At 43.1% G+C, this 230,686-nt stretch carries 203 protein-coding genes and 11 tRNA genes (2 of these 214 cut by a window edge); 141 read left to right on the forward strand and 73 right to left on the reverse strand.

Annotation, left to right across the window (positions count from 1 at the left end):
* Positions 1–469, forward strand: partial view of an elongation factor P hydroxylase gene (locus ACOQOE_RS07195; protein WP_420555326.1) — the 3' portion only. Its footprint begins 74 nt before the window's first position; the window shows 469 of its 543 coding nt (coding positions 75–543); its start codon lies off the left edge, out of view; it ends in the stop codon at positions 467–469.
* 21 nt (positions 470–490) lie between these two features.
* Here the strand turns inward: ACOQOE_RS07195 and ACOQOE_RS07200 are convergent, their stop codons facing one another.
* Positions 491–1,009: a LysR substrate-binding domain-containing protein gene (locus tag ACOQOE_RS07200; protein WP_420555327.1), complete on the reverse strand. Its 519-nt coding sequence runs from the start codon at positions 1,007–1,009 to the stop codon at positions 491–493.
* 51 nt (positions 1,010–1,060) lie between these two features.
* Between ACOQOE_RS07200 and ACOQOE_RS07205 the strand changes: the two genes are divergently transcribed.
* Both ACOQOE_RS07205 and ACOQOE_RS07210 read left to right on the forward strand, forming a co-directional pair.
* Positions 1,061–1,267: an SDR family oxidoreductase gene (locus ACOQOE_RS07205; RefSeq protein WP_067864384.1), complete on the forward strand. Its 207-nt coding sequence runs from the start codon at positions 1,061–1,063 to the stop codon at positions 1,265–1,267.
* Between the two features lie 105 nt (positions 1,268–1,372).
* On the forward strand, positions 1,373–1,657 hold the full coding sequence (locus tag ACOQOE_RS07210) for a hypothetical protein (protein WP_067864388.1): 285 nt from the start codon (positions 1,373–1,375) through the stop codon (positions 1,655–1,657).
* 123 nt (positions 1,658–1,780) lie between these two features.
* Here ACOQOE_RS07210 and ACOQOE_RS07215 read toward each other — a convergent pair whose 3' ends face one another.
* The 6 genes from ACOQOE_RS07215 to ACOQOE_RS07240 form a co-directional block, all read right to left on the reverse strand.
* Positions 1,781–2,245, reverse strand: coding sequence for a copper chaperone PCu(A)C (locus tag ACOQOE_RS07215; protein WP_067864391.1), 465 nt, complete (start codon positions 2,243–2,245; stop codon positions 1,781–1,783).
* A gap of 12 nt (positions 2,246–2,257) precedes the next feature.
* Positions 2,258–2,848, reverse strand: coding sequence for an SCO family protein (locus tag ACOQOE_RS07220; protein ID WP_420555328.1), 591 nt, complete (start codon positions 2,846–2,848; stop codon positions 2,258–2,260).
* A 37-nt stretch (positions 2,849–2,885) separates the two neighbouring features.
* Positions 2,886–3,371 (reverse strand): hypothetical protein, encoded by a 486-nt coding sequence (locus tag ACOQOE_RS07225; protein WP_067864396.1) that lies wholly within the window; start codon positions 3,369–3,371, stop codon positions 2,886–2,888.
* 92 nt (positions 3,372–3,463) lie between these two features.
* Complete coding sequence (locus ACOQOE_RS07230; protein WP_420555329.1) at positions 3,464–4,510, reverse strand: CobW family GTP-binding protein; 1,047 nt, start codon at positions 4,508–4,510, stop codon at positions 3,464–3,466.
* The gene (locus tag ACOQOE_RS07235) at positions 4,503–5,393 is read right to left on the reverse strand and encodes a DMT family transporter (protein WP_420555330.1); all 891 of its coding nucleotides are present in this window, start codon (positions 5,391–5,393) and stop codon (positions 4,503–4,505) included. The genes ACOQOE_RS07230 and ACOQOE_RS07235 overlap by 8 nt, the downstream gene beginning before the upstream one ends.
* 868 nt (positions 5,394–6,261) lie before the next feature.
* Entirely contained in the window at positions 6,262–7,893 is a 1,632-nt protein-coding gene (locus tag ACOQOE_RS07240; protein WP_420555331.1) for a methyl-accepting chemotaxis protein, read from the reverse strand.
* 579 nt (positions 7,894–8,472) lie between these two features.
* On the opposite strand from ACOQOE_RS07240, the gene ACOQOE_RS07245 reads away from it, so the two are divergent.
* Positions 8,473–8,766, forward strand: coding sequence for a hypothetical protein (locus tag ACOQOE_RS07245; RefSeq protein WP_420555332.1), 294 nt, complete (start codon positions 8,473–8,475; stop codon positions 8,764–8,766).
* Positions 8,767–8,866: 100 nt separating this feature from the next.
* On the opposite strand, the gene ACOQOE_RS07250 is transcribed toward ACOQOE_RS07245, so the two are convergent.
* Complete coding sequence (locus ACOQOE_RS07250) at positions 8,867–9,547, reverse strand: DUF1826 domain-containing protein (protein ID WP_420555333.1); 681 nt, start codon at positions 9,545–9,547, stop codon at positions 8,867–8,869.
* 561 nt (positions 9,548–10,108) lie between these two features.
* On the opposite strand from ACOQOE_RS07250, the gene ACOQOE_RS07255 reads away from it, so the two are divergent.
* The 5 genes from ACOQOE_RS07255 (at position 10,109) to ACOQOE_RS07275 (ending at position 19,492) form a co-directional block, all read left to right on the forward strand.
* Positions 10,109–11,122 (forward strand): HlyD family secretion protein, encoded by a 1,014-nt coding sequence (locus ACOQOE_RS07255; protein WP_197468013.1) that lies wholly within the window; start codon positions 10,109–10,111, stop codon positions 11,120–11,122.
* Between the two features lie 12 nt (positions 11,123–11,134).
* Positions 11,135–13,912, forward strand: a complete 2,778-nt coding sequence (rbbA, locus tag ACOQOE_RS07260) for a ribosome-associated ATPase/putative transporter RbbA (RefSeq protein ID WP_067864418.1) — start codon at positions 11,135–11,137, stop codon at positions 13,910–13,912.
* 2 nt (positions 13,913–13,914) lie between these two features.
* Positions 13,915–15,039, forward strand: coding sequence for an ABC transporter permease (locus tag ACOQOE_RS07265; protein WP_067864421.1), 1,125 nt, complete (start codon positions 13,915–13,917; stop codon positions 15,037–15,039).
* Between the two features lie 161 nt (positions 15,040–15,200).
* Positions 15,201–17,090, forward strand: coding sequence for a PHA/PHB synthase family protein (locus ACOQOE_RS07270; RefSeq protein WP_082792361.1), 1,890 nt, complete (start codon positions 15,201–15,203; stop codon positions 17,088–17,090).
* Positions 17,091–17,101: 11 nt separating this feature from the next.
* Complete coding sequence (locus tag ACOQOE_RS07275) at positions 17,102–19,492, forward strand: plasma-membrane proton-efflux P-type ATPase (RefSeq protein WP_420555334.1); 2,391 nt, start codon at positions 17,102–17,104, stop codon at positions 19,490–19,492.
* A gap of 96 nt (positions 19,493–19,588) precedes the next feature.
* Here ACOQOE_RS07275 and ahpF read toward each other — a convergent pair whose 3' ends face one another.
* From ahpF to ACOQOE_RS07300, 5 genes are all read right to left on the reverse strand, one after another.
* Positions 19,589–21,151 (reverse strand): alkyl hydroperoxide reductase subunit F, encoded by a 1,563-nt coding sequence (gene ahpF / locus ACOQOE_RS07280; RefSeq protein WP_067864425.1) that lies wholly within the window; start codon positions 21,149–21,151, stop codon positions 19,589–19,591.
* A gap of 141 nt (positions 21,152–21,292) precedes the next feature.
* Positions 21,293–21,850 (reverse strand): alkyl hydroperoxide reductase subunit C, encoded by a 558-nt coding sequence (ahpC, locus tag ACOQOE_RS07285; RefSeq protein ID WP_067864428.1) that lies wholly within the window; start codon positions 21,848–21,850, stop codon positions 21,293–21,295.
* Positions 21,851–22,132: 282 nt separating this feature from the next.
* Positions 22,133–23,335, reverse strand: coding sequence for a tryptophan synthase subunit beta (gene trpB / locus ACOQOE_RS07290; RefSeq protein WP_420555335.1), 1,203 nt, complete (start codon positions 23,333–23,335; stop codon positions 22,133–22,135).
* Between the two features lie 156 nt (positions 23,336–23,491).
* Positions 23,492–25,141: a methyl-accepting chemotaxis protein gene (locus ACOQOE_RS07295; protein WP_067864443.1), complete on the reverse strand. Its 1,650-nt coding sequence runs from the start codon at positions 25,139–25,141 to the stop codon at positions 23,492–23,494.
* Between the two features lie 186 nt (positions 25,142–25,327).
* Positions 25,328–25,579, reverse strand: a complete 252-nt coding sequence (locus ACOQOE_RS07300) for a hypothetical protein (protein WP_231867945.1) — start codon at positions 25,577–25,579, stop codon at positions 25,328–25,330.
* A gap of 118 nt (positions 25,580–25,697) precedes the next feature.
* Between ACOQOE_RS07300 and pdxB the strand changes: the two genes are divergently transcribed.
* The 4 genes from pdxB (at position 25,698) to ACOQOE_RS07320 (ending at position 29,426) form a co-directional block, all read left to right on the forward strand.
* Positions 25,698–26,834, forward strand: a complete 1,137-nt coding sequence (gene pdxB / locus ACOQOE_RS07305; RefSeq protein ID WP_420555336.1) for a 4-phosphoerythronate dehydrogenase PdxB — start codon at positions 25,698–25,700, stop codon at positions 26,832–26,834.
* A 61-nt stretch (positions 26,835–26,895) separates the two neighbouring features.
* Complete coding sequence (locus ACOQOE_RS07310; RefSeq protein WP_420555337.1) at positions 26,896–27,600, forward strand: flagellar brake protein; 705 nt, start codon at positions 26,896–26,898, stop codon at positions 27,598–27,600.
* A complete protein-coding gene (locus tag ACOQOE_RS07315) occupies positions 27,593–28,705 on the forward strand; it encodes an ATP-NAD kinase family protein (protein WP_420555338.1) in 1,113 nt (370 codons plus the stop codon). Before ACOQOE_RS07310 ends, ACOQOE_RS07315 begins: the two co-directional genes overlap by 8 nt.
* 151 nt (positions 28,706–28,856) lie before the next feature.
* Positions 28,857–29,426, forward strand: a complete 570-nt coding sequence (locus ACOQOE_RS07320) for a hypothetical protein (RefSeq protein ID WP_420555339.1) — start codon at positions 28,857–28,859, stop codon at positions 29,424–29,426.
* A 358-nt stretch (positions 29,427–29,784) separates the two neighbouring features.
* Here ACOQOE_RS07320 and ACOQOE_RS07325 read toward each other — a convergent pair whose 3' ends face one another.
* Positions 29,785–30,501: a YebC/PmpR family DNA-binding transcriptional regulator gene (locus tag ACOQOE_RS07325; RefSeq protein WP_420555340.1), complete on the reverse strand. Its 717-nt coding sequence runs from the start codon at positions 30,499–30,501 to the stop codon at positions 29,785–29,787.
* A 281-nt stretch (positions 30,502–30,782) separates the two neighbouring features.
* Between ACOQOE_RS07325 and ACOQOE_RS07330 the strand changes: the two genes are divergently transcribed.
* The gene (locus ACOQOE_RS07330; RefSeq protein ID WP_067864464.1) at positions 30,783–32,714 is read left to right on the forward strand and encodes a RecQ family ATP-dependent DNA helicase; all 1,932 of its coding nucleotides are present in this window, start codon (positions 30,783–30,785) and stop codon (positions 32,712–32,714) included.
* Positions 32,715–32,774: 60 nt separating this feature from the next.
* On the opposite strand, the gene ACOQOE_RS07335 is transcribed toward ACOQOE_RS07330, so the two are convergent.
* Positions 32,775–33,599, reverse strand: a complete 825-nt coding sequence (locus ACOQOE_RS07335) for a mechanosensitive ion channel family protein (protein WP_420555341.1) — start codon at positions 33,597–33,599, stop codon at positions 32,775–32,777.
* 309 nt (positions 33,600–33,908) lie between these two features.
* On the opposite strand from ACOQOE_RS07335, the gene ACOQOE_RS07340 reads away from it, so the two are divergent.
* Positions 33,909–34,805 carry a DMT family transporter gene (locus ACOQOE_RS07340; RefSeq protein WP_420555342.1) on the forward strand — a complete coding sequence of 299 codons (897 nt, stop codon included), beginning with the start codon at positions 33,909–33,911 and terminating at the stop codon, positions 34,803–34,805.
* A 60-nt stretch (positions 34,806–34,865) separates the two neighbouring features.
* Here the strand turns inward: ACOQOE_RS07340 and ACOQOE_RS07345 are convergent, their stop codons facing one another.
* Complete coding sequence (locus ACOQOE_RS07345; RefSeq protein ID WP_420555343.1) at positions 34,866–35,717, reverse strand: LysR family transcriptional regulator; 852 nt, start codon at positions 35,715–35,717, stop codon at positions 34,866–34,868.
* A 189-nt stretch (positions 35,718–35,906) separates the two neighbouring features.
* On the opposite strand from ACOQOE_RS07345, the gene ACOQOE_RS07350 reads away from it, so the two are divergent.
* Positions 35,907–36,668, forward strand: coding sequence for an HPP family protein (locus tag ACOQOE_RS07350; protein WP_067864473.1), 762 nt, complete (start codon positions 35,907–35,909; stop codon positions 36,666–36,668).
* A gap of 186 nt (positions 36,669–36,854) precedes the next feature.
* Here ACOQOE_RS07350 and ACOQOE_RS07355 read toward each other — a convergent pair whose 3' ends face one another.
* The 5 genes from ACOQOE_RS07355 to ACOQOE_RS07375 form a co-directional block, all read right to left on the reverse strand.
* Complete coding sequence (locus ACOQOE_RS07355; RefSeq protein ID WP_067864476.1) at positions 36,855–37,229, reverse strand: hypothetical protein; 375 nt, start codon at positions 37,227–37,229, stop codon at positions 36,855–36,857.
* 47 nt (positions 37,230–37,276) lie between these two features.
* Positions 37,277–37,684, reverse strand: a complete 408-nt coding sequence (locus tag ACOQOE_RS07360) for a hypothetical protein (RefSeq protein ID WP_067864480.1) — start codon at positions 37,682–37,684, stop codon at positions 37,277–37,279.
* Between the two features lie 43 nt (positions 37,685–37,727).
* The gene (locus ACOQOE_RS07365; RefSeq protein WP_067864483.1) at positions 37,728–37,967 is read right to left on the reverse strand and encodes a hypothetical protein; all 240 of its coding nucleotides are present in this window, start codon (positions 37,965–37,967) and stop codon (positions 37,728–37,730) included.
* Positions 37,968–38,356: 389 nt separating this feature from the next.
* On the reverse strand, positions 38,357–39,124 hold the full coding sequence (locus tag ACOQOE_RS07370) for a transposase (RefSeq protein ID WP_067864486.1): 768 nt from the start codon (positions 39,122–39,124) through the stop codon (positions 38,357–38,359).
* On the reverse strand, positions 39,124–39,324 hold the full coding sequence (locus ACOQOE_RS07375) for a hypothetical protein (protein ID WP_067864489.1): 201 nt from the start codon (positions 39,322–39,324) through the stop codon (positions 39,124–39,126). The genes ACOQOE_RS07370 and ACOQOE_RS07375 overlap by 1 nt, the downstream gene beginning before the upstream one ends.
* A gap of 240 nt (positions 39,325–39,564) precedes the next feature.
* Between ACOQOE_RS07375 and ACOQOE_RS07380 the strand changes: the two genes are divergently transcribed.
* The 4 genes from ACOQOE_RS07380 to ACOQOE_RS07395 all read left to right on the forward strand — a co-directional run bounded on the left by ACOQOE_RS07380 (position 39,565) and on the right by ACOQOE_RS07395 (position 42,090).
* Positions 39,565–39,876 carry a type II toxin-antitoxin system HigB family toxin gene (locus tag ACOQOE_RS07380; RefSeq protein ID WP_067864492.1) on the forward strand — a complete coding sequence of 104 codons (312 nt, stop codon included), beginning with the start codon at positions 39,565–39,567 and terminating at the stop codon, positions 39,874–39,876.
* 10 nt (positions 39,877–39,886) lie between these two features.
* A complete protein-coding gene (locus ACOQOE_RS07385) occupies positions 39,887–40,321 on the forward strand; it encodes a helix-turn-helix domain-containing protein (protein ID WP_067864495.1) in 435 nt (144 codons plus the stop codon).
* A 329-nt stretch (positions 40,322–40,650) separates the two neighbouring features.
* Entirely contained in the window at positions 40,651–41,487 is an 837-nt protein-coding gene (locus ACOQOE_RS07390; RefSeq protein ID WP_420555344.1) for a 23S rRNA (adenine(2030)-N(6))-methyltransferase RlmJ, read from the forward strand.
* A gap of 39 nt (positions 41,488–41,526) precedes the next feature.
* A complete protein-coding gene (locus tag ACOQOE_RS07395; protein WP_420555345.1) occupies positions 41,527–42,090 on the forward strand; it encodes a hypothetical protein in 564 nt (187 codons plus the stop codon).
* 66 nt (positions 42,091–42,156) lie between these two features.
* On the opposite strand, the gene ACOQOE_RS07400 is transcribed toward ACOQOE_RS07395, so the two are convergent.
* The 4 genes from ACOQOE_RS07400 to ACOQOE_RS07415 form a co-directional block, all read right to left on the reverse strand.
* The gene (locus ACOQOE_RS07400) at positions 42,157–44,202 is read right to left on the reverse strand and encodes a methyl-accepting chemotaxis protein (protein WP_420555346.1); all 2,046 of its coding nucleotides are present in this window, start codon (positions 44,200–44,202) and stop codon (positions 42,157–42,159) included.
* A 416-nt stretch (positions 44,203–44,618) separates the two neighbouring features.
* Positions 44,619–45,659: an IS481 family transposase gene (locus ACOQOE_RS07405; protein ID WP_420553798.1), complete on the reverse strand. Its 1,041-nt coding sequence runs from the start codon at positions 45,657–45,659 to the stop codon at positions 44,619–44,621.
* Positions 45,660–45,834: 175 nt separating this feature from the next.
* Positions 45,835–46,059: a hypothetical protein gene (locus ACOQOE_RS07410; protein WP_067864508.1), complete on the reverse strand. Its 225-nt coding sequence runs from the start codon at positions 46,057–46,059 to the stop codon at positions 45,835–45,837.
* A 14-nt stretch (positions 46,060–46,073) separates the two neighbouring features.
* Positions 46,074–47,222, reverse strand: a complete 1,149-nt coding sequence (locus ACOQOE_RS07415) for a Na/Pi symporter (RefSeq protein WP_420555347.1) — start codon at positions 47,220–47,222, stop codon at positions 46,074–46,076.
* Between the two features lie 556 nt (positions 47,223–47,778).
* Here ACOQOE_RS07415 and ACOQOE_RS07420 point away from each other — a divergent pair.
* Positions 47,779–49,383: an ABC-F family ATPase gene (locus ACOQOE_RS07420; RefSeq protein WP_420555348.1), complete on the forward strand. Its 1,605-nt coding sequence runs from the start codon at positions 47,779–47,781 to the stop codon at positions 49,381–49,383.
* Positions 49,384–49,566: 183 nt separating this feature from the next.
* On the opposite strand, the gene ACOQOE_RS07425 is transcribed toward ACOQOE_RS07420, so the two are convergent.
* The 3 genes from ACOQOE_RS07425 to ACOQOE_RS07435 form a co-directional block, all read right to left on the reverse strand.
* Positions 49,567–49,914, reverse strand: a complete 348-nt coding sequence (locus tag ACOQOE_RS07425) for a hypothetical protein (RefSeq protein ID WP_420555349.1) — start codon at positions 49,912–49,914, stop codon at positions 49,567–49,569.
* Between the two features lie 206 nt (positions 49,915–50,120).
* Complete coding sequence (gene mgtE / locus ACOQOE_RS07430) at positions 50,121–51,551, reverse strand: magnesium transporter (protein WP_420555350.1); 1,431 nt, start codon at positions 51,549–51,551, stop codon at positions 50,121–50,123.
* A gap of 184 nt (positions 51,552–51,735) precedes the next feature.
* Positions 51,736–52,665, reverse strand: a complete 930-nt coding sequence (locus ACOQOE_RS07435; protein WP_420555351.1) for a DUF808 domain-containing protein — start codon at positions 52,663–52,665, stop codon at positions 51,736–51,738.
* A gap of 153 nt (positions 52,666–52,818) precedes the next feature.
* On the opposite strand from ACOQOE_RS07435, the gene ACOQOE_RS07440 reads away from it, so the two are divergent.
* Positions 52,819–53,157, forward strand: coding sequence for a DUF2956 domain-containing protein (locus tag ACOQOE_RS07440; RefSeq protein ID WP_420555352.1), 339 nt, complete (start codon positions 52,819–52,821; stop codon positions 53,155–53,157).
* Positions 53,158–53,168: 11 nt separating this feature from the next.
* Here ACOQOE_RS07440 and ACOQOE_RS07445 read toward each other — a convergent pair whose 3' ends face one another.
* The 5 genes from ACOQOE_RS07445 to dusA all read right to left on the reverse strand — a co-directional run bounded on the left by ACOQOE_RS07445 (position 53,169) and on the right by dusA (position 60,181).
* The gene (locus ACOQOE_RS07445; protein ID WP_231867947.1) at positions 53,169–54,884 is read right to left on the reverse strand and encodes an HAD family hydrolase; all 1,716 of its coding nucleotides are present in this window, start codon (positions 54,882–54,884) and stop codon (positions 53,169–53,171) included.
* Between the two features lie 122 nt (positions 54,885–55,006).
* On the reverse strand, positions 55,007–56,002 hold the full coding sequence (locus ACOQOE_RS07450; RefSeq protein ID WP_420553827.1) for an IS110 family transposase: 996 nt from the start codon (positions 56,000–56,002) through the stop codon (positions 55,007–55,009).
* A gap of 339 nt (positions 56,003–56,341) precedes the next feature.
* Positions 56,342–57,337, reverse strand: coding sequence for an IS110 family transposase (locus ACOQOE_RS07455; protein WP_067870027.1), 996 nt, complete (start codon positions 57,335–57,337; stop codon positions 56,342–56,344).
* 889 nt (positions 57,338–58,226) lie between these two features.
* On the reverse strand, positions 58,227–59,177 hold the full coding sequence (gene tal, locus ACOQOE_RS07460; RefSeq protein ID WP_420555353.1) for a transaldolase: 951 nt from the start codon (positions 59,175–59,177) through the stop codon (positions 58,227–58,229).
* A 20-nt stretch (positions 59,178–59,197) separates the two neighbouring features.
* Entirely contained in the window at positions 59,198–60,181 is a 984-nt protein-coding gene (dusA, locus tag ACOQOE_RS07465; RefSeq protein WP_303416668.1) for a tRNA dihydrouridine(20/20a) synthase DusA, read from the reverse strand.
* Positions 60,182–60,364: 183 nt separating this feature from the next.
* Between dusA and ACOQOE_RS07470 the strand changes: the two genes are divergently transcribed.
* The 10 genes from ACOQOE_RS07470 (at position 60,365) to ACOQOE_RS07515 (ending at position 72,996) form a co-directional block, all read left to right on the forward strand.
* Positions 60,365–60,754, forward strand: a complete 390-nt coding sequence (locus tag ACOQOE_RS07470; protein ID WP_067866797.1) for a diacylglycerol kinase — start codon at positions 60,365–60,367, stop codon at positions 60,752–60,754.
* A 132-nt stretch (positions 60,755–60,886) separates the two neighbouring features.
* Positions 60,887–62,389, forward strand: a complete 1,503-nt coding sequence (gene gltX, locus ACOQOE_RS07475; protein ID WP_420555354.1) for a glutamate--tRNA ligase — start codon at positions 60,887–60,889, stop codon at positions 62,387–62,389.
* 197 nt (positions 62,390–62,586) lie between these two features.
* Positions 62,587–62,662: transfer RNA gene (locus ACOQOE_RS07480), tRNA-Ala, on the forward strand.
* 287 nt (positions 62,663–62,949) lie between these two features.
* Complete coding sequence (locus ACOQOE_RS07485) at positions 62,950–63,333, forward strand: type II toxin-antitoxin system RelE/ParE family toxin (RefSeq protein WP_420555355.1); 384 nt, start codon at positions 62,950–62,952, stop codon at positions 63,331–63,333.
* A 5-nt stretch (positions 63,334–63,338) separates the two neighbouring features.
* Complete coding sequence (locus tag ACOQOE_RS07490) at positions 63,339–63,641, forward strand: helix-turn-helix domain-containing protein (protein ID WP_420555356.1); 303 nt, start codon at positions 63,339–63,341, stop codon at positions 63,639–63,641.
* A 902-nt stretch (positions 63,642–64,543) separates the two neighbouring features.
* A complete protein-coding gene (locus tag ACOQOE_RS07495) occupies positions 64,544–66,142 on the forward strand; it encodes a type I restriction-modification system subunit M (RefSeq protein WP_420555357.1) in 1,599 nt (532 codons plus the stop codon).
* The gene (locus ACOQOE_RS07500; protein WP_420555358.1) at positions 66,132–67,523 is read left to right on the forward strand and encodes a restriction endonuclease subunit S; all 1,392 of its coding nucleotides are present in this window, start codon (positions 66,132–66,134) and stop codon (positions 67,521–67,523) included. Before ACOQOE_RS07495 ends, ACOQOE_RS07500 begins: the two co-directional genes overlap by 11 nt.
* Positions 67,516–68,547, forward strand: a complete 1,032-nt coding sequence (locus ACOQOE_RS07505; protein ID WP_420555359.1) for a virulence RhuM family protein — start codon at positions 67,516–67,518, stop codon at positions 68,545–68,547. Before ACOQOE_RS07500 ends, ACOQOE_RS07505 begins: the two co-directional genes overlap by 8 nt.
* 75 nt (positions 68,548–68,622) lie before the next feature.
* Entirely contained in the window at positions 68,623–71,907 is a 3,285-nt protein-coding gene (locus tag ACOQOE_RS07510) for a type I restriction endonuclease subunit R (RefSeq protein WP_420555360.1), read from the forward strand.
* A 573-nt stretch (positions 71,908–72,480) separates the two neighbouring features.
* Positions 72,481–72,996, forward strand: a complete 516-nt coding sequence (locus ACOQOE_RS07515) for a flavodoxin (RefSeq protein ID WP_420555361.1) — start codon at positions 72,481–72,483, stop codon at positions 72,994–72,996.
* Between the two features lie 202 nt (positions 72,997–73,198).
* Here the strand turns inward: ACOQOE_RS07515 and ACOQOE_RS07520 are convergent, their stop codons facing one another.
* Genes ACOQOE_RS07520 through ACOQOE_RS07530 form a run of 3 tightly spaced genes read right to left on the reverse strand, consistent with a single transcriptional unit; the run spans position 73,199 to position 75,781 of the window.
* Complete coding sequence (locus ACOQOE_RS07520) at positions 73,199–74,008, reverse strand: SDR family NAD(P)-dependent oxidoreductase (RefSeq protein WP_420555362.1); 810 nt, start codon at positions 74,006–74,008, stop codon at positions 73,199–73,201.
* A 15-nt stretch (positions 74,009–74,023) separates the two neighbouring features.
* The gene (locus ACOQOE_RS07525) at positions 74,024–74,983 is read right to left on the reverse strand and encodes an LLM class oxidoreductase (RefSeq protein WP_420555363.1); all 960 of its coding nucleotides are present in this window, start codon (positions 74,981–74,983) and stop codon (positions 74,024–74,026) included.
* Between the two features lie 18 nt (positions 74,984–75,001).
* Complete coding sequence (locus tag ACOQOE_RS07530; RefSeq protein WP_420555364.1) at positions 75,002–75,781, reverse strand: CmcJ/NvfI family oxidoreductase; 780 nt, start codon at positions 75,779–75,781, stop codon at positions 75,002–75,004.
* A 189-nt stretch (positions 75,782–75,970) separates the two neighbouring features.
* Between ACOQOE_RS07530 and ACOQOE_RS07535 the strand changes: the two genes are divergently transcribed.
* The 3 genes from ACOQOE_RS07535 to ACOQOE_RS07545 all read left to right on the forward strand — a co-directional run bounded on the left by ACOQOE_RS07535 (position 75,971) and on the right by ACOQOE_RS07545 (position 79,413).
* Positions 75,971–76,882: a LysR substrate-binding domain-containing protein gene (locus ACOQOE_RS07535; RefSeq protein WP_339892042.1), complete on the forward strand. Its 912-nt coding sequence runs from the start codon at positions 75,971–75,973 to the stop codon at positions 76,880–76,882.
* 1,046 nt (positions 76,883–77,928) lie between these two features.
* Positions 77,929–78,231 (forward strand): DUF1330 domain-containing protein, encoded by a 303-nt coding sequence (locus tag ACOQOE_RS07540; RefSeq protein ID WP_067866831.1) that lies wholly within the window; start codon positions 77,929–77,931, stop codon positions 78,229–78,231.
* A gap of 168 nt (positions 78,232–78,399) precedes the next feature.
* Complete coding sequence (locus ACOQOE_RS07545; RefSeq protein ID WP_420555365.1) at positions 78,400–79,413, forward strand: zinc-dependent alcohol dehydrogenase family protein; 1,014 nt, start codon at positions 78,400–78,402, stop codon at positions 79,411–79,413.
* A 227-nt stretch (positions 79,414–79,640) separates the two neighbouring features.
* Here the strand turns inward: ACOQOE_RS07545 and ACOQOE_RS07550 are convergent, their stop codons facing one another.
* Positions 79,641–80,201 (reverse strand): rhodanese-like domain-containing protein, encoded by a 561-nt coding sequence (locus ACOQOE_RS07550; RefSeq protein ID WP_067866835.1) that lies wholly within the window; start codon positions 80,199–80,201, stop codon positions 79,641–79,643.
* A 233-nt stretch (positions 80,202–80,434) separates the two neighbouring features.
* Here ACOQOE_RS07550 and ACOQOE_RS07555 point away from each other — a divergent pair, with 233 nt between their 5' ends.
* From ACOQOE_RS07555 to ACOQOE_RS07585, 7 genes are all read left to right on the forward strand, one after another.
* Complete coding sequence (locus ACOQOE_RS07555) at positions 80,435–81,646, forward strand: TsoY family (seleno)protein (RefSeq protein ID WP_303518641.1); 1,212 nt, start codon at positions 80,435–80,437, stop codon at positions 81,644–81,646.
* A 112-nt stretch (positions 81,647–81,758) separates the two neighbouring features.
* The gene (locus ACOQOE_RS07560) at positions 81,759–82,649 is read left to right on the forward strand and encodes an MBL fold metallo-hydrolase (RefSeq protein ID WP_067866839.1); all 891 of its coding nucleotides are present in this window, start codon (positions 81,759–81,761) and stop codon (positions 82,647–82,649) included.
* Positions 82,650–82,662: 13 nt separating this feature from the next.
* Positions 82,663–83,085 (forward strand): TIGR01244 family sulfur transferase, encoded by a 423-nt coding sequence (locus tag ACOQOE_RS07565; protein ID WP_420555366.1) that lies wholly within the window; start codon positions 82,663–82,665, stop codon positions 83,083–83,085.
* 79 nt (positions 83,086–83,164) lie between these two features.
* Entirely contained in the window at positions 83,165–84,883 is a 1,719-nt protein-coding gene (locus tag ACOQOE_RS07570) for a SulP family inorganic anion transporter (protein WP_067866842.1), read from the forward strand.
* A gap of 201 nt (positions 84,884–85,084) precedes the next feature.
* Positions 85,085–85,735 carry a peroxiredoxin gene (locus ACOQOE_RS07575; protein WP_067866844.1) on the forward strand — a complete coding sequence of 217 codons (651 nt, stop codon included), beginning with the start codon at positions 85,085–85,087 and terminating at the stop codon, positions 85,733–85,735.
* A gap of 369 nt (positions 85,736–86,104) precedes the next feature.
* Positions 86,105–86,632, forward strand: coding sequence for a DUF6515 family protein (locus tag ACOQOE_RS07580; protein WP_420555367.1), 528 nt, complete (start codon positions 86,105–86,107; stop codon positions 86,630–86,632).
* A gap of 191 nt (positions 86,633–86,823) precedes the next feature.
* Positions 86,824–87,066 (forward strand): hypothetical protein, encoded by a 243-nt coding sequence (locus tag ACOQOE_RS07585; RefSeq protein WP_067866848.1) that lies wholly within the window; start codon positions 86,824–86,826, stop codon positions 87,064–87,066.
* A gap of 202 nt (positions 87,067–87,268) precedes the next feature.
* On the opposite strand, the gene ACOQOE_RS07590 is transcribed toward ACOQOE_RS07585, so the two are convergent.
* Positions 87,269–88,105: an alpha/beta hydrolase gene (locus ACOQOE_RS07590; RefSeq protein WP_420555368.1), complete on the reverse strand. Its 837-nt coding sequence runs from the start codon at positions 88,103–88,105 to the stop codon at positions 87,269–87,271.
* Between the two features lie 77 nt (positions 88,106–88,182).
* Here ACOQOE_RS07590 and ACOQOE_RS07595 point away from each other — a divergent pair, with 77 nt between their 5' ends.
* The 4 genes from ACOQOE_RS07595 to ACOQOE_RS07610 all read left to right on the forward strand — a co-directional run bounded on the left by ACOQOE_RS07595 (position 88,183) and on the right by ACOQOE_RS07610 (position 93,461).
* Entirely contained in the window at positions 88,183–88,677 is a 495-nt protein-coding gene (locus ACOQOE_RS07595; RefSeq protein ID WP_082792411.1) for a gluconate 2-dehydrogenase subunit 3 family protein, read from the forward strand.
* Positions 88,677–90,341 carry a GMC family oxidoreductase gene (locus tag ACOQOE_RS07600; RefSeq protein WP_067866854.1) on the forward strand — a complete coding sequence of 555 codons (1,665 nt, stop codon included), beginning with the start codon at positions 88,677–88,679 and terminating at the stop codon, positions 90,339–90,341. Before ACOQOE_RS07595 ends, ACOQOE_RS07600 begins: the two co-directional genes overlap by 1 nt.
* Positions 90,342–90,681: 340 nt before the next feature.
* Positions 90,682–92,319, forward strand: a complete 1,638-nt coding sequence (locus ACOQOE_RS07605; RefSeq protein ID WP_067866857.1) for an autotransporter outer membrane beta-barrel domain-containing protein — start codon at positions 90,682–90,684, stop codon at positions 92,317–92,319.
* 92 nt (positions 92,320–92,411) lie between these two features.
* The gene (locus tag ACOQOE_RS07610; RefSeq protein ID WP_067866859.1) at positions 92,412–93,461 is read left to right on the forward strand and encodes an SEL1-like repeat protein; all 1,050 of its coding nucleotides are present in this window, start codon (positions 92,412–92,414) and stop codon (positions 93,459–93,461) included.
* 198 nt (positions 93,462–93,659) lie between these two features.
* On the opposite strand, the gene ACOQOE_RS07615 is transcribed toward ACOQOE_RS07610, so the two are convergent.
* Positions 93,660–94,016, reverse strand: coding sequence for a DUF3127 domain-containing protein (locus ACOQOE_RS07615; protein ID WP_067866861.1), 357 nt, complete (start codon positions 94,014–94,016; stop codon positions 93,660–93,662).
* A gap of 369 nt (positions 94,017–94,385) precedes the next feature.
* Here ACOQOE_RS07615 and ACOQOE_RS07620 point away from each other — a divergent pair, with 369 nt between their 5' ends.
* On the forward strand, positions 94,386–95,417 hold the full coding sequence (locus ACOQOE_RS07620; RefSeq protein ID WP_420555369.1) for a YeiH family protein: 1,032 nt from the start codon (positions 94,386–94,388) through the stop codon (positions 95,415–95,417).
* 65 nt (positions 95,418–95,482) lie between these two features.
* Here ACOQOE_RS07620 and ACOQOE_RS07625 read toward each other — a convergent pair whose 3' ends face one another.
* Positions 95,483–98,842, reverse strand: coding sequence for a DUF2126 domain-containing protein (locus tag ACOQOE_RS07625; RefSeq protein WP_420555370.1), 3,360 nt, complete (start codon positions 98,840–98,842; stop codon positions 95,483–95,485).
* A gap of 391 nt (positions 98,843–99,233) precedes the next feature.
* Complete coding sequence (locus ACOQOE_RS07630; RefSeq protein WP_067866865.1) at positions 99,234–99,827, reverse strand: helix-turn-helix domain-containing protein; 594 nt, start codon at positions 99,825–99,827, stop codon at positions 99,234–99,236.
* 277 nt (positions 99,828–100,104) lie between these two features.
* Here ACOQOE_RS07630 and glnT point away from each other — a divergent pair, with 277 nt between their 5' ends.
* From glnT to ACOQOE_RS07715, 17 genes are all read left to right on the forward strand, one after another.
* Complete coding sequence (gene glnT / locus ACOQOE_RS07635) at positions 100,105–101,436, forward strand: type III glutamate--ammonia ligase (protein WP_156473697.1); 1,332 nt, start codon at positions 100,105–100,107, stop codon at positions 101,434–101,436.
* Between the two features lie 38 nt (positions 101,437–101,474).
* Positions 101,475–102,377 carry a class II glutamine amidotransferase gene (locus ACOQOE_RS07640; protein WP_420555371.1) on the forward strand — a complete coding sequence of 301 codons (903 nt, stop codon included), beginning with the start codon at positions 101,475–101,477 and terminating at the stop codon, positions 102,375–102,377.
* Positions 102,378–102,400: 23 nt separating this feature from the next.
* Positions 102,401–103,084, forward strand: a complete 684-nt coding sequence (locus ACOQOE_RS07645) for a protein glxC (protein ID WP_067866871.1) — start codon at positions 102,401–102,403, stop codon at positions 103,082–103,084.
* 25 nt (positions 103,085–103,109) lie between these two features.
* Positions 103,110–104,438: an FMN-binding glutamate synthase family protein gene (locus ACOQOE_RS07650; RefSeq protein ID WP_420555372.1), complete on the forward strand. Its 1,329-nt coding sequence runs from the start codon at positions 103,110–103,112 to the stop codon at positions 104,436–104,438.
* Between the two features lie 118 nt (positions 104,439–104,556).
* Complete coding sequence (gene purU / locus ACOQOE_RS07655) at positions 104,557–105,423, forward strand: formyltetrahydrofolate deformylase (protein ID WP_067866875.1); 867 nt, start codon at positions 104,557–104,559, stop codon at positions 105,421–105,423.
* A gap of 11 nt (positions 105,424–105,434) precedes the next feature.
* Entirely contained in the window at positions 105,435–106,319 is an 885-nt protein-coding gene (gene folD / locus ACOQOE_RS07660) for a bifunctional methylenetetrahydrofolate dehydrogenase/methenyltetrahydrofolate cyclohydrolase FolD (protein ID WP_067866877.1), read from the forward strand.
* 99 nt (positions 106,320–106,418) lie between these two features.
* A complete protein-coding gene (locus ACOQOE_RS07665) occupies positions 106,419–107,666 on the forward strand; it encodes an FAD-dependent oxidoreductase (RefSeq protein ID WP_067866878.1) in 1,248 nt (415 codons plus the stop codon).
* 18 nt (positions 107,667–107,684) lie between these two features.
* The gene (locus ACOQOE_RS07670) at positions 107,685–107,987 is read left to right on the forward strand and encodes a sarcosine oxidase subunit delta (RefSeq protein WP_067866880.1); all 303 of its coding nucleotides are present in this window, start codon (positions 107,685–107,687) and stop codon (positions 107,985–107,987) included.
* Positions 107,984–110,887: a 2Fe-2S iron-sulfur cluster-binding protein gene (locus ACOQOE_RS07675; protein ID WP_420555373.1), complete on the forward strand. Its 2,904-nt coding sequence runs from the start codon at positions 107,984–107,986 to the stop codon at positions 110,885–110,887. Before ACOQOE_RS07670 ends, ACOQOE_RS07675 begins: the two co-directional genes overlap by 4 nt.
* A 2-nt stretch (positions 110,888–110,889) precedes the next feature.
* A complete protein-coding gene (locus ACOQOE_RS07680; RefSeq protein ID WP_067866884.1) occupies positions 110,890–111,561 on the forward strand; it encodes a hypothetical protein in 672 nt (223 codons plus the stop codon).
* Between the two features lie 330 nt (positions 111,562–111,891).
* Positions 111,892–112,419, forward strand: coding sequence for a dimethylamine monooxygenase subunit DmmA family protein (locus ACOQOE_RS07685; RefSeq protein ID WP_420555374.1), 528 nt, complete (start codon positions 111,892–111,894; stop codon positions 112,417–112,419).
* Positions 112,419–113,366, forward strand: coding sequence for a PDR/VanB family oxidoreductase (locus ACOQOE_RS07690; RefSeq protein WP_420555375.1), 948 nt, complete (start codon positions 112,419–112,421; stop codon positions 113,364–113,366). The genes ACOQOE_RS07685 and ACOQOE_RS07690 overlap by 1 nt, the downstream gene beginning before the upstream one ends.
* Before the next feature lie 12 nt (positions 113,367–113,378).
* Positions 113,379–114,398, forward strand: a complete 1,020-nt coding sequence (locus ACOQOE_RS07695; protein WP_420555376.1) for a heme-dependent oxidative N-demethylase family protein — start codon at positions 113,379–113,381, stop codon at positions 114,396–114,398.
* Between the two features lie 138 nt (positions 114,399–114,536).
* Positions 114,537–114,851: a DMT family transporter gene (locus ACOQOE_RS07700; protein WP_067866892.1), complete on the forward strand. Its 315-nt coding sequence runs from the start codon at positions 114,537–114,539 to the stop codon at positions 114,849–114,851.
* A 23-nt stretch (positions 114,852–114,874) separates the two neighbouring features.
* Positions 114,875–115,366: a GNAT family N-acetyltransferase gene (locus tag ACOQOE_RS07705; protein ID WP_420555377.1), complete on the forward strand. Its 492-nt coding sequence runs from the start codon at positions 114,875–114,877 to the stop codon at positions 115,364–115,366.
* Between the two features lie 199 nt (positions 115,367–115,565).
* Positions 115,566–116,456 carry a dienelactone hydrolase family protein gene (locus ACOQOE_RS07710; protein WP_067866894.1) on the forward strand — a complete coding sequence of 297 codons (891 nt, stop codon included), beginning with the start codon at positions 115,566–115,568 and terminating at the stop codon, positions 116,454–116,456.
* A gap of 37 nt (positions 116,457–116,493) precedes the next feature.
* Complete coding sequence (locus ACOQOE_RS07715; protein ID WP_420555378.1) at positions 116,494–116,805, forward strand: EthD family reductase; 312 nt, start codon at positions 116,494–116,496, stop codon at positions 116,803–116,805.
* A gap of 80 nt (positions 116,806–116,885) precedes the next feature.
* Here ACOQOE_RS07715 and ACOQOE_RS07720 read toward each other — a convergent pair whose 3' ends face one another.
* The 5 genes from ACOQOE_RS07720 to ACOQOE_RS07740 form a co-directional block, all read right to left on the reverse strand.
* Positions 116,886–117,233 carry a cupin domain-containing protein gene (locus ACOQOE_RS07720; protein ID WP_067866898.1) on the reverse strand — a complete coding sequence of 116 codons (348 nt, stop codon included), beginning with the start codon at positions 117,231–117,233 and terminating at the stop codon, positions 116,886–116,888.
* A 65-nt stretch (positions 117,234–117,298) separates the two neighbouring features.
* Entirely contained in the window at positions 117,299–118,663 is a 1,365-nt protein-coding gene (locus tag ACOQOE_RS07725) for an NAD(P)-binding domain-containing protein (RefSeq protein WP_420555379.1), read from the reverse strand.
* 172 nt (positions 118,664–118,835) lie between these two features.
* Positions 118,836–119,630 carry a PAS domain-containing protein gene (locus ACOQOE_RS07730; RefSeq protein WP_067866903.1) on the reverse strand — a complete coding sequence of 265 codons (795 nt, stop codon included), beginning with the start codon at positions 119,628–119,630 and terminating at the stop codon, positions 118,836–118,838.
* 4 nt (positions 119,631–119,634) lie between these two features.
* Positions 119,635–120,318, reverse strand: a complete 684-nt coding sequence (locus ACOQOE_RS07735) for a response regulator (RefSeq protein WP_303416622.1) — start codon at positions 120,316–120,318, stop codon at positions 119,635–119,637.
* A complete protein-coding gene (locus tag ACOQOE_RS07740; RefSeq protein WP_420555380.1) occupies positions 120,311–121,504 on the reverse strand; it encodes a sensor histidine kinase in 1,194 nt (397 codons plus the stop codon). The genes ACOQOE_RS07735 and ACOQOE_RS07740 overlap by 8 nt, the downstream gene beginning before the upstream one ends.
* A gap of 282 nt (positions 121,505–121,786) precedes the next feature.
* On the opposite strand from ACOQOE_RS07740, the gene ACOQOE_RS07745 reads away from it, so the two are divergent.
* The 6 genes from ACOQOE_RS07745 to eutC all read left to right on the forward strand — a co-directional run bounded on the left by ACOQOE_RS07745 (position 121,787) and on the right by eutC (position 128,762).
* Positions 121,787–124,159, forward strand: coding sequence for a DUF1989 domain-containing protein (locus ACOQOE_RS07745; RefSeq protein ID WP_420555381.1), 2,373 nt, complete (start codon positions 121,787–121,789; stop codon positions 124,157–124,159).
* 46 nt (positions 124,160–124,205) lie between these two features.
* Positions 124,206–124,565 carry a cupin domain-containing protein gene (locus tag ACOQOE_RS07750; protein ID WP_067866908.1) on the forward strand — a complete coding sequence of 120 codons (360 nt, stop codon included), beginning with the start codon at positions 124,206–124,208 and terminating at the stop codon, positions 124,563–124,565.
* A gap of 311 nt (positions 124,566–124,876) precedes the next feature.
* Entirely contained in the window at positions 124,877–126,229 is a 1,353-nt protein-coding gene (locus ACOQOE_RS07755; protein WP_067866910.1) for an ammonium transporter, read from the forward strand.
* An 11-nt stretch (positions 126,230–126,240) separates the two neighbouring features.
* A complete protein-coding gene (locus ACOQOE_RS07760; protein ID WP_197468053.1) occupies positions 126,241–126,408 on the forward strand; it encodes a hypothetical protein in 168 nt (55 codons plus the stop codon).
* Between the two features lie 124 nt (positions 126,409–126,532).
* The gene (locus ACOQOE_RS07765; RefSeq protein WP_067866911.1) at positions 126,533–127,918 is read left to right on the forward strand and encodes an ethanolamine ammonia-lyase subunit EutB; all 1,386 of its coding nucleotides are present in this window, start codon (positions 126,533–126,535) and stop codon (positions 127,916–127,918) included.
* Position 127,919: 1 nt separating this feature from the next.
* Positions 127,920–128,762 carry an ethanolamine ammonia-lyase subunit EutC gene (gene eutC / locus ACOQOE_RS07770; protein ID WP_067866913.1) on the forward strand — a complete coding sequence of 281 codons (843 nt, stop codon included), beginning with the start codon at positions 127,920–127,922 and terminating at the stop codon, positions 128,760–128,762.
* 14 nt (positions 128,763–128,776) lie between these two features.
* On the opposite strand, the gene ACOQOE_RS07775 is transcribed toward eutC, so the two are convergent.
* The 9 genes from ACOQOE_RS07775 to htpX form a co-directional block, all read right to left on the reverse strand.
* Positions 128,777–131,089, reverse strand: coding sequence for an FdhF/YdeP family oxidoreductase (locus ACOQOE_RS07775; protein ID WP_420555382.1), 2,313 nt, complete (start codon positions 131,087–131,089; stop codon positions 128,777–128,779).
* Positions 131,090–131,106: 17 nt separating this feature from the next.
* Entirely contained in the window at positions 131,107–131,913 is an 807-nt protein-coding gene (gene fdhD, locus ACOQOE_RS07780; protein WP_420555383.1) for a formate dehydrogenase accessory sulfurtransferase FdhD, read from the reverse strand.
* Between the two features lie 230 nt (positions 131,914–132,143).
* Positions 132,144–133,028 (reverse strand): transglutaminase family protein, encoded by an 885-nt coding sequence (locus ACOQOE_RS07785; RefSeq protein WP_067866919.1) that lies wholly within the window; start codon positions 133,026–133,028, stop codon positions 132,144–132,146.
* Positions 133,025–135,583, reverse strand: a complete 2,559-nt coding sequence (locus ACOQOE_RS07790; protein WP_067866921.1) for a circularly permuted type 2 ATP-grasp protein — start codon at positions 135,581–135,583, stop codon at positions 133,025–133,027. Before ACOQOE_RS07790 ends, ACOQOE_RS07785 begins: the two co-directional genes overlap by 4 nt.
* A 60-nt stretch (positions 135,584–135,643) precedes the next feature.
* On the reverse strand, positions 135,644–136,648 hold the full coding sequence (locus ACOQOE_RS07795) for an alpha-E domain-containing protein (protein WP_420555384.1): 1,005 nt from the start codon (positions 136,646–136,648) through the stop codon (positions 135,644–135,646).
* 2 nt (positions 136,649–136,650) lie between these two features.
* Positions 136,651–138,099, reverse strand: a complete 1,449-nt coding sequence (locus ACOQOE_RS07800; RefSeq protein WP_197468054.1) for a circularly permuted type 2 ATP-grasp protein — start codon at positions 138,097–138,099, stop codon at positions 136,651–136,653.
* Between the two features lie 262 nt (positions 138,100–138,361).
* Positions 138,362–140,083: a protein kinase domain-containing protein gene (locus ACOQOE_RS07805; RefSeq protein WP_420555385.1), complete on the reverse strand. Its 1,722-nt coding sequence runs from the start codon at positions 140,081–140,083 to the stop codon at positions 138,362–138,364.
* 92 nt (positions 140,084–140,175) lie between these two features.
* Entirely contained in the window at positions 140,176–140,988 is an 813-nt protein-coding gene (locus ACOQOE_RS07810) for a formate/nitrite transporter family protein (RefSeq protein ID WP_067866928.1), read from the reverse strand.
* Between the two features lie 440 nt (positions 140,989–141,428).
* The gene (gene htpX / locus ACOQOE_RS07815) at positions 141,429–142,322 is read right to left on the reverse strand and encodes a protease HtpX (RefSeq protein WP_420555386.1); all 894 of its coding nucleotides are present in this window, start codon (positions 142,320–142,322) and stop codon (positions 141,429–141,431) included.
* Positions 142,323–142,522: 200 nt separating this feature from the next.
* On the opposite strand from htpX, the gene ACOQOE_RS07820 reads away from it, so the two are divergent.
* Positions 142,523–143,428, forward strand: a complete 906-nt coding sequence (locus ACOQOE_RS07820) for a class I SAM-dependent methyltransferase (protein ID WP_067866956.1) — start codon at positions 142,523–142,525, stop codon at positions 143,426–143,428.
* Positions 143,429–143,920 carry an exonuclease domain-containing protein gene (locus ACOQOE_RS07825; RefSeq protein ID WP_067866932.1) on the forward strand — a complete coding sequence of 164 codons (492 nt, stop codon included), beginning with the start codon at positions 143,429–143,431 and terminating at the stop codon, positions 143,918–143,920. It abuts the gene before it with no gap.
* A 70-nt stretch (positions 143,921–143,990) separates the two neighbouring features.
* On the opposite strand, the gene ACOQOE_RS07830 is transcribed toward ACOQOE_RS07825, so the two are convergent.
* The 3 genes from ACOQOE_RS07830 to ACOQOE_RS07840 form a co-directional block, all read right to left on the reverse strand.
* Complete coding sequence (locus ACOQOE_RS07830; RefSeq protein WP_067866934.1) at positions 143,991–144,815, reverse strand: HDOD domain-containing protein; 825 nt, start codon at positions 144,813–144,815, stop codon at positions 143,991–143,993.
* Positions 144,816–144,959: 144 nt separating this feature from the next.
* Positions 144,960–145,331 carry a hypothetical protein gene (locus ACOQOE_RS07835; RefSeq protein ID WP_067866935.1) on the reverse strand — a complete coding sequence of 124 codons (372 nt, stop codon included), beginning with the start codon at positions 145,329–145,331 and terminating at the stop codon, positions 144,960–144,962.
* Positions 145,332–145,438: 107 nt separating this feature from the next.
* Entirely contained in the window at positions 145,439–146,653 is a 1,215-nt protein-coding gene (locus tag ACOQOE_RS07840) for a pyridoxal phosphate-dependent aminotransferase (protein ID WP_067866937.1), read from the reverse strand.
* Positions 146,654–146,841: 188 nt separating this feature from the next.
* Here ACOQOE_RS07840 and msrB point away from each other — a divergent pair, with 188 nt between their 5' ends.
* Together msrB and ACOQOE_RS07850 are read left to right on the forward strand one after the other, a co-directional pair.
* The gene (gene msrB, locus ACOQOE_RS07845; protein WP_067866939.1) at positions 146,842–147,252 is read left to right on the forward strand and encodes a peptide-methionine (R)-S-oxide reductase MsrB; all 411 of its coding nucleotides are present in this window, start codon (positions 146,842–146,844) and stop codon (positions 147,250–147,252) included.
* A gap of 4 nt (positions 147,253–147,256) precedes the next feature.
* Complete coding sequence (locus ACOQOE_RS07850) at positions 147,257–147,925, forward strand: DNA-3-methyladenine glycosylase I (RefSeq protein WP_067866942.1); 669 nt, start codon at positions 147,257–147,259, stop codon at positions 147,923–147,925.
* A gap of 62 nt (positions 147,926–147,987) precedes the next feature.
* On the opposite strand, the gene ACOQOE_RS07855 is transcribed toward ACOQOE_RS07850, so the two are convergent.
* Both ACOQOE_RS07855 and ACOQOE_RS07860 read right to left on the reverse strand, forming a co-directional pair.
* Positions 147,988–148,566: a YajG family lipoprotein gene (locus ACOQOE_RS07855; RefSeq protein WP_067866944.1), complete on the reverse strand. Its 579-nt coding sequence runs from the start codon at positions 148,564–148,566 to the stop codon at positions 147,988–147,990.
* 4 nt (positions 148,567–148,570) lie between these two features.
* Positions 148,571–149,134, reverse strand: coding sequence for a SecY-interacting protein Syd (locus ACOQOE_RS07860; RefSeq protein ID WP_067866946.1), 564 nt, complete (start codon positions 149,132–149,134; stop codon positions 148,571–148,573).
* 329 nt (positions 149,135–149,463) lie between these two features.
* Here ACOQOE_RS07860 and ACOQOE_RS07865 point away from each other — a divergent pair, with 329 nt between their 5' ends.
* The 24 genes from ACOQOE_RS07865 (at position 149,464) to ACOQOE_RS07980 (ending at position 163,918) form a co-directional block, all read left to right on the forward strand.
* Positions 149,464–149,655: a hypothetical protein gene (locus ACOQOE_RS07865; protein WP_420555387.1), complete on the forward strand. Its 192-nt coding sequence runs from the start codon at positions 149,464–149,466 to the stop codon at positions 149,653–149,655.
* 40 nt (positions 149,656–149,695) lie between these two features.
* Positions 149,696–149,772, forward strand: a tRNA-Asp gene (locus ACOQOE_RS07870).
* A 52-nt stretch (positions 149,773–149,824) separates the two neighbouring features.
* A tRNA-Val gene (locus ACOQOE_RS07875) sits at positions 149,825–149,900 on the forward strand.
* A gap of 140 nt (positions 149,901–150,040) precedes the next feature.
* Positions 150,041–150,117: transfer RNA gene (locus tag ACOQOE_RS07880), tRNA-Asp, on the forward strand.
* A gap of 92 nt (positions 150,118–150,209) precedes the next feature.
* Positions 150,210–150,285: transfer RNA gene (locus ACOQOE_RS07885), tRNA-Val, on the forward strand.
* Positions 150,286–150,591: 306 nt separating this feature from the next.
* Positions 150,592–150,668 (forward strand) — tRNA-Asp (locus ACOQOE_RS07890).
* Between the two features lie 92 nt (positions 150,669–150,760).
* Positions 150,761–150,836 (forward strand) — tRNA-Val (locus ACOQOE_RS07895).
* Positions 150,837–151,144: 308 nt separating this feature from the next.
* Positions 151,145–151,221, forward strand: a tRNA-Asp gene (locus ACOQOE_RS07900).
* Between the two features lie 92 nt (positions 151,222–151,313).
* Positions 151,314–151,389: transfer RNA gene (locus ACOQOE_RS07905), tRNA-Val, on the forward strand.
* 391 nt (positions 151,390–151,780) lie between these two features.
* Positions 151,781–151,857, forward strand: a tRNA-Asp gene (locus ACOQOE_RS07910).
* A 92-nt stretch (positions 151,858–151,949) separates the two neighbouring features.
* Positions 151,950–152,025 (forward strand) — tRNA-Val (locus ACOQOE_RS07915).
* A 168-nt stretch (positions 152,026–152,193) separates the two neighbouring features.
* Positions 152,194–153,117 carry a diguanylate cyclase gene (locus ACOQOE_RS07920; protein WP_067866958.1) on the forward strand — a complete coding sequence of 308 codons (924 nt, stop codon included), beginning with the start codon at positions 152,194–152,196 and terminating at the stop codon, positions 153,115–153,117.
* A gap of 207 nt (positions 153,118–153,324) precedes the next feature.
* Positions 153,325–154,221: a 1-aminocyclopropane-1-carboxylate deaminase/D-cysteine desulfhydrase gene (locus ACOQOE_RS07925; protein WP_420555388.1), complete on the forward strand. Its 897-nt coding sequence runs from the start codon at positions 153,325–153,327 to the stop codon at positions 154,219–154,221.
* A 111-nt stretch (positions 154,222–154,332) separates the two neighbouring features.
* A complete protein-coding gene (locus ACOQOE_RS07930) occupies positions 154,333–155,214 on the forward strand; it encodes an NAD(+) kinase (protein ID WP_067866962.1) in 882 nt (293 codons plus the stop codon).
* Positions 155,210–156,196, forward strand: coding sequence for a metallophosphoesterase (locus ACOQOE_RS07935; RefSeq protein WP_231867969.1), 987 nt, complete (start codon positions 155,210–155,212; stop codon positions 156,194–156,196). Before ACOQOE_RS07930 ends, ACOQOE_RS07935 begins: the two co-directional genes overlap by 5 nt.
* Entirely contained in the window at positions 156,196–157,065 is an 870-nt protein-coding gene (locus tag ACOQOE_RS07940) for a rhomboid family intramembrane serine protease (RefSeq protein WP_067866966.1), read from the forward strand. Before ACOQOE_RS07935 ends, ACOQOE_RS07940 begins: the two co-directional genes overlap by 1 nt.
* Positions 157,066–157,075: 10 nt before the next feature.
* Positions 157,076–157,279 carry a hypothetical protein gene (locus ACOQOE_RS07945; RefSeq protein ID WP_420555389.1) on the forward strand — a complete coding sequence of 68 codons (204 nt, stop codon included), beginning with the start codon at positions 157,076–157,078 and terminating at the stop codon, positions 157,277–157,279.
* Between the two features lie 45 nt (positions 157,280–157,324).
* Positions 157,325–157,948, forward strand: a complete 624-nt coding sequence (locus ACOQOE_RS07950) for an alpha/beta fold hydrolase (RefSeq protein ID WP_420555466.1) — start codon at positions 157,325–157,327, stop codon at positions 157,946–157,948.
* A gap of 64 nt (positions 157,949–158,012) precedes the next feature.
* The gene (locus ACOQOE_RS07955) at positions 158,013–158,285 is read left to right on the forward strand and encodes a YeaC family protein (protein ID WP_067867084.1); all 273 of its coding nucleotides are present in this window, start codon (positions 158,013–158,015) and stop codon (positions 158,283–158,285) included.
* On the forward strand, positions 158,285–159,112 hold the full coding sequence (locus ACOQOE_RS07960) for a DUF2797 domain-containing protein (RefSeq protein ID WP_067866970.1): 828 nt from the start codon (positions 158,285–158,287) through the stop codon (positions 159,110–159,112). The genes ACOQOE_RS07955 and ACOQOE_RS07960 overlap by 1 nt, the downstream gene beginning before the upstream one ends.
* Before the next feature lie 16 nt (positions 159,113–159,128).
* Positions 159,129–161,759: an aminopeptidase N gene (pepN, locus tag ACOQOE_RS07965; RefSeq protein ID WP_067866971.1), complete on the forward strand. Its 2,631-nt coding sequence runs from the start codon at positions 159,129–159,131 to the stop codon at positions 161,757–161,759.
* Positions 161,760–161,899: 140 nt separating this feature from the next.
* The gene (locus ACOQOE_RS07970) at positions 161,900–162,298 is read left to right on the forward strand and encodes a hypothetical protein (RefSeq protein ID WP_067866973.1); all 399 of its coding nucleotides are present in this window, start codon (positions 161,900–161,902) and stop codon (positions 162,296–162,298) included.
* 77 nt (positions 162,299–162,375) lie between these two features.
* The gene (locus ACOQOE_RS07975) at positions 162,376–162,972 is read left to right on the forward strand and encodes an HAD family hydrolase (RefSeq protein WP_420555390.1); all 597 of its coding nucleotides are present in this window, start codon (positions 162,376–162,378) and stop codon (positions 162,970–162,972) included.
* Between the two features lie 394 nt (positions 162,973–163,366).
* Positions 163,367–163,918, forward strand: a complete 552-nt coding sequence (locus tag ACOQOE_RS07980; RefSeq protein ID WP_420555391.1) for a hemerythrin domain-containing protein — start codon at positions 163,367–163,369, stop codon at positions 163,916–163,918.
* A 7-nt stretch (positions 163,919–163,925) separates the two neighbouring features.
* Here the strand turns inward: ACOQOE_RS07980 and ACOQOE_RS07985 are convergent, their stop codons facing one another.
* Positions 163,926–165,062, reverse strand: a complete 1,137-nt coding sequence (locus tag ACOQOE_RS07985) for a sensor domain-containing diguanylate cyclase (protein WP_067866979.1) — start codon at positions 165,060–165,062, stop codon at positions 163,926–163,928.
* 105 nt (positions 165,063–165,167) lie between these two features.
* Positions 165,168–165,773: a riboflavin synthase gene (locus ACOQOE_RS07990; protein WP_067866981.1), complete on the reverse strand. Its 606-nt coding sequence runs from the start codon at positions 165,771–165,773 to the stop codon at positions 165,168–165,170.
* Positions 165,774–165,888: 115 nt separating this feature from the next.
* On the opposite strand from ACOQOE_RS07990, the gene ACOQOE_RS07995 reads away from it, so the two are divergent.
* Positions 165,889–166,782 carry a TIGR01777 family oxidoreductase gene (locus tag ACOQOE_RS07995; protein WP_420555392.1) on the forward strand — a complete coding sequence of 298 codons (894 nt, stop codon included), beginning with the start codon at positions 165,889–165,891 and terminating at the stop codon, positions 166,780–166,782.
* A gap of 1 nt (position 166,783) precedes the next feature.
* Here ACOQOE_RS07995 and ACOQOE_RS08000 read toward each other — a convergent pair whose 3' ends face one another.
* Positions 166,784–168,457, reverse strand: a complete 1,674-nt coding sequence (locus tag ACOQOE_RS08000; protein ID WP_420555393.1) for a hypothetical protein — start codon at positions 168,455–168,457, stop codon at positions 166,784–166,786.
* A 268-nt stretch (positions 168,458–168,725) separates the two neighbouring features.
* Between ACOQOE_RS08000 and ACOQOE_RS08005 the strand changes: the two genes are divergently transcribed.
* The 3 genes from ACOQOE_RS08005 to ACOQOE_RS08015 all read left to right on the forward strand — a co-directional run bounded on the left by ACOQOE_RS08005 (position 168,726) and on the right by ACOQOE_RS08015 (position 175,045).
* Positions 168,726–173,564 (forward strand): NAD-glutamate dehydrogenase, encoded by a 4,839-nt coding sequence (locus ACOQOE_RS08005; RefSeq protein WP_420555394.1) that lies wholly within the window; start codon positions 168,726–168,728, stop codon positions 173,562–173,564.
* Positions 173,565–173,644: 80 nt separating this feature from the next.
* Positions 173,645–173,866, forward strand: coding sequence for a DUF2835 domain-containing protein (locus ACOQOE_RS08010; RefSeq protein ID WP_067866988.1), 222 nt, complete (start codon positions 173,645–173,647; stop codon positions 173,864–173,866).
* A 153-nt stretch (positions 173,867–174,019) separates the two neighbouring features.
* Positions 174,020–175,045 (forward strand): quinone-dependent dihydroorotate dehydrogenase, encoded by a 1,026-nt coding sequence (locus ACOQOE_RS08015; protein ID WP_197468056.1) that lies wholly within the window; start codon positions 174,020–174,022, stop codon positions 175,043–175,045.
* Positions 175,046–175,104: 59 nt separating this feature from the next.
* Here ACOQOE_RS08015 and rmf read toward each other — a convergent pair whose 3' ends face one another.
* Positions 175,105–175,311 (reverse strand): ribosome modulation factor, encoded by a 207-nt coding sequence (gene rmf, locus ACOQOE_RS08020; protein ID WP_067866990.1) that lies wholly within the window; start codon positions 175,309–175,311, stop codon positions 175,105–175,107.
* Positions 175,312–175,620: 309 nt separating this feature from the next.
* Between rmf and rlmKL the strand changes: the two genes are divergently transcribed.
* Positions 175,621–177,765, forward strand: coding sequence for a bifunctional 23S rRNA (guanine(2069)-N(7))-methyltransferase RlmK/23S rRNA (guanine(2445)-N(2))-methyltransferase RlmL (gene rlmKL / locus ACOQOE_RS08025; protein ID WP_420555395.1), 2,145 nt, complete (start codon positions 175,621–175,623; stop codon positions 177,763–177,765).
* Between the two features lie 245 nt (positions 177,766–178,010).
* Entirely contained in the window at positions 178,011–179,219 is a 1,209-nt protein-coding gene (locus ACOQOE_RS08030; RefSeq protein ID WP_420555396.1) for an ammonium transporter, read from the forward strand.
* A gap of 442 nt (positions 179,220–179,661) precedes the next feature.
* On the opposite strand, the gene gltA is transcribed toward ACOQOE_RS08030, so the two are convergent.
* Complete coding sequence (gene gltA / locus ACOQOE_RS08035; protein WP_067866996.1) at positions 179,662–180,939, reverse strand: citrate synthase; 1,278 nt, start codon at positions 180,937–180,939, stop codon at positions 179,662–179,664.
* A 431-nt stretch (positions 180,940–181,370) separates the two neighbouring features.
* Here gltA and sdhC point away from each other — a divergent pair, with 431 nt between their 5' ends.
* The 12 genes from sdhC to ACOQOE_RS08095 all read left to right on the forward strand — a co-directional run bounded on the left by sdhC (position 181,371) and on the right by ACOQOE_RS08095 (position 196,251).
* Positions 181,371–181,748 (forward strand): succinate dehydrogenase, cytochrome b556 subunit, encoded by a 378-nt coding sequence (gene sdhC / locus ACOQOE_RS08040; protein WP_067866998.1) that lies wholly within the window; start codon positions 181,371–181,373, stop codon positions 181,746–181,748.
* On the forward strand, positions 181,742–182,089 hold the full coding sequence (sdhD, locus tag ACOQOE_RS08045; protein ID WP_067867088.1) for a succinate dehydrogenase, hydrophobic membrane anchor protein: 348 nt from the start codon (positions 181,742–181,744) through the stop codon (positions 182,087–182,089). The genes sdhC and sdhD overlap by 7 nt, the downstream gene beginning before the upstream one ends.
* 3 nt (positions 182,090–182,092) lie before the next feature.
* Positions 182,093–183,865, forward strand: coding sequence for a succinate dehydrogenase flavoprotein subunit (gene sdhA, locus ACOQOE_RS08050; RefSeq protein ID WP_420555397.1), 1,773 nt, complete (start codon positions 182,093–182,095; stop codon positions 183,863–183,865).
* A gap of 12 nt (positions 183,866–183,877) precedes the next feature.
* A complete protein-coding gene (locus ACOQOE_RS08055; RefSeq protein ID WP_067867002.1) occupies positions 183,878–184,582 on the forward strand; it encodes a succinate dehydrogenase iron-sulfur subunit in 705 nt (234 codons plus the stop codon).
* A 246-nt stretch (positions 184,583–184,828) separates the two neighbouring features.
* The gene (locus ACOQOE_RS08060; RefSeq protein WP_067867004.1) at positions 184,829–187,660 is read left to right on the forward strand and encodes a 2-oxoglutarate dehydrogenase E1 component; all 2,832 of its coding nucleotides are present in this window, start codon (positions 184,829–184,831) and stop codon (positions 187,658–187,660) included.
* Positions 187,661–187,718: 58 nt separating this feature from the next.
* Positions 187,719–188,927, forward strand: a complete 1,209-nt coding sequence (gene odhB / locus ACOQOE_RS08065) for a 2-oxoglutarate dehydrogenase complex dihydrolipoyllysine-residue succinyltransferase (RefSeq protein ID WP_420555398.1) — start codon at positions 187,719–187,721, stop codon at positions 188,925–188,927.
* 41 nt (positions 188,928–188,968) lie between these two features.
* On the forward strand, positions 188,969–190,405 hold the full coding sequence (gene lpdA / locus ACOQOE_RS08070; protein WP_067867008.1) for a dihydrolipoyl dehydrogenase: 1,437 nt from the start codon (positions 188,969–188,971) through the stop codon (positions 190,403–190,405).
* 147 nt (positions 190,406–190,552) lie between these two features.
* Positions 190,553–191,719 (forward strand): ADP-forming succinate--CoA ligase subunit beta, encoded by a 1,167-nt coding sequence (sucC, locus tag ACOQOE_RS08075; RefSeq protein WP_067867010.1) that lies wholly within the window; start codon positions 190,553–190,555, stop codon positions 191,717–191,719.
* Positions 191,719–192,591 carry a succinate--CoA ligase subunit alpha gene (gene sucD, locus ACOQOE_RS08080; RefSeq protein WP_067867012.1) on the forward strand — a complete coding sequence of 291 codons (873 nt, stop codon included), beginning with the start codon at positions 191,719–191,721 and terminating at the stop codon, positions 192,589–192,591. The genes sucC and sucD overlap by 1 nt, the downstream gene beginning before the upstream one ends.
* A 135-nt stretch (positions 192,592–192,726) precedes the next feature.
* On the forward strand, positions 192,727–193,359 hold the full coding sequence (locus tag ACOQOE_RS08085; protein WP_156473698.1) for a hypothetical protein: 633 nt from the start codon (positions 192,727–192,729) through the stop codon (positions 193,357–193,359).
* Between the two features lie 140 nt (positions 193,360–193,499).
* The gene (locus tag ACOQOE_RS08090; RefSeq protein ID WP_420555399.1) at positions 193,500–194,963 is read left to right on the forward strand and encodes a diguanylate cyclase; all 1,464 of its coding nucleotides are present in this window, start codon (positions 193,500–193,502) and stop codon (positions 194,961–194,963) included.
* A gap of 70 nt (positions 194,964–195,033) precedes the next feature.
* Positions 195,034–196,251: an EAL domain-containing protein gene (locus tag ACOQOE_RS08095; protein ID WP_156473699.1), complete on the forward strand. Its 1,218-nt coding sequence runs from the start codon at positions 195,034–195,036 to the stop codon at positions 196,249–196,251.
* Here the strand turns inward: ACOQOE_RS08095 and ACOQOE_RS08100 are convergent.
* From ACOQOE_RS08100 to purM, 3 genes are read right to left on the reverse strand one after another with little or no spacing between them, the layout of a single operon-like run.
* Positions 196,248–196,964, reverse strand: a complete 717-nt coding sequence (locus ACOQOE_RS08100) for a DUF3108 domain-containing protein (protein WP_067867020.1) — start codon at positions 196,962–196,964, stop codon at positions 196,248–196,250. The genes ACOQOE_RS08095 and ACOQOE_RS08100 overlap by 4 nt on opposite strands.
* Before the next feature lie 12 nt (positions 196,965–196,976).
* Positions 196,977–197,627, reverse strand: a complete 651-nt coding sequence (gene purN, locus ACOQOE_RS08105) for a phosphoribosylglycinamide formyltransferase (protein WP_067867022.1) — start codon at positions 197,625–197,627, stop codon at positions 196,977–196,979.
* An 8-nt stretch (positions 197,628–197,635) separates the two neighbouring features.
* Positions 197,636–198,694, reverse strand: coding sequence for a phosphoribosylformylglycinamidine cyclo-ligase (purM, locus tag ACOQOE_RS08110; RefSeq protein WP_067867024.1), 1,059 nt, complete (start codon positions 198,692–198,694; stop codon positions 197,636–197,638).
* A 195-nt stretch (positions 198,695–198,889) separates the two neighbouring features.
* On the opposite strand from purM, the gene ACOQOE_RS08115 reads away from it, so the two are divergent.
* From ACOQOE_RS08115 to tcdA, 7 genes are all read left to right on the forward strand, one after another.
* The gene (locus ACOQOE_RS08115; RefSeq protein ID WP_067867026.1) at positions 198,890–199,948 is read left to right on the forward strand and encodes a DUF2066 domain-containing protein; all 1,059 of its coding nucleotides are present in this window, start codon (positions 198,890–198,892) and stop codon (positions 199,946–199,948) included.
* 19 nt (positions 199,949–199,967) lie between these two features.
* Positions 199,968–201,068 carry an AI-2E family transporter gene (locus ACOQOE_RS08120; RefSeq protein WP_067867028.1) on the forward strand — a complete coding sequence of 367 codons (1,101 nt, stop codon included), beginning with the start codon at positions 199,968–199,970 and terminating at the stop codon, positions 201,066–201,068.
* On the forward strand, positions 201,058–201,762 hold the full coding sequence (hda, locus tag ACOQOE_RS08125; RefSeq protein ID WP_067867030.1) for a DnaA regulatory inactivator Hda: 705 nt from the start codon (positions 201,058–201,060) through the stop codon (positions 201,760–201,762). The genes ACOQOE_RS08120 and hda overlap by 11 nt, the downstream gene beginning before the upstream one ends.
* Before the next feature lie 160 nt (positions 201,763–201,922).
* On the forward strand, positions 201,923–202,291 hold the full coding sequence (locus ACOQOE_RS08130) for a hypothetical protein (protein WP_067867032.1): 369 nt from the start codon (positions 201,923–201,925) through the stop codon (positions 202,289–202,291).
* A 120-nt stretch (positions 202,292–202,411) separates the two neighbouring features.
* Positions 202,412–203,101: a TIGR01621 family pseudouridine synthase gene (locus tag ACOQOE_RS08135; RefSeq protein ID WP_420555400.1), complete on the forward strand. Its 690-nt coding sequence runs from the start codon at positions 202,412–202,414 to the stop codon at positions 203,099–203,101.
* A 5-nt stretch (positions 203,102–203,106) separates the two neighbouring features.
* Entirely contained in the window at positions 203,107–203,325 is a 219-nt protein-coding gene (locus ACOQOE_RS08140; protein WP_420555401.1) for a hypothetical protein, read from the forward strand.
* A gap of 55 nt (positions 203,326–203,380) precedes the next feature.
* Positions 203,381–204,190 (forward strand): tRNA cyclic N6-threonylcarbamoyladenosine(37) synthase TcdA, encoded by an 810-nt coding sequence (tcdA, locus tag ACOQOE_RS08145; protein WP_067867036.1) that lies wholly within the window; start codon positions 203,381–203,383, stop codon positions 204,188–204,190.
* A gap of 111 nt (positions 204,191–204,301) precedes the next feature.
* Here the strand turns inward: tcdA and ACOQOE_RS08150 are convergent, their stop codons facing one another.
* On the reverse strand, positions 204,302–205,171 hold the full coding sequence (locus ACOQOE_RS08150; protein ID WP_067867038.1) for a prephenate dehydratase: 870 nt from the start codon (positions 205,169–205,171) through the stop codon (positions 204,302–204,304).
* Between the two features lie 240 nt (positions 205,172–205,411).
* Between ACOQOE_RS08150 and ACOQOE_RS08155 the strand changes: the two genes are divergently transcribed.
* The 5 genes from ACOQOE_RS08155 to lhgO all read left to right on the forward strand — a co-directional run bounded on the left by ACOQOE_RS08155 (position 205,412) and on the right by lhgO (position 213,960).
* Complete coding sequence (locus tag ACOQOE_RS08155) at positions 205,412–207,490, forward strand: ATP-binding protein (protein WP_420555402.1); 2,079 nt, start codon at positions 205,412–205,414, stop codon at positions 207,488–207,490.
* Positions 207,491–207,495: 5 nt separating this feature from the next.
* On the forward strand, positions 207,496–208,890 hold the full coding sequence (locus ACOQOE_RS08160) for a sigma-54-dependent transcriptional regulator (RefSeq protein WP_420555403.1): 1,395 nt from the start codon (positions 207,496–207,498) through the stop codon (positions 208,888–208,890).
* A gap of 395 nt (positions 208,891–209,285) precedes the next feature.
* Positions 209,286–210,317 (forward strand): TAXI family TRAP transporter solute-binding subunit, encoded by a 1,032-nt coding sequence (locus ACOQOE_RS08165; RefSeq protein WP_067867092.1) that lies wholly within the window; start codon positions 209,286–209,288, stop codon positions 210,315–210,317.
* A gap of 228 nt (positions 210,318–210,545) precedes the next feature.
* Entirely contained in the window at positions 210,546–212,687 is a 2,142-nt protein-coding gene (locus tag ACOQOE_RS08170) for a TRAP transporter permease (protein WP_067867044.1), read from the forward strand.
* Between the two features lie 76 nt (positions 212,688–212,763).
* Positions 212,764–213,960, forward strand: coding sequence for an L-2-hydroxyglutarate oxidase (gene lhgO / locus ACOQOE_RS08175; protein WP_067867094.1), 1,197 nt, complete (start codon positions 212,764–212,766; stop codon positions 213,958–213,960).
* A 10-nt stretch (positions 213,961–213,970) separates the two neighbouring features.
* On the opposite strand, the gene ACOQOE_RS08180 is transcribed toward lhgO, so the two are convergent.
* Complete coding sequence (locus ACOQOE_RS08180; protein ID WP_067867046.1) at positions 213,971–214,207, reverse strand: hypothetical protein; 237 nt, start codon at positions 214,205–214,207, stop codon at positions 213,971–213,973.
* Between the two features lie 243 nt (positions 214,208–214,450).
* Complete coding sequence (locus ACOQOE_RS08185; protein WP_420555404.1) at positions 214,451–214,936, reverse strand: C40 family peptidase; 486 nt, start codon at positions 214,934–214,936, stop codon at positions 214,451–214,453.
* A gap of 136 nt (positions 214,937–215,072) precedes the next feature.
* Here ACOQOE_RS08185 and rapA point away from each other — a divergent pair, with 136 nt between their 5' ends.
* A complete protein-coding gene (gene rapA, locus ACOQOE_RS08190) occupies positions 215,073–217,946 on the forward strand; it encodes an RNA polymerase-associated protein RapA (RefSeq protein ID WP_067867050.1) in 2,874 nt (957 codons plus the stop codon).
* Between the two features lie 47 nt (positions 217,947–217,993).
* Here rapA and hrpB read toward each other — a convergent pair whose 3' ends face one another.
* Complete coding sequence (hrpB, locus tag ACOQOE_RS08195) at positions 217,994–220,522, reverse strand: ATP-dependent helicase HrpB (protein ID WP_420555405.1); 2,529 nt, start codon at positions 220,520–220,522, stop codon at positions 217,994–217,996.
* A gap of 144 nt (positions 220,523–220,666) precedes the next feature.
* On the opposite strand from hrpB, the gene ACOQOE_RS08200 reads away from it, so the two are divergent.
* From ACOQOE_RS08200 to ACOQOE_RS08235, 8 genes are all read left to right on the forward strand, one after another.
* A complete protein-coding gene (locus ACOQOE_RS08200; RefSeq protein ID WP_067867055.1) occupies positions 220,667–220,969 on the forward strand; it encodes a hypothetical protein in 303 nt (100 codons plus the stop codon).
* A 75-nt stretch (positions 220,970–221,044) separates the two neighbouring features.
* Positions 221,045–221,554 carry a helix-turn-helix domain-containing protein gene (locus tag ACOQOE_RS08205; RefSeq protein WP_420555406.1) on the forward strand — a complete coding sequence of 170 codons (510 nt, stop codon included), beginning with the start codon at positions 221,045–221,047 and terminating at the stop codon, positions 221,552–221,554.
* On the forward strand, positions 221,554–222,396 hold the full coding sequence (locus tag ACOQOE_RS08210) for an IS3 family transposase (protein ID WP_420555454.1): 843 nt from the start codon (positions 221,554–221,556) through the stop codon (positions 222,394–222,396). The genes ACOQOE_RS08205 and ACOQOE_RS08210 overlap by 1 nt, the downstream gene beginning before the upstream one ends.
* Positions 222,397–222,543: 147 nt before the next feature.
* Positions 222,544–223,146 carry a CBS domain-containing protein gene (locus ACOQOE_RS08215; protein WP_420555407.1) on the forward strand — a complete coding sequence of 201 codons (603 nt, stop codon included), beginning with the start codon at positions 222,544–222,546 and terminating at the stop codon, positions 223,144–223,146.
* A gap of 129 nt (positions 223,147–223,275) precedes the next feature.
* Complete coding sequence (locus tag ACOQOE_RS08220; protein ID WP_156473702.1) at positions 223,276–224,433, forward strand: type III PLP-dependent enzyme; 1,158 nt, start codon at positions 223,276–223,278, stop codon at positions 224,431–224,433.
* 130 nt (positions 224,434–224,563) lie between these two features.
* A complete protein-coding gene (locus ACOQOE_RS08225; RefSeq protein WP_420555408.1) occupies positions 224,564–225,454 on the forward strand; it encodes a diguanylate cyclase in 891 nt (296 codons plus the stop codon).
* A gap of 98 nt (positions 225,455–225,552) precedes the next feature.
* Positions 225,553–226,029: a DUF2947 domain-containing protein gene (locus ACOQOE_RS08230; RefSeq protein WP_067867060.1), complete on the forward strand. Its 477-nt coding sequence runs from the start codon at positions 225,553–225,555 to the stop codon at positions 226,027–226,029.
* A gap of 733 nt (positions 226,030–226,762) precedes the next feature.
* Positions 226,763–227,536 (forward strand): helix-turn-helix transcriptional regulator, encoded by a 774-nt coding sequence (locus tag ACOQOE_RS08235; protein WP_420555467.1) that lies wholly within the window; start codon positions 226,763–226,765, stop codon positions 227,534–227,536.
* Positions 227,537–227,571: 35 nt separating this feature from the next.
* Here the strand turns inward: ACOQOE_RS08235 and ACOQOE_RS08240 are convergent, their stop codons facing one another.
* A complete protein-coding gene (locus ACOQOE_RS08240) occupies positions 227,572–227,832 on the reverse strand; it encodes a hypothetical protein (protein ID WP_420555409.1) in 261 nt (86 codons plus the stop codon).
* A gap of 263 nt (positions 227,833–228,095) precedes the next feature.
* Here ACOQOE_RS08240 and ACOQOE_RS08245 point away from each other — a divergent pair, with 263 nt between their 5' ends.
* The 4 genes from ACOQOE_RS08245 to ACOQOE_RS08260 form a co-directional block, all read left to right on the forward strand.
* Positions 228,096–228,581, forward strand: a complete 486-nt coding sequence (locus tag ACOQOE_RS08245) for an FKBP-type peptidyl-prolyl cis-trans isomerase (RefSeq protein WP_067867066.1) — start codon at positions 228,096–228,098, stop codon at positions 228,579–228,581.
* A gap of 175 nt (positions 228,582–228,756) precedes the next feature.
* A complete protein-coding gene (locus ACOQOE_RS08250; RefSeq protein ID WP_420555410.1) occupies positions 228,757–229,053 on the forward strand; it encodes a hypothetical protein in 297 nt (98 codons plus the stop codon).
* 210 nt (positions 229,054–229,263) lie between these two features.
* Complete coding sequence (locus tag ACOQOE_RS08255; RefSeq protein ID WP_067867070.1) at positions 229,264–230,184, forward strand: AAA family ATPase; 921 nt, start codon at positions 229,264–229,266, stop codon at positions 230,182–230,184.
* A gap of 2 nt (positions 230,185–230,186) precedes the next feature.
* A protein-coding gene (locus ACOQOE_RS08260) for a DUF58 domain-containing protein (protein ID WP_420555411.1) crosses the window boundary here: on the forward strand, positions 230,187–230,686 show its 5' portion. 475 nt of this gene lie beyond the right edge of the window; 500 of the gene's 975 nt are visible here — the first part of the coding sequence; its start codon is at positions 230,187–230,189; the stop codon falls past the right edge of the window.

A 230,686-nucleotide genomic window follows, 5' to 3' on the forward strand; every position in this document is an offset into this window, starting at 1 on the left:
CTATAATACGGTGTTAATTAAAGGTGAGGAGGAGCCTATCTACCTTCCTGCGGATAATACTTCACCGCATAACCGAATCGTTTTTGCTCATGGCTTTTTCGCCAGTGCGCTACACGAGATTTCCCATTGGTGTGTGGCTGGTGCTAAACGTCGAGAGCTGGTGGATTTTGGTTATTGGTATAAGCCAGATGGCCGTACAGCTGAAGAACAAAGAGAATTTGAAAAGGTTGAGGTTCGCCCTCAGGCCTATGAATGGATTCTTTCAGTTGCTGCAGGTCATCGCTTTCACTTTAGTGCCGATAACTTATCATCGGAGATAGGCGCAAGTGATCACTTCCAAGAAAATGTACTCAAAATGGTTCATGGGTTACTGGATCATGACTTGCCTGAGCGAGTGGGTATGCTGGTTGAGGCTTTGCGGATCCACAATAATCGTGAACCTTTATCAAAAAACGAATTTAAGCTTTAACCCCACCGCCTTATTAATTGATCAACTTAATACACTTTTATCGAGCACACCTTTATCAATGAGCAACAGTAAGACGTTTGTGCATTCTAGTTTTACATGGTCGCGCAGTAATCTTACTGCTGGTGTAATTGATTGCCGAGTGGGGCAGACTAACCAGAGTTCGCTGGAGCGAGGTTTGAAGTTGGGCATGACATTGACGACCCTATCATTAAGTAAGTCGTTTGACATATCAAGACAAGATTTAACAGCAAGCCCTTTCCCCGCGACACACCAGCGTCGTACCAGATCACCGTCATTTGAGGCACGATTGCCACTCATTTTTATTTTGTAATTATTCTGATCATCCCTGAAGCTCCAAACATTATGAATCACATCATGTAGTTGGTAAAACAATCCATGGTGAGATACGAGATCATGGGGATGTTGAGGTGTGCCATTATGTTCTAAATACTCCTCTGTCACACAGAGTAAGCCGGGAACATTACAGATCTTAAATCCATAAAGGTTACTGTCTTCTGGTGAACCATAACGGAATGCCATATCTACTGAGTCGCAGATAGTGTAGACACTTATATTGCTGACCTTTCTCAGATGTCACAAGTGATAGCTTTAGCTGAAGCCGTGAAGACGACTCATGGGAAGATCGATGTGTTGATTAACAATGCAGGGATTTTCCGAGCAGAAAATAATACAATCCTTGAGGGGCTAGATATTCGTTTTGCTGTTAATACAATAGTGCCCTATTTGTTGACGCATAGCTTACTGCCGTTACTCGGTGAAAAAGGGGCGTTTTATTAACTTCCATCAGCAGCTCAAGCCACCGTTAATATTAATACTTTAATTGGTAATGGTGTTGTCGAAGATGATTTTTCTGCGTACGCACAAAGTAAATTGGCGCTTACAATGCGGTCTAAGGCATTAGCTCAGAAGGCAGATAGCCCAGTAGTTATCGCTGTTAATCTAGGTTCAATGCTGGGTAGTAAAATGGTTAAAGATAACTTTGGCGTTGAGGGTGGAGACGTTGCTATAGGCGCACATATTTTGATGCGTTTAGCTCTTGATGATGAGTTTGAAAGCAAATCGGGTGGGTATTTCGATAATAATCTAGGGTATTTTTCTACTCCTCATCTGGATGCATTAGAGGTCAATAAGTCTGAAGAGATCGTTAATGGGATAAAAAAGTTTTAAGGCTTTAACGTCAAGTAGGGCCCAATTTATATAGAGTACCAATAAAAAAGTCCTGAAGGTTCAGGACTTTTTTATTGACCGTCGGTTATCACTAATGGCGGTTTTTTTATTGGTACTATCTATTTAATGGTGGTGTTTATGTTCTGTCATACCGGCCATTATTTTTTGCACAGGAAGCATTAGCTGTTGATTACTACCGTCAGAAAACGTTAGCGTCATATCAATCTCTGTTCCTTCAACTAAATCCTGCTTTAGACCAATTAGCATGACATGATAGCCGCCCGGTTGTAGGCTGACTTTACCTTCAGCAGGTAACTTTATTTGATCAACTTGGCGCATTTTCATTATGCCGTCCTCGTTGATATGGTTATGCAGTTCAACTGTTTCAGCAACACTGGAGCTTGCAGAAAGCAAAGAAACAGCTTTCGAATCGGTATTGTGTATTACCATAAACGACGCGCTATTTACTTGCCCTGGAGGGACGGCACGGGCATAAGGGTTTTCAATAGTTACATCGGCAGATGCATGGATTGCCGTTAACCCTAAAGTGCCGATGATGCATGCACGACTTATCAATGTCTTAATCATGTTTGATTCCTTTTACAATAAATCACGAATTTCGGTAGCAAGTTCTTTAGGTGGTAGTGCATGTGGAAGTGCTTTAGCAAGCTCTCCTTCACGATTAATTAGGTAGAGTTTGGATGAATGGTCTACAGCGTATCCCATTGCAGACTCTTCCAGATCTACCATGCGATAGAATGCACCATATTGCTTAACCACTTGATCAATGGTGGCTCTGTTTGCAGTCGCACCGATAAAATTAGGATGAAAAAAAGCAGTGTATTTCGCTAGTTTTTCAACGCTGTCCCGTTCAGGGTCCACACTCATAAATATGCCTACGACCTCTTTTTGTTCCTCTTTAGATAGATTATGTAATCCTTGGGATGCAACTGCGAGAGCGGTTGGGCAGATATCAGGACAAGAGGCGTAGCCTATAAAAAACAGTACGACTTTGCCGCGATAGTCTTCAAGTTTAAGTGGGCCTTGAACGCTTTCAAGGGTGAAGTCTCCCCCTAGTTGTTCACCCAGCGCGATTCTATTTTCGATCGGCTGAGGACGAAAATAGAAAGCAATGGCAACACCCGCTAACATAACGGCGGTTAAAAGAAGAAGATTACGCAGTGTTTTCACAATAAATTACCTGTACTGAATATCATTTGAGCTTGTGTTATTTAGCATCGAAGAAAAAATCGGCCTGGGTTCGCTCTCCCTTATGCTCTGTAACAACAGAGGTAATCCATGTCATCGTACCTGTAGTACAAACCCCAAGGGTGACTTCTCCGCGCCAAAGATCCTGTTCCCCAGCAACTTTTTTAAGCATAACTTGGTTGAGGCCCATAAACATATCTCGACCTTTTAAATCCAGCATCACTTGATCGGCGGCAATATCTTGAAGCTTTACTTCAAACTCCAGAGGTTTAGCTGAGCTAATGGTCGGGGTGTTAATTTTTAGACGAATTGCTCCAGTGCTGTCGCTGGCTTTACAGAATGTTTGGGTTAGTTCGCACCCGGGAGTTGATTGCAAAATACGCGTTTGTGGGGGTGTATTATGCATCAACTGTGGTAGATATATTACAGAACCTAAACCAAAGATGGCTGCAACGATGATCATCACTTGAAGGAGATGGGGGCTTTTATCTTTGGTTTGCTTCATTCTATAGCTATCCCGAGTGCCGTTTTATTTTACTGGTTAAATAGTGAGTAAGAGAAGTGACAAATTGTCGCATAAAGGGTTCAAGCATACTGCTAAGAAGTATAGAGGCAAGCTAATAGGTTTTTTTGGATGTCTTCTTTTGCTAATGCTTGGGTAGTGATTATCTCTAGTCGGGAGTCTCGACGGTAAGCAATAGGTGAAAATGTTGCCTCATCGATCACTTGATTATAAAGCACCCAGCCTTCGTCGGTATGGAAAACCCCCTTTATACGCTGTATTTTCAGTAAACTCTTGAAGATGCTTTTAAGGGAATCTAGCTTAAAAACATCCTCGCTATTAAAAACCCATCCACAACTATAGAGTCCATTACTTTGTCCCTCTTTAACGAAGGGCATAGCGGGTTTAGGTATTAGCTGTAGCTGAACTGTAGGTAAAGAGACTTTACTAGACGTACTCGGTGTAGCTAAATTGGAAGCTGATATTTCAGCGTCCGAATGAGCATCAGGGAAAAGAGCCTGACGTCCTCCTTTACCGATAAGATCAAGCAGATTAAGAGACACCTCACCATTAATGCTTTTTATCACTGCTTGTTTTGGTGGAAAGAGCGTAGTGGATTGCTGCTCAGCAAACGAGATTTGTGCCTCAGTGGCTAAATCAGTTTTGTTTAAAATAATAACATCAGCTAAATTAATTTGATCTTGGAACGTAGGATTACTCACCGTCTCTTGATTATCTAAACTACGTGGATCTAATAAACAGATGACTGAACGAAGATCCAAAATATCGCGAAAATTTTCATTTTGTAGGGTATCTATAATTCCCGCGGGATGACCTATACCTGTAGGTTCGATGATCAAGCGGTCCGGTTTAGAGCGACGAAGTAGTATAGCGAGTGTTGAGGTTAATGCAGGCCCTAGTGCACAGCAGATACACCCACCGGCAAGTTCTTTAATTGCGACACCATCAGATGGTGTTTCCATAACCGCTTGATCAATACCGATCTGCCCAAACTCATTAACTAATATTGCCCATGTTTCATCTTTAGGCTTTTGCGATAAAAGTGCATTGATGGCGGTGGTTTTCCCTACCCCAAGGAAGCCCGTAATTATGTTCGTAGGTATATTTTCTAACTTAGGCATAAGATTTGTCTCTTTTATATATTAAGGGTAGTTGTGAAAACAGCATACCGATGAGCATGAAGCTGCAGCCAAGGATACCGAGGAGAGAGAAGCTTTCGTCGAGGAGAAACCATCCACCCACTGCAGCAACGACAGCTTCTAAACTCATAATGACGGCGGCATGGGCTGGCGGTGCGTTTTTCTGCGCCACGATCTGTAAGGTATAGGCGATACCAACGGATATAAAGCCTGCATAAGCGATAGGCAGCCAAGAGTTAATTGCATTGTTAAGGGTAAATTGTTCACTTTCTAGTATCAGTGCTGTGAATCCGCTCAGGGCTGCACAGACTAAAAACTGTAGAATGGCGAGACGTAAGTTGTCCACTTTAGGTGCCAGCTTGGCAATTAATAGGACATGGATTGCCCAGCAAACTGCGCCACATATTTCTAAAATATCACCCCTATTTATCGCTGTTAATTGGTGAAAGCTTAAGAGGTAAAGTCCAATTACGGCAATGCCACCACCTAGCCATGTGTTAATGGTTGTGCTTTGTCCAATCCACAATCCCAATAAAGGCACAAAAATAATATATAGGCCGGTTATAAAGCCAGCATTGCCTGCGGTCGTATAGGCTAGGCCCGCTTGTTGAAACGACGCACCGAGAAAGAGTACGCCGCCCGCTGCTAGAGCGCTTATTAATAATTGTCTATTGCTGTGATCGGATGGTGCTTTGAAAAAAAACAATAAAGGAAGGAGGGAGAGGGCACCTAGTAGAAAGCGTAGCGCATTGAAGCTAAAGGGACCAAGTAACTCAAGGCCTAAGCGTTGTGCAACAAAAGCTAACCCCCAAATTATGGCGACAAGTAGTAAAAGTAAATCGGCTTGTATTTTTTGTGTTTGCATTAATTTAGCGGCACTCTATTAAAGCCCAAGGTTATATGTGTCTTTAAATATTTTGCTGTGTGTTGCGTATAGTAGATATGCGGATTATGCCTAATTACACAGTTAAAGAAGAGAGTTTTATTTTTTGTAAATAGTGTTGCAAATCATTCTCAGTTGCAATATTATCGTACTCGCTCATAAGTGATAGGCAGTGGACGACCTCACCTCACAACGCTGCCGAAACTTGCTGAATTAACATATGCTCACATGTTGGTTCAGCGAACATTGATTCTCCCCCTCGATAATCAATGTATTAAACTGAATGCTCACCTATTCAGTTTAAACCAGATAAGCCGGACCTTTTGGTCCGGCTTTTTTTATATTTAAGCTGCTTACAAATAAAGATTAAATTATTTTAAAATTTACTGTTAATAGTGTTGCAAATCATTCTCATTCGTATATTATCTATATCAACACGTCAGACGGCAGGCTCCCCTCACAAGTTGTGCCGTCATGCTTTAGAAATATCGCATTTCGTGTGTGTAGTCCTATAGGTGCTGAGTTCAGGCCTCAGCGCCTATAGGGGTCGGAGAATCGATTTGGATGCTCCAAGCACAGGCTCTTGTCATTAAAGCAAAATTGCTTAACCGGAACCCCAAGGGGCTCCGGTTTTTTTTTATTCAAAAATTTAAGATTCAAATTTTAAAAATAATTATCCTCCTATAAAGGGATAAATTAATTTCATCTCTATGGGAGTCGTAATTTACTTGTCTAGTCAGGGGTTATGACTAGAGCGCTAGGTGGGAGAGTTGCTGTTGGCTTGAGCGCTAAAGCTCATAGGAATTAGGTCGGGGGAGTGATGCTCCCCCAGCGTTTTGCATTAAAATCTTTAGCTTACGTTAAACCGTTTCATTTTGTTAAACAGGTCTTCAGCCATATTTTTAAAGCTGGTGGCAATTCCCAAAGAATTTTGCGAAAGCTCTTTCGCCGTCACATTTTGATCATTTAAGTGCGTTAAGTTTTGGTTGATCTCATCAGTCACTTGGCTTTGCTGCTCCGTTGCTGTGGCAATTTGGATCGCCATATCATTGACTTGATTCGCGGATACGCCAATGGCATTTAATATTTCTTGTGTGCTCTCTACCAATTTAACGGATGTAGATACTTGCGACGAGCCGTCTCTGATCGATAAAACCGCTTCGTTTACTCCCGATTGAAGTTTCTCAATCATTGATTGAATCTCTTCAGTTGATGCTTGGGTTTTACTGGCTAGGGATCTGACTTCATCTGATACAACAGCAAATCCGCGTCCGTGATCGCCTGCGCGGGCAGCTTCAATTGCGGCGTTTAATGCAAGAAGGTTGGTTTGATCTGCTATGCCCCTGATCACATCGAGTACTGAAGCAATACTTTCTGATTCCAAGGCAAGTTTAGCAATCACTTGTTCTGCGTTTGATACGGAGAGTGAAAGGTTGTTAATTTGAAGGACAGAGTCATTAATAATATTGCGGCCATTGCTACTGATATCCACAGTTTTAGCTGATTCGGATGAAGTTTGCTGTGCATGTTCAGCTACTTCGCTTATGGCTGTATTAAACTCAAATACGGCAGAGGCAATCATCTCTACACCTTGGCTTTGTTTGCTAACAATCGTCATGCTGTTATTAGCTGAGTCATGTAGCGTTTGAGCGTCGGCATTCATTTGTGATGCCCGTTGACGAATATCGGTTATTAATGTTTCTAAATTGGCGACAAAGTCATCAAATGCGTAGGCTAATTCGCCTAACTCATCTTTTCTCTGTGAATTGATTCTCAGCGTTAAGTCACCATTACCTTGGCTAATCTCTTTAATGCTACGGGTTAATTGTGTAATGCTGTTTACTAATAATTTAGGAGTGAAATAGGTTAGCGCTGCAGCAATAGCGAGTACAATAAAGATGAATATACCTAGACTGAGACTGACCTTTTCGATTTTTTGGGTAAGATGCTCACGTTTATTGCGCGATTTTGCGTCAAGGGCTTCACCTGCTAAATTGTATAATCCTCTTAAGTCCGCAAAAGCTGGAACTGTCTGCTGGTCGCTCCAAGTTTCAGCTTCATCTATACGTCCATTATCAACTAAGGTAAAAGTTCGTTCTGCTTTAGTTTTCCAGCTATTGAAGGCCGAGTCAAAGGCGTCCAGCTGCTGCATAATGTCAGGATATTCCTTCATTAGCGCCCTGTATTGATTCATGCGTTCAAAGGCTTGGTCTGCGTTTTCATTGAAGTCTTTTTTTACTGAGCTGTCTCTTTTACCTAGTAGGTAGTTTAATTCGGCTTCTTTGGCCTGATACAGATCTCTATCTGCATTAAGTACGGCTGAAATGGCGGGTAAGTAATTTGTTCCAAATCGATTAACTCCATCTTTGAGTTCATCGGTTAGTAATTTGGCAGAAAATGAGATTAATAATATAGCTAAAGTCAGCATCACCATCGCTGCTGATAACTTGAACCTGATACTATGGAATATGTTTTTTTTCATTATTATTTTGTTCCTAAATAAACGGTTACCCTCCAATATAGGCTATAAAATCTAAAAGTGGAATTTGTTGATTAGGGGGGGTCTTATAGGGCTTTCAAGAGCTCGATAAAATTATCTGATCAGCGGTAAGCTGATGTGATGATGAGAAAATGGGTCTTTTAAAATCTTAAATTTTACTGATAAATAAGTTGATTAGAGAAGGCTGAGTTCTCTCTTACTCGCCCTCGCCCTGTATGCATAACCCCGTTCTTGGTTAAAAAACTTCATTACCCCTCATTCTATTTCTTCGTTATTTGTGTCAATTATTGCTTTTGATTGGCATAAGAAAGCGCACCAAAAAGTTGTCTCATACCAACAAAGACAGTCATTGCGCAACATTGCCTATCTTTCTCATATATAGCTATTAGGTTGTGAAAATAACTAACTCCTTGTTTTTGTTAGTTTAATTTTTTTGGCCCGAAAAAATGCTCTGATCTAAATCAATATGAATTTACTGGAGCCGTAGTATGGGCGCATCTATATCACTCGATTTCATCACACATAAGTTCAGTGCTTCAGCGGAACCTACGCTGAAAGATATTGAAACTTGCTTATCCTGAGGGTACCCAATTGATGATGTGTCATGACTATCCTCCTGCTACACGCGCTCATCAATCGGTAACAACCGTTGCAGAACAGCGTAAACACAATATCCATATACACGATAAGGTGGATGAAAACGCATTTATCAGTGCGCGTAACCGCCGTGACAAAACTTTAGACTCGCCCCAGCTTTTGTTCCCCTCTGTACAAGTAAATACTCGAGCAGGGGAGTTTCCAAAAGCGGAAAGTAATGGTTTACAGTATTTGAAAATCCCACTGAATTTTTTGTAAGGGTTTGATGTTAAATATTTTTTAAAGTGAATGGGCGGTTATCATTTCCGCCCAGAATCATGCCACTGCTGTTCACCTAGAAACAGATAGGCCGTTTTATTCAGGCAAAATCCAGTGTCAGCACAACACGCTTCTCACCTTGTTTCACCGCTGGAGATCGATGTACTGCACCTAAACCCTCATTGCCATACCAGCCTTCGCCTTTTAGTAGAACAATATCACCTTTGTTTACTTGCTGAATGTCGGCCATCTGAGAGTATAAACCTGAGACATCATCGCTTAAGCCCATATTACCCGGCCCAAGTTTACTACGATCTACATCGTCATTGCTGAGCCATTCGGTTCCTTGCCCTTGATAAGTACTAACCAAACGACAACCCAACTTATCTATATGAAAGCGGGGACACATAGCGCGATCTAACACTTGTAACCTCAGACCTACTTCATCAAGTTCGAACAAGCAGCTATACATATCCAATAAGAGAGCGAGATCCTCTACAAATTCTGGTTGACCCTCTAAGTCAGGTAGCGAGAATTTGAGTGACTCTACAGCTGTTTTAGGGTTGACCACTGAGCGGAGGTTAAAGTGCGACTTATTCTCAACGAGTGCTTGGCAATAGTTGGCGATCACATCAGGTAGTGAACGTTGCACAATAACGAGATTGATCTGTTCTTGGTAGATTGCTGTCATGGTTTCAGGAGAGTCCCCTGTCACATGGTTATTTTCATGCTGGTAATGCTTTAAATAAGTATTACTCTCTACTGGCTCTGTGGCACCCACTGCGATCACCTGTCCTAATGAAATTAATCATTATAATATAACATAATGATTAATTTTGAGTCCCCCGCAAAAGAAAATTATCTGCATATCACTGTTACCAATGTTGTGTTTATACCTTATGACGGTTTGAGTCTTATATTTCAGTATGCTAATTTAATGTTAACTATCCGCTTTGGATTAGAGGGGTAATTACATAAGTTTATGTGACTAGATTTATGCGACCTCGTTATACAAGTGCTAATGCGTTACTTGCTCGAATAGCCCCCTCTGAATTTTTGTGATGCCGTTCCTGTTCTATACCTAGATGATTGACATCAAGGAAATTTCAGCCGGTTTGTTCGATACTACTTTAGGATTAAGTTAACTTTTTGTTTAAACGACATGTGAAGTCACCGTACATATAGGTCTGATTGTTGGCAGATCTACGTGCCTCTCCCTGATGATCAAATATGCCGAGATGGAACATAGTGTTGTTAATAACAGGACTAGTGCTGTTTGTAATAACTAGGTACAACGATTTAATAATGATTTGTTGACGAATTTTGGATAATGGAGAAAGACGTGAAGCGAGTAATAATTGTTGTGGTTTTAATACTTGCCACTGTAGGCGGCTGGCTCCTATGGCAGAACCTTCAAGCACCTGAACTGCCGGAAGGTCTCGCTTCGGGGAATGGACGTATTGAAGCGGTACAGATTGATATATCAACAAAAATCGCTGGGCGTGTAGAGACGATCTCTGCGAAAGAGGGCGACCTTGTTGAGAAAGGGCAAGTCGTTGCAACGATTGATACTGCTCAACTGCATGCTCAATTGTTACGTGCAGAGGCGGTCATTGCGAGTGCCGAAAGCCAAGTAGCAGCGGCAGAGGCATCTATTGCACAAGCTAAGGCTAAGCTTATTCTTGCCGAACAGGAACTGAGTCGCGCGCGGGAACTGGTGAAAAAAGGTCATACCAGTAAAGAGTCTTATGACACCCGTGTAAGTGAGGTCGCTGTTGCTAAGGCAAATCTGAATGCAGCTAATGCCACATTGGTATCGCAGGAACGTAATGTTGATGCGGCACGGGCAGATGCACAGGGAATCCAGACACAGATTGATGATGCCGTCTTAGTCGCGCCAAGTTTAGGACGAGTATTGTATCGCCTTGCGGAACCCGGTGAAGTATTAGGCAGTGGCGGTAAAGTGTTAACACTAGTGAATCTTGCTGATGTTTATATGGAGACCTTTCTGCCCTCATCTCAGGCCCATCGTGTTTCTATCGGTGCTGAGGCGCGGGTGAAGCTAGATATTCTTGATGTAGCGATTCCAGCAACGGTTAGCTTTGTTTCCCCCGAATCCCAATTTACACCAAAAGAGGTGGAGACAGCGAGTGAGCGAGAAAAGCTCATGTTTCGTGTCAAAGTGCGCGTGCCTGAAACTCTAGTACAGGCGTATATAGACCGTGTAAAAACAGGGGTGCGAGGTGTAGCTTATATTCAGCTTGCTCCACTACCGGGCGAAGCGCTACCTGAGTGGCCAGCATTCCTCCAGAAGCTTCCAGCAAAAATTAATCCAGATAACATTAGTAACCACTAGCGGGTGCCAACCATGGCTGAACAGGATCGTCCGATCGCTCGTATTCAGGGTGTTACACATAGCTACAAAAAGGTCCATGCCGTTGATGATATAACGCTGGATATTCCTTCTGGTTTAATGGTTGGTTTATTGGGTCCCGACGGTGTTGGTAAGTCGACTTTGATGGGGCTGATCTCTGGCGCGCGTAAATTGCAAAAGGGGCATCTTGAGGTGCTGGGCGGTGATATGACTTCGGTCGATCATCGAAAAACTGTTGGCCCTGGGATTGCCTATATGCCCCAAGGGCTAGGTAAAAACCTGTATGCAGAATTAAGTGTTGAAGAGAATCTCGACTTCTTCGGTAAGCTTTTTGGCCAAAGCACAAGTGAGCGTAAAACACGCATTGAGCGATTAACTAAAGCAACGGGGCTACATCCCTTCCTCTCCCGACCTGCAGGTAAGCTGTCAGGGGGGATGAAACAGAAATTGGGTCTTTGCTGCTCGCTGATTCATGATCCTGATCTGCTAATATTAGATGAGCCTACCACGGGCGTAGACCCCCTATCTCGGCGTCAGTTTTGGGCACTGATCGCAACCATTCGTAAAGAACGTCCTAATATGAGTGTACTGGTTTCCACCGCCTATATGGATGAGGCAGAGGGTTTTGATTGGCTGGTGGCTATGGATGCCGGTCAAGTACTTGATACAGGTACGCCAGAGAGTTTAAAAGAGAAAACCGGCGCTGAGGATTTGGAAGCGGCGTTTGTGCGGTTGTTGCCTGAAAGTAAACGTGGTGACATGAGTGAATTGGTTATTCCACCTTTAGAAGAAAAGGGTGGGGAGCCCGCGATTGTCGCTAAAAATTTGACCCGCCGTTTTGGGGATTTTACCGCGGTTGATAATGTTAGCTTTGAGATACAAGCGGGTGAGATTTTTGGTTTTCTTGGCTCAAACGGTTGCGGTAAAACAACGACGATGAAAATGTTAACAGGATTGTTGCCAGTTTCAGAAGGCGAGGCCTATCTGTTTGGTCATTCTGTTAATGCGGATGATCTGGAAACCCGCAAACGTGTTGGTTTTATGACTCAGGCATTCTCCCTTTACGGTGAATTGAGTGTCGAGCAAAACCTAAAATTACATGCCCGCTTATTCCATTTAACACCGGAGAAAACCGCTGAGCGTATTAATACCCTTGTTGAACGTTTTAGTTTGCGTGAGCATCTGGGTGTATTGGCATCATCCTTACCTTTAGGTATTCGTCAGCGCCTTTCTTTAGCGGTTGCAGTTATCCATGAGCCGGAGATGCTGATTCTTGATGAGCCTACATCGGGTGTAGATCCTATTGCGCGAGATGGGTTTTGGGAGTTGTTGGTTGAGCTCTCACGGAAAGACAAAGTAACAATTTTTATCTCCACCCATTTTATGAACGAAGCGCTGCGCTGTGATCGTATATCACTTATGCATGCAGGACGGGTACTGGTTTATGATGAGCCCAAGCACTTGGTTGAGGCAAAAGGAGCTGCTTCGTTAGAGGAGGCCTTTATTGGTTACCTTGAAGACGCGATCGGTGATAAGAGTGATGAAGCGAATAATGATAGTGCTATTCCAGCCACCTCACTAGCTGAAACCGCTGTAGGGTTGAGCGATGTTGAGCTCCCTCAGTCGTCAGAGACAAAAAAACAAGGGTTTAGTCTAAACAGGCTGCTTGCATATAGCTATCGCGAAATTATGGAGGTGATGCGAGATCCAGTGCGTATGGCGTTTGCCTTTCTTGGTAGCTCTCTGTTGTTGATTGTTATCGCATATGGCATCTCATTGGATGTTGAAGATTTAACTTATGCTGCACTCGATAATGATAAAACCCCCGAAAGTCGTGAATATCTGAGTAACTTTGAAGGCTCGCGTTATTTTAGTGAACAACCGGCGTTAACCAGTAAAGAGGAGCTTGAACGGCGGTTGAAGTCCAATGATATTACCTTAGCTATAGAGATCCCACCGGGCTTCGGTCGCGACCTTAAAAAAGGAGAAACACCGAGTGTTTCAGCGTGGATCGATGGCGCTAATACCACTCGAGCAGGCACTATTGCCGGTTATGTCAGCGGTGCACATATTCATTATCTGACCCAATTAGCGACGAATGCAGGTGTTGATGCAAGTGCGGTCTCAAAAGTCACGCTTGAGCCACGCTATCGTTATAACCCTTCGTTCGAGACCATCTACTCTATGGGGCCGAAGACTCCAGCTATGTTGCTATTACTGTTTCCAGCGATTTTGATGGCGGTAAGTATGGCAAGGGAGAAGGAGATCGGTACTATCACCAACTTTTATGTCACACCAACAAGCCGATTTGAATTCTTGCTTGGTAAGCAATTGCCCTATATTGCGATTGGTATAGTCAACTTTATTATTTTGACCTTGCTGGTGGTGTTTCTGCTGGATGTGCCTCTGAAGGGGAGTCTATTAGGTTTATCATTAGGAGCACTGTTCTATATTTTTGCTGCGACTAGCTTTGGTTTATTGATCTCAACTGTTACAAAATCTCAAGTGGCGGCGGTTTTTGCTACGGCTATTCTCTCCATTATGCCGACAATTAATTTCTCTGGTTTAGTTCAACCGACCTCTACTATGGAGGGGGGCGGACATCTAATCGGTCTATTGTGGCCCGCAACCTATTATATGCATCTGAGTGTAGCCGCGTTTACTAAAGGATTAAGTTTCTCTGAATTGATGGGGGATATTCTTCTACTTGCTGTGTTTGGGCCGATTTTAGTCATTATTGCGGCTACATTTTTGAAAAAGCAGGAGGCCTGAAGATGAAAACTTGGATCAATATCTTCTGGCTTGGTATTAAAGAGCTGCGTAGCGTTTTTAGTGATCTAGTGATGGTCATACTGATCATCTATTCGTTTAGTTTAGCAATCTATTCGCAAGCTACAGCGACCAGTGAATCAGTTAATAATGCCTCTATTGCGATTGTTGATGAAGATCATTCGACACTTTCGCGTGCTATTGCAAACGCCCTTTATCCGCCTTATTTTAAAACGCCCGAACTTATCTCGCCTGCTGAGATTGATGCGTCTATGGATCTGGATCGGTTTATGTTTGTTGTCCAAATCCCGCCACAATTTGAGGAAGATGTACGCCGAGGCCGCCAGCCTAGTGTTCAGATCGATATTGATGCCACGGCGGTGACTCAAGCCAGTTTAGGTAACAGTTATATTCAAAATATTGTTGTTGATGAGGTTAATCACTTTATCAACCGTTCTGATGAAACAACAGTTTATCCCGTGACGTTAGTCCAGCGCCGCGCTTTTAATCCCAATGGTACAGGCATGTGGTTTGGCGCGATTAATGCGCTGATTAATCAGATATCTATGATTACCATTATACTCACCGGGGCCGCACTGTTGCGTGAGCGTGAACATGGCACTATCGAGCACCTATTGGTAATGCCGCTAAGCTCGTTTCAGATCGTGATGTCTAAGGTTTTAGCTAATGGACTCATTATTCTTGTTGCCTTTTCTCTGTCTATGCTCATCGTTGTAGAAACCATTCTGGATGTACCGATTAGTGGATCCCGTTTTCTGCTGGTGGGAGGGACAACTATTTATCTATTTGCTGCTGCCGCTATAGGCATTTTCTTAGGCACTATAGCGCGTACTATGGCGCAGTTTGCGTTGTTGATGATTATGGTGATCATACCTATAACTATGCTTTCCGGTGGTCTAACGCCAATTGAGAGTCAGCCTGAAATTATCCAGCCGGTGACTTGGTTCTTACCTTCCCGTCACTATATGTCATTTGCTCAGGCAGTGATCTTCCGTGGCGCTGATATCACAATTATTTGGCCCCAACTGCTGATTATGATAGGTCTAGGTAGTATCTTTTTTAGTGCTAGTCTTGGGTTATTTAGACGTTCCATCGCTGTTAGTCGTTAATCTGCAACAGATTGAATGATGCGATGCACAATAAACTTCTCTAAAATTGGATAAGAAACAGCTATAAAATTAATCTCGCTCAATGTCGCGCTGCAGCATTTTGACTATACTCTTAACATATAGAGAGCAGAATGTTCCATAAGATATAAGAGGGATTGAAGATGGAATCGCACGGGTTAGAGCAGTCTGGTAGTAATCAGACCGATCAGGCAGGTGAAGTTAAGGCAAAAGAGCAAGGGGAGGCAAGTACAGCTTGTCATGCTAGCTTTGCTCATAAAGACCCTACAGATTATTTTACTCAACTGTTGGGTAAAGATTCATACTATCCACTTTCTTTTCAAGAGACGCTGGATAAGAGTGTTAACGCATCTATAGCGCGTTTTACGGGGGGGCTTTCTCCGAGCGGCTTATCCGCGGCTTATACTGACTGGGCGGCTCATCTTGTTACAGCACCGGGCAAGCAGATTCAACTGTTTGAAAAAGCGCTTAAAAAAGCCATACGTCTGGCAAATTATGCAGGTTTTTGTGCGCCGGGCGTTAATCCTGAAGCGGCATCTCCTTGTCCCTGTATCGATCCATTACCTCAAGACAAAAGGTTTAGTGGAGAGGCGTGGCAGAAATGGCCCTACAATCTCTTTTACCAATCTTTTTTGTTAAACCAGCAATGGTGGTACAACGCAACAACGGGTGTGCGAGGGGTTACTCCGCAGCATGAAAATGTGGTTGAGTTCGCAACGCGACAAATCTTAGATCTTTTCTCTCCCTCCAACTACCTGTTGACCAATCCTGAATTGCTGGAACAAACACAAAAAGAGGGCGGGCAGAACTTACAGCGGGGAATGCAAAACTTCCTAGATGACCTACAGCGCATGCTTAATGATCAAAAACCCGCGGGCACAGAAGGGTTTCAAGTCGGCAAAAATCTCGGGATCACGCCGGGCAAGGTGGTTTATCGTAATCGCTTAATAGAATTGATTCAGTATGATGCAGTGACTGAAAAAGTTCATCCTGAGCCTATTTTTATCGTCCCAGCATGGATCATGAAGTATTACATTCTTGATCTTTCACCAGGGAATTCCCTCGTTAAGTATCTGACAGAACAGGGCTTCACTGTATTTATGGTGTCTTGGAAAAATCCAGACCATGATGATCGTGATCTCGGTATGGATGATTATCGTACCCTCGGTATTATGAATGCATTAGCGCATATAGATAAGATTACAGGAGGCCAACCTGTTCATGGGGTAGGTTACTGTCTCGGGGGAACATTACTTTCTATTGCCGCTGCAGCGATGGCACGTGATGGTGATGAACGGTTTAAAAGTCTTTCTTTATTTGCCGCCCAAACGGATTTTACCGAAGCGGGTGAATTGATGCTGTTTATCAATGAGAGCCAGGTTACCTTTTTAGAAGATATGATGTGGGAGCAAGGCTACTTAGATACTAAACAGATGGCTGGAGCTTTCCAACTACTGCGTTCCAACGATCTGATCTGGTCACGTATGGTGCATGATTACCTAATGGGTAAACGGGCTAAGATGAATGATCTAATGGCGTGGAACAGTGATGCTACTCGTATGCCTTACCAGATGCATTCCCAGTATCTTCGTCAACTTTTCTTAAATAATGCACTGGCTGAAGGCCGATATATTGTCGATAGCCGGCCAATTGCAGTTTCTGATATTAGAGTCCCTATTTTTGCAGTCGGCACTGAACGAGATCATGTGGCTCCTTGGCGTTCGGTTTATAAACTTCACCTTCTTGCTGATACCGATGTGACTTTCCTATTGACCAGTGGAGGGCACAATGCCGGTATTGTTTCTGAGCCGGGTCACCCCCGTCGCCGTTATCGCATAGCAACACGTAAACATGCCGATCGTTATCAAGATCCTGATACATGGTTTGCTGAGCATGAAACACAAGATGGATCTTGGTGGCCTGAATTAGCCGATTGGTTGAAGGAACGCTCTGGTGATTTAATTGAGCCCTCCTTTAATGCGGAAATAAAGCCGATTTGTGATGCACCGGGTACTTATGTTTTGCAAGATTAAGGGGATGAATCATGCTTAATGATCTGCATACTGCTTCTGAATCCGATCAAGTTAATAGTGGGCTCACATCTAAGGAAGCCGAGCTGCGGTTAACTGAGCAGGGCGCTAACGAAATCATCGAACAGAAAGAGAGCGCGTTACGGAAAATCCTCTCCTATTTCTGGGGGCCTATCCCTTGGATGATTGAAGCGGCGGCTGTACTCTCTGCACTGGCTCAGGACTGGCCTGACTTTTTGATTATTCTAACTATGTTAGCTGTGAACGCCGGGGTCGCCTTTTGGCAGGAGCGTAAAGCGGATAATGCAGTTGAACTCTTAAAGAAAAAACTCGCTACTTCAGCGCGGGTACTGCGTGATGGCAGTTGGCATGATCTTCCTGCGCGTGAGCTTGTTCCGGGTGATCTTATCCACCTAAAGCTGGGTGATGTGGTGCCCGCTGATGTTGAGTTGTTGAAAGGCGCAGGCCTTTCCATTGATCAGTCCGCTTTGACGGGTGAATCACTACCCGTCGAAAAAAATGCTAAGGATGTGGCTTATTCTGGTTCCATTGTACGCCTTGGTGAGATGACCGCTGTCGTAACAGCGACAGGAATGCGAACCTATTTTGGTAAAACGGCTGCATTGGTCGAGCAGGCAGGCGCACCGTCACATTTTCAGCAGGCAGTATTAAAAATTGGTAACGCCTTAATCGTGGCGACATTAGTATTGGTTGCCGTGATTCTTACCTACGGTTGGTTCCGGGGTGATCCTCTGCTTGAAACCCTACAATTTTCGCTTATCTTAACGATCGCTGCGATTCCCGTGGCACTGCCCGCTGTGTTGTCGGTTACTTTAGCCGTTGGTGCAATGACATTAAGTCGCTTAGGCTCCATTGTCTCCCATTTAGCTGCGATCGAAGAGCTGGCGGGGATTGATGTGCTCTGCTCAGATAAAACGGGAACTTTGACCCAAAACCGATTAGTGGTGGGAACGCCGGCGTTGGTCGAAGCAAAAGAGACGGAACAGGTGTTATTCGCCGCCGCACTAGCCTGTGAGCCAGAGAGTAATGATCCGATCGATAGCTCTATTCTTAGTGCTCTAGACCATGCCGAAAATTTAGGTAAGGCTAAGGTTGATCTCTTCACGCCGTTCAATCCCGTGAGCAAAATTGCTGAGGTAGAGGTAACGCTGGAGAGTGAAAAACGTTATATAGCTAAAGGGGCTCCACAATCTATCTTAGCTTGGGCACAGGCATCGGACGAGACGCAAGCCGCGGTAGAAAAGCAGATTGACACATTGGCAGCGGATGGTTATCGCGCTCTGGCGGTAGCTGAACGTATAGGTGATCAGCCAGCGCAAGTGCTAGGTTTGTTACCCCTTTATGATCCACCCCGTGAGGATAGTGCGACTACAATTTCTGCACTTAGGAGGTTAGGTGTAGCGGTTAAAATGGTCACAGGTGATCATATTGCTATCGCTCGACAGATTGCTGGAAAGTTAGGTATAGGTAGTAATTTCATCACCGCTGACAAGGCATTTTCTAAAGAGCATAAAATGACGGCAAGCGAGATCCTTGAGCGTGATGGCTATGCTCAGGTTTTTCCTGAACATAAATTCGAGATAGTGCAAACCTTACAGTCCAGCGATCACTTAGTGGGTATGACCGGCGACGGTGTAAATGACGCCCCAGCACTACGTCAAGCGGATGTAGGGATTGCGGTCAGCGGTGCAACGGATGCAGCACGGGCCGCAGCTGACTTAGTATTAACTGAGCCGGGTTTAGGCGTGATTCGCAGTGCAGTTGAGGAGGCGAGACGCATTTTTGAGCGCATGACCGCCTACGCTATTTTTCGTATCAGTGAAACGGTTCGCGTTTTACTGTTTATGACGCTCTCCATTCTTGTTTTCGATTTTTATCCAGTGACGGCAGCGATGATTGTATTGCTGGCGCTACTCAATGATTTCCCGATCATGATGATCGCTTATGATAACGCTAAGCCTGCGCCGCATCCTGTGCGCTGGGATATGCATAGAGTCCTGGTTCTTTCGAGTGTTCTCGGTATCTTGGGGGTTATCTCTAGTTTTGGTCTGTTCTGGATTGCTGAATCAATTTGGGAGTTACCACGTCCGACCATTCAAACATTGATCTTTCTTAAATTACTGGTTGCAGGGCATCTGACCATTTACTTGACCCGTAATAATGGTCATTTTTGGGATCGTCCATTTCCGAGCCTTAAACTCTTTATCACAACAGAGTTGACTCAAGTGGTTGGAACATTCGCCGCTGTTTACGGATGGTTTGTTGAGCCTATTGGTTGGTCGATGGCGCTAACGGTTTGGGGCTATGCGCTGGCTTGGTTTCTTATTAATAATATGGTTAAACGCTTAGTGCTACGTAATATTATAAATACTAATCAAGCTTAAATTAGGTGATAAATTTTTACGTTAAGTCGCGTTACACAGATAAAAACCACCGTAGCGATACGGTGGTTTTTTTATGGATTTAGCTAAGGGCGTTAATTAGTTGCGAATCAGGTAATCAAACGCGCCGAGAGCTGCGGTTGCACCCGCGCCCATGGAGATAATGATCTGCTTAAACGGCACTGTTGTAACATCACCTGCAGCAAAAACACCGGGTAAGCTTGTTTGACCGCGGCTATCAATCACGATCTCACCTCGATCACTTAATTCAAGGGTGTTCTTCAAAAAGTCGCTGTTAGGTACTAAACCAATTTGGACGAAGATACCGGCAACATCAACTACATGACTTTGATCGGTTTTGCGGTCTTTATAGCTTAGACCTATTACTTTGTTACCATCACCAAGCACCTCAGTGGTCATCGCATCTTTAATGATAGTAATGTTTGGCAACGATTCCGCTTTTTGAACTAATACCGCATCGGCACGCAAGGTATCGGCGAACTCCAGCACGGTTACATGCTCAACAATACCAGCAAGATCTATAGCCGCTTCGATGCCGGAGTTACCCCCACCAATCACGGCAACAGGCTTACCTTTAAAGAGCGGACCATCACAGTGAGGGCAGAAGGCGACCCCTTTAGTTTTGTACTGCTCTTCGCCTGGTACGTTCATTTCGCGCCAGCGTGCGCCGGTCGCTAAAATGACCGATTTAGCGGTGAGAACAGCACCGTTTTCTAGCGTCACTTGTTTGATCTGTTTGCCATCTTCACCGACAATATCGAGAACCTCCACCGCCCGTTGGTTGGTCATTACGTCTATATCGTATTCTTTAACGTGCTCTTCTAATCCGGCTACGAGTCGAGGGCCGTCGGTGGCTTTAACCGATATGAAGTTTTCGATAGCCATGGTATCCATCACCTGACCACCAAAGCGGTCAGCAACAATACCGGTGCGAATACCTTTACGCGCAGTATAAATAGCGGCTGATGCCCCCGCAGGGCCACCCCCGACGACTAATACATCAAAAGGTGCTTTGGCGTTTAGTTCGGCGGCTTGTTTTTCCTCAGCACTATCATCAACCTTATTCAGAATTTCTTCTAAGGTCATGCGGCCATTACCGAAAGGTTCGCCGTTTAGTAGAAGAGTCGGTACTGCCATAATGCCTTGTTCTTCCACTTCTTTAGGGAAGACACCGCCATCAATCATGGTGGCGGTGATATTCGGATTGAGAACCGCCATCAGGTTAATCGCCTGAACCACATCTGGACAGTTATGGCATGACAGCGAGATATATACCTCAAAATTTAACGTCTTAGATAGACTTTTCGCCTGTGCCTGTAGCCCAGCCTCTTCCTTACTTGGGTAACCACCCGCTTGTAGTAAAGCTAAGACCAATGAGGTGAACTCATGACCCATAGGTACACCAGCAAAGGTTACGCGTGCTGTTTCACCTTGCGGACCCACCGCCATACGTGGCACACGGCCTGTATCATCGGTTTTAATGGTCAAGGTTATCTTGTCTGAAATCTCTGCAATTTCTCGTGCGAGTGTTTCCAGCTCTTTAGATTTTGGTGTTTCGTTGGTAGACACCGTCAACTCAATCGGATTATCGATCTTCTGAAGGTAGGTGCCCAGTTGTTGTTTCATGTTGCTATCTAACATAAATCACCGTCCGGATTGAATTGAGTTAAAAATATGTGAGTGTGGAGTTCCCACCATCAACAGGCTTGTTCACGTCGATGGTGGGTGTCTCTCTTTGGTTATGGCAGGCCTTAGGTAAAGGCGCCCATTACCGGTATCGGATTAGATTTTGCCGACTAGATCAAGAGAAGGAGCCAATGTTGCTTCACCTTCTTTCCATTTAGCTGGGCATACTTCACCAGGGTGAGCTGCAACATACTGAGCCGCTTTAATTTTGCGCATCAGATCATCTGCATCACGACCAATACCTTCCGCAGTAATCTCCATCGCCTGAATTACACCTTCTGGATCGATTAAGAAAGTTGCACGGTCAGCTAGGCCTTGGCCTTCACGCAGTACACCGAAGTTGCTAGTAATCGTGGCTGTTTGATCGCCTACCATGTAGTAGTTAATAGTGCCGATAGCATCAGACGTGTCGTGCCATGCTTTGTGGCAGAAGTGTGTATCAGTAGAGACAGAAAACACTTCAACACCCATTTTCTGAAGCTCTTCATATTTGCTAGCAAGATCTTCTAGCTCAGTTGGACATACAAATGTGAAGTCCGCTGGGTAGAAAAAGAAAACAGCCCATTTACCGATAACATCCGCTTCAGTGATCTCGACGAATTCACCTTGTTTAAAGGCAGTTGCTGAGAAAGGCTTGATAGTTGTATTAATCATTGTGGTAACTCCAGTCGTTAAATATGTGGGCAAGCTATCTGCTTGGGAACGAGATCTATGATGCATGATTGGATGGAATAGATTAAATTGATTGTTTTTAATGAGACAATAGTAATAATCTATCAATTGATTTAAAGGCGTAATTAAGTGAAGTGTTAATGCTTATTAGGCAACGCGCAAATGTGTAGAAAGGTTTGGCAGGAAGGTAGAAAGAACTAGATCTACCGTCAATCAGTAACTGATTGATACATAGGATTTAATCCTTTCTTTTTATTTCTAAGCTTACAGCCCTAATTTCTCGGCTACGTAATCAGCATCTTTATCGCCCCGGCCTGATAGGTTGACTAAGATTGTTTGATCTTTTGAAAGGGTCGGTGCTTTACGCATGGCCCAAGCGACGGCATGGGAGCTTTCTAAGGCGGGGATGATGCCCTCTATACGAGAGAGTTCCATAAAGGCATCTAAGCATTCTTGGTCCGAAGCGGTTTCATACTGTACGCGGCCTAAGTCTTTTAAGTAGCTGTGCTGTGGGCCTACACCAGGATAGTCGAGTCCAGATGCGATGGAATGGACTGGCATAGGTTCGCCATCTTCGGTTTCTAGTACGTAACATTTCATGCCATGTAGGGTGCTAGGTTTACCTAGGGTGAGTGTGGCTGAGTGCGCTTGAGTGTCGAGACCTTTACCGGCGGGTTCAATTCCCACAAGGTTGACGCTGTCATCATTAAGAAAAGCGCTAAACATGCCCATTGCGTTGGAACCGCCGCCAACACAGGCGGTGACATAGTCGGGTAGGTGATTGGTTTTTGCTTGGAACTGTTCGCGGGCTTCTGTACCAATAATACTCTGAAAATCCCTGACCATTTTAGGAAAAGGGTGGGGGCCGACAACTGAGCCTATGGCATAGATGAAGTTCACTGGGTCTTTTAGATACTCTTCAAATGCACTGTCGACGGCATCTTTCAAAGTGGCGGTGCCACGGGTAACGGGGATTAATGTACATCCTAAAATCTTCATTTTGGTGACGTTAGGGTGTTCTTTTTCGATATCTACTTGGCCCATATGTATTTCACAGGGAATACCGACAAGGGCGCAGGCTGTTGCGAGTGCGACGCCGTGTTGACCTGCACCGGTTTCAGCGATCACTTTAGTTTTACCCATAAATTTAGCGAGTAGGGCTTCACCTAGACAGTGATTAATTTTATGAGCGCCGGTGTGGTTTAGGTCTTCACGTTTTAAATAGATCTGAGCGCCACCGAGCTTTTCGCTTAAGCGTTTCGCGTGGTAGATAGGGCTTGGACGACCTACATAGTCAGCGAATAGTAGATCAAGTTCTGCTTGGAATTCTGGTTTTTGGCGAATCTCTTCATAGGCATCGTTAATTTGGTCCATGATCTGTTTTAGTTCTGGTGGTATCTCTTGGCCACCAAACTCACCAAAAAAGCCTTCTTTATTGGGCATCTCTGCGTAGGTAAATTTACTCATCTTCTATCCTATGATCCGCTGCGTCGCATATTTTTTATTAGAGTTTAATATATTAACTTTATTATAAAGAGCTTAAAGCTCAATTAAACCACCTGAGAAATTCAAAAACCGCTGTGGCTTAAAGCCAACAGCGGTTTTGTTGATCTATGCCGTGATTTAATGTTGATCTGGCTTATAGCCTATACGTACTCCGCCCCAATGTTTGCCGTTAACAAAGATTGGCACCGATAGATCATGCATGATTTCACCGGTGTCGCGTTTGTAAGTTTGTAGAAGCATAGTGTCGGTATGGGCTCCACAGCGGGCTCCGGTTCTATCATTAAAGATGCGCTTACTACGGCTTTTTACTAGATCGGTTTCATAATCGCCGGATAAAGCGTGAGCAAACTGATTATTATGGGTAGGCACAAAGCCATTAATATCCGTAGCAATTACATAGATCAGTTTTTCATGGCTGTTAAGCGCAGGCTCTTGGATATTAGGTAGGATTTTGTCGGTTAATTGATCAAATGGAGTTGTGTGTTTTTGAGGGTTTGAACCTTCAACAGGGGTGTAAGTGTGATCAAATAGTGCTGACTCAGATATTTGACCTTGAGATATAGCTTGCTCGAAGGCCGCCGAAACTCGGTTTGCAGTGTCCCGCGCAATATGGAAAAAGGGCTGGTGATAGTTTTGTTCTGAGGCGGCAGCTAAAATGGAATTAGATTTTTCAGCAGCTTCCATCAAAGAGGCTGCTTGCGTTGCTAATTGAGAGACTTCAGCATCGCTTCCTTCTAACTCATGGCGAACATTTTGCAGTGAGTTAAAGATAACCTCAAGGTTTTGCCGGTTGTTTCTTGCCCCTTCCGCGATGGTGGAAATTTGCTGTTCAACATTTGAAGATTGTTCTGAAATGCCGCCTAATTGATCGCTAACCTTTTCCATAGCGATGGTGCCGCTTTCTACATTGTTAGAAAGGGTTTGAATATTACCAACCACTTGTTGGGTTTCTGCGCGTATTTCATCCACAATCAGTTCTACTTCGCCGGTTGCACTGGCAGTACGTGAGGCTAATTGCCTTACTTCATCAGCCACTACGGCAAAGCCGCGGCCATGATCACCTGCTCGAGCGGCTTCAATTGCTGCGTTAAGGGCTAGCAGATTGGTTTGTTCGGCAATCTCTTCGATCACTCGGGTCACATCTTGTATTTTTTGTGATTTTTCGTTTAGTTGCTCAATTAATACTAAGGTTTCTGTGGCTTGAGAGTTTAACTCTCGAATATCAACCATCGCTGCAGTTAATGCTTGTTGTCCTTCTGAACCCGTCTCTTTTGCTTGGATAGCCATTTGAGCTGCCAGTTCCGCCTGTTGCTCTGATTGCTGTACAGTCACTGTCATCTCTTCAGCGTTAGTGGCTATTTGTGTTACCTCTTGCACTTGGTTGTCTAGCTGAGCTTTAAGGGTATCCGCTGAGAAGGATACTTCCGCTGCTGAAATTGCATTAGCATTTGCGCTGTTGGAGAGTTTACCGCTGATATTTTCGGTATTTGCTTGCTTTGCAAAAAAGTCACCAAAAAAATAAGGCAGAAGTTTTAATTGATCAAATTTAGCCTCTTTTGCGTGCATAATTTCATTTGCCATAGGCCCTAATAAAATTTTGTGTATAACTAATATGGACGTTAGGGAGGCTAAAAGCGCGCTACAAATTAAAGTTATTAACGATTGGTTATCCGCACCTATGGCAAAAGCAGCACCAGCAGCCAATCCTGTAATAACTAGAGCGGATAAAAAACTTTTAGTGTAAAAACCAAACAAGGAACCGTTCATATACTTTCCTTAGTAGCTTAGTGAATAGATATTATTTATGGCTAATAAAACAATGATGTATATGGAATATAGCATTAGGCATTATCTGTAAATGCTCTACTTTAGTATTGGCTGTTTGGATCAGAAGTATTGGATAGGGGGTATGTCAGGCGTTTGTTTTAGATCGACTTTTTTAGAGATACTCGCTTAGTGATCGAATTCAAACCCTAATTGGGTTTCTTGACGAGCAACATGGCGAAATCCTTGACTCTTGAGTTGTTTGCGAATTTCCCTGACGATCAGTCGCGCATCTTGATATGATGTACTAACTGTCTGGTTGCAGGCACTTGTATTCTCGGCGTTGTTGCCCCAGCTTTGGCTGACAACCCAATCGCCGATCAGGTCTTGGTACATTCTTACAATGTAATATTCCTGATGTTTTTTCCAACGAATGATCAAGTGCGTGAGATCCAATCAATAGAAGTGGCTCGAGCCACTATTTTTATTCATGTATGTAGTTTAAAACCGCGAATTGAGCCTGAACTGAGCCTGTTTGTAAAGTCTGGAGACTGATAAATTGCGTAACAGAAAACTAAATATTTTAGCGGATGAAAATATGCCTCAAGTTGAGGCCATTTTTTCTCGTTTTGGTAAGGTTATTCTGAAACCCGGCCGAGATTTATCGCCTAAGGATTTACATGATATTGATGTACTGCTTGTCCGTTCAATTACACAAGTTAACGAAGCGCTTTTAGCCTCAAGTCCGGTTAAATTTGTCGGTACGGCAACTATAGGTACCGATCATATTGATCAGCATTATTTGGAGAGTAAAGGTATAGCTTTTAGTAATGCGCCGGGCTGTAATGCTGATGCCGTCGTGGAGTATGTGCTGAGTTGTTTGTTTCTTACTGCTGAATGGCAAGGCTTTGATCCTAAAGACAGAACTTATGGCATTGTTGGCGTAGGGAATGTTGGAGGACGTTTACAGCGACGTTTACTAGCACTAGGTTATAAAGTGCTCGTGAATGATCCTCCTAGAGCTGAGTCAGAAGAGGGGTTTATTCCTCTACATAGTTTGTTAAAACAAGCGGATGTTATCTGTTTACATACGCCGCTCACGCAAGAGGGAGAATATCCAACACAGCATTTGATCTCTGATCTTGAGCTAGGGATGATTCAAAATCATGCTATCGTTTTGAATGCAGGACGTGGCCCCGTAATTGATAATCGAGCCTTGCTTGATATAGGGAAAAAACGCCTAGGGCTCACATTTATCCTCGATGTATGGGAACATGAGCCGGTAGTTAATGCCGCGTTAGCTGAGCGTTGCGCTATTGTGTCACCACATATTGCCGGTTATAGCTTTGATGGTAAAATTCGTGGCACATTTATGCTTTATCAAGCTCTGTGTCAGTATTTGGATCAGCCTTGCGAAGAATCATTCGAAGCGTTTTTGCCTCAGTCTGAGTTAGCCTGTGTAGAGCAGGGTGATCTGAGCATATTGGAGTTGATGGAAAAAGTGTATGACCCGCGTATTGATGATTATATGCTGCGACATACTCTGACGTTACCCGAAGCGGAGCAAAAACAGGCCTTTGATCAATTGCGAAAACAATACCGCGCAAGGCGAGAATTTTCTTCGCTTAATGTTGCAGGCGCAGAGAACCCAGATCAAATTGAGGCCATAGGTTTCAAGTTAGCCGCTAAAGGTTAACTCACTTAAGTTATTTACTTAACGTCCTCGTCATCTATTAGAGAGACTAAGAAACACTTTAATGACAAAAGCATTAGAATCACTTGATACATCGCGCTCGCTAGCTGAACTTAATCCACGTATAGGTGAGAAAGTTCAGATTGAAACCCGAGCGCCCCGCGCCCGCTATTCTGTTCAATTATTAGGCTACCGTGAAAACGGTAGTTTAATGGTCTCGGCACCGAAAAGCTCAGTCGTTAATACCGGAGCGCAAGTGACCGTTCGCTTAATGACAGGTAATTTTATCTGTGCATTTAGCGCTCGAATCTTGAAAATTCAAACCTCGCCTTTTGCTTATTGGCATTTAGAATACCCAAAAACGACAGAAGTTAGGCGTATCCGCAGTCACACGCGGGTTCCCGTTAATTTGTTGGTTTCAATTGATGAATTTGAACAAGGTAAAGGGCTAAGACATGATTGGCCGATTAATGCTTATTGCACTGATATTAGTTTGAGCGGTGCTTGTGTTGATGTACCTGTGGCTTTAGGTAAGCAGGGCGATAAGCTGTTTATGACAACCCGTTTTTCTGTAGCTGGCGTAGATCAGGTTATTTTAACAACGGCGCTCATACGTAGTGTGCAACCCCAAGAGGGAAGTGTCAGTACAGTAGTAAGTCATGGGCTAGAGTTTTTAGATTTGGATGATGATACCCATCTAATTTTAGCGGGTTTTGTATACCAACAGTTTTTAATTGAAACGGGTAATTTGGAGATCTTAAGTGTTTAAGCTTGGCCTGATAATTAATCCTTTGGCGGGTGTCGGCGGTAGTGTCGCGTTAAAAGGTAGTGACGGTAAAGAAACCGCGCGTGAAGCCTTAGCTTTAGGTGCGGAACCTAAGGCGGGTTTAAGAACACTGCAAGCTCTTGAGGTCCTTAAAGGTTTGAATATAGAGCTGGTGACCTATCCCGCTGAAATGGGTGAAACCGTTGCCCGTCAGGCGGGCTTTATTCCTCAAGTTATCGGTGAGATTCAAACGGGTAATACGTCTGCAGAGGATACTATCCAAGCTGCTAAAGATCTTGTTAATCAAGGTGTGGATATTGTTCTATTTGCCGGTGGAGATGGCACCGCACGTAATATTTGTGCTGCGATTGCGGAGGAGGTGCCTGTATTAGGTATTCCCGCTGGCGTTAAGATCCATTCAGGGGTTTATGCGGTAACGCCGAAAGCAGCGGGCGAAATTATTGCCATGTTAGTTAAAGGTGAGTTAGTCACATTAGGTGACCAAGAGGTGCGCGATATAGATGAAGTGGCGTTCCGTGAAGGGCGTGTTCGCGCCAAATATTATGGTGATCTGTTGGTCCCTCAAGAGCATCGTTATCTGCAACAGGTCAAAAATGGCGGTAAGGAATCTGAAGAGTTAGTTCTTGATGATATAGCGGCTGATATTATTGAGCGCATGGAACCTGATATCTTTTATGTGATGGGGTCTGGTTCTACTGTTGCTGGGGTTATGGAGCAGTTGGGGTTGCCGAATACGCTTTTAGGTGTAGATATTATTAAAGATAATCAACTTATCGCTGCGGACTGTACTGCAAATCAGTTATTAGAATTGACTGAAGGACACCCTTGTCAGTTGGTGATTACGTTAATTGGTGGCCAAGGGCATATTATTGGGCGCGGTAATCAACAATTAAGTCCTGCGCTGTTAAAGCGTTTAGGTAAACAGAATATCAATGTAATTGCGACTAAAACAAAACTCAAAGCCTTAGAGGGACGTCCATTAATTGTGGATAGTGGTGATCCTGAGGTTAATAAATTACTGGCAGGTGTTATTCCGGTGTCTACAGGTTATCATGACTCCGTTCTGTATAGAGTTGCTGATTATTAGTGAGCTGTTTATCTCCTCTGCTTGGCTGCTCAATGTTATTAGTTAGATACCTTTTATTTAGTTTTTTAGCTGAATATAAATGACATTATTTTGTAATATTTCCTAAGTAAAGTGCCTCTTAATTTTTATTGATCAATTAATGAGGCTCTCCATGAAAAAACTGATTGCTAGCGCAGTGGTTGCAACTGCAATGTTCTCCCTAACTGGTTGTCATACTCACCAAGTTCAACAGGAGGAAACCCAATCTGCCGCGGCTACTCAGCTAAATAATGATGACTTGTATGAAGTGATGCATGAAGGTCGTTATTATGTTTTTGATGATTTCAAAACGTATCAACAGTTTTTGACTGTAGGTGAGACCTCTTTCCGTAAGGTTTTCATTGGTGATGGGCCTAAAGGCGCAACCCTTGTTTATGGCTTAACTAACGAAGATAAGAAAAAGTCATCAGGCATTGCTAGCATCGATATGTTTAATGGCAAGCTTGAAGCTGCAGATGATTTCTATGGCGAAATGCGCGGTGAAGATGGTCGTTTGTATGTGTTTAGCACATTACAAGATATGGAAGATGTTCGTCTTGTCGGCGAAGCACCATACCGCTTTACGCAAATCGCTGCTGGCCCGCAAGGCCAAACTGTCGTTTATGTTTTGAATAAAGGTAATAAGAGCGAGCAGCCTGTTGAATTGATGGCTAAGTTCAAAGCAATGAACGGCATGATGTAAATAGAAAAATCACTCTCTTTCAGGGAACTAATATTCAGAGTGGCAGTCTATTGTTCTTCCTGAAAGACGGTAGACCTTACAACTAAGTTAGTGGAAATTGGGTTCTATAGGTTGAAAGGTCTGTTTGAGCACTACTCTCTAATTTAGAAAGTGGTGCTTTTTTTTGCCGGTAATAAATCAAATCGTTTAAGATACCGCAATATCATGGAGACTAAAGCTAGTTTAGTTGCTGACTGATTGATAAGTATTGGCTTATAAAAAAGCCCGCAGATCAACTATCAGTGATGTGCGGGCTTTTTTTTAGATTCGAATAATGGATTCTGGATAGACGAGATTAGGTCTATTCGTAGATATCTACTTAAACTTCTGCGTTATGGTAGATGTTCTGTACATCATCCAGATCTTCTAGCATATCAATGAACTTTTCGAACATAGGCATATCATCTTCAGAAACGGGTGACATATTTTGTGGTACAAACTGAATCTCATCGACCTCTAGATCAAGCTCTTCGATATTATCTTGTAGCGCTTTTTTTGCTTTGAAGTAGTCAGTATGTGGTGCAAAAACAGTAATTTTACCCTCTTCGCATTCAATGTCAGTTACATCAACATCTTCCATCATTAGTGCTTCAAGTACTGCATCTTCGTCATCACCGGCAAACACAAAAATAGCACTGTGGTCGAACATGTGGCTAACGCTGCCTTGGCTACCAATTTTGCATTTGGTTTTGTTAAAGCAGTTACGTACATCGCCAAAAGTACGGTTAGGGTTATCCGTTAAGCATTCTACGATTACCATGCAGCCGCCCGGGCCAAATCCTTCGTAGCGAGCAGGAGAGAAATCTTCACCGCCACCGCCTTTTGCTTTATCAAGTGCTTTATCAATTACATGCGCGGGTACTTGGGCTTTTTTGGCTCGTTCAACTAGGCCCAATAACGCTAAGTTACCTTCTAACTCGACACCGCCAGATTTAGCACATACATAAATCTCACGGCTGAATTTACTGTAAACCTTAGCCTTGGCGTCCGATGTTTTCGCCATAGACTCTTTACGGTTTTGATAAGCACGACCCATTGCGATATTCCATACACTGATAAAAAGAACAAAATTTTACAGATAAGCGCCGCGTTATTAAACCTCCAATTGGATATTGGTGGTGGAGATTAAAGAAAAAGCATAGAGCATTGTGTGAATTTTGAACGATATTAGAAAGGGAAGAGGCCTTTCCTTCGCTAAACGATCTTATAGGGTATGTTAGGACGAGACTCTACTGAGTCGATTATCTGTTATATTTCTTTTCAGATTATGTCATCTAAACCAACCGTTAAACGGATTTAACGTAAAGGAACACTGATATGGATTTACAACCAGCCCTACAGCAATATTTTGCCTTTGACACCTTTAGAGAGGGGCAAGAGCAAACGATTAAACAGCTTCTTTCAGGCCACTCTACGCTTTCCATTTTTCCGACTGGAGCAGGGAAATCCCTATGCTATCAGTTTAGTGCGATCCATCTTCCCCATCTGACACTGGTGGTCTCACCCCTACTTGCTTTAATGAAAGACCAATTGGCGTTTCTTAAATCGAAAGGGATTGCTGCTGCGAGTATTGATTCCACCTTAACACCGCAAGAAAACCAAACGGTTATGCGTGATATTCGTCAAGGTATGATTAAAATTTTGATGGTGTCTGTTGAGCGTTTTAAAAATGAACGTTTTCGCGAGTTTATCGCTTCTATCGACATCTCAATGCTGGTAGTTGATGAGGCGCACTGTATATCTGAATGGGGTCATAACTTTCGCCCCGACTATTTGAAGCTTCCCCAATATCGACAGGAGCTAAATATCCCCTTAGTGCTTTTGCTGACAGCAACGGCAACGAGAAAAGTCAAAAAAGATATGGCGCAGCGATTTGCTATAGCGCCAGAACATATAGTCCAGACCGGATTTTATCGAAATAACCTTGATTTAACGGTGTTACCTGTAGCAAGCCAAGATAAAGATAAGCAATTGGTTGATCTTATTAAACAACAGCAAGGCTCCGGTATTGTGTATGTTACTTTACAGCAGAGTGCGGAGCAGGTGGCTAAGTATTTAGCGACACAACAGATCTCTGCTACAGCCTATCATGCGGGTTTAGATAACGATCTTAGGCATCAGATTCAATCTGACTTTATGGTGGGGCAATGCCAAGTTGTAGTGGCTACGATCGCGTTTGGAATGGGTATAGATAAAGCGGATGTACGTTTTGTTATCCATTATGACCTTCCCAAGTCTATTGAGAATTACAGTCAAGAGATCGGCCGAGCCGGGCGTGATGGTTTAAAATCAAACTGTATTACCTTGGCGAATTTAGATGGGATCAATACGGTTGAAAATTTTGTTTATGGTGATACGCCAGAGCTGGAAGGGATCGCCGTCGTCGTCGATAATATCTGTAAAGAGGTTTCAAATGGGCAGTGGGAGTTACAACTCCTCAGCTTGTCTAATGATGCCAATATTAGGCAACTTCCCTTAAAAACCTTGTTGGTACAGTTAGAGTTAAAGCAGGTTATTAAGCCACTCTATGCTTACTTTGCTGAATACCGTTATAAGTTTTTGACGGAGCAAAGCGTACTGCTTAACCAATTTCATGGCGAGCGGCAGCAGTTTTTAAAGGCTATTTTTGATCATACCCAGTTTAAAAAAATCTGGGGTAGCTTAGATATAGAGAGTCTCTATCAACATTATGGTTGTGAGCGCAGCCGTGTTGTCGCAGCCTTAGACTATCTGCAAGAGCAAGGTCATATTGTTCTGGAAAGTAAAAAGATCACTGAGGTGTTTTCTGTTGATGAACAAGCTCTATCTCAACCGGAGCTTGTGCAAGTGTTAAGTGACTACTTTTTAGATAAAGAGCAAAAGGAGATAGAGCGGATCGCTGCATTGGTGCGTTTCTTTGAGTTAGATCGATGTCTCACCGCTAACCTTGCTCGATATTTTGATGATCAGAACGCACCTGAACAGTGTGGTCACTGCTCAGTTTGTCGCGGACAAGTTGCAAAATTAGCCTATTCACATAAGCCACAACTCCCCGAAGATGGACGCCTAAAAAGCGTGTTGAATGGATTTAAACAGCATATTGAAATAAAGACGAAACGATCACCGAGTGTTGGAACGTACTGCCGTTTTCTGGCCGGGATCAGTATTCCGCTATTTAGTCGTAATAAAGTTAGGCAGTTGGATGGATTTGGTTGCTGTGAACAGGTTCGTTTTCAAAGCATCAAAGATAAAGTGGTAGAGCTTATTTGAAATAGAGTGTATTTAACGGCAGAGCCCCATCTATAAGGATGAAGCTCTGCCGTTAGTTGGTTATGCGTTTTCGTTAACCATAATTACTTTACGGTGAGGGAATGGAATCTCGATTCCGTTCTCATCGAGCGCTTTTTTGATCTGTTCCGGTACGGAATAAAGCACATCAAAGTAATGCTCACCTTTGCAGAAAGGACGTACCAAAAAGTCCACAGAACTGTCATTCAAAGTTTCTACTTCAACAAAAGGTGCCGGATCTTTCAGAATATGAGGGTGATTAGCTAATACACTGTCAATCACTGCGCGAGCAGCATCAGTGCTCTCATCGTAAGCAACGCCAAAATGCATATCTACGCCACGTACATCATAGTGTGAGTGGTTAATGATCTTTTCGCCCCAGATCTGGCTATTAGGGATAATGACCTGCTGCTGATCAAAGGTTTGTAGAATCGTAGTAAACATATCGATCTCAGTGACGTTACCAAAACAACCAGCCGCATCGATAAAATCACCTACTTTATAAGGCCTAAAGATTAGCAACATGACCCCAGCCGCTAAGTTTGACATAGCGCCCTGTAAGGCTAAGCCAACAGCTAAACCTGCAGCACCTAATAAAGCAACGATAGAAGCGGTTTGCACACCGAAACGGTTTAGAACAGCAATAAAAACAAAAGCGAGTATTAAATAGCGAGCAAAGCTACCTAAAAAACGGAAAAGCGTATCATCTAAATGTTTGCCTTTACCTATGTTAATAATCAGTTTGTTTGCACTGCCTGCTATCCAAAAACCAATAATCAGAATGACTATTGCTAATAAGATATTGGTTGCCCAAGCGATCGCCGCTGGTAGGTGTTGATTTATATCGATACTGTCGAGAAATTCCATTTTTTATGCCTTGTTATTAGTTATGGCGCTTAGGGTAAGTTTTTGTATCTTAATGAGGGATTAAGAGTAAATAAAGTGTAGTTTAAAGACGTTATATTTTGGTGTCGTTTTGAATATTGTAAGTGCCCATGCTTTGAAACGCTGCAGGCGCTGACCAGAAACGTTTTTATTTTTGATTTCAGCTCGCTTAACAGGCACCTAGATATTTTATGATAGGGCTCCGTTTGGGTTTTGGGTATGTGCTATAAAAGGCGTGCTTATGTTACCACTACCTATAATCGTTAAAGCAAAAATAGCAGAGGATATTTTGTGACTATAGACTTCGGAACTGACCGCCGTACCAACTTGATTGGTAGTTTCTGGATGGTAACTGCGATGGCTATCTTTGCTGCTGAAGATGCTTTTATAAAAATAGTCGCAGAGACTTTACCGATTGCACAAATTCTGGTGATTTTTGGGTTAAGTGGTGCTTTTCTTTTTGCGGGCGTGACGCTTTTAAGAAAAGAGTCTCTGTTTAGTATTGATGTGATCTCACGCCCGATGTGGTTTCGGGTACTGTTCGAGATTATAGGGCTGTTGTTTTACGTACTGGCTATTACTTTAACCCCCTTATCATCAGCTACAGTGATTCTTCAGGCGAGTCCCATTGTTGTAGTGGCAGGGGCGGCACTTATCTTTCGTGAAAAAGTAGGGTTAAAACGATGGGTGGCCATTTTTGTTGGTTTACTTGGCGTTATTATTATCATTCGTCCAGGAACGGATAATTTCTCTTTCTTGTCAATTTTTGCCATTTTAGGGATGCTCGGTTTTGCCTGTCGTGATTTAGCCAGTCGGGCGGCTCCGGCATCGATCAGTACATCCATTTTAGGTTTGTATGGGTTTCTTGCGGTTGTTGTGGCAGGCATGCTCTTCTCGGTGTGGGAAGCGATACCTTTTTTAGTCCCCGATTTTAAAACATCAATCTACCTAGTAGGTGCGGTATTAGCCGGTGTTACAGCTTATTCCTGTTTGATGAAGGCGATGCGAACAGGAGAGGTCTCTGCAGTGACACCGTTTAGATACTCGCGGTTGTTATTTGGTATAGGTCTAGGCGTATTGTTGTTTAATGAAGAGATAACTTTTCCCATGTTGATTGGCTGCAGCTTTATCGTTGTTTCGGGGCTGTTTATTCTTTGGCAAGGTAAACAGGTTTCGATGGTTAAATAGTATCGACTGGTGGGGGAAGCTGGTCTCGCCGAGGTTATCTGGGTAAATAATAGAATAGGACTAAAGTGACCAGCTTGAATATGAGTTTAGGCTGTCTAATAGGATCTCTTTGGCCTGTTTAAACTCATCAGGTAAGTGACTATTTGTGTGATACACAAGATAGATGGGGTAAGTGAATTCAGTGGCCCCATTTACTTTGATTAACTGTTTATCTTTTAAATACCTATCCACCACTCTTGTGCGGAAGTAGCCGTTTCCCCCTTTTGCTAAAAGGTACTTTAAAGCCATAGGTCCAAGGGAAAACTGCATTGCTGAGCGCCGGTTAAAGGGCACACAGCGATCAAACTGCAGGGAGAACTCTTCACCCCAGTCGATAAATAAATCGGGAACTTGTTGCTGACTAGACGCAACATGTATTAGTTTTTCTTCAGCGATTTGCTCCACCACTAAGCCTGGTAAGTAACGAGGGCTATGAACAATAATTCCATCCAACTCTTGCTTTTGAAGGGCGGAGTAAAGAATATCGGTTGTACTGACTTGGCTATGAATCATCAAGTGTGGCAAGGCGTCATCAAGTGCGATAATCCAGTCGCTCAAAATAGGATTCCATAAACTTATCTCGCCACCAACCTTGAATCTAGATTGGGTGGGGGACTCGATATTGCCAGCGATCTGCTTAGCTTGCTCCCACGCTTTGATCATGTTTTTAGCAGGCTTTACAAATGACTCTCCTTGCTTAGTTAGTTTTGCTCCCGCTCTATTACGAATAAATAGTGTGTAATTTAATGCAGCTTCTAGTGCTTTAATTCGTGCGGTAACGGTTGTTTGAGTAACATGTAGGCGTTCAGCGGCACGTGCAAAAGTACCCGCATGAATAATTTCTAGAAATGTTCTAGCCTGTTCAATGTCCATCGTTATTAATTTTAAATGCAATATTATTGCACTTAAACCTCATTTAAATTCGTTATACATGCTGCTATTGTAATCATTAGAATGGCGCCCTTGCTAGGTAAGCATAGAAAATATTGCTCTTTAATAGACATATTTAGGTTTACCTTTTTGTTGTACATAGCTGATATTTTGTAAGGCGCTACCGTCCATATGTTCATATCTTTCTGTCGTAACACCGCTCGATTCATTGGTATTGAAACGAATAAAACATCACATATAGAACGTTTTATCTCTGGAATGACCGCCTTTATTGCGTTATTAAGTGTGTTCTATTTTTCCAGTTTATTTTTATCACTACCCGATTCCTTTATGGTGGTATCTTCAATTGGGGCTAGTGCAGTTTTATTATTTGCTGTTCCCCATGGCGCGTTCTCTCAGCCATGGCCTTTTTTTACGGGACATTTTATTTCGGCATGTATTGGTATTGCTTGTTATCAGGCGTTTGGGGCTTCCTTGATGGTGGGAGCTATTGCAGTTGGGGTGTCTATTATTGTTATGCATTACTTACGCTGCCTGCATCCGCCGGGAGGATCAACCGCGTTATCTTGCGTGATAGGGGGGGAAAGCATACATGCAATGGGTTATGAGTTTTTACTCTATCCATTACTGTTTAATCTGCTGGCTATGTTGATACTGGCTTTCGTTATTAATAACAGCTTTTATTGGCGGCGCTATCCATCGTTTCTCAATACGGCTGTACTGCATGATAAACATGAAAAACACTGGTTTGAACTTGAAGATTTGTATGGAGTGTTAGAAAAAGAAGATATTTTTATTGATGCCAGTGCAGAAGAACTTATGCATATTTATAACGCGTCTAGAGAACGTGCCAAAGCCCGTCAGAAAAGTTTTATATCACGTTTACCTAGTAAGGTGCGTCGGTTGCCTATACGGATTAAGCGTGGAGGGTAATACCTGTATTTACTAAACTTAGCTAAATATTCACGCATAGCCCTTAGCTCTTCGTTCACGGGGTGAACTCCTACAGGAGCCGATAGTGTAGGAGGCCAACCTTTGGCCGAGAAGAATATACGTGAGATTATTGTAAACGCTGGAGCCGTTGAAGGATTATAGGGTTAGAAGGTTTAGCTTCGAGCTTTATGCGCTTAGGGCAAGGTATAGTCGGTAAGCAAAATAACTAGCGCCAGCTAAAACGATGACGGTCATAATATGATTATTGAAGCGACTGAAAGAGTTGCGGCGCTCTTGTTTAGTTTCTTCGATAAATTGTCTGTATTCAGCAATATTTATCGGTTTAATCGGTGTATAAGTGTCATCTTCTAAGGCTTTAAATGCACATTGACCTTGAGAATCAATCTCTGCCCATATGGTGTAGCTGTCAGCAAAAGGGGGCATTCCAGATGTTGGCCCTGTATTCTCACTGCCGATAAAGATCGGTATACCTAAGCCTTCTAGTCGGTATTTAATGGAGATAGCTTCTTGTTTGTCGGCTAGTTTTGCGATTAATTTCATAATAATAAGCTGAAATACTGGTGGTATTTGTCCTTTTTTAATTGGGCCTACTGATCAATTTTACTCAGGTTAATAACTTTACTAAACAGATGTTTTTTTGGGTAATTAATTGTGAGTTCAAAGCTATCAACAGTATTAAATATTAATTTATAGTGATTGTTTGATAGTTCTATAACGTCTTGTAAATGGTAGCTTTTGTAGGCTGCGTTAAAGCTATAGTGAGCAACCCTTCTATGTTGTTTATTTAGCACTATGATTTCACAACCCTCCTCAAAAGGGCAATCCCAACTTAAAAATAGAAGAAAGTACTGGGTAAATTCAAACTGTTTATCAATAACATAGCCGGGGACTTTTATACCTAGTGCTTGACCGTTGTAATATAACAACGATTTTAACGGGCGGTTTTCGTATTTACCCTCATGTTTTTGTAATGAAAATTTATCGATAAGGTTCACAAATATCCCTATTTGTTTATAACGTTAAAATTTAGCTGTTGGCTTAGGCAAGATGCTTAATGAGCGTTTTTATCCGATGCGTTTCAGCATTGATTGTGTTGTCTGGTAGAGGTTCGCTCGCTCTGTTATACCAGTATTGAGCATTTGAAATATCACCTTCAATTCTATGTAGTAGGCCGTGTATAAGGTAGTAATATTTATTATTACCATCTTGCACTAAGTTGTGAGCTTGATCCCATTCATCCTGCTCGATAAGGTCGATTGCACGCTGTAATTTATCCATTATTGAGCTTCATCTAATTGCTATATCCACTACTTTACCACTTAGATATAGACAGGTCTCTTTCTTGGCCATGTGAGAAAATGATCTATAATCGGCCGTTTTTCTATAGATTAAAGCGCAATGTGCTGTAGCAATTACTTCTGGAGCGCAGGCTGTTAAAAGGGTTTCTTGCAACGGTTGTAGGAACAGGAATAAGCAGGGACAGGCGCTTTTAGAAAAGAAAAGGGATTGTCTGTCGTCGTGCAGTGAGTAGTTTAGGCTTTCAATCCATACGTCCTGTATTTTTATTGTTTCACACTGAAAAAATGCTGGAACCCCATTTCCCAGATAGCGGTAATCCTCAGTTAATAAACCGATTCCTTTTTTAATTGAAATAGGAGCAGGCAGTTTTAGGCTGCGTTTGTTGTTCGTCGTCTACGTGCGAATTTTTTGTGGTACAGCATTTCAAACTGACTAGCGCTATTTAGCCATTCTTCTGGGTTTATTTCGAGTCTTTCTAATATGGGTGGTAGGTGTGCGGATATTACACCGCGTTTGTCATCACGCAGTATGCGGCCTGTCATATCAACTAAGGCTAGGTAGTCCTCAAGACTAAATAGAATCCCTTGCTGATCTTCATTTCGGATATTGCCTTCAAACTGCGCTAAAGGTTTCACTGGCGATTTAAACTGCTGCAATGCAAGTAATGATTTCTGAGATTCGATAGCCGTTGTTAAGTCGAACTGTGGCTTTATGCGCTTTTTAATACTTGTGTGATTGGATTCTTCTGGCGTGGCAGCCATGCCAGCTCGTACGGGGTTAAGGTCGACATAAGCCATACAGGAGAGCAGTGCTTCTTCGGTTAATAACGCTTGAGATTTATATCGGGATTCCCAGAAGTGGCCAGTGCATTTATCTTCTTGATTGGCTTGGCGGGCAATAGGTTCGTTGAGGCACTTCATAAACCAGCTTAGGCTGGATAAACGCTTCCGGTAGACTTCTATCATATCGCTTACTACATCGAGCTGTGCTTTACAAAGAGGCTCGCCCGCGTGCCATTGTTGAATCAGTAACGGACCTTTGAATAGGCTCAACCATCGTTCGGTCACTTTAGTATCAGACCAGCTTTCAGCTTCAGTAGGGCAGAGTTTGAATACGATATGAAGATGGTTCGACATCACTGCATAAGCGCAGATATCGATTGAGAACAGAAAAGATAAAATACGTATCGGTCTTCGATCCATTGGCGGCGATACTCATAGTCTTTACCGGTAGAGTGGTCAACACCACATAAAAACGAGCGGCGAACACAGCGAGATACAACATGGTAATAGGGAGTATCTTCAACAGATACGAGTTCCTTTCTGGGGCGTGTCATCGGTAAATCCTTTTATCGATGTTGTGAAAAAAAGCGTGGTTTTGGTCTTAGGGTTGAGAGAGGGTATTGTCAATTCAAGGGTGCCTGTCCTGAATAATTGTCCATAGATCTACACCCACGTTACGATTAAGGACCTAAAAGCAGTATATCACAATACGCATCCAACAGCGAAAAGGCTCAAAGTTGACTTTTAGTCAACATTGGAGCTATAGTTGACATGTAGTCAACAAGGAATAGGTAATGAATGTAATCTCAAAAAAGCCCTTCAATGATGCGGCAAGGAAATATCCCAATGACCGCGATGCTTTGATGGATATGTTCAAGGTGCTACATAAAACGGATTTTCATAACCCAGAAGAGTTGATGGCAGTTTTTCCATCGTTGGATAACTTTAAATACAAAGATAAATGGTGGGTACTGGATGTAGGAGGGAATAACCTCCGAGTGATTGCATTTATCCAGTTTTTGAATAAGCGTATGTATATCAAACATATAGTGAATCATGCGGGTTATGACAAACTAACCAAGAAATATATGAAAGATAAAGATTAGAGGTGATGTTATGGCACAGTTAGCCATTGTTGATGCATACCAGGCATTTATGTCAACTGCTCAGCCTTTTATTAACATTGGTTCAGATGAGCAGTACGAAACAGCACTGGAAACTTTGGAGCAGGTAATGGAAACCGCTAGTGATACTCCAGATGATCCTATGAACCCTCTGATAGACATGCTCAGTCACGCTATTGAACGTTATGAAGCTGAGGATGAAGAGTTAGTCGCTTTTATCGAAGAAGCTGAAGCAATACCAATGGATATTGCATTACTCCGAACTTTGATGAGTCAGCATCACCTGACAGGAAGTGACCTTCCAGAAGTGGGCGATAAAACAATGGTTTCGAAAGTATTGAATGGGAAGCGAGTGCTGAGCCGTCAGGCAATTGAAAAGCTATCTGCACGATTTGGTGTTCGACCCGCTATGTTTTTTGGTAGTTAAGAAAGAAATAAGCAGGAAAATAAGCAGGGACAGGCGCTCTTAGAAAAGAAAAAGGGTTGTCTGTCGTCGTGCAGTGAGTAGTTTAGGCTTTCAATCCATACGTTCTGTATTTTTATTGTTTCACACTGAAAAAATGTGGCTTCTGGAGTGCGGTCGTTAAAATGGCTTTCTTACTGAAGTGATGGGAACAGTGCATAGGGCTTTGTGTGTACTTTAATGACTTATTGTTTTTATATTGCGATAAACCGTTTTGTGTTTTCTGCTTTCCAAGTAAAATAGTGCTATTCAGCAGTGACTCTTCTCTGCTTATCATCTAAAGAGATATTCCTTTGCTAAGTTATAGACACTCCTTTCATGCAGGTAACTTTGCCGACATTCTCAAGCATATTGTTGCGGTTGAGGTGTTAGAACATCTGACTAAAAAAGATAAACCCTTTGAATATATTGATACCCATTCTGGGGCAGGGCTTTTTAACTTTAAATCGGCACATGCCCGTAAATTAGAGGAGCATGTGAATGGTATCGGTAAACTGAAGCAAGTGGATTATCCAGAACTTGCGAGCTATTTTAAGGTGATTAAATCTTATAACGAAGCGGGCAAGAGTAATCTTTATCCAGGTTCGCCCTTGTTAGCGAAATACTTTTTACGACCACAAGATCGTGCTTGGCTGTTTGAGTTACATCCAGAAGATTTCCAATATCTCTGTCTGAATACCAGTCGACAGCGAAAGATTAAGGTGACCTGTAGTGACGGCTTAAAAGGGATGGATGCACTTATGCCGCCTGCAAGTCGTCGAGGCTTTATTTTAATTGATCCATCCTATGAGGTTAAAACTGAATATGATGAGGTGGTTAAAGCTATAGTAAAGGCACATAAAAAGTTTGCTACAGGAACTTATGCTCTCTGGTATCCGGTGGTTGATCGGGCAACGATTAATAAGATGAAGAACAAGTTTATCCGCAGTGGGATTAAAAATATCCAGTGCTTTGAGCTAGGTGTTTCACCTGATTCGGATGAGCATGGCATGACCTCATCGGGCATGATTGTAGTGAATCCACCTTGGGGACTCTTTGATAAAATGACCAAGTTATTACCGAAGTTAGCGCGGACTTTAGGTGAAACGGACGAGCTGATTTTCCAGTGTGATCAGTTAGTCGAAGAGTAGCTTGAGCAAGTTCGATCTTATTTATATAAGGAAACGGTTTTGTCTGTATCAGATGCCTGCTCTAGAACTGACCCTGCGCTGAAAAGTCAGTTTGATGCGTTGACCTCAGAGTTACAAGCTCACCTTGATCATGGGGCCAAGCTAATTGATTGTCCCCAATGTGGTTATCATGCAGCGGTCGAAGAACAAGGCTTTGCGCCCATCTATTTTAGTCACTGTCTGCTGTGTCGAACACGGGTGCGTTTTGTACGTATGCTTTGTCAGTGTGGCACTATGAGTGCCTATGATGGAGCTAAGTATCAGCACTGTCTTAGTTGTTCACATACTTTTACTTATACTGAGGTAGTGAAACAGAATGAGCCGAAAGTGTATGGAGAGGAGCTTGCTAAACATTATAAAGGTGCACAGGCTGTGTGCCATATCTGTTGTAAAAGCCATGACACGGTGTTTGAGTTTGATGAACAGTGGTTATGTTTAGGCTGTTTAGAGGAGCATCGTCCTCCCGGTCGCTGTGAAACATGTGAAACGGTACAGACCGGTGATCTTGAAGATAGCTTTGAGAAAGGCTGTATGCTGTGCGCTGGCCGTATAACTTGGGATTAAAGCGCTATAGGGTTCAGAGCAACCTACAGTCCTTTAGGCGTGTAGGTTGCTGATTTCAGTAATTGATTAGGTTTTAAACAGATTCACAACACGCCGTAGTTCTTTACCCGCGTTATCTAATTCGTAGATCGCATTGGCCATCTGTTGACTTGATTGAGCGGTTTCCATAGCGATGTTACTAATATTTTCAACGTTGCGACTGATATCTTCACTCACGGCAGTTTGCTCTTCAGCGGCCGATGCAATCTGCATACTCGAATCTGAAATATTGGTAACGGAGGCGGTAATAGCGGTCAGTGCTTCCCCAGCTTGAGAGGTCATATCCACACTGCACTTAACTTTATCGTTGCTTAGCTCCATTCGCTCTACAGCATTGCGGGTGTTGCCTTGCAGACGCTCGATCATCTCTCTGATCTCGGTAGTGGAGTTGGCGGTTTGCTGGGCAAGGTTACGCACTTCATCAGCAACAACAGAGAAACCTCGTCCAGCATCTCCTGCTCGTGCTGCTTCAATCGCCGCATTTAGGGCCAGTAAATTGGTTTGTTCGGCTATATTTTGAATCACATCCATCACTGTACCGATTGCGTTACTGTTAGACTCAACTTGCTCAATCATGCCGGTAAGTTCATTCACCTCGCTAGAGATGCTTTCGATTGAGCTAACGACCTGTTGTACTAACTGGTCACCATTTTTAGCTTCGTTATTGGCTAGCTGTGTTTGTTGGGCAGCAGAGGCTGCATTACTTGCGACCTCTTCAGAGGTGGAAGTCATTTCAGATATAGCGGAGGCGACCATCTCTGTTTCTTGTTGCTGGCGATCTAAATCCCCATTTAAACGGGTGATACCACCTGACACTGTATTTAAGTGTGTCGTTATTGTCAGCATAGTGTTGTTTAATTGCCGAGTAACATTACGTAAACCAGCAACGGTAGCTTTGGCGCTGCGGCTGAGTAAGTGGATCTCATTTTGACTATTTTCGGAACCCATATCTGTACTGATAACAGTGGTTAGATCCCCTTTACCAATCGCCTGCATGTAATTGCATATTTGAGCGATAGGTTGAAGACGAGTACGTAAGGTAATAAGTAGAAGTAGGGTGATCACAATGGCGCTTATAACCGAGATAACGGTCATTTCTATCAGTAAACTGTCTTTAGCTTGAGTTAACTCGGCGGTGTCACTTTGAACAACCATGCCCCAATTCCACTGTGTGTTTTGTGTAAAAGCGACCAATTGATTGTGTACTGTTCCATCAGGGGCTTTTACTGAGAACTGTCGTGTACCACTTGGGTGATTTTTTATGATCTCTAGCAGTTCACTACCATGTTCAGAGATCTCAGATATTTTGTTTACTTTATTGTTCGGATGTAAAACTAGCTCACCAAAGTGTTCGCCTTCTTCTAGATTAACAATGTAAACGTAACCTTTTTTACCAATATTAAGTTGAGTAATCGATTCTTTAAGAGCGTCTAAATGTGAGGTGTAATCTAAACCGACATAAAAAAGACCCACTACGTCGCCATTCTCATTTTTAAAGGGGACATACTTCGTCATGTAGTGACGGCCGAAAATATATGCAGGGCCTATATATTCATCGCCGCTAATAAGTTGTTTATATCCTGGGTGAGTCTTATCGAGCATAGTGCCTATAGCGCGTTTTCCATCAGCCGTACGAAGAGAGGTGCTCACTCTCAGAAATTCATCACCGACACGCATGAATATAGTCGCAGTAGCACCGGTCAGTTCGCTAAATTGGTCAGCTTTGCTGAAGTCGTTGCTAATAACCTCTCCATTATTTACCAATAGAGGCACTTCGTATTGACCTACATAGTCTTTAAGAAAGTCATCTGTAGTGATTTTACCGGGGAACATACTGATAAAAGCTGAGCCAAGTTCAGCGGTTTGTTGGCGCAAGGTTTCATTAAAAAAATCAATATTATGAGAGAGGTGATTCACCTGCTGCTCGACTGATCGCTCAACGGTTTCCATGAAAGCATTATCAACTTCACGGTTTATAAATACGTTTAATGTTGTAAATATAACTACAACGATGACTAGCATTATGTAGGTAAGCTGTTTAACTATAGAGGAATCACGGAAAAATGAGGGCATTTTAAAGACAACCTAAAGTGATGAACTTTTTTTATGATATACCGAAACTACTGAACTAGATTATGAAAAGCAATATTAAAATCAGTAAAATCATATAGTTGATACTTAAGTTCTGCTTATTTGACCTAAAAGAATAAATATTGATAAGTTTCTGTAGGTTCGGTCTAGTGAAGTTTGCTAATTCGAGATGAGTTAAACTCTTGTGAAAGTCTCGTCAAAGGAAGGCTTTTGGTGCGGCTGTACCTCGATATTTAAGATAATAAACCTTGGTAGGTTGCACACTAGAAAAATACGCGAAGACTTTAGAAAAATACGCGAGGGCTTAGGTTGGTGGCGGGCTAAGCTTATTATTTTTTAGGTGTAGTAGCTCAGACTTGATCTGACAGTTACCCGTTTTTTATCTGGTGTCTGTCAGTTTAGATCTGGGCTAAATTCTTCTCGGCCCAGACCCGTTTACCATCAAGCAACGTTTCCATTGGCGTTCTACCGCAACATACCTTGCCCTGATGAGTTCGTTCATTGTTGTAGTATTCCATCCAGCCGTCCAGATCTTTTTGTAGTTCCTCAAGTGATTCGTAGAGCTTTTTACGGAAAGTTACTTGATAGAACTCATTCAAGATCGTTTTATGAAAGCGTTCACATATACCATTTGTTTGTGGGGACATCGCTTTAGTTTTGGTGTGATCAATATCGTTTATAGCAAGATAAAGCTGGTAATCATGCTGATCGACCCGACCACAGTATTCAGTTCCTCGGTCTGTAAGAATACGCAGCATAGGAAGCTCCTGTTCTTCAAAGAACGGTAATACCTTATCGTTGAGTGTATCTGCAGCAGTAATCGGTGTTTTAGTGGTATAGAGCTTACAGAAAGCGATTTTGCTGTAAGTATCCACAAAGGTCTGTTGGTATATACGGCCAACGCCTTTCAGGTTACCTACGTAAAAGGTGTCCTGAGACCCCAGATAACCTGGGTGTATCGTCTCAATTTCACCGCATGCTTCATCATCAGATTTCTTTTTCTCAAGCGCTGCAACCTGAGCATCGCTCAGGATGATGCCGTCGTTAGCAACTTTATCTTCTAAAGCTTTCAGTCTCTTTTTAAAGTTCTCAAGATTATGTCGAACCCAAATTGAACGGACGCCACTACCTGATACAAAGACACCCGACTTACGTAGTTCATTACTGGTACGGTGCTGACCATGAGCGGGTTGTTCAATGGCATAAGCAACGACAGCTTGTTCTGTTGCTTCATCCACTCTGTTCTTGGGATTCGGTGCTCTACGGCTTTTGTTGATCAGGCTATCGATACCACCTTCTTCAACAAGTTCCTGATAACGATAAAACGTATCTCGTGATACGCCCATGACTTTGCATGCTTTGGACACATTCCCAAGCTCTTCTGCCAAATTCAGCAAGCCAGCTTTGTGTTTAATGATTGGATTGTTAGTATGGATCATGAGAGTTACCTTTTGTTTTGATTTAAGATTCGACACCTTTATCAAAACGGGTAACTCTCTCTTTTTCAAGATGATGTGTCAGATCTAGTCTGAGCTAATTCATTTTAGGGATGTAAAACAAAAAAAAACCAATTCCCATCTCGGAAATTGGTTTTTTATTATTCTTTCTTTGTATTTATTTATTCTTTTTGGATTCTTCAAGAAGATAAGCAAAAAAATTCTTAATGCTGTTCAAATTGAACTCCGCACTGCTCATGTGATGCTCTAAATCTTTGATCTCATGCTCTTGTTTTAGATGTTCACGACGAATCACTTCTTGCTTTAACTCTTGTAGTGTTAGCTGTGTTTCATCGATTAATTTGTTTAGTCTCTCAGTGGACAATATTTGTAAATTGCTCATAGGATTCCCCTTAATTAAAGTTGGCTGCTAATGCCCAAACAAAGGGCTGGGGCGACAAAGAACACGCCTAAAATATAACCTAGAGCGGCAAGTTTATTTTCAGCCGCTATTCCACCTAATGCATCTGCACATTTAACCGGTATGTTTCTCAGTAGTGGTAGGCCATAAATTAGCACGACACCTAGAATATTATAAACAAGATGAATAAAGGCGATTTGTAATGCCGCTTGTGCGTTACCTGTCACAGCGGTGGCTGCAAGTACGGCTGTCACACAAGTACCAATATTTGCGCCCAACGTGAATGGATAGATGTCCTTCAGTTTGAATGCGCCAGAGCCTGCAAGTGGCACCATTAAGGATGTGGTTGTAGACGATGATTGGACAAAAATAGTGACTAAAGTACCTGATGCAATACCCGATAAAGGTCCACGACCAATCGCTGTGTGCATAATATTTTTAGCTTTGCCTACCATCAGTTTTTTCAACAACTTACCGACCATGGTAATGGCAATAAAGATGAGACCAATACCAATTAATATCAACGCAATACCGCCAAGTTGATCGCCGAAAGAATGGGTTACATCTTTGACTGTATTGACGACTGGGGCCGTTGCTGTTTTTATAAAGTTAAAGCTCTTAATCGATGAGTCACCAGAACCGTAAAATAGGCTTGATAACCAACTGCCTATTTTCTCTAAAAGACCAAAGGCGATTTCCAATGGTAAGAAAATCATTACAGACAGTAAATTAAAGAAGTCGTGTACGGTTGCGGCTGAAAAAGCGCGCTTGAATTCCTCTTTCGCACGGACGTGACCAAGGGAGACGATCGTGTTCGTGATAGATGTACCTACGTTGGCTCCCATAATCATAGGAACCGCAAGCTCTACAGGAAGACCGCCAGCCACAAGCCCCACAATAATGGAGGAGACGGTAGACGATGACTGAATTAAGGCTGTGGCTATAATGCCAACGACAAGCCCTGCAAAAGGGTTACTAGCGAAAGAAAATAATTCACTCGCATGACCGGCTGAAGCCATTTTAAATCCACTACCAATCATGCCAACAGCACAGATCAATAAATAGACTAAAAAGCTAACCATTATCCATTGAAGATAGTTGTGATACTCGCTTTGCTTGGGAAGTACCGCTTGATTGTTTTCCATGTGGGGTTCTACCTAATAGTTGAGATGCACATGGATAGTAGCTCTGGATCTTTGCAAAAATATGACTAACGATAAGTTAAGAGGAACGCTTTCCAAAAAAATGGCGCGAGATGAAAGGGGCGTGTTTATAGATATTGAGCTGTTGCCTAAAGGGAAGTAAAGCGCGATGAGTGCAGATTGAGTAAAACTTGTCTATGGAGACCTAGGGTTAATCTAGCGGTTTGTAGTACTGTATTGGCTACATACGGTATCCCTACACTAATGCCCCAGTCATCTAACGCTTTATAACGCCGATAAAAGATATAGGCGATTCAGTGAATTTATCATTCATGTTTCTTTAACTTAAAACGTCACAGCGTGATTCTATTTTCCCAAATATGACAGAATCAACCTTTAATAAAAGGGGAGGCCGTTAGCTGTTTTTATATGCGTAATTGTGTGTTTCTTGTACGATTCACCTCGACATTTCAAGCATAAATCGTTATAGTGCGCCTCCCATATTTAGGCCTTTTGTAGGGGCCTGTGTTCTTTTTTTTATCTCTTAGGTACCTCTCTTTTGATTTCTACCGCAAACATCACCATGCAGTTTGGCTCTAAGCCTTTGTTCGAAAACATTTCAGCCAAATTTGGTAATGGCAATCGCTATGGCCTAATCGGTGCGAACGGCTGCGGAAAATCAACATTTATGAAAATCCTAAGTGGGGAGCTGGTGCCAACATCCGGTAATGTATCCATTACACCGGGTTATACCGTGGGTATCTTAAGTCAAGATCAGTTCGCTTTTGAAGAGTACAGTGTTATTGATGCTGTAATTATGGGTGATGCGCCGCTATGGAAGGTTAAACAAGAGCGTGATCGTATCTATTCTTTGCCTGAGATGTCTGAAGAAGATGGTATGAAGGTCGCCCATCTTGAAGGTGAGTTTGCTGAAATGGATGGTTATACCGCTGAGAGTCGTGCGGGTGAAATCCTTCTTTCTGCGGGTATAGCAGAAGAGTTGCACTGGGGCCTAATGAGCCAAGTTGCTCCCGGTTGGAAACTGCGTGTTCTTTTGGCGCAGGCGTTATTCGCGAATCCTGATATTTTGTTATTAGATGAGCCGACCAACAACTTGGATATTCATACGATTACCTGGCTTGAAGAAGTATTAAATCAGCGTAAATGTACAATGATTATCATCTCTCATGACCGTCATTTCTTGAATTCAGTTTGCACTCATATGGCAGATATTGATTATGGTGAGCTGCGTATCTTTCCTGGTAACTACGAGGATTTTGTTGCAGCGTCTACGCTTATTCGTGAACAGCTTCATGCAGACAATGCAAAGAAAGCGGCTGAAATAGATGATCTTCAGCAGTTTGTAAATCGCTTCTCTGCCAATGCATCTAAAGCTAAACAGGCAACATCCCGTGCTAAGCGGATGGAGAAAATAAAACTAGATGAAGTTAAACCATCTAGTCGTGTAGCACCTTATATTACGATGAAGCAGCACCAAAAACTGCATCGCCAAGCGCTGGTTATCGAAGATCTCTCTCATGGATTTGATGGTGAAGTCTTATTTTCTGGCGGCCATATGATTCTTGAAGCTGGCGCGAAGTTAGCCGTTATAGGCGAGAACGGTGTGGGTAAAACCACATTCTTACGTTGCTTGCTTAACGAACTCAACGTGAACCATGGCGAAATAAAATGGGCAGAAAATGCAGAAATTGGTTACTGCCCACAAGACAGTAGCGATGAGTTTGATAATGATCTGACCTTGTTTGAGTGGATGTCGCAATGGCGGACACCTAAACATGATGATTTAGCGGTACGTGGTATGTTGGGGCGTTTGCTCTTCACTGCAGATGATGCCAACAAAAAAGCAAAGGTATGTTCAGGTGGTGAGAAAAACCGTCTATTGTTTGGCAAACTGATGATGTCAGATACAAACGTTTTGATCTTAGATGAGCCAACCAACCATTTAGATATGGAATCTATCGAAGCGTTGAATAATGGCTTAGCCAATTACGATGGTACGATCATCTTTGTTAGCCATGACCGTGAATTTGTATCTTCACTTGCTACCCGTATTATTGAAATTAAAGATCATAAAGTCATCGACTTCCAAGGTACTTATGATGAGTATCTAACGGATCAAGAGAAAGCTAGTAAGGTGGCTTAGTCACAACGACTAGGGGCATTGTTGAAGGAGGTCATTAGATTGCCTCCTTATTAAAATAAAGCTGAACAGCTGTTTTTGACGATAGTGGGACCGCTTATTTAAGGTTGATTCTATCTATTCACAGGGTTCAGTTTTTTTATGCGCTATTTTTACCAGAGATGAGATCTCTCAGTTTTATCAGCGTTAATTTATAAACTGATCCCTTGCTTCTCTGCATTTATCGGGTGTCATATCTAAGTCAACGGTAGGAAGTTTATCGGTTACGCGCCGACCTTCTGGATTAATACGTCTTGAATAGATAAGTTCCATGCTGGGTGAGCTGGATTTATAAGCTCGTCTACGACGATCCGTTGTCGATTTTCGTCGCTCAGTGTTTTGATATTTTTTAGCTTGGTATTCAACTAACCATTCACTTGCATGCAGTAAGGTTGGTAGGTTAGGGCTGACTTGGCCGCTGTGAGGGCAAGCCCAGTAATAGATGAATTTAAAATCATCTAAATCTTTAATGAGTTTTAAGGATGCGCTAGACATAACGTTCTACATTCCTTGTAGAGAAAAGGTTATCAATAACAGCTAAATATTGAGTTATCAGAATATGCCCAATCATACGGTTAATTAGCGATGGCAAATATAAGAAAAAGTCTTAATTTACCCTTAGCTCTGTAGGACGTTTGTTTTATTAGCTAAGTCTATTTATTCGCTCGGAAAGGGGGCTTGGCCGAAAAGGTGCGAAGGGTTTATAAAATCACAGCGGCCAGTCCTAAGAATATTAAAAAGCCTAATGTATCGGTGGTACCGGTGATGATAACGCTGCTACCTAAGGCGGGATCTTGTCCAAGACGTTTTAATGCAATGGGGATCGCTACTCCGATAAGGGAGGCAAACAACATAGTGCTTAACATAGCGAGCATCATGACTAAAGAAAGGTAAATATTGCTATAGAGAAGATAGGTAATAAAAGCGGTAATGCAACCCCATATAAGGCCATTCATAAGGGAGATGGAAAGCTCTTTTCTTAGTAGTTGTAGCGTGTTGCTTGCGTTTAGTTGTTTTGTAGCTAAACCTCGTATGACTAACGCAACGACTTGATTCCCTGCATTACCACCAATATTAGCGGTGATCGGCAGTAGTGCCGCCAGTGCGACGACTTGGGTAATTACAGTTTCAAACTGATCAATAATACGTGAAGCAATAAAGACAATTAAAAGATTCAGGGCGATCCAAGGCCAGCGGTTTTTTGCGGACTTTGATATAGGATCAAATAGGTTTTCCTCTTTATTCAAACCCGCATTAAGGAGTAGTTTTTTATGGGCCTGCTCCGCTATTAAATCCATCAATGCGGTTACACGTAGAACACCCACTAACTTATTATGGGCGTTGACAACCGGTGCCACAGTTAACTCGTAGCGTTCAAAGCTCCTAGCAGCCTCTTCGGCAGAGCTATTAGTGTGAAACGTAATGGGCTTATCGTCGAGCACATCCGCTATAGGTAGGTCGCCACTATGGGTTAATAGATCCTCTAATGCGAGGGTTCCTTTTAGATGCCCATAATCATCCACGACCATAATCTGGCCTGAGTTATCAGGCAAAGACCCTTGGCGTCGGAAAAACCTTAGTACGACATCGAGTGATATATCATCACGTACAACGGGTATATCAAACTCCATCCAAGCGCCAACGCACTCTTCAGGAAAACTCATCGCTGAGCGGACACGATCACGCTCTTCCCTGGGTAGAGAGAAGAGTAAATCGGGAGCGATCTCCTTCGGGAGTTCTTGCACCAAGTCGGCGATCTCATCACTTTCTAGATGCTGGGCTGCGGCGGTTAGAATCCGAGCATCTGAGTGGTTAATGAGCTCATGCTTTACTGAATCAGACAGCTCAAGCAGCACCGCACCTGCTTTCTCTTCATCAATTAAATGCCAGATCAAAGGGCGCTGTTCTGGTGGAATAGATTCAAGGAGTAGAGCGGTATCTGCAGGGTGTAACCGATTAATGAGCTGGCCAAGCTCGGTTAAGTGCTGTCTATGGGTCAGAGATTCCACAAGAGAATGTTTAGGCTGTTTATTTTGGCTATGTAGCCAAGCTTCAATTACCTCTTTGCGATTGATAAGTAACTGAATACGTTGAATCGATTGTGATAAATGTTGTGTGTGGAAATCAGACAACAGCTTGCTCCAGCTAGAGATATTTAACCATTATATTTACACACTATATTTACAAATTGTTACAGGCGATAGATGCTTATTACGGTGGTATATCGGAGAGCGACAAACTGGTTGTATTGGGGTTCGTTACGCGCCTTAATTATTGCATGAAGCAATAAAAAAGGTTTATCCGATTCTAAAAAGTCTATTCCGCCGCTTGCTTAACGGGAAGAACCGCTTTTATCGCTTGAATAATTAAAAGGACAATTCCTCCAGCAATTACACCACTTAATGCCTCTAGTAGCGTGGAGACAATGACCATGAATATAGCGCCGGAACCGTCCGTTACCTGCTCAATAAAATGATGCAAGAAAGGTAAACCATGAACAAGTATTCCACCACCCACCATAAACATGGCGATCGTGCCGATAATTGAAAGCGCTTTCATCAGTTTTGGCGCAGCGGATAAGATTCCTCGACCTAAGGCTTTCTGAAAGGGACTGCTATCAGGATTACGAATAAGATATAGCCCTATATCATCTAATCGAACAATGCCTGCCACTATGCCATATACACCTACGGTAATAATAAAAGAAAGACCAATTAATACTGAGAGTTGGGTGAGCAGTGCAGCGCCCGCCACTGTGCCTAAAGTAATAACGATTATCTCTGCGGATAAGATAAAATCAGTTCTAATAGCGCCTTTTATTTTCTGTTTCTCAAATTCAACAATATCTACATCTTTATTTTCAATCGCCGATTTAAGTTCTTTATGATGGGCTTCTTTTGATTCTTTCGAGTGGAATAGGGCGTGGAATACTTTCTCAAACCCTTCAAAGCATAAAAACAATCCGCCAAGCATTAATAGGGGCGTAATAAGCCATGGAATAAAGTAACTAATGGCTAGAGCAGCAGGCACAAGAATCATTTTATTCAGCAAAGAGCCTTTAGCAACCGCCCAAATCACCGGTAGCTCTCTATCAGCTTTAACACCGGAGACTTGCTCAGCATTTAGGGCTAAATCATCACCTAATACGCCTGCGGTTTTACGTGCGGCGACCTTGGTCATACTCGCTACGTCATCCAGCAGGGTTGCAATATCATCAATTAGCGCGAAAAAGCTGGAGCCAGCCATGTTATATATCCTTGATAAACTGTTGATTTAGGAGCGAGTAGTATAACGAGTTTATATGAATATGCTCTGACTCGTCGTTGATCAGGTTTAGAGGCGAGCCTGTTATTCAATCTTACTTACAGTGATAATAGATGCCAAATCTTAGGAGCATGTATGGCGAAGAAATTAAAGGTATCGGATGAAGTGGTTGCTGAAGCGATGCAAGTGGCGAAGGCGACACAAAAACCGGGGCAGACGAAAGAGCAAACCAAGTTGATTGCCCAAGGTATTCAAAAAGGGATTGAGGAGTATAAAAAACGCAATAAGGAAAAAGCGCGCGCTTTAGATAAACAGAAACGTAAGTTGAATGAAAAAGCGAGCAGCCTGACTGCGCAGCAAGCGGACGATAGCGCTCTTACACCAGACGTTATCTATCGTCAAAGCAAACTCCCTTGGGCGCTTTTACTCCTGAGTTGGGTGGCGTTTATTGCGTATATTTATCTGGTGGCATAGCCAACGACTCATTAGTTTCTTGGTCTGTTTTTTCGACATGAGAGCACTAAAGCCCAAAATTCAGAGAAGTCATTTACAACGACATCAGGTTTGTAGGGGTAACGTTCAGTACCGGGGAAAATCTTATTTAACCAAGGTAGATCCCATTGGGCACCGTTAAAAAACACACTAGTAATCCCCGCTGATTTGGCGGCAATCACGTCAGTGGTGCTGTCGCCTACATACCAAATGTCGGCGCCGAGGGGGATATTTAAGTTCTCGGCTGCTTTTAGTATTTGGTCGGTGTGGGGTTTACGCTCAACCGTATCATCGCCACAGATCTCGGTATCAAATAGATGGGCCCAACCGCCATCGACGGTGTTGAGTTCATGGACAAAAAATTCACGATCTCTATTGGTGATAACACCAACAATAAGGCCTAATTTACGCAACCCTTCGAGCATGTTTTTTACTTTAGCTTCAAAGGGAAGGGCGGTTCCATAGTATTTACGGTAATGCTCTGTGAAGCCCTTGTGAGCTAAGGTTTTTGCCACATGGTTATCAGCAAAGAGAATCTCAAAAATATCAGTACGGGATATTTTACGGTCGATCTTTATTTTCGGGTGAAGGCTTAAATTATCACGGACATATTCGACGAGGCGTTGATCATCAGGGGATTTGCACTTAGCGGTATCAACAAGGTGCTCTAATAACCCCAGCTCTTTTAACTCTTTCAACATATCATCTACGGCGTGGTACATCGCATCTAAGGTATCCACCAGTGTGGCATGCCAATCAAAGAGGATCACTTTAGGGTAGGTCAGTTTTGCAACCGCAGGGTGCCAGTCAGGTTCTTTGTGTTCCGCTTTAGGTTGGCGGGGCGGTAATCGAGCAGGGCGTTCAGAAAGTAGCACTGGAGATAGCTCGGTTTTCTTACTAGCTAACACTAGATCGAGTAGTTCATCAAAATCATCAATAATAATATCGGGATCGTAGCGATGGTGGGCGTGCTCGGCAAAAACCTGCTCAAACCAATGGGGTGCCCAGAGTGCGCCGTTATAGAAAATACGAGTGACGCCGGCTTTAGTCGCGGTCATCATATCGGTGACGCTATCCCCTACATACCATAAGTGCTCATCAGCCTTTAAATTAAGCTGTTTTGCGGCTTGTAGCATAGCATCCGGCGCAGGCTTGTAGCGCTGCATCTCATCGCCGCATAAGGTTACATCGAAGAGATCTTGCCAGCGGCCATCTTCAACCATTTCCAGTTCAGGGTCGAGAAATTCACGACTACGGTTGGTAACGACCCCAATTTTTATCCCAAGTTTTTTAAGATAGATGAGATATTCGTACATTCCATCTTGGAACGGTTTTACGCTGCCATAGTGATGACGGTAGCAATCGTTATAGGCTTTGTGAGCGATCTGGTTGGCTTCATCATTATCACCAAATATGGCATCGAAAACGTCTGTTCTAGAGATGCGCTGTTCAGCTAATACACGGGGATGGAGATGACGATAGATTCGTATATAACGGATCAGCTTTTCATCATCTTCTGTTTTGGCATCTTCTTCAGGAAGGAGGTGACGTACTAAGTCCAACTCATCAAGTTGAGCTAGCATCTCTTCAATAGCTTGATACATCGCTTGGTGAGTATCAACTAGCGTACCGTGCCAGTCGAATAACATCAGTTTCGGGCAGGGGAGTAGAACGCTGTTTTCAATAGGGGCCTGTGTTGTATTCGGCACACCGGATCTCCTTATACATCATGAACCATACAAGGATTAGTATAGACAGGAATTGGCGAATTTTTTCATAACCCTTCGGCCAAAGGTTGGCCTCCCACAGACAAACACCTGTAGATACTCTGTTAATGCTCAAGCTTTTTTTCACTGAAATTGAATAATTTATCAGAATCAAAAGCTTCGCATTGACGGTAAACAGTCCATAATCCCGTTACGTACTTACGCATGATAGCTACAATTGCCTGCATCTTTGTTTTTCCCCGAGAAACTAGCTGCTCTCTAAATTCATGAACATTATCATCGTAACGAGACGCTGACAGTGCAGGCATATAGAGTGCCGATCTTAAGTATGCGTTCCCTGCTTTACTTATTCGTGCAGCACCTCGAACACTGGTTCCCGATTGATGAGTTCTTATATCCAGGCCGCAGTAACGGGTAACCTGCTTAGCTTTCATGTTTTTTGGCAGTACAACAAATTCTGCAAGAATGGCGATAGCGCTGCTTTGACCGACCCCTTTGGCCGCAATCATGCATTCAAAGACAAGAGCCAATTTCTCATCTTTTTGAATGATGTTGAGCGCCGCTATAGATAGGCGGTCAATGCGGCTCTCATAAAAAGAAACACTCTCTTCCAAGTCTTCAATCAGAATAGCGGGACTGTTTTTGGACTGAAGCGCATGCAGTCGATTCTTCGCTTTTACCTTATCTTTTGTTATACGGTTAATCTGGCGTCCAATATCTTTGAGCGCCATATACTCTGATTTTGGTGGGGCCCAAGGTTCTGGTTTCATAACCGCCGCATATTCTGCTAACAAGGCCGCATCAGCTGCGTCGGTTTTGGTTTGTGATAATTTCAACTCAGCAAAGCGCTTGCTACTCAGCGGATTAATCACAGCAACAGTGATACCTGCACTTACAAGATGGACAGCTAAATCTAAGTGATAGATTCCTGTTGCTTCCATCACAACAAGTATTACCTTGTTTTTCTTTAAAATTTTAGCAGCGCGCTCGAAGTCATCAGGGTGTTGCTTGAAAGCTTGTGCTTTACCAATAGAGTTTCCACTTTTAATGACTAGATCGAATGATCTTGCACTGATATCAATACCGGAAAACGTACTCACAAGCTGACTCCATAACGTTGAATTGCTAGAATGGCTTCTGGTTCCCCAACCTCGCACTTTATACTGGCTCAACCTTGTGATGCGAAGTCTAGTACTAGCTTCATGATACTCTTCGAACTAGTAAAGAGGTGGGGAGCCCCTCTACATACAAAGTCAGAATTAACCTGCTTCAAGGAGCGGGCGGCTTCCCCAGAAACGATTACCAATGATAAATAATCGTTGAGGTTAAACATACAAGGAGCTCACCCTGTGAGCGAAGTATTACGCATCTACATCACAGAACCCAAACCCTTCGGCCAAAGGTTGGCCTCCTACAAACAAATACCTGTAGATACTCTGTTAATGCTCAAGCTTTTTTTCACTGAAATTGAATAATTTATCAGAATCAAAAGCTTCGCATTGACGGTAAACAGTCCATAATCCCGTTACGTACTTACGCATGATAGCTACAATTGCCTGCATCTTTGTTTTTCCCCGAGAAATTAGCTGCTCTCTAAATTCATGAACATTATCATCGTAACGAGACGCTGACAGTGCAGGCATATAGAGTGCCGATCTTAAGTATGCGTTCCCTGCTTTACTTATTCGTGCAGCACCTCGAACACTGGTTCCCGATTGATGAGTTCTTATATCCAGGCCGCAGTAACGGGTAACCTGCTTAGCTTTCATGTTTTTTGGCAGTACAACAAATTCTGCAAGAATGGCGATAGCGCTGCTTTGACCGACCCCTTTGGCCGCAATCATGCATTCAAAGACAAGAGCCAATTTCTCATCTTTTTGAATGATGTTGAGCGCCGCTATAGATAGGCGGTCAATGCGGCTCTCATAAAAAGAAACACTCTCTTCCAAGTCTTCAATCAGAATAGCGGGACTGTTTTTGGACTGAAGCGCATGCAGTCGATTCTTCGCTTTTACCTTATCTTTTGTTATACGGTTAATCTGGCGTCCAATATCTTTGAGCGCCATATACTCTGATTTTGGTGGGGCCCAAGGTTCTGGTTTCATAACCGCCGCATATTCTGCTAACAAGGCCGCATCAGCTGCGTCGGTTTTGGTTTGTGATAATTTCAACTCAGCAAAGCGCTTGCTACTCAGCGGATTAATCACAGCAACAGTGATACCTGCACTTACAAGATGGACAGCTAAATCTAAGTGATAGATTCCTGTTGCTTCCATCACAACAAGTATTACCTTGTTTTTCTTTAAAATTTTAGCAGCGCGCTCGAAGTCATCAGGGTGTTGCTTGAAAGCTTGTGCTTTACCAATAGAGTTTCCACTTTTAATGACTAGATCGAATGATCTTGCACTGATATCAATACCGGAAAACGTACTCACAAGCTGACTCCATAACGTTGAATTGCTAGAATGGCTTCTGGTTCCCCAACCTCGCACTTTATACTGGCTCAACCTTGTGATGCGAAGTCTAGTACTAGCTTCATGATACTCTTCGAACTAGTAAAGAGGTGGGGAGCCCCTCTACATACAAAGTCAGAATTAACCTGCTTCAAGGAGCGGGCGGCTTCCCCAGAAACGATTACCAATGATAAATAATCGTTGAGGTTAAACATACAAGGAGCTCACCCTGTGAGCGAATGAATTACGCTTCAAGCCATAGAATCCAAACCCTTCGGCCAAAGGTTGGCCTCCTACAAACAAATACCTGTAGGAGCTCACCCTGTGAGCGAATGAATTACGCTCCAAACCACAGAATCCAAATCCTTCGGCCAAAGGTTGGCCTCCTACAAACAAACACCTTTAGGAGCTCACCCTGTGAGCGAAGTATTACGCATCTACATCACAGAACCCAAACCCTTCGGCCAAAGGTTGGCCTCCTACAGACAAGCACCTGTAGGAGCTCACCCTGTGAGCGAATGAATTACGCTCCAAGCCACAGAATCCAAATCCTTCGGCCAAAGGTTGGCCTCCTACAAACAAACACCTTTAGGAGCTCACCCTGTGAGCGAATGAATTACGCTCCAAACCATAAATTCAAAACCTTTCGGCTACCAAGGCACTTCCTACAAACGAAGCTTTTGGTGTAGACGCTAAACTTTATGCTCGGAACGAATGCCAGAGCGAATAGGCCAGAGCCGATAAATATGCAAAACGTCCATGAAAAACAACAGGGAAAATAAAACGTTATAAAAAAGGCTAACCTTCAGAAAAAGGTTAGCCTCTTAATGTTCACCGCCGGTTAGAGACGATGGGAGATAGTGCGTAGTGTTTAGATCTTTGCCAGCAGTTGTTCTAGCTTAACTTGGTCGGCGGCAAAGCTGCGAATACCTTGGGCTAGCTTTTCTGTGGCCATTGGGTCTTCATTCATCATCCAACGAAACTCAGCTTCACTTAGGGATAACTTACCCTGCTCAGACGTTGCATTTGCGGCTGAGAGTTTAGTGGGCAGTGCTGCATTGTTATCTTCTAGCTCTTGCATTAGCGCTGGAGCAATGGTTAAACGGTCACAACCGGCGAGTTCTTGGATCTCACCAATATTACGGAAGCTCGCGCCCATCACAATAGTGTTGTAGCCATTGGCTTTGTAGTAGTTGTAGATATTGGTAACGGATAGAACGCCGGGGTCATTTGCACCGCTAAAATCACCCTCTTCATTGGCTTTATACCAATCAAGAATACGGCCTACAAAAGGGGAGATAAGGAAAACACCCGCATCCGCACAAGCCGCAGCTTGGGCAAAACTAAACAACAAGGTTAAGTTACAGTTGATACCTTCCTGCTCTAGCTGACGCGCCGCTTGGATACCTTCCCAAGTTGAGGCGATCTTAATCAGAATGCGCTCTTTACCTATGCCTGCTTCAGCGTAAAGGCTGATCAGTTTACGTGCACGCTCAAGGGTTGCTTCTGTATTAAAAGACAAACGTGCATCAACTTCGGTAGAGATACGGCCGGGAATGATATTAAGAATCTCACGACCAATTTCAACCGCTAAGCGGTCAGTCATATTGTCCAGCTGTTCCTGCTCAGAACCGCCTTTACCTGTTGCCCACTCCTTAGCGGTAACAAGCAGTGATTTATACTGCGGTAACTCGGCTGCTTTTAGCATAAGAGAGGGGTTGGTCGTTGCGTCCACCGGCGTAAAACGAGCAATGGCTTCAATATCGCCTGTATCGGCTACGACGGTCGTGATCTGTTTAAGTTGTTCTAACTGCGTTGTCATAATATCTAATAATCCGTTTTCTAATCGGGTACACGTTCCAGTGCTGCTAAGAGTACCTCAATTGAGGCTCCAGGTTTATGGGCATTTTCGCTAATAAAGCGTCGGAACTGTTTACCGCCCCGTTGAGCATGAAAAAGCCCCAACATGTGGCGCACTATATGGTTTAAGCTGACACCTTGTTCTAATTGGCCCTCAATATAAGGGATCATAGCTAACGCAGCTTCTTTGCGGCCAATGATTGGCGCAGTGCTGCCATAAAAAGCTTGATCGACCTCTGCTAATAAATAAGGGTTTTGATAAGCTTCGCGCCCTAACATTACACCATCAACATGTTGCAGATGTGTGTGACATTGCTCAATGGTTTTAATCCCACCATTAATATGGACTTCAAGCTCTGGACATTCTTGTTTAATGCGATAGACCCAGTCGTATTTTAACGGTGGCACATCGCGGTTCTCTTTTGGGCTCAGTCCCTGCAAAATCGCTTTTCGAGCGTGGATAATAAAGACTTTACAGCCTGATTGACGGACAACGTCGACAAACTCTTTTAGCTCATCATAGCTGTCCATATCATCAATCCCTAAACGATGTTTTATCGTAACAGGAATATCGACAGCCGCTTGCATCTGTTCAAGACAATCAGATACCCGTTGTGGGTGCTCCATTAGGCAGGCACCGATCATATTGTTTTGCACACGATCACTTGGGCAGCCCACATTAAGGTTCACTTCATTGTAACCATAATCCTCAGCCATCTTGCTACACTGCGCCAGTTCTGCGGCATTACTGCCACCGAGCTGAAGTGCGACCGGCTGTTCCTCTTTGTTGTAACGAAGAAAACGGTCGGCTTCTGCATGAATAAGTGCGCCGGTCGTCACCATCTCTGTATAGAGGACCGCTTCTTTACTGAGTAAGCGATGGAAATAACGACAGTGTTTGTCTGTCCAATCCATCATGGGTGCAACCGTGAAACGACGGTTTAGCGTATCTTTAGCTATGGTCATTAATGTGTAGGGCTTATCGTATTAAGTGGGTGCATTAAAAGTGATGTTAGATCTCGGACGAGATTATATACTGTCTGATTTTTTTGCGCTGCATAAAGCTTGATAATGGTTGGGTATCTTTAGGGTAAATGTTAGCCTAAGGCCTTAATCGGAGCATCGTCTATTTAAAGGTTTTAAAGCGATATGGCTGAGAAAGAAAACGGGTTTACAACAAAAAATACAGGGTTTAAACGCTTTTATTATGCGTCTATATACTCCTGGCAAGGGCTCAAAGCCGCGTACGCACAAGAGCCTGCTTTTCGTTATGAAACTTGGGCAAGCGCTGTTTTAATCCCTTTATCTTTTGTAGTTGCAGAGACGCCAATACAGTTAGCAGCCTTAATTTGTACCTGCTTGTTGGTACTGGCATTTGAGCTAGTCAATACCGCTATTGAGGCTGTTGTTGATCGTGCCGGAACAGAGTTTCATGCCTTGGCCGGCTTAGCAAAAGATTTAGGGTCTGCTGTTGTGATGGTTGCACTCGGGATGGGGGCGTTGATCTGGTGGGCCATTCTATGGACTAATTATTCATAGTTTGCCACATATTGAACATTTTTCTTGTCAAGATAGCGTACTGATACATTTCTTAGTGGCTCATAATGGGCCGCTAAGTATATAATTCCCTCCCATAAAATTTCTTTAAATTTATCGACTCCAAGGACACCAATGACGACTGTTCGTACTCGTGTTGCACCTTCTCCAACAGGTGACCCCCATGTAGGCACCGCCTATATTGCGCTGTTTAACTTAGCTTTTGCCCGTCAGCATGGCGGTCAGTTCATCTTGCGTATTGAAGATACCGATCAAACGCGTAGCACGGATGAGTCAGAACAGAAGATTCTTGATTCTCTACGCTGGTTAGGTTTGGAGTGGGATGAAGGTCCCGATGTAGGTGGCCCACACGGCCCTTATCGTCAAAGCGAGCGTAAAGACAGTTATGCAAAATATGCGATGCAGCTGGTTGATGAAGGCAAAGCCTTTCTCTGCTACCGCACCGGTGAAGAGCTAGATGAATTACGTACCGCACGTCGTGCTGCGGGTGGCCATACGGCGCTAAAACAGAGCGACCTTGCACTACCTGAAGAGGAAGTGGCAAAGCGTAAAGCCGCAGGTGCACCTTATGTTGTGCGTATGTGTGTACCTGAAGGCGAAGGTGTGTGTGTTGTTGAGGATATGCTACGTGGCCCGATTGAGCTTGAATGGGGCATGGTCGATGCGCAGATCCTACTTAAATCCGATGGGATGCCAACCTATCATTTAGCTAACGTGGTTGATGATCACCTGATGGAGATCACCCATGTTATCCGTGGTGAAGAGTGGATCAACTCAGCACCTAAACATCAGCTGCTTTACCAATATTTTGGTTGGGATATGCCTAAGCTTTGTCATATGCCATTGCTGCGTAACCCTGATAAGTCAAAACTATCTAAACGTAAAAACCCAACCAGTATTCTGTATTACCAACGTATGGGCTTTTTGCCAGAAGCCTTGCTGAACTATTTAGCACGTATGGGTTGGTCAATGCCGGATGAAAGCGAGAAATTTACGCGTCAGGCGATGTTTGATAATTTTGATATTCAACGAGTATCTTTAGGCGGCCCAATCTTTGACCAGACCAAACTGAGCTGGTTAAACGGCCTATGGTTACGTGAAGATCTAACTACCGAGCAATTTGCTGCCAAATATCAGGAGTGGGCACTCAACCCTGAATACCTGATGCAGATCGTTCCTTTGATTCAACAGCGGGTTGAAACACTGTCTGACGTTGCGCCTTTAGCGAGTTTCTTCCTAGCGGGCATGTTAGATATTAGCGAAGGGGATTTTGAACATAAGTCCCTCGAAAAAGACGATATCCGCCGTATGCTGCAATATGCAGTTTGGCTATTAGATACTGAAAGCCGGTGGGATAAAGACCGTCTATTCAGCCAACTAAAACAGTTGGCCGATGCAATGGGCTTTAAGATCCGTGACTTCCTATTCCCGCTATTTATAGCGATTGCAGGTACAAACCAAACCGTATCGGTAATGGACTCTATGGCAATTCTAGGCCCAGATATGACCCGCGCCCGTCTACGCCATGCGGTGAACGTACTGGGTGGTCCCTCTAAGAAAGAAGCCAAGCGTTGGGAAAAAGAGTACCGAGACCTAAGCAGCCAGATCGAAGGCTAAACAGGTTTTGCAGAGATAAAGGCCGGCGCCTACAAGCAGCTAGGTTGTAGGCGGCTAGCCTTTACGTCGCCAGGGGTGTCTGGCCGAAAGCTCTGAATAAAGCCGTCTCAGGTAAGGTATTGAACTAATTGAATTTCACCCCTTCAATTTGCTTGACAGGCTAAACACCCCTCATTACTATAACGCCCACTCAATATGGGGCCTTAGCTCAGCTGGGAGAGCGGTTCGCTGGCAGCGAACAGGTCAGGAGTTCGATCCTCCTAGGCTCCACCATATTCTTCATTTCCAAAACGTTTAAAGCATCTTATATCGTCCAGAAGTCAGTTAAGACGTACATCTCTTTTCCTCACTCTAATGACGCCAAGCATAAAGTTACCTCGTGCGCGAATACTCTTCTTTTTAGGCCTTAGCTTTTATTAGGGATAACCTCCTAAACTCCACCCTTCAGGGCACCTTCCCATTGGCGCAGGAAGTATTTAATTATGTTGGTTCTATGCTATTTATTAGTATACTAGTAAGTGGTATAGTTTAGGTGTTTCATGCATGGAAGGAAGATTTGAGTGACACGGATTTTTTTAACGAAAAAATTTGGCAAATGGTCTAATGATGTTGGTTTGGTTGATGAGAAAATCGTAAGAGCCATCACAGAAATAGAACAAGGGCTCATCGATGCCGACTTAGGTGGCTCCACTTTTAAAAAGCGTATTGGCATTAACGGTCAGGGTAAGAGTGGAAGTCTGCGCACAATTATAGGGTTTAAAAAAGGCGAGAGAGCTTTTTTTCTTTATGGTTTTCCTAAAGGTGAAAAAGATAATATTACTAGGCAAGAAAAAGCTGCCTTAAAGGAAATGGCCAAAATATATTTTGAGCTGAATGCCCAAAAGCTGAAAGCGGCTTTAGAGTCCGGCGCATTAATTGAAATAAAAAAGAATATTAAGGAATAACAGTCATGAGTGATATTCTTAACGCTATACACGAAGATGTGACTGCTCTGCATGAATGTGGAGCTGTTAATGAGATTACTATGCGCAATTTTGATGCGTTATGTTTGACACCTGTCCCAACCTACACGCCAGAACGAATCAAAGAGGTCAGGGAGAAAAATCATGTTAGCCAGTCTGTACTGGCGGCTTATCTGTGCGTTACAGTCAAAGCTGTGCAGCGGTGGGAACAAGGCTCCTCAAAACCATCTGGCGCTACGGCTAAATTGCTTGCTATCGCAGAAAAAAAAGGACTGCAAGCCATTGCTTAATGACCTTTTTAGAAGTGGTCAATAATTTAAAGTCCCTCTAAAGGGGCTTTCTTGCGAGCTTTCAGAGCAGCACCACATTTAACTATAGATTGAAATGCTGTCTTATATTGGTGAAAGAAGATAAGCATATTTCTCTTTTAAGGGGTGCCCGTCCCTCCTGTCCGCCTGCACCTACGGGATGCCATCTACCCATTTCACTCAATTGATATGGCAGGCGTAAATACCGGAACCGACGCAAGCGCCTACGTGAAGGTGTACTGATGTACAGAAGAGAGAGATAAGGCATGCGGTGTAATAGCCCCGCCACATACACCGCGTACAGAGTCATTGGATAGCCCACGGGGGCCTTCCTCTGCATCGCTCCATGCTTTAAATTGATTATAGAATAAAAAAACCAATGGCAGGAACTCAAGAAATGATAAGTATCGACTATGACAGTCAGCCGGTTGCTGATCTGTTAGATCAATTGTTGGCTAATAAAACCAACACCAAACTCGCATCGGGGAAAGTTAAGCGCTTATTGCTCTATGTGTAGGCGAATGATTGATAATAATGAGTTGAAATATAAGGATGACTAGGGTCGCTCTGGCTGGAACGTTAACCATATTTCTGCCCTGAACAGCACCGTTTACTGGCGGTTGAGACCGTTTACCTTTTCATGAAATAACAGTTTTAAAAGAATTTTATTGTTAAGATATAAGGCCGTTACGGCAGAGATCTAGTCAATTTTATATGGCGTATGTTTGTTTGCTTTAGCACAGGGCGACATAAGGGTTAATTTCTGCCAGAATCTAGCCCTATTAGGTTCACTATTAGATACAGCTTTTTTTTAAGGCTCGCCCTTACCCAATAGAATCATCCCAGGAAGGGCGTGTTACTTATACAATGGAATCGTTTCTGCAATGGCTAAAGCACCCGCAAAATCTAAATCATCAAAAAAACAAAACACCTCCTTTGAAGAATCCCTTTGGGACAGCGCCAATAAACTACGTGGCAGCGTAGAGTCGTCTGAATACAAACACATCGTGTTGAGTTTGATCTTTCTTAAATTCATTAGTGACAAGTTTGAAGCCCATCGCCAAGCGCTCATTGATGATGGTAAAGAACAGTTTGTTGATATGGTGCCGTTTTATGCCCAGAGCAATGTGTTTTACCTCAGTGAAGAGGCACGTTGGGCGACGTTGATCAAACACAGCAAGCAGGATGATATCGCCCTTAAAATCGATACCGCGCTCCACGCCATCGAGAAAACCAACAAATCTCTGGCGGGTGCCTTGCCGGATAACTACTTCTCTCGTTTAGGCTTAGAAAGCAGCAAGCTGGCGGCGTTGCTCGATACCATTAACAATATTGATACGCTGGTCAACGAATGCCAGATGAGCGAAGAAGATCTGGTCGGTCGGGTCTATGAATACTTCCTCGGTAAGTTTGCCGCCAGTGAAGGTAAAGGCGGGGGCGAGTTCTATACGCCTAAATCGGTAGTGGCACTATTGGCCGAAATGCTGGAACCCTACAAAGGTAAAATCTACGACCCTTGCTGTGGTTCGGGCGGTATGTTTGTGCAATCGATCAAGTTTGTGAACAGTCACAACGGCAACCAAAAAGAGATCTCGATCTACGGTCAGGAATACACCAGCGCTACCTATAAGCTTGCCAAAATGAACCTCGCCATTCGGGGGATTAACGGCAACTTGGGAGATGTTTCAGGCAATACCTTCTTTAAAGATCAGCACCCTGATTTGAAAGCCGATTACATTATGGCTAACCCGCCGTTTAACCAAAAACAGTGGCGCGCCGACAATGAGCTGGTGGATGATCCACGCTGGGCCGGTTACACCGTACCGCCCACCGGTAATGCCAACTATGCGTGGATACTGCATATACTCAGTAAACTCAGCGAAAGCGGCACCGCCGGTTTTGTCTTGGCCAATGGCTCCATGAGTTCTAACACCAGTGGCGAAGGTACTATTCGCCAAGAGATTATCGACAACGACCATGTGGATTGCATGATCGCGCTACCGGGGCAGCTGTTCTACACCACGCAGATCCCTGTGTGTTTATGGTTCCTTACCAAAAACAAAGGTGAAGATAAAACCCGCGGCTATCGTAATCGCAAAGGGGAAACCCTGTTTATCGATGCCCGCCAGATGGGCACCATGGCCAGCCGTATTCATAAAGAGCTAACCCCCGATGACCTTGCCAAAATCGCCGGTACCTACCACGCATGGCGCGGTGAAACGCAGGATGGCAGCGGCACGCTAGCGCACTATGAAGATGTGGCCGGTTACTGCAAAGCGGCCAGCTTAGCGGATATTCAAAAGAACGATTATGTACTCACCCCCGGCCGTTATGTGGGCGCGGCGGATATCGAAGACGACGGCATCCCCTTTGAAGATAAAATGCGTGAACTTAGCCAAACCTTGTATCGCCAGATGAAAGAAGCCGAAGCGCTGGATAACACCATTTGTCAGAACTTGGAGGTGCTGGGTTATGGGGAGTGAGTGGAAAGAGGTCAAGTTAAGCGATGTCTGTGAAATTAGAAGAGGCTCTTCTCCTAGACCTATAGTTAATTACATAACAAAAACCACAGGTATGCCGTGGGTCAAAATTGCAGACGCGACAGAATGTAACTCTAGGCTTATTAATAAAACAAATCAATATATTAAAGAAGAGGGTGTTTGCCGTAGTGTAATCGTGCATAAAGGCGATTTAATATTATCTAACAGTGGGACTGCTGGATTACCAAAATTTATGGGGATAACAGCCTGTATCCATGATGGGTGGCAGGTCTTAAAAAAGCTAAATGGTATTACTAAAGAGTATCTCTACTACACGCTTATCTATTTAAGGCCTCACCTTCTTCATAATGCTAACGATAGCACTATGAAAAATTTAACTTTAGATATGGTTAGAGATGCGAAAATTAGACTTCCTTCTTTACATAGACAAGAAAAAATTGCTCAAATATTGTCATCTATAGATAAAAAAATCCAACTCAACCGCCAAACCAACCAAACCTTAGAGCAGATGGCGCAAGCCTTGTTTAAAAGCTGGTTTGTGGATTTCGACCCCGTGATCGACAACGCCTTAGCCGCGGGTAAGCCTATCCCCGAGGAGCTGCAAGCACGCGCCCAGCGCCGCCAGCAGCAACTCGCCAAACCGGATCACCAACCCTTGCCCGATGATGTTCGTCAGTTATTCCCCAGTGAGTTTGAAGAAACAGAGGAGTTGGGCTGGATACCGAAGGGGTGGGAAAGAGTATTAAGTGGAAATATAGTTGATGTTCGCGATGGCACACATGATTCACCTAAAAAATCTGAAGAGGGTTTTCCTTTAGTTACTTCCCGACATATAACGTCAGGGACGTTAAAACTGGAAGATACTTATTTAATTTCTAAAGAGGACTATGACGCTGTTAATAAGCGCAGTGAAGTTTCTACTGGTGATATATTGTTAACTATGATTGGTACTGTAGGTATTCCATATCTAGTATTGGAGCAGCCAGCATTATTTGCGATTAAGAATGTAGGGCTATTTCGCACATCAGTCGCTCCTAGCTTTAAAAATTATTTATATCAGTTGCTTTTATCTCCTAATATGAAAAATTATCTTGAAGCTCGTATGGCTGGTACAACTCAAAAATATCTTTCTTTAAAAGCTCTAAGAAATTTAGAAATGGTATTGCCTAAGCCTCAGATATTAGATGAATATAATAATATTTCTAATGTATTAAATTTAAAAATAAAATCCAATCTTGAGTCTATAGCTACTCTTGAAAAGCTCCGCGACACTCTTCTCCCTAAACTGATCTCCGGCGAACTGCGTCTGCCAGAGTCTCTGCTCGATAGCGAAACCAACCCGTCTGAGACTGCTTATGAGTGATAAACCCCTCAGCCTGCAAGATCAAAGCACTGAGTTTCTACTTTACACCGCCCCGAGTGGTGATGTGAAGGTAGAGGTGCTGTTGAATAACGAAACCCTTTGGCTGACACAAAAACGAATGTCAGAGCTGTTTGCCGTGGGTGTGCCTGCTATTTCAAAGCACTTAAAAAATATTTTTGAAAGCGGTGAGTTAGATGAAAAAGTGGTTGTTTCCTTTTTGGAAAATACCACTGCCCATGGCGCTATAGCGGGCAAAACACAAAAAACCACCACAAAATACTATAACCTCGATGCGGTGATCTCGGTCGGCTATCGGGTCAATTCGGTACAAGCCACTCAGTTTAGAATCTGGGCGACGGCGCTAATTAAAGAATACATCATCAAAGGCTTTGCCATGGATGATGAGCGCCTTAAAAATGGTCGCTACTTCGGTAAAGACTATTTTCGTGAGTTGTTGGAACGGGTCCGCTCTATTCGCGCGAGCGAACGACGTATCTACCAGCAAATTACGGATATTTTTGCTGAGTGCAGTATTGATTATGACCCTAAATCAGATACCACCCGTCAGTTCTATGCCCATGTGCAAGATCAGTTTCATTTCGCGATTACGGGTAATACATCTAGCGAGCTTATCTATAATAAAGCCGATAGCACTCAGCCATTGATGGGGATGAATACGTTTAAGCATGCGCCTGAAGGCCGTATTTTAAAGTCTGATACTACGGTGGGTAAAAACTATTTAAGTGAAAAAGAGATCAAACAGTTAGAGGCCGCAGTGGCCGGCTTTTTTGATTATATTGAACGTATTATTGAACGACGTAATAGCTTTACGATGCAAAATTTTGCCCTCAGTGTGGAGAAATTTTTAAGCTTTAACGAATACGAAGTGCTGGAAGGCTATGGTACGGTTACACGGGATCAAGCGAAAGAAAAGGCCCATGCTGAATACGAGAAGTTTAATAAGCGACAGCCTATCGAATCTGACTTTGATCGTATGCTGAAAAACTTGCCCAACAGTGATTAAACCTTGTATTACCCAATTACATTGAAGCAACAGCTAAGCGTACAACGCTGACAAAACACAACAGGATGTCGTGCCGTGAAATTTACCGAAGCCCAATTAGAAAATGCTATTATCCAACTACTGGAGGAGCAGGGTTATCCCCATGTGTTGGGCAGTGAGCTTTCGCGGGGGAACACTGAGGTATTGATTAAATCGGATCTGCGCGCTTTTTTAAGTCAGCAATATGCCAGTGAGGGTATTACTGAGCATGAGATCGACGGCATTATCCGTCAGTTAGAGCTGCTCTCGGCGAGTGATCTGTATGAGAGTAACAAAACCTTCTGTAAGTGGTTGAGTGATGGCTTTTTACTCAAGCGCGAAGACCCTAATGATAAAGACCTCTATATACAGCTGATCGATTACAGCGACCTGGCGGCGATGCGGGTGCCAACGGTAGATGAGGTGGATCAGCTATCCATTGTTGCCGAAGAGGGCGCAAGCTATCAGGCCCAGCCGCACACCAATAACCTTTTTAAAATCGTTAACCAGTTAGAGATTGAAGGCGTGGCTTCTGCCAGTGGCGGTGAGCTGCGTATTCCTGATGGCATTTTGTATATCAATGGTTTGCCGCTGGTGTTGTTTGAGTTTAAAAGTGCTATTCGTGAAGAAGCCACTATTCACGATGCTTACGTGCAGATTTGCACCCGTTACCGCCGTGATATTCCCCAGTTGTTTGTTTATAACGCCCTCTGTGTGATCAGTGATGGGGTGAATAACAAAATGGGCACCCTGTTTGCGCCTTATGAGTTTTATTATGGCTGGCGCAAAGTCAACGGCAATGAGACGGCGGAAAAGGACGGCATCAGTTCGCTCACCAGTATGCTGCAAGGGCTGTTTGATCAGCAGCGTTTACGTGAGGTTATTCGGCACTTTATCTATTTCCCTGATAAGAGCCATCAAGAGATCAAAATCGTCTGTCGTTATCCGCAGTATTATGCGGCCACTAAACTCTACCAAAGCATTAAAGCGCATCAGAAACGACCTAATAGTGAAGGTGAGATTGTTGGCGATGGTAAAGGCGGCACCTATTTTGGTGCCACCGGTTGCGGCAAAAGCTTTACCATGCAATTTTTAGCGCGCCTGTTGATGAAGAGCGTGGACTTTGCCAGCCCTACTATTGTCTTGATTACCGACCGTACCGATTTAGACGATCAACTCTCTAAGCAGTTTACCAATGCCAAAACCTATATTGGCGATCAGATTGTTGAAACAGTGACCTCCCGTGCTGACTTGCGTGCCAAACTGCAGGGCCGCCAGAGTGGTGGTGTGTTTTTAACTACGATTCATAAGTTTACCGAAGATGTGGCGCTATTAACGGATCGCTGTAATGTGATCTGTATTTCTGATGAGGCTCACCGTAGCCAGATTAATTTAGAGCAAAAAATCTCGGTGGTGACTGAAGGTAAAGACCGAGGGGTTAAGAAAACCTACGGCTTTGCTAAATATCTACATGACTCTCTGCCGAACGCCACCTATGTGGGTTTTACCGGTACGCCTATTGATGCCACCTTGGATGTGTTTGGTACGGTGGTAGATAGCTACACTATGAACGAGTCCGTCAAGGATGAGATTACCGTGCGCATTGTCTATGAAGGGCGTGCGGCAAAAGTGGTTCTGGATAACAGCAAGCTACAAGAGATTGAAGCCTACTATCAGCAATGTGCCGACGATGGCGCGACTGATTACCAGATAGACGACAGCAAAAAAGCGATGGCCTGCATGGGGGCCATTTTGGGCGATCCCGATCGTATTCGCGCGTTAGCTAAAGACTTTGTCGCCCATTATGAAGATCGTGTTGCTGAAGGCTCTACCGTGGCGGGCAAGGCGATGTTTGTTAGCAGTTCTCGCCAAATTGCCTATCAGCTGTATCAGGAGTTAGAGCGCTTACGCCCTGAGTGGTTTGAGGTGCTGGAATGCGCTAAAGGTGAATCACTTAGTGACAAAGAGCGTAAGGAGATAAAAGCCTCTGCGCGGGTGCGCATGGTGATGACGCGCAATAAAGATGATGAGAAAGCGCTGTGGGATCTGCTTGGTAGTAAAGATGATCGCAAAGAGCTGGATCGCCAATTTAAGCAGGCTAAGTCTAACTTTAAAATCGCCATTGTGGTGGATATGTGGCTGACCGGCTTTGATGTACCGTTTCTCGATACTATGTATATAGATAAACCTGTTTCACAACATAACTTGATACAAACGATCTCACGGGTAAACCGCAAGTTTGCAGGCAAGAGCAAAGGGCTGGTGGTGGATTACATCGGCATTAAAACCCAGATGAATAAAGCACTGAAACAGTTTGGTGGCAGTGGCAGTGATAACTTTGAAGATATTGCCGCCTCGATTGTTGAAGTGCGTAATCACTTAGATCTACTCAATAAGGCTTTTTATCATTTTGATAGTGCAGACTATTTCACCGGTGATCCTGTTGGCCAGTTAAATTGTCTTAATCGGGCTGCCGAATATGCGATGCAAACAGACAAAACCGAAAAGCGCTTTATGGATATCACCAAGCGCTTAAAAGCGGCTTATGATATCTGCTGTGGTAACGAGCAGATCAGCAAAGATGAGCGTGATCATATCCACTTCTACATGGCGATCCGCTCTATTATCTACAAGCTAACCCGAGGCACGGCACCCGATACGGCGCAGATGAACGCCAAAGTGCGGGAGATGATCGCCGAAGCGATTAAAAGCGATGGTGTCGAAGAGATCTTCAAATTGGGTGATGAAGCTGAAGAGGGCGCGATTGATATTTTCGATGAAGATTATCTAGCTAAAATCGACAAAATAAAACTGCCAAATACCAAGATTAAACTGCTGCAAAAGCTGTTGGAAAAAGCCATTGGCGAAGTCTCGAAAACCAATAAAGTGCAAGCGGTCGATTTCTCTAAAAAGTTCAAAGCGCTGGTGGATAAATACAACGAACGTAAAGAAGACGATGTGCTTGTTAGCAGCGTGCTGGAAGACTTCTCTAATGAAATTATCGACCTGTACCATGACCTAAAAAACGAAATGACATCCTTTGCCGATATGGGCATCGACTTTGAAGAGAAAGCGTTTTACGACATCTTAAAATCTCTGTCGATTAAGTATGACTTCACCTACCCTGAAGATAAGATGATTGAATTGGCTAAGCATGCCAAGAAGGAGGTCGATAGCGTCGCCAGCTTCCCCGCATGGAACCAACGGGAAGATATCAAAGCCGAGCTACAAGTGAAGCTGATCTTACTACTGGCCAAATATGGTTATCCACCGGTGGCCAACGATGATGTTTATAAAAAGATCTTGGAGCAGGCGGAGAATTTTAAGAGAAATCGGGGGTGAGGGTAGAATGGAAAAATATGTGAAGGCTTTCCACATCGCACGTTAATCACACTTAACCTGCGATGGTCTATTTTAGTCGTTATCTCTGATCATAAATAGGCGAGGGAAAGAGGTGTATCTTTTTTTCGTACAGAGTACTAAGAAAGTGTGCCGTACAACTTGGCTCCCATATCAACACATCCTGAGGGCTTATTTTTACGGCTAGAGATACGAAGGCAGTAGAATTCAGCCCTTTGACTTAAATCCTTAATCATCTTTAGCGCGCCTTCGTTTATTTCAGTATAAAAAATCAATATACGAGATTGATGGTCTTTTGGTATTCCACTGAGTGTTTTTTGTATTGTCCCCCCAGTATGGATAACCGGGTCATAGATGACAATATTCTCTATATCTGGTTCCGGTGCTTAATGATCACTCCCATATCGTATTCGTTAATTACGAGTGATAAATTAGCTATATCTACAACTAAATAATAACGATAATGATTATCAATTAAATTTATGGTATTTTAAAAGTCGAACGCAAGCTATTTAGCGAGCAAAAGCCTCAAACTAGATTTAGAGACCTACTTTCGTGAAAACTGCACTCTTCTATGGAACAACCACAGGTAACACAGGCGATATAGCCGATAAAGTAAAAGCGGAATGGGATATTTCCGATATTGATCTATTCGATGTGGCGGACACAACACTCGATTCGGCCAGCCATTATGATCTTTTGATCTTTGCTATTCCCACTTGGGATTACGGTGAAGTTCAAGAAGACTGGCTAGATGTTTGGGAAGAAGTGGACCAGCTTAATTTTGAAGGTAAGCAAGCAGCCTTTATTGGTTTAGGTGATCAATACGGTTACCCTGAGTGGTTTGTTGATGCTATGGGTATGCTACACGATAAAATTGTCAATAAGGGGGCTGAAATCGTAGGCCACTGGCCTATCGATGGCTACGAATTTGAAGAATCAAAAGCCCTCACACAAGATAAAAAGCACTTTATCGGCCTCGCGCTAGATGAAGACTGGCAACGCGAGCAAACAACAGAGCGTCTTACTGGCTGGTTAGATCAGGTCAAACTAGAGTTGGGCCTATTTTAAGGCTCTATATCTACTTAGTCTCATTCAAAGATCTACCCGCTCCGTCGAGCGAAAACGGGGGCATGTTGGGAGTATAAATCAATAGCCCTCGTTCTAGCCTTATCATGTGTTTGGTGAACCTGACGTTGCACAGCCCCTTTTGAGTAGTAAGAAACTTTATATTCACACCTTAGCTATATGGCGAATAGTGGATAGGGATACACTAGACCAACTTTTTCAGAAGGGTTTCGATCGTTTGAACTAATGCTTTGTTTTTTTCTGAATTAAGCGCATCGTTATGTGGGGCAGAAAATGTGTTGCTGTCGTTATCGAAATACGTACCCGAAGCATTTTCAAAATCCTTATCTAATGCGGCTTTGACCAATACTTTTGCGCCAATTGAGAGGCTTTTTCCCTCTATGCCGTAAGCATTTCTAACCATTTTGCTCGCCAGTAGTGATCCGGGGTTAATTGCAATAATCGAAGGCCAATTGGAAGGGTGCTCTTGGGCTAGGTAGAAAGACCACATGGTTATGGCGAGTTTACTTTGGGCATAGGCCTGATTTGCATTATCGATTTTGATGCTTCCTCTAAGTGCATCGAGAACCACGGGGGCTTGTGCCGCAGATGAAAGGTTAAGCACGCGGCCCGTTTCAGGCATGAGAGGGGCTATCTGCTTAGTTAATAAATAAGGAGCCAGAGTGTTGACGGCAAAACGCACATCAAGCCCTTGATCTGTTTGTGGTGAAGGAGTGGTATAGATACCTGCATTATTAATTAGCACATCGATTGTAGAATGGTTGTCTGTGATCGTCTTAGCGAGCTGCATTACGTTAGGCATATTAGAAAGGTCGGCTTGATAGGCTTTAAGCTTTTCTGATGTTGTTAAGGGTATAAGGTGTTCATAAGCCTTATTTAGCTTGGTTTTGTTGCGGCCATGTATCAGTATATTATGGCCTTTTCGAGCTAATAATTTTGCTGTTTCCAGACCGATACCATCGGTAGAACCGGTGATTAATATTGTTTTTTTCATGTCAATTTCCTAGGTTTATACGTCTGGTAGTAATTCGTTAGCGAGTTTCTTAATGGTTGTTTCAGGGTTTGAGCGGTTAAAGCGAAGATTGAGTGCTATATGGTTAACGCCAATATCGCGTCTGATTTTTAGGTAGTTGCGTAAGTGTTTAATTCCAAGTCTCAGCCCTAAATGTATGGGGGTGGGAGAGGCGTTGTCGTCAGGCAGCAAATCTATGTAGAGCGGTTCCATAACGGGTTTCTCCATTAGGCTTGCAGCTCGACTTAGTGATCTATATTTCTCAATGAGTTGTCTTTGTATATTTTCAGCTTTAGGGTAGGTTATCCAGCCGTTGGTGTTTTTTGCAATCCAGTCTTCAGACTGCTGGCTAATACCTGTAACCAACATGGGTATTTGATCGGAAACAGGTTTAGGAAACATCTCTAACTTTCCATGTAGATGACCAAAACTATTATTGATCGTTGGGGAGGTAGTTGCCATTGCCCGTATATATTCGTAACTTTCCCTAAAACGCTCCCCTCTATTTTCAAAAATTATATTGTGTGCAGGATATTCTTCAGGTCGGTCTCCAGATGCAATTCCTAGGATTAATCGTCCTTGTGATAATTGGTCTGCTGTGGCTGCTGATTTTGCAATATGGGAGGGGTGACGAAGGGGCAAAATAACGCTTGAAACCCCTAATGCTATCTGACGGGTTTGTAGGGCAAGTGCGCCAAGATAAACGAAAGGGTCATAAAGTTGACCTGCATCGCCAAAAGAGGGGACATTAAAGGGAATATCTCGTAACCAAACAGCTGAAAATCCTAGTTTTTCTGCAAGCTGCACGCGTTCTATATGGCGTTGCATGGATGGTATCGAGGCATTGTCGTAATTTTCAATTGGAACCACTAACCCAAGGGATAGTTTTCCAGGTTTAAAGACACGGTTATAACCCGAATTTATAGGCTTAAATTCAATGCGCTGTTCGGAGTTCATTTCAGCGGAGTTCCCTGATTAGAAAAGAATTAATGTACGGGTTTCAAGGCTTATTCTCGGTTGAGTTGTCCCTGCCTCGTTACCTAAATCCATGGCTCCGTGAGCTAAATAGGGTTTTCCCTGGTTATCATAAACATTGAAGATGACGATATCCTGTGGCGTCATCTGAGACATATAAAACCAATGATGTTGATGATTGGCGGTGACGCCGAGTATGTGGCCTTGTCTATCTGGGTAAACCAATGCAATTTCCAGCCAGTCATCAGGGCTGACTGAGTCAGGATGAATAAAACCTAAGGGTGCAGTTTTTATTGGGCCTTCAATAGGTCGCCATAGGTTCACAAAAGCATAATGGCCTTTAGATATTTCAACCGCACGTTTAGTACCTACAAGATCCACTAAACGTTGCTTGGCCCCTTCGGGGCTATAATCGTTGTGTACATTCCGAGCGGGCCGTCGGATTGCATTTTTGCTATCTCTTCGCACTGTATGGTCAAAAATGATGACTTCTGTTGCGCCAATTTTCTCTGACAATAGCGTTGTTAATTCATTGTTATAGGTTTCTTGCCAACCGGTTGTTTTAGAAAAGCTTACTATTTGGCTGGTATGGCTTTCAAAAGTAATACCGTTATCTTCGAAGTTGACCGTTAGATCGCCACGTCTTATATCTTGTACTTGGACTTGAGATGAGAGTAGCTCAGGCGATACAAGCTTACCTACGTCACCATTCGTATCAAAATAAAATGCTTGTGAATAGGGAGATTTGACATGGTAGTTAACTGTCGCAGTGCTAAACATAAGTTGTGCCCCAGAATTACTGAGAGTTTTCACTCGATGAGTTGAACTATATTGCAACTCATAAGTGTATTAAATGGGGGGTTATTTAGTTGAGAATTCGGATTATGAATATAATCTTTTAAGTTTTACTTGCATGGGGAGGGTAAAGGCAGTCATATAGATAGCCCTTTTCGTATGACGGATATAAGAATGGATACCGAAGGAATAAGGCTTTTTGTTATGGCAGCGGATATGTTAAATATCAGTGCTGCTGGACGAGTGCTTGGCCTGGCTCCGGCTGTCGCTAGCGCCCGATTAGCAAAGTTAGAAAACCAGATGGGGGCGGATTTGTTACACCGTTCGACTCGGAAGGTATCGTTATCGATTGAGGGCGCAGAATTTCTGCCTTTTGCGAGGGAGATCCTTGCTCAAGAGGACGCGGCTCGCGCAGCATTGGGTCATGGTAGTTCTGAAATAAAAGGAACGCTGCGTTTTGCCGCATCCAGTACATTTGCCCAACTTTATATTGCCCCGATCTTGCCTGAATTTCTTGCGAGATACCCTGAGGTTAATTTGGAGTTAAAACTGTCTGATACTCAGATAAACCTTATAGAGGGCGGGTTTGATCTTGCCCTACGAAACTATGCCATTGAGGATAGTAACTTACGGGCACGGAAATTGGCTGATGATAAGAGAATTCTCTGTGCTTCCCCTGAATACCTGTCTCGCAATGGCGTGCCTGAAACGTTAGAAGATTTGATATCGCATCAGATGTTGGTTTTTATGGATGGCCCTGCTAGATCTCTGGTGTCTGAAGGAGATAAACCCAAAGGGTTTTTTCCACCAAAAGGTGCGGGGGCGCGTGTGATCTGCGATGACGGAGCCAGTATGCGAATAGCGACCCAATCGGGTGTTGGAATTTCAATGAACTCATTGTGGAGCGTGTATCGCGATATTCAGGAGGGGACGTTAGTGCGTGTATTGCCGGAGTATGAGGTAGAAGATCTGTCCGCTATCTGGCTGGTATATCCCAAGTCGAATATGTTGACGTCTAAAGTGAGGGTCTTTATTGATTTCCTTTTGGAAAAGCTGGGGGGGTTGGATGTTTGGGGGAATAAGTAGGGGGCGCTAAAATTTAATTATATATAAAACCTAAAAACTAAAAACTAAAAACTAAAAACTAATCTCAGTTTTTTGTTGTTTATGTATTTTCTGCGAAGTATATCGTTAGGGCATAACTTAACACCTTCATTGGAAAACCAAATGAAAGCAATGATTCTAAAGAGTACGGAGATAACCCTGTATTCATTTCAACAGAGATGCCTAAACCTTCAGTTAATGCCGATCAGGTTCTGATTCGTATTGCTCTACCTGTGTCAATACGGTTGATATCTTGATAAACAGCTAGGCGAGGATCTGCCTTTGTCTCCGGACCTACCTGCGGTATTGGGGATTGTTGATGCCGGTGCTCTATAGCCTTAGTTGATGAGCAACGTTTTAGTTTTGCCGATGTGGGCAGCATCTATGCTTACTTAACGAGTGGTTAAGCGATTGGTAAAGTTGTTGTAGAAATCTAAAGCTTGCCAGAGAGACTGATTTACAAGTCAGCCTTTCTGACATGAAATGAAGGGCTTGAACGCTAGACGCTGCCTGATGTGCTTGTTCATTTTTTACAGGGAAGGCGGCCTCGACAAAATTGAGCTTTTCAGGCGCTTGGTATGGATACCTGTTTATTAAGTAGAGTACGTTAATACATGCTTTTATTGGTCTGTACTGAGTTAATTACCACCGAGTATAGAACCCAATCCAAGTGGACATGGTGTGTTTGAGAGGACCGCATCATATAGTCATATGCCTAAAACGTTGTTGCTTCTTTTTCCTCTTTCTTCTCATTATCAGGAATATGCATCAGGTTTATCGCCTATTTGCATATTTTTGGTGCGCTTTTCACTTAAATTATATTCATATTACGAATTATGAAATCCGATATAGGGTAATTTATTTAGATTAAGCACGTAACTATACTGTTTTTCAGTCTAATTTAGGTCTGTGTTTAAACGAGGGTTTTTGGCATGAAACTTAAAAAAACGATCAGCGGAGCTTGTCGTCGATACAACTAAAATTTGATCTTCTAGCCCTAAAACTAAAACCATACTGGAGAAGAAGAAATGGCTTATTACTCTGTGATAGAGGTAACACCAACAAGTGAAGATTGGATTCCTACGTATCTTGAAAAGTCAGGACCGATTTTAGCAAAGTATGGTGGAAAGTATCTTACTAGAACGGTTAGTCATGAACAGGTTGAAGGTCATGAAGATTTTGCAGCTCTTCGAATTATTTTAGAGTGGCCGTCTAAAGAGGCTGCACAGTCTTTTATGGAAGATCCTGATTATGCACCTTTACTTCAAGCCCGAACAGAGGGGTCTATAAGTAAGCACTTTTTAATAGAAGCGAAGGATGATATGGCCTAGACTACTTTATGGCCTTGGTCCGCTTATAACGGTACAAGTGCGAGCCAGCCCTTTTTGAGTATTGGCTTGCTTTATTAAAATTATGACGTCAATCCAGGTTTGCTAATATCTACAGCGTTTTATCTTTTTTAGGTATTGGTCAACTCTTTTTAAATGAAGGTTTTTAAAATGAAAGCAATAAAAATAAAGCAGCAAGACGGTACCGATGGTATTTATTTAGATGCTGTAGAAGATGCACCTCAGCCAGAATATGGAGAAATCCGAGTTAAAATTTATGCGGGCTCTCTTAATTTTCATGACTATCTAGTTGCTGCGGGTCAGCTTCCTACCGCTGATGGTCGGGTTTTACTTTCCGATGGGGCTGGCGTAGTGGAAGCCATTGGGCCAGGGGTCAGCGAGTTTAGCGTTGGTGATAATGTCGTATCTACTTTTTTTCCACAATGGCGTGAGGGCGCTGTGCCTTCTAGCGCAGGAGGCTTTAGCCAAACTCCAGGCGATGGTGTTGATGGCTTTGCCATTGAATATATCACTCGTTCAGAGTCTGCTTTTACCCATGCACCTAAGGGGTGGAGTCATGCTGAAGCAGCGACTATCACTACTGCAGGCTTAACGGCTTGGAGAGCTTTAGTTGCCGATTGTGGGATTAAGGCTGGGGATAAAGTACTGACTTTGGGTACAGGTGGTGTTTCATTAGCGGCTATACAGATAGCTAAAATGCATGGCGCTGAAGTATTTATTACATCATCATCAGATGAAAAGTTGATGAAAGCTAAGGAGCTGGGTGCTGACCATGTCATTAACTATGCAAAGAACCCTAATTGGTCGGAAAAAGTTTTGGAGCTGACTCAAGGTAATGGTGTAGATCATGTGATTGAATTAGGTGGGCCTGGCACACTTGAGCAATCAACGGCCGCTGTTAAGGTCGGCGGTAATATTTCCTTAATAGGTGTGTTGACAGGTTTTGAGGGGGTATTCCCAACAGCTCAATTGATGTTCAAACAAGTGAAGCTTCAGGGATTACTTGTGGGTAGCAGGCAGCAACAGGCTGATTATATAAAGGCACTGGAAGGTAGCTCTATACGTCCAGTCGTTGATCGTGTTTTTAAATATGAGAATCTTAAAGAAGCATTTGAATATCAGTTGTCTGGCGCTCACTTTGGAAAAATATGTGTTGAGTGGTAAGGAAAAGTACATTAGCTAAGTGCGAGAACTGCTACAGCTTTTTAAGTATGATCATTTGATACTAGCCTTCAATTAGGGTGTTTGACGATTTGATATAGGTTATGTATGCAAAGGTGGTTTAGGTTGCTTTTACCCTTAGTTTTGCTGATTAAAAGTGTAAGTTACTAAATTTAAAATAATTATGTGGCTATGGGCGCAGGTATTTCCTGCGCCTTTTTTATTCTAAATTAGCGATCTATGCGGTAGATTTTTTCTGGGTTTGGCTTGCTACCCCAAGGTAGGCCAGAGTTCTGCCAGCCGTTTTGGATACGGAAGCCGGTTTTTTCGCCTGCTTTAGCGCTGTCACCTTGGAAGCCGTTAATCATATAGGTTGCATTAGGGAAACCGTGTTTGCGTAGAAATTCTGCGCTTGGTAGGCCTCGTTCACTACCAGAGCGACACATAGTGATAACGGTCGCTTGTTTGTCTAAGCCGCGTTCAAGCAGGGCTTGTTCAACCTGAGTGGCGAAATCTGGATTTTGGTAAAGGCGAAAGCGGTTTTTCTTAGCATCCCATTGGCTACGATCTACCATTAGGTAGGGGATATTTAGATCCACCTCATCGGTAAAGCCAATAAACATGATTTCAATCGGGTCACGCACATCAATAAACAGCACCTCATCCGGTTTTTGTTGTAACAGTTCATAGGTGGCTTTGGGGCTGATACCGCTAATATCGCTTGCCTGAGCGCTACTCAGTGGCAGAGACATGATTGCACTGAGGAATAGCGGGGTTAGATATTTCTTCATCGGATGTCCTCTCTTTTAAAAACTAAATCGGTAGGGTTACCGCTATCTGCTGGTATTAAGGCAAATATCATGTAATAACCTATTTAATATTAGTATTTTCTAATATAAAATAGGTTATTACAATAGGGTTGTAACTTTTCAGTCTGCTTTTGCTGAGAATATGATTTAGTTCTAAGCTTGTTAGTCGAGTGCAATCCTTCACTTTATAATTATCAAAGATAAGGAGATTACTGATGTTAAGACGAGACCCTGAGCAGCCTTGGCATCCCAGCTATTGGTTGGCAGCACTGGGTGCTGGTGGACTTTCTATCTCATTTTTTATGTATCTAATGTGGTTGGTACCTCATCAGGGCTTCCCTATGCCGACTTGGCAGCATCTGTCGGCCTTACTGACCGGTATTACGCCGCTATCTACTGGAGTCCGCCCACTGGCTATTTTGGCGACCCTTTTTATGTTGTTGCTGGCTTTGTTGCACTTTACGCTGCTGATCTGGAATATTCGTGAATATAGTGCGGCACGCAGTACAGAAGCCTACCAGCGATTATTGGGTTCTCCCAGCGAAGTGCAGTTGATGGCCCAGCCGCTGACATTTGCGATGACTGTTAATGTTTGTTTTGCACTAGGTGCGCTCTGTGTGCCCGGTTTATGGTCTATTGTGGAATACCTTTTTCCTTTCGCTTTGTTGGCGTTTACTGCTATAGGCGTTTGGTCACTCAAACTCTATGGCCGTTATTTGAGCCGGATGCTTGTTAGCGGTGGGTATCGCCATGAAGAACACAATCATCTCTCTCCATTGATGGCTGTTTTCACCTTTTCCATGTTGTCTGTTGGTTTTGCCGCACCGGCGGCTATGTCGCACTTAGCATTTGTGGCGGCGTTGGCAGCAACCTTATCGATTCTGTTTTTGGTAATTGCCGTGGTCTCCGGTGTATTGATTTTAATATCGGGCCTGCAAGCGATGTTGCAGTATGGTTTACAAAAACAGGCTACGCCTAGTATTTGGATGCTGATCCCGATTATGACGTTGCTTGGGATTGAATGGGTGAGGATGCAACATGGCTTGAGTCATCACTTTGCAACCCCTGTTGAGCAGGGCAGGTTGTTTGTTGTTTTGACAGCCATTTTTATGTTGCAGCTGGGCATTATGCTGCTGGGGTATCGTGTGATGCAGCTTAATGGTTATTTGACTGATCATCTTATAGGTGATCAGCGTAATCCCGTTAGTTTTGGCCTGATCTGTCCCGGTGTAGCTCTGTTTGTGATGGGCATGTTCTGGTGGCACTTGGTATGGGTACAAGGGGGTATAGTCACTGCGTTTGGCGTGGTTTACTGGTTGGGGATTGCAGGGCTTGCGGTGGTTCAGTTTTTAACGCTAGGGGCATTACTACGTTTGAGTCATCGTTTGTTGCTACACAAACCTGTTGAGATTGCGTTAATGGAGTAAATACACTGTGGCTATTAAGGTCATAGTTAAATTTAAACGGCATGAAGAAGACAAGCGACGCAATTTTATTTAACATTAGGTGCGTCTAATATTTATAAGCAGGAGATATACCATGAGTGAAGTCCAAACTTCTCCGTGTGTGCCTCAGGTGAAAGCCTTTTTTGATGAGCCAACGAATACTTTTAGTTATGTAGTACGGGACCCTGACTCTAATGCTTGTGCCATTATTGATTCGGTGTTGGATTTTGATTATGCCAGTGGTTCTACCGATGTGCGCTCGGCGGATGAGATCATTGCTTATGTACGTGATAACGATCTGTCGGTTGAGTGGATTTTGGAAACTCATGTTCATGCTGATCATCTGTCGGCAGCACCTTATTTACATCAAGCCTTAGGTGGTAAGACAGGTATTGGTGCTTTCATTACAGTGGTGCAGGACACTTTTGGCAAAGCATTTAATGCCGGTAGTGAATTTGTCCATGATGGTAGTCAGTTTGATCATCTGTTTGAGGAAGGTGATCGTTTTAATATTGGCAACCTTGAAGGCTATGTGTTGCATACGCCAGGGCATACTCCAGCCTGTTTAACTTATGTGATCGGTAATGCTGCGTTTGTGGGTGATACGTTGTTTATGCCTGATTATGGAACGGCTCGTTGTGATTTTCCCGGTGGTGATGCACGTACCTTGTTTCGTTCGATCAAGAAGGTGCTCAGCTTACCCAATGAAACTCGAATCTTTCTTTGCCATGATTATAAGGCGCCGAATAGAGACGAGTATTGCCATGAAACTAGTGTTTTGGAACAGCGTCAGCACAACGTGCACGTCCATGAAGGTATTATGGAAGATGAGTTTGTACGTATGCGCACTGAGCGTGATGATACGTTGGAAATGCCTAGGCTAATTCTGCCATCGGTTCAGGTCAATATGCGAGCGGGTGAGATGCCGCCAGCAGAAGACAATGGCCAAGTGTACCTAAAAGTACCGATCAACCTATTTAAATAAGACCGAGGAATTTATGGATATTAAAGAACTTGAACCGGGCTTTTCTATCAGCCATGCGATCTATCCCAGTGATATTGAAGAGCTGAAAACCCTTGGCTTTGGCGCGATTATCTGTCATCGCCAGCCAGGTGAAGCGGACGACCATATCGACGACTCCCTGCTACGCCAAGCAGCAGAAGCGGCGGGAATTGAATGGGTCGAGATTCCTGTGACACCGGGTGAGTATACAACGGAAGCGATTGAGGCCTTTGGTGCCGCAATTGATAGGTTGCCGACGCCTATTTTGGGTTTTTGCCGCAGTGGTCGCCGCGCGGTATCTCTTTGGGTTCACAATCAAGTGCAGCAGGAAAGCTGTGATTTAGGGCAGTTGTTGAAGGCCGCCCATGCTGCGGGTCATGATTTACATGCAGAGAAGGATAGCTTTATTCAATGCTGACCTCTGAGACTAGGCCTTGAATAGGGAGTAAAGTGCGTTAGAGGTTAAGAGAATAGGGCGTTAAGGGAATAGGTGGGCAGTGAATATTAAAAAATATCTCCCGATTTTGACATGGTTGCCAAATTACCGCTTGGCGATTTTTAATCAGGATCTGATGGCGGCTGTGATTGTAACCGTGATGCTTGTCCCTCAGTCATTGGCTTATGCCATGCTGGCGGGATTGCCACCTGAAGTAGGGCTTTATGCCAGTATCGCCCCGTTATTGATTTATGCGGTGTTGGGCACAAGTAGTGCGTTATCGGTTGGCCCTGTTGCGGTAATTGCGCTGATGACGGTGACCACGGCCGGTAATATTGTTTCTCCCGACGGTGAGGCTTATCTAGCAACCGTTATCCTGCTTACATTTATCTCCGGTATTATGCTGACGCTGATGGGGCTATTTCGTCTGGGTTTTTTGGCCAACTTTCTAAGTCATCCGGTTATTTCTGGTTTTATCACGGCTTCTGCGGTGATTATCTCTCTTAGCCAGCTCAAACATATATTGGGCGTTTCGGTGAGTGGCCACAATCTGCCCGAACTGCTGATGGCTTTGATTCAAGCGTTGCCACAATTGAATTTGGCAACGCTGTTGATGGGTAGTGGAACTTTACTCTTTCTTTATGCAACTAGACGCTGGCTGGGTAAGCTTCTGGCTCGGTTGGGTTTCAGTCGATCAATCACTGGTAGTGTAGGCCGCTTGGCCCCCATTTTGGCGGTTGTGGTAACGACTTGGATAGCCGCTCAGTTTGGTTTAGTCGAGCTGGGGGTTGCCGTTGTCGGTGAAGTGCCTGCAGGCTTACCGCCTTTAGCGATGCCGTCTACGGATGTCGGCCTTTGGCAGCAACTGTGGGTTGGTGCTTTGCTGATTAGTATTGTTGGTTTTGTCGAGTCGGTGTCAGTAGGGCAGACGTTGGCGGCAAAGCGTCGTGAACGTATCGATCCAGATCAGGAGTTAATTGGCCTTGGTTGTGCCAATCTTGGCGCTGCGGTCAGCACGGGTATGCCGGTAACGGGTGGTTTTTCTCGCTCGGTGGTAAATTTTGATGCGGGTGCGCGAACCCCTGCGGCTGGGGCATTTACTGCCTTGGGCATTTTAGTGGTTATTCTTTGGTTTACGCCCTTATTGCAGACGTTACCGATTGCCACGTTGGCGGCGACAATTATTATTGCGGTACTGTCGCTCATTGATATTCATGCTATTAAGCATACTTGGCGCTATTCTAAAGCTGATTTCTCGGCGATGTTGCTAACGGTTGTGATCACCCTGTTACAAGGGGTCGAAGCGGGTATTCTCGCTGGGGTTGGTTTGTCTCTAGCGCTACATATTTATCGCACAAGTCGTCCACATACCGCAGTAGTTGGACGGGTGGCTGACAGCGAACATTTTCGTAATATAGAGCGACACTTAGTAGAAACTAGTCCTAATCTGTTGATTATTCGGGTGGATGAGAGTCTCTATTTTGCCAACGCCCGTTATTTGGAGGATCAGATACAGGCGCTGGTTAGCCAAAACCCAGAACTTCAGCATTTAGTGATCAGTTGTCAGGCGGTCAATCTGATCGATGCTTCAGCATTGGATAGTTTGGAATCGATCAATGCGCGCCTGAAGGATACCGGCATTAAATTGCACTTGGCCGAAGTTAAAGGGCCGGTTATGGATCGTTTGGAGCGGGTTGAGTTTCCGGAGCATCTGAGCGGTGAGATATTTATCAGTACGTTTGCTGCTTGGCAGCGGTTGAAGAGCGGTGATAAAGATTAAAAGCCTCGTTTGATGAGAGGTTGTAAGGATAGATGGCAATCATGCCATAAATTTCTGCTATGAAGCCTATTGTTAGTATAAATTTTATTTGGTTATAAGCTTATAGTATTATGTTATTAAGCAAGAGCAGCAATGCTCACTAAACTAAATTTCCAAAACGAAAGTAAGATAACGAAAGTAAGATAACTGGAGAAATGAAAGATGGCACTTCGAATCAATGACATTGTACCTAACCTCGATTTGAAAACCGATCTAGGCGACTTCAAACTGCATGATTTTATCGGTGATAGCTGGGCTATCCTGTTCAGTCACCCGAAAGACTTCACACCTGTTTGTACCACTGAATTCGGTGCAGTCGCGCAGCTGGCGGCTGAGTGGGAAAAGCGTGGTACTAAAGTGATTGGCCTGTCTGTTGACGGTGTTGATGAGCATGTTGAATGGAAGTCAGATATAGAGAAATATTCAGGCGCGCCAGCAAAATTCCCAATTATTGCTGACGAGGATATGGCGGTTGCCAAGGCACTGGATATGCTACCGGCCGATGCTTACTTGCCAGATGGCCGCACTGCCGCAGACTCCGCTAGTGTACGTGTAGTATTTATCTTCAGCCCAGATAAAAAACTGCAGCTGTCGATGACCTACCCAATGTCTGTTGGCCGTAACTTTGCCGAGGTTCTACGTGCGTTGGATGCATTACAAGCAACCGCTGGAGCACCGATCGCAACGCCTGCTAACTGGGAAGTAGGGCAGGATGTTATTGTTGGGTTGTCTTTAAATGATGACGAGGCGAAAGCAAAATTTGGTGATGTTGATATAAAACTACCTTACCTACGTACGACTAAACAGCCATAATGACTGATTAGTTAGCCGTGCTAGATTCCAACGCCCTGCCCGCAACTTTGGTTTGCTGGCGGGGCGTTTTTGTATCTGTGTGCCTTACTTAACGACCTAGCTGTTTTCTTTATTCTAATGATATAGGGCCTAACCATCATAAGGCTTAACCTGCCTATCGCCCAGCATGCCAACAGATCCTGTTGTTGTGGGCGGTTGATTCACTAACCCTATAATAGCGGTTTTATTCCTACTTTCTCTGTGTCTGCGAGGGTGTGGATTACCTCTTTACCTCTCTGTTTTGATTTTACCTAACTTTACCTTTCCATAATCCAAGTTTACCTGCCTCTGTTTCACTATAGCGTTGTCAATCGAATAGGAGATAGGCGCATGAAACAGGCATTTTTTGGCTTTGTTGTTGTAAGTATTTTGATCACGAATGCTGGGGCTGTTAATGCCGCGCCAGGTGCTCATCATCAGCGACCTCATGGTCCTGTTGATTTCCTGCCCGCTACAGCCGCTCATTTGGTGGTGGTGGAGGGGGTTAAGTACTGGTTATCCGATGGAGTCTATTACCGTAAGGCGGGTGAGCATTATGTGGTGGTTGATAAAGCCCCAGGTTTACGTCACCTACCCAAGGGGGCCGTGCTTGTTAAGCGAGGGGGTAAGGACTATTTCCGGCATGGCGATATTGTTTACCGTTGGGTGCCTGAGGTGCGTGAGTACCAAGTGGTTGAGTTAGCGGTTTCAGGGCCAGCAATCTATCAACGGGGGAGTGTTTTAGAGAGTCTTCCTGATGGGGCCTACGCTAAAAAGGTCAACGGTGTGCAGTATTTTACGCTGAATGGACAGTTTTTTATGCCGTCTAAGGTGAATGGTAAGGCGGTGTATGTCGTGGTTGATATTGATGCACACTAAGGTGGTAGGACGTGGTCAGGAGTTTAGGCCAGCAGCTAGCACAATCGAATGATTAAACGTATGTGGGTAGCCGTTTTACGCAGATACGTAGTTTGAGATCGAGTTTAAACCTGAGTGATTTATATGGGGCGGTTGCGTTGCATAGCACTCTTTAATGTTTGATTATCTAAAAAAGATAGAGAGGGTTTGTTATGAAAAAATCGGCACTTTTGTTAGCGACGGTTATTATGTCAGCAAGTATCTTACCTGCGCATGCAAAGGGCGATCGTCCGGCACCACCGTCCTTTGAGGAGCTTGATATTAATGGCGATGGTGAATTAAGCAAAGATGAACTGAAGGGGCCTCTTTTAGATGGTTTTGACAAGTTCGATACGGATGGTAATGACACATTAAGTAAGTCTGAACTGCCTGAGCCGCCACGACCTAAACGCTAGAGCGTTTAGCGACATTTAACATCTAGCCAATGCCCCACTATTCCTCAACATGAAGGGCCATCTTCAGTTAAACATGGGGCGTTGGTTAGTGTACTTTACAACCCTCTCAGAGGGATGGTAAGACTCTAAGACCGTCGCAGAAAGGGCGACTTTACTTCCAGTTATCTCTAACACAAGCACACCATCGCTCTAATAACGAGTGTTAATGTGTGGTCGTTTTTACCGCTTCTAGTCGTTCTACCCACTGCTTTTCCCAGCAGCAGCTATGTGTAGCGCCATCGATGACATAGATAGAAACCTTATGTTTTAAATGGCGAAACTTGTCGTGAAATTTTTGTAATAAAATTGGCGGCGTATTTTTATCCTTGGCACCGACAAAGTGATGTTGCTCGATCTGTGAAAGCTGATTGATGTAATGGGTTGGATTCAGAGAGTCCGCTAGCGGTGAGACATGATGGTAATGGGACCACTCTGTATGGTCGAGGTTTGCTGAAAGGGTGATGACTTTATTGATATCATTCCTTCTGAGTGCGATCAGTGTCGCCACCGTTCCACCTCCTGAAAAACCGATGAGGTTGATGTGTTTAGCCTCAGCGTTTTGAACCGCTTTATCTATGGCTTGACTCATTGCTTGAATAACCTCTTCAGCGTACCTTGCTGAGGTCCAGTAGCGGTTATTGCAATGAGCTTGTGTTGGGATATATTGACAGGGTCTCGCTAGGTAAAGGCTATCATTTTCATGTGCGGCAAGTGCTAGCTTCAGCGCAACTGGATTTTTAGGTGTCGGATCTGATGAGGGTTTTGTTCGGGATGACCAAGCGAAACCATCACCTTCTATATAGATGGTTAACAGGTCAGATTTTACTTTGTCGGCGGGTTGATAGCTCCGAAGCGTGAATTGTGATGTTGTTATATCTACTGCCACCCAGTGTTTAGTGGCGGCTAACGTTTCTGCTGTTGGATAGGTATTGTAGGAGCAGGCTGTTAACGTCAGTGTTAGGATAAGGGTTAACTTTATTAAGGCTGAAGTGTATTGCATTGGCTAACGCGTCCTTTTTAGGGTGGCTTCCCTACATGGATGTTCCCCTTCTTAAATTAATTTTACAAGAGTGAGCTATGTATAGGCGAAGGTTCTTAGGGCTTTTGTGTGAAGCGGCAGTGATCGCACCTTTAGTGTTTCAAATTAGAACGGCTTCAGCCTCATTAGATAAAGTGGGGGTGAATAGCGAAACATTGTCTGCTTTTCTTGATGTTCTTATACCTAAAGATGAGACACCCTCTGCGAGCGAACTGAATACCCATACAAAAATTATTGCGCATGGGTATCGAATTGAGAACTACATTGTTTTATTGCAGCAAGGATTGGCGTGGTTGGACCGGCAGTCTGTGACCTATTTTATGAAGCCTTATGCGGCGCTTAGTACAAGGGAGCAGGAACGTGTGACCTACCTAGCGTCAACACCAGATGCGCCGAGTATTGTTCAACTATTTTTTAGTCGAATTAAAAATGATGCACTATTTATTTACTACACTCAACCGGAAAGCTGGAAGGGCATGATCGAGTCGCCTCCTCAGCCCTATGGTTATCCTGATTTTCAAGAGATCGGCTAATGGGCTTTTTACACGAAGATTATGATGTCGTCATTGTAGGGGCCGGTGCTGGCGGTGGTGCGATGGCTTGGGCGTTGGCACAGGAAAATATAAAGGTTTTAGTTTTAGATGCTGGGCCTGCTTATGCGCCTGAGGTGGATTTTAAATTAACAACTCAGCACTGGGAGGATAGCTTTCCCGCTAAATATAAAAGCCCTGCTGTTCAGTTTGCCTCCCATCAACCATTAAAAAAACAGTATAAAGGGCTGAGATCGTGGAATCACCTTCGTGGACTGTTAAATACCAGTAATGAACGTATATCCTTTGGTTATCATCGTGTTCAAGGGATAGGGGGGAGTTCGCTGCATTATAGTGCTGAAGCCCATCGAATGAATCCACATGCCATGAAAATGCATAGCCGGTTTGGTGTGGCAGCTGATTGGCCTTTGACCTATGAGGAGCTGGAACCCTTTTATGCGCAGGCTGAAGAGGTGATGGGGGTTGCCGGGAATTCTGCTCACCCACCTCGATCGCGTTGGCGCAGTACGCCATTTCCGCAAAAAGCCCACCCGCTGTGTGCACATAGCCAGATTTTGAGTCGAGGTTTTAATCAATTAGGTCTTAATCTAGAACATAATTCATTAGCGATTTTGTCGACACCAACGGATGGGCGTCCTTCATGTAATTATTGTGGTTGTTGTTTGAAAGGTTGTTCACGGATGGACAAAGGCACTGTTGACCTTACCTATATTAAACACGCTGTAGCGACCGGGTTTTGTACGGTTGTGCCCAATGTATCGGTCAAAAGAATTGAAACGGGAGATAAGGATAAAGTCACGGGTGTTCAGTTGGTACACGAAGGGAAAGAGATGCACCTCCGGTGTGATTTATTAGTGGTTGCTGGCGGTGCAATTGAGACACCACGTTTGTTACTTGCGTCAAAGAGTGCTCAATCGCCCGATGGGTTATGTAATGAGTCTGGGCAAGTCGGAAAAAACTTTATGGAGACGCTTCTTTGGACGAGTAGCTGTTTTTATCCACAAGCGCTGGGTAGCTATAAAGGGACCGCGGTTGACGCTATCTGTTGGGATTTTAATGACCCTGATGCTATCCCCGGTGTGATTGGTGGATGTCGATTTAGCACATCGGTTGCTGAGTCTGACTTGCTTGGCCCGCGCGCGTATGCAACACGCGTAGTAGACGGTTGGGGGCTTGATCATAAAAAGAAAATGAGAGCCTTATTTGGCTCTGTTTTGTCGGTGTCGGGTATTTGTGAAAGCCTCCCCCATGAAAAATCTTTTGTAAGCTTATCCATAGATAAAGATGAGTCGGGAATGCCGTTACCAGTTATTAGTAGTTACCTAGACGAGGAAGCCATTAATCGCATCGCGTTTATGTCAGACAAATGTAGAGAGGTCCTTAGTGCAGCGGGTGGAGGTGAGATTTTTGAGGAGTTTAGTTCCTACGACATATTCAGTTCGACTCACGTTTTTGGGACATGTCGAATGGGTAATGATAGAGGACGCTCGGTGGTTAACCGTTTTTGCCAGAGTCACCGCTGGGCTAATCTTTATCTTGTTGATGCAAGTGTGTTCCCTAGCTCCGGTGGGGGAGAATCGCCGAGCCTTACTATTCAAGCATTAGCCATACGAGCGGCGAAGCATATTATAAATAGATCAGGTTAGGTTAGGTAATCGTTTTTAAGGGAAGGAAAGGGGGAGTGGCGAAGGAGTAAGCGCTCCGTTATTGGTCAATAATAAGGTTTTTTCTGTTTAGTGAGCTTTGATTTTTAAAACAAAAAAATAGTATTAAGTCTGTATGTTTTTTTATGAAGGTTGTTATAAGCTTCCAGTACCTATGGTGTGTTCAGGTGTTATTAATCTTGAATTATTGTCTATTAATTGACCTTTTTTTAAACATTGTATCTTTATTTTCTGTTTATTCTCCCGTTTGAATCTAAATCCTTGCTGTTGAATCAGCAGTGGCTATACTGATGAGTATCTTTAAGTTTTTAAAAGGAACGATATGTCTCTCATTAGACGTTTTTTGACACTGGTTGTGTTGTTGGTAAGTATGCAGGCTAATGCCGGCCATCTGTTTACACAGAATGTTATTAATACGCCTATTAATCTTACCACTGGTACCGGAATAACTATTACACAGAAAACCTATGAAGGTGGCGGTGTTGATGGAACGGTCACGGTTAATTTTGGTGGGGATTGGGATGCAGGTGATGTGATGACCATCACGATCGGTACTTATACTCAAACCTTCTCATATGACGACCCGCTAGCAGGAACGACTCAAGATGTGTCGAACCTCTATGTTAATGACCCAACCTTAGATGCACTTGATCTTGGTGGAACATTTCCAGCAGATCAGGAATGGTCTTTTGCCGCTGTGCAGGGTGATTTTACCTTAGAAGGTTACCGTATTTACCTCGTAGGCCAGACCTTTAATGGAACCGGTGCTGGTTTGATTGACCAATCACAGGTTGTAGTCGTTGGACCAACGGAGGTCTTTGAGCCGGTATCAACCGATAATACAACGGGTACGGGTGAGATGCTAGACCAGCTAAATGGTAATGTGACCGGTGAAATGGCTACAATCATTGCTGATATGGCAGCTTTGTCTGATAATGATAGGCAAGCAGCAGTAAAAAAAGTGTCACCTGAAACAGGTGCGGCCTTAAGTCAGGCTGCTACCCAAACAATAACGGGTGCGCTTGATACGGTGCAGGTTAGGTTAAATTCCCTTCGTTCTCAAAGTTTTTCAACGACCGCACTAAATTATGATGCCGAAACCGGTCTGTCAGCAGGTGATGAGCACTACCGTCAATCGATGTGGTTAAAAGCGTTTGGCGCGTCGGCCCATCAAGGTGGTAACGATGGTTATGCTGGTTACGGAAGTGATATCCATGGTATTGCTGCGGGTGGTGATACCTTATTGGAAAATGATTGGGTTTTAGGGGGGGCATTTACCTATGCCAATACAGATGTGGAACTTGGCGATTACCGCGACGGTGATGGCTCAGATATAGAAACGTGGCAATTTACGGCTTATGCCTCACGTGATTTTGGTAAGTGGTACCTAGAGTCAATGTTAGCGTATGCCTATCAGGATTATGAAACACAACGGGATACCGGCGTGTCAGGCATCGCGAGTGGTGACTTTTCCGGTGATATGTACGCCTTGCGTGTGACGGCTGGTATGCCCCTTGAGTACACGTCTGGTATCACTATTACCCCTTATGCGGGTCTTGAATACTCTTACATGACCCTAGATGGTTATACCGAAACAGGGGCGGGTGTGATGTCCTTAAATGTTGAAGAGCAGGATGTAGATCGAGGCTGGGTATTATTAGGTGCTAGAATTAGCAAAGACCTAGTGTTAGATAGTGGGGCTGAAGTAACGCCTTCTGTCCAGTTTGGTTTACGTCACGCATTGAATAACAGTGGTATTAATACTGTGACATCCTTTATTGGCGGTGGTGGTAACTTTATCTCAGAGGGTCAAGATATTCATCGCAATGTTTATAGTATAGGCCTTGGACTCGATATTCAGCGCTCTGATAACTTTACGCTTTCGTTGTTACTTGATACTGCGTTTGCAGATGAGTATGAGAGTTATCAAGGTCAAGTTGTTGGTAATTGGCGGTTCTGATACCGCACACTTAAACCGTATTAAGCCCGGTTAAGTGCCGGGCTTTTTAATGGGAAATATTTTATTACTTGAATGTAGAATAGGTAATCGAGATGCGATGGGTAACACTTTTATTAACGCTGATCGTCAGTATCAACAGCGCTTTAGCGTCGCCGCTTGAAAATGGGCTCAAGAAAGCTTCTGAGGGTGACTTTAAAACGGCTGTTGAGTTATTAGAGCCGCTCGCTGAAACAGGTAATAGTGATGCTCAGTATAATTTAGGAGCGATTTATTATTCTGGAAAGCTGGGTGTTGCTAATCCCGCTAAAGCGATTAAATTGTTTAATACTGCCGCAGAGTCAGGTCATGTAGAGGCTGCTCATAATTTAGGTTATATCTTTTACATGGGGGCAGGTGCTAAACGAGACCTTACTTTGGCGTTTAAGTGGTTTTCGCAAGCTGCCAGTGCCGGACATATAGAATCCCAAGTGAGTTTAGCCACCCTGTATGTGAATGGGCAGGGCGTAACGAAAGATATTAGTAAAGCGGCCAATTGGTTCGAGCGAGCAGCTGAAAAAGATAATATGCAGGCGGCTTATAACTTGGGCATTATTTTTTCATCGGGTGAAGGTGTAGAAAAGGATTATCAAAAAGCGAAAAAGTGGCTCCTGCGTGTCGCTGAAAAGGGGCATGTTAATGCGCAGTTCTATTTAGGGAATTTATACCTGAATGGACGGGGTGAAAAAGCGAACCCCGTTGTGGCAAAGCAGTGGTATAAAAAAGCAGCGAACGCTGGACATGCTGAAGCACAATACGCGTTAGCTATGCTGGACTTTATTGGTATTGATGGACAGCCGGACTATGAGGCGGCGTTAGCTATGTTCCACAAATCGGCAAACGGTTGGGATAGGAATGCACAGTATTATTTAGGCCATCAGTATTATTATGGACTAGGGGTGAAAAAAGATGCGATGGAAGCGTATAAATGGTTTGATTTGTCAGCAGCCAATGGACATGTAGGTGCACATTATATGCGTTCGATTGTGGCACATCACTTAACAGAAAAGCAGGTTGGTACTGCGCATAAGAATGCATTGCAGTGGTTTGATGCTAACCATGATAACCCGCACAAACATTATGATTTGAAGCCTCACAGCCATTAAGTTAATTCCGTTGCATGTGATTACCTGTTTGTAACCACTAAAAAGCTTATAGAAACCAGCGTAACTGCTGGTTTTTTGTTTATACCCCATTCCATTTATAGGGAGCTCCCCCTATAACCAAGCAGACGCGGAGCATATAGGTATTAATGGAGAGCTCGATTTATTTAGGATGTTGATCGCTTGTATTTTTGGCTGGGTTTAAAACGGAATATCATCATCGAATGATGCTGCTTCTGGCGCATAGTTGTCCAGTGGAGGCTGTTCTTGATTCATATGGCTATTAATAGAGGAGCCTGTTTCAACTTTCCAGGCTTGGAGGTTGTTGAAGTAACGGCCGTTATATTCCCGGCCACGAATATCAAAAGTAACTGTGACATCCTGACCCACTTGGAGGTTGTCGAGTAAGCTCACCTTGTCTTGAACAAATTCAAGATTAATCTCCTGCGGGTACTTACCATCTTCAACGATGACGACCATTTCGCGCTTAGTAAAACCGCTGTTAAATGTTTGAGGGTCTTGAATTAATTTAACTTTACCTGATAGCTCGTAAGCCATTATTTCCTACCTTTAAGAAGACTATCGCAGGGATTAATTAAACCAGAAAAGAGGAGCGATTACCTCAGATTCAATCTATTTTTCATTGAATTATATAGTCACTGTTAGACATATAGCGTTGGAATCTCTATTTAGTTTCTCTTGGGCGTTGTATCTATTTAGTAATAATAAATTGTATTAATGATAGATTTTTTTGTTATAAATCTTCTCCATCATCTTCACTTAAACCAAACACTTGTTTAAGCTTAAACAGGTCTATGTGAACGATTCTTAATTACTTATCTGTAGTGGTAACTTACGGCTTCTGCGAAATACTTCGTGGGAGGGAGATCGTTATCCCATGACCTTGTATATATGTTGGAGAATGCGATGTCCCACATCGGAAAAAAAGCGCCTTTTTTTAATGGAGGTCGAATGGCCGGGTTTAGTCAAATGATTCCCGGTTTTGTGCTTTGTATAGTTGTAGGAATGGCTGCTACTTTTGTATCTGAACACTATGGTGGCCCAACTATTCTTTACGCACTGTTGATTGGTATGTCCTTGAACTACTTATCATTGGAAGGGCGCTGTGTATCGGGCATTCAGTTTTCAGCTAAGTCAGTATTAAGATTCGGGATTGCTCTGTTAGGTGCAAGGATTACCTTTGAGGAACTATTAGGGCTAGGTTTAACACCCATTGCCATTGTTTTAGTGGGCGTTCCTTCAACGATTCTTTTTGCTGTTGTGTGTGGGCGCTGGCTCAAATTAGGTAAGTCTCAAAGTATTTTATCGGGTGCTTCTGTAGGTATTTGTGGTGCATCCGCAGCATTGGCTGTATCTGCTGTGTTACCGGATGATGAAGAATCAGAGCGTAATCTGATTTTCACTGTTATTTGTGTAACTGCTTTAAGTACGATCACAATGATCGCTTATCCATTACTGGTAACTAAGCTTGGGTTTACAACCGATGAAAGTGGGATTTTCCTCGGTGCAACTATCCATGATGTTGCGCAAGTGGTGGGGGCTGGTTATATGATGTCTGACGATGTTGGTGATGTAGCGACCTTTACTAAGTTACTGCGTGTTGCTCTGCTTGTTCCTGTGGTTATTGTTATTTCATTGATGTTTGCTCGAAGCGGGGTTGCTAAAAAAGAGGGCGCTTCATCCCTTCCATTACCTGGATTTTTGATCGCGTTTATGATTATTGTGGTGATCAATAGTGCAGGCTATATACCTTCTTTGGTTTTAGAGGGTATGACTGAGTTATCACGTTGGTGTTTAATTATCGCGATGGTGGGCCTAGGCATGAAAGCATCCTTTAAAGAGCTTTCATTAATGGGTTGGAAACCGATTGTGTTGATGGTTTCTGAAACTATATTTCTAGCTATTCTTGTGGCTATTTGGCTTTTTACGGTGCGTTAAATTTGTAGATGTATTAATTAACCACACCTCAACTGAGGTGTGGTTAATGTATATCTGTGCTGATATTAAGTTGGAGAATAACGCCCAGAATCAACACACCTTAAATCAAGAGTGTATGGATATTCTTTAGTGAATATTTCATCCCCTATAGGTGCTGGTTTTGGTTTGGAGTGATCAGGACCAAACTCTCGTACGACTTGAGCACCTGTGGTTCCTGTTATGCTACCCGGTGTATGACCAAATTCATCGTAGCGATTTACACGACGAGATTCAGCTTCGTGGCTGTTAACAGGGTAGGTGTCATAACTTCTCCCCCCTTGGTGACTAACATGATAGACGCAACCACCAATGCTGTGGCCATTCCATGTATCAATTAAGTCAAAGGTAAGAGGAGCATGTACACCTATCGTTGGATGCAGTGCTGAAGGTGGTTGCCAAGCTCTATATCTAACACCAGCAACGTATTCACCATTACGGCCAGTATTGTGCAGTGGCACTCGGTGACCGTTACAGGTTAGGGCATAACGACTTTCATCTAAGCCCGTTAGTTTAACTTGTAAGCGTTCAACTGATGAGTCTACATAACGGGATGTGCCAAAACTGCTGATCTCTTCACCGAGTACATGCCAAGGCTCGATCGCCCAGCGCAGTTCCAAGGCAACGTTATCAATCTGCACACGACCATAATGTGGATAACGGAACTCTTCAAAGGGTGCTAACCAATCTAGTTGGAAAGGTAGGCCGTGGGCTTGTAGATCGTTAACTACATCTTTGAGGTCGGACCATGCAAAGTGCGGCAGCATAAATTTATCATGCAGTCCTGTACCCCAGCGGGCTAATGGTTTGTGGTAAGGCTCATCCCAGAAACGGGCGATTAGGCTGCGAATGAGGAGGGCTTGTACTAAGGCCATTCGTGAGTGAGGTGGCATTTCGAAACCACGGAACTCAAGGATACCTTGACGACCGCTCGCGGTGCCAGGCGCGTAAAGTTTATCGATACAGAACTCTGCACGATGGGTGTTACCCGTCATATCAACAAGGAGGTTACGTAGGATTCTATCCACTAACCAAGGTTGATCAATAATCCCTTCAGGCATCTGACTAAAGGCGATTTCTAGCTCATAAAGCATCTCATCACGTGCTTCATCAACACGGGGTGCTTGGCTGGTCGGGCCAATAAACATGCCTGAGAATACGTAAGATAGGCCTGGATGATGCTGCCAATAGGTGATAATACTACGTAATAAATCAGGTCTACGGAGTAGGGGACTATCGGCAGGGGTATTACCGCCAATGGTAATGTGATTACCGCCGCCGGTGCCAGTATGACGACCATCAAGCATGAATTTTTCTGTACCTAAGCGACATTCATGGGCGGCTTGGTAAAGGCGACTGGTATTGTCAACTAACTCTTCCCAGCTATAAGCGGGGTGAATATTAACCTCAATAACACCAGGGTCTGGCGTAACCAATAGCTTTTTCAAACGGTGATCTTTCGGTGGCTCGTAGCCTTCAAGCACAACGGGTATACCTAGTTCCTTCGCTGTTTTTTCGATGCTCGAGATAAGTAAAATATAGTGTTCTAGGTATGAAACAGGTGGCATAAAAAGATAAAGCTTACCGTCACGAGGCTCGATACTTAAAGCCGTTCTAATCACTTCTGTTTGTGAGGTTTGGCTTAATGCGGTTGGGCGTTCAGGCGCAATTTGCTCAACAATTTCTGCATGACCATCTCTTGTTGGAAGTGGTCGTACAAGTTCAAATGGATCAGATTCGGGTTGTACCTGCTGCTCTTCTTCGGTTCGATCAGGTAGGGAATCAAGCGGCAACCTGAAGCCTAAAGGAGAATCGCCTGGTATCAAAATAATCTGGTCGCGACGCATGGGCCAAAGGCTTGAGCGCCAACCAGAATTAAAATAATCCCAAGCTAGGGGCAAAATAAAGCCTGTTGCTGTACTTAACCCCCGTTGCATCAGCTGGGCGATACGTTTACGTTCTAAATCGCCGTCAAAATCGCCTTTGATAGGATCTATATTGTCCGGTAAGTTCTGTTCTTTCCAAAGATAGTAAATAGCGTCTTCATAAGCGGGCTGCATAAACTTATCTTCTAGCTTCAAATTACTAGAAAGGTGCTTAAAAAATTGCTTGGCGGTATCTATATTATGACCGTAATCTTTATCTACCCGTGCGAGTAGGGAAGGGTCATGCCATAAGGGTTCGCCATCTTCTCGCCAGAAACAACCCAGTGCCCAGCGAGGGATCTCTTCGCCGGGATACCATTTTCCTTGTCCATAATGTAACAAGCCACCGGGCGCGTATTCCTCGCGTAAACGTAATAAAAGGTTTTTGGCTAAGCTAAGTTTGTCATCACCTAATGCTTCGGTATTCCACTGCGGCGATTCCATATCGTCAACTGAGACAAAGGTAGGTTCGCCACCCATGGTTAAGCGGACATCTTGTTCATTTAGCTGTTCGTCCACAGTGTGGCCGAGCTGCATAATATCTTGCCACTGCCCATCGCTGTAAGGTTTTGTGACGCGCGGGTCTTCAACAATACGGGTGACTGAGTTTTCAAATTCGAACTCTACTTCACATTTGCTAGTAGCGCCGGTAACGGGGGCGGCTGAAACAGGGTCCGGTGTGCAGGCAAGTGGAATATGGCCTTCACCTGCGAATAAGCCAGAAGTTGGATCTAGGCCTATCCAACCTGCGCCGGGTATATAAACTTCACACCATGCATGAAGATCGGTGAAATCTTCTTCAGCACCAGCAGGGCCGTCAAGTGGCTTAACATCAGGTTTGAGTTGGACAAGGTAACCGGATGTAAATCGTGCGGCTAATCCTATTTTACGTAACACTTGTACCATTAGCCATGCGGTATCACGGCAAGAACCTTTCTTTTTCGTTAAGGTTTCTTCGCAGGTTTGAACGCCGGGCTCCATGCGGATACCGTAATCAATCTCTTTTTCTAGACTTTGATTAAGTGCAACAAGGAAGTCATTGGTGGGAGTAGGTTCTAGACTTATTTTTTTAACCCATTTATCTAATAATGGGCTTTCTTCTGTACATTCTCGGTAAGGCTTCAGCTCTTTTTTAAGTTGCTTGTCATACTTAAAAGGGAATTTTTCTGCATATTCTTCAACAAAGAAATCAAACGGATTGATCACTGTCATGTCGGCGATGACTTCAACTTCAATGCTAAACTCATCGGCTTTTTCTGGGAAGACTAAACGTGCTTGGTAGTTCCCAAAAGGGTCTTGTTGCCAGTTTAAAAAGTGGCCTTCAGGTTCAACTTTAAGCGAATAACCATGAATATGGGTACGGGAATGCGGGGCTGGCCGCAGACGTAGAACATGGGGGAATAGGTTTACTCTACGATCAAATTTATATTTGGTTTTATGATTTAAAGCTACCCGAATTGCCATTCCTTAATGCTCCTAAACTGAACGTACATTACTAAGTCATTATATTGGCAGGCAAATATGAAAGTAACGTTGCCATATCATCTGACTTTATGGTTTTTACTAATGAAGCCTTTTTATAACAGGGGCTTTTTTTAATGAGGTCTTTAGTACGAGTCAAAAAAAGACTATGTCTCAATGTTGTATCGTTAGTGAATTTATAAAGCAAAAACTAAGCCAGTTGCATTTATAAGGCTTATAAACATCAGTATAGAATATAAAAGCCTGAGCGGTTATATATTACTTGCTTATGAGGGGGTAAGAGTCAGTCAAGCTTTTCTTAATGGGCTAAAAATGGTTAAACACTGATAAATATCGATGTTTAACCTATGCTTATAATGGAATTTAAGGCTGTTTATTCATCTGCATAGTTGATAATTGAAAGCAGTTGAATTGGGACCTCTACGAGTTTCTCTGGTCCGTGTGGTATCTCTGCGTCAAAGGTTAAGCTATCTCCAGCTTCCATCTCATATAGATGGTTACCGTGACGGTAGACTAATTTCCCGCTCACTAGATAGATAAACTCTTCACCAGGATGGGAAAATGTTGGGAACACCTCTGAAAGGTCATCCATGGTTATCATAAAAGGTTCAAATGAGGTTTTTCCGCCCCTTTTATAGGTTAACAGTTGGTAAGTGTGTCCCTTTTCTGTTCCACGTCTGACGACCTCTAAACCGGATCCAGCCTTAGTAAATTGTGCACCACCTTCGGGTCTATCGAAATCATTAAACAGTTTCGAGATGGAAAGTCCTATAGCTGAACATAACTTATTTAAGGTTTCTAGGCTGGTTGATACTTGTGCATTTTCAATCTTACTGACCATTCCCTGACTAATGCCAGATATTCTAGCGACATCAACTAGTTTGAGACCCTCATCTAAACGCGCCTTCTTTACTTTCATGCCTATATATTGATCTAGATCGAATTGATGGCCCTTAGTATTTGTCATAAATATTGCTCCATTCTAGTGCTGTACGCTACATAAGTGGGCGTTTTTGTTAGGGGTGTTTTTTTTAATTTTAGGCACTTTATATTCCCATAAGTAAATATTTTTTACTAGATCCTTATAATTCAACAACTTATCCCAAAAGGAAATAAATATTCCTAAAGGGAAATTCATTGGCACGCATCGTGCTTTCCTATTAGGTAAGTAAATTTACTGAAAAGAATATTTCTATTGGTGAATGCATCTATAAAATGTTAGAGATTAAGCGGAGTGCTAAATAATGTCTTTAGATATTGATAAGTTTATTAGTGAAAATGAGATCAAATATATCCTCGCTCAGTTCGTCGATATTCATGGCGTAGCCAAGACCAAATCGGTGCCTGCCCACTGTCTGATGGATGTTGTTAATAAAGGTGCAGGCTTTGCCGGTTTTGCGGTATGGGGCTTAGGTATGGAGCCTCATGGGCCTGACTTTATGGCGCGAGGTGATCTCGATACGCTCTCTATTGTTCCTTGGCAACCAGGCTATGCACGTCTTGTATGTGATGGTTATGTTAATGATGAACCTTATATCTATGACAGTCGTGTTGTACTTAAGCGACAGATACAGTTATTGACTGATAAAGGTTGGACCTTGAATACAGGGCTTGAGCCAGAGTTCTCTTTGTTTAAGCGTGATGAAAGCGGCAACCTTCAGACGGTTGATGATACTGATGTACTGGATAAGCCTTGTTATGACTATAAAGGTTTATCCCGTTCCCGTGAGTTTTTGGAAACCTTAGTGGAATCCTTACAAAAGGTTGATTTTGATGTTTATCAAATCGATCACGAAGATGCGAATGGTCAATTTGAAATCAATTATACCTACGGCGACGCACTTGAATCCGCCGACCGCTTCACATTTGTGCGTATGGCAGCAGGCGAGATTGCAAACGACCTTGGAATGATCTGCTCATTTATGCCTAAGCCTGCGTCTGATCGTACAGGTAACGGTATGCATTTCCATCTTTCTATTACCGATGATGAGGGTAAAAACCTTTTCAACGATGATAGCGATGTAAATGGTATGGGCTTGTCGAAAATGGCTTATCACTTTACCGCCGGACTACTTCATCATGCTAAAGCATTGTGTGCGATTGCTGCTCCGACGGTTAACTCCTACAAACGTCTTGTTGTTGGTGGTTCAGCTTCCGGTGCCACATGGGCTCCTGCTTATATTGCGTATGGTGATAATAACCGATCTGCAATGGTGCGTATCCCTTATGGCCGTCTTGAATTTCGTCTTCCTGATTCCGGTTGTAACCCTTACCTAGTGCACGCTGCTTTGATCGCTGCGGGACTTGATGGTATCGAGCGCGAGCTTGACCCAGGTGAACCGAAAAACATTAATCTTTACGCCCTGACTCCTGAAGAGCGTGAAGCTGAAGGTATTGAAATTCTTCCACAGAACTTAAATGAAGCTCTAGACGCATTGGAAGCCGACACTGTTTTGACTGAGCGTTTAGGTAAAGAAGTTGTGGGTGAGTTCCTGAAAATTAAGCGTGCTGAGTGGATCGACTATAGCCGCCATGTGTCCGATTGGGAAACCAAACGTTACGCAGAATTCTTCTAAAATTTTATGTGATTGGACAAGATTACGAGGGTTTATATATGTGTGGAATTGTCGGCCTTTATTTGAAAAACAAGGCATTAGAAAGCCAGCTGGGTGCGCTTTTTACACCAATGCTTATTGCGATGACAGATCGTGGCCCTGATAGCGCTGGTTTTGCAATTTATGGTGATGAGGTGCCGGATGGCTCAACTAAACTGACCCTTAGACATATTGATGAAAATTATGACTGGGGCAGTTTGGCGGGCAGTATTAAGGATGATCTAGACGTCACCGTAGATTGGTTTAAAAACAGCAAAGTTGCTGTGTTTAAAGTGGGATGCGAAGCGGAGGTTATTCAGAATTACCTTGCTGAAAAAGAGGCTGATATTCTTATTTTAAGTGCAGGTCAGTCTATAGAGATTCTTAAAGAGGTCGGTTTACCTGAAAATATCGCTGATACATTTAACTTAGTGAGTATGAAAGGGAGCCACATTATCGGTCATACACGTATGGCGACTGAATCTGCGGTAACAATGGAAGGTAGTCATCCTTTTTCAACAGGCCAAGATCTTTGCTTGGTTCATAACGGCTCCCTATCTAACCACAACCGTTTGCGTGAAGAGTTAAAGCGGGAAGGTGTGACATTCCAAACGGAAAATGATTCAGAAGTAGCAGCGGGTTACCTAACTAATCGTTTACGTAAAGGCAATACGTTGAATGAAGCACTGCAAGGCGCACTTAAAGATCTGGACGGTTTCTTCACATTTACAATCGGTACACGAGATGGCTTCGCTGTAGTGCGTGATCCTATTGCATGTAAGCCTGCAGTGATGGCTGAAACTGATGATTATGTTGCCATGGCTTCAGAGTATCAGGCGTTAACAACATTGCCGGGCATAGAGAATGCCAAGGTGTGGGAGCCAGAGCCTGAAACAATTTATGTTTGGGAACGTGATCAGTAAGTGTGGAATTAAGGAATAAAACGATGAAGACAATTGATTTGCAAGAACACACAGTTCGAGACCTTAACCAAGCCTTACATGATCAGGCTGGGGAGTGCACGATTCGTGAGTGGGAGGTACTTGAGCCTAAAGGTCAGCACAATATTGCTTGTGGATTGGACCAGAGCCTAGCCGTGGATATTAAAGGTCATGCGGGGTATTTCTGCGCAGGTATGAATAAGAAAGCCCATGTCACTATTTTTGGTAATGCCGGTCAAGGTGTTGCTGAAAACATGATGTCGGGCACTGTACGCGTAAAAGGTGATGCCTCTCAAGCGGCCGGTGCTACAGCCCACGGTGGGTTGCTAGTGATTGAAGGTAATGCCGGTGCCCGATGTGGTATTTCCATGAAAGGTGTAGACATTATTGTTAAAGGCAATGTAGGCCATATGAGCTGCTTTATGGGCCAAGCTGGTTCACTTGTTGTCTGCGGGGATGCAGGTGATGCCTTGGGAGATTCCCTCTATGAAACACATATCTATGTTAAAGGTAGCGTTAAATCTTTAGGGGCTGACTGCATCGAAAAAGAGATGCGCGAAGAGCATATTGAAGAGTTAACAGAGCTGCTTAATCGTGCGGGTGTAGAAGAAGATCCAACAGCATTTAAACGTTATGGCTCAGCTCGCCAACTTTATAACTTTAAAGTCGATAACGCGTCTGCGTACTAACAGCTGAATCATCGAGGACAGAATTATGAGTGAAGATATTAATGTAAAAGATGGCCTACGTGAGTCAGCGACCTTTGATCGTACAACAATGACTGAGATTCGTCGTGCGGCAGAAACTGGTATTTACGATATTCGTGGTTTTGGTGCTAAGCGAAAGCTGCCACATTTTGATGATCTGCTGTTTTTAGGCGCTAGTATGTCCCGCTACCCACTGGAAGGGTACCGTGAAAAATGTAATACCTCGGTTACTTTAGGCTCTCGTTTTGCTAAAAAGCCGATTGTGATCGATATTCCCGTAACGATTGCCGGTATGAGTTTTGGTGCGTTATCCGCTAATGCAAAGGAAGCGCTGGGCCGTGGTGCCTCAATCATGGGTACATCGACCACAACCGGCGATGGTGGTATGACATCGGAAGAGCGTGGTCAGTCTAGTAAATTGGTGTATCAATACTTGCCATCCCGTTACGGCATGAATCCTGATGACTTACGTAAAGCGGATGCGATTGAAGTTGTACTAGGACAAGGTGCAAAACCCGGCGGTGGCGGTATGCTGCTTGGTCAGAAAATCACTGACCGCGTAGCTAAAATGCGTACCTTACCTATGGGTGTAGACCAGCGTTCTGCCTGCCGTCATCCAGATTGGACAGGCCCTGATGACTTAGCCATTAAGATTCAAGAACTGCGTGAAATCACTGATTGGCAAGTGCCGATTTATATCAAAGTGGGTGCTACCCGTACTTACTATGATGTGAAATTAGCGGTTAAAGCCGGTGCGGATGTGATCGTTGTTGATGGTATGCAAGGTGGTACCGCGGCGACTCAGGATGTCTTTATTGAACATGTAGGTATCCCAACATTGGCGGCGATCCCACAAGCGGTTCAAGCGCTACAAGAGATGGGCATGCACCGTAAAGTTCAGTTGATTGTCTCCGGTGGTATTCGCAACGGTGCCGATGTTGCTAAATGTATGGCATTAGGTGCTGATGCGGTCGCAATTGGTACGGCTGCTTTAGTTGCTTTAGGTTGTAACCACCCTAAGTATGATGAGGAGTTTAAGCAGATAGGTTCGGCTGCTGGCTTTTATGATGATTACCATGAAGGCAAAGACCCTGCCGGTATCTCTACCCAAAATCCTGATTTAATGAAGCGTTTAGATCCTGTTGAAGCCGGTCGTAAACTCGCTAACTACCTCAATGTGTTGACCTTAGAAGCACAAACTTTAGCCCGTGCCTGCGGTAAGAATGACTTACGTAACTTAGAGCCGGAAGATCTTGTAGCCCTTACGGTTGAGTCCGCAGCAATGGCACGTGTTCCACTCGCGGGTACAAGCTGGGTGCCTGGTCAGAAATACTAAATAACCCATGTTTTAAATAGCGATACCGTGAGATGAAAATTCATCTCACGTGGCTTTCTGCATCTTAAAACAGCATTTAACAGACTTTAAGGAGGGGCCTTTTAGGGTCACTTTTGAAATGAAAAGTACAGATACTAACGAATTTATTCTTAAAACCAATTGTGTCGCAGGTAGTGGAATAGTCGCTGCTGTGTCCTCTTTTCTATCTGAAAGAGGTTGTTATATCAGTGAAATGAACCAGTTTGATGATCCTGAAAGTGGTCAGTTTTTTATGAGGATGCGATTTCATGTGGAATCAGGCGAATATGAGTTAGAAAAGCTGTCAGCAGAGTTTGTGGCTATCTCTGAGAAGTTCAAGATGGATTGGCGAATGGTGGCCGCGAATGCACCTACCAAGACATTGATCATGGTGAGTAAGTTTGATCACTGTTTGGATGATTTAATGTACCGCTTGCACAAAGGTGAGATCAATATGGAGATCACTGCCATTGTTTCCAATCACAAAGATTTACGTCCAATGGCCGAGCGAGAGGGTATCCGCTTCATTCACTTACCAGTGACTAAAGATAATAAGCCCGAACAGGAGCAGGCATTGTTAGACGTTGTTGAAGAGACCGGCACTGAGTTGGTTGTTTTAGCACGCTATATGCAGATCCTTTCGGATAATTTATGTAAAGAGTTGAGTGGCCGTGCAATCAATATTCACCACTCATTCCTACCCGGTTTTAAAGGGGCTAAACCTTATCATCAAGCCCATACCCGCGGCGTTAAATTAATCGGTGCTACCGCTCACTATGTTACGTCGGACCTTGATGAAGGGCCTATCATTGAGCAGTCTGTTCAGCCCGTTGATCACACCTATAGTCCAGAAGCGTTGGTCGCTGTAGGTCGTGATACTGAAACCGTTGCGCTTGCGCGTGCCGTAAAGCGTCATGTTGATCACCGAGTTTTTCTTGATGGCAACAAAACCGTTGTCTTTAAGTAGGAGAGATAAGCATGACCGTATTAATTAATGGCAAGCTGATCTCCCAGCAAGTGATCGACAAAACAGCTGAAGAGGTTACAGCCTTTGATGAGCGTTTCGGCCTAGCGCCGGGTCTTGCTGTTGTGCTTGTGGGCGAAGATCCCGCGAGTCAGGTTTATGTACGGAATAAAGTGAAACGTGCAGAAGAGGTTGGAATTAGGTCGTTGGAGTATAAGTTGCCAGCCGATAGTTCGCAGGCGATGTTGAATGACCTAATCCAAACACTCAACGCAGATCCTAGTGTTCATGGCATTTTGGTACAGCTGCCGCTGCCTAACCATCTGAATGAAGAGGAAGTTCTATTAGATATAGATCCTGCTAAGGATGTTGATGGCTTCCACCCTCTAAATGTTGGCGCATTAGCCTGCGGGGAGGCATCGCTTGTTCCCTGTACGCCTATGGGCTGCATGATCATGTTAGAACATGTACACCAGGATCTTAGTGGTAAAAGGGCGGTTGTTATCGGTCGATCCAATATTGTTGGAAAGCCCATGGCTGCACTGTTATTACAAGCAAACTGCACGGTTACGATTGTGCATTCACGGACGAAAGATATTGAGTCGATCTGTTCGCAGGCAGATATCGTTGTGGCGGCCATTGGTCGCCCAGAGATGGTTAAAGCCAGCTGGATTAAACCGGGGGCGACCGTGATCGATGTTGGTATTAATGCCATCGAGCGGGATGGCAAACGTAAGCTTGTGGGTGACGTCGATTTTGCCGACGTTGAACCTGTTACTAGTGCTATTACGCCGGTTCCTGGAGGGGTAGGTCCTATGACGATTGCTTGCTTAATGAAAAACACAGTTCAAGCAGCGTTAGATCAAGAACTGAAACGTCAGGCTTTTTTAGCGCAGTAATTACAGTAAAAACAGGCATCAAAGCATATATCGAGCTAATAGATTGTGCATTGATTCGATTTTCTCACTGAGCGATATGACATTTAAGGAGGGAGAGGAATGCCTTTCTCACTATTAAAATATGGTCTAAATAAAGACTATCCGTTTGAACAGCACGCGGATTTACCAAAGCCAACTGTGCTGAAGTCTCATTATGATGTCGTTATTATCGGCGGTGGGGGGCATGGTGTTGCCACCGCTTATTACCTAGCTAAGTATCACGGTATCAATAATGTTGCGATCTTAGAAAAAAGCTATTTAGGTGGTGGTAATACGGCCCGTAATACAGCGGTTATTCGTTCGAACTATCTCACCTCGGAAGGGGTTAAGTTTTACAGTGAATCGGTCAAACTCTTTAAGGAGTTATCCAATGAGTTTGATTTCAATATTATGTATTCACAACGCGGACAGCTGACACTTGCACATACTGATGCGGCGGTGCGCGGCTTTCGTCAACGAGCAGAAGTTAATAAACATTTTGGCGGTAAGACTGAGCTGATTGATCCTCAACAGATCAGAGAGCTTGTACCGACCTTAAATATGAATCCTGCCGATATGCCGGTACTAGCAGGTTTGTGGCATATGGATGGTGCAACAGCTCGCCATGATGCGGTGGCTTGGGGTTATGCCAAAGGCGCTACACAGAGAGGCGTTGAGTTACATCAGTTGACAGAGGTAACTGATGTTATTGTCGAGCAGGGCAAAGTTACGGGCGTTAAAACCAACCGCGGTAATGTGAGCTGTGGCTGTGTAGTGCAAGCGGTGGCGGGTCATAGTTCGCTTTTAGCTGCAAAAGCCGGCTTTAAAATGCCGATCACAACTTTCCCATTACAGGCGATGGTAACTCAGCCTGTTAAACCGTTTTTAGACCCACTAGTCAGTTCTCCATCCTTGCATTGCTATGTTCAGCAAACAGGGCGTGGCGAATTAGTTTTTGGCGGCGGCTCCGATCCTTATCCTTTATATAGCACCCGTTCAACCATGGATTTAAAAGAGAGCTTATTAGCCAACGCAGTCGAGCTCTTTCCCTTTATGGCCAATATGCGGTTAATGCGCCAATGGGCGGGTCTAACGGATATAACATCCGATTACAGCCCGATTATGGGACTGAGCCCCGTGGACAACTACTATCTTGATGCGGGATGGGGTACTTGGGGATTTAAATCAACACCGATTTGCGGCAAATCAATGGCTGAGATGGTGGCGAGTGGCGGCAAGGTGCCTGAGCTTATTAAGCCCTTCTCTATGGATCGCTTCAACTCCTTCCGCCAAGTTAACGAAATGGGCGCGACTGCGGCTAGCCACTGATTGGATGAGGTAAGAATTATGAAAATGATGAATTGCCCATTAAACGGGCTACGAAATATAAGTGAGTTTGTGCATGGGGGCGAGGTGAAAGAGATGCCTGATCCCAATAGTTGCAGTGATAAAGAGTGGGCTGATTACGTCTTCTTCTCTGACAATGCCATCTCTGTAGTAACCGAGTGGTGGTTGCATGCACCTTCTGGTTATTGGTTTATTGCTGAACGGCATACCGGAAGCGATGAAATTTTAAAAACCTATGACCCTTCAGTACTTTTTAGTGAACGTGTTGAGTTTAGTGCACCTGCGACGGAGGTTAAGGCATGAATGATACCAATATGCGCTTAAATGCCCCAATGGGGTTGTTGCTTAATCGTAATGAGCAGGTTGAGTTTCTTTTTGAAGGGCAGCGTTATCAAGGTTATGCAGGTGATTGTATTGCCAGTGCATTATTAGCTAATGATCGTTGGTTGATGTCCCGTTCTTTCAAATACCATCGCCCTCGTGGGCCTTTAACTATGGCGGGGCAAGATGCCAATACCTTAGTCCAGCTCGGTGGTGATCCAAATGCGTTGGCAGATAGAACGGCCATTGCACCGAATATGCAGATCGAAGGGCAGAATTACAACGGTACTCTAGATAAAGACCGTGATGCTATTCTGGGTAATTTTGGCCGTTTTATGCCTGTAGGTTTCTACTACCGCTCATTTTTTAAACCTATGGGTGTTTGGGATAAATGGGAAGGTTATATTCGCGAAAAAGCGGGTTTAGGTAAGTTAGATCTGAACTTTAAGCCAGAATATTATGATAAAAAATATCTCTTCACCGATGTTATGGTGGTTGGCTCAGGCCCTGCGGGTTTAAGTGCTGCGCTTAAGGCAGCGGACGGTGGTGCTAAGGTTTTATTGGTTGAAGAGATGCCGTTAATGGGTGGCGCTTTAGCCTATAACCGTTTTGATATAGAGGGCATCACGGCTGATCGCTTACGTACAGAACTGATCGCAAAAGTAGAAGAGCATGACAATATCACCGTTATGGTCGATACCGTGTGTAATGCATGGTTTACCGATAACTATTTACCTTTGATTCAAGGTAAGCGCCTATTCAAGGTGAGGGCCAAAGAGTGCGTTATCGCCTCGGGTGCTTACGAACAGCACGTTGTATTCCGTAATAATGACCTCCCGGGTGTTGTTATGTGTAGTGCCGCTACGCGGATGATGAAGCTTTATGCCATTAAACCGGGTGAGAGCTCTGTTGTATTAACCGGTAATGATGATGGCTATTTGACGGCCTTAGAGCTTAGCGATCAAGGGGTGAATGTTAAAGCGGTCGTTGATATGCGTGAAGGTGTCGCAACGCCTGAGTTGATCGATGCTTTATCTGAGCGTGATATCACCTTGCATCAAGGCTATACCGTGTATGAAGCACTTGCAGAAAAGGGCAATAAACGCATTAAAGGGGTGGATGTTCGTAAAATCACCGCTAAAGGTGAGGTCGGTAACGCCAGCCGTATTATTGACTGTGATCTGCTCTGTATGTCGGCCGGTTATATGCCTGCTTACCAGCTGTTATGCCAAGCAGGTGCACAGCTTAGTTATGCGGATGAGTTGGCTGAATTTACTTTGTCAAAGCTGCCGGAGCATCTACATATTGCCGGTTCCGTGAACGGTATACACCAGTTAGATTCAGTAGTCGCCGATGGGCAACGGGCTGCCCAGCTTGCTTTGAATAACTTAAACCTTAGTGATGAACTGCCTGGCAAAGTTAGCTGTAGTGTTAAGCCGAATTTTGATTGGCCGATCTTTAGCCATCCTAAAGGTAAAGACTTTGTCGATTTTGATGAAGATCTACAGGCGAAAGATATAGTCAATGCGACGCGATTAGGCTATCGCGATATACAGCTGGTTAAACGTTTCTCCACAGTGGGTATGGGGCCTTCACAAGGACGGCACTCTGCGCTACCGACGGCTCGTTTAGTTGCAAACTCAACAGATAGAACGGTAACTGAAACCGGTGTGACAACGGCCAGACCTCCGTTTGCGCCGGAGAAACTTGCACATATTGCCGGTCGTATATTTGATCCTTACCGTCGTACACCTATGCATCATCGACACCTTGAATTAGGGGCCAAAATGATCCCTGCAGGTAATTGGAGGCGTCCGGCCTTTTATGGTGATCCCAATAAGCGAGATGCGTGTATCCATGCGGAATCGGTACATGTGCGGAATAAAGTAGGTTTGATCGATGTTAGTACATTAGGGGGTATTGAGTTAAAAGGCCCTGATGCGGCAGAGTTTATGAATCGTATCTATACCTTTGCTTTTTTAAAGCAGCCAGTCGGTAAAACGCGCTATGCGGTATACACCAATGAGCATGGTGTAGTGATTGATGATGGTGTTGCCTGTCGAATAGCTGAGGACCACTTTTACGTGACTGCCACAACCAGTGGAGTTGACCGTGTTTATCGAGATATGACTAAGTGGAATACTCAATGGCGTTTAGATGTAGATATTCTGAATGTGACTTCAGCTTATTGTGCTGTGAACTTAGCGGGACCTGACGCTCGTAAAGTGCTAGAAAAGTTAGTCACAGGTACCGACCTTTCGCCGGAAGGTTTTCCATTTTTGGCATACGGTGAAGCTGATGTGGCAGGTATTCCTGCACGCTTGCTCCGTGTGGGCTTTGTGGGTGAGTTGGGTTATGAGATTCATGTACCGTCACGCTATGGCGAAGCTTTATGGGATCTGCTGATGGAAGCGGGCGAAGCGTTTGATATCAAACCTTTTGGTGTTGAAACCCAACGTTTATTACGTCTTGAAAAAGGCCACGTTATTGTTAGCCAAGATACGGATGGAATGAGCCATCCAGGAGAGCTATCAATGAATTGGGCGGTTAATAGGAAGAAACCTTTCTTTGTTGGTTGTCGCTCAGTGGATATTGTTATGGCGCAGCCTCAAACACGTAAGTTGGTAGGTTTTGCTTTACCGGCAGAGAGTAAAAAACCTGAGGAGGGGCATCTTGTATTAGAAGGTGATGGGATTACCGGTAATGTCACTTCATGTGAATACTCTCCAGCGATGAAGAAAATAGTGGGTTTGGCTTTTGCTGGTATTAATTCTAGCGAACCTGGCGACAAAATTAGTATCCGTGTTGATGGTCAGATTGTCGAAGCAGAGGTGGTTAGTCTGCCGTTTTATGATCCAAACAATGCAAGACAGGAGATGTAGTGATGGAAGAGATAACGAAGAACATTGTTAAGCCAGAGACTTATCTTGCCCGTAGCCCATTGTATAGAGTACATGAAGCAGCGGGTGCACACTTTGAAGCGTGCGCTTCTGCAGCTCAAGTTGCCTCTTATGGTGATCAGTCTGAACCTCTTGCTGCCTTAATTGACCTGTCGGTACAGCATAGGTTTGGAATACGAGGCGCCAATGCTATAGCCGCGTTGAGTGCGGCGGGTTTATCGGTTCCGGAAAAGCCAAACCAATGTTTGAATTCAGCTAATGGTGAGACTGTATTGCGTCTTGGCAAAACTGAGTTTTGGGTATTAGGGGCGATGGAGAGCGGTACCTGCTCGGCGGATTCTAGTGCATTTGCCGATTGTTATCCGGTTTATTGCCAAGATAGTCATGCATGCTTACTACTGAGTGGTGAGCAGCTGCCTGATATTATGGCCAAGCTTTGTGGTGTTGACCTGTCTGAATCGGTGTTTCCTAAAGGCTCTATAGCACAAACCTCTGTTGCAAGAATTAATGCGATTATCAGCCATCTACCGGATAAAGAAGGTACTCACTTTGTCATTTTATGTGATAGCGCAGCGGCTGAATACCTTTGGGCTTGTCTGTTGGATGCAATGGATGAGTTTGGAGGTAAAGCAGCGGGTCTGAATTATCTTTTTTAAACTTGGTTGGTAAGTACTTCTTGTTAAAAATCAATTAGTAACCTCTTGGCAATTTATACATGTTGTTGAGGTGGATCTATTACCCCCAAATCGATTACTGGTTCCCAGCTGATGTCGATTTAACCCCCCAACCGGCGCTCTGCCTCTGTGCATAGTGTCGGTTTTTTATGTCAGCCATTTTATTTTTAAAAACCTACCCCTTTTGGGGTACCCAATGAAGAGAATTGTGTTGGCGTGGCTAATGGTAAATATTGTTCCTATTGAAACCTTAATTAATTGTCACTAGAAGGTGGCGGTAAATCTTAACTGGATTGTTACTTGGAGGTCATTATGGAGCCTGAAAGTGTTTCTGTTGTTACAAGTAAGCCTATTTATAGATCTGAGATAAGTGATGCTCCTTGTGCATATAGCCTGTTTATTTGTGAACAATTAAGCACTGCTTTTTCAGATCTATATCAGAGCAAAACCGTAGCTAAAAAAGATCTTGTTGATGACGGGGATCTAGACAGTGTTAAGGGTCAACTAGTGACCTTGTTAAGCGATGCCTCAGCGGCCACCTTGGTTTACTTATCAGGTACAGAAAAGTACATGTGGTTAGTGGGGGAGCAGTTAAAAGCTTTAGGCGTGACAGAAGATCAGATGGTTATGCTGCCGCCTTTGAATACGGAACGTAGTGTTTTTTGCTGCCACTGTTATACGGTAACCGATCATGTAGTAACAGCCCCAGCAACCTGCGCAGGATGCGGAAAACTGTTAGCTGTTACCGATCATTTTGCTAAATCACATGCGGCGTATTTTGGTTATCAAGTCAATGCAGAAAACGTGACTGAGATCCCAGAAAGTGTGGAGTTAAGCTAATGAGTAATCAAATAAAAGTAGAAGTAGCCAGTATTTGCCAAGTAGCTCCAACCATCCGCGAATTTACCTTAGAAGCTATAGATGATGGGCTCTATCCTTTTTCGCCGGGTGCACATGTTGTTGTTGAGATGCCGAGTGCAAAGAAGATATATAAAAACGCATACTCCCTGTTGAGTGACCCTGCGGATACCAATCGTTACCGTATAGCCGTTCGTTTACAGGAGGCGTCTAGGGGCGGCTCTATCTATATGCATGAGCAGGTAAAGGTCGGCGATCAATTACTAATTAGTCCACCTTCAAATTTGTTTTCTCCCTTCTGGCTAGCTAAAAAACACTTGATGTTAGCTGGGGGCGTTGGGGTGACACCCTTTATGTCATATATCCCTGAAATGCTTCGTCGTAATGCTGATTTTGAACTTCATTATATGTATCGCAGTTTGCAAACCGGCGCTTATAAAAATGAGCTTTCTGAGCAGTTAGGCGATAAGTACTTTGGTTATGACTCTGACCGTCATACGCGCTGTGATGTTACAGAACTATTAAGCCAGCAGCCTTTAGGCACGCATATCTATATTTGCGGCCCCGAATCATTAATTCAGGCGGTGGAGGAGGCAGCACAAACCTTAGGCTTACCTGCCAGTGTTATTCATTCAGAAGAGTTTGCGGCACCTAAACCAGGGATGCCCTTTATTGCTGAAATTAAATCCAGCGGGCAGCAAGTAGAAGTCAGTGCTGAAGATAGCTTGCTAGAAGCGCTAGAAGCATCAGATATTTCCGTACCTAACTTATGTCGAGGCGGCGTTTGTGGTCAGTGTGTTTGTACTGTTGAAGAGGGCGATATAGATCACCGTGATCAATACCTCTCGGATGATGAGAAAGCGGCAGGTAAAACCATAATGCCTTGTGTTTCTCGTGCTGCGGGTGAACGTCTGGTCTTGGATATTTAAGGAGAACTAATAATGCGAGTTGCACCCAAAGAAGTTGAAACGTTCCGTGATGATTTTACTTACTCGAACAGTCCTGAGGCGATAAAACGTTTTCCTTTTCCCTTTCCTGAAGATGAGTACCGTTATTCCGTTAATATGGAGCCACATACTCCGAAAGGTGGTGAGGGCTCAGCCTATGAGCATTTTCTTGATATTGATGAGCACTACCTATCAGAAATGACTGAGCGCAAGTTAGTACTTGATGCTATGCCCCATCGTTGTCTTGCGATGGATCATATGGAGCTTGCTTGTTGGGATATGCTTGAGCGGTTAATGACGTCCTTAGCTGAAGACTATTCTGATTACTTCAAACTGACCATTGAGGGTGATCAGTGGACATGGGAAAACAAACTCCTCAATATCCACGACACTTTTACCTTTGGTGATAGTAGTACGTTACCTAAACCACCGTTGGAATATATTGGTTGCCAGGTACAGGGTGACTTTGCTCTTTTAGATCAACGCGATGGCGATCTTTTTCTCGATGCAGGAATGATCACATGTCCAGCAGATTGGTCGCTCGCGTTTGATGCTGGGATGAGCTTCAAGGAGTGGCATGGTCCTGTACCTATGGCTCATAACGAAGGTATTTTTGAGCGTGCATTGAAATATCTGACGGCCATGCAAGTGGGTAGTCCCATCCGCCGTTTAAACTGGACATTAACCGTCAACGCTCGTATGGATACCTCACCTGAAACTTATCATGAGTGGGGGCACGAAAGGACCTCTGTGACGCCGGAGAACGTCGGTGAAAAAGTTTATCTGCGTGTTGAGGTACAAGTGATGGATCGTATGCCGCGCAGTAATGCACTGATGTTTATTATCCGTACTTATCTGATTAGCTTGGAGGATATTGCCACTAATCCAGAATGGGCAAAACGGATGCATCGGACGATGAAAACACTACCCGCACCGTTGATCGAGTATAAGGGATTGAGTCGTTATCATTCGATGGTGGTTGATTACCTATCTCAATTCGATCCTGCTAATTAATCAGGATCTCCATTATAGCCCTCTTTTGAGGGCTCTATTATAAAGAAAAAATGCGTCTAATAAGGCGATGAGTGATGGGCTGAATAGCTGATCTATTTCTATCTGTATGAAAGAATATTTATTTAGAGGGTGAACTCAATGGGTTGGGTCTATTTAGCGATAGCTGGATTGATAGAGTGTGGTTGGGCTATAGGTTTAAAGTATAGTGATGGCTTTACAAGGCTTTGGCCTTCAGTAATAAGTGCGGTACTCATTGTGGTTAGCTTAGGACTTTTGTCTTTAGCTATGCGAACTATCCCCGTTGGTACCGCTTATGCTGCTTGGTCTGGTATCGGTGCTGTAGCTCTAGCGAGTTATGGGATTATATTTTTAGGAGAGTCCGGTAGCTTTGTGCGTATTTTATGTATTTTTCTGATTGTCACAGGTCTTGCTGGGCTGAAATTTTTTGAGTAAAAAATGTTTATGGACACAGAGGTATGACTTTGAAAGAGATTAAAGTGGATCTGGTTGATTACACATGTAATCAAGACACTAAGGATATGATGGATCTGCTGGCGTGCTATGCGCTCGATATTATGGGGGGAGGTGATCCTCTCAGTCAGTATACAAAGGTTAACTTGGCGTCGGAATTAGCTAAGTTGCCTCACGCCTTCTCTTTTATCTGTTACGTGGATAAGAAACCAGCTGGTCTTATCAATTGCTTCGATGCTTTCTCTACCTTTAAGTGTAAACCCATTATCAATATCCACGATGTAATTGTGCTGCCAGAGTATAGAGGCTTAGGGCTTAGCCAAATAATGCTCAAAAAAGTGGAAGAGGTGGCTGAACATAAAGGATGCTGCAAACTTACACTTGAAGTGCTCGAGGCTAATCAACCTGCACAAGCTGCCTATACCAAGTTTGGGTTTTCTGGTTATGAGTTAAATCCTAAGATAGGTCAGGCCCTTTTTTGGGAAAAAACACTTTAATCGACCTCCCTCCTATTTAGCTGAATCTAAGTTCAGCTACCTTTCTCGCGCCATATGAAGTGTGCAAAATAAAGTATGCAAAAAAAGTAATGTTGGCCACCTATTAAAACCTATTCATGAAAAAGTTTTATGTTAATGTTAAGTAGGCTTATGAGTTGTTCCCTTAATGTTAGCCTTGCTCAAGTGTGTAGGAGGTATTATGTCTGACCGTAATCAGAGTGAAATCCCACAGGCAGCGTTCGATTGGTATGATGATTATGCCCATGGGGGTATTGATCGCCGCACCTTTTTGAAAAAGTTAGGAACATTAACGGCTGTTGGTTACTCAATGACTGTATTGACCTCTGCGTTATTACCTAACTATGCCTTAGCTGAACAGGTCTCTTTTAATGATCCTGAAATATTGGCGACTTATGAAACCTTTGATTCGCCTTTAGGTCACGATGAAGGGCAGGGTTACTTAGTGGTACCTAAAAACATCTCAGGGCCGTTGCCTGTTGTGTTGGTTATCCATGAGAATCGAGGTCTTAATCCCTATATTAAAGATGTTGCTCGCCGTTTAGCTAAAGCTGGTTTTATCGCCTTTGCGCCGGATGCTCTGTTTCCTTTAGGCGGCTACCCAGGAAATGATGATGAGGGTAGGGCGATGCAGAAAAACCTTGAGCGTTCGAAAATAGAACAGGATTTTTTAGCCGCGGCTAAATTTATCAAAGCCCATCCGAACAGTAATGGCCATCTCGGCGCGGTAGGGTTTTGTTTTGGCGGTTATATTGTGAACTATTTAGCAGCCGTTGAATCTAATCTCCTTTCTGCAGGCGTGCCGTTTTATGGCACGCCAGCTGCAGCGGAATTAAGAGAGAATATTAAAGCGCCGTTGTTGGTTCAATTAGGTGAGTTGGATGAACGGGTTAATAAGACATGGCCTGATTATGAAAAAGATCTGAAGCGTTTACATGTTCCTTATGAAGTACATGTTTATAAAGGCGCTAATCATGGCTTCCATAATGACTCAACTGCTCGGTATGATAAGCCAAATGCTGAGTTAGCATGGCAACGAACTATCGAATTTTTCCAAAACAAGTTAAGTTAGTTTAGCTTATTAAGATAATCGTAAAGGTAAAATAAAAATGATAAAAGTCAGTGTGATGTACCCAAATAGTTCAGATGCGAAGTTTGACATGGATTACTACAATTCAACCCATGCACAGCTTGTATTAGATCGTTTAGGCGATACGCTAAAGAGTTTTACAGTTGATGCTGGTATCGCGGGTGGCGCACCAGGTGAAGCCCCAGGCTTTATTGCTATGGGTCATCTGGTGTATGAGTCTGTTGATGCGTTTGAAGCATCATTTGGCCCTCATGCGGAAGAGTTGCTAGGCGATATTCCTAATTTTACTAATGTGCAGCCTCAGGTTCAGATTAGTGAAATTAAGCGTTAATTAATCTATACATTAACGCTTTTCTTGTATAAGCCTGAGCTGAACATAAATGTTCAATCAGGCTTTTTTAAAAGAGTAGCTCAGAGTTTAATCGTAAAGTGTTTAAATACTTTCTCTTCTATCTCCCAAACCCCAGTAAAGCCTGCTTCAATAACAAAAGAGTCTCCAGGCGATAGCGTTACGCTCTCTCCACCATCGGGTGTTATTGTTACTTTACCTTCAATAAGATGGATATATTCCCAGCTTTTGTATTCCGCTCGGTAGCTACCTTCTGTTGCTTCCCAACATCCCGCAATCATACTGCCATCTTCTGATGTGTATTCGATCCAGGTTTTCATGGTAGGTGTGCCAGATATTTTTTCCCAGCCTTCTAAATCTGTATCAATAGAGGTCACTGTTTTATCGATAATCTTTTTTATGTAGCTCATTGTGTGATTCTCATAAATTGTAAGTGTTGGAGAATGTTTTTACTGTCTGTTACGAGTCCTGCTATTTAGCCCGCTTTTTTTACTTCCATGGTCTCTGATAGATAGGCCTCTAATGAATCATCCAAAGCGTCAATCCATGGTGTATGGTGTGGAGGAGACATAGTGCCGGTCATCAATGAGCGGTATGAGTGATCACGGAAAGTCATGATGTTTTCTTTCTTATGGTGTTTCCATTCGAGGAAGGTCTGTCGAACACCTTCAATATCGAAAGTTGGGTAATCGGTTGCTTCGATCAGTTCTAGGATGTAATCCCCTTGGAAAGTGAACATATCTTCAGCTGTTTCTTGAAGGAGTTCCCTTTCGCGCCACTCCATTGAGTTTTTGGTCATCTCCTCTTTGGATGGCAGAGGGATTCTGCCCATAATAATGTCGCGGACATACCAGGCCTGAGCATCAAACATATTGAATGTGTACCACTGATCTTGCATGCCGAGGTAGAACATCTGCGGATTATTTTCCCAGACAACACCTTTATAGAGATCTAAAGGCCATAGGCGATTGTCTGTTTTAAGGCGAAGGTCTTCAGGTAAAAATGGGAAATGGTGGAGGTAGCCGGTGCATAGAATAATAGCGTCGATCTTGTCTGAACTGCCGTCTTCAAAGTAAGCGGTGTCTGTATCAACATGAAGGAGATTGGATTTCTCTTCCCAATTTTCAGGCCATTTATAACCCATAGGGTTTGTTCTATAGCAGCTAATGAGTTTTTTTGCGCCGTATTTATAGCATTGTGAGCCGATATCCTCAGCGGAGTAGCTACTACCCACAAGGAGGATTGTTTTATCTTTAAACTCTAAGGCGTCACGGAAGTCGTGAGCATGGAGTATACGCCCGCCAAATTTCTGGAACCCTTCAAATTCAGGCACTCGAGGTGTAGAAAAATGGCCCGAGGCACAGATCACATAATCAAACTCTTCGGTATAAACTTCATCGGCATTATGGTCATGTACTGTGATAGAGAAAGTCGAAGTATCAGAGTTAAAGATAACGTCGCGTACAGGGGTATTAAAGCGGATGTAATCACGTACCCCAGCTTTTTCTACACGGCCTTTAATGTAATCCCACAAGACCTCACGAGGAGGGTAGGATGCGATCGCTTTACCGAAATGTTCTTCAAAGCTGTAATCTGCAAATTCTAAACACTCTTTAGGTCCGTTAGACCATAAGTAGCGATACATGCTGCCATGTACAGGCTCACCATTTTCGTCGAGTCCTGTCCTCCAAGTGTAGTTCCAAAGGCCGCCCCAATCGCTTTGTTTTTCAAAACAAACGATATCTGGAATCTCGGCTCCTTTTGCTTGTGCAGATTGGAAGGCTCTAAGTTGTGCTAGCCCACTTGGGCCTGCACCGATAATGGCAATGCGTTTAGTCATAAGTTTCTCCATGAAACGTCAGAATCAATGAGGAGGCTGTTGTTGATACAGCGTTATGATCTAAATTAATCAGCTTTTGGGGTTTGGAACATTCCCTTCTATGGGTAATCAAAAAGGGGTAAGGCGGTAGATATAAGTTGTAATCAGGGGTTTTGGGACTGTTGTTTTGTGTTTATTTAAACTGGAATACAAAGCCCTCTACGCCAAGTATCATTCCGCTTTCAGAATAGAGTCCGCGTCCTTTTTCTTTGACAGTGATGCACTTACCGTTTGCTTGGTTTAAACGATATTGCAGCTCAAAAACCTGTTGGGTTTGTAGGCAAAACTGTACTTGATTCCACACATAACCTGCATCCTCTTCGTGGATTAATTCGCCATAGGATATTTGGGGTTGGTTGATAAGCTCTTCAGAGCTAAGGCCTGTGAGTTCTTTGCAGCCGCTACTCACATATTCCATGCTCCAACTGGTGTTATTTCGAGAACGGTAAAGCATGGCAGGTAAACGGTTTACTAAGCTTTGCAAACTTCGGTGGCTGGCGTTACGTATCTGTTCGTTACGGATCTGAGGAGTAATGTCACAAAGGGTTGCACTGAGTGGGTAATGTTCATTAGGTCTCAGTTGTTGCACTCTCATTTCGCACCAATGAATATTGCCATCGGCGCTAATGATCCGGAACCAAACGAGCTCACTTCCATGGCTATTGAAAACTTTACGAATAATGTCGTTCCAGATTTTTACATCTTCAGGGTGAAGGAAGTCTGTAAACAGTAAATTATGGGAGCTGCTGGCGGCGACGCCGGTGATTTTTTCCCAGCAGGTATTTACTAGAGATATGCGGTGGTTTTGATCGATGATCATAACTACATCGCCAAGGCTGTTGAATAAGGTCTCATGAAGATTGCTGTCATCAAGATTAAAGCTGTTGTCCCTATTAAAAACAGATTGAGGCCATTTTAGTAAGTTCATGGGATTAATCCTTATCCAGATCAAAATGCTCTTTCGCGTTATTTGTATGGGCCCAGGCTGCTAACTCTAAACGTGAATGAAGGTTTAGTTTTCTTAATAGGTTTTTTACGTAGACTTTGACGGTGCCATCACTGATACCTAATTCTCGGGCGATCAACTTGTTATTAAGTCCTTGGGCAATATAGGACAAAGTTTCTAGTTCGCGCTCGGTCATTTCCGAAAAGATGGCATCCGCTTGATTAACCTCTGTTTCGTGAGTTTCGCGTAGCTGGTGGGCTAAAGAGGTTACCGCGTCTTCGTTGAGGGCGGTCTGGCCATTGAGAACATTGACTAAATGTTTAATGATTTCATCGGGTGGGGTATCTTTTTGTAGATATCCATTTGCACCACTTTTCAAGGCGGAAAAAAGCTGATCATGATCGCTACAGGCGGTTAAGATAATAATTTTTAGTTGATCATCTGTTTTGCGGATGAGCTGTAATATATCTAGACCGCTGGTTTCAGGCATTTGTAAATCAAGCAATAGAATATCTGGATAAAGGTCATCCAATTGTTCTAAAAGGTCGGTTGCGCCATCAAACTCGGCAATAACATTAAATTGCTCGCTGTCATTTAGTAGCTCTACTACCCCCCGCCGAAACAAAGGGTGGTCATCTACTACAATCACTGAGTGTATGGGATTACTCATGGTTATCTCCAATCTTCAATGTGAGTATGACCTGTGTTCCTTGGTTGGGATGGGGTTGGATAAGGAGTCGTGCATCAATTCGTTCTGCTCGTTCATGCATGATTTTTAAGCCAAAGCTGTCGTTACGTGCGTTTTTGGTATCTAAACCTATACCGTTATCTTCTATAAATATCTCTATGTGCGTACTTAATGTTTCTTTAATGACAATACGTGCGTGGCTGGCGTGTGAGTGCCTGACGATGTTGGAGAGGCACTCTCTAACGATATAAATCAGCTGCATAGATTGTTTAGGGCTTGTGATATTTTTCTTTAGCCGGTTGTCGTATTCAAAAACAATAGCTGATTGCTGTTCAAATTCTGATACAGAATCGGAAATCGCCTGGGTTAAATTATCGCCCTTCATTGATAAACGTGATGAGGTGATTAATTCTCGTGTTTGACGGTAGGCATAATGGGTATAAGCCGCCAGATCTTCTGTGACGGGCTTTAATCCATGGTAGGCACTGCTTTGGCAGAGGCTATCTAGCTTAGCGCTTTTAATTCTTAAATAACCGAGTACTTGTGCTAGAGAGTCATGTAGTTCCGCTGCATGGATGGCACGTTCTGATGTAACCGCTTTACTTATCTTTTTCTCTTGCTGCGCCCATGCTGAAAAGCCTTTTTTTAAAGCGTTTTCTACGGCAGTGAGCTTCCAGCGGACCTGGTTAGCGCTAGGTACTTTATTGGGGAAGATAGCTAATAGCCAAATATTCATCTCTTTACTTTCAGTTAATTTATAACCATAGAGAGGTTCGGGAAAACAGTGGTTAGATAGGGCATCTAGATAGAGTGTGTCGTGGATTAAATCATTGTGCCCATTAGTAAAAAAACGATGTAACGCATGCAGTATTTTACTGTGTGGGATGCTATCAGATGGATGGTGGACAAAGGTTTCTGCGGTACTCGGTGAACTGAATACTATCTTTAGGCGGCACTGCTCATCGGCTGAAAAGCTTTGGCTTAGTTGTGCTTCAAGCTTCTTTAATAAGGGAGGTAAGGTTTGATTGATTTCGTCAGTTGTTGCTATATCAAAAGCAATATCGCCTAGGGAAAACAGATTCTCACTTACAGGATTGGAGGGTTGGCTGGGGCTTTCAGTGTAAGCGTTAAAAAATTGTTCTAGCCATGTTTTGATGTTTATCGCCATATGTCCTCCCCTTTATTTCAATTGTTTGTGTTGAGGTCGCTTTCCCCACTCTCTGGTTAAGCAGTATTTATGCCACGTGAATGCCTGTTACCGCAATTACCCCCAATGGAGTATGCCTTCAAGAGGATTGTTTGAATTCTATTGATAGTAAATATTTATAACCACTGGGAATTATAAAAAAGACAACATTCGATTGAGATATGTGTGCACTAGAGTCGACCTTTAATAGACCCAGCGCACCAATCTTGAACTTTAAAAGACGGTTTTAGTAAGGGCGTGGAGATGTCAGTAAATCAGAAAAATGATCTGCCGGATGCTTGCTATCTTAATATGCAAAATGACAATAGCGTTCGATTATTTCGTGTTGAGGCCCATCAAGCCATCCGATTAGATCTGAAAAGGGGCGATCATTTTCAGATTTTTAGCCAAGATGGTGAGCAACTGGCGGAACTGATTGTGCGGGATCGTCGAGGCTCGTCTGCAAATCACCTTTTAGCAACAGCCTTAGGTTTAGATGGGGTTAGTGGCTTACCTGCTGAGGGTATCAATGCTCAAATTGCTGAGAATAAATTGGCAGGGCAGGCGTTACAGGCGCAACTCAAGGGTTGGGGTATTAATGATTACCATCTATCTCAGGTGATCTCCGTTGGAGCCGCAAGAGTAGGGGAGGGGCAAAGCACGATTCCCGAACCTACCTACTTTGAGGCCTTAGATGATATCAATATTATCGTTGCAGCCGCTGGTTTATCTATGCCGATAGAGGGCCATGTACCGGTTACTGAGTTAGAAGTTAAAGTTAATTATTTAGATGCATCAGCAGCATTACTTCCTGAACCTTTGGCACCATCTCAATTGGAACTGCGTATTCCCCGTGCAAGTGCACGTGTCTATGAAGTTAAAGCGGGAGAGTGGATCCAAATTATTGATGTTGAGGGTAAGCAGTGTTCAGATTTTTTAGCTTTTGATAAAGCGGCGTTAGAGCAAGGAGAAGAGTTAGCTCTTGATGCTGTTGCGACTCGTACCCTGTTAGGTATGAGTAACCCTCAACCAGGTATCCATTCCCGTTTTTTAGGGTCCGATATGCAATCAATGGTCGAGGTGGTACAAGATACCGTTGGTCGCCACGATAGTTTTTTAATGGCCTGTAATCCGAAATATTATGAAGATAGCGGTTATTTTGGACACATTAGCTGTAGTGATAATTTCAACCGTGTATTGGCCCCATATAAGGTTAAGCCTCGTCCAGCTTGGCCTGCAATAAACTTCTTTTTTAATACCCATGTTGAACCGTGCGGATCGGTATCAATGGATGAGCCTTGGTCTCGAGCCGGAGATTACGTATTGCTACGTGCTACCCGTGATCTGATCTGTGCATCATCAGCTTGCCCCGATGATATTGACCCGGCTAACGGTTGGCAGCCTACTGATATTCATGTGCGAATTTACTCCGCTGATAATCATTTCCCTCGTTCTATCGCTTACCGGACCTCTCCTCAGGAGCTACCACGTATGACTAAAACAACAGGCTTTCACAGTCGTGTTTCTGCACTGACTAAACAGATGACTGAGTACCGTGGGTACTGGGTTGCTTCGGAGTATGAGGGATGGGGGGCTCAAGCTGAATATTTAGCCTGTCGGGAACGGGTAGCTGTAATTGATTTAACGCCTCTTAGAAAGTTTGAGGTGACAGGGCCAGATGCTGAAGCCTTTTTACAATTTGCTTTAACACGAAATGTTAGGCGGTTAGCTATAGGTGAAATCGCCTATTCTGCTATCTGTCATGAAACGGGTGGAATGATTGATGATGGCACTATCTTTCGTATGGGTGAACAAGCCTTTAGATGGGTTTGTGGTGATCCGTACACCGGCTTGTGGTTAAAAAATCAAGCGCAAGAGCAAGGTTATAAAGTAAGCGTTAGGAATTCCACTGACCAGTTACATAATATCGCAGTTCAAGGCCCGAAAAGTCGTGAGTTATTGAGCCAGATTATTTGGGCGCCTGAATGTCAACCGAGTATGGATACCCTGGCGTGGTTTCATTTCATGATTGGTCGATTAGGTGGGCCCGATGGCATCCCTGTAATGGTGTCCCGCACAGGTTATACCGGTGAATTAGGGTTTGAGGTTTGGTGTCACCCGGATGATGCCGAAGCAGTTTGGGATCAAGTATGGGAGACAGGTCAGCCATACAAAATTGCACCTTTAGGTTTTGACGCTTTAGATATGTTGCGTATTGAAGCGGGTTTGATTTTCGCTGATCACGAGTTTTGTCCTGAAACTAACCCTTATGAAGCGGGTATAGGTTTTACCGTACCAATGAAAACTAAAGCGGAGAATTTTATTGGCCGTGAGGCGATGGCCCGTCAAACACCAGAAAGTCGACAACGCTTAGTTGGCTTGGTACTGCAAGGGAATGAGCCGGTGGCTCATGGGGATCTTATCTATCACGGTCGTTTTCCTGTCGGCGTAGTGACCAGCGCTACTACATCGCCCTTATTAAGCAAACAGATCGCACTTTGTCGCGTTGCGCCAGATTTTGCAGCACCTGAAACACTTTTAGAGGTCGGCAAGTTAGATGGCCTCCAGAAACGGCTGCCCGGAGAGGTAGTTGGACTTCCTTTTTATGATCCCGAACGAACGCGTGTTCGTTCATAAATTCACATTATTTGAAAACGTATTTTAACCAATTGAGGTATTTAACATGTCTACAGCGATGACTTACTACCAGCAAGCAATTAAAACAGAACTCCCTAGCATGGAAGTACCGGGTAGTAATGGTTTTATTGGCGACATAGCGGTGTCTAATGATAAGGATAAAACCATTGTCGGCGGTTTTTTCCGTATGGAAAAGTCAGATGAGCCTTTAGTTTATGAATACACATATCACGAGATGAAAATTATCGTTGAGGGTGAAATGATCATTACCGATCAAGAGGGAACGACAGTGCATGCGAAGGTGGGTGATGTACTTTATTTCCCTAAAGGTAGCGTAATTACCTTCCAGTCTCCCAACTACGGCATTGGTTTCTTCTGTGGTCAGCGTAAAGAAGGAGAGGCTTAGTATTTTTATCTTCCTATTTTTGAATCATCTTGAAGCGCGTTGAATTAAAAGTGATCAATTCTAGCGCTTCTTATTTATGTCTAATATCGGAATTTATTTTTAAGTTATTGAAATTAAATGAAATAATTAAGTCAGGCATAGAATATGCATTTCCTGATAGGAAATAAAATTTACTGAAGAGTAAGTTCATCTCCTTCGTTATTTAAGGGATTAAGCAGGTTAACGAAGGTGATTGGATAGGCTTAACGGTAGGGGGACATACCGTTAAACCTATCAAATTACAGAATTGTATAACCTAATATGGGGGTCTTATGGACCAGGTCGAAACTGCTCAGAAAATTGCAGAATTGCAAAACCTGATAGAGATGTCCGGCACAATCAATATGGAAGTATTTTATTGGTGGTGTACCGGTTTAATGGTAATTATCCATGCGGGCTTTTTAGCCTACGAGATGGGTGCTTCCCGATTAAAAAATGCCCTGGCTTCAGGTGTTAAAAACATATTGGCATTTGCCTTTATTATCCCTACTTTCTTTTTCTTTGGCTGGTGGATCTATTTGGCCATGTACAATGGCTTTACGCCAGACTTTCAGGCGGGGGCTGGTGGACTTCCTTGGTCGAGTAGCATGGGGCCTAACTTAGCAGATAATGCGAGTGGTATTTTCTGGGGAGCATTTGTATTGTTTGCAGCGACGACTGCTTCAATCTTCTCCGGTGCTGTGATTGAACGTATCCGTATGAGCTCGTTCATTATACTGGCCATTATTCTTGGCTCTGTTGTATGGATTTTGGCGGCATCTTGGGGATGGCATCCACAAGGCTGGTTAACCGTTGATTGGGGTTTCCATGACTTCGGTGCAGCAGGTGCAGTTCATATGGTCGCAGGGTTCTTTGCTCTAGGTGTAACCATTAACTTGGGTGCACGTATTGGACGCTTTGCGCCTGATGGCACGCCACTGGCAATTACAGGTCACAGTGTACCGATGAGTATTATCGGTCTGATGTTGATTATTGTTGGCTTCTTCGGTTTCCTTGGCGGCTGTATTATCTATACAACCGGCGGTCAGTGGACGACTATCTTCGGTACGCCAACAACGTTGTCATCTATTAGCTTCAATACACTAATGGCTTTCTCGGGCGGTATTATCGGATCTTACGTGATCACACGTCAGCCATTCTGGATGATGTCTGGTGCACTAGCAGGTATCTTCTCTGCTGCGCCAGGTTTAGATCTGTACTATCCTCCATTAGCATTCTTGATGGGTATTACTGGCGGTATTGCTGCGCCTCTAGCTGATAAATTCCTAACTAATAAATTTAAGATTGATGATGCTGTAGGCGCCTTTGCTGTGCATGGTGTCGGTGGTCTTATCGGTATTGTTGGTTTAGGTATTTTCAGCGGCTTCCCTAATGTTATTGAAGGTGCACCTGCGATTAGTTTCATGGGTCAGCTTAAGAGCGCATTAGTGATGGCTTCTCTAGGGTTTATCCCAGGTTTTGGTTTGTCATATGTGATGGCCAAAATGGGAGCTTTACGAGTACCACCAAAAGCAGAAGAAGCAGGTTTGGATTTAGTCGAAGTTCCATTAGCGGCTTATCCGGAATCAGTGCCTGCAACAGCACAAGAGACTACACCTACTAACACTTCAACGGTTACTGTTTAAGGAGATTTATTATGAATGTAAGTCCTATTACGTCGTGGGAAGGTGCTGAAGCAGTCTTTACTTTCGCTGATAGCCCAACAGCCATTATGGTTATACTTTCACTATCTATTGCGGTAACTTTGGGAACAATTATCGCTTCAGTTAAACATGAGAACGATACTTATATAGATTATAAGTGACCTTGTATGACTGACTAGGATTGTTGATTCAGTCCTAGTAATAAGACATCTTAGCAAGATGGTTGCAAGAAATAGCGCCCGCTTTGTGGGCGTTATTTTGTTATGACTGGAGGGTAGATAACAGATGAGTTATTCGATTTCTGCTGGAGGCAACCATTGGGTGTTTCCTGATCTGAAGACAGTAATGGCCAAAGCTAGCCCTGATCGTTCAGGTGATCGTTTAGCTGGCGTTGCGGCTCAAACATCACAGGAACGAGTAGCTGCACAAATGGTATTAGCTGACCTTCCGCTGAAAACCTTCCTCACTGAAGCTCTCATTCCTTATGAAAAGGATGAAGTAACCCGCCTGATAATTGATAAGCATGATCAGAACGCCTTCCGGCCTATCTCCTCTTTCACAGTGGGTGATTTTCGTAATTGGTTGCTATCTGATTTAGCGGATACGACCCAGTTAAAAAATATATCTTTAGGTTTAACGCCTGAGATGGTTGCCGCTGTATCGAAAATTATGCGGATTCAGGATCTTATTCTTGTCGCTAAGAAATGCTCAAATCCTACAGCTTTTCGCAATAGGATTGGTTTACCTCAGCGATTATCTACACGTTTACAACCTAATCATCCGACGGATGATCCTACAGGCGTGGCGGCCAGTGTACTTGATGGGCTTTTATATGGCAGTGGTGATGCGGTTATTGGAATAAACCCTGCTACTGACAATATAAGTTCAGTTATCACGTTGATGAAGCTATTGGATGATATTATTCAACGATATGATATCCCTACTCAATCTTGTGTATTAACTCACGTAACAACCCATTTAGAAGCGATTAATCGCGGCGCTCCTGTTGATCTGGTTTTTCAATCGATTGCGGGAACTGAAAAAGCTAATAAAAGTTTTGGTATAGATTTAGCTGTCCTCAAAGAGGCACATTCTGCGGCTCTGAGCCTAAACCGTGGCAGTTGTGGTGACAATGTTATGTATTTTGAGACGGGGCAAGGGAGCGCTCTATCGGCGGATGCTCATTTTGGTTTAGATCAGCAAACCTGTGAAACCCGCGCTTATGCAGTGGCTCGTGAGTTTTCGCCACTGTTGGTAAATACGGTGGTCGGGTTTATCGGGCCTGAATATCTTTATAACGGTAAGCAGATTATTAGAGCGGGTTTAGAAGATCATTTTTGTGGCAAGTTGTTGGGTTTACCTATGGGCTGCGATATCTGTTACACCAATCATGCGGAAGCGGATCAAGATGATATGGATATGCTGCTGACGCAATTAGGTGCAGCAGGCGTAAACTTTATTATGGGTATTCCCGGTTCCGATGACATTATGCTTAATTATCAAACCACTTCGTTCCATGATGCCCTGTATATTCGTAAAATATTAGGTTTAAGACCAAGTCCTGAGTTTGAGCACTGGTTGATAAAAATGGGCATAACGACTGAGCAAGGGCTGTTGTTAGATGGTTTACCTGCAGCATTTTCGCACCTACAAGCGCGTATTGGAGGTTGATATGGCCGACTCTAAATTATCATCTAATGGTTTATCCAATAAGTTGTCTGAGGGATATTTAACCGAGAATGATTGGGCTGGGTTAAAACGTTATACCGATGCTCGGATCGCTTTAGGTCGTGCCGGAACGAGCATCCCCACTCAAGCGATGCTCTCCTTCCAGATGGATCATGGGAACGCGAGAGATGCGGTTCACCTTCCTTTAGATATAGATAAATTGTGTAGTGAATTGCAGGAGCAAGCGGTTACGCCGATTTTACTTAAAAGTCGGGCGCAAGGGCGAACTGAGTATTTACAACGGCCTGATTTAGGGCGTCGGTTGAGCGTAGCTTCTGCGGCTACCTTAACGTCTATCGCCGAGACTATTGAGCCATCGATGCAGGCTTGTATTACTATTGTTGATGGCTTGTCATCGTTTGCGATTCAGTCCCATGCCGCTAACTTTTTTAAGCAGATTAGTTTACGACTTAAAGAGGAGGGCATTACGCAAATGCCCCCTTGTCTTGTCGAGCAGGGACGGGTCGCTGTTGGTGATGAGATTGGCGACATTCTCAATGCTCAGTTAATGATTTTGTTGGTAGGTGAACGACCTGGATTAAGCTCTCCCGATAGTCTCGGTGTTTACTTCACCTATAAGCCTAAACTAGGTTTTTCTGATGCCAATCGAAACTGTATTTCAAATATCCGGCCCGCTGGTATGTCTTATGAAGCAGCGGCTGATAAGCTTATCTGGCTCATTAAACAGTCTTTACAGCTTGATTATTCTGGGGTCGAGTTAAAAGATCAGTCTGATTCTATTGAATCTCTTGAAGAGCCAAAATTAGGTAATTTCTTACTCGATTAGAGAGGAAACCGGATTCAGAGAATCCGGTTTGTTTGATGACTAGAAAGCTCAACGGCGATGGCCTTAGATGTGGGGGTTCTACTGTCGACACCATAGCTATCTAATGGCACTAATGGATTAGTTTCAGGGTAATAAGCTGCAATATTACCGGCAGGTATACTATAACCTACCAGTTTGAACCCTTTTATCTCTCGGGTACGACCGTCATCCCAAAGACTCTTAATATCGACTAGCTGCCCCTCTGTAAATCCAAGGCGTTGAATATCTGCTGGGTTGATAAACAGTACATCCCTTTCACCTTTAATACCTCTATAGCGATCGTTCATTCCGTAAATAGTGGTGTTATATTGATCGTGGGATCGAAGGGTTTGTAAGACTAAGACTTTCTCATGTAAAAGTTTGGCTGACTTATCCGGTAAGATACTGTCCGGAAGAGGGTGGCTGTGAATAATCGCTTTGCCCCCTTGAGTTACCCAATTTCTGTCTCTTGCTGTGTTGCCTAAATAGAACCCTCCGGGTTGTTCAATTTTGCTATTGAATTCGGAGAAACCGGGAATGGTTTGAGCGATTAATTCCCGTATAGCACTGTAGTCCTCAACTACCTTCAACCAATCAATAGGTTTGTTGCCTAACACGGCATTCGCTATACCTGCGATGATGACCGGTTCTGAGCGCATCTCTGTCGAACTGGGTTCAAGTACGCCGGTTGAGGCGTGCACCATGCTAAAGGAGTCTTCAACGGTTATCTTTTGAGGGCCTTTTGCTTGTTGATCTATATCGGTTCGGCCAAGGCAGGGCAGAATAAGTGCATCTTTGCCGGTAATGAGATGCGAGCGATTTAGCTTAGTGCTGATCTGTACGGTTAAATCACATTGGCTTAGGGCGTGCTCTGTTACTGCCGTATCAGGAGAGGCTGCAGCGAAGTTACCACCTAAGCCGATAAATACTTTACAGCCGCCTGACTGCATAGCCTCAATCGCTTCGACTGCGGAATGGCCGTGTTGGCGAGGCATCGCTATTTTAAATTGTGTTTCTAATGTGTCTAAAAACTGATCTGATGGGCGCTCGTTAATCCCCATGGTTCGATCGCCTTGTACATTACTATGCCCTCGAACAGGACAGAGGCCCGCGCCAGGACGGCCAATATTGCCTCCTAATGCCATCCAGTTTATAAGCTCATGGAGTGTGGCAACTGAGTGATGATGTTGCGTTAAACCCATAGCCCAAGTGCTAATGACCTTATCCGCTTCAATGTAGATGCTAGCAGCTTTATCAATTTCGTCTCGTGTAAGACCTGACTGATCAAGAATCTTTTCCCAAGGTGTCTCTTTAACCGTTTGTAAGTACTCATCCATTCCTTGGGTATGTTCATTAATAAAGGCCTGATCAAGGAGTGTGCCTAGCTTGCTTGCAGAACTTAATTTGAGGATTGATTTAGTCATGCCTCGAATCGCTGCCATATCACCCCCAATTTTGGGAGATAGGTAGAGGGAGTTCATCGTTGTGGCGTTATTGGTGAGCATCTCTACAGGGTTTTGCGGGTGTTGAAATTTTTCTAGTCCACGCTCTTTGAGTGGATTAAAAATCACAATTTTAGCACCACGTTTGATTGCACTACGCAATGTATCCAGCATACGAGGATGATTAGTGCCGGGGTTTTGGCCAAAGACAAAAATTGTGTCGGCCTCTTCGAAATCTTCCAAGGTAACAGTGCCTTTACCTATGCCAATACTACTTGTAAGGGCAAAACCACTTGCCTCATGGCACATATTGGAACAATCAGGGAAGTTATTGGTACCAAAGCTTCGACCAAAAAGTTGGTATAGGTAAGCTGCTTCATTACTGGCACGTCCCGAGGTATAGAGCTCAAGCTGATCGGGGTGGTCAAGATGTTTGAGATGTTCAGCTATTAATCCATAAGCCTCATCCCAGCTAATGGGCTGATATTTATCACTCTCTTTGTTGTAACGCATTGGGTGCGTCAAACGCCCTTGATACTCAAGGTAGTAATTGCTCTGCTCCTTTAGCCAACTCAGTGTGTATTGGTTGAAAAAGTCAGCACCGACCTGTTTAGAGGTGGCTTCCCAGTTGACCGCCTTTGCACCGTTTTCACAAAACTTTATTTTGTTGGGTGTTTTTTCTTCTCCCCATGCACAGCCGGGGCAATCAAAACCATCACTTTGATTGGTATTTAGTAGTGATTTAATGTTTTTAACTGCATTTTTGCTGCCTAACAAATGGCGTGTTGTGCTTTCTAATGCTCCCCACCCCCCAGCAGGGGCCTTATAAGCAGGCGATGTGGAAATATCAGTCTTTTTATCGCTCATGAATGGAATCCTTTAGCTTATAGAATAGGTGGCTGGGAAAAGGTTTTTAATTCGCCCTTACGGGTGATTTGAATAAGATTGAGGTTGTAGTGGTGCGCCATTTGAGTCGCTAAATGGCTCGGGCTGGATATATGGATCAGTGTAGATAGCTTTGCTTTAACCGCTTTTTGAATAAGTTCTACACTGCAGCGGCTGCTCATTAGAATACTGAAGCCATTTAGTTGGATGTTGTTTTTTAGTGCGAAACCAATGGTCTTGTCCAGCGCGTTATGCCTACCAATATCTTCATGACATGTTACAACATCCCCTTCTGGGGAGAGCAACAATGCTGCATGTACCCCTTTTAATTTCTGTAGACTAAACAGCGTATTAGGAAGGTGAAGTAGCTGATTTTTTGGTGGTAAAGCAGAATGCGGAAGGCTGTTTAGATCAGGGATCGCTACGTCGAGAGCTGCTGTTCCGCAAATACCACAGCCGGTTAATCCTTGTCTAAAACTATGCTGTTTTTTATAGCGTATCGACTGTCTTGGACTAATTTTAATAGCTATGTTGTAGGCGGGCAGCTGAAACCCCTCTCCTTGTTGCAGCGCGACGTTATGCTGGTAAATATCGAGATCTCGAAGATCCGAATAATGATCAATAATACCTTCACTATATGCAAAACCGATAGCGAAATACTCAAGGTCGATGGGAGTCAACATCATTACCGCATGAGAAATATCATTGACTGATATGGCGACAGGGACCTCCTGCGCTAGATCGCTTGCAGTACAGGGGTGTTCAATGTTGAGTATGTTTGCGGAGTTATGTGGGCTAGATTCCATAAGCCAAAAATAGATTTGTCTGTTTCATATAATATATACATGAATCATAGCGAATGGGGTAGCAGTTTAACAGTGGTAAATATATTTTCCCAATAAGAAATTAAAAAAATATATCTACTTATGAGTGTAATTCCGACTGGGCTGAATTACTGTCGCTGATAAGGAGGCGGCTTTAGTGCTATAAGTCGCCCACCTTCTGTGGCTGAAGATATCAAATTAAGCTTTTAACGTTATTGTTCTAAGCGTCGGACATCTACAGATACGCTTAGTTGATGGCTATTGCCACCATCAAATATAACGCCTTTAAGTGGCGTGACATCAGAATAATCGCGTCCCCATGCCGTTGTAATATGCTGCTCTTTTGGTATGTCGTCATTAGTTGGATCGAATTCGAACCATCCTTCGCCGGGGGAATAAATAGCAAACCATGCATGGGATGCGTCGGCACCAACTAGTTTTTCTTGGCCCGGCGGAGGTAGCGTTTCAAGATAGCCACTAACGTAACGTGCGGGGTAGCCTAACGCCCGTAAACAGCCAATCGCTATATGTGCGAAATCTTGGCAAACACCACTTTTTCGTTGTAGCACTTCATCTAAAGGGGTGGCTACCGTTGTGGAGCTTGGATCGTATTTGAAGTCGTTAAATATTTTCGTAGTGAGCGCGCGAGCAGCAGATAAAAGAGGTATATCATCTTGGAAAAGTGCCTCAGCGTACGCTTTTAAGGCAGTGTTTGGGCGGATCATCGGTGAATCTAAGATATATTCTTTAGCTTGAATGGTATCGGGATCTTGGTTGTACATAAGCATTTCACGCGCCGCTTTACAGCTGATACCGAGTTCTAGTGCAAATGCGGCGCGTTCATTTTGGCTATTAATCTCAGTGGTGACATCGATGACGAGCTTCGTATGGGGCTTTTGCAACGAGAAGTAAACATAGTGATTGCCAAAGTAATCACTATGTTGTGCCATGTAATTGGGTTTAGGTGTAATAACTACATTACTCGGTGCGCAGTTTTGCTCCAATGTATCCCGTGGTAGTAGATGGGCTTGGTTGTAACACAGAGACACAGGGCTATGATATTTATACTCGGTAATATGTCTGATTTTATAGATCATATGGAGATAATCTCTTGTGTTTCTGCTAATTGTTGAGGCCCTGCACTGTGGTCAAAGTACTGTTCGCTAAGAAGGGTAGAAAACTCTTCTACTTGCGCACGTACTTCATTTAATAGGTTATCTAGTGCGATCCGTTTTTTACTTTGTGAGTCCACTTTGGCTAGGTTATCTAAATCAGCCAGTTGGATGCCATTAAGTGATTTAATAATCGCTTTCTGGGCAGGATTTAAGCCTGGTTTTTGCGGTGAAACCGCTTGAGGGAGTTCCTCAAAGTGAGCCTGTAGGCGCTTAATTTGAAAAAATACTGAACGTGGATTGGTTTCATCTAGCATTAATAACTCTAATCCGTGCGCTATATCATTATAGGTTCTATAGCGGCGTCTAAAGGTGATTAATGCTTCGACACTAAGCAATACTGCTTCAAGCATTTGGGGTTGATCAGTCTGTGCTAATTCAGGTGTTAGTAACGATTGGATTAAGCGTGATGTTTGCAGTGAGCGTTCGACACGTCGCCCGATCTCTTGAAATTTCCAGCCTATCCCTCTAAGCATACTTTCATGGCTGAGCCCTGATAAGGCGAGGAGCGTTGTAACTAATGGATCGAGCGTTTCTTCAGGTGCTGAGGGCATGCCACCTACATAAGCACGTTCTAAATCATACAGATTATCACGTAGATCGTTGACGATGCGGTGCGTATCCGCCGAAAGCATTTCTTTGACTTCTTCAGAACAGGTCAAGACAGAGAGTAAACATGATTTGATGCTGTCGGGACGCTGTGTATCTAAGATGAGGTTAATTAATTCCTGATCTTGGTTAAGGAGTGCGGGGCTTCCTGTAAAGCCAGGTAAACAGTTTGTTTGTTTTGATAGTGCCTGCAATAGGAGCTTTTTACTAGCTTCTGGTAAGGGGTCTATACTGTTTAACTGCATAAACACGGTGCGAATCAACCGTATGGTTGATTCTGCCCGTTCTGCATATCGACCTAACCAGAATAAATTTTCAACGACACGGCTGGGTAGATTGGATTCTTGTGCAATACTTCGGTCTTCGACCAGTGATAATTGTTTTTCCGGTTCAGAGGCTAATATCCAAGTATCTTTGCTTTGTGAACCTACCTGATTTGATACAAAACTATCCTGCCCTGAAAGCCCGACACGGGTGAGTCCACCAGACATAACCGCATAGGTGCTTTCAGTTGCAACGGTAAATGTGCGGAAGATTGACGGGCGTGTTTTTAGTTGTTGCTCTTGCCAAGCGGGAATATAAGAAGGTGAGATATAACTTTGGGCAACAAAGTTATAGGGGGCTTTCTCAATACGCGCGAGCACGTTTTTTTTGTCGGACTCAGATAGAGTATGGCCGTGTATACTGGGGCTTTTCGCTTGGCGCATGGCAGGCTTGATGATAAGAGAATCAATATTGTCTTTGATATACAGCATATCCTGTGGGTCGCCGCACCACCAGGTGTCCACTGATGGTAGTTTTAGATTATGCCCGAAAAAGTGTTGGCTGATAGCCGGCAGAAATTTTAGCAGCGCAGGGGTTTCTAAAATACCTGATCCCAGTGGATTACTAACGACTACATTCCCAGCTCGAACAACCTCGACAAGGCCAGGAATACCTAAATATGAATCTGATTTAAGCTCGACCGGATCACAGTAAATATCGTCTACACGGCGTAGAATAACATCGACTTTACGAAGGCCATTGAGCGATTTTAGCCAGACATGACCATCTCTAACAGTTAAGTCGCTGCCTTGAACAAGGGGATAGCCTAAGTAGTTTGATAAATGGGTATGCTCGAAATAGGTTTCACTATAAGCACCGGGACTCAGAATTACAATTTGTGGGTCATCGCCGGGGGTGGGTGAAAGTGAACTTAACGTTGCGCGAAGTGATTGAAAAAAGAGCGCTAAACGATGTACTTGACTGTCGCGAAAAAGGCTCGGTATCACACGTGAAAGAACAGTTCTGTTTTCTAGCGCATAACCTGCACCACTAGGAGCTTGGGTACGATCACCAATGATGATCATATTGCCATCAGGCCCGCGAGTCATATCGGTAGCGTGCAGTATTAAACTGTGCTCCCCAGGCATTGTAATACCTTTACATTGACGCAGAAAACCTGGATGGCTATAGATAATCTCTGGAGGAATAATCCCTTGTCTGATGAGTTCCTGAGGGCCATAAATATCTTTTAGAACTAAATTGAGGAGTTCTGCTCGCTCTATTAAACCTTGTTCAATTAGGCTCCATTCATCACTAGAGATTAACATAGGAATAGGATCAAGTTCCCATGTGTTCTTACCTAAAGGATCACTAATGAGATTATAGGTTGCACCGTCATCACGCAGAATACGTGATGCTTTTTGATAACGGTCTTGTAAACCTGAAGAGCCAAGTGCATTGATACTATCAAGTAGATATTCCCAGTGCGCACGAGGCAGGCCTAACTTATCATAAGCTTCGTTGTAATGCCCATCAGGCGAAAAAGACCAATGGAAATTTTGGTCTTGATTGCCCTGAGTTTGCGTTTGCGTCTGCTTGCTTTGCACTGGTTTGCTCTTTAATTAACAAATTCGGGCTCATTATAGCTGTTCTTCAATGATAAAGGGCTATGCCTGACGAGCAAACTGGTATTCTTTTTGAGTTACCTTTTTTAATGGAAGGTTTTCTTCTTGATGATCGCCCATGTTAAAGGCAAACCAATTAGTCATTAATGCATTGTTTAAATCAGAAATATTAATCTGTAATTGATTTAGGTAGTCACGAAACTTATCATCCAGAGGGTTTCCATTGGCAAGAGAGTAATGGAGTTTTTTCAATGTTTTTATCTCTTGTAGAATCGGTTTTGAGCGGGGTAACTTTTTAGCCGCAGACTCTAACTCATTAATACAAAAATGGATGGTTCTTGGAAAGTACTCATCTTCTAATAAAAAGCGCGCTACTTTCTTAGATACAATGGCTGTACGAACACTTCTTCGATAGTTCATATAGCCACTGAGTGAGCGCAAGACATTTCCCCAAACGACTTGGCTAAGATTAATGCGGGTTCCTTCATTAGGCTGGAGCATAATTGATACGCCCGCATCGAGAATACGGGTTGTCATATCTGCTCTTTCAAGGTTACGACCGAGGGTCATAAATTGCCAAGAGGCATCGCGGCTCATCGCTCCTTCGAAAAGGCCATTAATCTCTTGGCACCTTTGAATAATGCTGTTTAGAAATTTATGGCGATCCGTACGGTTGATTCCTTGGCGGATATGGTTACGTGCATATAGATCTAATTCATTGATGAGCTCCCATGTGTCTTGTGGAAGTACATCACGGGTTGTGCGGATATTTTCTTTCGCTTGCTTCAATGACGATAGCATAGAGCTTGGGTTGGTATCGTCAGCTAATAAGAACTTAACAACGTTATGCTCTGTCTGCACTTTATAGCGATCAGAGAAAGTATCAATACAGCTATTGATTTTTATCAGGTTAAACCAGCTAATATTGGTGTCACGAGGAAGGTCAAATAAAAGGTTATCATAAACCCCAACGAGTCGAGCTGTATTTTCTACACGCTCTAGGTAGCGCGCACTCCAATAAATTCTTTCAGCAACACGAGATAGCATAATTATTTATCCTCTGTATCGACAATCCAAGTATCTTTACTGCCACCACCTTGCGATGAGTTGACAACCAATGAGCCTTTTTTCATGGCGACGCGGGTTAAACCACCGGTTGTGACATATGTGTTTTTTCCTTGAAGAATAAAAGGGCGTAGGTCTAAATGTCTTGGCTCCATGGTGTTAGAGCTAATTAATGTTGGAGCTGTGGATAAACTTAGCGTAGGTTGGGCAATATAGTTGCGTGGATTTTCTTGAATTAACTCAGCAAAGGTTGCTTGCTCTTTTTTAGTCGAGTGAGGTCCAATGAGCATCCCATACCCGCCAGATTCATTGGCGGGCTTAATTACCAGTTCATCTAGGTGCTCTAAAACGTAAGCTCTTTGCTCTGGATCTTCACAGAGGAACGTTTCTACATTAGGCAATATTGGCTTCTCATTGAGGTAATACTCAATAATTTTAGGTACATAGGCATAAATGACTTTGTCATCGGCTACGCCCGCGCCGGGTGCATTAGCCAGTGCAACATTGCCCGCTTTCCAAGCCCTCATCATGCCGGGAACACCTAAAACTGATTCTTTATCAAATACTTCTGGGTCGATAAAAAGATCATCAATACGACGATAAATTACATCGACTCTTTCAGGGCCGGAGATGGTTTTCATATAAACACAATCATCATCGTCCACAAATAGATCGCTGCCTTCAACGAGCTCGACCCCCATCTTTTGTGCGAGAAAAGCATGTTCAAAGTAAGCAGAGTTAAAAATACCGGGTGTGAGGACAACAATTTCAGGTTCTTCTATCTCTCGAGGTGAGAGAGATAGCAGCATATCAAAGAGTTGTTCAGGGTAATCATCTAATGGCAGTATATTCTCTTTTTCAAACATCTCAGGCAAAATGCGCTTAGTGATTGCCCTGTTTTCAAGCATATATGAAACACCTGAAGGTACTCGGAGGTTATCTTCTAAAACATAAAATTGACCGTCAGCATCTCTGACTAGGTCGGTTCCACATATGTGCGCCCATACGCCATGTGCAGGGTTCACACCGACGCATTCAGGCCGAAAGTTTTTTGACTCTTTGATGATATGTTCAGGAATGATGCCATCTTTAATCACATTTTGATCGTGATAGAGATCATCAATAAACATATTAAGGGCTTTTAAACGCTGTTTTAAGCCATCTGCAGTTGTTTTCCATAAAGGGGCAGGAATGGTGCGAGGAATGATATCAAAAGGCCAAGCTCTATCTATATTTCCTTCTTCGGTATAAACGGTAAATGAAATCCCCATTTCTTGAATTGTCACATCAGCCATTTGGCGGCGTCTATCAAGATCTTTTTCGTCCATTTCGGAGATATGTTTCACTAATTTATCTGCGGAATCTCTAGCACGTCCTGTGGGGGTGATGAGTTCGTCATAATGCTGCTTAGATTGATAATTATCCCAAATCATACCTATACCCAGATTATTGATCTTAATATTGAGCGCTATCGAACGTTAAATACGCACTAATTTATACTGATCGCACCAATATGATGCTTAAACCGTTTGCATATCTTATGTAAGCGTTTAATTCGCCGTATATATAGGGATCAGCAAGTTTCAGGCCAGTATTGGTGTATGATCATATATGGGGCGTTTGGCAAAATGATGACATGATCGATAAGCCATTATGATTATAGGACATTCTCAACATTACGTTATGTTTACTCAACTATTTGTTGAGTAGGTAGATAATGATGCAGGTTAGTAGAGCGGTTATGGCTTGCCAAACGAGTACGGGATTACGCTCCATTAAGGGGGAGCGGCTTTTATTAAGGAATGTTTTGTTGGGGTGTCTAAGATCAAATATGAATTCTGATAACTCTTCATATCGTTTATAGGGGTTTGGGTGTACCGCTTTCTTAAGTGTTTCATCGATCCAAGCGGGTGTCTCTCTATCCTCGTCTAAGACCGAGTTGTAATTAAGCTTCTTTTGCGCAGCGGGAGTGCGGGATTTAGAAACTTGAGTGCCGTAAGGAAAACGATTAGATAGCATGTGATAGGTTAAGACGCCTAGTGAATAGAGATCTGAGCGGCTAGTACCTATGTCGCCCAAAAAGTACTCGGGGGCTGTATAAAGTGCTGTGCCTAGTATTTCGCACTGTTCTTGAATTGAGGAAGATTCTACAATACCGGCTATTCTAACTGAGCCAAAGTCAATGATTTTTACCGTGCCGGATGTATCGATCATAATGTTATCGGGCTTTATATCCTGATGAAGAATATCCATTCTATGCAGAGCCCGTAACCCTTTTGCAACTTGCTCTATAATGGCCCGGACAGCTTCAATACTTGGCTTAGGGTTATCAATCATCCACTGCTTTAATGTCTGGCCTTCTATATATTCAGTCGTGGTGTAGAGGAAGTTCCTTTTTCTTGTTTGCTTGCCTGCTTTTAGTACATGGGCGCTATTGATACGGCGAGCGATCCATTCTTCCATTAAAAAACGCTCAAGGTAATCAGGATCACCTCGTAGGTCTATCGATGGGATTTTCAGAATAACGTGTTCATTAGTTTCATCATCTACCGCAAGGTAAACATGACTGCGGCTGGTTGCGTGTATTTCGCGAATAATCTTATACCCATCAAACTGTTCGCGGGGCACGAGTATGGGGGGTAGGGGAAGGTCGTCAACTTGAAGTTGTATATCGTTTGCATCTTGTTGCGGTACAGAATCAATGCGGATAATTTGAATCGTTAAGTTGTCTTTACTACCGGATTCCAATGCATGTTCAACAATTTTTTTGGCTGCTTGATTTAGGTCGTTACTGTTTTCGTTTAATGCATTGTCTATGAAGATAGCGTCTACATACTCATAAACGCCATCGGTTGCTAATATGAAGATGTCGTTTGTTGCGATAGGTACGGATAAAAAATCAAGTTCTAGTTGTGGCTCAATACCGAGTGCGCGACTGAGGTAGCTTTTGTCTTGTGATATCCATAATCGATGGTCTTTAGTGAGCTGTTCTAAAGCATGCTCATGAAACTTATAGATTCTAGAATCGCCAATATGAAACAGATAAGCAGTTGTGCTTTTAATGATCATCGCGCTAAAGGTGCAAACATAACCTTTGTCTTTATCGTAGCGGAAATCGCTGTTTCTTGTTTGTGCGTAAAGCCAAGCGTTTGCTGCGGATAATACTCGCTTTCCTGATGTTTGTACGGACCAAGCATCGGATGTGCAATAGTAATCATCGAGAAAGCTTTTTATCGCTGTTTCGCTTGCTATATGACTGACTTGGCTGCTGCTGATGCCATCGGCAACGGCGCAAGCAATACCTTTAAGGTTCAACTGAGCGTTTGTCGGGATAACAAAACCGTGGAAATCTTGATTGCTCTCTTTACGGCCTTTGTCGGAATATTGCCCAATCGATACAGTAAGTTTGGCTGTCATTATTAGTACCAAAAAGCCCTTCACCTAGATGAGAGGGCTTTTGTTGTGTTATGCAGAAGTGTGCAAAACGGTCAGTCGTTTACACAGGGTGTTTAAGCGATAGCGCGTTTTTTACCTGTTCTGATATGTGTGGTGTAAAGGGTTAAACCTGTAAAGGCTAAACCACCGACTAAGTTACCAAGTGCTGTTGGGATCTCGTTCCAGATAAAGTAATCCATCACTGAGAAATCACCTCCCATAATAATACCCGATGGGAAAAGGAACATGTTGACGACGGAGTGTTCAAATCCCATGAAGAAGAACAGCATTATAGGCATCCACATTGCGAGTACTTTGCCACTTACGGAGGTTGAGATCATTGCACCTACAACACCCATCGATACCATCCAATTGCATAGCATGCCGCGAATAAAAATAGTAAACCAACCGGCTGCGCCATATTCGGCATAACCTAAAGTACGGGACTCACCTACGCTGGCAATTTTTGCACCTACTGCACCTGGGTCCGTATTAAAGCCATAGGTGAAAACGAAGGCCATCATTACCGCTACAGTTAATGCCCCTGCAAAGTTGCCAAGGAAAACTAATCCCCAGTTTCTTAAAACGCCCTGAACGGTTACACCGGGACGTTTATCGAGTAATGCTAGCGGGGTGAGGACGAAAACACCGGTAAGTAAGTCAAAACCCATAAGGTAAAGCATACAAAAGCCAACAGGGAAGAGTATTGCGCCGATTAAAAATACACCGGTTTTAACTGCAACAGTAATGGCAAATACAGCGGCTAGTGCCAATATAGCACCTGCCATATATGCGCGGATTAGAGTGTCACGTGTCGACATGTGAACTTTAGATTCACCTGCGTCCACCATCTTCGTCACAAATTCGGAGGGGAGTAAGTAAGCCATTTTTATTGCCTCATTCAATGTTTAGAATTTTTTAAAAATCGGTGGTTACAGTTCTTTAGGCGAAAAAAAAAGCGCACACTACCTTACTCTTTTAAAGAGTAGTTAGTGGACGCCATTGCCCTAGTTCACTGTAATGTTAGTTCGATAGAGAACTATCTGATTGAATTCAAAGCATAAGCTATGCCTATTTTTTTTATTATCTTTTAAAACAGTTGGTTAAGGTTGTTTTTGATTTGTTTTTATATGGATTTTAGACATGAATAAAATAATAGTTGCTAGCTAATTGTGCTTGTCTAATGATTGTGCTCTTTTATGGGGCGGTGATTAGGAGGGATATTGGGATTGATAGGTAGAGGTTGTAGCTTTATTAAGACTTGTAAGACGTAGTTTTCGTCTTACAAGTCGTTAGGAAATCTATTTTCAAGTATCCGATTAAAGCTTCACTTCATTGATTGAAGCGCAGCTATACGTTGATCTAAAGGTGGGTGACTTGCCATAAGTGCCATCAACCCGGATTTCATATGGCTGCTTATTCCGAATGCGGTGAGCTGTCCGGGCATCTGATCTGGCATATCATATTCAGCTTTTAGACGTTGCAAAGCACCGATCATGGCATGATTGCTTGATAGTCGAGCACCTGCTTCGTCAGCACGATATTCACGATATCTTGAGAACCAAGCGACAATAAATGAAGCTAAGACAGCGAAGATCATCTCAAAGATAAATACAGTTATGTAGTAACCAATACCTGTACCTGCTGGGCTGTTGTCATTACTGTTCTTTAAAAAGCTATCTACAGCGTAACCAGCAATACGGGCGAAGAACATAACAAAAGTATTAATAACCCCTTGCACTAAAGTCATGGTTACCATATCACCATTGGCAACATGGCCTATCTCATGGGCCATAACAGCCTTTACTTCTTCTCGCTGGAATTGCTGTAGTAATCCTAAGCTGACGGCAACTAAAGCATCGTTTTTATTCCAGCCGGTAGCAAATGCATTGGCTTGTTGGGCAGGGAATATGCCAACTTCAGGCATTTTAATGCCAGCTTTTTCTGAAAGTTCAGCTACTGTATCAAGTAACCATTGCTCATCAGCGTTACGGGCATGAGTTATGATCTCCGTACCCGTGGACATTTTTGCCATTTTTTTGGATAGGAAAAGGGAGATAAAAGAGCCAATAAAGCCAAATACAGCACAAAAAATGAGTAGGCTGGTTAGATTTAGGCCAGAACTTGATATGTAGTGCTCTACACCGAGTAAATTCAGTGTGATACTGGCTACAATTAATACGGCAATATTAGTGAGCAGAAAAAGGCCGATACGCATCATCTGTGTCTATGTTCCTATTATAAAAAGTTGTTACTTAGATTAGGGCGCAAGGGGAAAGTTTCAAGTGAATTAATCCTGTTTGTTTGTATAGTTTTTTCGATTGATTAGGCAAATAGAAGAACTTTCAACATAGCTGGTGTAGAGCGCAACACAGGCCTATAATGCGTGATTTTTTTGATCCTCATTATCTAGGAATCTTAATGCATACAATCTTGAGCGAAGTTAAAAAGCAGTTGTCTAATTCAGACAATGAAGCGCGTAGAATTTTTCACGGGCGTGGGCACTGCTTTGAAGGCTTTGAGCATTTGGTTATTGATTGGTTTCCTCCTTACGCGGTTGCTAGATTTTATCGTGATGTTGAGCCTGATTGGATTGAAACGTTAAGTGAGGCACTTAACGAGCTGCCGCAGATTAAGGGATTGGTGGTGCAGCAGCGCTCGCGTGGCAAAGGCGTAAACCAAGATGTGGCTTGGGGAGAGGTTCCAGAGCTAATGGAAACTCAGGAACTTGGATTGTCTTATTATGTTAAGCCGCAACGCAATCAAAACAGTGGTTTGTTTTTAGATATGCGTGAAGGCCGACGGTGGATTAAGGATAATGGGAATCAAAAACGTGTGCTGAACCTTTTTTCCTACACTTGTGCCTTTTCTGTTGCTGCCATTGCAGGCGGGGCAGATCATGTTGTTAATGTAGATATGTCTAAAGGGGCGATAAGTACAGGGCGTGATAACCACCGATTAAATGGTATTAAAGGTGATAGAGTCACGTTTCTGGCTTATGATCTATTTAGATCTTGGAAGCGAGTGCGTCAACTGGGGCCTTATGATGTGATTGTTATAGATCCACCTAGTTTTCAGCCTGGTAGTTTTGTGGCGGAAAAAGATTATCGTAAAGTGATTCGACGTTTGAGTGATCTCACAGAATCGGGAAGCCAAGTTTTGGCATGCCATAATGACCCTAAAAATGGCACTGAATTTTTAAAACAGCTGATGTTAGACGAATGCCCAGACTTTACGTTTGTTGAGCGTTTAAGTAACCCCGAAGATTTTCCAGAAGCAGAGTTAGAAAAAGGGTTAAAAGTGTTGTTGTATGCTAGGGAGAGATGAGTGGAATTAATTTGTATTGATCTAGAAGCAAGTGGATTGGGCGCGGAGTCTTATCCCATTGAGATTGCTTGGATTAATGATGAAACCGGTGAGCAGGATAGTTTTCTAATTAATCCTGAATCAGCAGCTGGCTGGCATTATTGGGATGAGCATGCGGAAGAGATGCATGGTATAGATCGTGATGATTTGGTCAGCAAAGGTTTAGATATAGTTAATGCCTGTAAGCGTATGAATAAAATGTTGACAGGAAAAACGTTGATTAGCGATGCTTTTGAATTTGATCTGTTTTGGCTAAGCCGTTTATTTGAGGCTACAGGTATTCAGCCGAGTTTTAGAATGGCGGGTTTAGATCGAATATTAAATAAAGAGCAACGTATTCAGTTCAGCTTTTTAGCAAAAGCACAATTTAGACGTCATCGTGCGTTGCAGGATGTTGAGGATATTATTAAATGTATTAAAGCGGTAACGCTGCAAGGGCCTGAAACAGCTTGATCGGTTCTGATTAGTCTAAAAAGCGACAAGAATAATCTGTTATCCGTCGCTTTATTTACTGCGATATAAATTAAGCTAGACTGTTTAAGCCTGAATCTAAAAGCAGTGCTTCTTCGAGCGCATCATAAGTATCAGATGAAATTCCAGCTAAAACGGCTATATCGTCGGGAAACTGTTCTTTTAGAACTTCGGTTGATTCACCTTTATGTGCGGCAGAATGTATTAATGTTGCTAAGTTTACAATAGCTGCAAGAGGTGAGGGGGTGTCAGCGCTGGCAGGATGTTTATATTGCAGTATTGCTTCGCCTAGTTCTTTAGGAAATTTCCACATATTAAGTAGTGCTTGCCCCGCTTCTTGCGAAGTAAAGCCAAAACACTCTTTCTCTGCCTCATCACGACTACAGTTCGATTCTTCAATTAAAGCTTGGATTGTTTGAGCTTGTATAGGGTCGGCTAAATGAAGTAAGAGTTGTCCGATGTTATGAATTAATCCTGCAGTAAAAGCCACGTCTGGGTTTATTTGAGAGCCTTGTTCGGCAAGCCATTTTGACAATGCAGCAACTTGAAATGCATCGCTCCAGAATTGCTTAAGATCGATGCCTTTAACTTCTTGAACCGAACCGGCAATGCCTGATGCAATGACGAGTGTTTTGAGGCGAACCATGCCTAACATTACAACAGCTTGCTCAATGGATGATACTTTGCGGCTTAAACCAAAGTGGGCAGAATTGACGAGCCGAAGAATTTTTAAAGAGAGGGTTTGGTCATTAGATACTTTTTTAGCAATTTCACCGTAATCAGCTGCTGGGTTGTTTAATTGCTGTATTAGTTGCCTAACGACGTCAGGAACGTTGGGCAATCTATCCGTTTGTTTGAGTAGTTCACGAATCTCCATAATATCCCTTATAGCTCAGATTTTTATTAGGTACTTCAAAACGGAGGCTAAATATATTTTGATGTACGCTATTTTTATTAGACGGGGAGGGTTTATAAGAGAGGTTCTGAGAAAAAGCGGCTAAGTTAGCCGCCTTTTGATTTCTCATTGCTGATTGAGAACTAAGCCTTCAATCTGCTCACGAATCTCTTCGTATTGCCCCATCTCTTCAGGCATGAAGTACAGCTTGTAAAAGCAACGGTCAATTAGGCGCGCTTTTTTATCATTCACTGTTTCTTTGTATGAACCGTACAGGTAATTCATCTGAAGGTGAATTACACGAGTATGAGGTGGTACAGTCACTTCATGATGTTCAAGATCAAAGCGAACCTTACTTTCTTTTATCGTGTAAAACGATATTTCTGCTACATGCGTAAGGTTAATAAGAAAGTTCGATGTAACAGGCACTAAGTGTCGCTGCTCCAAACCATTATGTTCCATGTAGATGCCGCAGTTTTTTCTTACCTTAATAAACATGTTTAGTTCCACTAATTCAAAAGGCTATTTATATTACGATTTTAGTATAAGACGGTTTGGTGACAATGTCTTTACAAAATAGGCCACTCAATGAGTGGCCTAGTTGATTATTGCTTATAGGTTTTCAGAAAAACTCCAATACGTTCAATGGCATCTTCAAGCACATCTTCTCTAGGTAAAAAAACTAACCTAAAGTGTTGAGTGTCTGGAACATTAAATCCGCTACCTTGAACAATTAATACTTTTTGTTGAAGGAGAAGATCCAGTGCCATTTTTTCGTCATTCTTAATCGGGTGTACTTCTGGATCCAGTTTAGGGAATAGGTAGAGAGCCCCTTCGGGTTTTTCACAGCTGACCCCAGGAATGTCGTTAAGCATCTCCCAAGCTAAGTTGCGCTGCTCATATAAACGACCACCGGGAGTGATTAATTCATTAATGCTCTGGTATCCACCTAAGGCTGTTTGGATTGCATGCTGCGTAGGCACGTTTGAGCATAAGCGCATGCTGGATAGCATATCTAAACCATCAATGTAGTCTCGTGCATGATACTTAGGCCCGCTGACAATCATCCAGCCAGAGCGAAAACCTGCGGCGCGGTATGATTTTGATAAACCATTAAAAGAGATAAACAGAACGTCTTCCGCCAGTGAAGCGAGCGAAGTGTGTTCCACCTCATCATAAAGGATCTTGTCGTATATCTCGTCAGCAAAAACAATAAGGTTATGTTCGCGAGCGAGATCAACGATCTGCTCAAGCACTGCTTTGGGATAGACCGCACCAGTAGGGTTGTTTGGGTTGATAACCACTATACCTTTGGTGCGCTCAGTTATCTTGTTGCGGATATCTTCGATGTCCGGCGCCCAGCCTTTTTCCTCATCACAGTGATAGTGCACTGGGGTACCGCTACTTAAACTAACTGCGGCGGTCCATAGCGGGTAATCGGGTGCAGGGATTAGCATCTCATCTGAATCGTTAAGCAGGCCTTGCATGGCCATGACGATCAGTTCTGATACACCATTGCCTATATAAATGTCTTCGATGCCTACATTACGGATTCCGTTTTTCTGACACTCTTGCATCACCGCTTTACGGGCGGAAAACAAACCTTTTGAATCGATATAGCCTTGGGAGGCGGGTAGGTTGTAAATTACATCCTGTACGATCTCTTCTGGCGCATCAAATCCCCATGGGGCTGGGTTGCCAATGTTTAATTTAAGAATTCGTTGGCCTTCCTCTTCAAGGCGTTTTGCTTCTTGAAGAACAGGTCCGCGAATGTCATAGCAAACATTGATTAGCTTGTTTGATTTACGGATTACTGGCATTTTTATGTCCTGCGGAACATCAGCTGGAATCTATAGAGCTGTATGTTGTCCTATTACAATGTGGCTAAATCGGTATGATTAGCCTCTAAAAAAAGAGAATAATCATACGCCTTTTATTTCGCGAAACCTATAGATACAGGGCTCTGTAGCATTATTAGTTGTAGATTATTTAAGGTTCTGGAGAAGTTATGAGTGATAAAAAAGAAAAAATAAGTCGGACAGATGATGAATGGCGCGAAGTTTTATCGCCAGCTGAGTTTAATGTGTGCCGTGAAAAAGGAACAGAACGGCCATTTACCGGTGAATATTATAATACCCACCAGCAGGGCACTTATTTATGTAAATGTTGCGGTGAGACTTTATTTAGCTCGGAGCATAAATACGATTCAGGCTGTGGATGGCCTAGTTTTTTCCAGCCTAATATGAAAAGTGTTGTAGCAGAACATCATGATGCTTCTCATGGCATGGTGCGAACAGAGGTTACTTGTGCGAGGTGTGATGCCCATTTAGGACATGTTTTTACTGATGGACCGCAGCCAACAGGGCTTCGTTATTGCATTAACTCAGCCTCATTGGATTTTGATGAGGAGTCTGTTTAAAGTCATGAAGAGTTTTCAATGGATTTATGAGCATGCAAAGCAGCATAAGCTGGAGGATGATATAGAGTTTTTGCTCCCTCAGCCTTTAGAAACAGAAGAGCTTGCTTTGATAGCAGATGATCGCTTGTTGAGTGTTATGTCACGAAGGGTGTTTCGCGCTGGATTGAAACACGCTTTAGTTGACAGTAAATGGCCTGAATTCGAGAAAGCTTTCTTTGGCTTTGATCCTGAAAAGATTAGTTTGATGAGTGATGAGCAGCTCGAAAAACTGATGCAGAATGATAAGATTATTAGGCATTGGGGTAAGATTAAAGCGACTCGCAATAATGCGTTAATGGTCCATGAGCTAGCTCTAAATAAAGGTAGCTTTGCACGATTTTTAGCTGATTGGCCCACTTCAGATATTGTTGGTTTGTGGGCTTACCTTAAAAAGCATGGTCAGCAGCTTGGTGGTAATTCGGGTGCTTATTTTTTAAGAATGGTAGGGAAGGATTCTTTTATTCTAACCGATGATGTGGTCGCAGCATTGAAAGCTCAAGGGGTTATCGATAAAAAGCCGACGGCCAAACGTGATCTGCAAAAAGTGCAGGATTGTTTTAATCTTTGGCAAGTAGAATCGGGGCGGCCTTTAAGTCAAATTAGCCGTTTATTATCATTTACTGTTGGTTGGTAGTTGTTGCGTTTTAGTAGGGATATCAGAGACTTTACCCTCCCCTGAGATCCCTAGTTTTAGGTTTAGTTGAATTGAATAAAGTCTAGTAGTTGTTTGTCATTCACGACTAGATTCATATTTTCAGTCACTAGCTCATTAATTATTTTAATATTTTCTTGCTCTGATGGAGTGCCAACAAATGTGTGCTGCTTCTCATTTGTATAGCTGCCTGTGTAGCGTTTACTACCTTTTGTTAGGTCTACATTAATTTTCATATCTAAATTAACGGTTTGTTTGAGTCCATGTTTTTCTACTTGGTAATTTAGATTGATAAGATTCACTTTCATTGTATATTCGCCTTTAAAGAAGCGGCGAATCCCCATATCCTCTAACGCGTGTTCGGTGGAGTGTTTTAGTAGGGCTACACTGTCTTTTAGAATGATTTCAGGGGCTGGTGTTTCGTCTGTTGCTCGGTAACCTATGACTTTGTTTGTTCTTAGATCTTGGGCTTGGACATCTATAAGTATCTCTTTATCCAGCTTTCGCGAGACCTGTAGTTCTGGGTGGATATCTATTACTTGTGAATTTAACGATGCGCAGCCCGTAGATAGCATTAGCAATGCTGCAGGAAAAATCATTTTTAAAGAATAGGTCGATAGCATTGAATTACTCCATATCCGTTATAGGGCGTGGGCTCAAACCGTTAATGAAAGCGGCTAAAGTATTTTCTAGTTTCCGTATCGGTGGTTTGCCTGGTTTCTCTAGCCATACTTCACCACTATAATTGTCGACGCTGATAAAGTAATCATTATCAGGTTCTGGGCATGCAATAAAAAAGGTCAGTGGCCGTTTTTGCTGACGTTTAGATAGTGCATGACCTATTAAGTTGCCTCGTAGCCGTTCTAAATCTTCTTCATTCCAAGGTTGCAGTAAGCATAAATCGCCATCCGCTGATTTTGCAGGGATAGGGTCAGACCAGTAGCGACTGTAGTACTCAATAATATCTTGATGTACTTCTTCTTCAAGGGCCGCGCTTAAACGAGTAAACATATCATTGGCTTTTAGTTGGCGTGTAGGACGCCAATCTGCTAAAGAGCCGTCACTCGTTTTATTTAAATAGCAAAGGGATGGCCAGTCCTCATCAAATCTTATTTTGGGGGGGGTGGGCTGTATGGCTATCAGTTTGTTAATAAATTGATCCATTGCATAACTAACAGAGCTTTCTGACATACGATACCTTAGCTGTTATTCGAACGTTATTAATGTGATATTGAGCGGATTAGATTAAACGCCATTTTAACGTATTTGGTTTACAAATACTGGTATATGAGAGGGTAAACAGAATGAATGTATTGGTTTATTAGTTAGAGGTTAGGTCGTGGTTGATAGCTTGGTTTACTATTTACGGGAACATAATGATTTCATTACAGTTTCTATTTAACTTACTGATTTTGTACAAAGAATAAGCAGTAATGATCTTTTTCTTTTTTTTTATTTGAAACGTTTGACATGCACATTAAAACCCGTAAAATTCGCACTCCGTTTGAGGCGCTAAGTTGATGTCTTTAGCGGGTTGGCGATCGTCACTTAAGTTGGAGGTCGCGGGTTCGAGTCCCGTAATTACGTGGAGTGGTAGTTCACTTCGTTGGGATAGCGGTCTGTCACTGATAGTGGAGATCGAGGTCGCGGGTTCGAGTCCCGTATTATGTGGAGTGGTAGTTCACTTCGTTGGGATGGCGGTCTGTCACTGATAGTGGAGATCGAGGTCGCGGGTTCGAGTCCCGTATACGTGGAGTGGTAGTTCAGTTGGTTAGAATACCTGCCTGTCACGCAGGGGGTCGCGGGTTCGAGTCCCGTCCATTCCGCCAATCTTTCTTTTCGAAATGCTGAGAAGATCGTATAAAAGCTAATCTGCTTAGTGGGCGTGTAGCTCAGTTGGGAGAGCGTCGCCCTTACAAGGCGAATGTCGGGAGTTCGAGCCTCTCCACGCCCACCACTAAGCACTCGATAATGCTTTGGCGTTATAGAGAGCGGGTTTAGTCCCGTATTATGTGGAGTGGTAGTTCACTTCTTTGGGATAGCGGTCTGTCACTCAAGGTGGAGATCGAGGTCGCGGGTTCGAGTCCCGTATTATGTGGAGTGGTAGTTCAGTTGGTTAGAATACCTGCCTGTCACGCAGGGGGTCGCGGGTTCGAGTCCCGTCCATTCCGCCACTATTTTGAAATAGTCACATTTTAATTGTGTTTGTTTCAATTCTTTCTTTTCGAAATGCTGAGAAGATCGTATACAAGCTAATCTGCTTAGTGGGCGTGTAGCTCAGTTGGGAGAGCGTCGCCCTTACAAGGCGAATGTCGGGAGTTCGAGCCTCTCCACGCCCACCACTAAGCACTCGATAATGCTTTGGCGTTATAGAGAGCGGGTTTAGTCCCGTATTATGTGGAGTGGTAGTTCACTTCTTTGGGATAGCGGTCTGTCACTCAAGGTGGAGATCGAGGTCGCGGGTTCGAGTCCCGTATTATGTGGAGTGGTAGTTCACTTCGTTGGGATAGCGGTCTGTCACTGATAGTGGAGATCGAGGTCGCGGGTTCGAGTCCCGTATTATGTGGAGTGGTAGTTCACTTCGTTGGGATAGCGGTCTGTCACTGATAGTGGAGATCGAGGTCGCGGGTTCGAGTCCCGTATTATGTGGAGTGGTAGTTCAGTTGGTTAGAATACCTGCCTGTCACGCAGGGGGTCGCGGGTTCGAGTCCCGTCCATTCCGCCACTATGTTGAAATAGTCACATTTTAATTGTGTTTGTTTCAATTCTTTCTTTTCGAAATGCTGAGAAGATCGTATAAAAGCTAATCTGCTTAGTGGGCGTGTAGCTCAGTTGGGAGAGCGTCGCCCTTACAAGGCGAATGTCGGGAGTTCGAGCCTCTCCACGCCCACCACTAAGCACTCGATAATGCTTTGGCGTTATAGAGAGCGGGTTTAGTCCCGTATTATGTGGAGTGGTAGTTCACTTCTTTGGGATAGCGGTCTGTCACTCAAGGTGGAGATCGAGGTCGCGGGTTCGAGTCCCGTAATTACGTGGAGTGGTAGTTCACTTCTTTGGGATAGCGGTCTGTCACTCAAGGTGGAGATCGAGGTCGCGGGTTCGAGTCCCGTAATTACGTGGAGTGGTAGTTCACTTCGTTGGGATAGCGGTCTGTCACTCAAGGTGGAGATCGAGGTCGCGGGTTCGAGTCCCGTATTATGTGGAGTGGTAGTTCAGTTGGTTAGAATACCTGCCTGTCACGCAGGGGGTCGCGGGTTCGAGTCCCGTCCATTCCGCCACTATGTTGAAATAGTCACATTTTAATTGTGTTTGTTTCAATTCTTTCTTTTCGAAATGCTGAGAAGATCGTATAAAAGCTAATCTGCTTAGTGGGCGTGTAGCTCAGTTGGGAGAGCGTCGCCCTTACAAGGCGAATGTCGGGAGTTCGAGCCTCTCCACGCCCACCACTAAGCACTCGATAATGCTTTGGCGTTATAGAGAGCGGGTTTAGTCCCGTATTATGTGGAGTGGTAGTTCACTTCTTTGGGATAGCGGTCTGTCACTCAAGGTGGAGATCGAGGTCGCGGGTTCGAGTCCCGTAATTACGTGGAGTGGTAGTTCACTTCGTTGGGATAGCGGTCTGTCACTCAAGGTGGAGATCGAGGTCGCGGGTTCGAGTCCCGTATTATGTGGAGTGGTAGTTCACTTCGTTGGGATAGCGGTCTGTCACTCAAGGTGGAGATCGAGGTCGCGGGTTCGAGTCCCGTATTATGTGGAGTGGTAGTTCACTTCGTTGGGATAGCGGTCTGTCACTCAAGGTGGAGATCGAGGTCGCGGGTTCGAGTCCCGTAATTACGTGGAGTGGTAGTTCAGTTGGTTAGAATACCTGCCTGTCACGCAGGGGGTCGCGGGTTCGAGTCCCGTCCATTCCGCCACTATTTTGAAATAGTCACATTTTAATTGTGTTTGTTTCAATTCTTTCTTTTCGAAATGCTGAGAAGATCGTATACAAGCTAATCTACTTAGTGGGCGTGTAGCTCAGTTGGGAGAGCGTCGCCCTTACAAGGCGAATGTCGGGAGTTCGAGCCTCTCCACGCCCACCACTTCTTTTATTGTATATATTCATCCTATGTTTTTGTATTTTAAGAACAAAACATGTATATTCTTTATTTTTAGATTAAATTTTGATCAGTTTTTTTCTTTTTTATAGATTAAGCTTTTTATGGTTATTTTTTCTACGTTATAAAAATAAAAGACAAGGATGGTAGTTGGTGAGAAGTGTTGATGGAGCGCTAATAGTATCTTTATGCCCTGACCCTATTATTGGCGTAGATGGTTCTGGGGTGGTTCGGATTTTTAATCCGGCTGCCGAGGCGTTTTTGGGGTATCGCGCTCAGGACGTCGTGGGTTCTTTGAGTATTTCTAAAATCTACCCTAGCTTAGATGATGCTCGGAAGATAAAGAAACTTATATACTCTGACTCTTATGGTGCGCCGGGGTCCATTGAGGGTTTTGAGGCTACCCTGATTTGTAGTGATGGGCGTATTGTGCCAATCCGCTTGTCTGCTGTTGTAGTTGATGAAATTGAAGGAAGTAGTATTGGCTTTTTCCATGATTTAACTGAACGGCATGATTTTGAGCGACAGCTGCAAATTCTTTCGGTTACTGATGAGCTTACAGGTTTATTTAACCAGCGACATTTTTATAGTGTTATGGCTAAAGAGCTGGACCGTGCTAAACGCTATCAGCGCCCTCTGAGTATTATTTGTTTTGATTTAGATGACTTTAAAGGGATTAATGATTCGTTAGGGCATTTGGAGGGTGATCGAGTCCTTCGGACTATAGGTGAGCTCACAAAAGAAACGCTAAGGCAAAATGATATACCTGTTCGCTATGGTGGGGATGAGTTTATGGTGCTTTTGCCTGAAACAGGGATTCATGATGCAGCCCAAACAGCAGAAAGGATTCGAACGATCTTTAATGCTAAATGCCTATATAGTATAGAAAAAGGGGCTTGTGTTAATGCTAAAGTGTCTATGAGTCTTGGTGTGACAGAAACAAATGGGACTGAAAAGCCTGATCAGGTTGTGCAGCGTGCTGATTTGGCTATGTATGAGGCTAAAAGCTCTGGTGGAAACCGAACGGTTTTGATTAAGCAGAACGTTGGGGATCTGGTTCAGGCTGAGCAGGTATAAAGGCGGGTCTCTATCTCAGGTGATGTTATTGCTCTTCTGCATCATCTGAGTAATCCTCATCATCACATTCATCGATGTTTTGATAAAGTAGTTCTTCTGTATAGTCTTCCATTGTTTTCTCCTCTTTTTTAGTTACTTTACGATTTTTTTATGTCTAATTGATGACAAAAGTACTTCAGTTTTATGACTTTGCGTGGTTGTTGTCCTATGTTTGATCAACTCAATGAATTACCTGTTGTTTCATTAAATATGAAGCAAGCTGAGATGCGCGATGTAGGTGTTCATCTATTAAGGTTGGATCAGATAAACCAGCGAGTAAGTGGGAATAAATGGTTTAAGCTGAAATATAACCTTGAGAAAGCTAAAGTTCAGGGGGGCAAAGCCGTACTGAGTTTTGGTGGTGCATATTCAAATCATATTCATGCCTTGGCTTGGGCGGGTCAAGTGTTAGGGATAAAAACCATTGGTATTATTCGAGGAGAGTCGGATTATGCAAGTAATCCTACTTTAACTGATGCTGCGCGTTGGGGAATGGAGCTCCATTTTGTGACACGTGCTGAGTACAAACAACGAAAAGACGCGGATTTTTTACAAGGGTTAAGAGATAGATTTGGTGATCCCTTTATTGTGCCTGAAGGGGGAAGTAATGCTTTAGCAGTCAAAGGGACGGCAGAGATTGTTAATCAATCCCTAATCCAGAAATATGGCATAGATAATATCGTACTTGCATGTGGGACGGGAGGTACCTTAGCGGGCGTCGCCGCATCCCAGCCTAGTGTTAATATAGTCGGTATACCGGTATTGAAAGGTGCTAAATTTTTAAAAGATGATATTTCAATGCTTTTAGAATCAGCCGGTTATTCAGATGTTAATAATTGGGTTTTAGATTACAACGGCCATTTTGGCGGTTATGCTAAAACATCTCCTGAGCTTCTAGCTTTTATTTCTATGATGGATGATGATTATGATCTCCCCTTAGACCAGATTTACACCGGTAAAATGATGCTGCGATTGATAGAGTTAATTGAAGAGGGTTTTTTTACTGAAGGGAGCCAGATTTTAGCATTGCATACAGGGGGACTTCAGGGGTTAAGATCACTTTAATGTTGTAGGGATGCATAGGCTTTATTATAAAAGCGTATTGAAAAAATCAAGAAAAATGAGTTAGATGAAAATATCTATATTTTGGATGTAACCAGCTGATCCGGAGCAAAAATGGATTACTTTCGTAATATCGGCCTTATTGGTCGTTTAGGTAGCAAATCTGTGATTGATACCTTGAAACATATGATCCGTTTTTTAGGGGATCGTGGTCTTAATTGCATATTAGATGAAAAAATTGCTGAAGTGATGCCAGGGCATGGGCAGCAAACCAGTACTCCTAAAATGATGGGAGAGATTTGTGATTTAGTGATTGTCGTTGGCGGTGATGGAAGTTTGCTGGGAGCCGCACGTTCCTTAGCTCAGTACCATGTTCCAGTTTTAGGTGTAAACCGAGGGAATTTGGGTTTTCTTACTGATATAGCTCCTCATGAGATTGAAGAAAAGGTTGCTGAGGTTTTAGAAGGTAAATATACCGTAGATAGCCGCTTTCTACTTGATGTGATTGTAAAAAGAGATGGCGTGCCTATTGGTGAAGCAACTGCATTAAATGACTGTGTGTTACATCCGGGTAAAGCCGCAAGAATGATTGAGTTTGAACTCTATATTGAAGGTCAATTTGTATATACACAAAAATCGGATGGCTTGATAATTTCTACACCTACAGGGTCAACTGCGTATTCTTTGTCTGGTGGTGGACCCATTATGCATCCTAAGCTTGATGCGCTGGTCCTTGTGCCTATGTTTCCTCATACTTTATCTAGTCGACCTATTGTGGTTAATGGTAATAGTGAGCTAAAGCTGGTTATTAGCCCAAATAATAGTGCTTACCCGACTGTGTCTTGTGATGGTCAAAAAGATATTAGTTGTGCGCCTGGCGATACAGTTACAGTGCATAAAAAACCACATAAGTTGAAGTTACTTCATCCTCTTAACTATGACTTTTATAGTACCTGCCGAGAGAAACTTGGTTGGGGTACTAAGCTCGGAGATTAAAGTGACGAGCGAAGTAAAAGGGTATGATCTCATTGGTGATGTGCATGGCTGCTTTTTAAGTTTAGAGCTGCTGCTGAGTAAGCTCGGCTATTCGAAACGTAATGGTGTTTATTCTAATCCTGGGCGCCAAGTTATTTTTTTAGGCGATATTCTTGATCGTGGGCCCCATATTAGGGAATCACTGCACTTAGTTTATGACATGGTTAAAGCGGGTCATGCTCATATAGTTATGGGTAACCATGAATTTAATTACCTAAGTTATGTCACTCGAGGGCGGGAAGGAAGTGGTTTAAGTTATCTACGTGAACATAATCCTCGTCATCACCGCATTGTTGCTGAAACCTTAGAGCAGTTAGCAAACTATCCCGATGAAGAAGAGATGTTTCTACAGTGGATTAGAGAGATGCCGGTCTACTTAGAGTTTGATCGTTTTCGGGTAGTCCATGCGTGCTGGCATCAGAAGCTTATCGACCGTTTTGAAGCTGAATATCCTAATCATGTCATCGATGATCGCTTTCTTCACCGCTCTTCCAAGCGCGGTACTTTTGAATGGGCGTTAATGGATAGGCTTTTGCGGGGAACTCATTTGCGTCTACCTAATGGTGAGGCGATGGTGAGTAAGGATGGTTTTGAACGCCGATTTTTCAGGACCAAATTTTGGACAGAGGAGCCAGAGCTTTATGGTGATGTTGTTTTTCAACCTGATCCGTTGCCTGAGCATATAGCCAGAATGCCCCTGACAGAGCAAGATTATAATGACCTGTTGTACTATGGCCCTGAAGAGAAGATGCTTTTTATTGGTCATTATTGGCGAGAAGGGACTCCCGCACCCATAACATCAAATATCGCTTGTCTAGATTACAGTGCGGTTAAATATGGGAAATTAGTTGCTTACCGTTTAGATAATGAAAAGGTTATTCAGCCCGATAAGTTTATTTTTGTTGATGTCAGAAAAGAGATTGCGGATGAGCCTAATTTCTAATGATTAAAGTATTTACTGTTCCTCTCAATGAAGACCTGACCGAATTCACTCAGTTCCTTTGGCAGTATGAGGTTCCCCATCGGGTTCTTGAGAAAGGTGATTTTCAAGAGTTCTGGGTTGAGCCAAATGTTAACCCTGAAGATATCTTGGCCCTTTATGAGATGTGGAAAAACGGGGGGGGGCTTTCTCAAATGGAGTTTAGGGCTCAACCAACTCCTGTGTTTGAGCACTCGGTGGCTGTACAGCCTAATTTTTTTGTTTTAGCGCAACGGGCTTGGCTTTCAACCTCATTAATTGTGATCAGTATTGTCCTTAGCTTTTTAATTGGTTTTGGGGAAAATTTTGATCTATTAAGATATTTCACTATCACCGAGTTGTTACAAAAGAGTGATGGAATTTATACCAGTGGTCTTATGGGCACTGTTGAGTCAATGGAGTATTGGCGCTTTATTACACCGATTTTTCTGCATTTTAGTGCAGCTCATATCGTCTTCAATGTTCTTTGGATCTGGATTGCAGGCACGCGAATTGAATCTGCACAAGGTCGTTTATCTTTAGTAATGCTTGTGCTTATTTCAGGTGTTACATCTAACTTGGCTCAATATTGGGTCAGTGGCCCGATGTTTGGCGGCCTGTCTGGTGTTGTTTTCGCCTTTCTTGGTTATTGCTGGCTGTGGGATAGGTTATATTCTCCCAAGCTTCGTTTGCCCCCAGCTTTGATGGGATTTATGGTTTTTTGGTTAGCTTTAGGCTACAGCGGTATTCTGAGTAGCGTTGGTTTTGGTTCTATAGCAAATACAGCTCATCTTGCCGGCCTTGTTACAGGCTTAATTTTTGTGCCTCTTGGTAAACGATTGGCGAAAGCCTGAGGAAAGATAGATGGATGCAACTATGTTATCGCTGGATCTTAAGCAGCGTTATGAGCAGCAGGCTGAAAAGGTTGGCACTCTTGTTCCAAATTTAACCGGAGAGTATGTACAAACACCGTTTGGCCAAGTTTGGGTGACGAAGGCGGGAGTTAATGACGCACCGCCTTTATTGTTGCTTCATGGCTTGCATACGAGCGCACCTTTTTGTATCTAGTTTTTTGCTAAGCTGGCTGAAAAATATCATGTTATTTGTCCTGATATTCCTGGCCAGGCTGGTAAAACGCCGGGTATGGCTCCGGTTTCAAGTAATCAGGCTTACGCTATTTGGTTTGAAGGCTTACTTGATAGTTTAAATATAGAGAGCTGTCCTGCGGTTGGATTATCCTTCGGTGGTGCTGTTTTACTTGATCTTGCCACTCGATCACCCAATAGAATAACGATGGCTTCGCTGGTTGTCCCTGCCGGTTTTTTCCGTCCTATTTGGCGCCCACTAAAAAAACTATTTATGCCGTTTTTGAGTTTTAAATTGAATACGGACCAACTACATTTTGATCAGTTGATGAAACCTTTAATGGGTGATAATTGGCCAGAGCTGGAGTCATATTACTTTGCCGTTTTTCAGGCGGGTATCCCCATGACACTCTTGCCACCGGGACCGTTTGAAAAACAAGATTTACAAGCATTTCAGGCACCGGTACAGCTTATTGTTGCTACTGATGATCTCTACTTTGCGCCGAGTAAAGTAGAAAAATGTGCTCGCACTGTTGTACCTAATCTATCTCAAGTTATTGAGATTGAAGATCTACATATGCCGAGTATTAAGAATAGGGAGAGAATTCAAGATCAAGTACTTGAGTTCATGCTGAAAGAAAGCAGGGTGTGATAAACTTTCCCGCTTTCTGATAAACGAGGTTAGTCCTCGTTTTATGTTATCTATGGATGAATTTATGAATTATGAAGAGCTGATTCAGGCGATGACTCCTGATATGCACCAGTCATTAAAACGTGCAGTAGAATTAGGTAAGTGGCCTGATGGACGTAAATTGACCGCCGAGCAACGAGATATTTGTATGCGCGCAGTGATCGCTTATGATTATGAAAATAAGCCAGTCGATGAGCGAGTCGGATTTATTGATCGCACGAAAAAGGATGGTTCTCAGCATGGGAAAGATCCCTTGCAGCCGGACACTATCAAAATCCTTATAGATGATAAAAACTGATGCAGGAAATTGCGTGCGGCGCATTGCAGAAAATGCGTACAGAACTTTCTGACAAGGTTAGTTACTTTTTGCCTGTAGGTGAGCAAGAAGTTGCGATGAACGAACTTATAGGAAAGCCTATACGTCTTCATTACCAAGGTGCTATCAATTGCACTCATTGTGGGCGGAAAACGAATAAGAGCTTTAGCCAGGGTTATTGTTATCCCTGTTTTAAAAGCTTGCCTCAATGTGATCAATGTATTGTTAAACCGGAACTGTGTCATTTTCATGAAGGCAGCTGCCGTGACGAGAGTTGGGGCGAGCAGTTTTGTTTCCAAGATCACTATGTTTATCTGGCTAACTCCTCGGGCGTTAAAGTAGGGATAACCCGTGGCACACAGATTCCTACACGTTGGATGGATCAAGGGGCGGTGCAGGCTTTACCTATTTTCAAAGTCGCTACTCGCCTTCAGTCTGGTAAGGTCGAACGATTATTAGGTGAGCATGTTGCAGATAAAACTAATTGGCGCAAAATGTTGAAAAACGAAGTAGAAAGCTTAGATTTAACAGAAACAAGAGATCTGTTATTTGAAAAGTGCCAAGCGGGTTTGATCGCATTAGAAAATGAATTTGGTTTACAAGCAATACAGCGATTGCCTGAGGCTGAACAGATAGAGATTAATTATCCTGTTTTGAACTATCCGCAAAAGGTTACATCGTTTAATTTTGATAAAACGCCTGAAGTTAGCGGAGTGCTACAAGGGATCAAAGGCCAGTATCTGATTTTAGATACCGGTGTTATTAATATGCGTAAATTTACTGCTTATCAGGTAATGATATCTGCCTGATAACTAAGGTGTTGGAATGTCACAGGAACCTAAAGCGATCTATTTAAAGGACTATAAAGTCCCTGCTTATCTTTTCGAATCCACTGATCTGCGTTTTGAGCTATTTGAAGATGAAGCCTTAGTTCATGCCGTGTTAACTATTAGTAGAAACCCGGCCTGTACCGAGAGTGCTCCCGCTCTAGAGCTTTATGGCCATGAAACAGTGGAGTTAGTGAGCTTATCTATTGATGACGATCTGCTCAGTGATAAGGATTACGTTCGTGAGGGCGAAATGCTTAAGATAGCATCTGTTCCCGATCGCTTCTGTTTAAAGTCGACGACACGTATACACCCTGAATTAAATACCGCATTAGAGGGGTTATATAAGTCTGGTGGTATGTTCTGTACCCAATGTGAGGCGGAAGGCTTTCGCCGAATAACCTTCTTTCCGGATCGTCCCGATGTGATGTCTGTTTTTAGAACGACAGTTGAGGCTGATAAAGCACTCTATCCAGAACTTCTTTCCAATGGTAACCCTGTAGCGCAAGGGTTAGCAGAGAATAATCGTCACTGGGTGACATGGGAAGATCCGTTCCCTAAACCGGCTTACCTTTTTGCTTTAGTTGCAGGGGATCTGCAGCATATTGAGGATTGCTTTACGACTATGTCTGGTCGTGAAGTGAAGCTGCGAATCTTTGCTGAAGAGAAGGACCTAGATAAACTCGACTATGCCATGCTTTCGCTAAAAAATGCGATGAAATGGGATGAAGAGGTTTACGGCCGTGAATATGATCTTGATATCTATATGATTGTTGCGGTCGATTTCTTCAATATGGGCGCAATGGAGAACAAAGGCCTCAACATTTTCAATACCTCATGTGTGTTGGCTAATGCGGCCACCACTACAGACGGTGGTTTTCAGCGTGTCGAAGCGGTGGTTGCCCATGAATACTTCCATAACTGGTCGGGTAACCGTGTTACTTGTCGTGATTGGTTTCAGCTTAGTTTAAAAGAGGGTTTCACTGTATTTCGCGATGCAGAGTTTTCTGCGGATATGAACTCGCGTACCGTTAAACGTGTTGAAGATGTCAGTCTGCTCAGAACTGCTCAGTTTGCTGAAGATGCGGGCCCTATGGCTCACCCCATTCGACCAGAATCTTTTATTGAGATATCTAACTTCTATACCCTAACTATTTATGAAAAAGGGGCTGAAGTGGTGCGAATGGTGCGTACATTATTAGGTGAAGCTCTTTTCCGAAAAGGGTCTGATCTCTATTTTGAACGCCATGATGGGCAAGCGGTTACCACTGAAGACTTTATTCAAGCTATGGAAGATGCGTCAGGAAAAGATCTCTCCCAGTTTAGAGCTTGGTATCATCAAGCGGGTACGCCAGAGCTGCATATTACTGATGAGTATAATTCTGCGACAGGAGAGTATGTACTGAATGTTAAACAGAGCTGCCCACCAAGCCCCGGTCAAGAGAAGAAATCAGCTTTCCATATTCCACTGGCAATGGGGTTATTAGATGAAAGTGGTCAAGGGATTGAGTTACCTAATGGTGAGATGACGCAAATTCTTAATGTAACTGAGTTTGAGCAGTCATTTACCTTTGGTGGTCTAGCCGCTAAACCTGTTCCTTCTCTCTTACGTGGGTTCTCGGCACCAGTGAAGCTCTTCTATCCATATCAGCGTGATGAGCTAATGTTTTTAATGGCTCATGACACTGATGGTTTCTGCCGTTGGGATGCGGCGCAAAAGCTTGCTGTTGATATTATGCAGGCGCTTATCGCCGACTATCATCCAGATAAAACTATGCAGCTGGATGATCGTTTAGTCTCCGCATTCCGCAGTGTTCTCGATGCTGAAGGGTTAGATAAAGCGATGGTTAGTAAAGTGTTGACCTTACCATCGGAAGCTTACCTTTCTGAGCTGGCTGACAGTGTTGATGTGGATGCGATTTATGCTGTTCGTAAGTTTGTTCGCTATTCCATAGCTGAGCAGCTAGAAGATAAACTACGCTCGGTATACCGAGAGAATGATCTTGATATTGCCTACACTCCCGATGCAGATTCTGTCGCGCGTCGAAGTCTTAAAAACTTATGCCTCTCTTATCTAATGAGCCTAGAAACTGAAGAAAGCCTTCAGTTAGCCAAAGCTCAATATGAAAAAGCAGATAATATGACTGATATGCAAGTGGCCTTAGTTTTGGTTGCCCATTCATCTTTTAGGGATGCGGGGCGTGCACTGCTGGTTGATTTCTATGAGCGCTGGAAGTCGGAAAGCTTAGTGGTTAACTTATGGTTATCGATTCAAGCATCGGACCCTCATCAAGGTGCTTTAGCTCGCGTGCTTGAGCTAATGGAACATCCGGCTTTTGATCGTAAGAATCCAAATAAACTTCGTTCTGTTATTTCTGTTTTTTGTGCACAGAATAGCCTTCATTTTCATGCGTTGGATGGTAGTGGTTATCGCTTTTTAGCTGAACGTATTATTGAGCTTAATAGCCAAAACCCTCAAATAGCGGCAAGAATGCTAACACCACTAACACGTTGGAAAAAATTCTCTGTTGCTAGACAAGAGCTAATGAAGGCTGAGTTGGAGCGAATTAGAGATAGTGGCGACCTATCAAAAGATGTTTTTGAAGTTGTTAGTAAAAGTTTAGTGTAAAAATTTGAATATTCTCCGTCAGCTGGGGGGACGTATGGTTTTCCCTCGGCTATACTCGCTGAGGAGTGTATGCCAAATTTTATATTTGGATTTGGTTTTAAATGAAAATAATAAAATATACGTATGACTAAGGATGCAATATGTCACAGTTATTGTCTGCGGAAGATAAGTTCGATATTCAACAAAATTTCAGACGTTACATGCGATTGAAAGATAGTCATGAATTGGCTAACGATACTTACAAAACGGCTAAAGCGAATCGGATATGGATAGCGGGTATTATTCTGCTTCTTTTTGCACTGTCATCGGAGTTCTTTTTAGGGGCCGCTGCTGGCCTTTTTGGAGTGTATTTTTATAATTTAGTCATGAGTTGGCTTGATGTTAATTCCAGTGATGAAAGTATTGAAGAGCTTGATCGTTGGTTCGCAACAAAGCGCTTAAAGTTTGAAGGGCGGATTTTATATTTTAATAATGATGAGTTATTAGAAAACCCGCTCGATCCATTTAATGAAGCTAGCTTCTCAACTGCCGAAGAATAGTCTTCTATAGAATATTTTATAATTAAGTGCCGAAATGTTAATTCCTTTCGGCATTTTTATGTGAGCATGAATTTAAAATGGTTAGTCTAGCGCATAAGCGTTATTGGATTTTTGATCTTGATGGCACCCTAACTAAGCCTGTGCATGACTTTGTACATATTCGCAATGAATTAGGCTTGGCGCCGGATACCGATATTCTTTCTGCTATAGCCCTCCAGCCTGAAGAGAAAAGGCGCACAATGTTAACGCATTTAGATGAGCTTGAGCGTTATTATGCTGCACAAGCACAACCAGCGGAGGGTGCCGTTGAGTTATTAACTAAGCTTGATAAAAAAGGATGCTGTTTAGGTATTTTGACACGGAATGCTCATGAATTTGCTCTTTTATCTTTGCAGGCTATTGGCGCCGCAGATTTTTTTGCTAGCAAAGATATTTTAGGACGAGATGAAGCGAAACCTAAACCTTCACCTGAAGGTATAAATATTCTTTTAAATCAGTGGGCTGGGGATAATGAAGAAGCGGTAATGGTCGGGGACTTTCATTTTGACCTTCTTTCTGGGCGTGCGGCTTCAGTAACAACGGTTCATGTTGATATGGCTGATCGCCATTGGCCTGAAGAGACGGATGTTAGAGTAAAAAATTTATTTGAGCTATTTTATCGGCTTGATGAATAAGTTGGCCTACCGTTTGCTTTAAGGTAAGTGAGGAAAGCGTTTGCTTTTACTCTTGGCCTAAGCATTAGTGATATCTATCCAGATTATTTTTAATGCAACTTTTGAGACCAAAGTGTTTTTCACTTTGGTCTTTTTTTATCTAAACGAATCTAGCCTGTCGTTTTATTTCCCACTCACCGGTTTGATGTTAGTCATCCGGAGCTACATCAGTGTTGCGCTGCAATATTTTTCTATCTAACCTCGTCTAAATTGATCTTTATCATGCGCACTTGCTCGTTTTCTCTATATTTTATTTATAGTGATCGGCTTTTATGTACCCAAAGATAATACAAGTTGTATGTTAATTTCAGTTTCCTGAGTTGCGTATTACCACGTTTTGTGAGGAGCTTTACTTATGACAATACTTACTGAGTTACATCAAGACCATGTGAATCTTAATAAGTTGCTCGTTATATTAGGACTTAAGATAGACAAGCTTAGAGCGGGTGACTCGCCTAATTTTAATTTGATGGCAGATGTTATCAATTATATCGCTTCTTATGCTGATGGTTATCATCATCCGAGAGAAGATAAGCTCTATGACTACTTCTCCGGGCGCTCCGAAGCATTAGACACGCATTTGTTACACTGTGCTGTAGAGCATCAGAAACTTAAAGCGTCCAGTATTCAGCTTATAGAGGCCATTGATGGGGTCCTTCATGATGCTGTTATGCCTATGACTGAGTTTGTTAATCTCTTAGATGGGTTTGTGATTTTACAAACGGCTCATCTGGATTCTGAAGAGGGGCATCTGTTCCCACTTATTCAAGGTGTAGCTTCTGAGGAAGATTGGGCAATTATTGATGGGTTATTACCGCAAGAGAGTGACCCGCTATTTGGAGAGAATAAAGCAACAGAGTATATAGATATTTATCGTGAACTTATTGTCGATATGAATAAGGCTTAGGTTGAATTTAGCCTTGATCAATTTGGTTATGTGGTGATTCAAGGTCTGGAAATGGCATAAATGAAACTTGGTTTCGGCCAGCGTCTTTTGAACTATAAACAGCTTTGTCTGCGGCTTGGATCAGTTGATAGGCAATATCGTCTAGTTTTACCGATGGATTTTTCTCAGGATGACATAAAGATACGCCTATAGATGTTGTCATCCTGAAAGGCCTAGATAGTTCGTCACGAAAAATCAGATTAGCTAATTTCTTTCTAAGCGTTTCAGCTATGCTTAAAGCGCGGTCTTTGTCGCAGTTCGGCAATAATATGGCAAATTCTTCACCACCATACCGAGCAACGGTATCTGTTTTACGCAGCTGCTTATTGAGAAACAAGCCTATTGTGCGTAGTACTCTATCGCCTGTTTGGTGTCCGTAAGTATCATTCACCGTTTTAAAGTGGTCTAGATCAATAAATAAACAAGCTAAAGAGTGTGCCGATCGGCTAGCTCGAGATAATTCACGAACAATCTCTTCTTCAAATGAACGGCGATTATGAACTTTCGTCAGCATATCAATACTGCTGAGTCGGTGGAGGTTCTCTTGGTTAATGCAGTTTTCTATACATACGGATACCACAGAGGCTAAGTGTTGAATATAATCATATCTCACATGCTCCGTGTATCGGCTAGCGTCGCAGCTCCCTAAGTGAAGGCTACCTATTAAGCAGTTGTGTCTAACTAAAGGTAATAAAGCGCAAGATTCTACTGGGCTATCTGCGACAGGGAAGGCTTCAGCTTTTAGGGAGGGGCTAAGTGTTCCTACAATCATCCCTTGATTAGGGTAAATTGATTTTAACAGTCGTTGGCTTTGGACAAACCTTAAGGTATTACCTGTTGCCGGAGGTACATATTCATTCAGTAAACTACGTGCCGCATGTTCAGGGTCAAATAAGATCAGATTGACACTGCTTAGTCGGAAGAGCGCTTTAAAATCAACCAAGATAAGATCTAATAATTCAGACAAGCGTCCACAAGAAAGTAAGCGAAGCTCCACTTCAAAAAAACTATTCAGAACCGACTCATTTTGTTCTGCTTTATTGATCATCAGTCGCAGGGTACGTTTGAGTTCCTGATTCTCTTTTTCTAATGGATCCAGCCCCATCTTATTTCCTTTTAAGACATGTGCATAATGTATCGGCCAACTCTAAGATCAATGCAGTTTTTTTTACTAATTTAGTGCGATTAAAATGTGATTAATCAATGTGCGTTAACGGTTGCCTAAATATTGTTCTACAGTGTCCACAACCGCTTGGGTATGGGCATCAATTTCCATATTAACCTTATCTCCTTTTTCAAGATTACCAAAGGTCGTTATTGATAAAGTTTCAGGGATAAGAAATACATTAAACTGATCCTCTAAAACTTCGCCGATGGTCAGGCTACAGCCGTTAAGCGCAACAAAGCCTTTTGGAAATATATACTTTCGCCACTCGGGAGTAATGTTAAACCAAAGAATCCAGTTGTTTTCTGGCTTTTCAATACGATTGATTGAAACCTGTTGATGGACATGCCCAGATAATAAGTGCCCACCTATTTCGTCACCAAACTTTGCAGCTCTTTCAAAATTAACCAAATCCCCTAGGTTTATTTCGCTAAGGTTAGTGACGCGTAAGGTTTCCATAATGAGATCAAAACTGACAATATTTTCTTTAAACGAAGTGACCGTAAGGCAGGTGCCATTGAGCGCAATACTTGCGCCTAATTGGATATCTTTGCAATGTTGTGGGGGAAGCTCTACCTTTAGATGTATAAAATCTGCTTTTTTCTCGAGGGCGCGGATGACCCCTTTGCCTTGCACTATGCCTGTAAACATTTGAGTACTCTTAAAAATTAACTCATAAGACTGCTAATCTAAACAATGCTTAGCATCGTATCAATATTGTAGGCTGAGTGCAGCGCTTATTATTGCAGGATTAAAAGGAGCTCCCATGAAAATATTGATTACCGGAGGCACTGGCTTTATCGGCCAGCACTTCATCCGTAGACGCTTAGCTGTTAATGATGAAATTTACTGTTTAACTCGAGATCAAGATAGAGCCCAGCATCTATTTCAAGGGACGGTTGAGGTTATTAGCGCTTTGTCAGAGTTGGAGGGAATTCCTCTTGATGCGGTGATCAATCTAGCGGGAGAACCTATTTTAGATAAGCGTTGGTCGAAAGAGCGTAAAGAGCTGCTTTATAGCAGTCGAGTGGAGCTAACAAATGATATTGTTAAGTGGTTGGCTCAACTATCAGTTAAGCCCAAGGTGCTAATAAGTGGGTCGGCTATTGGTTATTACGGCAGTCAATTAGATGAAGAGTTAGGCGAGGAAAGCCCATGCAATTCGGGCTTTACTCATCAGTTGTGTTTGGCGTGGGAGAAGGCTGCATTGCAGGCTGAGCGCTTGGGTATCCGAGTATGTTTGTTACGTACAGGCATAGTTTTAGGGGAGGGTGGCGCTTTAGCTAAAATGGAAATGCCGTTTAAATTGGGTTTAGGTGGTGCTATAGGTGTTGGAAAGCAATGGATGTCATGGATACATATTGATGATCAGATTGAAATTATTGAGATGTTGTTAACGCATGAGCAATTTTCTGGAGCGTTTAATTTAACAGCCCCTGAGACGGTAACAAATAAAGAGTTTAGCTCTACTTTAGGCCATGTTTTGCATCGCCCTACAGTTTTGCCTATGCCTGTATGTATTCTGAAGCTTATTTTAGGAGAAGGTGCTGAGTTGTTAACTGAGGGGCAGCGTGTAGTGCCGAAAAATCTTTTAGATAGCGGTTATAAATTTAACTATCCTAAATTGGAGCAGGCATTAGCATCTATTTATCGTAATTGAGTTAAGGGTTTTGATAGCTCAGATGGTTATCGCCAGCTTGCATATCGAGTCTTTTTTGTTGTCGTTTCCGGAGTTTGTCTATAGCGTCAAGTAGTAGGTCTCCTCGCCATAACTCAGGACTTTCACTATATAAATGTTGCTCTAAATCCACTATAAGAAAGTTGAGAGTTTGGTTCTTGGCGTTCTCGCAGACCTGTTCTAGCGAGAGTAGTAGTGGGTCGTTCCAAAAACTTTGTGCCCATTCAATTAATCGTAATTGCGTTATGGCTGGATTGTTCTGGTTACAGGCCATAGATAAGGCTTGAAAGGTATTTCTTTCTGCTATTTCAGTTGCAACCTGTTTGCGCATTGTCTGTTCTTGAGCGAGTTGTTCTTCGTTGTGTTTAGAGATGTTTTGTAATAGTCGTAGTTTATTAAAAGAGTAAATCCAGCCTAATACCGACACTATACTGATAGCAGTAAGTAACCAGATAAGTAGCTCAGAAGTATCTTTAGGTCGATCCCCTTCATTATTAATAGAGTCATTACTTTGTAGCTCGTTTGATACTTTAGGCTTTGCTTGAATACTTGTAGAAATTACTTTTGATGCAAGGCTTGCGGTTTGACCTTGATCAGTTTGAGTGTTCCACCAAGGAATATCGATTGCAGGTAGTGTTACCTCACCTGTTTCTAAGGGGGTAATGAGGAGCTCTTCTGTGCGTTGACTGACTACCCCATGCTCTGTCATCTGCTCTTCTAATACGACATTGAGTAGTTTTATATCGGCTAATTCATTTTTGAGAACAGATAATGAAGGTAGAGCTGATGCAGGTATACCCTCAGCTTCCATAGAGATAATCCGAGTGAAGCTATCACCTACTGCAATATGATTAAGGTCGGGCACATTATCTTCAAGATGAACACTCTGTGCTGGAAGCCAAAGAGTATTACTGCTGCTAAAAGTAGGAGGTAGTACAGAAATAATTTGAGGAGGGCTGTTTAGCTCTAATAGATTACCGTTTGTTAATGTTGCGCTTAAAAATAAAGGGGAAATTTCAATGCTTCCCTCTTCTCTAGGAAATATAGCGTAATTATTTTCGGTCACGGTGTAGCGTTGGCCACTCACAACAGTCGAATACTTTTTCTGTTCTTCCAATGGTTTGATTAAAGCATCGATAGATTCAGGTTGGCTCAAATTCATATTGTCAGGAAGAGGCGATAGGTGAAATATCCGAGCACTGAGAATCACTTGAGCATTGATATAAGCTTCATCTTTATCAAGTTCAACGTCTAAATAGATTGGCCGTAATGCACCCTCGCTAGGATGAGGGTTTTGCTCAGCAGGTAACACGAATAGAGAAACTTCAGGGCTAATTTCGGTCCCGACTTTTATGGGTGGGATTATCTTCTCTCCATCTCCAATAGGACGTAGTGAAAGGACCCAGCGATTTTTTGTGATGATGGTATTTGTGCTATGGCTAGACAGGGTGACCTTTTTTGTACTTAAAAGCACATAATCTTTTTGTAATGCACGAAGGTCTGGACGGTCTTGATTCGTTTGATCGGTTTCTATTGTTAGCGTTAGCTTTTCACCTTGATAAATGGTGGACTGATCTAGTTTAGCGGTAACTGCAGCGTGTATAGAAAATGATACAAAAAATAAGACGCTTAACAGTTTTGTTGGGTGAATTAGCAACACAAAGTCCTTTGTTAATACTTCAAAGGTGCAGATCTAAAACCTTAACACGTTATTAATAAATCCCATATTTTCTTGATTATGAGTAATGTTAGTGGCCATAGCAATGATTCTTGAAGGAGAAACATTTTTTTTACGACTACAGTAGGTTTTTTTTAATAGTGAGTGCCGCTTAGTTAGTATATTAGGAAATGTTTAATAAAAAGCCTGAGCGTATCTTTAGTTTCTATCTATACTGTTGATAAACGGGCTTATTTTTGAGTGTATTATGAATAATTATAGAGTAGATGATAAAGAGAACCTTCTTGCGCTTCTTTGTGAGGAGATAGAAAAGAGATTGATTGCTGAACAAGCAGAAGGTTTGATCGAATTTGCCAAGCTTTATTACTCATCAGCCTCGTTAATCGATCTGAATGAATGGAAGTTGGAAGATCTCTATGGATCAACATTAGCATGTTGGCAGTTCATTCAATGCCGTATAAGAGCGCAAGCTAAAGTCCGAGTTTTTAATCCAGATTATGAACAACATGGTTGGCAATCAACACATACCATCATTGAGGTATTACAAGAGGATATGCCGTTTGTTGTTGATTCTTTACGTATGGAGTTGAATCGAAGAAATTTAACCATACACGCTATTCACAATGCTGTGCTCACTATGAAAAGAGATGATAGCGGTGAGTTGATTGATGCATTTAATAAAGATGATTGTGCTAGCAACCTGCACTCTAAAAACACCCACCGTGAAACATTAGTATCAATCCAAGTGGACCGTCACACGGGAGCTGAAGAGTTAACCTCCTTAGAAAACGATCTTCTGAATGTGCTTGAAGATGTCACTATGGTGGTGGAAGACTTTACACCTATGTTGGAGCAGTGCGACCGGTTGAGTGCTCTTTTCTCAGAACCAGTGAATGGGTTTGAAGAGAGGATTTCTACTGAAGCACATGACTTTATTGTTTGGCTTAAAAGTCATTTCACATTCTTAGGTTATGATGAGTATCAGCTGGTTTCAAAAGAAGGTAAACAATTACTTGAAGCGGTGCCAGGTAGTCAGTTAGGTTTGTTGAAGTTTTGTGATGAGCATTGCCGCTCAGCTTTGGTAAATCAAAATTCACGGGATGCAGATGGCTTTGTTTTAATTCCAGATATCCTTTCATTCACAAAATCAAACCATAAATCGACCGTTCATCGTCCGATCTATCCTGATTATATTAGTATTAAGCGTTATGACCGAGATGGGGTTTTAGTAGGTGAGAGCCGTTTTCTTGGTTTGTATACATCTAGCGTTTATATTCAAAGCTCGCGTCAAATCCCAATTATACGCCGTAAGGTCGATGCTATTATGGATAAGTCTGGGTTACATCGTCAGGGACATGATTGGAAAGAGCTGTTACAGATTTTAGAAATTCATCCAAGAGATGACCTATTTCAGGTGAGTGTTGATGATTTGTACCGTACAGTTGTTGGCATCTTGCAGATACATGAGCGTCGGCAGATTCGTCTATTTCTTCGAAGGGATTATTTCGGTCAATTTTATTCATGTCTTATCTATTCTCCAAGAGACATCTACAGCACTGAATTTAGACGAAAAGTTGAATCACTCTTATGTCGAGAACTTAGTTGCGATCAAGCTGATTTCACCACTTACTTTTCTGAATCTATCTTGACGCGAACGCAATTTATTTTGCGTGGTGAAGCTATCGCAGAAGAGGTTGATGAAGCAAAACTTGAGGCCCTGATAAGGCAAGCAGGGAGAAGCTGGTCTGAGGATCTACGTGATGCTTTAGTTGAAGCGCTTGGTGAGGAGAAGGGAACAGCTACCTATAACCTATATGGCGATTCATTCTCTACAAGCTATAGTTCAGATTTTATGCCACGTACTGCGGTAGTAGACCTGCAGCGTATAGCTAAACTTAATAATGAGAATCCGATACAGCTAAGTTTTTATAAGGCCTTTGAGCAGGGTGATGCAAACCTTAATTTTAAGCTTTTCTGTTTAGGTGCCTCATTGCCTCTTTCTGATGTTATTCCTGTACTGGAAAACTTTGGCCTAAGAGTGCTGGATGAACACCCTTATCAGATTGATGGGAAAACCCAACAGATCTGGATTCACGATTTCAGCCTGCAATATATAGGTAATGGAACCGTTTCACCTGATACATTGAAGCACTTCTTTGAAGAGGCTTTTTTACATGTGTGGACAGGAAAAGCTGCCAGTGATGAATTCAACCGTTTAGTCTTAGGTGGTGAAGTTAATTGGCGCGAAGTCTCTATGCTTAGAGCTTACGCTTCTTATATGAAGCAGATTGGCTTTCCTATTAGTCCTGAAGCAATAAGCAACACCTTAAACTCATATGTTGATATCGCGGCTAAGTTAGTCAAGCTATTTACCGCTCGTTTCGATCCTGAAAATCGAGGTGATGAGGAGGTATTAGAACAACAGCTACTCACGAGCTTAGATCAAGTAGTGAGTTTAAATGATGATAGGGTTATTCGAGAATATTTGGCCTTAATTAAGGCTACGTTACGGACAAATTATTATCAGGAAAAAGAGGGGGAATATAAGTGCTATTTCTCTTTTAAACTGGCCCCAGAGCAAATTCCTGATGTCCCGCTGCCAAGACCAAAATTTGAAATATTTGTTTTTTCACCTCAAGTTGAAGGGGTTCATTTACGAGGTGGTAAGGTCGCTCGCGGCGGATTGCGTTGGTCAGATCGTTTCGAGGATTATCGAACAGAGGTGTTAGGCTTAGTTAAAGCACAACAGGTTAAAAATGCAGTTATCGTACCGGTGGGCGCAAAAGGTGGCTTTGTTGCCAAGCAATTATCTGATGGAATGAGTCGAGATGCCTGGCTGGCGGAAGGTATCAGTTGTTATAAAACATTCATTAGTGGATTGCTTGATATCACCGATAACTTAATCGATGGTGAAGTTGTACCACCAGAATCAGTGGTTCGCCATGATGAAGATGATACCTATTTAGTGGTGGCTGCGGATAAAGGGACTGCTGCTTTTTCAGATATAGCGAATGAGATAGCGGAAAATTACGGTTTCTGGTTGGGTGATGCCTTTGCATCGGGTGGTAGCTTAGGTTATGACCATAAAAAGATGGGGATCACCGCGCGAGGTGCTTGGGTATCAGTAGAGCGCCATTTCCGTGAAATGGGTATCAATACTGATAAGCAAAATTTCACGGTGGTTGGCATTGGCGATATGTCAGGGGATGTATTTGGCAATGGTATGTTGTTGTCAAAACATATTCAGTTGGTGGCAGCGTTTAACCATCAGCATATATTTATAGATCCTCAGCCTGATGCCGGTAAAAGCTGGTTAGAGAGGCAGCGGCTTTTTGAATTGTCTCGTTCCTCTTGGTCTGATTATGATTCGTCCCTAATATCAAAAGGGGGTGGGATTTTTAGTCGGAGCAGTAAGTCCATAAAACTTACACCTGAGATACAAGTATTAACAGGAATAACTAGCGCAGCGGTTCCACCTAATGAATTAATCAGTGCTTTGTTAAAGGCACCGGTCGATCTGTTATGGAATGGCGGGATTGGTACTTATGTTAAAGCGACAACAGAGAGTGATGGGGATATAGGTGATAAGACAAACGATGCACTTAGGGTTAATGGTAATGAGCTTCGCTGCAAAGTTGTTGGTGAAGGCGGTAACTTAGGCTTAAGCCAACGGGCACGCATGGAATATGCCCTATCAGGAGGACGGGTTAATACGGACTTTATTGATAATGCGGGTGGCGTTGATTGTTCAGACCATGAGGTGAATATAAAAATTCTACTTAACCAGCTTGTTGATAATGGTGATATGACACGGAAGCAGCGCAACCTGCTATTGGCACAGATGACTGAAGATATTTCTGAATTAGTGTTGCAGAACAACTATCGGCAAGTACAAGCAATCTCTATGGCTGAATCGCGCTCATTAGACAATATGTCTGAATATCAGCGCTATATATCGAATATGGAAAGTGCTGGAAAGCTTAATCGTGCGCTTGAGTTTTTGCCTGATGATGAAGCTCTTAATGAACGTTTTAATATGAAACTTGGGTTTACACGTCCAGAGCTTTCTATTCTGATCTCTTACAGTAAGGCCGAGTTAAAACAAACCTTAAGTGTATCCAGTGTGCCTGATGATCCTTATTTATGTCATGAGCTTAATAGCGCTTTTCCTGAGTTGTTAGTGGAGCAGTTTCCAGAAGAATTAACAGCACACCGTTTAAGGCGTGAGATCATAGGGACGCAGATTGCGAATCATATGATCAATATGATGGGCATCAATTTTGTTGACCGTTTACGCATATCAACCGGCACTGATGATGCCTCAATTGCTCGCGCTTACATTCTCGCCAGGGATGTGTTTGATATAGAACCGCTGTGGCAGCAGATCGAGAAGCTAGATCATAAGGTAAGTAATGAAGTTCAAATCAAAATGATGCATGAGTTACAGCATTTAATCAGGAGAGCAACCCGTTGGTTTGTGCGTAATCGTCGTTTGGAATTAGATTGCAGTGTTGAGGTTGAACGCTTTAGAAGTGAATTGGTAAAAATATTAAATAAACAAGAAAAAATCCTCTCTGGAGACCCCTTAAAGCGTTGGGAAAGTTCAAAAGAGTATTATCAAGCAGAGGGCGTGCCTGTTAAGTTGGCCAAAATGGTATCGGGTGCACGTTTTCTATATTCATCGTTAGGAATTATTGAGGCAGCAGAGTTGACTGAGCTATCTACCGACAAAGTCGCTCAGATGTATTTTGGATTGGGGGAGAGGCTGGAATTAGACTGGCTTTCACAAAAATTAAATACACTTCGTGTTGCTAATTATTGGCAGGCGCTTGCACGCGAAGCTTTTAGAGATGATCTTGATTGGCAGCAAAGGGCTATTGTCGCGATTGCTATTAAGGGGCAGCACTCAGGCTGTTCAGTGCAGCATGCAATTGACAAATGGTGTGCTGAAAATGAGTGGTTAGTGCAGCGTTGGGAAAATGTGTTGGTTGAGCTAAAGAGTGCAAAAAAACAAGAGTATGCAATGTACACAGTGGCTTTGAGGGAGCTTTTTGATTTAGCAAAAATCTGCCAATACAGTGCATAAAAATTTGAGCCAATGATGACAGGACTATAAGTTATGTTTTATTGTTGCGCTCTTTGTTTTATAGCTTTTGTTAAGTAGTTATGAAATCTATACTTGTTGACTTACATATCTCTGCTGATAAATATATTTTGATGTATCAAGGTGTTGCGCAAAACGTTTTTGCGCACGCACTTGATGGACGGAGCGTACAGTTTCCCGCCAAAATTTTAAAACCTTTTCTATTGAAAGATGGTGTGAAGGGCCGTTTTCGTATCACCTTTGATGATCAGGGCAAATATAAAGGGATAGATAAAATTAAGTAAAGATAGGTCTTATTCTTCTAATGAAACTATTGTTTTATAACTTTATGTTTTTATTATGAAAAAGCCTAACTTATCAATTTGATCAGCTTTGCCCTATGTTATTCTGATTACGCCTCGCCTATAATCGTGCAAATTTTGTTATTTGGTATCTGTATGTTGTATTCACTGACTCGATCTTTAATGTTTCAGCTTGATCCCGAACTTTCACACAACCTAGCCTTGCATTCAATGAATCTAGCGTCTGCATTAGGTGTGAATAAGTTACTGGGTGCTGAAAAATTATCTGATCCGGTTCAGGTTATGGGTATTAATTTTCCTAACCGTGTAGGGTTGGCTGCTGGATTAGATAAAAACGGCATTGCCGTTGATGGTATGGCAGCGATGGGTTTTGGTTTTGTAGAGGTCGGTACCGTAACGCCTCGTCCTCAGGATGGAAATCCCAAGCCTCGAATTTTTCGTTTACCTGAGCAAGGCGCAATTATTAATCGTATGGGCTTTAATAATGACGGTGTAGATAGATTGTTATCTAATCTAGATAAAAGTCGTTATAAAGGCGTACTGGGCATTAATATAGGTAAAAATAAAGATACGCCTAATGAAGATGCTAATGACGATTATCTTTATTGCTTACGTAAAGTTTATAATCGAGCAAGTTATATAACCGTTAATGTTTCTTCGCCGAATACTCCAGGGTTACGGACACTACAATACGGTGAGGCATTAAATAGTTTGTTAGATGCACTTAAATCTGAACAGGCAAAACTAGCGAAGTTTCATGATCGTTATGTGCCTATCGCCGTTAAAATTGCACCGGATATGACTGATGAGGAGCTAGTTTTAGTTGCGGCATCCCTAAAGTCTTATGAAATTGATGGGGTTATAGCAACGAATACGACCTTATCCCGTGACGGTGTTGAAGGGTTGTCATACGCGGATGAAGTTGGTGGCCTTTCTGGTGCGCCTTTGCGTAATAAATCGACTAAAGTGATTCGGACTCTCGCGAAAGAGTTAGATGGAGCGCTACCTATTATAGGTGTCGGTGGAATTACTGAAGGGTTTGATGCGGCAGAAAAGATAGAAGCGGGTGCAAGCCTAGTTCAAATATACAGTGGGTTTATCTACCGTGGACCTAAGTTAGTAACTGAATCGGTTCGTGCAATAGAGCAGATATCTGCATAAATTATTAGATATAACCCTCCATTATGAGGCTCCCTAGTAGGGAGCCTTTTTAAATAAGTTTAATGAAATGCTGGGTCGGCTTGTATTGCTGATACTCCATCCATGCCGCTCCAGTGAGCTTCTCGTCCCTGTCGCCAACCACTCATCCAGTGACTTCTAAGGTCTGATGTGTTGACCGGGCAGAGATCCCGGGATTTTCCATTTATGCCGGCTTGAAAGCCTCGGTTGAAAAGTGTGTTACTACGATCACGTTTTTGTCTCTTCATGTAGTTGAGCCTCTCTTGATGTTTTAGTTGTGAGAGCAGCGGTTCCTTGAGACATGGTATCCGCTTAAAATCTACCTAGTAGTTATTTGAAATTACATAGTAGACCTCTATTGATAACGGAAAAAACGCAAGAACGCGATTGAATATGTTTATCGAGCGTATAGACTTGATAGTACAACTTATTACGTGGATGCAAAAAAATGAGTGCATTCATCAAGTTAGTTAATGAATAAGCATTTGTGATTGGTAATGATTTTTTTTCATTGCAATCGCAAGTTGAATGAAATACTTACAGAGTAAATGATTGCTATGAAACTGTTTTTGACATGCCCTAAAGGCCTTGAGTTGCTGCTTGAGGAGGAGTTACACCAGCTCGGTGTTGAGGATACCAAGCAAACAGTGGCGGGTGTGCAGTGTCATGGTGATCTTGAAGATGCTTACCGCATCTGTCTTTGGTCGCGTTTAGCTAACCGTGTATTGATGCCTGTTTATCAAGGGGATGCTGAAACGACAGAAGATCTTTATGGTGCCGTCCAGCAAGTGAGTTGGTTGGATCATATGCGTAGTGAAGGCACTTTGTTGATCGATTTTACGGGGCAGACTCGCGCAATTAATAATACCCATTTTGGTGCGCTAAAGGTTAAAGACGCTATTGTGGATCAGATACGTGATTTGACGGGCGCGCGCCCTAGTGTCGATAAGGTTGCTCCGGACTTGCGTATTAACGTGCGTATGCATCGTGGCAAAGTGACGGTGGCAATTGATCTTTCAGGTGATAGTTTGCATCGTCGTGCCTATAGATTACAGGCGGGACAAGCGCCGATGAAGGAGAACTTAGCGGCGGCTGTTTTACTTCGAAGTGGTTGGCCTACGCGTATCGCTGACTTTGATCTCTTACTGGACCCCATGTGTGGTTCAGGGACGTTACTGATTGAAGCGGCAATGATGGCTGCTGATATTGCGCCGGGCTTGCAGCGGAAGCGTTATGGCTTTTCCCGCTGGACGGGTCATCAAAAAGGGATATGGGATGAACTGGTTGCGGAAGCGAATGGGCGAAAAGCTAAGGGTTTATCTCAATTAGAGATCAGCTTAGTGGGCCGCGATGAAGATAAATCTGTATTAAGGTCCGCCCGACAAAATGCGGAACGAGCTGGAGTTGCTGGATTTATCGATTTTGCGGCCTGTCGAGTGGAAGACCTTGAACGCGAACAGTTGCCTCAGGGGGTAGGGTTGTTAGTTACTAATCCGCCTTACGGGGAGCGCTTAGGTGAAACCCAGCAGTTAATGTTTCTCTATCGTCACTTGGGTGACAAGTTAAAAGAGCAGTTTGCTGGTTGGACTGCCGCTATTTTCACGTCTAATCCTGACCTGTGTAAGGTGATGGGGATGCGTGCAGATAAACAATATAAGTTGTTTAATGGTGCGTTAGAAAGTCGCCTGTTTGTTTACCCAATCTCCGAGCATCGACCAGAGCAAAGGGAGCGCGAAGAGGAGGAAGTGGTGCCGTTGAGTGATGGTGCTCAAATGTTTGCAAATCGTTTATTAAAAAACAGAAAACAGTTAGCTAAATGGGTTAAGAAAGAGCAGATAGAGTGCTACCGGCTCTATGATGCGGATATGCCGGAATATTCGGTGGCGATCGATATTTATGGTGATGAAGTGCATGTTCAGGAATATGTTGCACCGAAAAAAATTGATCCAGTTAAAACCTTCTCACGATTACAGGAAGTGATGGCTGCGATCCCTGTTGCCTTAGATATCCCTGCTAATAAAGTGATTTTAAAGCAGCGTAAAAAGCAGCAAGGTTCAAATCAATATGAAAAACAGTCAGAGACTCATCGTTTTAAAGAGGTGAATGAGTACGGTTGTCGCTTATTAGTCAACCTACATGATTACCTTGATACGGGACTGTTTCTCGATCACCGCCCCATCCGCTATCGTATTCAGCAAGAATCAGCGGGTAAAGACGTTTTAAATCTGTTTTGTTATACCGGCACTGCATCAGTGCATGCTGCAAAAGGGGGCGCAAAAACGACGACCAGTATTGATATGTCTGCGACCTATCTAAATTGGGCAAAGCGCAATCTTGACCTTAACGGCTTTGATCAGGACGCGCATCAACAGGTGCAGGGTGATTGCCTTAAATGGCTGCGCATGCAGCGGCAGCCTGCTTATGATCTTATTTTTATGGACCCGCCTACCTTTTCGAATTCAAAGCGTATGGAGGGGGTGCTTGATGTGCAGCGAGATCATGTGGATATGGTTGATGCTGCAATGCGGTTATTGCGTAAAGAGGGTGTATTGTACTTTTCCAATAATTATAGACGCTTCAAAATAGATCACGATGCGTTAAGTGATTATGTTGTTGAAGATATAACTTACAGTACTTTAGATCCGGATTTTAAACGAAATCAGCGTATACATAGCTGCTTTAGAATTACTCATAAGCTGTAAGCTGTTTTTTAGTGCGATTGATCCTGTTTGGCATACTTAATGCTTTTAAATGGTGCATAAAAGCGTTGATTAATTGGCGACTAATGAGTTGGAAGCCCTGTGAAATAGGGGTTTTAGCTTATTTGGTCATAAATTCTATTCAATTAAAAGTATAAAAAAATGCTGATCTTGCATTGTATTGGTGCTAGCTAACTTATAGCGCACAGGTGCGGTGCATTTGCCGGATAAAAAACAGGAGACTGTCAGTGGAAAACGTCAATAGCGCTGTAGAGACGCTAGTCCAAAGTTCGAATACTTTATTTATCTTAATGGGCGCGATCATGGTGTTTGCCATGCATGCGGGTTTTGCCTTTTTAGAGGTAGGAACGGTTCGTCATAAAAACCAAGTGAATGCGCTGGTTAAAATTTTGACTGACTTTGCTTTCTCGGCGATGGCCTATTTCTTTATCGGCTATTGGGTTGCTTACGGTGTTACCTTTTTCTCTCCTGCATCTGAGCTGGCAACAAATAACGGTTATGAGCTGGTTAAGTTCTTCTTTTTGATGACTTTTGCTGCGGCTATTCCTGCAATCGTCTCTGGTGGTATTGCAGAGCGCGCTAAATTTTGGCCTTTCTTGTTGGCATCTTCGTTGATTGTTGCGTTTGTCTATCCGTTTTTTGAAGGGGTTATTTGGAACGGTAATTTTGGTTTTCAGGATTGGCTAGAGGCTAGTTTTGGTGCTGCTTTCCATGATTTTGCTGGGTCTGTGGTCGTGCATGGTATGGGTGGCTGGTTAGCGCTTGTTGCTGTCGTGATGTTGGGTATACGTAATGGGCGTTACAAAGGCGGGCGTTTAGTGGCCTTTCCTCCATCGAATATCCCCTTTTTGGCCTTGGGTTCTTGGATTTTATGTATTGGTTGGTTTGGTTTTAATGTGATGTCGGCCCAGACAATGGATGGTATTTCAGGACTGGTTGCTGTAAATACCTTGATGGCTATGGTGGGTGGCATCATTACGGCTCTGATTTTTGGTCGGAATGACCCTGGTTTTATTCATAACGGCCCCTTGGCAGGCTTAGTTGCCGTTTGTGCTGGGTCTGATGTTCTGCATCCTATGGGTTCTTTGGTTGTAGGGGCGATTGCAGGGGTTATTTTTGTGGGTTTATTTACCATTCAGCAGAATAAGTGGAAGATTGATGATGTGCTGGGTGTATGGCCGCTTCATGGCGTTTGTGGTGCTTGGGGTGGTATCGCTGTCGGTATTTTTGGGGCTGAGTCGCTGGGAGGGCTAGGTGGTGTGAGTTTGACCTCTCAAATGATTGGTACTGGGGCGGGTATTTTGGTTGCTGTTGTTGGTGGTGTTGTGGTTTATGGTGCTATTAAGTTGCTGTTAGGACTTCGGCTGACGCAAGAGGAAGAGTATAACGGTGCAGATTTGAGTATTCATAAGATTGAATCTACGTCTGATGCTTGAGTTGTTCTAGGTTGATTTGTGTGTGTCGGTCGTTCGCTGAGATGTGGTTAATTGGTCTAATTTAGAGTGGCACGTACTGTGTTGAATAAAAAACCGAGCCTAGGCTCGGTTTTTTTGTGTCATCATGATGCTTGTCTCTTTGCTTATCTGTGTCTTGGGTGATGTTGTGATAATAAATCATGTATCGCGTCTTTTGTCAGGGCTGTACTGGGTTTTCTATCGACAGCTTGGCTGTCCATATTGTTCGGCTAGAAAGCAGAGAAGGGTGGCTTGGTGAAGGTGCTGGTGGGTTTGTTGCTACGGGGTGAGCTCTTTTGTGCTTGTCCTGTGCGTTCGGGTCTATGTGTTGGGGTAGGAGAGTGCGTTGGTTCTGTGTAGATAGTGTAGATACAAAAAAGCCGCATATATGCGGCTTTTGTTAAGTGGCTGTGCGCATTAGGGTTTAGCCTGGGTATTTGCGCTGCACGGGGCCGGTATATAATTGGCGTGGGCGACCAATTTTGTTCGGGCTGCTGTGGAACTCGCTCCAGTGGGAGATCCAGCCGATTGTACGAGACAATGCGAAGATAACAGTGAACATGTTGGTTGGGATGCCAATCGCTTTTAAAATGATGCCAGAATAGAAGTCTACGTTTGGATAGAGTTTACGTTCTACAAAGTATTCATCTTCTAGGGCGATCTGCTCTAAGCGTTTGGCGATGCGTAGTAACGGATCGTTTTCGATACCGAGTTCTGCAAGTACTTCGTCACATGCTTTCTTCATAACTTTGGCGCGAGGGTCGAAGTTACGGTAAACACGGTGGCCGAAGCCCATTAGGCGGAACGGATCGTTCGGATCTTTCGCTTTAGCAACAAATTCTTCGATGTTAGATTCATCACCAATTTCTTCAAGCATTGTTAGTACGGCTTCGTTGGCACCGCCGTGAGCAGGCCCCCAAAGTGCTGCGATGCCTGATGCGATACATGCAAATGGGTTAGCACCGGATGAGCCAGCAAGGCGAACAGTAGACGTAGAGGCATTTTGCTCATGGTCTGCATGAAGTACGAAGATGCGATCCATTGCTTTTTCAAGGACAGGATTTACTTGGTACTCTTCGCAAGGTGTGCCAAACATCATTTGCAGGAAGTTGCCTGCATAGCTCAAGTCGTTACGTGGGTACATAAACGGCTGGCCATTCGAATATTTGAAACACATAGCTGCGATGGTTGGCATTTTTGCGATTAGGCGGTATGCACAAACTTCGCGATGGTGCTGATTATCGATATCAAGAGAATCGTGATAAAACGATGATAACGCGCCTACAACACCGCACATGATCGCCATTGGGTGGGCGTCGCGGCGGAAACCATTATAGAAATGGTTAAGTTGTTCGTGAACCATAGTATGGCTCTTGACCGTTTTAACAAAAGTCTCTTTTTGCTCAGGTGTTGGTAGTTCACCATTAAGAAGCAGGAAGCACACTTCCATGTAGTCAGATTTTTCTGCTAATTCATCAATTGGGTAGCCGCCGTGCAGAAGCACGCCTTTGCCGCCATCAATAAATGTAATGCTGGAGTCGCACGCTGCGGTAGATACAAAACCAGGATCGTAGGTAAACAAGCCTTTACCGGTCAGTGGACGGACATCAATTACATCAGGACCTAAAGTGCCAGAGTAAACTGGCAATTCAATAGTTCCTTCCATGCCATCGACCGTCAAATGTGCTTTCTTATCAGCCATTAAAAGGCTCCTATCATTATGTTTTAGTTCTATTCTGATTTACTGCTAACCAGATCTAAGAGTCTTGGCCCGATAAATTGGACCCCCACAATATAGAGTGTGAAAAAAGTTTGTCAATCCGATCAAGCGGGGTAATTATCGCAATGCAGCAAATTGTAAGCGTTTTTAACAGGAAACGGGTTGTGACTGAATTATCATTTGGTTGTACGACTTTTTATATGCCTGTTTTTGCTAGACAAAAGGCGAAGGTTGCCGTGTTTGCATTGTAATATCGAGGTGAAATGCTTATACTCTCGCCCCGAAGTTTGTCTCTACATTGTACTTCTAGTGGAGTTGATATGTAGGTTTAAGCTTGTGGAGCGAGGTACTTATCTTCAACACTTCCGAGCAACCGAGCCCTGCAAAGGGGCCGCAAAGTGTGAACAAGAGCCGTGAATAAGAAAAGACCTGTAAACTTAGATCTTCGAACAATCAAACAGCCGCTTCCGGCGATTACTTCTATTCTGCATCGTGCAACAGGTGTGGCGCTATTTTTTGGTGCCGTGTTTGCGATCTATGCATTAGGGTTATCCCTGGAATCTGAAGCTGGCTTCAATGAAGCAGTTGATATGTTTGAAAATGGCTTCATTGCGAAGCTTATTGCGTGGGGAAGTGTATCAGCTCTGCTGTATCACTTCTTCGCGGGCATAAAACACCTGGTAATGGACTTTGGCTACTGTGAAGAATTAGACAGTGGTTTATTGGCAGCAAAAGTGACCTTAGGTCTAGCTGCAGCAGCAGTCCTCATTTCGGGAGTATGGATATGGTAACTAGTATTACTAGCTTTGGTCGTAGCGGCCTTTATGATTGGATGGTACAGCGTGTAACTGCTGTAATCCTAGCGTGCTACACCGTATTTATGATTGGTTATCTGGCGTTTGGCGCTGAATTGACTTACGACATGTGGACGGAGCTTTTTCAGTGTACAGCGATGCGTATCTTTACCCTGCTAACACTGTTGTCCTTTGCCGCACATGTTTGGATTGGTATGTGGTCAGTGTCTACTGATTATATTAAACCGACCGGTATGCGTTTTGTGTTTCAGTCTGTTACTGGCCTGCTGACGTTTGTATACGTTGCGTGGGGCATCCAGATTTTGTGGGGTATTTAAACTATGTCTAAACTACGTACGCTTACTTTCGACGCAATTGTTGTCGGTGGCGGTGGTGCAGGCATGCGTGCCGCACTTCAGCTTGCACAGAGTGGCTTGAACACTGCTTGTGTAACAAAAGTATTCCCAACGCGTTCTCACACTGTGTCTGCACAGGGTGGTATTACTTGTGCTATCGCAAGTAATGATCCAAATGATGATTGGCGTTGGCACATGTACGATACCGTTAAAGGTTCTGATTATATCGGTGACCAAGACGCGATCGAATATATGTGTTCTGTTGGCCCTCAGGCGGTATTTGAGTTAGACCATATGGGTCTGCCTTTTTCTCGTACTGAAACAGGTCGTATTTATCAGCGTCCATTCGGTGGTCAATCCAAAAATTTTGGTGAAGGTGGTCAGGCTGCTCGTACATGTGCTGCAGCAGACCGTACAGGTCATGCACTGCTTCATGCGCTTTATCAGGGCAATATGAAAGCAGGTACTACCTTTTTAAACGAATGGTATGCGGTTGATCTTGTTAAAAATGATGACGGTGCGGTTGTTGGTTGTATCGCTATCTGTATTGAAACAGGTGAAACTGTTTATATTAAGGCTAAAGCTACCGTTCTAGCGACCGGTGGTGCAGGCCGTATCTATTCTTCTACTACTAACGCTCTTATCAATACTGGTGACGGTATGGGTATGTCTCTGCGTGCAGGTGTTCCTGCCCAAGACATGGAGATGTGGCAGTTCCATCCAACCGGTATTGCGGGCGCAGGTGTGCTAGTAACTGAAGGTTGTCGTGGTGAAGGTGGGTACCTGATCAACAAAGACGGCGAGCGATTTATGGAGCGTTATGCACCAAATGCTAAAGATTTAGCAGGTCGTGATGTTGTTGCACGCTCCATGATTCTAGAAATTCTAGAAGGTCGTGGTTGTGGTGAAGATGGTGATCACGTTTACCTTAAAATGGATCACTTGGGTGAAGAGGTTCTTCATTCTCGTCTTCCTGGTATCTGTGAGTTGTCCAAAACGTTTGCGGCGACAGATCCTGTTGTTAAGCCAATTCCGGTTGTGCCAACTTGTCACTACCAGATGGGTGGTGTAGCTACCAATATCGGTGGTCAAGCAATTGCGCCGGATGCTGAGGGTAATGACCATATTGTTGACGGTCTTTATGCTTGTGGTGAAGTTGCATGTGTATCTGTGCATGGTGCAAACCGCCTAGGTGGTAACTCTCTACTTGATCTGGTTGTCTTTGGTCGTGCTGCTGGTATGCAGATCGAACAACAGATGCGCGATGGCTATGAAGTTAAGAATGCTACTGAAGAAAATATCGAAGAAGCTATGGCTCGTTTGAATCGCCTGAACAATTCAACAGGTGGTGAGAGTGTTGCTGATGTTCGTAAAGAACTACAGAGCACGATGCAGCTATACTTCGGTGTATTCCGTGATGGCGAAAGTATGAAGAAAGGTCTGAAGCTGCTTGAAGGAATTCGAGAGAAGATCAATAACTTGCATCTTGAAGATAAGAGTCAGGCATTTAATACGGCGCGTATTGAAGCACTTGAATTGGAAAACCTATTTGAAGTTGCTGAAGCTACAGCTATTGCTGCAGAGATCCGTAAAGAATCTCGTGGCGCGCATGCGCGTAACGATTATACTGAACGTGATGATGAGAACTGGCTGTGTCACTCGGTTTATTTCCCGGGTGAGAAAGAGGTTCGTAAGCGTGCAGTAAACTTTGCGCCTAAGACAATGGAACCATTCCCACCTAAAATTCGTACTTACTAAGGAGCTTCTATCATGTTGGTTAGTGTATATCGCTACAATCCTGAGACAGATGATGCTCCTTACATGCAGGATATCCATATCGATATTCCTGGTGGTAAGGACATCATGGTTCTTGATCTTTTGCAGTTGTTGAAAGATAAAGATCCATCAATGGCTTATCGTCGCTCATGCCGTGAAGGTGTGTGTGGTTCTGATGGTATGAACATGAATGGCGTTAATGGCCTTGCATGTATCACGCCGTTGTCTGCTGTTGTTAAAGATGACAAGTTGGTATTGCGCCCACTTCCAGGTCTTCCGGTTATTCGTGATTTGGTTGTTGATATGGGTCAGTTCTACAAAGCATATGAGAAGATCAAGCCTTTCTTGATCAACGATACACCACCGCCAGCAATCGAGCGCTTACAGTCGCCCGAAGATCGTGCTGAGCTGGATGGTTTGTATGAATGTATTCTTTGTGCCTGCTGTTCTACTGCTTGCCCATCTTTTTGGTGGAATCCAGATAAATTCATTGGTCCATCGGGTTTGCTTCAGGCATACCGCTTCTTGGCTGATAGCCGAGATACTGCGACCCGTGAACGTTTGGCTGATTTGGATGATCCGTTCAGCGTATTCCGCTGCCACGGTATCATGAACTGTGTTGCGGTTTGTCCTAAAGGGCTTAACCCAACTAAGGCAATCGGAAAAATCCGGAATATGTTGCTCTCTCAGGCGACTTAAGTCTAAGAAAACGGTGCCATTGGGCACCGTTTTTTTTGTTCAGACAAAAAAATAATATTTTTGTAAAAAAATTACTATATTCGCATAAAGAATTATTAAAGGTTGAGCATAAAAGCTTTACTATAGTACTCCCGAGACAGTAGTTACTGTTTGATCGGGTGAATGAAGGTAACTCAAAGAGGGGCGATATCTCGTCGGATGATCCCGACAGAATCGACAGAGCCTCCAGAGCCAGGGTGATCAAGAATGCAAGAAAGCATCATGGATCTCATGTGGAAGAATGCACATCTATATGGTGGCAATCTTTCCTACGTTGAAGAACTGTATGAAACATACCTAATGGACCCTAATGGGGTTCCTCAGGAGTGGAGAGAAGAGTTTGATCGTTTACCTAAGGTAGGCGATAACCTAACGCAGGATGTACCCCATTCGGCTATTAGGGAACATTTTCTTTACTTATCAAAAAACCAGAAGCGAGCAGCACCGGTTTCTGCGAGTTCAGTGAGTTCTGAACACGAGAAAAAGCAGGTCCGTGTGTTGCGAATGATTAACGCATACCGTGTACGAGGACATCAGATTGCGAACATCGATCCGTTAGGGATGATGCAACGTGAAGATGTGCCCGATTTGGATCTGCGCTTTCATGAGCTTTCAGAAGCAGATTACGACACAACTTTCCAGCTGGGATCTCTGTTCTTCGGACCAGAAGAAGCGCCCCTTAAAGATATTGTTGCGGATCTGAAGAAAACTTACTGTTCAACAGTAGGTGCTGAGTATATGCATATTGTTGATACTCAGGAAAAACGTTGGTTGCAGTCTCGGATAGAACCTGTGCGTTCCCATCCAGAAGCGCCGATCGAAAAGAAAAAGATGATTCTAGAGCGCTTAACAGCGGCTGAAGGTCTAGAAAAGTATTTAGGTTCACGCTATGCCGGGGCTAAACGCTTCGGTCTTGAAGGTGGTGAATCAATGATCGTTGCCTTAAATACGTTGATACAACGTGCAGGTAAGCAAGGCGCGAAAGAGGTTGTTATTGGGATGGCTCACCGTGGCCGTCTTAATACCTTGGTGAACATTTTTGGTAAGAGCCCCTCTGAACTTTTTGACGAATTTGAAGGCAAGAAAACCTTAGATACATCAGGTGATGTAAAGTACCACCAAGGTTTTTCCTCAAATGTTGAGACGGGTGGAGGGGAGGTGCACATTGCGATGGCCTTTAACCCATCCCATCTTGAGATCTCTGCGCCTGTTGTCGAAGGGTCTGTACGTGCACGTCAAGATCGCCGCGAAGACCTTATAGGTAACACTGTTGTGCCCGTAAACATCCATGGTGACCAAGCATTCTGTGGTCAAGGTGTTGTTATGGAGACATTCCAAATGTCTCAGACCCGTGCTTATAAAACGGGTGGTACAATTCACATTGTTGTCAATAACCAAGTTGGTTTTACAACATCGAAGCAAGAAGATTCTCGTTCTACTGAATATTCTACTGATGTAGCGAAGATGATTCAGGCACCTATTTTCCATGTTAATGGTGATGATCCTGAAGCGGTTCGTTTTGTAACTCAGTTAGCGGTTGATTACCGTAACGAATTTAAGAAAGACGTGGTTATCGATCTTTTCTGCTACCGTCGTCGTGGTCATAACGAAGCGGATGAGCCATCTGGTACTCAGCCGTTGATGTATGCACAGATTAAGAAACAAGCGACGACACGTGAACTTTATGCTCAAAAACTTATTTCTGAAGGTGTTGTTACATCTGAAGAAAGTAAAGCATTGGAAAAAGAGTATCGTAAGCTGCTAGAAAACGGTGAGCATACAGTTAAGTCTCTTATTCATGAGCCTAATACTGAGTTGTTTGTAGACTGGAAGCCTTATCTTGGACATGCGTGGTCTTTTGACTGTGAAACTAAGGTGGATTATAAGTTACTGCAGGAGCTGGGCGATAAGATTTGCGTAATTCCTGAAGGCTTTGTGGTTCAGCGCCAAGTCCAGAAAATCATAGATGACCGCAAGCGCATGGCGCATGGCGCTATGGAGCTGAACTGGGGTATGGCTGAATCTTTGGCTTATGCAACGATCTTGGCTGAAGGTCACCCTGTTCGTCTTACTGGTCAAGATGTTGGGCGTGGTACATTCTCACATCGACATGCTGTACTACATGACCAGAAAACGGCAGATACCTTCCTGCCTTTGCAAAACCTTTCTGAAGAGCAGCCTTCATTAACCTTGCATGATTCTTTCTTGTCTGAGGAAGCGGTGCTTGCGTTTGAATATGGTTATTCAACGACTATGCCGAATGCGTTAGTCATTTGGGAAGCTCAGTTTGGTGATTTTGCCAATGGCGCACAAGTTGTAATTGATCAGTTTATTACATCAGGTGAGCATAAGTGGCAGCGTTTGTGTGGTTTGACAATGCTTCTGCCCCATGGCTTTGAAGGTCAAGGGCCTGAGCATTCATCCGCACGTTTAGAACGTTATCTGCAGCTTTGTGCTGAGCACAATATTCAGGTTTGTACGCCAACGACACCGGCACAAATTTTCCATCTGCTACGTCGTCAGGTGATACGCCCTCTACGTAAGCCACTAATTATTATGTCTCCGAAAAGTTTGCTTAGGCATAAACAGGCTACATCTACACTTGAAGAACTTTCCGAAGGTAGTTTCTTACCGGTTATCAGTGAAACAGATTCGCTTGATCCAAAGAAAGTTAAGCGTTTGGTTCTTTGTGGAGGTAAGGTTTATTACGATCTTTATAACCGTCGTGCGGAACTGGAAAAAGACGATGTGGCAATTGTTCGTATCGAGCAGCTATATCCATTCCCTGAAGATGCGTTGAAAGAAGCGATGGCTCCTTTTACAAACCTTGAGACTGCTGTTTGGTGTCAGGAAGAGCCAATGAACCAAGGTGCATGGTACTCAATGCAGCATCATATGCGCCACGTTCTTAATATTCATGATAGTAAATTGCACCTGGAAGGCGTTGCTCGTCCAGCGTCTGCGGCACCAGCAGTTGGATATCTATCTGTCCATGCTGAGCAGCAAGAAGCATTAGTAAATGAAGCTATTAACGGTTGATCAGGCGATTAACCATAATTTTTAATCGCCTGACGGTGATAACGATAAAGGAAAAAATATGTCCATCGAAATCAAAGCGCCGACGTTCCCTGAATCAGTAGCAGACGGCACAATTGCAACTTGGCACAAACAACCTGGTGAAGCGTGCTCTGCTGATGATCTGATTGTAGATATCGAAACTGATAAAGTTGTTTTAGAAGTTGTAGCACCTGAAGATGGTGTAATCGCTGACATCCTAAAAGGTGAAGGTGAGACAGTTTTAAGTGATGAAGTAATCGCTCATTTCACGGCGGGTGCTGCGGGTAGCGCAGCTCCTGCTACTGAAGCAGTAGCTGAATCTACGGGTGATGCAGATAAAGTAGGGCCTGCAGCGCGTAAGTTGATTGAAGAGAACGGCTTAGATGCTTCTGCTATCCCAGGTACTGGGAAAAACGGTGGTATCACTAAAGAAGATGTTCAAAACTTTATGAAAAATGGTGTTCCTGCACCAGCCCCAGCAGCTGCCGCGCCTGTTCCAGCGGCCGCAGCTCCAGCAGCACCAAGCGTGAATGTCGCTGTAGGTGAGCGTGTAGAGAAGCGAGTTCCTATGACGCGTCTACGTGCGACAATCGCTAAACGTCTTGTTGAAGCTCAGCAAAATGCAGCGATGTTGACGACGTATAACGAAGTTAATATGAAGCCTGTTATGGAACTTCGTAAACAGTATAAAGATCTGTTTGAGAAAACTCATAATGGAACACGTTTAGGTTTTATGTCTTTCTTTGTGAAAGCAGCAACCGAAGCGCTTAAAAAATTCCCAGCTGTAAACGCGTCAATCGATGGGAACGATATGGTTTACCACGGATATCAGGATATTGGTGTTGCCGTATCAACTGAACGTGGTCTTATGGTTCCTGTTCTTCGTGATACTGATGCTATGAGCTTAGCTGATGTAGAAAGCACGATTGCCGATTTTGGTAAGCGTGGCAGAGACGGTAAATTGGGAATGGATGATATGCAAGGTGGTACATTCACTATTACCAATGGTGGCGTGTTTGGATCCTTGATGTCTACACCTATCCTGAACCCACCACAGACTGCGATCTTGGGTATGCATAAAATTCAAGAGCGTCCTATGGCGGTGAATGGCCAGGTTGAAATCTTACCAATGATGTATCTAGCTCTGTCATATGATCACCGTATGATTGATGGTAAGGAAGCTGTACAATTCCTAGTGACTATTAAAGATCTCCTGGAAGATCCTGCACGTATGCTCCTGGAAGTCTAAAGTCAGTCCTTAACAAGTATAGAGTGAAGATAGGGTAAAACATGTCTGATAAATTTGACGTTATTGTTATTGGTGCAGGTCCTGGCGGTTACGTAGCTGCTATTCGTGCAGCTCAGCTTGGTTTAAAAACTGCTTGTGTTGAAAAGTGGATAGATGAAAAAGGTGCCGCAGTTTTAGGCGGAACATGCCTGAACGTTGGTTGTATCCCTTCAAAAGCTTTACTAGAGTCTACGCACCAGTTTCATAATGCCCAGCACGCTGATGTGCATGGGATTATGACTAGCGATGTAACCATGGATGTTAAAAAAATGGTTGCGCGTAAGGACTCCATCGTTAAAAACCTAACGGGTGGTATTGCCGGTCTGTTTAAAGCGAACGGTGTTACTGTTCTTCAGGGGATGGGTAAGCTACAGGGCAATAAGCAGGTTGAAGTAACGGCTGCGGATGGCTCTACTAGTACTTATGCCGCTGACAATGTGATTTTGGCAACAGGTTCTGTTCCTGTTGAGATTCCTCCTGCTCCTTTAACAGAAGGTTTGATTCTTGATAACGAAGGCGCACTAAATATCGATGAAACACCTAAACGTTTAGGTGTTATTGGTGCCGGTGTTATCGGTCTTGAAATGGGTTCTGTTTGGGCGCGTTTAGGTACTGAAGTTACCGTACTTGAAGCAATGGATGATTTTCTGGCTCTGACAGATAAAGACGTTGCTAAAGAAGCGGCTAAACTTTTTAAGAAACAGAAGCTAGATATTAAGCTAGGTGCCCGTTGTACAGGTACTGAGATCATTGACGGTAAAGAAGTGAAAGTTAAGTTCGCTGATGCCGAAGGTGATAAAGAGATTGTCGTTGATAAGCTGATTGTTGCTGTTGGCCGTAAGCCTCAGACTCAAGGTCTATTAGCTGATGACTCTGGCGTGAACTTAGATGAGCGTGGTTTCATCTTTGTGAACGAGCAGTGTGAAACGGGTGTTCCAGGTGTTTACGCTATTGGTGACTCTGTGCGTGGTCCAATGTTGGCGCATAAAGCATCAGAAGAGGGCATCATGGTTGCAGATATTATTGCAGGTCATCATGCCCAGCTTAATTATGATGTTATTCCTAATATTATTTACACGCACCCTGAATTGGCGTGGGTAGGTAAAACAGAGCAGGAACTTAAAGCTGAAGGCGTAAAAGTGAAAGTGGGTAAATTCCCATTTGCTGCCTCTGGCCGTGCAATGGCTGCTAACGAAACTGAAGGTTTTGTTAAAATTATTGCATGTGAAGAGACTGATCGTATTTTGGGCGTTCATATGGTTGGCGCTATTGCGTCCGAATTGATCGGCCAAGCGGCAATTGCTATGGAATTCTGCTCTAGTGCAGAAGATCTGCAATTGACTGTCTTTGCTCACCCAACAGTGAGTGAAGCCATTCATGAAGCAGCCTTAGCGGTTGATGGTCACGCCATTCATATGGCGAACCGCAAAAAACGCTAATAATTTAGTGTTTTGACTCGGCTAGCTGCAACGGCGCAGCTAGCTGTTTAGCAATACTTGTTGTTGAACCCAACAGGGCTGTTACGAAAGCGTATTTAGACTTTCGATACAGAAAAATCATATAGTGACAACACAACGGATTAGAGCATGAATCTTCATGAGTACCAGGGCAAACAGCTGTTTGCCGAATATGGTCTGCCGGTTTCTAAAGGAATCGCGGTAGATACTCCGGAAGCTGCTGCGGCAGCGGCTGAGAAAATTGGCGGTGATAAGTGGGTTGTTAAAACGCAGGTTCACGCAGGTGGCCGCGGTAAGGCTGGCGGCGTAAAGCTGGTTGATTCTCCTGCTGAAGCATCTGAATTTGCAGCTAACTGGCTTGGTAAAAACCTTGTTACTTATCAGACTGATGCTAATGGGCAGCCGGTAGCAAAAATTTTGGTTGAAGACTGTACTGATATCGCTAATGAGCTTTATCTTGGCGCAGTAGTTGACCGTTCTTCTCGTCGTATTATTTTCATGGCATCTACTGAAGGTGGCGTTGAAATTGAGAAGGTTGCTGAAGAAACTCCTGAGAAAATCCTGAAAGCTGAAATTGATCCTTTAACGGGTGCTCAGCCATATCAGGGTCGTGAACTAGCGTTTAAATTAGGTCTACAAGGTGACCAGATTAAGCAGTTCGTTCATATTTTTCTTGGTCTAGCAAAAATGTTCGAAGAGAAAGATCTTGCATTACTTGAGATCAACCCTCTTGTTATTACTGATGCAGGTAACCTGCACTGCCTAGACGCTAAAGTAGCGATTGATGGTAATGCTGTATACCGTCATAAAGATCTTCAGGCGATGCATGATCCATCTCAAGAAGATGAGCGTGAAGCACATGCTGCTGAGTGGGATCTGAACTATGTTGCTCTAGATGGCACTATTGGCTGCATGGTTAACGGTGCAGGCCTAGCAATGGGTACGATGGATATCGTTGCGTTGCACGGAGGCTTCCCAGCTAACTTCCTTGATGTTGGCGGCGGTGCGACTAAAGAACGTGTTACTGAAGCGTTCAAATTGATCCTTGCTGATGACAAAGTTAAAACAGTATTAGTTAACATCTTTGGTGGTATCGTACGTTGCGACCTAATTGCTGAAGGTATTATTGGTGCTGTTAAAGAAGTTGGGGTAAACGTACCGGTTGTAGTACGTCTGGAAGGTAACAATGCTGAACTAGGTTCTAAATTATTAGCTGAATCTGGTCTTGATATCATCGCAGCTACTAGCTTGACTGACGCAGCACAGCAGGCAGTAAACGCAGCGGAGGGTAAATAATGTCCGTTTTGATTAATAAAGACACCAAAGTAATCTGTCAGGGTTTCACTGGTGGTCAGGGTACCTTCCACTCTGAACAAGCAATTGCCTATGGCACTAAAATGGTTGGCGGTGTTACACCAGGTAAAGGTGGTTCTACTCACCTAGGTCTACCTGTATTTAACACGGTTGCTGAAGCTGTTGCTGAAACAGGTGCCGAAGCGTCTGTTATCTATGTTCCTGCTCCTTTTTGTAAGGATTCTATCCTTGAAGCAGCGAATAGTGGAATTAAGCTGATCGTTTGTATCACTGAACATATTCCTGTTATGGATATGCTTCAGTGTAAAGTTAAATGTGACGAGCTAGGCGTGCGCCTAATCGGCCCTAACTGCCCAGGTGTTATTACGCCAGGCGAATGTAAAATTGGTATTATGCCAGGTCACATTCACTTACCGGGTAAAGTTGGTATCGTTTCTCGTTCAGGTACGTTGACTTACGAAGCTGTGAAGCAGACTACAGATGCTGGCTTTGGTCAGTCTACCTGTGTAGGTATTGGTGGTGACCCAATTCCAGGTTCTAACTTCATTGATATTTTGGAAATGTTCCAGAATGATCCACAGACTGAAGCGATTGTTATGATCGGTGAAATCGGTGGTACAGCTGAAGAAGAAGCGGCTGCTTATATCAAAGCAAATGTAACTAAGCCTGTTGTATCTTACATTGCTGGTGTTACTGCACCTGCAGGTAAGCGTATGGGTCATGCCGGTGCAATTATCTCTGGCGGTAAAGGTACTGCTGATGAGAAATTTGCAGCCCTAGAGGATGCAGGTGTTAAGACTGTACGTTCTTTGGCTCAAATCGGTGATGCTTTGAAAGAACTTACAGGCTGGTAAGCTACCTCCTGTTAAGAAAAAGGCAGCTTCGGCTGCCTTTTTTTGTTTTAGCTTATTACTGTTTAGTTTGACGACTGGATAATCCAGCAACTATTGTGATGTTAACCGTAATTAGACGATTGTTGATTGATGCTTATGAATAAAACTATTGTATTAGGTGGTGTAGCTGCGGCGGCTGTTCTTGTTGCTGCGGGGGTTGGCTTTTATTGCTATATGCTTAAAGCTGAATTGTCAGAGTACAAAAAGCTTGGTGATCTGGCGTCTATGCAGCAATTTAGTCAAGAGAACTATGATTTAACAAAAGAAAATAAAACATTACAGGGCTCGATTGATAAGATCCAAAAAGGGTTTCTTAACTATCGAAAAAACGAGTTGCTTGAGGCTGAGCGTCGTACAGAAAGACGTGTTGAAACGGCTATCGCTTCTTTTACGCCTATTTCAGGACCTTATGTGTTCACGGCTATAGCTGCGTTAGAGCAGCGAGAGTTATGTGCACATACTCAGCAGTTGGTTCAGTTAGAGGCTGAGCTTTTTGAGAGTTCAGATCCAGCTGTTGTGATGCAGCAGAATAAAGTTTGCTCTGTTCGTTTAGAGCGGAAATTAATTCCTTTGTTTAAATATCAAATGCTTAGGGTTCGGGCTGGAATGACTGGATCACTGCAACATTTAAGAATTGATGCAGAAAAGAAATTTGTTAGTGCACGAGAGCTATTATCTAAGTGGCAAATTCCAGTCGAGAAAGAGTTAGACTCCTACACTAAGTTTTAACTGTCTGTATTTTCATATGTCTAAGGAGGAAGATTATTTATAGTCTGATACAGAGAGTTTTATTTCTTTGGTCTGTTTATTGCTTTAATTCGTAATCGAGCTGTTTTGAAAAAAATAGTGATATCAAAAGGACCGGTCTTATGGCGCATGGAGCTTTGAGCAACCCCTATAAAGGGAAAGGCGTTATAACTATTGTTATATGCTTCTTTTTGGTGCTTGATTGCACTGCTTTGGGCATAAATTTCTTCATTACTCAGCAAGTTGAAGATGATGCATTGGCCATAAATATAGCTGGCAGACAGAGAATGTTGTCGCAGCGAATGACGAAAGTTTTACTTTTGATGTCCGATGATCAGATGAGTTCAGTTAGCTATAAAAAAGAGTTGGAGTATGTCTATAAATTATTCCTCTCTACATTGGTTGTTTTTGAAGAGGGTGGCGATGCTGTTGGCGGTTTAGGTGATAGTAAAAAATTTCCAGGTTTGTCAGACCCTATTGCTCTGCAGTTTGTATCTGAAACCCGTGGGTTGATTGATAAGTTAGGTTTACATATAGAAAAGCTGCTTGAGAATCCTGAAGATCAAGTCGCTTTTAATAGCGCATTAGAGATCAGTAAAAACAGTAATTTAAAAATGCTGGGTCTTATGAATGCCTTAACTTTTCGTATTGAGCAGATGGCGGCAGAGAAGACAACGAGCCTGCGCTGGGTTCAGGCATTTGCTTTTGTGTTAGCGTTATTGAATTTTGCGATCATTGTTAGGCTCTATAACAAACGTTCGGAAGAGACAGAAATGTTAATGCAAAGCTTCATACATTTAGTCAATAGTGCTGCAGCTTGTTTGATTGTCTTTAATGAAAAAGGTGAAGTTCAGTTTGCCAATGCTATGAGCTTGGAAAAGTTTGGTTATTCAAAAAAGGGCTTTTTGACGCTGACCGAGAGTCAGCTTTTTCGAGTCGAGAATGATGAAACCTTTGCTATTACTGCAACCGGTGAGGCTATAAAAATTGAATTATTAAAACGTAGCTTTGTCTTAAATGGAAAGAAGTTTTTGATAACGACGATCAATGATATTAGCCACCATATGAAGGTCCAGGAACATTTATCTTATCTTGCCAGCCATGATCTTCTTACGGGGATTGGTAATAGACGAGGCTTGTTAGATAGATTGGAACTCGAGGTGGCTAGAGCTGAGCGATATGAAGGTAAGTTAGGGGTTTTCTTTATTGATCTTGATAAGTTTAAGCCAGTAAATGACCTGTTTGGGCATGGGGTTGGTGATATGCTTTTGAAGAAATTTTCTAATCGATTAAAAAATGCTGTTAGGAAATCAGATTTTGTTGCTCGTTATGGTGGGGATGAATTTGTAGTTTTAATGATAGATGTAAAAGATGATGAGGCTTTTGAAAGTTGTCGTAAGGCGATAGGCGATGTTTTTCAAAGACCTTTTGATTGGGAGGGAGAAGAGATCTTTTTGGATTGTAGTGTGGGTGTATCAACTTATCCTGCAGATTCTAAAGATAGTTACGATCTTCTATTGCTTGCTGATCAACGTATGTATGAATCTAAAAAAAATAAACGCAAAGTTAGTTCAGTATCTTCGTGAATTTCAATTATTGATTTGGGATTAAGTGTTCCAAATTGGTTTAGAGTTAAGTAAGAGTAGAGTTTTATATATGAGCGTTACAGTTTTTCCTTATTTTCAGCCTATTATTGAAACGGCTACAGGGCGTATAGCCGGTTATGAAGCTCTAGCGCGCATGGAGGATGCTGCGGGTAACGTTGTTTCAGCAGGTGGTCTGTTTTCGGATCATACGATTGACGTTAAAGAGCGTATTATGTTGGATAGGGATGTTCGCCTAAAAGCGTTAAAGCAGCTTGAAAATCTTCCGGATGATACGTTTTTAAGCATAAACATCTCTCCCGAATGGCTGCAGTATTTAGAGTCTTTAGATAATCTACCAACCCTTGAGATGATTAAGTCGCTTGCGGCGGATAGCTCAAAAGTTGTTATAGAAATTACAGAGCTTGATGGTGACCTTGATGTGATTGAGCGTTTAGTGGATCGCTATCGTGAACAAGGGTTTAGAGTTGCTATAGATGATTTTGGTACCGGTTTCTCTCAACTTGATCGAATAGCGTTGTTAAAACCCGATATTATTAAGCTTGATATGACGCTTATAAAGAGCGGTGCTGAAGATAATCGTAGGTCATCCATGATACAGATGTTGGGTGAATTAGCGTCTAAACTTGGTAGTAAAGTACTGTGTGAAGGCGTGGAAACGGAAGATGAGTATTACTTAGCATTGAGTTGTAATGCGGTTTACGTTCAAGGTTTTTTGTTTTCAGCTGCCACTGAGAAAATGGAAGCGCCAGATAGTACAGTCGTAAAGGTAAGCAACTTATTAAGCCACTACCGTGATCGTGCTATAGAGGCAACCTCACGTAGTCATTGGCGAGCGGATAAAATAAAAGCGGAGCTATTATCTCTTCGCGAGGTGCTAAGGGCTGCAAATGATGATGGGGGTTTAGAGCATTTTGTTGCTGCAGACCACCTGTTACGTTTTTATCTTTGTGACCGGTTAGGGAATCAGATCTCACCCAACTATGAAAATAGTGATAAAGGTTGGATCAAGGATAATAGCCATAACGGATATAATTGGAGTTGGCGGCCATACTTTTTTGAGCTATTAGGCTCTACTGATACACAAAGTCGTTTGGTTTTTTCTGAACCTTATCAAGATATCCATACGGGTCTTAGAGCTCAAACGGCTGTTTTATTTCTAGATAATTCCAGAATTCTATTGGCCGATTTGAGAGATGAGCAGCGGGAATCAGATCTGTTTAGCCGGTTTAGTGCAATGCCTGCAGGCTGGATTCCTGAAATAGATTAATTAGAGTTTAGCTCTTTCAGTAATAGAGTATAAGCTTTATCTTTTTTCTCTATTTGTTTGAGCTTAATTATTTGATAATTGAGTTCTGGGGCAAACCAGATGTAGGTTTGCCTTGGGCTGTTTGCTTCACGAACCCGCTTTACTCTAATCGTTTTATAGATGCCTATAGGGGCTTCAATTACCTCTTGGCCATCTACTTGGAATTTATACTCTTTTAAAATACCGCCATCGGCAACTTGATAGGTAAAACTGGTTTCCCCTTTAGCTAGCTCCTGCTGGAGTAGCATTTGATAACTTATTTTATCTTGTACGCCGGGGGTCACATCCATCTGCCAAGGTTTATCGTCTACTTCATTGGTAACACGATTATTTTCCCAGTCAAAGCTGATTTCTGCGTTACGTTTTTTGCCAAAAACGCTGCGCTTAAATGTGTAATGAATAGGGGAGAGGGCTTTGTTATTCCATTGAAAGTGGCTTTTTTCGAATATGCTGGCAAACATCGAGTTGGCTTTAGATTCGAACGTCCAACTATCATCGGATGACTTTTTTAGTTGGCGAATTGTGTCTCCACTCACTGAGATAGGGCCATCCCAATCTAATTCATAAGATGCTGTAAAAGGTTTAAATACAGATACGTCAGCATGAAGAGGGGTAGTTAAGAAGAAAAGAGAGGCTAAAAGTATAAGTGGCGTCCTCAATGAAATTCTAAACATAATTATATCCTCTTAATCTAATGGAGCCACTTGATAGCCTTGCGATGGCAGGGTATTACCATCCATAAGTATCCCGCTTTGAGTCCAGATTAACTTATTAGCACAGTATAACTCAACGGCAAGTGGATATATTACATGCTCAATAGCATGTACTTTTTGCTGTAAGCTCTCTTCATTATCATCCATAGTGACACTGACTTTACCCTGAACAGCAAGGGGGCCCCCATCAAGCTCTTCAGTCACAAAATGTACAGTGCAGCCGTGTTCTTTGTCACCCGCTTCAATCGCACGCTTATGTGTATGTAAGCCTTTATACTTAGGGAGTAAGGATGGGTGGATATTAAGCATCCGTCCTTGATAATGACGAACAAAGTCCGGTGTTAGAATCCGCATGAAACCAGCAAGTACAATAAGGTCAGGTTGATACTGATCTATCTCTTTAATCATCGCTTGATCAAAGCTGAGGCGATCTTCAAAGTCAGTATGTTTTAACGTGATTGCTGGAATATTAGCATTTTGGGCGCGCTGCAAGCCAAAAGCCTCGGCTTTATTGCTAAGAACAGCTTCGATACGGCCATTGATCTGGCCTGTATCGATAGCGTCCATTATAGCTTGCAGATTCGAACCACTACCTGAAATCAGGACAACGATTCTTTTGGTCATAGGCTGGATTAAACTCCCATGCCTGCAAGTTCAACCTGTTCTTCGCCATTGTTTGCTTCAGCAATAGAACCGATTACCCAAGCCTCTTCATTGGCATCAGCCAGAATAGAAAGGGCTTCTTCTTGTTTCTCAGCAGGTACACAGATCACCATGCCTACGCCGCAGTTAAATGTGCGGTACATTTCAGTTGTTGCTACATTTCCTTGTTCTTGCAACCATGTGAAAACAGGAGGCAAGGTCCAAGACTGCGTATTAATTACCGCTTTTGCGTTAGCCGGAAGTACGCGTGGGATATTCTCAAGTAAACCGCCGCCAGTAATGTGAGATAGCGCATTAACTTGTGACTCTTTAATGAGCTTAAGCAGAGACTTAACATAGATCCGCGTTGGTGCCATTAAAGCATCAGCCAGAGGTTTGCCATCTAATTCAGCAGTTAATTCAGTGCCGCTTACTTCTAAGATTTTACGAATCAAAGAGTAACCGTTTGAATGGGGACCTGAAGAGGCTAAACCGATCAGTACGTCACCGACTTTAACTTGGCTACCATCTATAATGTCATCTTCTTCTACTACGCCTGTACAGAATCCGGCTAAGTCGTAATCTTCGCCTTCGTACATGCCTGGCATTTCTGCTGTTTCACCGCCGACTAAAGCGGCTCCGGCAAGCTCGCAACCTTTGCCTATGCCTGTTACAACATCTGCTGCAGTATCAACGTTAAGTTTACCTGTCGCGTAATAATCTAAGAAAAGTAGAGGTTCTGCGCCGGCTACAATCAAGTCGTTGACACACATAGCGACTAAATCGATACCAATAGTGTCGTGTTTACCTAAATCCATAGCTAAACGTAGTTTAGTACCGACACCGTCAGTACCTGAAACAAGTACAGGTTTACGATAGCCTTCAGGGATACGACATAATGCGCCGAAACCACCTAAGCCTCCCATTACTTCTGGGCGGGTGGTGCTTTTTGCTACGCCTTTAATACGATCAACTAGGGCATTGCCAGCGTCGATATCGACACCCGCATCTTTATAGCTCAGTGAGCTGCTATCAGAACCGGTAGACATGGATCAGTTAACCTTTCATGTGCAAGGGAAAATATGGAAGAAAATTATTGCGCGTATTCTACCGTTTCTTGGCATTTAATACACTCATATCCTGATGCAAAATTAACAAAATGTCATAAGAAACCATCTAAAAAGCATTATCAGCTTGTGGTACAGTTACGCCATCTTCCTGTTTGCAAATTTTGAGGCAGCTTAATGGACGTCTTGCGGACTTATTGCATTACCTTGCTTGTATTTGTTTTTGCTGTTGTTACACCTGTTGCCTATGCAGGCACTATGAGTAACCTTTACAGCGTCGAACTACCCGTTAACGCAGAAACGCAGGCGCCGACTGATGCACAAATTACTGAAGGTCTAAAGCAGGTCTTGGTAAAAGTATCAGGTAAGCGGTCATTAAATACCCACCCGGCTATTCGTCAGCAATTACAGGCGCCATCGACTTTTTTACAGCAGTTTAGTTTTACGAGTCGAATCATTGCGGGGCAAAATGTTACAAGATTGCTTCTTGATTATAACAGTGCTGCCGTTGACCATTTGATTACCCAAACTGGAGTGAAGCCATTAGGTATTCAGCGTCCTACCTTGTTGGTATGGTTGGTCTCCGATCAGCAGGGTTATCAAGACTTCGTTTCTGCCGACAGCGTTGAGATTAATCTTTTAAATTCAACTGCTCGTGCTCGGGGTCTACCTATCCAACTGCCTTTGTTAGATTTACAGGATCAGACAGCAATACAGGTGAGTGATGTATGGGGGTTATTTGAAGATGCAGTACAATCCTCCTCGACACGCTATCGTCCAGATGCGGTGATTGCTGCTCGGTTGCAAAAATCAACTTCGGGCATGATTCAGTTGAATGCTATCTTTTTAAAGGATGGAAAGGTTGAGCGACTATCCTATTCAGGTAACGCAGAATCGGTCTTGACTCAAATGGTAGATACTATATCCGATCAGTTGTTTAATCCCGTTGTTAGCCATGATTTGAGCTATTTTCAATCAGGGGTTGCTGTTAAGGTTAGTAATATCAATAGTTTAAGTGATTATGTGCAGATAACTGATTTTTTAAAATCCCTTCCGATCGTACGTACACTAAAGCCTGAGAGGGTGATGAGTGGTGACGTTGTTTTGAGATTGGAGCTAGATGGAAGTGAACAGCAGCTGCAGCAAGCAATTGGCGTTGAACCTCGTATTCAAGCGATGGATCAGCAATTAGACCTTAATGGCCTCAATATATTGAGCTACCGTTGGCAAGGTTAAAACAAATAGGTATAGGGATATGACGGAATCACAACGCTGGTTTTTTTTAATAATAGCTTTAGTGCTATCAGGTGTGATCTATCTGTTAGCTCCGATCCTATCACCGTTTTTGATCGGAGCTTTATTGGCATATCTGTCTGACCCTATTGCCGATCGCCTCGAGGCTTCTGGTTTATCAAGAACTGTTTCAGTAGTCATTGTTTTTATCGCTATGACTGCATTAGTTGCACTGTTGTTTCTAATCTTCATTCCGAAAATTGGTTATCAGATTCAGACCTTATTAGAACGGGTTCCTCAAGCAATAGTTTTGTTTGAAGAGCAGATTTTTCCTTGGATTCTGAGTACTTTTAGCCTTGAAGCTTCTGTTTTTGATTTTGCCCATCTTAAAAAACTTTTAGTGGGTGATCTGCAAAAAACGAGCGATATTATGGCGCAATTAGTGGGTGGTATAACGAAGTCCGGCCTAGCTATTGTTGCATGGGTCGCGAATCTCGTTTTGATTCCTGTCGTTACATTTTATCTGTTACGTGATTGGGATGTTATGGTTGATAAGATCAAACATCTATTGCCTCGTAATCTAGAGACAAAAGTCTCTCTATGGGCATCTGAATGCGATGAGGTGTTGGGTGCTTTTATGAAAGGGCAGCTATTGGTCATGTTGGCGCTAGGTATTGTTTATGCGTCAGGTTTATGGATTGTAGGGCTTGATCTAGCGCTTTTGGTTGGTATGATCGCAGGCCTTGCGAGTATAGTTCCCTATATGGGATTTATTATTGGTATTGTTGTAGCCAGTGTTGCGGCTTTTATGCAGTTCCAAGATCCTATGGTGCTGGCTTTTGTGGGTGTGGTATTTATTGTTGGTCAACTATTAGAGGGGATGTTGTTAACACCGCTTCTGGTTGGTGATCGTATTGGATTGCACCCAGTTGCTGTTATTTTTGCTATTATGGCCGGCGGCCAGCTTTTTGGTTTTGTCGGGATTTTATTGGCACTGCCTGTTGCAGCTGTGGTTATGGTGTTACTGCGTCACCTAAATGAAGGGTATAAGAGTAGTGCTTTATACGCGCATGACTCTTCGAGTGATCTTGAACAATCTGAATCGTTAACAAATGACAACTAACCATCCATTTCAAATTCCATTATCCGTTGGGTTGCACGACGATGCTCGTTTTGAGAATTTTTATTCTCAAGGTAACGAATTAATATGTGCCAGCTTAAAAGCTGCAGCTCATGCCGAGGGTGAACAGTTCATCTATATTTGGGGTGGGGAGGGTGTTGGGTGTACGCATTTACTGCAAGCGGTTTGTCATGAAGCTGATCCTGCGGGCACAACGGCTGCTTATCTGCCTCTGGATGAGCTAAAACATATGGGTGGCGGTATTCTTGATGGTATGGAATATCTTGATCTTGTTTGCTTAGATAGTATCGATGTAGTGGTAGGTGACAAGCAATGGGAAGAGGCGTTATTCCATTTCTTCAATCGTATTCGTGAACAAGGCAATATATTAATTATTGCCGCAAGTTCTGCGCCGCGATATTTAGGAATTAACTTACCCGATTTAGCGTCTCGTCTAAGTTGGGGGGTCGTTTTCCAGGTTCAGGCTTTAGATGATGCCACTAAGCTTAAAGCAATTCAGATGCGAGCTACTGCACGAGGGCTTGAGTTCTCTGAAGATGTTGCCCGGTACCTCCTTCATCGTGCAAGTCGTAATATGAATGATTTAACGTCGTTACTTGATACCTTAGATCAAGCCTCGTTGAGTGCTAAACGTAAGGTTACTATTCCTTTTATTAAAGAAGTAACTGGGTTGTAAACTGGCTTTTAGAGCAGGCCACGATTGGTAATTTCCCTCCCCCTTTTTTGCTCTAGCTTTCCTAATTTCTTTCTGGCTTTTCATAAAGCTGTCATTATTATCTGTGAAGCTCCTTTATGTAGAGTTCTAATTTCATTAGGGCGCTTTTCTTGGAGGTTATATGGCGAAGAATCATCTTTCTGAAAAATTGCAGAAAAAGATAGACAAAGAAAAGGTGTTGATTAAAGAGAACAATGTTCGTTTTACGGTGACACACCTGAGTCCTAAAGGAAAAGTACTAGGCCGTGAATGGTATAAAGGTTTTACGGCGGTGACGGATAAGCGTTTAATATTGGTTTCAAATAGTGTTAAGTTTCTCAATCTAAAAGGCGGTGATGATCGTTTTTCTACTGCAAAGTTTATTGAAGATAATGTTGCATGTTTAGAGGTTGAGTATTTTAAAGAGATTGGTAGTCATCGTTGCGTTGAATTTCATATATATACAGATAAAGTCGATAAGTTTTTAAAGCAGATCGAGAAATTATCTTAAGTATTATCTAGGCGGGGTCTCTTCCTGCCTATATTTTCCCTGCTTCCTCAAGTAAACAACTCCCTTCCTTGATAAATATAATCAACTCCCGCATTATTCCGCTTTTTTATGGGGCTTTGCGTGTATCAGATCATTGATCAAACAGACGATCTTCTTGTGATTAACAAATCTCAGGGGGTTAGTGTCCATAAAGACCAGAATGACACTGGTTTAACTATGCAGTTAAAAGATGATTTTAAATTAGATGAACTTTATCTCATACATCGATTAGATAAAGTCACATCAGGCCTTTTGCTCTTTGCGAAACAGGCGAAAGCTGCGGCGGCACTCTCTGCGCTATTCCGGGAGCGTAAAGTCACTAAGTATTATCTTGCGATATCCGCAAAAAAGCCTCGCCGAAAGCAAGGTGCTATCATTGGCGATATGGTCAAGGCGAGACGGGGCAGCTGGAAGCTTTTGTTGAGCAAAGAAAACCCCGCGATTACTCAGTTTTTTAGTACCTCACTAGCTCCGGGGTTCCGTCTGTTTATCATAAAACCATATACAGGAAAGACCCACCAAATTCGTGTAGCTTTAAAAAGTGAAGGTTCACCAATATTAGGTGATCAGCTTTATGCGGGTTTGGAATCTGATCGGGTTTATCTACATGCTTTTAGTTTGAGTTTTAGCTACGACAATCAACAGTATAATTACTCCTGCTTGCCTAACGAGGGAGAGCTGTTTGGCAGTGATTTTAAACGAGTAGTTAGTGATTTTTTCGAGCACCCAGACCAATTAAAATGGCCAAAAATAACGACTAATAAAAGGTAATAATGATGAGTGATAATGAACGCATTGAACGTGATTTTAACCTTCGCGATGAAGATGAGAAAAAGGCTTTCCTTGAGGAAACTTGGTGTGATAACTGCCAAGAGGTCAATCTTGGAATGAAAAATCCAATAGAGTATGAGCAAAACGATATTATCTTTATTGAAGGTAAATGTCGTAAATGTGGAAATACTATTCTGACTGAGATTACAGAAGAAGAGTTTTAAGTTAATTAAGTGTTTGAACTGCGTTTTAGGTTTAACACAGGTTAGGGGAAGATTGTTGTCCAGCGATTTTGAAAATAGATTTGGTGGTACGCGTCGCTTATACGGTACTGATGTTGTCGATATGTTTAGTCGTGCGCATATCTGCGTTATTGGTATTGGTGGAGTCGGTTCCTGGGTTGCTGAGGCACTTGCACGTACAGCAGTTGGTAAGATAACACTAATCGATTTAGATGATATCTGTATTACTAATGTTAATCGCCAGATTCATGCATTAGATGGCAATATTGGTCGTTCTAAAGTTGAAGCTATGGCTGAGCGGATAAAACTGATTAATCCGGCATGCCATGTGAATGAGGTTGATGATTTCATTACTCTTGAAAATATTCCTGAGCTGATTACTAGTGATTTCGATTATGTGATCGATGCCATTGATAGCGTGAAAGAAAAAGCCGCGTTAATCTCCCATTGTGGCTATCGAAAGATCCCTATTATTACTGTAGGCGGAGCGGGTGGACAAACAGATCCGACCAGAATTGAGATCTGTGATCTATCCAAAACCAGCCATGACCCACTTGCCGCTAAAGTACGTTCACTATTACGTAGGAACTATCAGTTTAGTAAAAGCGGTAGACGCTTTTCGGTGGACTGCGTGTATTCGACTGAGCAGCTAGTATATCCACAGCCTGACGGTTCCGTTTGTGCACAAAAAAGTATTACGGATGGAAATACCCGTTTAGATTGCTCGGGCGGTTTTGGCGCATCAACCTGTGTGACAGCCAGCTTCGGTTTTGCGGCAGTTGCTAGAGTGTTGGATAAAATGAAAAAACGTTGGGAGAGGGATCAAGCTCGCTTGCATGATGTGTAATGTGAAGGGGTGGGTGAGTTAAAGCGTAGCCCATATTACAAAAGGGGGTTACGCTGGCTTAGATTTTTTGAGTGTTAGATGTTCGGAGCTTATATGCTCTAGGAGTACAGCTTATTCAATAATCTGATCATCACGTAGACGGAATGGATGCCAAGGGTAAGTTCCCATAATACGTACTTCCTTAGCAAAGAAATCTAACTCTTGAAGAGCATATTTCATAGACTCTTGATAAGGGTGTCCTTCAACGTCAAGGTGAAAACTGGTGGCGGTCATCGTATCTGATGCCATATAGCTTTCAAGTTTCAACATATTAACGCCGTTAGTTGAAAACCCTCCTAGCGCCTTATAAAGGGCGGCGGGGATGTTTCTGACGGTAAACATGATTGAGGTCATGAAGCGTACATCTGGTTTTAACTCAGGCATATGACTATCGCGTGCCAAAATCATAAAGCGTGTAGTGTTACCCGATTTATCCTGAAAATTATCACGCAGAATATTAAGGTCGTAAAGTTCTGCGGCTAGGCTAGATGCGATGGCAGCTAGACCTTTGTTATTCGGATTTACACTGAGGTCAGCAGCGGCTCCTGCCGTATCAAGGCTGGCAATCGGTTCTATGCCAAGCTCGGCAATATTGCCGTAACATTGTGCGAGAGCTTGGGGGTGAGATGATACTGCTGTAATTTCACTTATTTTGCTGCCTTTGGGCGCAAGCAAGCAGTGATTGACCGGTTCGAAATGTTCACCAACAATGTGAAGTTTCGTTTGTGGCATTAAGCGATAGATCTCTTCTACTCGCCCCGCAGTAGAGTTCTCTAATGGGATCATTGCAAATCGCGCTTTTCCGCTATCCACCATAAACATCGCATCAGCAAAGGTATGGCATGCTTTTGCTTCTAGCTCTGGGTAAGCTTTACGACAGGATAAGTGGGAATAGGCGCCTGGGACACCTTGGTAAGCGATTATTGCTGGTAGATCGGTCATAGTATTTAATCTATCAATGTAAAACGAGGTGCGTATTATTACACAGAGATTAGCTCTCTGTTACTGTTCAAATGGGTTTAATTACGTGTTTCTGTTCCTTTGTATAGGTAAATAGCACAACCTTATGATCGCTTTTAATCTATTATGCCCTTTTATTTTAAATGTATTGGCTAAATCACAATTAATGGGCCATTGCTGTTTATTCTGATGAGTACCTCTTTAATGATACATCGATTACTGATGGCACTAATTTTTCTAGTATTTACTTTATTGTTCACTTGGCAAGTGGTTAATGTGACTCGTGACTGGACGTTACAGCGTTTACATGACCAAGGTTCTGCTGAGTTACTCAAGGTGATTACCGAGCTTCGAGTCGCTTTAGGCGAGTATCGTTACTTACCGTTTCTTATTTCACAAAATGTGAGCGTGAAAGAGTTACTTACTTTTTCTAAATCCGAAAAAAGCGCTGAAGTGAGTTTATACCTTGAGCAAACGAATCTTGTTGCAGGTTCCTCCTCACTTTTTTTATTAAACACTGAAGGTAGGGCGCTGGCTTATAGTCATTGGCGAGATGAAGAGGATTTTTTTCAGCGCTCCCATAATAATCAAGCTTATTTTCAACAGGCGAGTGATGGCCATCGGGGCAGACAATTTAGTTTAAATGTAGATACAAAACGTCCTGCCTATTTTTTGTCTTCCCCTATTTATGAGGGCACCCGTTTTATTGGCGCAGCAGTCGTCCGAATTGAGTTGCAAAACTTAGTGCAAAAGCTTCGTTCGGTTGAAACTGTGCTTATTACTGATAACAAAGGAACCTTATTTTTCTCTACGGGTTCTTTTCAACGTTTTGAAAACCTCCAAGCTCAAGCGCGTATATATCCACATGAATTAAGCAATGGTGTAACTACCACTTTGTGGGAGAAAGAGAAACACCATTGGCTTGCACGCTCTGTCGCACTTGACGACTTAGCGTGGGAGGTGACGGTTTTAAATGATACCGATGTGGTTAATAAAAATATTCGTAATGCAACGCTGTTTTCATTTGGTGGTTGTGTCGCTTTTGGTTTGCTTATGCTGTTGTTTAGAGAACGGCAGTTAAAGCTACGATCTCAGAATGAAACGAGACAAGCATTAGCGCGAAATGAAGCGCAGCAGAAAGCGATTATTAACCATGCTCAAGTTGGCTTACTGTTAATCGATAGTCAGGGTTTAATACGCTTTGCAAATAAAATGGCGTTACAGCAGTTTGCGGTAATGATGAAGGTGATTATCAACCGTCCCATTGCGGAGATGGTGGTAGCTGACGGTGATCCGTTAGTGAATCGGCTTCTGACTAATTTAGATTGGGATAGTTTCTCGCCATTGATTGGCTACGAATCGGTAGGCGTTAGAGGAGACGGTACTGAATTCCCCTTAATGATCTCTGTCCGAAAAATGTTGCCAAAACAGTCTCCCTCTTTACGTGACTTAGCGCTTGAAAAAGATGAAGCAAAGCGGTTTTTGGTAACGGTTATTGATATATCCCGCCGTAAAGGCTTAGAAATGGAACTTAAACGGGCCAATAATTCGTTAGAAACTAAGGTTGAAGAGCGGACAAAGGCCTTAAGCGAAGCGCAAAATGAATTGATTCAGGCCGGAAAAATGGCTGCATTAGGGCGTATGTCCACGGCCGTTGCTCATGAACTTAACCAGCCTTTAACAGCGATTCGAAATTATGTGGCGATCTGTAAGCAGCTGTTGAACCAACCAGAGATGTTAACCGAAAATCTATCTGAAATTGATCTACTAACACAGCATATGGCTCAAATTACCTCCCAATTAAAAACCTATGCTTATAAAAAACCTGAGGATAAACAGCCGGTTTCTATTCAGATGGTGGTTGAGCATTCATTGCTACTGTTTAAGCAACGTATTGTCGATGAGCAAGTTGAATTAACGACGCAACTGCCGGGAAATACGTTATACGTCTTGGGCGACAATACCCGTTTAGAGCAGGTAATTGTTAATTTGGTTAATAATGCTTTGGATGCGATGAGTGCAAGCGCTGAGCGGAAGTTAAGTATAGAGGTGACCTATAGCGATAAGGTTATTATTTCGATCAGTGATTCGGGAATGGGTATTGCTGCGGATTTATTGGATAGCTTATTTGATCCATTTGTTACCTCTAAGAAGATTGGTGATGGATTAGGGTTAGGGCTAGCTATTGTGAAATCTATTATTCGTGATCTAGAAGGCGATATAGAAGTAGGAGAGAGTCGGCTAGGTGGAGCCTCTTTTACGGTGAAACTACCTATTTTCTCGGTCTCGGAGGATAATTGAAAGTTATGGGCGAAATGAGTGTAAACGAAGATAATTTCAGAGGCACTGTTCTTCTCGTTGATGATGAAGCAATGGTACGCAAGTCAACGGAAAAGTGGCTAACCATGGCTGGCTTTGAGGTGATTGGCTGCGATAGTGGCGCTGAAGCACTTAAGCATATTTCTGAATCTTTCCAAGGAATTGTCGTTAGTGATGTGAAAATGCCCGGGATGAGCGGTTTAGAGTTTATGGCATTAGCATTGACTGAGGTGCCAGGTCTGCCTGTTGTGTTGGTGACAGGGCATGGGGATGTAGATATGGCGATCTCGGCCATGCGGAAAGGGGCTTATGATTTTATCGAAAAGCCCTTTAACCCAGAACGATTAGTGGAAACGATTCAGCGCGCCTGTGAAAAGCGTCGCCTCATGTTAGATAATCTTCGGTTGCAGCAGCACTTAGCAAGCTCAACGGGTATAGATAAGCGGTTGATTGGTATATCACCTGTTATACAACGTTTAAAGCAGGAGATTATTACCTTAGCTGATTTAGATACCAATGTGATTATTTATGGAGAAACAGGTACGGGAAAGGAGCTTGTAGCCCAGTCATTGCATGAGTTTAGTACCCGAAATAAAGCCCATTTCGTTCCTATTAATTGTGGCGCTATCCCTGAAGCGTTAATAGAGAGTGAGTTGTTTGGTCATGAAGCGGGTGCGTTTACTGGGGCGAGTAAGCGCCGTATCGGCAAATTTGAATATGCGAGTGGTGGTACGCTGTTTCTTGATGAGATTGAGAGTATGCCTTTGCATCTGCAAATTAAGTTATTGCGAGCATTGCAGGAGGGCGTGATTGAAAGGCTAGGTGGTAATGCACCTATAGCGGTGGATCTGCGAGTGATTGCTGCAGCAAAAACGGATCTGAGAGTGGATGATAATTTCCGCGAAGATCTATTTTATCGTCTTAATGTCACCCAATTACATATCCCCCCCTTACGGGATCGTTTGGAGGATGCCCCTTTACTGTTTGAACATTATTTGAGGATGACAGCGCAAAGCCATGAGTGTGAGCCGCGTATATTACCAGAGCAAGATATAAGAGCACTGCATAGTTATCAATGGCCTGGTAATGTGCGAGAGCTTAAAAATGTGGCGATGAGATACGCATTGGATAAGCGGGTGTCTGTATCCGCTATATTGTTTCCAGATGATCAGCCTATGCAACTAAGCGAGTTAAGTGGGGATATCTCTCAGCCATTAGCGATTCAGGTCGCAGCTTTTGAGGCCGAAGTGATTAAACGCTCGTTGGCTGAGCATGAGGGTAATATTAAAGCTGTAATGGATATGCTTGATCTGCCGCGTCGTACGTTGAATCAGAAGATGGCTAAATATGGCCTTCATCGCTCCGACTTTACCCCAGATTAATTTTTACTATCTGATTTATAAGGTTATTTTAAATAGGCGGTTTTTTGCTTATTGTGCGTATCTATCCTCTTATTTGATGTGATTTCCATACTTTTGAATTTCTTCCACTTTTACCGATAGCCCCAAGTCAGTGGCTATGCGCCTATTTTTATATGCTTCTACTTGTTTTGCTCTTAGCTTTTATCGTCTTTAACTTAAATAAGCTATTTTTTGCTTATATAGCTTGATTTTGATAAGCGTAATTTTGCCTATTTTAATTGCTCTTAATGTTAATGATTATTAACTTATTGAAAGTTATGGTAAATATTTTGTTTTTTAAGGTGGCATTATGCTTGCTTGTTATAAATCGTGCAATAGATTTAATAATAAAACACCAAATGAAGAAGGGTTACAGGATGACAATAACAAAACGTACTTTTATCAAGGGTATGGGCTTAGCGCTTGCAGCGAGCACTGCAGTAGGAACAGCAGGCTTAGTACAGGCTGCTGATGAGAGACGCTCTTATATATTGGCAACAGCATCAACAGGTGGAACTTATTATCCGGTAGGTGTTGCGCTTGCAACGTTGACTAAAATTAAACTTGAGCCATCACATAAGATCTCCATGTCTGCGATTAACTCAGCAGGTTCAGGTGAGAACATTAAGTTATTGGGCGAAAACGAAGCTCAGTTTGCTATCCTGCAGGGTTTATATGGTGCTTGGGCTTGGAATGGCGAAGGCCGTCTTAAAGAAGCGGGTCCTCAGAAAAATTTACGTTCAGTTACTATGCTTTGGCAGAATGTAGAGCAGTTTGTTATGAAAACTGATCATACGAAAACTGGCACGATTGCAGATATGAATGCATTAGCGGGTAAAAAGTTTTCTATAGGTAAAAAGAACTCTGGTACTGAAGGTTCTGGTAGAACAATTTTAGGCAACTTAAACATTGATGCTGATGGGTTTAATCTTGCGTATATGGGTTACGGTGCGTCAGCAGATGCATTGCAAAACGGTACGATTGAAGGGATGAATATCCCATCGGGTGTGCCTACATCAGCGATTACTCGTGCTTACGCGGCGTTAGGTAGCGACATTACGGTACTTAATTTTACCGATGAGCAGATTAAACAGGCAAACGGTAATTATAAGCTGTGGACGCCATATCATATCCCCGCTAATACTTACCCAGGTCAAAGCAAAGATATCAATACCATGGCTCAGCCAAACTTTTTGGCAGTACGTGATGATGTTTCGGAAGAAGATGTTTATTTGCTGACTAAAACAGTTTATGAAAATCTCGCATTCTTAAATGGTATTCATAAAGCGACTAAAGCAATGTCGTTAGAAAAATCTATCGCCGGTTTGCCTGTGCCTCTTCATGCAGGTGCTGCGCGCTACTACAAAGAGATGGGTATAGAGATACCTGATCACTTGATTGCTAAATAAGTTGATTGGGAGGGAACTATTAATTTAGTGGGTTGTCTATTATTACAGCTCTCCTCCTACTTTTGGTTTGAAGTGTTCAGACCGGTGCAAACTTAGCTACCAGCGAGGTTAAGTTTGCACTACCTATTTTTTTATAAATACTCCAGCAATTGTTACCATCATTCTTCAGAAATGTAATCTGAGGTTATGGGGTTTTTGCGCATCGAATTTGTTTGAGCGATTAGAATTATGGCGACTGAAGCGAACGTAAATGATCAAGAAGATATTAGAGAAAAACTCAAAGGGTTAGAGCTTACGCAGCGTCCTGAGAACTCTGTCACTGGAAAAATTATTTATTGGGTAGGTGTCGCTTTTGCGTTGACGCATATCTATTTCAACACATTAGGTACTTGGTCTGAGCTTTATGTTGCCGCCGTTCACTTTAGTGGCTTTGCATTTTTGTGCGCTTTGATGGTTCCTGTCTTTAATTCCTCGAATGTAGCTAAGCAGAAAGTCGCTTTAATATTGGATCTTTTACTTGGTGTTGCGGCAGTTGCTTGTGCGTTGTATTTAATTGGTTTTGAAGATGCTCTCTATGATAGAGGGGTTAAGTTTGTCCAATGGGACTGGGTCTTTTCTATAAGCGCTATCTTTATCGCTTTGGAAATGGCGCGAAGAACAACAGGTTGGTTTATTCCATCAATGATTTTAGTGGCTTTGACCTATGTTTTTTGGTGGGGTCAATACATTGATGGTATGTTCGGTTTTGCTGGCCTTAGTTTAGAAACCTTGCTCTACCGTTCCTATTTTTCGTCTGAAGGTATGTTTGGCCAGATAGCTCGCATATCTTGGACCTATGTTTTCATGTTTATCTTATTTGGTGCCTTTTTAGTTAAGTCAGGTGCTGGCGATTTTATTATTGATCTCTCCCGTTGCGCTGCGGGCCGTTTTGTTGGCGGGCCAGGCTTTGTTGCTGTACTAGGGTCTGGTTTGATGGGTTCCGTTTCTGGATCATCAGTTGCTAACACAGTGTCCACTGGTGTGATTACCATTCCATTAATGCGAAAAGCAGGCTTCCCCGCGCGTTTTTCAGCGGGTGTAGAAGCGGCTGCATCAACAGGTGGACAGCTAATGCCTCCCGTTATGGGGGCGGGCGCGTTTATCATGGCATCCTATACGCAAATCTCTTATCTCGATATTATTGCCATCGCGGCTTTACCTGCATTGTTGTACTTTCTCTCGGTTGGCTTCTTTGTTCGTGTCGAAGCTAAACGTAGTCATGCCCATGCTGTCGAAATAGATACTCGCACTTTAGGTGAAGTATTTAAGGGGGGCTGGCATTTCTTACTGCCTCTGGTGGTATTAGTGTCCTTACTTATCTATGGATTCACACCCACTTATGCCGCTGGCATTTCAATTATATCAGTAGTGGTTTCATCCTGGTTATCTAAGCATCCTATGGGAGTTAAAGAGATTCTTGATTCTCTTGCTCAAGGTTCGCGGAATATGGCGACCACAGCGATGTTGCTTATCTCTGTAGGCTTAGTTGTTAATGTGGTTGCAATGACGGGGATCGGGAATACCTTCTCACTTATGGTGACTGAATGGGCAGGGGGGAGCTTATTAATCACTTTAGTTTTGATCGCACTAGCCTCACTAATCTTAGGTATGGGACTGCCTGTGACGGCTGCTTATATTGTTTTGGCAACGCTTTCAGCGCCGGCACTTTATGGATTAATGGCCGAAAGCCGTTTGTTGGATTTGATCGTCACCGGCACGCTACCTGATGCGGCTAAAACCATATTTATGCTAATTGATATGGAGAAGGTGAGTTTATTATCGGCACCGATGAGTGAGGTAGATGCTAAGGCTTTATTGAGTTCTGTGCCTGCTGATTTTAAAGGTCAGTTATTAGATCAGGCGTTGGCTCCTGAAGCCTTAGCAATGATTTTGTTGTCTGCTCATATGATTATTTTCTGGTTATCTCAGGATTCCAATGTAACTCCACCCGTCTGTTTAACCGCTTTTGCCGCGGCTGCGATCGCTAAAACACCGCCAATGGCGACAGGTTTTACTGCATGGAAGATTGCTAAAGGTTTGTATGTAGTTCCTTTGCTTTTTGCTTATACCAATTTTATTGGTGGCACTACAGCGGAGGTGTTAAGCATATTTGTATTTGCGGTCTTTGGTCTATATGCTTTTGTTGGTTTCATGGAAGGCTATCTAGAAGGACCGTTGAATATAGTGATGCGGGCGTTATGCGGCGTATGTGCTATCACTCTGTTATGGCCCCACGATCAAGTATTGGTAAGTTTGGCTGGGGGAGCCGTTTTTATCATAATCTTTATGTTTAGTCGAAAAGCGGATAAAGATGCTCTTCAAGCAGTGTAGGTACTTGATTAATTAATTAGTTTAATTATTTGGTTTAATGGCAGGAGGTCTTGTGGCACTAGGTTCAGAACAAGAAATTTATGATTTTATTGTCATTGGTGGTGGGATTTTAGGCATGTCAACTGCATGGCAGTTACAGCAAAAGTATCCTGGCAAATCTGTTCTTGTTCTAGAAAAAGAATCTAGTGCTGCACAGCATCAAACGGGACATAACTCAGGTGTGATTCATGCCGGTGTTTATTATAAACCGGGTAGTTTGAAAGCTAAATTTTGTAAGGAAGGAAATCAAGCGACTAAGGCTTTTTGCCTTGAGAACGATATTCCTTTTGACCAGTGCGGAAAATTACTAGTTGCTACAGACCAAGCTGAATTGGAAAGAATGCAAGCGCTGATCACTCGTTGTGCTGACAATGGTATTGAGATTGAGGTGCTAGATCAGCAAGCGCTGAAAACTAAAGAACCCCATATTCAGGGCGTAGGTGCGATATTTGTACCCTCAACGGGGATTGTGAACTATACCCAGATTACTCAGCGGATGGGGGAGCTTGTAGAGTCAGCAGGTGGCCAGGTTCGCTTTAATACGGTAGTGACTGGGATCGAAGAGTTTGCAGATCGTGTGACGGTTTATACGGAAGGTAAACGCTTCCATAGTCGCTATTTAGTGGCGTGTGCAGGCTTACATTCTGATAGAGTCGTTGAAATGATGGGGTTAGAGCCTGATTTTCGAATTATTCCATTTAGAGGTGAGTATTATCAGCTGTCGCCTAAACATAACCAGATCGTAAATCACTTAATCTATCCAATCCCTAACCCCGATCTACCTTTTTTAGGTGTCCATTTAACACGAATGATTGATGGATCTGTAACTGTAGGGCCAAATGCAGTGTTAGCCTTTAAGCGGGAAGGGTATAAAAAAACCGATATAAGCTTGAAAGATAGTTTCCAGATGCTGACTTATCCAGGAATGATCAAGTTACTGTTTAAGCATTTCAGAGCGAGTCTTTCAGAGCTGAAAAACTCCATCTCTAAAAAAGGTTACCTACGTTTAGTCCAGAAATATTGTCCAGAGCTAACCGTGAATGACCTAGAGGCTTATCCTGCGGGGATTCGTGCGCAAGCTGTTGCAAAAAATGGCGATGTTATAGACGATTTCTTGTTTATGAATACAAGCCGTTCACTCGCCGTTTGTAACGCTCCTTCTCCAGCAGCTACTTCAGCTATTCCTATAGGTAAACATATCGTTGAGAAAGTTTCATTGTTGGTGGATCTATAACGTTTGTCATTTATACGTCAAATCGGGTAAAAGGAACCTGCCCGTTTTTTGTGCTGAAGTGCCTACTGTCGAATAACTGGCGGGGTGCGTCGCAGGTTTTACTGATTTGATAATTATCTGCCAGTAACTGTTCGCACATATCGCACCAAGGTTTAACTCCTTCTTTACCTAATTCATTTAATTGTTCGGGGGACGGATAGCCTTGGCTATTTTTAATGGTTTCTAAATACTTCTCGCAACTCTTCATCCCTTCATCCTAGGTCGCCTTTTATTATTGTAATTGCATTTATTGATTATTGGTGCGCGGGCTATTTTAGACTACATAAAAGTAAGGCTATAAGAATAATTTTTTATTCTTTGATAAAAGGGTCGAGTGAGAGGGTTTCCCCATCTGTTATTAGATGGGAGGGCTTTCACAAAATATAGAGATCATGATCTGCGGTAGGAATGATCTTTTCGTCAATTTTTTGAAGTAGTTAAAAGATTTGTATTATCTTTTGGGGCGAACTGCCGTCCAGTAATGTTGTTTCCAGTAGGGGTTATCTAACCGGCTTAATGTCACGCCTTGGCTGGTGGACGCATGAAGAAAAATGCCCTGTTCTACATAGACGCCTACATGACGTTGTGTATTACCGCCTAGTTTAAAAAATACAAGGTCGCCGGGAATTAGCTGATGTTGTTTAACCTTTATGCCACTATTTACTTGTGCAATTGTCGTTCTAGGTAAATGCTGTTCAAAAATTGTTTTATAGGTAAGTTGGGTAAAGGCCGAGCAATCAACCCCTTGACGTGATTGGCCGCCCCAGCGATAGGGGGTGCCTTTCCAGCTTTTATGTTGACTTAAAAGGGCACTAGCAACGGGCGATTGAGGTTGAATATTAACGCTTGCCGTTGGGGTCCGAGTGGAATAAGAGCTACAGCCCTGTAGAATAAGGATCAAAAATAGTAGTAGGTTAATTGAGCGTAAATTTATCATGAGTCCTCTTTAAATGGGCCTAGAATATTGGTTTAGAGTATAACCCTGACTAATATGTACTAAACAGATTGGCTTTCGTAAGCGTAACTGCCTATTATGCCCACCTATTTTTATAGTTCCTAGAAAGCGATTTATCATGACCGAAGATTTTCAGATTGGCCAGCGTTGGTATAGTTACACAGAAGCAGAGTTAGGTTTAGGTGTAGTCACCGAACTGGTAGATCGACGTGTAGATATTTTATTTCCTGCCACAGGAGAAGAACGTACCTATGCACAAAACAATGCTCCTCTGAGCCGTATTGTTTACCCTATAGGCGATCAAATCACGGATGATAACGGCGTTTCAATCATTGTCACACAGCATGAAGAGAGTAAAGGTTGTGTTATCTACTTTGGGGATGATGAAAACGGGGATGAGCAAATTATTCATGAAGCCTCCCTTGAAAGTTCAGTTCACTTTAGTAAACCTTACGAACGATTGTTTGCAGGCCAGATAGATAAACTGCGTCATTACGAATTAAGATTAGAAACCTTAAAGCATCAGCATAATCATCAGCAATCCGCTGCTTATGGTTTATTGGGGCCGCGGGTTCAATACTTGCCCCATCAATTTTATATCGCCTCTGAAGTGGGTCAGCGAATAGCGCCTAGGGTTCTGTTGGCGGATGAGGTTGGTTTAGGGAAAACTATTGAAGCGGGCTTGATCATTCATCAACAGCTTGTAACAGGGCTGGCTAGCCGTATCCTTATTATTGTACCGGATAGCTTGATTCATCAGTGGCTAGTGGAGATGCTGCGCCGCTTTAATCTACACTTTTCTATTTTGGATGAAGGGCGCTGTTTAGATAGTGAAGGTAATCCGTTTGAGGATGCTCAGCTTGTTTTAAGCCCACTCTCTTTATTTACTCGCGATGAAAAATATTTAGATCAAGCCGTCCAAGCGGGTTGGGATCTAATGGTGGTGGATGAAGCACATCATTTAGGATGGAGCGAAGAGGGGGCAAGTCATTCCTATCGCTGTATCGAATCTTTAGCGCTTAAAGTTAAAGGTTTATTGTTGCTGACAGCTACGCCTGAGCAGTTAGGTATTGAAAGTCATTTTGCACGTTTACGTCTTCTTGATCCCGATCGTTATTACGATTTAGAAAAATTCATCATAGAAGAGCAGGACTTTAAATGTGTTAACCAATTAATTGAGACCCTACAGGCTCCCGATAGTTGGCATGATGCGTTACAAGATCAAGTATTGATTGCACTGCTGAATAAGTATTTGGGCGATGATATTGCTGACCTACTTGCTCAACATAAAGATGATGATAGTGAGGAACGGGCAGAATTAATCGATAAAACAGTCCGAGCGCTATTAGATCAGCATGGCACAGGGCGTGTCTTGTTCCGTAATACCCGTGAAAGTGTTCAAGGCTTCCCGCAGCGTAAGTTACATATTTATCCTTTGTCGTTACCACAAGCCTATGCAGATGTTATTGATTCGACATCGATGGAACGCCGCTTACATCCTGAAACGCTTATTGCTGATGGGCAGGGCTCCGCATGGTTGTTAGAAGATAACCGCGCGGACTGGTTGATCAAATGGCTAGATGATTACAAAGGCGAGAAGATACTCGTTATCTGTGCCCATGCGCAAACGGCGATAGCGTTGGAAAAGCAGTTGCGTTTATTTGAAGGACGACGAACAGCACTTTTCCATGAAAGTATGAGTCTTGTTGAGCGTGATAGAGCTGCCGCTTACTTTGCCGATAGTGAACAAGGGGCGCAGCTGCTGATCTGTTCAGAAATTGGTAGTGAAGGCCGTAACTTCCAGTTTGCTCATCATATGGTGATGTTTGATCTTCCGATGAACCCCGACCTTCTTGAACAACGTATTGGGCGTTTAGATCGTATAGGACAGCTTAAAGACGTTAATATTCATGTGCCTTATTTTGCGGATAGCTCCCAAGAGGTTCTATTGCGTTGGTATGCTGAAGGGCTAGGTGCTTTTGAGCAGGTTTGTCCTACCGGACAAAGCTTAATGCAGCAGTTTGCGTCTGATCTTCACTACTGTATGGAAAATACAGAGGATCAAGCGGGCATTGATCGCTTAATTGAAGAAACTTCTCATAGCCAGCAGGCATTACTTGAAGAGCTACAACAGGGGAGAGATCGACTTCTGGAGTTAAACTCCTGTAATACATCGGTGGCTGAAGCTTTGCTGGATGCTGTTGAAGAGGATAGTCAGCCTGGAACTTTGTCATCCTATATGGGCCGCGTGTTTGATCATTTTGGCGTAGAGCAGGAGAGCACAGGCATCAATGGTGTCATCCTCCATCCAGGTGATCATATGCTCAGCAGTCATTTTCCAGGTTTGCCTTCTGATGGTATGACAGCGACATTTCAGCGTAATGAAGCGCTATCCCGTGAAGATATGCATTTCCTAAGTTGGGAGCACCCAATGGTTTCCGGTGCAATGGAGATGATGCTTGAAGGAAGTTACGGAAGCTCAACGCTTTGTACGATGAAACTCTTGCCGCTTAAAGCGGGTAGTTTATTAATTGAAGCGGTCTTCCGAGTACATTGTATCTCAGATAAATCATTACAGTTACAACGTTACCTATCAGAGGCTTGTGTACGTCGTGTGATAGATAGTAATGGTAATGATTTGACCGATGTTATTACGGAGCAACATTTTGCTAGCTTAGGTAAGCGAGTTGGTAAAAATGTGGCGTATAATTTGGTTAAGCATACCCGCGAAGATATTAGTGCTTTGGTTGCTAAACTTGAGACACAAGTGGAAGAAAAGGGCGAGCAGTTAATGACTGATGCGCTTGAGATGTTAAAACGACAGCAACGTGCAGAGAAAGATCGTCTTGTTGCTCTGGCTAAAGTGAATCCAAATATTCGTCAGGAAGAGCTTGAAGCACATGATCAATTGACAGCTCATCTTGTGGATGCGCTACAGGAAGGTGCTTTGAAAATGGATGCTATACGAGTAGCAGTTATTACTCACGAGTAATTTGAGGAATGCTTTTAATAAAAGAAGCTAGCTCTTGCTAGCTTTTTTTATGTCGTTTTCTTTTTTGTTTTTGCAGTAGGTAACGCTTGTAAGGGGTTATCTGGCCAAGGGTGCTTAGGGTAGCGTCCTTTCATATCTTTTTGTACCTCACTATAGGCGTTGCTCCAGAAACTTTTCAGATCTTGTGTTACTTGCAGAGGCCGTTGTGCAGGTGATAATAAGTGCAGTTGCAGAGCTGTGTTATGAGCAATCGTTGGTGTTGTCTCGCAGCCAAACATCTCCTGTAGTTTTACAGCCAGTACTGGTGGTGTTTGAGAATAGTCGATTTTGATATTAGAGCCGGAGGGAACGCGATACCGTTCAGGTGCGAGTTCATCAAGCTGCTGAGGTAATGGCCAAGGTAGTAGTGCAAGAAGAATATTTTTTAAATCTAATTGCTTAAGGTCGCTTAGGCGGGAAATATTATTTAGAAACGGCGCTAACCATATTTCTAAATTCTCAAGTAACCACTGATCGGTCAAGTTTGGCCAATTGTGTTCCAGCCCCCCTTGTTTGGAATTATCTGTGTTGCTGCGATAGAGAAAGTTTACTCGGTCACGCCACTGATTAAGTTCGTTATTCCAAGGTAAAATGTTGATGCCTTGTTGGCGTATATAACTCAATGTTGCATTGATTATAGCCTCTTTTGATGGTGACTTAAGGGGCTCCTTTTTTACAATAATCTGGCCAATGCTGAGCTGTTTTTCAGCAATAATTCTATTTGAATCCCATCGGATTACTTCATTAACTGAGGTTGAGTCAGTTAAATACTGCTCTATATGTGTAGGGTTTAATATTCCTGCAAGGGGGATAAAGTCAGTTGAGGAACTCTCCTTCCCTATAACTATACCGGCAGTAATCCATTGGCTGGTGGCTAAATTATCGGCTTTAAATAAGCTAGCAGCTCTGCCATTACTGAGCTTGTAAGTGGAGCTTCCTTTGCTGCGTTGTTTAGCCACGCGGTCTGGGTAGGCGAAGGCTAAGAGTAAACCGGCTTGTTGTTCTGATTTTATATGGGTATTGGTTTGTTCAGAGGAGAACGATTGGCACAGTTTTAAATAGTGTTTTGCCTGTTTATGTAAGCGTTGCCATAATGTTTTATGTTGCTTAGGTTTTTCTGTAAGCCAGTCTAATCGGATATTAATATCTGCCCCTGAATCGCGAAAAGGGTCTTTCTCCATAAGTAGAGCAGCAATAAAACAAGCTTTCTCGACTAATCCTATTTGCGCTCCTCTTATCAGCATATGACTAATACGCGGATGTGCCGGTAAGGAAGCCATTAACTCTCCATGTTTGGATAGATGCCCACTGCTATTAAATGCGCCTAGTTGTGCTAATAGCGCTTTGGCTTGTTGGTAGGCACCTGCGGGTGGTTGGTCTAACCAAGAGAGGGTTTCTGGGTCGTCTATTCCCCAGCTAGCGAGCTGCAGGGCTAAGCCTGTTAGGTCTGCTTGTAGAATATCCGGTGTACTAAAGGAACTTAGTTGCGCATGTTCCGATTCGCTCCACAAACGATAGCAGATTCCGGGGGCTAGTCGACCTGCGCGGCCTGCCCGTTGTGTAGCTGCAGCTTTGGAAACCGGTCGAGTAAAGAGTGTCGTCATTGCCGTATTAGGATTGTATTTTGCTTCACGGCTGAGGCCACTATCTATAACAACGGTCACGCCTTCGATCGTTAAACTGGTTTCTGCGATACTTGTGGCGAGCACAACCTTTCGTTTACCTATAGGAGCAGGGTTGATCGCTTGTTGCTGTTGTTCTAATTTAAGATCTCCGTACAGCGGTGCAATAATAACTTGATCAAGTGTCTGAGCTTGTAAAGCGTCTATTAAAAGGTTTTCGACCTGTCTTATCTCTCGGATACCTGGTAGAAAGCATAAAATACTGCCTTCTTGTGTGGTGATTGCGTCTATTAGGGTATTAACTACATGTTGCTCTAACCAAGTTCCCTGTTTTGCTTTTCCTGTGTAAATAAATGAAACAGGATAGGATCGCCCTTCACTTTGAATGAGGGGAGCATTGTTGAGCAATTTCGTAATAGCGTCTCCATTAAGGGTTGCTGACATAATAAGTAGTTTAAGCGGTGTGTCATCCCGAAAAATAGTGCGTGCTTCTTGGCATAATGCCAAACCTAAATCAGCGTCTAGGCTACGTTCGTGAAATTCATCGAAAATAATGAGGCCATAACCTTCTAAACTTGGATCTGTTTGGAGCAAGCGGGTGAGTATGCCTTCGGTTACGATTTCAATGCGCGTTTTAGCACTGATTTTTTGTTCTAATCTAATACGGTAACCAATCGTTTCCCCCACTTGTTCGTTGAGCAGATTAGCCATGCGTGATGCGGCATTTTTTGCTGCTAAACGTCTAGGTTCTAACATCAGTATTTTCTGTGTTTGTAACCAAGGCTCATTAAGTAGAGATAAAGGGACTTGAGTTGTTTTACCTGCACCGGGAGGAGCTTCAAGTATGGCTTCATCATGCATACTGAGTGCAGCTTTTAGTGAGGTAATAACAGCTTGAATTGGCAGTGATGGCATATTGATCGCATTGTTGATTTTATGTCCATATTCTAACAGTTTTTTTGAATGAATTTAGCTATACCGTTTTACTCAGCATCGAGGGACGCTACAATTACACGACAGCGTTTTTCTATTTTATCTTCAAACTGTCAAGGAGCCTTAATGGCTGGGAATTTTCAAGGTCGCAAAGGCGGCTACAAAAAAACACCAAAACTAGCCGGTCGTGGTGTATTAGAAAGCGTCGAAACTGACGGCCCTCATACAGAGTGGGTTGGTATGCCGCCTTATTATATTCATAATATTGTTGTTGATGGTGAGAAGTACTCTTATATGTCTTCAGATAAAGAGTTGGAGATTGATTTAGGTAAGAAAGTCACTTTTCGTTACAAGGAAACCAGTAAAGGTAACTTTATTGATAAGCGCTCATTAGGCGTTGTTATTGATCCCAGTGAGTTAGGATACTAAGCATTTTTTCTCATAGTAGAAAGCAGCATTCTGAAGTGACCCCCAATAGTTGGACAACCAACTCTGGGGGTTTTTATGGCAAAGTACAGCAGAGCATTTAAAATTGCTGCAGCTAAACAATACCTTAACGGTACATCTTCCCTATCATTGGGAGCTGAACTAAACGTTCCCGCTTCTCTGATTCGTTACTGGACTCAGGTTTACCGGTTTCATGGTGAGACCGCTTTTCAACCTCCCATCTCCCCTTGTTGCGCACAAGATAAACTTCGCATGCTTAATAAAATGTGGGCAGAGCAATGGTCTTTAGGTTATACAAGCGCATACTACAATCTCGTATCCCCTGGTACTCTCTATGTTTGGCAGCGCCGCTATAGGTCTTCAGGCATAAAGGGATTAGAACCCAGTAAACGCGGAAAAACGTTTATGACACAACAGTCGTCACCCCCTCAGTCCTCAAAAATTAGTGAGATGACGCCCGAGGAAATGCAAAAAGAGCTTGAATACCTTAGAGCGGAGAACGCTGTTCTAAAAAAGTTAGATGCCTTGTACCTGAAAAAACAATCTCAAACCAAGAGAAAGCGTTAATCGTTCAGGAACTCAAGGCGACATTTAAGCTGACGCTTCTTTTGAAAGCGTGTGAGTTATCACGCAGTGTCTTTTACTATCAGTGTCAGGCGCTGCAGAAGCCTGATAATTACGCTCGAGAGAAAGTAGTGATTCGTCAAATTTTTGATGAACACAAGGGACGTTATGGCTACCGACGGATTCTATTGGCATTACGGGCTTTCGATATATGGTTAAATCATAAGACGGTACTGCGTCTGATGACGGCGCTGAAATTAAAGTCGATCGTTCGTCCTAAGCGCTATCAGTCCTATAAAGGCGATATAGGAAAAGGAGCACCACATGTACTGCAGCGTAATTTTGATGCGCAGAAGCCTAATGAGAAATGGGTAACGGATGTCACAGAATTTAATGTTAAAGGCCAAAAGATTTATCTGTCTCCAATCATTGATCTGTTTAATCGGGAAGTAGTGACGTATAGGACAGCAAAGTCTGCACGTTTACCGTTAGTTACAGATATGCTTGAGGAGGCCGTTGAGGGGCTTAAAGAGTGTGAGTGTCCGATATTTCACAGCGATCAGGGTTGGCAGTATCGAAATCCACTGACTCAGAAAATTCTTTCTGAGAGAGGTCTTACACAGAGTATGTCAAGAAAAGGGAACTGTTTGGATAATGCGGCCGCCGAAAGCTTTTTCGCCGTACTCAAAACAGAGATGTATCATCAACAAGAGTTTAAGAATGCAGACGACCTGATAAATCAGATCGACGAGTACATCGAGTATTACAATACAAAACGTATTAAAGTAAAACTAAAAGGCCTGACTCCGGTTGAATACCGCAAGCAGGCCTTATTAACAGCCTAATAAAAAAGTGTCCAACTTTATGGGGTCACTTCAATTCGCTGCTTTTTTGTTTTTATACGGCGTATGTCTTATATCAATAATTATCGCTTTTAGCGCAAACTTTCTGAATTGTACTATCCTGAATTAAAACGATGTTAGGGGGGGGTTATGCTTCAGGAATTCAAAAACATAAGACTGTTTGACGCCGCTGAGGTTGACTATATTCTGTCGCCTGACAATAAGGCGATCCCCACTAATTTGTACAGCCCAGCACTCGATGTATTTACTGACTTTGTTAAGATTAAGCCTGTCACTGTTGCTGAATCAATGCCGATCATTGAGGCGCTTGAGTATATGAAGAGTCAGCATGTACGGTTACTTTTTGTATTAGATAATAAAGATGCCTTTGCTGGAATTGTTACTGCTGGTGATGCAGGAGGGCGAAAAGTGATGGCCTTTATGCAGAAAAACCAAGTAAGTAGGGAGCAGGTACAAGTTAGACACATCATGCTAAGTAAATTTAACATTAAAACACTTACCTATACTCAACTTTGTGATGCTCGTGTAGGTGATGTGATGCTTACAATGAAAGATTCGGGTGATCAGCATGTGGTTGTTATGGATGAAAGTACCGCAGGTGTTTTACGAGTTAGAGGTATTATCTCTTCAAGTGATATTTCCCGAAGACTTAAAATTAGTTTTGACATAATGTATGAAGCAAAAAGCTTTGCTGAAATAGAGAACGCCCTTACTCAAAACGGTGGCTTTTAAAAGGATGAAAAAGTAATTTTATAACGCTGGACTTGTTAATCTAAACCTTACTATACTTCGCAAAATTTCACTGTTAGGTTCGTCTAGCGGACTTTTATCATCAACTCTATTTCTGTGGTGCCATTGCGCATGAACTTACCTGAGCATTTTAGCCAGTCAGCTGCAGAGCGTCTGAAGTTATTAACTGAAAAGCATCCTACACCTTTTTTGGCGTTGGACCTCTCTATTATTAAAAATCGTTATGTTGAATTGGAGCAGGGCTTTCCCGACGCGGATCTCTTTTATGCGGTCAAAGCGAATCCCGCTAATGAAGTAATACAGTTGTTGGCTGAGTTAGGTTCAAGTTTTGATATAGCTTCACCTCAGGAGCTTGATAAGGTTCTTAAACAGGGCGTTTCTCCTGATCGCATGAGCTATGGTAATACAATAAAGAAAGCCTCAGCGGTTAAATACTTCTTTGAGAAAGGGGTGCGTCTTTATGCGACCGATTCTGAAGCTGATTTACGGAATATTGCGCTTAATGCGCCGGGGTCAAAAATTTATATTCGTGTGTTGACGGATGGTTCTGAAGGAGCTGATTGGCCTCTTTCCCGTAAGTTCGGCTGTAATCCAGAAATGGCAATTGAGTTAGCGGTGTTAGCGCGAGACTTGGGACTTCAGCCTTATGGTGTTTCATTTCATGTCGGTTCACAGCAGAGAGATATTGATGTTTGGGATGGGGCTATAGCGAAGGTAAAAATCATTTATGAACGTTTGAGTGTTGAATATGGTATTAATCTAGAAATGATTAATATGGGAGGTGGCTTTCCAGCTAACTATATTCAAAAAACGAATGACTTTTCCACTTATGCAGAAGAGATACAGCGCTTTCTGACGGAAGATTTTCCTGACACCCTACCTCGAGTTATTCTCGAACCTGGACGCTCTTTAGTCGGGGATGCGGGTGTTATTGTTTCTGAAGTTGTTTTGATCTCTAGAAAATCGAGTACAGCTTTAGAACGTTGGGTTTATACAGATGTAGGTATGTTTAATGGCTTAATTGAAACCTTGGGCGAGGCGATCAAGTATCCACTAGCGACCTCTAAGGAGGGGCCTGCCGAAGAAGTTATTCTTGCCGGACCAACCTGCGATAGTGTCGATATTATGTATGAGCAGCATAAGTATGAGTTGCCGCTATCACTAGAAATAGGGGATTACGTCTATTGGTTTTCAACGGGTGCTTACACGACAAGCTATAGCTCTATAGAGTTTAATGGTTTTCCTCCGTTGGACTATCATATTCTTTAAGTTGGGTTCTATGGCTTATTAATTAATAACATTGCCATAAAATTGATCAAACGGGTTGTTCCTTGCGAGGCAAACAGCTATCTTTTTGATATGCCGATTTTAATTGTCTGGTTTGGTTGGAGAATATTGGATGTCCGATAAACAGATTCATGCACGTTATGATGCTCTTTTAACAGCAACAGCGGATGCTGTTATGGTGATAGAACCTACAGGTCTGATCATGGCGTGTTCTACGGGAGCTGCTGACTGGTTAGATAAAGACGCCATTACAGGGCGCAAACTAGAAGATATTTTTCCCGTAGATATCAATAGTGAGATCACTGCCGCAGCGGTAAAAGCGATTGATACCTCAACGGTGATCAAAGTTGATTTCCAACTTCGTCCTGAGCATGTGCCTGTACTGCGAGAACAAGGTTTACATGAAACTAAGTGGATTGAGTTACGTTGCTCTTCGGCTAATGACGAAGTTGTTGTGGTCTTGAGAGATATCTCTGATAAACGACGTTTGGAACGCCAAGTGACCAGTCAGGCTCAGCGTGATCCATTGACGGGTGCCTATAATCGCAGAGCATTAAAGCCAGTTTTAGAACAGGCTGTTGCGCAAGCGCAACGTTATGATTGGGTCTGTAGCTTGATGGTAATTGATGTAGACAATTTCAGTGATCTTAATGATAATTTCTCATGGGATTGTGGTGATCAAGTTCTTCAGCAATTAGTCACCTCTGTCCATAGTATGAAAAGAACATCTGATTTTTTAGCCCGTTACGGCGATGATCAATTTGTTATGTTTATGCCTGAAACGAATCATGATCAAGGTATGGCGGCAGGGCAGCGTGTTCGACGGATTATGGAAGAGATGGAAATCCCTTATGCTGCAGGTGATGTTAATTTTACGGTGAGTGTCGGTGTGGCGGCATTACATGGGCCTGAAGATGATCCTGATAGCATGCTTCGGCGTGCGCTAGAGAATTTGTTTATAGCGAAGCAGAGTGGCCATAATCGAGTTGAAGGTGAAGCTTAGTTGTTGCTCCTCTTGTTAGAATAGAAGGGAGCTATAGGCTCCCTTTTTTTAAGCCTTTATTAACTCTCTGTTCAAAAGAATATATCTAAGAGTCTCTAATGAATTATTTACCAATGGAAAAATATACTAAGGCTTGGATCTTTAGACATAAAGATTTGCCTGTCTCTGCTGAAGACCTAGAGGAGATAAAGCCTCTATCAGAAAAAAGAGCTGAGCAGATTTGGTCTGAGCATATTAGTCGAGGCTGTTCTCATCCTGAACATTTTTCAGGCGATGATTGGGTCGGGCAAGATAAAAACTGGGTAGATAAGGATTATTGGCAGTCAGCTTGGGATTCAAGTAAGGAAGCGTTGCCCCCATTGCTTGAGGAGTTTCTAGGCAATTGGGACGATAATGTAACGGTTTATTTTTGTTATCAAAGTGACCATATTCTTGAGACTAAATGGGGCATTTTCCGTCATCATTGGAAGAATTTCTTGTTTTTCGATAATGGTCCAATCTTGTTGGGTCGTAAGCGCAGAGAGGTTGTACAGTTTTTTGAAAATGGAAGTTACCGCATCGGACGGCGCCCATAGTTTCTTTGGATTTGATTTAGTTAGCGTTAAGCTCTTTTGATCGGCTTTTTCGATGCTTCATCTAGAGAGCTTAACTTCTCAAGATTTACTCTCTTCTCTTCTCTTCTCTTCTCTTCCTGTTTCTACTTCCTCTATTTTGGCTAAAATGGATTATAATTATTGGTAAGAAAGTTAGACCAAATTAAGGTGCAGTTAAGCCTATTCATTAATAATTAATATTTTAAATATATTTTGCCTTTCTATTAATTCAGTTGTTGTCTTATTAAGAGCTTATAATTAAATTTTGTTTGAATTTTAGACTGGATTTAAAGACAAGTTTTAAAAAGTGATAATGGTTTTACTTATATAACCTTTCAATATGTAAGTGAAAATTTAAGATACTAAGTAGTATGTTTTGCATATAAACCATAGTAATTTAGTATGGTATGAAAAATGGTTAATTTAGCTGAGTAGTACATAAATCAATGTTTTTACGGTGATTTTGTAGCATTATATTAGATAAGGCTAAAAATCAGACTCTATACTATAGGTTTTGGTACTTCTGCATATTTTTAATAAGCTTATTATTAGAGTGTGGCTAGGGTATTGATTATAAAGTCCGAAGTTAATATCAGTATTGTAAAACTATTTTTGTTTGAATCCTTTAGTTGTAAGTGTATTCGATTGTATAAAATGGATTTTATAACCCCCTAGTTTAAGGGCTAACATTTAGAGGGAGTGTTGAGTGCAAAATATGGAAAACTTTATTTCACAGCTAAAAAAAGAACCTGCGTTTCAGGAAACCTCTGTGCTTGCTTTTGAGTGTACTTGGGAGAAGCTGTTACATGAGATTGATGAACTGCTTACTCAGCTTGGTTTTGTATATTTCACTTATTCGGTTTTAACAAGGGGGGTCATTAACCCTAGTTCAGAAAGCCAGAAGCAACGATGGGATGGCGGTAGTGATATTGTGGGATCTTTGCCTGATGCTGTGGTTAAAAGTTATTACAAAGATATTGCCCAACATGATCCATTGTGGAATGTTTTACCGTCTATAACTTCACCATTTTTAGTGAGTTCATTGGAGGGGGGACAAGGGACGTTGTCGGAAAATTTCTGGTTGAAACAGGGGATATCATCTAGAGCCTATATCCCGATGAAGGATCAGAGCAGTCGTTATTGGTTCCATTACTTTAGCCTGTTTCATAAGCTTCCACCTCAAGAGTTTGATGTTTTTTTTAATCGTATAAGTGAATGGCTGGTTCCTATGCTGTCTCGCTATCATGAGCTTCTTCAGGTGGTTTGTGAGCAAGAGCAGAACCCATATTTAAAATCAGAGGTATTATCACCAACCTGTCGTCAGGTAATATTAATGACAGCTCAAGGTATGCCTGTTAAGCGTATAGCTGATAAGCTGGCTTTGACGGAAGAGGGTGTTACCTACCATATTACTCGCGCTAAGAAAATCTTTGGTGCAAAGAACAAAACTCATCTTGTTGCAATGATGTACGAAGTGGGGTTGCTGTAGCTGAATAGGTATTCTAATGCTTAAGTTGAGAACAATTAACGCTGATTGCTTCGTAGATTTGTTGCACTCGGGGTTTTGTTTTCAGCCGCAATGATAGTGGAGGTGTTTTGCTTAGGAGCCCCCATAAACTCCCCACCACTGATGATTTCCCATTCAGCACCGTGTTTATGCAAATAAGCATAACAACAGCAACATTTATACAGTTCACTACCTTTTAACTCGCTGATTTTTTTAAGTGCAGCGTGTGGTTTATTGTGTAGCACCAAGTTGTAACAAAGAGTGCATGCATTTTCCATTGGTCGTCCCTCGGTGGGTTCCTTTTTCCTATCAATTAAAACTAGCACACAACTTTTAATATGAGTCTAAGAAAAATTCCTATTTTTCTTACTGTTTATGAAAAATATTCAGTAAGGTGATAGGAGCACTGGTAGCGAAATCAGTCAGACGGTATTATTTAGTTTTTAATCATTTGGGTAGCTCTTTGCTTTTTAAGGCCCGCTATGACGTAGGGTTATGGTGCCAATTAATACAGCAAGTTCCCGTTATAAGAGATTTGTTTATGCAAATTGCTGAAAATTTGGTCGCACTGATTCACTACACCCTTAAAAATGAAACGGGAGAAGTTCTGGATTCTTCTGCGGGTCAAGAGCCATTATCCTTTGTTTGTGGAGCTAACAACATTGTTTCTGGTCTTGAAAATGCATTACTCGGGAAAGTTGTAGGCGATAAACTAGATGTTGTTGTGAAGCCTGAAGAAGGGTACGGTGATATCCGTGAAGAGCTTGTTCAAAAAGTAGATCGCGCAAATTTTGAAGGTATCGATAATATTGAAGTCGGTATGCAGTTTATGGCTGAAGCTCCTTGGGGACAGCAACCTGTAACGGTTATTGCTGTAGAAGAGAAAGAAGTTACGCTTGATGGAAATCATCCTCTTGCAGGTCAGACTTTGCAGTTTAGTGTCGAAGTTACCGACGTGCGTGAAGCAACTGAAGATGAGTTAGCTCATGGTCATGTACATGACGAAGGTTGTAATCACGATCACTAAGATTGAGTATGAGATGATAAAGCCCGGTTGTCCGGGCTTTTTTATTATATGGACTAGGGGGTGCCTGTTTTTATCGTTTATTAGCTATGCTTAGGAGGTGTGGTTAACTGGAATTACGCCGGTCAGTTTTTTTATTGCACCTACATTATATTTTAACCTAATCATGGAGGTGAGGGTGGATATTAATTACTTACAAAAGCTAAAAGAGCAACAAAGAATTAAAACTGTAAATTTTATTGAGGCAGGCCATTCACCCATTGTTATTGAGGTTGAGTATCTGCATCAGGGCGAGGTTGTTAAAGCCTTACTTAAGGATGAAGAGGGCATTGTCACTGCCTACAATCACCTTAAAGAGGGATATGATGTTTGTTTAAAAGCGGGCATCCATTCAGCCAATTTGATACAGATAGAGACAGACGAAGAGGTTTGTCGATCAAGTCTGAGCTACTACAGAGTATGCGAATTACCATAGGCAATTGATCCCTTTAACGTTTTAGAATGCGTTCGGGTGCTGTACTGTTATATATCTTAGGACATGATTTTCTTCTGATTGTAGTCTCAGGGCAGCGGTGATCTACCAATTAGGAATGATGCCTGTTTGTGTGTTTTCGACTATTAAAAAGTCGCTTTCTTTTAGAATGAGAATGTTACTAATTTTCTTTTTTGTTGGAGTCAGGGGTTAATGAGAGACAAACTGAAGCAACTGATCGATAGTGTGGGGGAAATTCTTTACGGTAAAGAGGAACAGATCAAACAAGCGGTGACTTGTTTGATCAGCGGGGGGCATCTGTTAATTGAAGACGAACCAGGGATGGGGAAAACATCTTTGGCCCACGCATTAGCACAAGTGATGAGTTTGGACTTCCAACGACTTCAGTTTACAAGCGATATGTTACCGGCTGATATTATAGGTGTATCTATATTCAATGGTAACAGTGGGGAGTTTGTTTACCATAAAGGACCTGTTTTTACGCAACTGTTATTAGCTGATGAGATCAATCGGACAACGCCTAAAACGCAAAGTGCGCTTCTAGAAGCGATGGAAGAGGGGCAAGTCAGTGTTGAAGGCGAAACCTATAGTTTGCCCACTCCCTTTTTTGTTATAGCAACTCAAAACCCGATTTCTCAATACGGCACATTTCCACTTCCTGAATCCCAACTCGATCGTTTTCTTATGCGAATTCAATTGGGGTATCCGAGCGAGCAGGCTGAACGTGAGCTATTAGTCGGTGGTGATGCAAGGAAAAAAATACCTAGCTTAACGCCCTGTTTAACCCCAGCTGAGCTGCTCGAGCTGCGGGATTTGTGCTCAGAGGTTAACGTATCCGGTAGTGTCTTAGATTATATTCTGCGTCTTATACGTTTTACCCGTGATGCCACTCATTTTGAGTTCGGCGTCTCGCCTAGAGGAAGTTTAGCCTTATTGAATACTGCGAAAACTTGGGCGTTTTTACATGGAAGGGACTACGTCGTGCCTGAGGATGTTCAAGCTATGCTACAACCTGTATTTGCCCATAGGCTGCGAGGGGTAAAAGAGAGTGGCGAATATGCTGGTGAGGGGTATATTAAAAAAATATTAACTCAAGTAGATGTATTGGCTTAGCTATGTTGAGTCTGTTGTTTAAGCCTATTGTCGAGTTATCTGAACGTTGGGCGGCTAACAGAAGGCCTAAAGGCCGTTTAATCGAGTTAAATCAAAGAAGTATTTTTATCTTTCCTACCTTGGCGGGCTGGGCTTATTTAGCGGTTTGCTTCGTCTTATATTTAGTTGCAACAAACTATCAGAATAATCTTATCCATGCGGTGTCTTTTCTATTAATTGCGTTAGGTGTTTTGGCAATCCATTACACTTTTTTTAATTTATCGGGTTTATGTATTTCTGCTGTTAAAGCAGGGCATTGTCATGTAGGTGAATTAGCTGAATTTAAGCTCAAAATCTATGCGAATAATCTAAGAAATTATGAAAATGTGTTTCTGTGTTGGCGTGGGGAGCGGGACGGTCAGCGAATATATCTAGATAAAACACGAGAAAAAAACCTATCTCTTTATGTAATGGCAAAAAAGCGAGGCTACCTTACCCCACAGGTACTTAAGCTTGAAACTGT

It is taken from the genome of Neptuniibacter marinus, from assembly GCF_965223595.1.
GTDB lineage: Bacteria > Pseudomonadota > Gammaproteobacteria > Pseudomonadales > Balneatricaceae > Neptuniibacter > Neptuniibacter marinus.

What these genes read in the sequence shown, in the direction of transcription:
- ACOQOE_RS07200 (WP_420555327.1), bottom strand. Translation starts at nt 1,009, where the DNA reads ATGGCATTCCGTTATGGTTCACCAGAAGACAGTAACCTTTATGGATTT.
- ACOQOE_RS07205 (WP_067864384.1), top strand. Translation starts at nt 1,061, where the DNA reads ATGTCACAAGTGATAGCTTTAGCTGAAGCCGTGAAGACGACTCATGGG.
- ACOQOE_RS07210 (WP_067864388.1), top strand. Translation starts at nt 1,373, where the DNA reads ATGCGGTCTAAGGCATTAGCTCAGAAGGCAGATAGCCCAGTAGTTATC.
- ACOQOE_RS07215 (WP_067864391.1), bottom strand. Translation starts at nt 2,245, where the DNA reads ATGATTAAGACATTGATAAGTCGTGCATGCATCATCGGCACTTTAGGG.
- ACOQOE_RS07225 (WP_067864396.1), bottom strand. Translation starts at nt 3,371, where the DNA reads ATGAAGCAAACCAAAGATAAAAGCCCCCATCTCCTTCAAGTGATGATC.
- ACOQOE_RS07230 (WP_420555329.1), bottom strand. Translation starts at nt 4,510, where the DNA reads ATGCCTAAGTTAGAAAATATACCTACGAACATAATTACGGGCTTCCTT.
- ACOQOE_RS07235 (WP_420555330.1), bottom strand. Translation starts at nt 5,393, where the DNA reads ATGCAAACACAAAAAATACAAGCCGATTTACTTTTACTACTTGTCGCC.
- ACOQOE_RS07240 (WP_420555331.1), bottom strand. Translation starts at nt 7,893, where the DNA reads ATGAAAAAAAACATATTCCATAGTATCAGGTTCAAGTTATCAGCAGCG.
- rbbA (WP_067864418.1), top strand. Translation starts at nt 11,135, where the DNA reads ATGGCTGAACAGGATCGTCCGATCGCTCGTATTCAGGGTGTTACACAT.
- ACOQOE_RS07265 (WP_067864421.1), top strand. Translation starts at nt 13,915, where the DNA reads ATGAAAACTTGGATCAATATCTTCTGGCTTGGTATTAAAGAGCTGCGT.
- ACOQOE_RS07270 (WP_082792361.1), top strand. Translation starts at nt 15,201, where the DNA reads ATGGAATCGCACGGGTTAGAGCAGTCTGGTAGTAATCAGACCGATCAG.
- ACOQOE_RS07275 (WP_420555334.1), top strand. Translation starts at nt 17,102, where the DNA reads ATGCTTAATGATCTGCATACTGCTTCTGAATCCGATCAAGTTAATAGT.
- ahpF (WP_067864425.1), bottom strand. Translation starts at nt 21,151, where the DNA reads ATGTTAGATAGCAACATGAAACAACAACTGGGCACCTACCTTCAGAAG.
- ahpC (WP_067864428.1), bottom strand. Translation starts at nt 21,850, where the DNA reads ATGATTAATACAACTATCAAGCCTTTCTCAGCAACTGCCTTTAAACAA.
- trpB (WP_420555335.1), bottom strand. Translation starts at nt 23,335, where the DNA reads ATGAGTAAATTTACCTACGCAGAGATGCCCAATAAAGAAGGCTTTTTT.
- ACOQOE_RS07295 (WP_067864443.1), bottom strand. Translation starts at nt 25,141, where the DNA reads ATGAACGGTTCCTTGTTTGGTTTTTACACTAAAAGTTTTTTATCCGCT.
- ACOQOE_RS07310 (WP_420555337.1), top strand. Translation starts at nt 26,896, where the DNA reads ATGACAAAAGCATTAGAATCACTTGATACATCGCGCTCGCTAGCTGAA.
- ACOQOE_RS07320 (WP_420555339.1), top strand. Translation starts at nt 28,857, where the DNA reads ATGAAAAAACTGATTGCTAGCGCAGTGGTTGCAACTGCAATGTTCTCC.
- ACOQOE_RS07325 (WP_420555340.1), bottom strand. Translation starts at nt 30,501, where the DNA reads ATGGGTCGTGCTTATCAAAACCGTAAAGAGTCTATGGCGAAAACATCG.
- ACOQOE_RS07330 (WP_067864464.1), top strand. Translation starts at nt 30,783, where the DNA reads ATGGATTTACAACCAGCCCTACAGCAATATTTTGCCTTTGACACCTTT.
- ACOQOE_RS07335 (WP_420555341.1), bottom strand. Translation starts at nt 33,599, where the DNA reads ATGGAATTTCTCGACAGTATCGATATAAATCAACACCTACCAGCGGCG.
- ACOQOE_RS07345 (WP_420555343.1), bottom strand. Translation starts at nt 35,717, where the DNA reads ATGGACATTGAACAGGCTAGAACATTTCTAGAAATTATTCATGCGGGT.
- ACOQOE_RS07350 (WP_067864473.1), top strand. Translation starts at nt 35,907, where the DNA reads ATGTTCATATCTTTCTGTCGTAACACCGCTCGATTCATTGGTATTGAA.
- ACOQOE_RS07355 (WP_067864476.1), bottom strand. Translation starts at nt 37,229, where the DNA reads ATGAAATTAATCGCAAAACTAGCCGACAAACAAGAAGCTATCTCCATT.
- ACOQOE_RS07365 (WP_067864483.1), bottom strand. Translation starts at nt 37,967, where the DNA reads ATGGATAAATTACAGCGTGCAATCGACCTTATCGAGCAGGATGAATGG.
- ACOQOE_RS07370 (WP_067864486.1), bottom strand. Translation starts at nt 39,124, where the DNA reads ATGTCGAACCATCTTCATATCGTATTCAAACTCTGCCCTACTGAAGCT.
- ACOQOE_RS07375 (WP_067864489.1), bottom strand. Translation starts at nt 39,324, where the DNA reads ATGACACGCCCCAGAAAGGAACTCGTATCTGTTGAAGATACTCCCTAT.
- ACOQOE_RS07380 (WP_067864492.1), top strand. Translation starts at nt 39,565, where the DNA reads ATGAATGTAATCTCAAAAAAGCCCTTCAATGATGCGGCAAGGAAATAT.
- ACOQOE_RS07385 (WP_067864495.1), top strand. Translation starts at nt 39,887, where the DNA reads ATGGCACAGTTAGCCATTGTTGATGCATACCAGGCATTTATGTCAACT.
- ACOQOE_RS07400 (WP_420555346.1), bottom strand. Translation starts at nt 44,202, where the DNA reads ATGCCCTCATTTTTCCGTGATTCCTCTATAGTTAAACAGCTTACCTAC.
- ACOQOE_RS07405 (WP_420553798.1), bottom strand. Translation starts at nt 45,659, where the DNA reads ATGATCCATACTAACAATCCAATCATTAAACACAAAGCTGGCTTGCTG.
- ACOQOE_RS07410 (WP_067864508.1), bottom strand. Translation starts at nt 46,059, where the DNA reads ATGAGCAATTTACAAATATTGTCCACTGAGAGACTAAACAAATTAATC.
- ACOQOE_RS07415 (WP_420555347.1), bottom strand. Translation starts at nt 47,222, where the DNA reads ATGGAAAACAATCAAGCGGTACTTCCCAAGCAAAGCGAGTATCACAAC.
- ACOQOE_RS07425 (WP_420555349.1), bottom strand. Translation starts at nt 49,914, where the DNA reads ATGTCTAGCGCATCCTTAAAACTCATTAAAGATTTAGATGATTTTAAA.
- ACOQOE_RS07435 (WP_420555351.1), bottom strand. Translation starts at nt 52,665, where the DNA reads ATGGCTGGCTCCAGCTTTTTCGCGCTAATTGATGATATTGCAACCCTG.
- ACOQOE_RS07440 (WP_420555352.1), top strand. Translation starts at nt 52,819, where the DNA reads ATGGCGAAGAAATTAAAGGTATCGGATGAAGTGGTTGCTGAAGCGATG.
- tal (WP_420555353.1), bottom strand. Translation starts at nt 59,177, where the DNA reads ATGACAACGCAGTTAGAACAACTTAAACAGATCACGACCGTCGTAGCC.
- dusA (WP_303416668.1), bottom strand. Translation starts at nt 60,181, where the DNA reads ATGACCATAGCTAAAGATACGCTAAACCGTCGTTTCACGGTTGCACCC.
- ACOQOE_RS07470 (WP_067866797.1), top strand. Translation starts at nt 60,365, where the DNA reads ATGGCTGAGAAAGAAAACGGGTTTACAACAAAAAATACAGGGTTTAAA.
- gltX (WP_420555354.1), top strand. Translation starts at nt 60,887, where the DNA reads ATGACGACTGTTCGTACTCGTGTTGCACCTTCTCCAACAGGTGACCCC.
- ACOQOE_RS07490 (WP_420555356.1), top strand. Translation starts at nt 63,339, where the DNA reads ATGAGTGATATTCTTAACGCTATACACGAAGATGTGACTGCTCTGCAT.
- ACOQOE_RS07495 (WP_420555357.1), top strand. Translation starts at nt 64,544, where the DNA reads ATGGCTAAAGCACCCGCAAAATCTAAATCATCAAAAAAACAAAACACC.
- ACOQOE_RS07500 (WP_420555358.1), top strand. Translation starts at nt 66,132, where the DNA reads ATGGGGAGTGAGTGGAAAGAGGTCAAGTTAAGCGATGTCTGTGAAATT.
- ACOQOE_RS07505 (WP_420555359.1), top strand. Translation starts at nt 67,516, where the DNA reads ATGAGTGATAAACCCCTCAGCCTGCAAGATCAAAGCACTGAGTTTCTA.
- ACOQOE_RS07520 (WP_420555362.1), bottom strand. Translation starts at nt 74,008, where the DNA reads ATGAAAAAAACAATATTAATCACCGGTTCTACCGATGGTATCGGTCTG.
- ACOQOE_RS07525 (WP_420555363.1), bottom strand. Translation starts at nt 74,983, where the DNA reads ATGAACTCCGAACAGCGCATTGAATTTAAGCCTATAAATTCGGGTTAT.
- ACOQOE_RS07530 (WP_420555364.1), bottom strand. Translation starts at nt 75,781, where the DNA reads ATGTTTAGCACTGCGACAGTTAACTACCATGTCAAATCTCCCTATTCA.
- ACOQOE_RS07535 (WP_339892042.1), top strand. Translation starts at nt 75,971, where the DNA reads ATGGATACCGAAGGAATAAGGCTTTTTGTTATGGCAGCGGATATGTTA.
- ACOQOE_RS07540 (WP_067866831.1), top strand. Translation starts at nt 77,929, where the DNA reads ATGGCTTATTACTCTGTGATAGAGGTAACACCAACAAGTGAAGATTGG.
- ACOQOE_RS07545 (WP_420555365.1), top strand. Translation starts at nt 78,400, where the DNA reads ATGAAAGCAATAAAAATAAAGCAGCAAGACGGTACCGATGGTATTTAT.
- ACOQOE_RS07550 (WP_067866835.1), bottom strand. Translation starts at nt 80,201, where the DNA reads ATGAAGAAATATCTAACCCCGCTATTCCTCAGTGCAATCATGTCTCTG.
- ACOQOE_RS07555 (WP_303518641.1), top strand. Translation starts at nt 80,435, where the DNA reads ATGTTAAGACGAGACCCTGAGCAGCCTTGGCATCCCAGCTATTGGTTG.
- ACOQOE_RS07560 (WP_067866839.1), top strand. Translation starts at nt 81,759, where the DNA reads ATGAGTGAAGTCCAAACTTCTCCGTGTGTGCCTCAGGTGAAAGCCTTT.
- ACOQOE_RS07565 (WP_420555366.1), top strand. Translation starts at nt 82,663, where the DNA reads ATGGATATTAAAGAACTTGAACCGGGCTTTTCTATCAGCCATGCGATC.
- ACOQOE_RS07575 (WP_067866844.1), top strand. Translation starts at nt 85,085, where the DNA reads ATGGCACTTCGAATCAATGACATTGTACCTAACCTCGATTTGAAAACC.
- ACOQOE_RS07580 (WP_420555367.1), top strand. Translation starts at nt 86,105, where the DNA reads ATGAAACAGGCATTTTTTGGCTTTGTTGTTGTAAGTATTTTGATCACG.
- ACOQOE_RS07585 (WP_067866848.1), top strand. Translation starts at nt 86,824, where the DNA reads ATGAAAAAATCGGCACTTTTGTTAGCGACGGTTATTATGTCAGCAAGT.
- ACOQOE_RS07590 (WP_420555368.1), bottom strand. Translation starts at nt 88,105, where the DNA reads ATGCAATACACTTCAGCCTTAATAAAGTTAACCCTTATCCTAACACTG.
- ACOQOE_RS07595 (WP_082792411.1), top strand. Translation starts at nt 88,183, where the DNA reads ATGTATAGGCGAAGGTTCTTAGGGCTTTTGTGTGAAGCGGCAGTGATC.
- ACOQOE_RS07600 (WP_067866854.1), top strand. Translation starts at nt 88,677, where the DNA reads ATGGGCTTTTTACACGAAGATTATGATGTCGTCATTGTAGGGGCCGGT.
- ACOQOE_RS07605 (WP_067866857.1), top strand. Translation starts at nt 90,682, where the DNA reads ATGTCTCTCATTAGACGTTTTTTGACACTGGTTGTGTTGTTGGTAAGT.
- ACOQOE_RS07610 (WP_067866859.1), top strand. Translation starts at nt 92,412, where the DNA reads ATGCGATGGGTAACACTTTTATTAACGCTGATCGTCAGTATCAACAGC.
- ACOQOE_RS07615 (WP_067866861.1), bottom strand. Translation starts at nt 94,016, where the DNA reads ATGGCTTACGAGCTATCAGGTAAAGTTAAATTAATTCAAGACCCTCAA.
- ACOQOE_RS07620 (WP_420555369.1), top strand. Translation starts at nt 94,386, where the DNA reads ATGTCCCACATCGGAAAAAAAGCGCCTTTTTTTAATGGAGGTCGAATG.
- ACOQOE_RS07625 (WP_420555370.1), bottom strand. Translation starts at nt 98,842, where the DNA reads ATGGCAATTCGGGTAGCTTTAAATCATAAAACCAAATATAAATTTGAT.
- ACOQOE_RS07630 (WP_067866865.1), bottom strand. Translation starts at nt 99,827, where the DNA reads ATGACAAATACTAAGGGCCATCAATTCGATCTAGATCAATATATAGGC.
- glnT (WP_156473697.1), top strand. Translation starts at nt 100,105, where the DNA reads ATGTCTTTAGATATTGATAAGTTTATTAGTGAAAATGAGATCAAATAT.
- ACOQOE_RS07640 (WP_420555371.1), top strand. Translation starts at nt 101,475, where the DNA reads ATGTGTGGAATTGTCGGCCTTTATTTGAAAAACAAGGCATTAGAAAGC.
- ACOQOE_RS07645 (WP_067866871.1), top strand. Translation starts at nt 102,401, where the DNA reads ATGAAGACAATTGATTTGCAAGAACACACAGTTCGAGACCTTAACCAA.
- ACOQOE_RS07650 (WP_420555372.1), top strand. Translation starts at nt 103,110, where the DNA reads ATGAGTGAAGATATTAATGTAAAAGATGGCCTACGTGAGTCAGCGACC.
- purU (WP_067866875.1), top strand. Translation starts at nt 104,557, where the DNA reads ATGAAAAGTACAGATACTAACGAATTTATTCTTAAAACCAATTGTGTC.
- folD (WP_067866877.1), top strand. Translation starts at nt 105,435, where the DNA reads ATGACCGTATTAATTAATGGCAAGCTGATCTCCCAGCAAGTGATCGAC.
- ACOQOE_RS07665 (WP_067866878.1), top strand. Translation starts at nt 106,419, where the DNA reads ATGCCTTTCTCACTATTAAAATATGGTCTAAATAAAGACTATCCGTTT.
- ACOQOE_RS07670 (WP_067866880.1), top strand. Translation starts at nt 107,685, where the DNA reads ATGAAAATGATGAATTGCCCATTAAACGGGCTACGAAATATAAGTGAG.
- ACOQOE_RS07675 (WP_420555373.1), top strand. Translation starts at nt 107,984, where the DNA reads ATGAATGATACCAATATGCGCTTAAATGCCCCAATGGGGTTGTTGCTT.
- ACOQOE_RS07680 (WP_067866884.1), top strand. Translation starts at nt 110,890, where the DNA reads ATGGAAGAGATAACGAAGAACATTGTTAAGCCAGAGACTTATCTTGCC.
- ACOQOE_RS07685 (WP_420555374.1), top strand. Translation starts at nt 111,892, where the DNA reads ATGGAGCCTGAAAGTGTTTCTGTTGTTACAAGTAAGCCTATTTATAGA.
- ACOQOE_RS07690 (WP_420555375.1), top strand. Translation starts at nt 112,419, where the DNA reads ATGAGTAATCAAATAAAAGTAGAAGTAGCCAGTATTTGCCAAGTAGCT.
- ACOQOE_RS07695 (WP_420555376.1), top strand. Translation starts at nt 113,379, where the DNA reads ATGCGAGTTGCACCCAAAGAAGTTGAAACGTTCCGTGATGATTTTACT.
- ACOQOE_RS07700 (WP_067866892.1), top strand. Translation starts at nt 114,537, where the DNA reads ATGGGTTGGGTCTATTTAGCGATAGCTGGATTGATAGAGTGTGGTTGG.
- ACOQOE_RS07705 (WP_420555377.1), top strand. Translation starts at nt 114,875, where the DNA reads ATGACTTTGAAAGAGATTAAAGTGGATCTGGTTGATTACACATGTAAT.
- ACOQOE_RS07710 (WP_067866894.1), top strand. Translation starts at nt 115,566, where the DNA reads ATGTCTGACCGTAATCAGAGTGAAATCCCACAGGCAGCGTTCGATTGG.
- ACOQOE_RS07715 (WP_420555378.1), top strand. Translation starts at nt 116,494, where the DNA reads ATGATAAAAGTCAGTGTGATGTACCCAAATAGTTCAGATGCGAAGTTT.
- ACOQOE_RS07720 (WP_067866898.1), bottom strand. Translation starts at nt 117,233, where the DNA reads ATGAGCTACATAAAAAAGATTATCGATAAAACAGTGACCTCTATTGAT.
- ACOQOE_RS07725 (WP_420555379.1), bottom strand. Translation starts at nt 118,663, where the DNA reads ATGACTAAACGCATTGCCATTATCGGTGCAGGCCCAAGTGGGCTAGCA.
- ACOQOE_RS07730 (WP_067866903.1), bottom strand. Translation starts at nt 119,630, where the DNA reads ATGAACTTACTAAAATGGCCTCAATCTGTTTTTAATAGGGACAACAGC.
- ACOQOE_RS07735 (WP_303416622.1), bottom strand. Translation starts at nt 120,318, where the DNA reads ATGAGTAATCCCATACACTCAGTGATTGTAGTAGATGACCACCCTTTG.
- ACOQOE_RS07740 (WP_420555380.1), bottom strand. Translation starts at nt 121,504, where the DNA reads ATGGCGATAAACATCAAAACATGGCTAGAACAATTTTTTAACGCTTAC.
- ACOQOE_RS07745 (WP_420555381.1), top strand. Translation starts at nt 121,787, where the DNA reads ATGTCAGTAAATCAGAAAAATGATCTGCCGGATGCTTGCTATCTTAAT.
- ACOQOE_RS07750 (WP_067866908.1), top strand. Translation starts at nt 124,206, where the DNA reads ATGTCTACAGCGATGACTTACTACCAGCAAGCAATTAAAACAGAACTC.
- ACOQOE_RS07755 (WP_067866910.1), top strand. Translation starts at nt 124,877, where the DNA reads ATGGACCAGGTCGAAACTGCTCAGAAAATTGCAGAATTGCAAAACCTG.
- ACOQOE_RS07760 (WP_197468053.1), top strand. Translation starts at nt 126,241, where the DNA reads ATGAATGTAAGTCCTATTACGTCGTGGGAAGGTGCTGAAGCAGTCTTT.
- ACOQOE_RS07765 (WP_067866911.1), top strand. Translation starts at nt 126,533, where the DNA reads ATGAGTTATTCGATTTCTGCTGGAGGCAACCATTGGGTGTTTCCTGAT.
- eutC (WP_067866913.1), top strand. Translation starts at nt 127,920, where the DNA reads ATGGCCGACTCTAAATTATCATCTAATGGTTTATCCAATAAGTTGTCT.
- ACOQOE_RS07775 (WP_420555382.1), bottom strand. Translation starts at nt 131,089, where the DNA reads ATGAGCGATAAAAAGACTGATATTTCCACATCGCCTGCTTATAAGGCC.
- fdhD (WP_420555383.1), bottom strand. Translation starts at nt 131,913, where the DNA reads ATGGAATCTAGCCCACATAACTCCGCAAACATACTCAACATTGAACAC.
- ACOQOE_RS07785 (WP_067866919.1), bottom strand. Translation starts at nt 133,028, where the DNA reads ATGATCTATAAAATCAGACATATTACCGAGTATAAATATCATAGCCCT.
- ACOQOE_RS07795 (WP_420555384.1), bottom strand. Translation starts at nt 136,648, where the DNA reads ATGCTATCTCGTGTTGCTGAAAGAATTTATTGGAGTGCGCGCTACCTA.
- ACOQOE_RS07800 (WP_197468054.1), bottom strand. Translation starts at nt 138,099, where the DNA reads ATGATTTGGGATAATTATCAATCTAAGCAGCATTATGACGAACTCATC.
- ACOQOE_RS07805 (WP_420555385.1), bottom strand. Translation starts at nt 140,083, where the DNA reads ATGACAGCCAAACTTACTGTATCGATTGGGCAATATTCCGACAAAGGC.
- ACOQOE_RS07810 (WP_067866928.1), bottom strand. Translation starts at nt 140,988, where the DNA reads ATGGCTTACTTACTCCCCTCCGAATTTGTGACGAAGATGGTGGACGCA.
- htpX (WP_420555386.1), bottom strand. Translation starts at nt 142,322, where the DNA reads ATGATGCGTATCGGCCTTTTTCTGCTCACTAATATTGCCGTATTAATT.
- ACOQOE_RS07820 (WP_067866956.1), top strand. Translation starts at nt 142,523, where the DNA reads ATGCATACAATCTTGAGCGAAGTTAAAAAGCAGTTGTCTAATTCAGAC.
- ACOQOE_RS07830 (WP_067866934.1), bottom strand. Translation starts at nt 144,815, where the DNA reads ATGGAGATTCGTGAACTACTCAAACAAACGGATAGATTGCCCAACGTT.
- ACOQOE_RS07835 (WP_067866935.1), bottom strand. Translation starts at nt 145,331, where the DNA reads ATGTTTATTAAGGTAAGAAAAAACTGCGGCATCTACATGGAACATAAT.
- ACOQOE_RS07840 (WP_067866937.1), bottom strand. Translation starts at nt 146,653, where the DNA reads ATGCCAGTAATCCGTAAATCAAACAAGCTAATCAATGTTTGCTATGAC.
- msrB (WP_067866939.1), top strand. Translation starts at nt 146,842, where the DNA reads ATGAGTGATAAAAAAGAAAAAATAAGTCGGACAGATGATGAATGGCGC.
- ACOQOE_RS07850 (WP_067866942.1), top strand. Translation starts at nt 147,257, where the DNA reads ATGAAGAGTTTTCAATGGATTTATGAGCATGCAAAGCAGCATAAGCTG.
- ACOQOE_RS07855 (WP_067866944.1), bottom strand. Translation starts at nt 148,566, where the DNA reads ATGCTATCGACCTATTCTTTAAAAATGATTTTTCCTGCAGCATTGCTA.
- ACOQOE_RS07860 (WP_067866946.1), bottom strand. Translation starts at nt 149,134, where the DNA reads ATGTCAGAAAGCTCTGTTAGTTATGCAATGGATCAATTTATTAACAAA.
- ACOQOE_RS07865 (WP_420555387.1), top strand. Translation starts at nt 149,464, where the DNA reads ATGTCTTTAGCGGGTTGGCGATCGTCACTTAAGTTGGAGGTCGCGGGT.
- ACOQOE_RS07925 (WP_420555388.1), top strand. Translation starts at nt 153,325, where the DNA reads ATGTTTGATCAACTCAATGAATTACCTGTTGTTTCATTAAATATGAAG.
- ACOQOE_RS07930 (WP_067866962.1), top strand. Translation starts at nt 154,333, where the DNA reads ATGGATTACTTTCGTAATATCGGCCTTATTGGTCGTTTAGGTAGCAAA.
- ACOQOE_RS07940 (WP_067866966.1), top strand. Translation starts at nt 156,196, where the DNA reads ATGATTAAAGTATTTACTGTTCCTCTCAATGAAGACCTGACCGAATTC.
- ACOQOE_RS07945 (WP_420555389.1), top strand. Translation starts at nt 157,076, where the DNA reads ATGGATGCAACTATGTTATCGCTGGATCTTAAGCAGCGTTATGAGCAG.
- ACOQOE_RS07955 (WP_067867084.1), top strand. Translation starts at nt 158,013, where the DNA reads ATGAATTATGAAGAGCTGATTCAGGCGATGACTCCTGATATGCACCAG.
- ACOQOE_RS07960 (WP_067866970.1), top strand. Translation starts at nt 158,285, where the DNA reads ATGCAGGAAATTGCGTGCGGCGCATTGCAGAAAATGCGTACAGAACTT.
- pepN (WP_067866971.1), top strand. Translation starts at nt 159,129, where the DNA reads ATGTCACAGGAACCTAAAGCGATCTATTTAAAGGACTATAAAGTCCCT.
- ACOQOE_RS07970 (WP_067866973.1), top strand. Translation starts at nt 161,900, where the DNA reads ATGTCACAGTTATTGTCTGCGGAAGATAAGTTCGATATTCAACAAAAT.
- ACOQOE_RS07975 (WP_420555390.1), top strand. Translation starts at nt 162,376, where the DNA reads ATGGTTAGTCTAGCGCATAAGCGTTATTGGATTTTTGATCTTGATGGC.
- ACOQOE_RS07980 (WP_420555391.1), top strand. Translation starts at nt 163,367, where the DNA reads ATGACAATACTTACTGAGTTACATCAAGACCATGTGAATCTTAATAAG.
- ACOQOE_RS07985 (WP_067866979.1), bottom strand. Translation starts at nt 165,062, where the DNA reads ATGGGGCTGGATCCATTAGAAAAAGAGAATCAGGAACTCAAACGTACC.
- ACOQOE_RS07990 (WP_067866981.1), bottom strand. Translation starts at nt 165,773, where the DNA reads ATGTTTACAGGCATAGTGCAAGGCAAAGGGGTCATCCGCGCCCTCGAG.
- ACOQOE_RS07995 (WP_420555392.1), top strand. Translation starts at nt 165,889, where the DNA reads ATGAAAATATTGATTACCGGAGGCACTGGCTTTATCGGCCAGCACTTC.
- ACOQOE_RS08005 (WP_420555394.1), top strand. Translation starts at nt 168,726, where the DNA reads ATGAATAATTATAGAGTAGATGATAAAGAGAACCTTCTTGCGCTTCTT.
- ACOQOE_RS08010 (WP_067866988.1), top strand. Translation starts at nt 173,645, where the DNA reads ATGAAATCTATACTTGTTGACTTACATATCTCTGCTGATAAATATATT.
- ACOQOE_RS08015 (WP_197468056.1), top strand. Translation starts at nt 174,020, where the DNA reads ATGTTGTATTCACTGACTCGATCTTTAATGTTTCAGCTTGATCCCGAA.
- rmf (WP_067866990.1), bottom strand. Translation starts at nt 175,311, where the DNA reads ATGAAGAGACAAAAACGTGATCGTAGTAACACACTTTTCAACCGAGGC.
- rlmKL (WP_420555395.1), top strand. Translation starts at nt 175,621, where the DNA reads ATGAAACTGTTTTTGACATGCCCTAAAGGCCTTGAGTTGCTGCTTGAG.
- gltA (WP_067866996.1), bottom strand. Translation starts at nt 180,939, where the DNA reads ATGGCTGATAAGAAAGCACATTTGACGGTCGATGGCATGGAAGGAACT.
- sdhD (WP_067867088.1), top strand. Translation starts at nt 181,742, where the DNA reads ATGGTAACTAGTATTACTAGCTTTGGTCGTAGCGGCCTTTATGATTGG.
- sdhA (WP_420555397.1), top strand. Translation starts at nt 182,093, where the DNA reads ATGTCTAAACTACGTACGCTTACTTTCGACGCAATTGTTGTCGGTGGC.
- ACOQOE_RS08055 (WP_067867002.1), top strand. Translation starts at nt 183,878, where the DNA reads ATGTTGGTTAGTGTATATCGCTACAATCCTGAGACAGATGATGCTCCT.
- ACOQOE_RS08060 (WP_067867004.1), top strand. Translation starts at nt 184,829, where the DNA reads ATGCAAGAAAGCATCATGGATCTCATGTGGAAGAATGCACATCTATAT.
- odhB (WP_420555398.1), top strand. Translation starts at nt 187,719, where the DNA reads ATGTCCATCGAAATCAAAGCGCCGACGTTCCCTGAATCAGTAGCAGAC.
- lpdA (WP_067867008.1), top strand. Translation starts at nt 188,969, where the DNA reads ATGTCTGATAAATTTGACGTTATTGTTATTGGTGCAGGTCCTGGCGGT.
- sucC (WP_067867010.1), top strand. Translation starts at nt 190,553, where the DNA reads ATGAATCTTCATGAGTACCAGGGCAAACAGCTGTTTGCCGAATATGGT.
- sucD (WP_067867012.1), top strand. Translation starts at nt 191,719, where the DNA reads ATGTCCGTTTTGATTAATAAAGACACCAAAGTAATCTGTCAGGGTTTC.
- ACOQOE_RS08085 (WP_156473698.1), top strand. Translation starts at nt 192,727, where the DNA reads ATGAATAAAACTATTGTATTAGGTGGTGTAGCTGCGGCGGCTGTTCTT.
- ACOQOE_RS08090 (WP_420555399.1), top strand. Translation starts at nt 193,500, where the DNA reads ATGGCGCATGGAGCTTTGAGCAACCCCTATAAAGGGAAAGGCGTTATA.
- ACOQOE_RS08095 (WP_156473699.1), top strand. Translation starts at nt 195,034, where the DNA reads ATGAGCGTTACAGTTTTTCCTTATTTTCAGCCTATTATTGAAACGGCT.
- ACOQOE_RS08100 (WP_067867020.1), bottom strand. Translation starts at nt 196,964, where the DNA reads ATGTTTAGAATTTCATTGAGGACGCCACTTATACTTTTAGCCTCTCTT.
- purN (WP_067867022.1), bottom strand. Translation starts at nt 197,627, where the DNA reads ATGACCAAAAGAATCGTTGTCCTGATTTCAGGTAGTGGTTCGAATCTG.
- purM (WP_067867024.1), bottom strand. Translation starts at nt 198,694, where the DNA reads ATGTCTACCGGTTCTGATAGCAGCTCACTGAGCTATAAAGATGCGGGT.
- ACOQOE_RS08115 (WP_067867026.1), top strand. Translation starts at nt 198,890, where the DNA reads ATGGACGTCTTGCGGACTTATTGCATTACCTTGCTTGTATTTGTTTTT.
- ACOQOE_RS08120 (WP_067867028.1), top strand. Translation starts at nt 199,968, where the DNA reads ATGACGGAATCACAACGCTGGTTTTTTTTAATAATAGCTTTAGTGCTA.
- hda (WP_067867030.1), top strand. Translation starts at nt 201,058, where the DNA reads ATGACAACTAACCATCCATTTCAAATTCCATTATCCGTTGGGTTGCAC.
- ACOQOE_RS08130 (WP_067867032.1), top strand. Translation starts at nt 201,923, where the DNA reads ATGGCGAAGAATCATCTTTCTGAAAAATTGCAGAAAAAGATAGACAAA.
- ACOQOE_RS08140 (WP_420555401.1), top strand. Translation starts at nt 203,107, where the DNA reads ATGAGTGATAATGAACGCATTGAACGTGATTTTAACCTTCGCGATGAA.
- ACOQOE_RS08150 (WP_067867038.1), bottom strand. Translation starts at nt 205,171, where the DNA reads ATGACCGATCTACCAGCAATAATCGCTTACCAAGGTGTCCCAGGCGCC.
- ACOQOE_RS08155 (WP_420555402.1), top strand. Translation starts at nt 205,412, where the DNA reads ATGGCACTAATTTTTCTAGTATTTACTTTATTGTTCACTTGGCAAGTG.
- ACOQOE_RS08160 (WP_420555403.1), top strand. Translation starts at nt 207,496, where the DNA reads ATGGGCGAAATGAGTGTAAACGAAGATAATTTCAGAGGCACTGTTCTT.
- ACOQOE_RS08165 (WP_067867092.1), top strand. Translation starts at nt 209,286, where the DNA reads ATGACAATAACAAAACGTACTTTTATCAAGGGTATGGGCTTAGCGCTT.
- ACOQOE_RS08170 (WP_067867044.1), top strand. Translation starts at nt 210,546, where the DNA reads ATGGCGACTGAAGCGAACGTAAATGATCAAGAAGATATTAGAGAAAAA.
- ACOQOE_RS08180 (WP_067867046.1), bottom strand. Translation starts at nt 214,207, where the DNA reads ATGAAGAGTTGCGAGAAGTATTTAGAAACCATTAAAAATAGCCAAGGC.
- ACOQOE_RS08185 (WP_420555404.1), bottom strand. Translation starts at nt 214,936, where the DNA reads ATGATAAATTTACGCTCAATTAACCTACTACTATTTTTGATCCTTATT.
- rapA (WP_067867050.1), top strand. Translation starts at nt 215,073, where the DNA reads ATGACCGAAGATTTTCAGATTGGCCAGCGTTGGTATAGTTACACAGAA.
- hrpB (WP_420555405.1), bottom strand. Translation starts at nt 220,522, where the DNA reads ATGCCATCACTGCCAATTCAAGCTGTTATTACCTCACTAAAAGCTGCA.
- ACOQOE_RS08200 (WP_067867055.1), top strand. Translation starts at nt 220,667, where the DNA reads ATGGCTGGGAATTTTCAAGGTCGCAAAGGCGGCTACAAAAAAACACCA.
- ACOQOE_RS08205 (WP_420555406.1), top strand. Translation starts at nt 221,045, where the DNA reads ATGGCAAAGTACAGCAGAGCATTTAAAATTGCTGCAGCTAAACAATAC.
- ACOQOE_RS08215 (WP_420555407.1), top strand. Translation starts at nt 222,544, where the DNA reads ATGCTTCAGGAATTCAAAAACATAAGACTGTTTGACGCCGCTGAGGTT.
- ACOQOE_RS08220 (WP_156473702.1), top strand. Translation starts at nt 223,276, where the DNA reads ATGAACTTACCTGAGCATTTTAGCCAGTCAGCTGCAGAGCGTCTGAAG.
- ACOQOE_RS08225 (WP_420555408.1), top strand. Translation starts at nt 224,564, where the DNA reads ATGTCCGATAAACAGATTCATGCACGTTATGATGCTCTTTTAACAGCA.
- ACOQOE_RS08230 (WP_067867060.1), top strand. Translation starts at nt 225,553, where the DNA reads ATGAATTATTTACCAATGGAAAAATATACTAAGGCTTGGATCTTTAGA.
- ACOQOE_RS08235 (WP_420555467.1), top strand. Translation starts at nt 226,763, where the DNA reads ATGGAAAACTTTATTTCACAGCTAAAAAAAGAACCTGCGTTTCAGGAA.
- ACOQOE_RS08240 (WP_420555409.1), bottom strand. Translation starts at nt 227,832, where the DNA reads ATGGAAAATGCATGCACTCTTTGTTACAACTTGGTGCTACACAATAAA.
- ACOQOE_RS08245 (WP_067867066.1), top strand. Translation starts at nt 228,096, where the DNA reads ATGCAAATTGCTGAAAATTTGGTCGCACTGATTCACTACACCCTTAAA.
- ACOQOE_RS08255 (WP_067867070.1), top strand. Translation starts at nt 229,264, where the DNA reads ATGAGAGACAAACTGAAGCAACTGATCGATAGTGTGGGGGAAATTCTT.